The sequence below is a fragment of the Actinomadura sp. NAK00032 genome (assembly GCF_013364275.1).
GTDB lineage: Bacteria > Actinomycetota > Actinomycetes > Streptosporangiales > Streptosporangiaceae > Spirillospora.
In genome coordinates this window covers 3895322-4124458 of record NZ_CP054932.1, presented here as the reverse complement: position 1 = coordinate 4124458, position 229137 = coordinate 3895322, and the positions used below count along the sequence as shown (strand labels likewise).

Sequence of the window (229137 nt, the reverse complement as noted above, 5' to 3'; positions counted from 1 at the left end):
GCTTCTTGGCCTCGATCTTGGAGCCCATCGCGGCGATCGCGTCCGGCGGCGGGCCGATCCAGGTCAGGCCGGCGTCCAGCACGGCCCGCGCGAACCCGGCGTTCTCCGACAGGAACCCGTAGCCGGGGTGGACGGCGTCGGCACCCGCGCTCGCGGCGATCGCGAGGAGCCGCTCCGCCGACAGGTACGTCTCGGCCGGGGCCGCGCCGGGCAGCCGCCCGGCTGTGTCGGCCTCCCGGACGTGCGGCGCGTCCGCGTCGGGGTCGGAGAACACCGCGACCGTCCCGATGCCGAGGTCCCGGCAGGCGCGCAGGACGCGGCGGGCGATCTCGCCGCGGTTGGCGACCAGCACTCTGTTGATCATTGATTCGCTCACATCCGGAAGACGCCGAAGCCGTCGGCTCCGCGCACGGGCGCGTTGTGGACGGCGGACAGGCACAGGCCGAGGACGGTGCGGGTGTCGCGCGGGTCGATCACGCCGTCGTCGTAGAGCCGCCCCGACAGGAAGAACGGCAGCGACTCCGCCTCGATCTGCGCCTCGACCATCTCCCGCATGGCGCGGTCCTGGTCGTCGTCGTAGGCCTGCCCGCGCGCCTCGGCGGCCTGCCGCGCCACGATCGACAGGACCCCGGCGAGCTGCTGCGGCCCCATCACCGCCGACTTCGCGCTCGGCCAGGCGAACAGGAACCGAGGGTCGTACGCCCGGCCGCACATGCCGTAGTTGCCCGCCCCGTACGAGGCGCCCATCACGATCGAGATGTGCGGCACCCTGCTGTTGGCCACCGCGTTGATCATCAGTGCGCCGTGCTTGATGATCCCGGCCTGCTCGTACTCCTTGCCGACCATGTAGCCGGTGGTGTTGTGCAGGAACAGCAGCGGGGTGTCGCTCTGGTTGGCGAGCTGGATGAACTGGGCCGCCTTCTGCGCCTCGGCGCCGAACAGGACGCCCTGCGCGTTGGCCAGCACCCCGACCGGGTAGCCGTGCACGCGCGTCCAGCCGGTGACGAGGCTCGTCCCGTAGAGCGGCTTGAACTCCTCGAAGCGCGAGCCGTCGGCGATCCGGGCGACGACCTCGCGCGGGTCGAACGGGACCTTGAGGTCCTCGGGGACGATCCCGGCGAGTTCCTCCGCGTCGTACAGCGGCTCCTCCACCGGGCCGGGCGCCGGGCCGAGCTTGCGGTGGTTGAGGTTCTTGACGATCTGCCGGCCGAGGCGCAGCGCGTCCGCCTCGTCGGCGGCCATGTAGTCGGCGAGGCCGGACGTGCGGGCGTGCATCTCCGCGCCGCCGAGCTCCTCGTCGTCGGCCTCCTCGCCCGTCGCCATCTTCACCAGCGGCGGGCCGCCGAGGAACACCTTCGCGCGCTCCTTCACCATGACGACGTAGTCGCACATGCCCGGGATGTACGCGCCGCCGGCGGTCGAGTTGCCGAAGACGAGCGCGATCGTCGGGATCCCGGCCGCCGACAGCCGGGTCAGGTCCCGGAACATCCGCCCGCCGGGGATGAAGATCTCCTTCTGCGTCGGCAGGTCCGCGCCGCCCGACTCGACCAGGTTGATGACCGGGAGCCGGTTCTCCAGCGCGATGTCGGACGCCCGGAAGCTCTTCTTCACCGTCCACGGGTTGCTGGACCCGCCCCGCACCGTCGGGTCGTTCGCCACGATCACGCACTCGACGCCCTCGACGACCCCGATGCCGGTGACCACGCTGGCGCCGACGGGGAAGTCGCTCCCCCAGGCGGCGAGCGGGCTCAGCTCCAGGAACGGCGAGTCGGGGTCGAGCAGCAGCTCGATGCGCTCGCGGGCCAGCAGCTTCCCGCGCCTGCGGTGCCGCGCGACGTACTTCTCGCCGCCGCCTTCGAGGGCCTTGGCGTGCTCGGCGTCCAGCGCCGCGAGCTTGTCCAGCATGGCGGCGCGGCGCTCCCGGTACTCGGGGCTCCGCGCGTCCAGCGTGCTCTTCAGGGTCAAAGGAGTGCCTCCGGGATGTCGACGAGGCGGGACCGCAGCCACTCCCCGAGGGCCTTGCCCTGCGGGTCGAACCGGGTCGAGGCGGATACGCCCTCCTGCAGCAGCCCCTCGACCACGAAGTTGACCGCGCGCAGGCCGGGCAGGACGTGCCGGTGGACGGTGTGCTCTTGCGTCTCGGGCAGCAGCTCCTTGAACCTCTCCACGGTCAGGAAGGGTTCGAGCCAGTCCCATTGGGCGCCGGTCCGGGCCCAGACGCCGATGTTGGCGTCCCCGCCCTTGTCCCCGCTCCGCGCCCCGGCCACCCGTCCGAGGGGCGCCCTGACGGCCGGCCCCCGGGGGGCGGCTTGCGGTGGGGACTGGGCGGCGCCTTCCTGCCCGCCCGCCCCCGTGATCGGTGCCGTGACCGGCGCGGGGGCGATCGGTACGCGGGTGCCGTCCGGGGTGACGGCGACGTGGTCGACCGCCTCGTTCGGCACGTACGCCGGCGAGTACACGCCGTACGGGGCGCCCTTGCCGGGTGGCGAGGTCATCGTGAAGCCCGGGTAGCCGGCGAGGGCCAGCTCCACCGCCGCGTTGCTGAACGCGCGGCCGACCTTGTGCGGGTCCGGGTCGAGGACGGCGCAGCGGAGCAGCGCGGTCGCCTCCCCCTGCGTGGCCGGGTCGGCCTTGGCATCGCCGATGAGCGTCCACTCCACCCGGGCCGGCGGCGCGTCGCCGAACGCGGCCGCCATCCGCGCCTTGACCGACTCCGCCTTGGCCTCGATGCCGAGCCCGGTGAGGACGAACGTCATCTCGTTGCGGTGGCCGCCGAGATGGTTCAGGCACACCTTGGTGGACGCCGGCGGCGGTGCCCCCTCGACGCCGCTGATCCGCACACGGTCGGGCCCGTCCTGGGCCAGCCGGATCGTGTCGAAGCGGGTCGTCACGTCGGGCCCGGCATAGGCCGGCCCGCCGATCTCGTAGAGGAGCTGGGCCGCGACCGTCTCGGTGGTCACCGCGCCGCCGGTTCCGTCGTGCTTGGTGATGACGCTGGAGCCGTCGGCATGGATCTCCGCGATCGGGAAGCCCGGTGCCTTTACATTGTAGATTTCTTCGAAGAAGGCGTAGTTGCCGCCCGTGGCCTGGGCCCCGCACTCCAGGACGTGCCCGGCGACGGTCGCGCCCGCCAGGGCGTCCCAGTCGTCCCGCGCCCATCCGAAGTGCGCGGCGGCCGGGCCCACCACCAGTGAGGCGTCGGTGACGCGGCCGGTCACCACCACATCGGCGCCCGCCTTCAGGCACTCGGCGATCCCCCAGGCGCCCAGGTACGCGTTGGCGGTGAGCGGCGCTCCGTACGGAGAGTCGGCGAAGCCGAACTCGCCGGCCCGCGCCAGTAGGTCGTCGCCCTCCACATGGGCGACGCGCACCTCGATCCCGAGCCGCGCGGCCAGGTCGCGCAGCCGGTCGGCGAGCCCGCGCGGGTTCAGCCCGCCGGCGTTCGCGACGATCGCGGTGCCCCGCTCCACCGCCAGCCCGAGAGACTCCTCCAGCTGGCGCAGGAACGTGGTGGCGTACCCGGCGTCCGGGTCCTTCATCTTGCCGCGGCCCAGGATCAGCATCGTCAACTCGGCGAGGTAGTCGCCGGTGAGGACGTCCAGCGGCCCGCCCTCCAGCATCTCCCGCACCGCGGCGAAGCGGTCGCCGTAGAAGCCCGAGGCGTTCCCGACCCGCAGCGGTTGGCTCATGGCTGAACACTGCCAGCCCCGCCTGAAAAAATCAATCGCGCATGATTGTTTTTCTGCGGGGCGGTTTGGTTGACTGGAGGCCCGTCGAGCCGAGGAAGCCATGACCGCCCGGGCACTCCCCCGCGAACCGCAGCAGGACCGCAGCCGCGCCACCCGGCGGCGCCTCCTGGAGGCCGCTATCGACTGCCTCGCCTCGGTGGGCTGGGCCGGCACCACCGTCGCCGTGGTCGCCGAGCGCGCGGGCGTCTCCCGGGGCGCGGCGCAGCACCACTTCCGGACGCGGGAGGAGCTGGTGACGGCCGCGGTCGGCTACGGCTCCGAGGTGCGGATGACCCAGATGCGCGAGCGCCTGGACGGGCTCGCCGGCCGCCGCCCGTCCACGCTCGACATCGTGGCCCTGCTCGGCGAGATGTACACGAGCCCGCTGTTCCGCGCCGCGCTGCAGCTGTGGGTCGCGGCCAGCTCCGACGAGCAGCTCCGCGCGCAGGTCCTCCCCCTCGAAGCCCGCGTGGGGCGGGAGGCGCACCGCCTCACCGTCGAGGCGCTCGGCGCGGACGAGAGCGTCGCCGGCGTCCGCGAGACCGTCCAGGCGACCCTCGACCTGGTCCGCGGGCTGGGCCTCGCCGACCTGCTCACCGACGACTCGGCGCGCCGCACCCGCCTGCTGACCCAGTGGGCCGCCACCCTCGACCGGGCCCTCGGCCGCTGACTCGGCCCGGCCCGCCCGGGCGCGCGGTCAGAGGGAGATCTCCCGCAACGGGTCGCCGCCGTCGACGAGGAGGCGGCCGCCCGGCGCCGGCACCGCCGCGACGCGCCGCACGGCGCGGCGGCCGGCCTGCGAGTGACGCCCGTCGAGCACCCCGACTCCGCCTGCGCGACCGCCGCGGCGGACCGGTCGATCGCGAGGACGTGCCCGCCACCGCCGAGCATCGCCGGGATCGAGGCCGCGGACCCCGGCCGTCCACGCCGCGTAGCCCCCGTCGAGCTGTGCGAGCGCCTCGGCGGCGGAGCCCGCGTACCGGAAGCTCTCGTAGTCGACGGGCGGCCCACCGAAATGGCCGGCCACCCGCACGCCGGGCTCACCGACGATGAGGCGCCCGAGCCGCCAGGCGATCGCGGTCACCGGCGGCGGGACGGGTTCCGGTTGGGCGAAGTCGATGACGTACTCCCCGCCCCCGCTTCCATCGGGCTCACCGTCTCCGCGCGCGGGCGGACGCTCCACGTGCCGGGCACCGGCTCCCAGAAGTACTCGCCGACGAGCTGCTCCGTCCAGTCGATCGCCATGCCCGTGAGCCCACGAAGATTTGCCGGCGTGTCGCGAACCCGCACCCGCGACAGGCAGGTACGCCTGCCCACCAGGTCAGACGCGCCTCCGCCCACTTCTCCACCGACCCGGCTCATGACAATCTGTGTTCGCCCGACTACAAATGGGCGCCATCCCGGCGCCGCGGGTGAAGGGAGAACGACATGGCGAAAACGACATGGCGGATCATGGCGGCGGTCGCGCTCTGCGGGGCGGCCTGCCTCACGGTGGCGCCGCCCGCCCAGGCGACGAGCTGCTTCTGGGAGGACCCGGGCCAGCAGGGCTCGAGCCGCTGCTACGAGAACAACGTCCAGGACTTCGGCGGCCAGCGCTTCCCCAACGGCCACAACGTCCAGCAGACAGCCAGCTCGTGGCGGAACCTCAACACCGTCTGGAACGAGGTCGTCTACAGCGAGCCCAACTTCACCGGCCAGTCGCAGGAGCTCGAGGACGAGACCGACGGGAACCTGAACCCGGGGATCAACGACCACCTCGGTTCCTTCGACGCGGCCTGACCCGATGAGAGGGTCCGGGCGTGGAACCCCGCGCCGCCCGGACCCGCCGTTCGCGATGCGAGAGAGGCACCACGGTGAACCACGCACGGGCGACCGCCGCGCTGCTCGTCCCGCTCCTCCTCGCGGGATGCGGGGCCCAGCGTCCGGACGAACCCGCCGTCCGCGTCCGGCACGTCGGCGACGTCGCCGCGCTCACCCTCCCCCTCGACGCCTACCGGACGAGTCCCGCGCAGCGGAAGACCGTCCAGCGTGCCGAGAAGAAGCTCGTGACCGCATGTCTACGGCGCTACGGCGTCGCCTTCGACGTCGGTGACCCCGCGCCGCCGCCGTTCTCCCAGAACGCCCGCCGCTACGGTCTCGCCGACGAGGAGCGGGCGGGCAGGCTCGGCTACAGCAGCCCCGAGATCAGCAAGCGGCCACCGCGGCCGGACCTGCCGCCGCGGGCGCGCGAGGCCGCCTGGGGCGACGGACCGGCGAAGATCCACGGCCGTGCCGTGCCGGAGGGCGGCTGCGTCGGCGAGGCCGGCCGCACATTGAACGCGGGCTCCCGGCAGTCCGGGACGCTCGGGGACCGCCTGGCCTTCACGAGCCTCCAACGGGCGGCGAAGGACAGCCGCGTCCGTACCGCGTTCGCGGTCTGGAGCCGCTGCATGAAGCGGGCGGGCCATTCGTATGCGACGCCCAGGGACGCCAACCGCGACCGGCGATTCATCGACGGGCCCGACCATCGCGTCACCAGGGTGGAAAAGGCGACGGCCGTGGCCGACGTGCGCTGCAAGCACGAGGCCCGTCTCATCGACATCTGGGCAAGTGTCGAGGCCGCTTACCAGAAGCGCCTGATCGCCCGTCACAAAACCGAACTCGACCGGGAGCGCGCGGCCAACGCCGCCCGGATCGGCAACGCGAACCGGGTGCTGGCCGGGTCGCCCCGAGGGTGAAATGAGAAAGGCCCCGCCGGTGACGGCGGGGCCTTCCTGCAATATGTGTCCGGCGGCGTCCTACTCTCCCACACAGTCTCCCATGCAGTACCATCGGCGCTGAAGGGCTTAACTTCCGGGTTCGGGATGGGACCGGGTGTTTCCCCTTCGCCAAAACCACCGAACGTCTCAACGCACCACCCGCACACGGATGGGCAAATCAACGTCCAAGCCGGCAGGCTCGGAAATCTTCAATTATGTGCTGCGGTTCCAGGTTGTTTCCTGAGAACCACACAGGGACGCGAACAAAATCTCGTAGCAGCGACTCGCTTTGAACGTTCAGTGTGTTCAAGCCACTCGGCCTATTAGTACCGGTCGACTCCACACGTTACCGCGCTTCCATCTCCGGCCTATCAACCCGGTCGTCTACCGGGGGCCTTACACCCACAAAGGAGTGGGAGAACTCATCTCGAGGAAGGCTTCCCGCTTAGATGCTTTCAGCGGTTATCCCGACCGAACGTAGCCAACCAGCCGTGCCCCTGGCGGGACAACTGGCACACCAGAGGTCCGTCCGTCCCGGTCCTCTCGTACTAGGGACAGACCCTCACAATTCTCCTACGCGCGCAGCGGATAGGGACCGAACTGTCTCGCGACGTTCTAAACCCAGCTCGCGTGCCGCTTTAATGGGCGAACAGCCCAACCCTTGGGACCTACTCCAGCCCCAGGATGCGACGAGCCGACATCGAGGTGCCAAACCATCCCGTCGATATGGACTCTTGGGGAAGATCAGCCTGTTATCCCCGGGGTACCTTTTAGCCGTTGAGCGACACCACTTCCACACGTAGGTGCCGGATCACTAGGCCCTGCTTTCGCACCTGCTCGACACGTCCGTCTCACAGTCAAGCTCCCTTGTGCCCTTACACTCGCCACCTGATTGCCAACCAGGCTGAGGGAACCTTTGGGCGCCTCCGTTACACTTTAGGAGGCAACCGCCCCAGTTAAACTACCCACCAGGCACTGTCCCCCACCCGGATACACGGGTGCGGGTTAGACGCTCAAAACGACCAGAGTGGTATTTCACCAACGACTCCACCGACACTGGCGTGCCGGCTTCACAGTCTCCCACCTATCCTACACAAGACGCTCCAAGCGCCAATGCCAAGCTATAGTGAAGGTCCCGGGGTCTTTCCGTCCTGCTGCGCGAAACGAGCATCTTTACTCGTACTGCAATTTCGCCGGGCCTGTGGTTGAGACAGCGGGGAAGTCGTTACGCCATTCGTGCAGGTCGGAACTTACCCGACAAGGAATTTCGCTACCTTAGGATGGTTATAGTTACCACCGCCGTTTACCGGCGCTTAGATTCTCAGCTTCGACCCCCGAAGAGATCTAACCGGTCCTCTTAACGTTCCGGCACCGGGCAGGCGTCAGTCCGTATACAGCGTCTTACGACTTCGCACGGACCTGTGTTTTTAGTAAACAGTCGCTTCCCCCTGGCCTCTGCGACCCCACCCAGCTCCGGAAGCACGTTCCTTCACCGGACGAGGCCCCCCTTCTCCCAAAGTTACGGGGGCAATTTGCCGAGTTCCTTAACCACAGTTCACCCGATCGCCTTGGTATTCTCTACCTGACCACCTGAGTCGGTTTAGGGTACGGGCCGCCAGTACACTCGCTAGAGGCTTTTCTCGACAGCATGGGATCACTCACTTCACCTAAAACGGCTCGGCATCAGCTCTCAGGATTCACGAGAGACGGATTTACCTGTCTCTCTCCCTACAGCCTTACCCCGGGACAACCATCGCCCGGGCTGAGCTACCCTCCTGCGTCACCCCATCACTCACCTACTACCCCCTCGGGTCGACCGCTAGGCCCAGAAGAAGCCCGAAGGCCCCAACCAGGATTCGGGGTCTTAGCATCAGAGGGTTCAGCGTTGGCGCATACCAGCGGGTACGGGAATATCAACCCGTTGTCCATCGACTACGCCTGTCGGCCTCGCCTTAGGTCCCGACTTACCCTGGGCGGATTAGCCTGCCCCAGGAACCCTTGGTCATCCGGCGCACACGTTTCTCACGTGTGACTCGCTACTCATGCCTGCATTCTCACTCCCGCAGCCTCCACCACTCGATCACTCGGCGGCTTCACCGGCTACAGGACGCTCCCCTACCCATCACACCCCGCAAGGAGTGCAATGCCACGGCTTCGGCGGTGTGCTTGAGCCCCGCTACATTGTCGGCGCGGAATCACTTGACCAGTGAGCTATTACGCACTCTTTCAAGGATGGCTGCTTCTAAGCCAACCTCCTGGTTGTCACAGCAACTCCACATCCTTTCCCACTTAGCACACGCTTAGGGGCCTTAGCCGATGATCTGGGCTGTTTCCCTCTCGACTACGAAGCTTATCCCCCGCAGTCTCACTGCCACGCTCTCACTTACCGGCATTCGGAGTTTGGCTGACGTCAGTAACCTTGTAGGGCCCATCAGCCATCCAGTAGCTCTACCTCCGGCAAGAAACACGCGACGCTGCACCTAAATGCATTTCGGGGAGAACCAGCTATCACGGAGTTTGATTGGCCTTTCACCCCTAACCACAGGTCATCCCCCAGGTTTTCAACCCTGGTGGGTTCGGGCCTCCACACCGTCTTACCGACGCTTCACCCTGCCCATGGCTAGATCACCCCGCTTCGGGTCTACAGCATGCGACTCAAACGCCCTATTCAGACTCGCTTTCGCTACGGCTACCCGCCACCGGTTAACCTCGCCACACACCATAACTCGCAGGCTCATTCTTCAAAAGGCACGCCATCACGAACAGGAGCAAGCTCCTGAGGACGCTCTGACGGCTTGTAGGCACACGGTTTCAGGTACTATTTCACGACCCCTCACCGGGGCACTTTTCACCTTTCCCTCACGGTACTGGTCCGCTATCGGTCACCAGGAAGTATTCAGCCTTACCACGTGGTCGTGGCAGATTCACACGGGATTTCACGGGCCCCGTGCTACTCGGGAACACACCCAAGAGACACCGCAGTTTCGTCTACCGGACTCTCACCGTCTACGGTCGGCCTTCCCATGCCGTTCGACTACCACGATATTTTGTAACTCTTCGACCCAGCGGCAGCTAGATCAGGATGGTCCCACAACCCCGCACACGCAACACCTGCCGGCTATCACACGCGCACGGTTTAGGCTAATCCGCTTTCGCTCACCACTACTCACGGAATCACTATTGTTTTCTCTTCCTGCGGGTACTGAGATGTTTCACTTCCCCGCGTTCCCACCAACCTGCCTATACATTCAGCAGGCGGCGACACCCCATGACGGGTGCCAGGTTTCCCCATTCGGAAATCCCCGGATCAAAGTCTGGTTGCCGACTCCCCGAGGCATATCGCAGGCTCCCACGTCCTTCATCGGCTCCTGATGCCAAGGCATCCACCGTATGCCCTTAAAAACTTGAACACACAAAACGATCAAAACAAATCGCAGACAAGACCCCAGCAACCTCCCGCCCCTCCCGAAGAAGGAACAGAAAGCAACGAGGTCTCGCCAGAGATGCTCGCGTCCACTGTGCAGTTCTCAAAAAACAACCGGGCCCACCAGCGCCACACCACCCATTGCAGGTGATGCGGCGTCTGGTCCCGCAGTCCGAGGTCACCTGGGCTTGCGCCCGTTCCCTCAGGACCCAACAGCGTGTCCAACCTGCCGACCGCCCGGGACTCACCGTTCCCACTCCCCGAGATGGTCTCCCATCCCAGGGCGGTACTAGCTGAGCCGCACGGCCAGCAGACTGAGTAGCCAGTGCTCCACATCTATGAGCAGCCACCTGACAGACACTCGCTGTCAACAGCGGCCACCGACTCAGACACCCCGAAGGGTCGATCCGAGCCAGTTGTGTGCTCCTTAGAAAGGAGGTGATCCAGCCGCACCTTCCGGTACGGCTACCTTGTTACGACTTCGTCCCAATCGCCGGCCCCACCTTCGACCGCTCCCCCCATTGCTGGTTGGGCCACGGGCTTCGGGTGTTGCCGACTTTCGTGACGTGACGGGCGGTGTGTACAAGGCCCGGGAACGTATTCACCGCAGCGTTGCTGATCTGCGATTACTAGCGACTCCGACTTCACGAAGTCGAGTTGCAGACTTCGATCCGAACTGAGACCGGCTTTAAGGGATTCGCTCCACCTCACGGTATCGCAGCCCTCTGTACCGGCCATTGTAGCATGTTTGCAGCCCAAGACATAAGGGGCATGATGACTTGACGTCATCCCCACCTTCCTCCGAGTTGACCCCGGCGGTCTCCCATGAGTCCCCACCACTACGTGCTGGCAACATGGAACGAGGGTTGCGCTCGTTGCGGGACTTAACCCAACATCTCACGACACGAGCTGACGACAGCCATGCACCACCTGTCACCGGCCCAAAAAGGACCCCGCATCTCTGCGGGATTTCCGGCGATGTCAAGCCTTGGTAAGGTTCTTCGCGTTGCGTCGAATTAAGCAACATGCTCCGCCGCTTGTGCGGGCCCCCGTCAATTCCTTTGAGTTTTAGCCTTGCGGCCGTACTCCCCAGGCGGGGCGCTTAATGCGTTAGCTACGGCGCGGAATCCGTGGAAGAACCCCACACCTAGCGCCCAACGTTTACGGCGTGGACTACCAGGGTATCTAATCCTGTTCGCTCCCCACGCTTTCGCTCCTCAGCGTCAGTACAGGCCCAGAGAACCGCCTTCGCCACCGGTGTTCCTCCCGATATCTGCGCATTTCACCGCTACACCGGGAATTCCATTCTCCCCTACCTGCCTCTAGTCTGCCCGTATCCACCGCAGACCCACGGTTAAGCCGTGGGCTTTCACGACAGACGCGACAAACCGCCTACGAGCTCTTTACGCCCAATAATTCCGGACAACGCTTGCGCCCTACGTATTACCGCGGCTGCTGGCACGTAGTTAGCCGGCGCTTCTTCTGCAGGTACCGTCACGTTAGCTTCGTCCCTGCTGAAAGAGGTTTACAACCCGAAGGCCGTCATCCCCCACGCGGCGTCGCTGCGTCAGGCTTCCGCCCATTGCGCAATATTCCCCACTGCTGCCTCCCGTAGGAGTCTGGGCCGTGTCTCAGTCCCAGTGTGACCGGTCGCCCTCTCAGGCCGGTTACCCGTCGTCGCCTTGGTAGGCCATCACCCCACCAACAAGCTGATAGGCCGCGAGCCCATCCCCAACCGAAAAACTTTCCACCGGCACTCCATGCGAAGGCCGGTCATATCCGGTATTAGACCCAGTTTCCCGGGCTTATCCCAGAGTCAGGGGCAGGTTGCTCACGTGTTACTCACCCGTTCGCCGCTCGAGTACCCCCGAAGGGGCCTTTCCGCTCGACTTGCATGTGTTAAGCACGCCGCCAGCGTTCGTCCTGAGCCAGGATCAAACTCTCCATTAAGGTCCAAACGACCAACCAGGGGGCGAACCCCAGCCGGCCAAACCTCGAAGAAAATCCCAGCAAAAGCACAACTCCGAAGAGTCGCGCATTGCCTCAAAGAAATCCCCACCATCAACCCGGAAGGGCTGACGGCCACGGGGCGACCCGGACTCCCCGAAGAGAGCACCGAGCCGATAAAGGCACTGGCTTTTAACACGCTGTTGAGTTCTCAAGAAACGGACACCCACCGCGCCGAACCCCGCTCTCGCGGACCCCGGCTCCGAGGCAACCCTTCAAGCTTACCCGATTCGTCCCGTTCATCCAACTTCGGGGCGGATCGTCCTCGTACGTCCCAATCGACGGAGACGTGTCTCCACCGGGCTGGTCTGCAGAGGATCCCCTTCGGGGCCGGCCGCCGGTTCCGGCGTCCCGCTCCCCCTTGGGGCGAGTAGAACATTAGATCCACCCGCCAGGAGCGTCAAATCGACCTCCGTGGCCGTGTAACCCCAGGTCAGATGTAGTTTTCCGGCCCTAGATGATGCCCGGCACAGCCGCTCGTAACCGCACTGTGACGTGTATCTACCGAAGTTTGGCCCGGTCATGGCGAACGCCCGCCCGGTGCGGGACCGGACGGGCGTTCGCGGGACGGTTCCCGACGGCTCAGGCCGTCGTCACCTCCACGCCTCCCACGTGCCGCTTGCCGCGCCGCAGGACGAGGAAGCGGCCGTGGAGGAGGTCGGACGGCGCCGGCACGGCGTCCTCCGACTCGACCTTGGCGTTGTTGAGGTACGCGCCGCCCTGGGCGATCGCGCGGCGCGCCTCGGACTTGCTCTTGCACAGGCCGGACTCCGCGAGGAGGTCCACCACGCTCGGCAGGTCACCGGACGGCACCTCGGCCCGCGGCACCTCCGCGAGCGCGGCCCTCAGCGTCCGCTCGTCCAGCTCCTCCAGGGAGCCCTGGCCGAACAGGGCGCGGGAGGCGGCGACGACGCGGGCGGTCTCGTCCGCGCCGTGGACCAGCGTGGTCATCTCCTCGGCGAGCGCCCGCTGCGGGGCGCGGGCCGCGGGGCGGTCGGCGCCCTGCTTCACCAGCTCCTCGATCTCCTCGCGCGGCCGGAAGCTGAAGAACTTCAGGAACTTGTCCACGTCCCGGTCGTCGGCGTTGATCCAGAACTGGTAGAACGCGTACGGCGAGGTCAGCTCCGCGTCGAGCCAGTAGGTCTCGCCGCCGGCGGTCTTGCCGAACTTCGACCCGTCCGCCTTGGTGAGCAGCGGCGTGGTCAGCGCGTGCGCGCTGCCGCCCTCGACGCGGCGGATCAGGTCGACGCCCGCGGTCAGGTTGCCCCACTGGTCGCTGCCGCCCGTCTGCAGCCGGCAGCCGTGCCGCCGGTACAGCTCCAGGAAGTCCATGGACTGGAGCAGCACGTAGCTGAACTCGGTGTAGCTCATGCCGGTCGAGTCGAGGCGGGCCTTGACCGTCTCCCGGGCGAGCATCCGGTTGACCGGGAAGTGCTTGCCGATGTCGCGCAGGAACTCGATGGCCGACATCGGGCCCGTCCAGTCGAGGTTGCTGACCATGGTGGCGCCGGTCGGCCCCTCGTGGAAGTCGAGGAACCCCGACACCTGGCCGCGGACCCGCTCGACCCAGGCGGCGACGGTCTCCTCCGAGTTCAGCACGCGCTCGGCGCTCTTGCCGCTCGGGTCTCCGATCAGCCCGGTGGCGCCGCCGACGAGGCCGATCGGCCGGTGCCCGGCCCGCTGGAAGCGCCGCAGCGTGAGGATCTGGATCAGGTTGCCGAGGTGCAGCGACGGCGCCGTCGGGTCGAAGCCGCAATAGAGCGTGACCGGTCCCGCGGCGAGCAAGGCCCGCAGATCGTCCAGGTCGGTGGACTGCGCGATCAGGCCGCGCCACGCGAGATCATCCAGGATGTCGGTCACGGTCTCCCTCGTCTCCGGCTTGCTTTCCGTACACCCACCAGACTGCACCGGCGGGCGCGTGTCACGCCAACGATATTCAACGGCCGGGGACGGCGCGGCGCGCGGGAGCCAAGAGGCGGCGGGTCAGCCGTCGGCGGGGACCTTCCGGCGCTGCCGCGGGACGTGCGGGCGGTACGGGGACACGGTCGGGTCACCGTCGATCCAGAACCGCCACGGCACCTCCTTGGCGCCGTTCACGCCGGTCCGCGGGCCGCTGCGGATCAGCGCGGGGTCGGCGGGCTCGCCCGCGAGGACGGTCATCTCCCCGCCGGGCGCGCACACGTCCAAGCCGTTCTGCTCGCGGGCGATGCCGAGGGCCTGGCAGAGCCGCGCCGGGCCGCGGGCCAGGTCCCGGACGGTCGAGCGCGGGCGCCGCGCCCGGGCGAGGTCCTCCCCCGCGATGATCTCGCCCGCGCGCAGCAGCACCGCCATGGACGTCCCGTCCGGGCCGCAGACCAGGTTCATGCAGAAGTGCATGCCGTAGGTGAAGTACACGTACACGTGCCCGGGCGGCCCGAACATGACCTCGTTGCGCCTGGTCCGCCCCCGGTAGGCGTGGGACGCGGGGTCGAGCGGCCCCGCGTACGCCTCCACCTCGGTGAGCCGGGCGGCCACCTCCCCCTCGGGGGTGCGGTGGGTGATCACGTGGCCGAGCAGCGACGGCGCGACCTCCTCCACCGGGCGGTCGAAGAAGTCCCGTGGCAGCAGCGCTCCGTCCATCGCCTCACCGTGGTCTAGGGGGCCGGTTCCGCCGGCCAGCCTATGCCGCCGCCCGCACCGCCCCGGACGCGGCCGTCAGTCCTCGGTGTCGGACGCCCACGCGGCGTGCCCGTTGACGAGGGCGCGCAGCGCCTCGATCTGCTCGCGGACGCGGTCGGGCGCCGTCCCGCCGTAGGCCTTGCGGGAGGCCAGGGCGCCCTGGACGTTCAGCACCTCGCGGACGTCGGGCGTCAGGTGCGGCGACACCTTGGCGAGCTCCTCGTCGGTGAGGTCGTCGAAGTCCTTGTCGTTGACCTGGCACCAGACGACGAGGTGGCCGACGACCTCGTGCGCGTCGCGGAACGCGGTGCCGCGCCGGACGAGCAGCTCGGCGAGGTCGGTCGCGAGGGCGAAGCCGTCGGGGGCGAGGGCCTCCAGGCGCTCGGTGTTGACCCGCATCGTCGCGATGAGCCCGGACATGGCCGGCAGGACGAGCAGCAGCGTCTCGACGGCGTCGAACGCGCCCTCCTTGTCCTCCTGCAGGTCGCGGTTGTAGGTGAGGGGCAGGCCCTTGAGGGTGGTGAGCAGGCCGACGAGGTGGCCGATGAGCCGGCCGGCCTTGCCGCGCGCCAGCTCGGCGACGTCGGGGTTCTTCTTCTGCGGCATGATCGACGACCCGGTGGCGTAGGTGTCGTCCATCTCGATCCAGCGGAACTCCTGCGAGGCCCAGAGGCAGATCTCCTCGCCGAGGCGCGACAGGTGCACGCCGACCAGCGCGGCGGCGAACAGGAACTCGGCGACGAAGTCGCGGTCGGCGACGGCGTCCATGGAGTTCGGCGCGGCGGCGTCGAAGCCGAGCTCGGCGGCGGTGGCCTGCGGGTCCAGCGGCAGCGACGAGCCGGCGAGCGCGCCGGAGCCGAGCGGGGACACGGCGGCGCGCCTGTCCCAGTCGCGAAGCCGGTCGATGTCGCGGGTGAGCGGCTGGACGTGCGCGAGGAGCTGGTGGGAGAACAGCACGGGCTGGGCGTGCTGCAGGTGCGTCATGCCGGGCGCGGCGACGCCGAGGTTGTGCTCGGCCTGCGCGATCAGCGCGGTCTCCAGCTCGACCAGCCGGGAGACGACCTGCCGGGCGTGGTCGCGCAGGTAGAGGCGCAGGTCGGTGGCGACCTGGTCGTTGCGGCTGCGGCCGGCGCGGAGCTTGCCGCCGAGGGCGCCGAGGCGCTCCAGCAGGCCGCGCTCCAGCGCGGTGTGGACGTCCTCGTCGGCGACCGTGGGCCGGAACTCGCCGGACCGGCACGCCTCCTCCAGGTCGTCCAGGGCACCGATCATGCGTTCCAGCTCGTCGTCGGTGAGCAGCCCGGCCCGGTTGAGGACGCGGGCGTGCGCGCGCGAGCCCATCAGGTCGTAGGGGGCGAGCCGCCAGTCGAACTGGACGCTCACCGAGAGCCGCGCGAGCGCGTCCGACGGGCCGCCTTCGAACCGGCCGCCCCACAGCCGCGTCGGTGCCTTCGTCACGAGAATTCCTCTTCTTCCCACCGCTGATCGTTTGTCGTCTGCGCGCCGCTCCACGGCAGGCGGGGACGCCCGCCGAGGGCGTCCCCGCGCATGGTGGCACGTCCGCCACAGGGTACGGCGTCCTTTGCGCCGCCCGCGGCGCGTCCGGTCAGGCGCCGGCGTCGCGGTCGCGCTTGGCGGCGATCTTGCTGGGCAGGCTCCACAGCTCGACGAAGCCCTTGGCGAGGCTCTGGTCGAAGGCGTCGCCGGTGTCGTAGGTGGCGAGGTCGTAGCTGTAGAGCGAGGCGGCGCTGCGCCGGCCGGTGACGACGGCGCGCCCGCCGTGCAGGGTCATCCGGACGTCGCCGGAGACGTGCTTCTGCGCGTCGGCGATGAAGGCGTCCAGGGACTCCTTCAGCGGCGAGAACCACAGGCCGTCGTAGACCAGCTCGCCCCAGCGCTGGTCGACGGACCGCTTGAAGCGGGCGAGGTCGCGCTCGACGGTGACGTTCTCCAGCTCCATGTGCGCGGCCATCAGCGCGATCGCGGCCGGGGCCTCGTACACCTCGCGGCTCTTGATGCCGACGAGCCGGTCCTCGACCATGTCGATGCGGCCGACGCCCTGCGCGCCCGCGCGCCGGTTCAGCTCGGCGACGACCTGGTACGGGGTGAGCGGCCGGCCGTCCAGCGCGACGGGCACGCCGGCCGCGAACGTGATGACGACCTCGTCGGCCTCGCGCGGCTCGGCCGGGTCGGCGGTGTACTCGTAGACGTCCTCGATGGGCCCGTTCCAGATGTCCTCCAGGAAGCCGGTCTCGACGGCGCGGCCCCACAGGTTCTGGTCGATGGAGTACGGCGACTTGGCCGACACGTCGATCGGGAGGCCCTTGTCCTCGGCGAAGGCGATGGCCTTGTCCCGCGTCCAGGCGAAGTCGCGGGCGGGCGCGATGACCTTGAGCCCGGGGTCGAGGGCCGACAGCCCGGCCTCGAACCGGACCTGGTCGTTGCCCTTGCCGGTGCAGCCGTGCGAGACGGTGGTGCCGCCGAACTCCTTCGCGGCCGCCACCAGGTGCTTGACGATCAGCGGCCGGGACAGCGCCGACACCAGCGGGTAGCGGTCCATGTAGAGGGCGTTGGCCTGCATGGCGGGGACGCAGAAGTCCGCGGCGAACTCCTCCCTGGCGTCCACGACGACGGCCTCGGCGGCGCCGCAGGCCAGGGCCCGCTTGCGGATGGTGTCGAGGTCCTCGCCGCCCTGGCCGACGTCGACGGCGACGGCGATGACCTCGCCGCCGGTCTGCTCGGCGAGGTACGGGATGGCGACGGAGGTGTCCAGGCCCCCGGAGTACGCGAGTACGACGCGCTCGCTCATGGTCTCTGTCTCCTGTGCGAAAGTGTGCGGATTCGAAAGGCTGGGATGCGGGGCCGCGCGCGGCCCCTAACTTCGTCGTTCGCGCCCGCCCGTCAGCCTGAGGAGCGCCTGCGCGACGTCCTCCCCGCCGGTCGGGTCGCGGGCGATGACGAGGATCGAGTCGTCGCCGGCGACGGTGCCGAGGATCGTCGGCCACTCGGCGTGGTCGATCGCCGAGGCCAGGTACTGCGCGGCCCCGGGCGGGGTCCGCACCATGACCAGGTTGGCCGACGCCTCGGCCGAGACGAGCAGCTCCGCGGCGAGCCGGGAGAGCCGTCCGGTGAAGGTCTCGGCGGCCCCGGTGCGGGCCCGCCGGATCCGCTCGCCGCCCTCTCCGGGGACGGCGTAGATCAGGCTGCCGTCGTCGGCGCGCAGCTTCACCGCGCCGATCTCGACCAGGTCGCGCGAGAGCGTGGCCTGGGTGACCTCGACGCCGTCGTCGCCGAGGAGCTTCGCGAGCTCCCCCTGCGAGTGGACGGGGTGCCGGGTCAGCAGCTCGATCACCCGGGCGTGCCGGGCGGCCTTGGTCATGGGGGTGGTCACCGGGAGCGCTCCAGCAGCCAGACGAGCAGCGCCTTCTGGGCGTGCAGCCGGTTCTCCGCCTCGTCCCAGACGCGGCTCTGGGGGCCGTCCAGGACGGAGGCGGCGATCTCCTTCCCGCGGTAGGCGGGCAGGCAGTGCAGGACGACCGCGGCCGGGTCGGCGAGGGCGAGCAGCTCCTCGGTCACGGCGTAGGGCGCGTAGAGCGAGGTGTCCTTGCCGTCCTGGCCCATCGAGACCCAGGTGTCGGTGGCGAGGACGTCGGCTCCGGCGGCGGCCTGCGCGGCGTCGTCGGTGACGGTCACGGACCCGCCGGTGGCGGCGGCGATCTCGGTGGCGCGGGCGACGACGGCGGGGTGCGGCGGCAGCGACGCGGGGGCGCCGACACGGACGTGCATCCCGGCGGTGGCGCAGCCGAGCAGGTAGGAGTGCGCCATGTTGTTGGCGCCGTCGCCGAAGTAGGCGAGGACGGCGCCGGCGAGGTCGCCCTTGGCCTCCCGGACGGTCTGCAGGTCGGCGAGGATCTGGCAGGGGTGGAACTCGTCGGTGAGGGCGTTGACGACCGGGACGGTGGTGCCGGCGGCCATCTCGTCGATGCGCTCCTGCCCGGCGGTCCGCCACACGATGGCGCTGACCTGCCGCTCCAGGACGCGGGCGGTGTCGGCGATGGTCTCGCCGCGGCCGAGCTGGCTCGTCCCGGCGTCCATGACGAGGGGGTTGCCGCCCAGTTCGGCGATGCCGGCGGTGAACGACAGCCGGGTCCGGGTGGAGGGCTTGTCGAACAGGACGGCGACGGACCGGGGACCCTCCAGCGGCCGGTGGGCGAACCGGTCCTTCTTCACCTTCGCGGCGAGGTCGAGGACCTCGGCCTGCTCGGCGGGGGCCAGGTCGTCGTCGCGGAGGAAGTGCCTGGTCATGGTCATCCCTCCTGTCCGGCGGCGGCGGCGAGGATCGCCGGGAACGCGTCGGTGAACGACCGCACCTGCGCGGTGGTGATGACGAGCGGCGGCGCGATCCGCAGCGCGTCCGGCTGCACGGCGTTGATCAGGAAGCCGGCGTCGCGGGCGGCGGCCTCCACGGCGGGCGCGTGCGGCCCGGTGAGGACGGCGGCGCGCCACAGCCCGCGGCCCCGCACGCCCGCGAGCAGCGGGTGCTCGATGGCGCCGAGCCCGGCGGCCAGGACGTCCCCGGCCGCGACGGCGTTGGCGAGCAGGCCGTCCTCGTCGATGGTGCTGAGGACGGCGAGGGCCGCGGCGGCGGCGACCGGGTTCCCGCCGAAGGTGCTGCCGTGGTCGCCCTTGGCGAACAGGTCGCCGTGCGGGCCGAACGCGACGCACGCCCCGATCGGCAGGCCCCCGCCGAGCCCCTTGGCGAGGGTGATGACGTCGGGCCGGACGCCCTCGTGCTCGAACGCGAACCAGGTGCCGGTGCGGCCGATCGCCGACTGGATCTCGTCGGCGACGAGCAGCGCGCCGGCGGCGTCGCAGATCTCGCGGGCGGCCGTGAGGTAGCCCGCGGGCGGCGGGACGACCCCGCCCTCGCCCTGCGTGGGCTCCAGGAACACGGCGGCGCAGTCGGCGCCGACGGCGGCCTTCAGCGCGTCCGCGTCACCGTAGGGGACGAAGCGGACGTCGATGGCGAACGGCCCGAACGGCTCCCGGATGGAGGCCTTGCCGGTCAGCGACAGCGCGCCCATGCTCCGGCCGTGGAACCCGTTCTCCGCGGCGACGAAGTACGACCGGCCGTTCGCCCTGCCGTACTTGATCGCGAGCTTGAGCGCGCACTCGTTGGCCTCGGTGCCGCTGTTGGCGAGGAACACCCTCCCGTCGCCGCCGAGCAGGTCCCGCAGCCGCTCGGCGAGCAGCACCTCCGGCTCGTTGAGGAAGAGGTTGGAGGTGTGCGCGAGGGTGGCGACCTGCGACGACACCGCCTCGACGAGGGCGGGGTGCCCGTGCCCGAGCGAGGTGACCGCGATTCCGGCGATCAGGTCGAGGTACTCGCGGCCGGCGGTGTCCCAGACCCGGCAGCCCTCGCCGCGCGCCAGCGCCACCGGCGGCACCCCGTAGTTCGGCATGAACGCGGTCTCGAACCGCTCCCGCAGGCCGCTCACGGCGCCGCCTCCGGCTCCGGCGCGGCGCCCGGGAGGCTGGGCAGCACCATCGTTCCGATCCCTTCGTCGGTGAAGATCTCCAGCAGCAGCGAGTGCGGGACGCGGCCGTCCAGCACGTGGGCCTGCGGGACGCCGCCGCGCACGGCGGTCAGGCAGGCCTCCATCTTCGGCACCATCCCGGCCGACAGGCCCGGCAGCAGCGCGGCCAGCTCGTCGGTGGTGAGGCCGTCGATCACGTCGTCGCTGTCCGGCCAGTTCGCGTACAGGCCGTCGACGTCGGTGAGCACGACGAGCTTCGCCGCGTCCAGCGCGACGGCCAGCGCCGCGGCGGCGGTGTCGGCGTTGACGTTGTAGACCTCGCCGTCGTCGCCGCGCGCGATGCTGGACACGACCGGGACGCGGCCGTCGTCCAGCAGCGCCCGGACGGCGCCGACCTGGACCTCGACGATCTCGCCGACCTGGCCGATGTCGACCTTCTCGCCGTCGACGACCGCGTGCTTGCGCTCGGCGGTGAGCAGGTTCGCGTCCTCGCCGGACATGCCGAGCGCGAACGGGCCGTGCCGGTTGATGAGCCCGACGACGTCGCGCTGCACCTGCCCGGTCAGCACCATCCGGACGACCTCCATGGCCTCCGGCGTGGTGACCCGCAGCCCGGCGGTGAACGTCGAGTCGATGCCGTTGCGGGCGAGCGCGGCGTTGATCTGCGGGCCGCCGCCGTGCACGATCACCGGCTTCAGCCCGGCGTAGCGCAGGAACACGATGTCCTCGGCGAACGAGTGCCGCAGTGCCTCGTCGGTCATCGCGTGGCCGCCGTACTTGATCACGACGGTCTTGCCGTGGAAGCGCTCCAGCCACGGCAGCGCCTTGATGAGCGTCTCCGCCTTCGGCAGCACGCCCGCCCGGTTGCCGCGGATCCGCGATCCGCTGGTGATCGCGCTCATGTCGAGTACGCCGAGTTCTCGTGGACGTAGTCGGCGGTGAGGTCGGTCGTCCAGACGGTGGCGCTGTGCGGGCCCGCCGCGAGGTCGACGGTGATCGTCACGTCCCGGGGGCGCAGGTCGACCTTGTCGCGGTCGTCGCCGGACGCGCCGTTGCGGCACACCCACACGCCGTTGATCGCGACGTTGAGGTGGTCGGGCTCGAACACCGCGTCGGTGGTGCCGACCGCCGACAGCACCCGGCCCCAGTTCGGGTCCTCGCCGTGGACGGCGCACTTGAGCAGGTTGTTGCGGGCGATGGACCGCCCGACGGTGACGGCGTCGTCCTCGGACGCGGCGCCGACGACCTCGATCGCGATGGCCTTGGACGCGCCCTCGGCGTCCACCAGCAGCTGCCGGGTCAGGTCGGCGCACACCTCGGTGAGCAGCGCGGTGAACTCCTCCTCGTCCGGAACGGTCCCGGCGGCGCCGGACGCCAGCAGCAGGACGGTGTCGTTGGTGGACATGCAGCCGTCGGAGTCGAGCCGGTCGAGGGTGGCGCCGGTCGCCGCGCGCAGCGCCCGGTCGAGGGTCTCGGCGGGCAGGTCGGCGTCGGTGGTGACCACGCAGAGCATGGTGGCCAGCGACGGCGCGAGCATGCCGGCGCCCTTGGCCATCGCGCCGATCATGTAGCCGCCCGCGCCCTGCCGGAAGGAGATCTTCGCGACGGTGTCGGTGGTGCGGATCGCGTCGGCGGCGGCGAGCCCGCCGTCGCCGCGCGACAGCTCGGCGGCGGCCTTGCCGACGCCGGGCAGCAGCAGGTCCATGGGGAGCCGCTCGCCGATCAGCCCGGTGGAGCAGACCGCGATCTCGCCGGCGGAGTCCGCCAGCAGCTCGGCCGCCTTCTCGGCGGTGGCGTGGGTGTCCTGGAAGCCGGGGGCGCCGGTGCAGGCGTTGGCGCCGCCCGCGTTGAGCACGACCGCGCGGACGCGGCCGCCGGCGAGGACCTGCTCGGACCACAGGACGGGCGCGGCCTTCACGCGGTTGCGGGTGAAGACGCCGGCCGCCGCGCGGGACGGTCCGTCGTTGACGACGAGGGCCAGGTCGCGGTTGCCGCTGGGCTTGAGCCCGGCGACGACGCCCGCGGCGCGGAAACCCCGGGGGGCGGTGACGCTCAAGGGGACACTCCGATCGTGGTGAGCCCGAGTTCTTCCGGGAGGCCGAGGGCGATGTTGGCGCTCTGGACCGCGCCGCCCGCGGTGCCCTTGGCGAGGTTGTCGACGGCGGCGACCACGACGATGCGGCCCGCCGCCTCGTCCAGGGCCGTCTGGAGGAGGACGGTGTTCGCGCCGAGCGTCATGGACGTGGCGGGCCAGCGGCCCTCGGGGAGCAGGCCGGCGAACGGCTCGGCGGCGTAGGCCTCGGTGTAGGCGGCGCGCAGCGCCGCGGCGGTCGTGCCGGGGCGGGCCTTGGCCGTGCAGGTGGCGAGGATGCCGCGGCTCATCGGCGCGAGCGTCGGGGTGAAGGAGACCGTGACCGGCTCCCCCGCGGCGGCGCTGAGGTTCTGCACCATCTCGGGCGTATGCCTATGCGTCCCGCCGACGCCGTAGGCGGACATCGAGCCCATCACCTCGCTGCCGAGCAGGTGCGGCTTGAGGGCCCGTCCCGCGCCGGAGGTGCCGGACGCGGCGACGACGACGGCGTCGGGCTCGGCGAGCCCGGCCGCGTACGCGGGGGCCAGCGCGAGCGACACCGCGGTCGGGTAGCAGCCCGGGACGGCGATCCGCCGTGCGCCGCGCAGCGCCTCGCGGTGGCCGGGCAGCTCGGGCAGCCCGTAGGGCCAGGTGCCCGCGTGGGGGGTGCCGTAGAACGCCTCCCAGGCGGCCGCGTCGGCGAGCCGGTGGTCCGCGCCGCAGTCGATGACCAGCACGTCCTCGCCGAGCCGCGCGGCGAGCGGCCCGGACTGGCCGTGCGGCAGCGCCAGGAACACCACGTCGTGGCCGGACAGGGTCTCGGGGGTGGTCTCGGCCAGGACGCGCCCGGCCAGGGATCGCAGGTGGGGCTGGTGCGCGCCCAGCTCGGTGCCGGCGTTGGAGCCCGCCGTCAGCGCGCCGATCTCGAACTCTGGATGTCCCGCCAGGATGCGCAGCAGCTCGCCGCCCGCGTAACCGCTGGCGCCGGCGACCGCCGTCCGGATTCCCATCTCCCCGCCCTCTCGAAGACAACAAGCAAGAGTATGCAGGACCATGGATGTCTATTCAACGCCAGGGTCCGGTTTTCCCACCTGCTGAGATGAGCGCCACAGCGAGTATTTAGAGGGCTAAAGATTTGCCATCTAAAGTTCAGGGCTCTAACATCACCGCCATGGGCGGTTTCGGGATCGACGACCTCAAGATGTACGGCCCCAGGGAGGAGTGGCCGGTCGGCAGGCTCTTCGGCGCGGCCTCGCGGCTGTCGGGCCCCGTGGTCTGGCGGATCGTCGAGCGGCACGGCATCAGCCCCGCCGGGTACTTCCTGCTGCGGCTGCTGATCGTCGAGGACGGCCTGCGCCCGGGCGAGGTCGCCAAGCGGCTGCACGTCACCCCCGCGACGATCACCTCGGTGGTCGACACGCTGGAGCGCAACGGGCACGTCCGGCGCGAGCCCTCCCACCGCGACCGGCGCGGGGTCATGCTGCGCATCACCGACGCCGGCCGCGAGCTGCTCGCCGAGAAGGCCGAACCCATCGGCCGGGACCTCGGCCGCCTCTACGACGTCGTCGGCGAGGAGGACGTGGAGGCCGTCCGCCGGTTCCTGCTCAAGCTGATCGAGCGATTCGAGAACTACTCCCACGACGACTGCCGGCTCCACGGCGACGACTCCCACGACGACGACCTGCACGACGACGAGCTCCACGACAACGACCTGCACGACAGCGACGACGAGGAAGCGGAGGGAGACGGCGCATGACCGAATCCCCGGAAGCGGCCGTCCGGACGGCCGGCCTGCGCAAGACCTATCCCGCGTCCGGGCCCCGCCCTGAGGTGCGCGCGGTGCGGGGCATCGACCTGGACGTCCCGCGCGGCGAGTTCTTCGGGCTGCTCGGCCCGAACGGCGCCGGCAAGTCCACCACCATCGGCATGCTCACCACGCTGGTCGTCCCGACGGGCGGCAGCGCGCACGTGACCGGCCTGGACGTGGTGCGGGACGCCGTCGAGATCAAGCGGCGCATCGGCGTGGTGTCGCAGAACAACACGCTGGACAGCGACCTCACCGTCGCCGAGAACCTGGAGTTCCGCGGCCGCTACTTCGGCCTCGGAGCCCGCGACGCGCGCCGCCGCGCGGGCGAGTTGCTGGAGCTGTTCGGGCTCACCGAGCAGCGCGGCGGCAACCCGTTCGAGATCTCCGGCGGGCAGGCCAAGCGGGTGATGATCTGCCGGGCCCTCATGCACGGGCCCGAGGTGCTGTTCCTGGACGAGCCGACCGCCGGCCTCGACCCGCAGACCCGCACCAACCTGTGGGAGGTGCTGCGCGGCCTCCAGGCGGCCGGGCAGACGATCGTCCTCACCACCCACTACATGGAGGAGGCCGAGGCGCTCTGCGACCGGGTCGCGGTCGTCGACCACGGCACGGTCCTCGCCAGCGGCACCGTCGACCAGCTGAAGTCCAGCGCCGGCGCCGACACCGTCATCACCGTCAGCTACGACGCCCCCGCCCCGCGGGAGATCGAGAAGCTCTCCGACCGGGAGGGCATCAGCAAGGTCGAGGTCACCGACGGCCAGGTCCGGGTGTTCGCCGCCGCCCCCGACGGCATCCTCGGCGAGCTCGTCACGATCGGCTCCGCCGCCGGCGTCGGCGTCACCGACGCCACCCAGCTCCGGCCCAGCCTGGAGACCGTCTTCCTCACCCTCACCGGAAGGGACTACCGCGAATGACCGCCTCCACGGCCCCCGCCGTCCTCGCCCCGCCGCCGCCGGCGCGGGCGACGGTCCCGCGCACGTTCGCCGCGATGATGGCCCGCGAGGCGCGGGTCATGCGCAAGAACTTCCTGTCGACGTTCGTCCGGGTGCTGGTGCAGCCGGTGATGTTCGTGTTCGTGTTCGCCTACGTCCTGCCGAAGCTCGGCGGCGGCGCGATGGCGGGCGGGCCGGGCGGACCGTCGTTCTCCACCATCCTGCTGCCCGGCCTGGTCGGCTCGTCCATCATCATGCAGGCGATGATGGCGGTGATCTTCCCGCTGATGATGGAGCTGACCTGGCAGAAGTCGATCACCGACCGGGCGCTGGCACCGGTGCCGGTGCCGCTGCTGGCCGCGCAGAAGATCATCGCCGCGGCGGCGCAGGGGCTGATCGGCGGGCTGCTGGTCTTCCCGGCGGTGCTGTTCATCCACGCCGAGGGCGAGGCGCCCTCGGTGCACGTCGGCAACTGGCCGGTGCTGATCCTGGTCATGGTGGCCGGGTCGCTGCTGTCGGCGGCGGGCGGCCTGCTGCTCGGCACGATCATGAACCCGCAGAAGGTCCAGGTCCTGTTCGCGATGGTGCTGCTGCCGATGACGATGCTCGGCTGCGTGTACTACCCGTGGTCGGCGCTGGAGAACATCCGCTGGCTGCAGATCGCCAGCCTGTTCAACCCCCTCGTCTACGTCAGCGAGGGGCTGCGGAGCGCGCTCACTCCGGACATCCCGCACATGCCCGTGTGGGCGTTCCTGCTGGCCATCGTCGGCGGGACGGTCCTGCTGACGTGGGCCGCGATGCGCACGTTCACCAAGCGCGTCCTCACCTGACCCGGCGCGCGAGCGGGGCCCGGAGGTTTTGCCATCCCCCGGGCCCCTGTGGTTGCCGCCCAATTCGCACACCGGTGCCAGGCGGACGCGGATCATCCTGAAAGCTCCAGCGCGTTGCCGTTACGCCATCGCCCCACGAGCGGAGCGAGCCGGATTCGAACCGGCATTTCCGGAGTCGCCGTCCACGTCCGAGCGGACCGGTGATGAGCGGCGGATGCTGAGCTTCGAGCGAGAATCTGAGGTTGAGCGGGCGGCTGCCTCTACCGGTTGGGCCACCCCGGCACGGGTGCCGGGGGCGGGACTCGAACCCGCACTGAACGCTCACCCTGGTCAGCTTCGGCTTCAGCTTCAGCTTGCGCTCTCGCGCACCCCCCGCGCGGCGGGGGGAGTCTGTTGAGTTGTCACGGGCCGCCGGCCGCGGCGCGGCGGCCGCGGCCGGGTCAGCCGAAGATGTAGCCGAACACCGCGTCACCGACGCGCTGGTCGGTCACCTCGGCGCCGTTGGCCTCCTCCCGGGCGAACTTCACCGCGTCCCGCACCCGCTCCACGCGGTCGAGCAGCTCGTTGACCCGCCGGGCGGGCAGCGCGCCGGAGAACTTCAGCGTCGTCCAGTGGCCGACGGCGATGTCCTCGTAGTAGACCTCGACCTGCGCCGGGTGCTTGTCGGTCGCCTCCGCCTTGACGTGGTTGCGCGGCACCTTCTTGGTCTTCACCGTGCGGACGGGCTCGGTCCGCCACACGTCGGTGGACGGGTCGAAGGTCCACGTCTCGGCCGCGTCCAGGATCGGCAGCTTGCGCAGGAAGGCGTGCAGGTCGGTCAGCTGCTTCTCCAGGAACAGCAGGTACGTGACCGGCACGTCGCGCAGCAGGGTGGTGCCGTCCACGGCCACGTCGGCGCGGGCGACGCAGTTCGCCCAGTCCTTGGTGGCGGTGACGTCGAGCAGCCGCGTGAGCGAGCGCGTCACGTCGCGCAGCACGCCCTCCACCGTGACCTGGACGCGGGTGGACTCGGCGGGCAGCTGCTCGCCGTCCTCGTCCTTCGGCTGGTAGGTCCGCGAGATGCCCGACAGCAGCGGGGCCTTCTGCGTCGACTGGTGCGCCGCCGCCAGGTCCTGGGCGGACTTGCTCTTCACGCCCTTCTCGACCGCGATGATCTGGTTGAGCTTCGTCGGCATCCCGTTCACTTCCCCTCGTTCGCGACACGACCGTAGCAGCGGCGATGAGGCAAGATCACTCCATTTTCACCACTCCTCCGGGTCCGTCTCGGTGAGGCCGGACGCGGGGTCCATGCGCAGCCGGCGGGTGAGGCCGAGGGTGCGCAGGAACGGCACGTCGTGGCTGACCACGATCAGCGCCCCCTCGTAGGCGGAGAGGGCCTGGGAGAGCTGCGCCGCGCTCGCCATGTCGAGGTTGTTCGTCGGCTCGTCCAGCAGCAGGAGCTGCGGGGCGGGCTCGGCGAGCAGCAGCGACGCCAGCACGGCCCGGAACCGCTCCCCGCCCGACAGGGTTCCCGCGCGCTGCTCTGCGCGCGCGCCGCGGAACAGGAAGCGGGCGAGCCCTGCCCTGATGTCGGTCACCCGCGCCGAGGGCGCCTGGGCGCGGACGTTGTCGATGACGCTCAGGTCCTCGTCCAGGACGTCGAGCCGCTGCGGCAGGTAGCGGACGCCGTCGACGCCGATCGCGACCTGCGTCCCGGCGGGGACGCGCTCGCCGGTGAGCATCCGCAGGAACGTCGTCTTGCCGGAGCCGTTCGGGCCGGTCAGCGCGATCCGCTCCGGGCCCCGGACGATCAGCTCGGTGAGCGTCCCGGCCTCCGGCTCGGGCACGGCCAGGCCGGTCGCGGTGACGACCGTGCGGCCCGCCGGGACGCGCGTCGCGGGCAGCTCGACGCGGATCTCGGCGTCCGCGCGGACGGCCTCCTCCGCCTCGGTGAGCCGGGTGCGCGCGCCGGCCAGCCGCTCCTCGTGCAGGAGGCGGTGCTTGCCGGCCGCGACCTGCGCCTGCCGCTTGCGCTCCTGCATGATGATCTTCGGTTCGCGCTTGCTCTCGAACATCTTGTTGCCGTAGCGCTTGCGCCTGGCGAGCTTGACCTGGGCCTCCTCCAGTTCGCGCTTCTGCCGCCGCAGGTCGGTCTCGGCGGTACGGACGGTGCGCTCGGCGGCCTCCTTCTCGACGGCGAGCAGCTCCTCGTAGCCGGTCAGGTCGCCGCCGAACGTCCGGATCGCGCCGTCCCGCAGGTCGGCGATCTCGTCGACGCGGTCGAGCAGCTCCCGGTCGTGGCTGACGAGCAGGAGCACGCCCGTCCAGGACGCGACCGCGTCGTAGAGGCGGTGCCGGGCGTCCAGGTCGAGGTTGTTGGTGGGCTCGTCGAGGAGCAGCACGTCGGGCCGGGCGAGGAACTGCGCCGCGAGCCCGACCATCACGGCCTCGCCGCCGGAGAGGGTCGGGACGGTGCGGTCCAGGTCGAGGCGGCCGAGCCCGAGCCTGTCGAGCTCGGCGCGGGCGCGCTCCTCGACGTCCCAGTCGTCGCCGACGGCGGCGAAGTTCTCCTCGGTGGCCTCGCCGCGCTCGATCGCGTGCAGCGCGGCGCGGGCGGCGCCGATGCCGAGCAGGTCCGCGACGGTGGCCGCGCCGTCCAGGACGAGGTCCTGCGGCAGGTAGCCGATCTCCCCGTCGACGGCGACGGTGCCCGCCGCGGGCCGCAGCTCACCGGCGATGATCCGCAGCAGGGTGGACTTGCCGGAGCCGTTGACGCCGATCAGCCCGGTCCGGCCGGTGCCGAACGCGGCGTCCAGGCCGTCCAGGACGACGGTGCCGTCCGCCCAGGCGAAGGACAGGTCCGAGCAGACGATGGCGAAAGACATGTAGGGCGGTCTCCATGGGTGTCGAAGCGGTTTCGGGCTGCATGGAGACACCGCGGGTCGCGCGACGCGCCGGCGGGCATGAGAAAGCCCGGCGGGACGAGGGTCCGCTCTGAGGTCACGTGCGCGGGCCGGCGACGGCCGTACGCGCGGTGTCGGACCTCAGATCCTCAATGGACTCCCCTGCCGGGCGGCGATGTGACGGCGTCGAGAATACCCGATGCCTTAACGCAACACAAGTAGCGATAAGACCCGGCATGCTAGGGCGGATGGGAACCGTCAGCGCCGTGTTCGCCGGGCGCACCGCAGAACTGGCCGCGTTACGCGGGGCGCACGCGCGGGCGTGCGCGGGCGAGCCCGCCGCCCTGCTCATCGGCGGCGAAGCGGGCGCCGGCAAGACCCGCCTGGTCGCGGAGTTCACCCGCGGGCTGCGCGCGCTCACCGGCGGCTGCCTCGACCTCGGCGCGGCGAGCCTCCCGTACGCCCCGTTCAGCGCCGTCCTGCGGCGGGTCGGCCGCGCGGCGGTCGCCGACCTGCTGCCGGGCGCGGCGCTGCCGGAACTGGCCCGGCTGATGCCCGGCCTGACCGCCGCGCCGCCGCCGCCGGACGACGGCACCGGCCAGCTGCGGCTGTTCGAGCACCTGCTGACCCTGCTGGAGCGGCTCGCCGAGCACGAGCCGCTCGTCCTGGTGGTCGAGGACGCGCACTGGGCCGACGGCTCCACCCGCGACCTGCTGTCCTTCCTGCTGCGCAACCCGCCGCACGGCCGGGTGCTGCCGGTCGTCACGTTCCGTCCCGAGGAGCCCGGCACCCGGCCGCTGTTCGCCGAACTGGCCCGGCTCCCCCATGTCGCGCGCGTCGACCTGCCGCCGCTCACCCCGGCCGAGGTCGCCGAGCAGGTGCGCGGCATCCTCGGCGCCGCCGACCCGGCCGCGGCGCGGGACGCGCACGCCCGCGCCGGCGGCAACCCGCTCTTCGTGGAGGCGCTCGTCGCCAGCCCGGGCGAGGCGGTCCCGGGTTCGCTGCGCGATCTGCTGCTCGGGCGCGTCCACCGGCTGCCGGAGGCGACCCGCGCGGTGCTGCGGGCGGCGAGCGCGGCGGGGGAACGCGCCGGGCACGCGCTGCTGGCCGCGGTGACGGACCTGCCCGACGCGCGGCTCAGCGCGGCGCTGCGGCCCGCCGCCGACCGCGGTCTGGTGGTCGCGGACGGGGACGGGTACGCGTTCCGCCACGCCCTCATCCGCGACGCCGTCCACGAGGACCTGCTCCCCGGCGAGCGCGCCGGGCTCCACCGCAGGTTCGCCGAGACCATCGAGGCCTCCCCGGAGCTCAGCGACGCGCCGGCGAGCGCCCTGGCCGTCCACTGGCAGGGCTGCGGCGACCACGCGCGGGCCCTCGCCGCCGCGTGGCGGGCCGCCGCCGAGCGGGCGGCGGCCACCGCCTACGCCGAGCAGCTCACCCTGCTGGAACGCGTCCTGGAGCTGTGGGACCTGGTGCCGGAGGCCGCGTCCCTGACCGGCCGCTCCCGGCGCCAGGTGCTGGAGGCGGCCGCGAAGGCCGCCGGGACGGCCGGCGACCCCGGGCGCGGCCTGCCGCTCGTCCGGCGGGCCATGGCCGAGGCGGGCGACGGCGACCCCGGCCTCGCCGCGCGGCTGCTGGCGCTCAGGGCGACCATGCGGGGGTTCCAGGGCCGGGAGGACGAACTGGACGACCTGCGCGCGGCGGAGCGGCGCGCCGACGCTCCGACGCCGGACCGCGTCCTGGTCCTGTCGCGGCTGAGCTCCCGCCTGCTCGTCTACGGGGAGCACGGCGAGGGGGAACGGCTCGGGCGGGAGGCGCTGGAGCTGGCGCGCGCACTGGGCCTGCGCTTCGCGATCCCCTCGCTGGAGTCCGTGGTGGCCTCCGCCGTGGCACGCGACGGCGCGGGCGACCTGGCCCCTCTCGAACGGATCAGGCACCGCGGCCTCGACGCGTGGGCGCTCATCCGGACACTGAACACGCTCGTCCACTGCCTGCTGAGCCGGGGCCGCGCCGGCGAGGCCCTCGCGCTCGCCGACGAGGGGCTCGCCGTCGCCGCGGGCGCGGGGCTCGTCCACAGCGCGGGCGACGCGCTCGCCGTCAACCGGATCGAGGCGCTCTACCGGCTCGGCCGCTGGGACGAGGCCGCCGCGACGCTGCAGCTGCGGCTCGACCGCCACCACGCGCCGGCCTTCCGCCGGCAGCTGATGATCTGGCGGACCGCCCTGCTGGCCGCGCGGGGCGAGGGCCCGCGCCCCGATCCCGACGCGCTCACCGCCCCGCTCGACGCCGGGTTCCCGCAGACCACGCTGCCGCTCGCCCAGATGGTCATCGAGTGGCGGCTGGCCGAGGAGGACCGGCCGGCGGCCCGCGCGACCGTGGACGCCGTCCTGCGGCACCCCCGCCTCACCGTCCAGCCCTGCCACCTGTGGCCGCTGCTGGAGGCGGCCGCGCACGCCGGCGGCCCGCGCCTCCCCGAGATCGCGGAGCTGGCCGCGCGGCTGCCCGCCGAAACACCGGTGGCGGCGGCGCACCGGGCGGCCGTCACCGCGCTGACCGGCGGCCCGCCGGCCTGGGACACCGCGGTCGGCGTGTGGGAGCGGCTGGACCAGCCCCACCTCCTGGCGCGGGCGCTGTTCGACGCCGCCTGCGCCGACCTGGCCGCCGGGGACCGCGCGAGCGCCGCCGCCCGGCTCGACCGCGCCGCCGCGATCGCCGCCCGGCTCGGCGCCGCGCCGCTGGCCCGCCGCGTCGGCGAACGCGCCCGCCGCGCGGGCCTCGCCGGGCCGTCCGGCGGGCCGCTCACCGCGCGCGAGGCGGAGGTCGTCCGGCTGCTGGCACGGGGCCGGACGAACCGGGAGATCGCCGAGGAGCTGGTCATCTCCCCCAAGACCGCGAGCGTCCACGTCTCGCACATCCTCGCCAAGCTCGGCGTCTCCTCGCGCGGCGAGGCGGCCGCCGCCGCCCGCGACCGCGGCCTCGCCTAGCGGATCCGCGGAGAAGCCCCGCCGGGAAGATAAGCCGGCTCCTTATGGCCCGGGCCCCCTCCTTACGGCGACGGTCGAAGGCATGGAAGCCGCCGTGCGCACATCCGGGCTGCGCCGCGTCTACAAGCGCGGCCGGCAGGACCCCGTCGTCGCCCTCGACGACCTGACCCTGGCCATCGAGCAGAACGAGATCCACGGGCTGCTCGGGCCGAACGGGGCGGGCAAGACCACCCTCGTCAAGATCCTCTCCACCGTGCTGCTGCCCTCGGGCGGATCGGCGCGGGTCCTCGGCCGCGACGTCGTCGCCGACACGCGCGCCGTCCGGTCGCTGGTCGGGCTCGTCCTCGGCGGCGACCGGGGCCTCTACGACCGGCTGTCCGCCCGGCGGAACCTGCTGTTCTGGGGCGCCCTCTACAGGCTCGACGCCCGCACCACGCGCGCCCGCGCCGACGCCCTGCTGGAGCGGGTCGGCCTCGCCGAGCGCGCGGACGACCGCGTCGAGCGGTTCTCGCGCGGGATGCGGCAGCGGCTGCACCTGGCGCGGGGCCTGCTCCACGAGCCGCGCGTGCTGTTCCTGGACGAGCCGACGTCCGGGCTCGACCCCGTCGCCGCCGGGGCGTTCCGCCGGCTCGTCCTCGACCTGCGCGCCGAGGGCCGCACGTTCCTGCTGGCCACGCACGACATGGACGAGGCCGCGGCGCTGTGCGACCGGGTCACGCTCATCGACCGCGGCCGCGTCCTGCTGAGCGGGGACACCGCGCGGGCGGGGCGGTACCTCGGCGAGCGCGAGTGCGTCGACTTCACCCACTCCGGGCCGTCCGTCACCGAGGACCTGGCGCGGCTGCCGGACGTCCTCGACGTCGAGCGGCGGGACGGGGCCGTCTGGCGCGTCCACACCGCCGACCGGGACGGCACCCGCCGCGTCCTCGCCTGGCTGCTGGACCGCGACGTGCTCACCGCCCGGCGCGGCGAGCCCACCCTCGAAGAGGTCTACCTGCGCGCGGTCGGCGACCGGGGGATGCGGGTATGAGCGCGCTCCGCGTGATGTGGCAGGCGGTGCTGCTCCAGGTCGCGCTGTCGCGGCGCAACCCGGAGCACACGCTGATCCTGCTCATCGCGCCCATGCAGACCACGACGATGCTGGCGCTGACCGTGACGTCGCACCGCCCGGACGCCGTCGCGAACGCCGTCCTGGCACCGGGACTGATCGGGCTCTGGGTCGCCGCGCTCGACTACGCGGGACGCATCGTCCCCGAGGACCGCTGGGCCGGGCGCTTCACCCCGATGGTCGCCGCCCCGGTCTCGCTCGGCCCGGTCGTCGCCGGGCGCGTCGCCATGGTCGTGCTGGTGGGCGCCGCGGCGTTCGCGGAGTCGTGGCTGGTGGCGGCGCTCGGCTTCGGCCGGGTCGTGGCGATCGCCGACCCCGCCCTGTTCGCGCTCGCCGTGGCCGTCACCTGCCTGGCGACGGTCGGGACCGCCACGCTGCTGTCGGCGGTGCTCGTGGTGTCGCGGGCGCGGGACGTCCTGCAGAACTCGCTCGGCTACCCGTTCTACATCCTCGGCGGGATCCTCGTCCCGGTCGCGGCGCTGCCCGGCTGGCTGCACCCGTTCAGCCGCGTCGTGTTCCTGTCGTGGAGCGCGGAACTGCTGCGGGACGCCGTCCGCGGCGACGCGGGCGCCTGGGCGGGGCCGGTCGCGGCGGTCCTCGCGCTGGGCGCGGCGGCGATGGCGGCGGGGCTGTGGCTGACGGGCCGCTACGTGGACCGGTCGCGCCGGGAGGGCATGGTGGAGTTCGCATGAGGGTGGAGTTCGCATGAGGCACGTGCTCCGCATCGCCCGGGAGTCGCTCATCCTGGGGTTCGCCGAGATGGGCGCCGTCTACACGTGGCGGACCTGGACGTTCGGGTGGCTGGTGCGGCTGCTGTGCCAGGCCACGTTCTACGCGCTGCTGGGCCGCTACGTCGGCGACGAGGACACCATGCGGTACGTGCTCGTCGGCAACATCGTGGTGCTGGCCTGCATGGAGTCCACGATCGTGGTGATCTCGCTCGCCGGGGAGCGGCGCATGGGGACGCTGCCGCTGCTGGCCATCGCGCCGTCCGGGCACCTGCCGGTGTACCTGGGGCGCGGGCTGCAGTGGACGGTGACCGGGCTGGCCAGCTCGTCGGTCGCCTGGCTGGTGCTGCCGCCGCTGCTCGGCGTCCCGCTGCCCTGGCCGCGGGCCGCGTACGCCCTGCCGGTCGTGCTGCTCATCCTCGCGTGCAGCTACGGGTACGGGTGCGCGCTGGCGGGCATCGCGCTGCGGCTGCGCGGCGTCGAATGGCTGGTGCTGAACGTCGCCTACGGGATCGTGATGACGTTCGGCGGCGTGAACGTCCCGGTCGAGGTCTGGCCGGCGCCGCTGGAGTTCGCGGCGCACGCGCTGCCGGTCGTGCACGGGCTGGAGGCGGTGCGCGGCATCCTCGACGGCGCGCCCGCCGGCCGCGTCCTGCGGCTGCTCGGGACCGAGGCGCTCGTCGGGGGCTGCTGGTACGCGGTGGCGGCGCTGTCGATGGACCGGCTCGTGTCCGTCGGCCGCCGCGACGGAAGCCTCGACTACGCGGGCTGAGACGCGGCCGTGCCCCCGGACCCCGCGGTGGGCGGGCCCCGGGGGCACGGCCGGACGTGTCAGGCGCCGCGCAGCACGGCTCCGGTGCGGTCGGACGCCGCCGCCACCGCGGCGTCGCGGGCCTGCGACGCCTCCTCGGCGGTCAGCGTGCGGTCCGGGGCGCGGAACCGCAGCGAGTACGCCAGCGACTTGCGGCCCTCCCCCGCCTGCTCGCCGGTGTAGACGTCGAACAGCCGGATCGCCTCCAGCAGGTCGCCGGCGCCGTCGCGCAGCGCCGACTCGACCTCGGCGGCGGGCACCGCGGCGTCGACGACCAGCGCGACGTCCTGCGTGGCGACCGGGTAGGACGACACGTGCGGCGCGCGGACCGTGACCGGCTCGCCCAGGCGGCGCAGCTCCAGCTCCATCGCGCACGACCGCGCCGGCAGCCCGTACGCCTTGGTGACGCGCGGGTGCAGCTCGCCCGCGTGCCCGACGAGGGTGTCGCCCGCGTACAGCGCGGCGCAGCGGCCCGGGTGCCAGGGCTCGTGCCGGTCGGCCTTGACCGTCAGCTCCGTCCCGACCTCGCGGGCCACCGTGCGGGCGGCCTCGATCGCGTCCGCCCACAGCGCCGGGCGCCCCTCGCCCCACCAGCCGGCCGGCTCCCGGTCGCCGGACAGCACGACCGCCACCCGGTGCGGCTGGTCGGGCAGCGCCGCCTCCAGCTCGGCGATCTCCGCGGCCGTCGGGCCGCGGTCGACCGCGAGGCGGGGCGCGCGGTCCGGGGCGTCCGGGCGCGGCCGGAACACCACGCCCAGCTCGAACAGGGCGGTGTCGCCGAAGCCGCGCCCCACGTTGAGCGCCAGCGCCTTCAGCAGGCCCGGCAGCAGCGTGGTGCGCAGCAGCGGCTCCTGCTCCGACATCGGGTTGGCGAGCCGCAGCGTGCGCCGCCGCGCGTCGTCGGCGGGGAGCTGGAGGCCGTCCAGGTCCTTGTCGGCGATGAACGGGAAGGCCAGCGCCTCCACGTAGCCCGCGCCGGCGAGGGCGCGGCCGACGCGGCGGCGCACCCGCTGGTGCGGGGTCAGGCCCTGGCCGGCCGCCGGGCGCGGCGCCCGCGCCGGGATGTCCTCGTAGCCTTCGAGGCGGATGACCTCCTCGGCGAGGTCGTTGGGGTCGGTCAGGTCGGGGCGCCACGACGGCGGCGCCACCGCCAGGACGTCCTCGCCGGCCACCGCGCAGCCGACCTGTTCCAGCCTGCGCACGACCGCGTCCCGCCCGTAGGAGACGCCCGCGACCTTGTCGGGGTGCCCGGCCGGCATCGTGATCTCGACCCGCTCGACCGGGGCCTGCGCGTGCGTCACCCCCGGCACGACCTCCGCGCCGCCGAGCTCGGCGAGCAGCCGGACCGCCCGGTAGGAGGCGTACAGCGGCAGCTCGCGGTCGACGCCGCGCTCGAACCGGTGCGACGCCTCGCTGTGCAGCCGGTGCCGGCGGCTCATCCGGGCGGTGCCCATCGCGTCGAAGTGCGCGGCCTCGATGACCATGTCGGACGACCGGTCGTCGATCTCGGTGGCGAGCCCGCCCATCGTGCCGGCCATCGAGATCGGCCCCGACTCGTCGGTGATCAGGATGTCGTCGGGGTCGAGGGTGCGCTTGACGTGGTCGAGCGTCTCCAGCTTCTCGCCGGGGGCGGCGCGCCGCACCACGATCGGGCCGGTGAGCTTGCTCCGGTCGAAGGCGTGCAGCGGCTGGCCCAGCTCCAGCATCAGGTAGTTGGTGATGTCGACCGCGAGCGACACCGGCCGCATCCCGGCGCGGTGCAGGCGGACCTGCATCCACATCGGGGTCTCGGCGTCCGGGTCGAACCCGCGCACCTCCCGCAGCACGAACCGGTCGCACGCGGACGCGTCCCCGATGCTCGCCGGGTACGCTTCCCCGTTCTTGGGGGGGAGTTCCACGTCGGCCGGGTCCTTGAACGGAACGCCGTAGGCGGTGGCCGCCTCGCGGGCGATGCCGCGGATCGACAGGGCGTAGCCGCGGTCGGGCGTGACGGCGATGTCGAGGACGTCGTCGCGCAGCCCGAGCAGCTCGACCGCGTCCGCGCCGACCGGCGTGCCCGGCGGCAGGACGAGGATGCCGCTGTGGTCGTCGCCGATGCCGAGCTCGGTGACCGAGCAGATCATGCCCTCGGACAGGTGCCCGTAGGTCTTGCGGGCGCCGATCTCGAACCCGCCGGGCAGCACCCCGCCGGGCAGGATCACCACGACGCGGTCGCCGACCGCGAAGTTGGTCGCGCCGCACACGATGTTCTGCGGCTCACCGGTGCCGTTGGCGTCGCCGACGTCCACCTGGCAGTAGCGGATCGGCTTCTTGAAGCCGGTCAGCTCCTCGATCGCCAGCACCTCGCCGACGACGAGCGGGCCGGTGATGTCCGCGCCCGCCTGCTCGACGGTCTCGACCTCCAGGCCCGCCGCGATCAGCTCGGCGGCGAGGGCGCGGCCCGTGACGCCGGCGGGCAGCTCGGCGTACTCGCGCAGCCAGGAAAGCGGGGCCCGCATCAGATCTCCGTCCCGAACGGGAGGGTGAACCGGACGTCACCCTCCACCATGTCGTACATGTCCTCCACGCCGTGCCGGAACATCAGCGTCCGCTCGACGCCCAGCCCGAACGCCCAGCCGCTGTAGCGGTCCGGGTCGACGCCGCACGCCACCAGCACCCGCGGGTTGACCATGCCGCAGCCGCCCAGCTCGATCCAGCCCTCCGAGCCGCACGTCCGGCACGGGTCGCCGCCCGGCTCCGCGGACGCGCCGCGGCACACGAAGCACTGCATGTCCACCTCGGCGGACGGCTCGGTGAACGGGAAGTACGACGGCCGGAACCGGGTCTTCAGCCCCGCGCCGAACATCCCGGTGACGAACGCGTCGATGCCGCCGCGCAGGTCGGCCATCGTCAGGCCCTCGTCGACCGCGAGCCCCTCCAGCTGGTGGAAGACGGGGCTGTGGGTGGCGTCCAGCTCGTCGGTGCGGAACGTGCGGCCGGGCGCGACCACGTACACCGGCAGCTCCCGGGACAGCAGCGACCGGATCTGCATCGGCGAGGTGTGCGTGCGCATCACCAGGCCGGACCCCTCCGACTCCACGAAGAACGTGTCCTGCATGGTGCGGGCCGGGTGGTCGGGCAGGAAGTTGAGCGCGTCGAAGTTGTACCACTCCGCCTCGACCTCGGGGCCTTCGGAGACCTCGAAGCCCATGGAGACGAAGACGTCGGCCATCCGCTCCTGCATGGTGGTCAGCGGGTGGCGGGCGCCGCGCGGGGCCCGGTCCCACGGGAGGGTGACATCGACGGTCTCCTCGACGAGGACGCGCTGGTCGCGCTCCTCCTCCAGCTCCGCCTGGCGCTCCTTCAGCGCCTTGGACACCGCGCCGCGGGCGGCGCCGATGCGCTTGCCGGCGTCGGCGCGGGCGGCGGGCGGCAGCGCGCCGATCTCGCGGTTGGCGAGGGCCAGCGGGGAACGGTCGCCGGCGTGCGCCAGGCGGACCTGCTTCAGCGCGTCGAGGTCGGCGGCCGCGGCGATGGCCGCGAGCGCCTCCGTGCGGGCCCGCTCCAGCTCCTCGGGCTGCAGCGCGGACACCTCGACGGGGTCATAGGACTTGTTGGGTGCAGACATGGTGGTGTGATCGACTCCGGTCGGCGTGGGACGCCCGCAGTCTAGTGCGCGGGCGGTGGGGATCCGGAAAGCGTGCGCGTGACGCGCTGGCCCGGCCGGGGGCCCGGTGCCGCGCGGTGGCGGCGTGCCGTGGCGGCGCGCCGCTCAGCCGGCGTAGTCGGGGGCCCCTGCGGGCACGGTAAATCGGAACTCGGCGCCGCCGCCGGGCGCCCGCCGCACGGTGATCACGCCGCCGTGCGCCTCGACCAGGCCCTTGACGATGTAGAGCCCGAGGCCGGTGCCGCCGCGGCGGTTGCCGCCGGGGCCGCGCCAGAACTGCCGGAAGACGCGCTGGGCGGCCTCGGGCGGGATGCCCTCGCCCTCGTCGCGTACCGACACGGCGGCTCCCTCCCCATGCGCGTCCGGCTCCACCACGATTGTGACGGTACCCGCTCCGTGCCGCACCGCGTTTTCCACGAGATTGCCGAGGATTTGATCCATCTTGTCGGGATCGAGCCACATCTCGGGCAGCCCGCCGCGCGCCTCGAACCGGAACCGGTCCTCGGAGTCGCCGGCCGCGACCCGGCCCGCGATGACCTTGCGGACCTCCTCGGGCAGGTCGACGACCTGGCGGCGCATCTCCAGCCGGCCCGCCTCGATGCGGGACACGTCCAGCAGCTCGGTGATCAGCCGGGTGACGCGGTCGGCGTCGGCGTTGACGGTCTCCAGCATGACGCGCTTCTGGTCGTCGTTGAACCGGTGCCACTTGGCCAGCAGCGTCGCGGTGAAGCCCTTCACGCTGGTCAGCGGGGAGCGCAGCTCGTGCGCCACGGTGGAGACGAGGTCGGCGCGGTCGCGCTCCTGGCGGGCGCGGTGCACGGCGTCGCGCAGCGAGACGGTGAACCGCTCCACCCGGCCCCGCCCGTCGCGCCGGTAGGCGGCCGTCACCAGGACCTCGGTGCCGCCGGGCAGGAACAGCACGCGCTCGGGGTGGCGGGTGCGGGTGCGCAGGCCGTCGTAGGGGGCCAGGCACTTCCACCAGTCGCGCCCCTCGGCGTCGTGCAGCGGCAGGACGTCGCGGAAGTCGCGGCCGACGGCCGACGCGGCGCGGACCCCGGTGATCCGCGCGGCGGCGGCGTTGAACACCAGCACGCGGGCGTCCCGGCCGGCGACCAGCAGCCCGTCGGGCAGGTCGTCCGCGGCGTCCCACTCGGTGCCCGCCGCGTCCCCTCGCCCGGGCACGCGCGCGGCCACGAGAGGGGACTCCTCTCCGCCCACAGCGGCCTCCAGAACACCGTTGAGAACGCGGCCTGTCGAAAAGAGACTCTAGCCGGAGTCGGCCATCTTGCGGGACCCGGAAACCGCCTCGCGGCAAGGCATCTGTAGCCCTCCGGGCGGGGTGCCGCCCTGCCGGAGGGCGGCCTCACCAGCCCCGATCGGCGCCCCGCGCGCAACGGGCGGGGCGGGTTCCTGACCCGGGCCCCTGACCGAAACCCGGCCGGATCTCAGCGCGACCCCGCCGACGGGCCGTAGCCGGCGCACGCGACGTCGCCCCCGGCACTGATCGCGAACAGCCGGTGCAGCCCGGTGATGCGCAGCAGCCGCAGCTGGGCGGGCCGGACCCCGGTCAGCGCGATCTCGCCGCCGTCCGCCGCGATCTGGTTGTGCGCGGCGACCAGCGCGCCGAGCCCGGCCGCGTCGCAGAACGGGACGGCGCTGAAGTCGGCCACCAGCCGGCGCGGGCCCGTGCCGCGCAGCCGGCCGTGCAGCTCGACGAGCCCGTCGCGCAGCGCCCCCGCGGTGCGCAGGTCGATCTCCCCGGCCACCGTCACGACGGCCGTGTCGCCGCGGACCCGGGCGACCTCGATCCGCAGCCCGGCGTCCGCGGAGCCGGCGACGGAGCCGGCCGCGCGGGCGGGCGTCCCGCCCGGGGCGCGGCCCGCGACCGCGCCGGCCCGGCACCGCACCTCCGGCGCGCGCCGGCCCGCCCGCCCGGCGGGCCTGGTCTCCTCGGTCATCACGTTCGCCCCCACTCTGCACGGCGTCCTCGCCGCCCCTGGTCAACGCCCTGGTCAACGCACTGATCAACACGGTAGGCACGGGGCCGGGACGGCGTAATCCCCCGCCGGTCCCCACCCCGCCTCCTACCTGCGGACGAGCCGCACGGCCGCGGCGGGCCCCCCGCCCGCCGCGCGTGCGCGGTCCATCCTCCCAGCTCACCGGCCGGGGAGCGGCGCCGAACGCGACCGCTTGCGGCCATCCGATCACAGAATGCAGTGAACCGCCGCGACCTCCCGCTCGTACGGGCCGGGACGGCGCGGCGGGGTCACATGTCGCGCTGGGCGCGCGCCGAGGCGTAGAGGCATACGGCTGCGGCCGTCGCCAGGTTCAGGCTCTCGGCGCGGCCGTAGATGGGCACGCGCACGACCTCGTCCACGTGCCGGAGTATCTCGTCGGGCAGGCCCCAGGCCTCGTTCCCGAACACCCATGCCGTGGGGCGCGCGAGCAGCCCCGCGTCGATCGCGTCGTCGAGGGTGCGCTCGCCCGCGCCGTCGGCGGCGAGGACGGTGAGCCCCGCGCCCTTCAGCTCGGGGATCAGCGTGTCGAACCGCGGGCCGGTGACGACCGGCAGGTGGAACAGGCTGCCCGCCGAGGCCCGCACGCACTTGCCGTTGTAGGGGTCGACGGACGCGTCGGTGAACACGACCGCCTCCGACCCGGCCGCGTCGGCGGTGCGCAGGACCGTGCCCGCGTTGCCGGGGTCGCGGACGTGCGCGAGGACGGTCACCAGCCGGGGCCCGGCCCGCAGTGCCTTGTCGAGCGGGACGTCGACGAACTCGCAGACCGCCAGCAGCCCCTGCGGGGTGACGGTCTGCGCCAGTTCCGCCATGACCTCGCCGCTGACCCGCAGCACCGGCGCGCCCGCGCGCTCGGCGGCCGCGACCAGCTCGGGATGGCGGGCCTCCGCCTCGGCGGTGGTGAACAGCTCGGCGAGGCCGCCGGGGATCTGCAGCGCCTCCCGGACCGCCTGCGGCCCCTCGGCGAGGAACCGGTTCTCGCGGCGCCGGAAGGCTCGCTTGGCGAGCCGCCGAGCGGACTTCACCCGTGGTGATCGGAGGGAGGTCAGCTCGCGGCCCGCCATGTCGCCGTACTCGCCCGTATGCCGGTCGCCCGGCTCAGGCCGCCTCCGAACCCTCGGTGGGGAGGGCGTCCTTGGCGACCTGGACGAGCGCGGCGAACGCCGCGGCGTCGTTGACGGCCAGCTCGGCGAGCATGCGGCGGTCGACCTCGACCTCCGCGGCCTTCAGGCCCTGGATGAACCGGTTGTAGGTGATGCCGTTGGCGCGGGCCGCGGCGTTGATCCGCTGGATCCACAGCCGGCGGAACTGGCCCTTGCGGTCCTTGCGGTCCCGGAACGCGTAGGTCATCGAGTGGAGCTGCTGCTCCTTGGCCTTGCGGTACAGGCGCGAACGCTGACCGCGGTAGCCGCTCGACCGCTCCAGGACGACCCGACGCTTCTTGGCGGCGTTGACTCCCCGCTTCACGCGTGCCACGTGCTGACTCCTTCGTGGGGGGCCGGGCCGTGTTCGGCCTCGGCCGGTCGCTGATGTTCCTGGTCGAGTGCTACTTGCGCAGCAGCTTCTTGATGTTCTTGGCGTCGGCGTCGGCCACCACGGCCGGGCCGGACAGGCGGCGCGTCCGCTTGGTGGGCTTGTGCTCGAGCAGGTGGTTCTTGTTGGCGCGGCGGCGCATCACCTTGCCGGAGCCGGTCAGCTTGAAGCGCTTCTTGGCACCGCTGTGGGTCTTCGTCTTCGGCATGGTCGCCGTCGTCTCCCTCTTTCCCGGCCCCCGTGCTCCCGCACGGGGGCGCGCCTGATCGGCGCACCGCACGGGGCTCCGTGGGGCGCCGGGTCAGGCTTCAATGTACGTGCGCCGCGACCCCGCTCAGCCGCGAGGTCGCGGTGTCGGGGCCGCCGCGAGGCCGGTCCCGGGCGGCCGTCAGGCGGTCTCGGTCTCCTGCCCGCGGGCCGCCTTCTTCTTGTGCGGACCGATCACCATGATCATATTCCGGCCGTCCTGCTTGGGCCGCGACTCGACGAAGCCGAGTTCCTCGACGTCGTCGGCGAGCCGCTGCAGGAGCCGGTACCCGAGCTCGGGGCGGGACTGCTCACGACCACGGAACATGATCGTGACCTTCACCTTGTCCCCGGCCTTCAGGAACCGCACCACGTGACCCTTCTTGGTCTCGTAGTCGTGCGGGTCGATCTTCGGGCGGAGCTTGATCTCCTTGATGACCGTGTGCGCCTGGTTCTTCCGCGCCTCACGCGCCTTCATCGCGGACTCGTACTTGAACTTGCCGTAGTCCATGAGCTTCGCGACGGGCGGACGCGCGGTGGGCGCCACCTCGACGAGGTCGAGGTCCGACTCACGCGCGAGTTCAAGGGCCTTGGCGATGGGCACGATGCCCACCTGTTCGCCGTTCGGGCCGACGAGCCGGACCTCGGGCACGCGAATGCGGTCGTTGATACGCGGTTCGGCGCTGATGGGACCTCCTTGGGGCCGTTCTCAAGTTCGTTGGACCGGTCGTACCCCGAGGCTTCCACGAGAAAAGCCCCGCACGACTCACGCACGGGGCCACCTTCGGTCTCCCTGGCAGGACGAACCGTCCAGGGACGACGGCGCGACGGGCACGCGGTGCCCGTTCGCCGGACCGAGGACCCACCGGCCTTGGGGTCTGGGGTGTCCCAGACGGATACCGCGGGCTCCGGCGAAGCCGCCCAGGTGGGCGGCGAGCACGGTCCGCGGCCTCGGCCGGTCAGGTGGGAGGTGGCCTCCGCTTGAGCGCCCGGCGCGCGCCATCACTCGGATCGCGCGCACTGGGCCGGTCGACCACCAAGAATACCACCTCCGGGGGCCGCCCGGAGCAAGCCGTGCCCGCTCCCGGCGGCGTTTCCGCCTCCGCCGCCCCGGCGGGTTCGGACCCCCTCGGCGAGTACGCCTCGGTGAGGTACGCCACCCTCCACAACAGCACCGAGGCGCCCGCCATTCCCCGGCGGATCCCCGCCGCGGGCGCGGGTTCCGCGCGCGGCTCCGGGCGGTGGGGACGGGCGGGGAGGTGAGGGTGTTGTGGCCCGGCGGGCGTCTCGGCGCGCGGGGCGGTCGTTGTTACGGTGGAGCGGAGACGGCCCCGTGGGGCCGGCACCAGGGAGGTTGTTCCCGCGATGCCCCCGGTCGACGCCGGCTCCGCCGGCCCCCTCGCCGCGCTGGCGCCGGTCGCGCTGCAGTTCGCGCAGAAGGCGTTCATCGTGTCCGGCGGGCGGCTGCTGCTGGTCCGCAAGTCCGCGTCCGACCCGTTCCAGCCGGGCCGCTGGGAGGTGCCCGGCGGGCGCCTGGAGGTGGCCGCCGACCTCGATCTCGACGACCACATCCGGCGCGAGGTCTGGGAGGAGGTCGGCCTCAAGATCGACCCGGGGCCGCCGTTCCATCTGTGGCAGTGGTTCATGCCCGACCGCGGCGGGCCGCGCGGCGCGCGGGTGCGGGTCGTCGCGGCGGCGCGCCGCTGCCGGCCGGTGACGCTGGACGCGACCCTCGGCAACCAGGACGCGGGCGACCACCTGGACGGCTGCGCCTGGGTGCCCCTGGCGGAGATCGGCGGGTACGACCTCATCCCGAGCCTGCGCCCGGTGATGCGGGCGTTCCTGGCGGCGGCCCGCTGACGGCGGCGTGGTGCCGCCGCGTTCGCCCGCCGAGTGGCCGGGCCTGGACGGCGCGGCCGAGCGCCGGTTCGGGCTGCTCGTGATCGGCGACGCGGGGATCGAGGTCCGCGCGTCGCTGCCGGACGCGCGGTTCGCCGACCTGCGGGCCGACCGGCTGTGCTACGCCCCGGCGCGCGCGGTGGTCGCGGGGACGGCGGTCAACCTGGCCCGGTGCGCGGCCCGCCGCTTCCGCCGGGTGGGGGTGCTGGCGAAGGTCGGGGACGACGCGTACACCCCGGTCATCCGGCGGGAGCTGCGGCGCATCGGCGCGGCCGACCACCTCGCGGTCGAGGAGGGCGCGCCGAACGGCGTGTCGGTGATGCTGCGCGACCGCCCGCGCGGCGCCGGGCCGGGGGTGCGGCTGCTGGTCGTCCAGGACGAGCCGCCCGGCCGCCGCCTCACCGCGGCGGAGGTCGCGGCGGCGGCCCCCGCGATCGCGGACGCGGACGTGCTGGCCCTCGACGGGTACTCGGTGCTGTCCCCGGTGTCGCGGGCGGCGCTGGAGGAGGCGGCGCGCATCGCGGCCGCTGCGGGGACGCGGGTCGCCTTCGACCTCGTCCCGCACGACATCGACGCGCGCCTGCCGGCGGCGGACGTGCTGCCGGCGCTGGCCCGCGCCGGCCTGGTCTTCTCCGAGGCGCACACGCTGGCGCGCCTGCTCGGGCGGCCGCCGCCGGCCGGCGGGGAGGCGCCGCGCGGGCTGCTGCCGGTGCTGGACGGCGCCGTGCCGGGCCGCCCGCTGTGGCTGCTGCGGTTCGGCCCGACGTCCCTGGAGCGGGTGCTCGCCTACCAACGGGGGCGGCTGCTGATGGAGTACCCGACCGGCTACGGGGACGGTGTGGAGCGCGCGGGTTTCGGTGACCGGCTGGCCGCGTGCGAGCTCTACTGGTGGCTCTCGGACGGCTGACCATCGCCCGGCGGGAGCCCCGCGCGGGCGGCGCGCAGCGCGGTGAGAGTGCGTAGGAAGCGCCGCCTGCTCGCGGGGAGGCCGAACGTCTCCTGCCAGCGCCATGCCTCACCCGCCCCGGCGGCCGTGAGGGCGACCGCCGCGGCCCGTCGCAGGAGCTGGCTCTCGGCGCCGTCCCCCGGGTGGACGGTCATGGCGCCGGCCTCTTCGATCAGCAGGTAGGAGCGGCCGGCGCGGAGGCGGTCCCGCAGGGCGGCGCGGCCGGCGGGCGTCCCGGGGCGTCCCCACCCCTCGACCACGGCGCGGACGCCGGGCGTGCCCGGCAGCAGGTGCCAGTGCGCGTGGTCGATGCACGCGCCGCCGCCCTGCGGGGTCGCGGGCCCGTGCTCGAACAGCAGCAGCTCACCGCTCCCGTAGGCGGCGCGGTACAGCCCGGCGACGCGGTCGCGCCACCGCAGCGCCCGCGCCCACATCCGCGGGCCGAACTCCCCCGCGCAGGCGTGGTGGTCGCGGGTCACCAGCAGGACGTGGCCCTCGACGAGGGGAGCCACGTCCGGGATGAGCAGGAAGTCGCGGTCGCGGGCGATCACGCCGGTCTCGCCCGGCAGGCCGGCCATGCCGTTGAAGCGGAACCGCAGGGGCGGGCACAGGACGCAGTCGTGACCCGGCTCGCGCCACGCCGTCGGCTCGGCCAAGCCTCCTCCAGCGCCAGGGGGACGGGGGCATCGCTCCCCTCCAGCGTGCCCGCCGGCCGGCCCCGGCGATCTGTGCGGCCGCGGCTACATACATGGCACCCGCGGGGTACAAAGTCTGCCCTCACGGGAACAAAAAGGAAAAAGAACAACAAACTACATCGAACCAGAGTGAACCAGACACCTCCGCCTTTCCGGCCGGCACCCCGCGCCGACGTCCCCGCCATCGACATGGCCGTCCTCGAGACCCGGCTGAACGAGTCGCTCGACGTCCTGCGCGACACCTACGCGCCCGCGCTCGGCTCCGGCGGCGGCTGGTACCACGAGCTGGCGCGGCCCGAGCCCGGCACCACCGCGACGGCGCTCGGGCTGCTGGCGTTCACCGAGGCGGGCCGCCCCTTCGAGCACTTCGACGCCGGGCTGGCCTTCCTCGCCGCCCGGCAGACCCGCTCCGGCGACGCGCTGCGCGACGGCGGGTGGGCCACCAAGACCAGCCTCGGCATGCCGGTGGTGGAGGCGACCGGCTGGATCGCCCGGTTCCTCGCCCGCGCCCGCTGCGACCTGCGCGAGGACGCCCCCGACACCCGGCGCGCCTACCGGTGGCTGCTGCGCAACCAGAACCCCGACGGCGGCTGGGGCTCGCTGGGCGGCTGCCCGTCGCGGGTGTGGCTGACCTGCCTGGCGCTGCGCGCGCTCAGCCAGCTCAACCCCTACGACCCGGCGGTCGACCGGGGCGTGGAGTGGCTGACCGCCGACCGGACCGCGCACCGCCCCGGCTGGGGCCCGACCCCCGAGTCCCCGCCCACCGTCACCCACACCGCGTTCGCGCTGGTGACCCTGGCCGAGGCGCGCCCGGAGCTGCGGACCGAGCGGCTGCTGGACGCCTACGACTGGCTGCTGGAGCACCTCGACCCCGAGGACGACCACACCTGGATCGAGACCTACGACGTCTCCCCGCACGGCGCCGGCGCCGCCGAGCCCGGCGCGGACCCCGAACCGGTCTGGCGGCTGGCCCTGTGGCACTACGGGCTGCCCATCGCGCTGACCGCGCTGCTGAAGGACCCGCGGGGCCCGCACGGGCCCGTCGTCGCGCGGGCGTTCCGGACGCTCACGCGCAGCGAGTTCGCCGACCCGCGCTGGAACGGCCGGCCGGGCGGCGGGCGCACGTCGCTGTGGACGCTGTGGTGGCGGCTGGAGACGCTGATCGCGCTGCGCCGCGTCCCGCTCGCGGGGGCCGCCGACGTCCTGCACTGGCTGCCGGACGCGACCGTCGTGAAGCGGTCGCACGCGCGGGAGCGGGCGCTGGCCGAGCTGCTGCCGCGGCGCCGGCTCGTCGACCCGGTGGGCCTCGCCCGGCGGCACTGGGCGGCGTTCCTGCTGAGCCTCGTGTGCGCGGCCAGCGCGCTCGGCGTCGCCGCGGGCCTGTGGGCCTGGAAGGACTTCTGGCTGAGCGTGATCCTGCCGGTCATCCTCACCGGCGTCGACGAGTCGGTGAAGCGGCGCCGCACCCCGCGCGGCCCGCCGCCCGCACCGCCGTGACCGGTGTGTCGGGCGCGGCGGTGGCGTCAGGCGCGGCGGGCCAGCTCGGCCTCCCCGGCGGCGCGCATCGCCGCCACCGGGACGTCCGCGCGGCCCGTCATCAGCTCCACCTGCCGGACGGCCTGGTGCAGCAGCATCGCGAAGCCGCCCACGACCGTCCCGCCGGCCCGCTCCACCGCCGCCGCCAGCGCCGTGGGCCACGGCGCGTACACCACGTCGAACAGCGCCGCGCACGACCCGGCGACCGGCTCGGCGAGCGCGTCGGCGGCGCGCCCCGGCAGCGTCGACACCACCAGGTCGGCCGGCAGGTGCGCGGCGACCCGGTCCAGCGGCACGACCCGGACCGCGAGGCCGGACCGCTCCCCCACCGCGGCGGCGCCGGCGGCGCGCTCGGGGGTCCGCGCGGCGAGCACCGCCTCCGCCGTGCCGAGCCGGGCGAGCGCGGCCAGCGCGGACGCCGCGGTCGCGCCGCCGCCCAGCACCAGCGCCGACGGCGGGGCCTTCACGCCCGCCTCGGCCAGCGCGGTCTCGATGCCGTGCACGTCGGTGTTGTCGGCGTGCCGCCGACCGTCCCGCAGGACGAGCGTGTTCGCGCCGCCGACCCGCGCCGCGAGGTCGGACACCGTGTCGGCGAGGTCGAGGGCGACCCGCTTGAGCGGCATGGTCAGCGACAGGCCCGCCCATTCGGGGCCGAGGCCGTCCAGCAGTGCGGCGAGGCCGTCCTCGCCGCACTCGACCGCCTCGTAGGACCAGCCGTCCAGGCCCATCGCCGCGTACGCCGCGCGGTGCAGCGCCGGCGACAGCGAGTGCGCGACCGGCGACCCCAGCACCGCGGCGCGGGTCACTGCCCCGGGTGCTTGCGCTGCCACTCCCGGAACTCCTCCTCGATCTTCACCCGCTGCGCCTCCGTGGTGGCGAACTTGGTGATCTTGTTGGTCGGGTCGGTGGCGATGAAGAACAGCCACGTCCCCTCCTCGGGGTTCAGCGCCGCCTCGATCGCCGCCGGCCCGGGGTTGGAGATCGGGCCGGGCGGCAGGCCCGCGTGCAGGTAGGTGTTGTAGGGCGACGGGGTCAGCAGGTCCTTCTCGGTGACCGTCAGCCGCCGCTCGTTCAGCGCGTACAGCACCGTGGTGTCGAACTGCAGCTTCATGCCCTTCTCCACCCGGTTGTAGATCACCTGGGCGATCTTGGGCAGGTCGCTGGGCTTGCCGCCCTCGGCCTGGACGAGGCTGGCGAGCGTGATCACCGTCGCCGGGTTCATCTTCGCCTCGCGGGCCTTGGCGACGAGGTCGCTGCTGCTCGCCTCCTCGTTGAAGCGCGCGATCATCTGCTTGAGGATCCCCTCGGCCGAGCCGTTCGGGTCGAGGTCGTAGCGGCCCGGGAACAGGTAGCCCTCCACCTTGCCCTTCGCGTACGACGGGAGCCCGAGCTCCTTGCCCTTCTTCGCGGCCCGCTGGAAGTCCTTGACCGGGATGCCGGTCTTCTTCGCCAGCAGCTCGTAGGTCTCGACGGCCCGCTTGCCCTCCGGGATCGTGATCTGGTTCCCGGCCCGCGACTTCGGGTTCAGCAGGAGCGACATCGCCGCGGCCGACGACATCTTCAGCCGCATCTGGTAGAAGCCCGGCTGGATGCTGGAGGCCCGCTTCTCCTTGGTGTACACCTTCACGAACGCGCGGGCGCTCTTGACCACGCGGTGCTCCTCCAGCGTCGCGCCGATCAGCGAGCCGCTGGCGCCCTCTTTGATCTGGACCGTGACCTTGCCGGCGCCCTGGCCGTCGTAGTCCGGCGGGTGCTGCTTGTTGTCCAGCCACGCGTACCCGAGGACGCCGCCGGTGCCGAACACCGCCACCAGGAACGCCATCGCGAACAGGGCCGCGGCACGGCCGTTGCGGCGGCGCCGCTTCTGCCGCTTGCGGACGCGCCGCTGGTCGCGCCTGCCGCGCTGCTGAGGCGGCCGGCCCTCCCGGTACGGATCGCGGTACGGGTCTTCGAACAGGTCCAAGTCGTTCATGAGCTCCCCCGGACGATCTCCCCTGGGGGGTTGCCCGTCAACCGTTCCGCGTCGAGCGCGGCCTGGAGCAGCACCGCGGCGGCGGCCTGGTCGACGACCTTGCGGCGCGCCTGGCCGTGCACGCCGCCGGCCCGCAGGCCGCTCTCGGCGGTCACGGTGGTGAGCCGCTCGTCGTGCAGCCGGACCGTCTCCGGGGGGAGCCGGTCGGCGAGCCGCGACGCGAACCTGCGCGCCGACGCGGCGGCCGGGCCCTCCCGGCCCGACAGCGACGTCGGCAGGCCGACGACGACCTCGATCGCCTCGTACTCGGCGGCGAGCGCCACGAGCCGGTCGACGTCGCCCTTCCCGCTCTTCACGGTCTCCAGCGGAGAGGCGAGGATTCCCCCGGGGTCGCACTTGGCGACCCCCACCCGCACGCTCCCCACATCGACCCCGAGCCGCACGCCCTGTCTCATGGCGCCGGCTCCGGTCGCGTCATGCCCCGTGATGCCGGGCTCACGCGGCCCCTACTGCTCGTTCGACCGCGGCGAGCGCGTCGCCGACGGCGGCCGGGTTCGCGCCGCCGCCCTGCGCCAGGTCGTCCTTGCCGCCGCCGCCCCCGCCGAGGGCCTTGGCGGCGAGGCCGACCAGCGCGCCCGCCTTGAGGCCGCGCTCGCGCGCCCCCTCGGTGACGGCGACGACCACGACCGGGCGGTCCTTCGGGACGCCCGCGACCATCACGACCGCGGGCCGGGCCGTCAGCCGGCCCCGCACGTCGACGGCGAGCTTGCGCAGGTCGTCGGCGCCGGTGCCGTCCGGGGCGCGATGCCCGACGAACGCGATGCCGTTGACGTCCGCCGCCGCGCCGGCGAGCGACCCGGCGATCGCGAGGACCTGCTGGGAGCGGAGCTTCTCCAGCTCCTTCTCGGCGTCCCGCAGCCGGGCGACGACGCCGGAGATCCGCTCGGGCAGCTCCTCCTTGCGCGCCTTCATCTGCTCGGCGAGCTGCGCGACGAGCACGCTCTCGCGGGCCAGGAACCGAAACGCGTCGATGCCGACGAGGGCCTCGACGCGGCGGACACCGGCGCCGATCGACGACTCGCCCAGCACCTTGACCAGGCCGAGCTGCCCGGAGCGCGCGACGTGGGTGCCGCCGCACAGCTCGCGGGAGTAGTCGCCGACCTCGACCACGCGGACCTCGTCGCCGTACTTCTCGCCGAACAGCGCGAGCGCGCCCATCGCGCGGGCCTCGTCGATCGAGGTGTGGAACGCCCGGACGTCCAGGTCGCCGACCAGCACCTCGTTGACCTCGTCCTCGACGTCGCGCAGCACGCTCGGCGGGACGGCGCCGGAGGCGGTGAAGTCGAACCGGAACCGGCCGGGCGAGTTCTCCGAGCCGGCCTGCGCCGCGGACTCGCCGAGCGCGCGGCGGAACCCGGCGTGCACCAGGTGGGTCGCGGTGTGCGAGCGGGAGATCGCGCGGCGCCGCTCCACGTCGACCTCGGCGTAGGCGGTGTCGCCGGCCTGCGCCTCGCCGGTGCGGACCCGCCCGCGGTGCACGATGAGCCCGGCGAGGGGCGACTGGACGTCCGTCACCTCGATGACGGCGCCGTTGCCGAGCCGGATCAGGCCGTGGTCGGCGAGCTGGCCGCCGCCCTCGGCGTAGAACGGGGTGCGGTCGAGGACGACCTCCACCTCGGTGCCCTCGCCGGCGGCGGGCGCGTTCGCGCCGCCCACCAGCAGCCCGACGAGGCGGGCGTCCCCGGCGAGGCTGCCGTAGCCGGTGAAGTCGACCCTGCCGCCGGCGCCGGTGAGCAGCTCGTCCAGCACGGAGACGTCGAGGTTGCCGGTCTTCTTGTCGCGGGCGTCCTTCTTCGCTCGGTCCCGCTGCTCCTGCATGAGCCGGCGGAAGCCGTCCTCGTCGACCTGGAGGCCCTGCTCGGACGCCATCTCCAGGGTGAGGTCGATCGGGAAGCCGTAGGTGTCGTGGAGCTTGAACGCCTGCGCGCCCGCCAGCGTCGCGCCGCCGGACCGCTTGGTCTCCTCGACCGCCGTGTCGAAGATGGCGGTGCCGGTGCGGAGCGTCTGGAGGAAGGAGTCCTCCTCGGCGTCGATGACGGTGTGGATGTTGGCGGCGGTGCGCACCAGCTCCGGGTACTGCTCGCCCATCGCGCCGATCGCGACGGCGGTCAGCTCGTGCATGAGCCCGGCGTCCTGCCCGCCGAGCAGCCGCAGGTTGCGGATGGAGCGGCGCAGGATGCGGCGCAGCACGTAGCCGCGGCCCTCGTTGCCGGGGCGGATGCCGTCGGCGACCATCATCGTGCCGCTGCGGACGTGGTCGGCGACGACGCGCAGCGACACGTCGGCGCGGTGCTCGCGGCCGTACTTGGCGCCGGTCAGCTCCGCGGCGCGGTCGAGGACCCGCCACAGCGTGTCGGTCTCGTAGATGTTGTCGACGCCCTGCAGGATCGCCGCCATGCGCTCCAGGCCCATGCCGGTGTCGATGTTCTTGGCGGGCAGGTCGCCGAGGATCGGGAAGTCGGTCTTGCTCTCCCCCGGGCCCCGCTCGTACTGCATGAAGACGAGGTTCCAGACCTCGAGGTAGCGGTCCTCGTCGGCGACGGGGCCGCCCTCGCGGCCGTACTCGGGGCCGCGGTCGTAGTAGATCTCCGAGCAGGGCCCGCACGGGCCGGGGACGCCCATCGACCAGAAGTTGTCCTCCATGCCGCGCCGCTGGATGCGCTCGAGGGGGACGCCGACCTTGTCGTGCCAGATGCCCCGCGCCTCGTCGTCGTCCTGGAAGACGGTGACCCACAGCTTCTCTTCGGGGAACCCGAAGCCGCCGTCCTCGCGGGAGCGGGTCAGCAGCTCCCAGGCGAACGGGATCGCCTGCTCCTTGAAGTAGTCGCCGATCGAGAAGTTCCCCAGCATCTGGAAGAACGTGGCGTGCCGGGTGGTCTTGCCGACCTCCTCGATGTCGGGCGTCCGCACGCACTTCTGCGCGCTGGTCATCCGCACCGACGGCGGGGTGCGCTGGCCGAGGAAGTACGGCTTGAACGGGACCATGCCGGCGTTCACCAGCAGCAGGGTCGGGTCCTCGGCGACCAGGCTGGCCGAGGGCACCACCGTGTGCCCGCGCTCCTCGAAGAACCTGAGGAAGCGGCGTGCGACCTCTGCCGACTCCATGATCAGTGGCCATCCTTGTCGTCGTCGATGATCGTGTATCGCGCCTTCAGCACCCGGCGGGGCGGGGCGCCCCGCAGCCCGGGGACCTCGGCGTCCGGCGGAGCCTGGTCCATGCGGACGGCCTCGCGCAGCTCCTCCTCGCGGGCCCGCATCTCGGTACGGACGTCGGCGGCGAAATGCCTCAACCGCTCGCCGGTGCCCTTGCCGGTCGCCACCGCGCGCATCGCGACCCCCTCGGGGGACAGGCTCCGCGCGACCCGCTCGACGCGCCGCTTGACGCGGTGGGTGGCGTAGACGCCGGCACCGGCGCCGACGGAGAGCCAGAACAGCCGCCTCATCGGCGTCCCTTCCCCGTGGAGCGGGCCTGAAGCTGCGGCCGGCCGGACGCGGCGCGCCCGTCGCCGTCGCCGTTCTTCAGGGCCTTGCGGACGCCGTAGGAGAAGGCCGCGGCCTTCACCAGCGGCCCGCCCACCACGGACGTCATGACGGTGGTGACGGCGGAGACGTTCTGGGTGACGCCGGCGACCTGCTTGGTGATGGCGTCGGTGCGGCCGAGCTGCTCGTTGGCGCGCTTGACCGTCCGGGCCATGTCGTCCATCAGCGGGCCGGCCTGGTCGCCGAGCTCGCGGACGACGTCGCCGGCCTCGCCGAGGAGCCGGGAGAGCTTCAGCAGGGTCAGCGCGACGAACGCGACGAGCACCGCCCAGAACACGGCCACGATGAGACCTGCCAGCTGTCCACCAGTGAGCATCGGGCTTTCCGTTCGTGCGAATTCGGTTCGGGCCGGTAACGGCGTGACAGACCTTACCGGTCGGCACGGCCTTGTGGCGGTATCACCGGACCCGCGGGAACGATCAGTGCCGGTCCCCGGTGCCGCGCAGCACCGAGCGGATCCGCGCGAGCACCTCGGTGAAGCGCGACTCGGCGCCGTGCCTGGTCGGGCGATAGTACTCCCGTCCGTCCACGGAGTCGGGCGCGTACTGCTGCCGGACCACCCCGCCGGGGTGGTCGTGCGCGTACTTGTAGCCCTTTCCGTGCCCGAGCTTCGAGGAGCCCTTGGAGTGCCCGTCGCGCAGGTGCCTGGGGACGGGCCCGGCGAGGCCCTTGCGGACGTCGCCGAGCGCCCCGTCCACCGCCGTGATCACCGCGTTGGACTTGGGCGCCAGGGACAGGTGGATCACCGCCTGGGCGAGGTTGATGCGGGCCTCGGGCAGGCCGACGAACTCCACCGCCTGCGCGGCGGCGACCGCGGTCTGCAGCGCGGTCGGATCGGCCATCCCGACGTCCTCGCTGGCGTGCACGATGAGCCGCCGGGCGATGAACCGCGCGTCCTCCCCGGCCTCGATCATGCGGGCGAGGTAGTGCAGCGCCGCGTCGACGTCGCTGCCGCGGATGCTCTTGATGAACGCGCTGATGACGTCGTAGTGCTGGTCGCCCTCGCGGTCGTAGCGGACGGCGGCCCGGTCGACGGCCCGCTCCAGCACGTCCGCGTCGATGGCGCCGCCCTCGTCGACGACGAGGGACGCGGCCTCCAGGTAGGTCAGGGTGCGGCGGGCGTCGCCGCCGGCGAGCCGGACGAGGTGGTCCTCGGCGGCGGGGTCGAGGGTCACCGCGCCGGCGAGGCCGCGCTCCTCGGTGAGCGCCCGGCGGATCACCTCGCGCAGGTCGTCGTCGCCGAGCGGCTCCAGCGTGAGCAGCAGCGATCGCGACAGCAGCGGGCTGATGACGGAGAAGAACGGGTTCTCGGTGGTGGCGCCGATGAAGGACACCCACCGGTTCTCCACGGCGGGGAGCAGGGCGTCCTGCTGGGCCTTGTTGAACCGGTGCACCTCGTCGACGAACAGGACCGTCTGCCGGCCGGTCATGCCGAGTTCGCGGCGGGCCAGGTCGATCTCGGCGCGGACCCGCTTGACCCCGTCGCTGACGGCGGAGACCTCCACGAACCGGCGGGACGTGACCTGGCTGACGACCGTGGCGAGCGTCGTCTTGCCCGTCCCCGGCGGGCCCCACAGGACGAGCGACATCGGCACGTCCCGGTCGACGAGCTGCCGGATCGGGGTGCCCGGGCCGAGCAGGTGCCCCTGCCCGACGACCTCGTCGAGGGCGCGGGGCCGCATCCGCACCGCGAGCGGCTGCTCCGCGCCCGGCGCGGCGGGAGCGGGCGGCACGGCCGCAGTCGCGGCCGCGGGGCCGGACGGCTCCCGCCCCGGCGCGTCGAAAAGGCCCTCCGGCTCGCCCGATTCCGCCCTGCTGGTCACGCTCCGACACTATCTCGCGGCTCGGACAGGCCGGGACGGGGAACCCGGGGGTAGGCTCCGGCGTTGGAACAGCCCGGAAGGCGCATTTCAGGAGCGTGACGGTGTCCGGTACGGCCCCTCGGAGTCGCCACGGGACGGCTGGGCTGCTCGTGGCGCTGTTCGTCGTGGCCGGGCTGGTGTTCAGCTACGGGCTCGGCGGCCACGGCCCGCCGCTCCGCGTGTGCACCGAGCACGCCGTGACCGTGCCCGTCGGCACCGCGGCGGCCTCCGGCGACGCCGTCCACGCCGCCGCGGCGCTCAGCGCGCCCGACAAGGCGCCCGCGCTGCCGCTGGACCTCTGCCTGTGCGTGGCCGTCCTGTTCACCCTCCTGCTGCTCGCGCTCGCCGTCGGGCTGCGCCGGCCGCTGTCCCGCCTGCCCGCGCGGAACGGCTGGTCCCTCGCGCCGCCGCCCGGTACGGCGCCGTCCGCCCTGTTCCCACCCGTCCTCCAGGTGCTCCGGCTGTGATGAGCCGGCCGTAAGGCCGCACGCACCGCCGTATCGCCGTCGCGATGCGGCGCTGCCCCGCATCCCCGTACGGATCCACAGCACCCCTGAGAGGACCGCTCCCATGTCCAAGAGCGCCCGTGTCAAGAACGCACGCAACCAGAACGCCCGCAAGAAGAACGCGCTGACGCAGCGCGAGATCCCGTGGGGCGGCATCGCCTTCTTCACCGTCATCGGCCTGGTGGCGGTGGTCGCGATCGGCTTCACGTTCATGCAGACCAGGTCGTCGTCCGCGGACTCGTCCATCGCGGGCGTGGTGTCCAAGGACGACCTCGGCCGCGACCACACCACCGGCGCCGTCAAGTACGACGACGCCCCGCCGATGGGCGGCGACCACAACCCCATGTGGCAGAACTGCGACGGCCGCGTCTACGACACGCCGCTGCAGAACGAGAACGCCGTGCACTCCCTGGAGCACGGCGCCGTCTGGATCACCTACCGCCCCGGCCTCGCCGCCGGGCAGCTCGACGCGCTCAAGGCCAAGGTCTCCGGCACCGACTACACGATGCTGAGCCCCTACCCGTCCCAGGACGCGCCGGTCAAGCTCACCGCCTGGGGCCACCAGCTCAAGCTGGACGACGCCTCCGACAAGCGGGTGGACGCGTTCCTGCGCGCCTACGTCAAGGGCCCGCAGACGCCGGAGCCGGGCGCGGCCTGCAACGGCGCCAAGGACGCGGCGTGAGCGAGGGCACCGCGGCACCGCGCGGGCGGCGGGCCACCGCCGTCCTCGCGGTGCTCGTCCTGGCCGTCGGCGCCGTCCTGGTGGCGCTGGCGGTCGCCCGCTCGGACCGGCCCGGCACGGACGGCCCCGAAGCCGGTTTCGCCCGCGACATGAGCGCCCACCACGCGCAGGCGGTGCGGATGTCGTTCATCGTCCGGGACCGCACCGGCGACGCCGATGTGAAGCTGCTGGCCTACGACATCATCACCACCCAGCAGGCGCAGATCGGCATGATGACGGCCTGGCTGGACGAGTGGGAGCTGCCGAAGACCGACCCGTCCGGCCCCATGCGCTGGATGTCGGGGCACGGCGGGCACCGGGCCGGCGCGTCCGCCATGCCGGGGATGGCCACCCGCGAGCAGCTCGCCGACCTGGAGAAGGCGTCGGGCGAGGACGCGGAGGTCGGGTTCCTGCGGCTGATGATCGCCCACCACCGCGGCGGGGTCGACATGGCGGAGGCGGTGCTGGCCCGCACCGGGCACGACCGGGTCCGGCGCCTGGCCCGCACCATGGTGGAGGGCCAGCGGTCGGAGATCACACTGATGAACACGATGCTCCGCGAACGAGGGGCTCGCTAAGCCCAGGGGGGCGACCCCCTGGAACCCCCGTCAGCGGGCGAGAGGCTGTTTCCCCGATCCGCTGGCGCGTCTCGGTGAAACAGCCTCTCGCCCGGCGGGTCGGGCGGCCTCCGGGCGCTAGAGCGCCCTCCGGCCGCCCGACCCGTGACCCGTGACCGCTAGCTTGCCGATAGCGCTTGACAGCGCGGCCGGATCGCGGGTCACTGACCACCATGGCTCACAACCTCAGCGGCTACCACCGGGCCCTCGACCTGTTCGAGGGCCTCGTCGCCGGCGTGTCCCGCGACGGCTGGGACGCGCCGTCGCCCTGCGCGGATTGGACTGCGCGGGACGTCGCCGGCCATGTGACCGGCGGCCAGCACCTGATCCGCGCGCTGGCCGGCGGCGAGCCCGAGCCGGACGTCAACCGGGACCCGGCGCGCTTCGTCCCGGGCGACGTCCTGATGAGCTGGCGCACGGCCCGCAAGGAGTGCGCCGCGGCCCTCACCCCCGACGCCCTGCGCCGCCCCATCCCCTTCGGCGGCCTGGGCGACCTGCCATTGGCCGACTACCTGGAGGGCTACATCCTGGAGCCGCTGGTACACGCCTGGGACCTGGCCAAGGCCACCGCACAACCTTCACGCCTGGACCCAGACCTGGTGCATCACGCCTTCGCAACGGCCCAGGTGGTAGCAGCGCCTCTACGCGCCAAAGGCCACCTGGCCCCACCCAGACCAGCCCCCCAAGGCGCAGACGAACAAACAAGAATGCTCGCCTTCCTAGGCCGCAGAACCTGAACAAGCCCCCAAAGCCCCGGCAGGTTGAACCCAAGCCCCGGCAGGTCGAACCTCAGCCACAGGGTCACGGGTTGGGCGGCCGGAGGGCGCCCAGCGCCCGGAGGCCGCCCAACCCGCCGACCGAGAGGCCGTTTCGCGAGACGCGCCAGCGGCTCGCGAAACGGCCTCTCGGTCGTTGACGGGGGTTCCAGGGGGTCGCCCCCCTGGAAGTTACGAGAATTCCGCCAGCGTGCGTTCTGCTTCTTCCAGCCAGGCTCGGCGGGCGTTGAGGGCTTCCTCGGCCTCTTTGATGTCCTTGTCGCGGCCGGCGTCGCGGGCCTTGCCGAGGCGCTTCTCGAGTTGCTCGATGGAGCTGCGCAGCTGGCCGACGGTGGCTTCGGCGCGGGCGCGGGCCTCGGGGTTGGTGCGGCGCCACTCGTTCTCCTCGGCGGAGCGGACCGTGTCCTCGATCTTGCGGAGGCGGCCTTCGAGGCGGTCGCGCTGGTCGCGGGGGACCATGCCGGCGGCCTCCCAGCGCTCCTGGATCGCGCGCAGCGCCTGGCGGGCCTGCCGGACGTCCTTGACGGGCAGCAGGCGCTCGGCCTCGGCGAGGATCTTCTCCTTCTCCTCGGCGTTGCCGCGGAACTCGGCGTCGCGTTCGGCGAACGCGGCGCCGCGGGCCTGGAAGAAGGTGTCCTGGGCGCCTTTGAAGCGGGCCCACAGGTCCTCTTCGGCGTCGCGGGAGGCGCGCCCGGCGAGCTTCCAGCGGCGCATCAGGTCGCGGTAGGCGGCGGCGGTCTCGCCCCAGTCGGTGGAGCCGGCCATCGCCTCGGCCTCGGCGACGAGGCGCTCCTTCTCGCGGCGGGACTCCTCGCGCTGGTCGTCGAGGGTGGCGAAGTAGGCCTTGCGGCGCTTGGTGAAGGCGTTGCGGGCGGACGACAGCCGCTTCCACAGGGCGGTCTCGGTGGGCCGGTCGATGCGGTCGGCGGCCTTCCACTCCTCGACGAGCTGGCGGAGGCGCTCGCCGCCGTTCTTCCAGTGCGTCTCCTCGGCGGCGATGCGCTCGGCCTCGGCGACGATCCGCTCCTTGACCTCGCGGGCCTCGTGGCGGTGCTGCTCGCGCTGGGCCTTGACCTCCTCGCGGCGCCGGCCGACCTGGCCGGTCAGGCCGTCCAGGCGCCGGGCGAGCGCGCCGAGGTCGCCGACGGCGTGCGCCTCGGCGACGGCCTCGCGGAGCCGGTCGATGCTCTGCTGGGCCTGGGCGGGCTGCAGGTCGGTGGTGCGGACCCGCTGCTCGAGCAGGCCGATCTCGGTGGCGAGCGCGTCGTACTTGCGCTTGAAGTAGGCCAGGGCCTCTTCGGGCGCGCCGGCCTGCCAGGAGCCGACGACCCGCTCGCCGTCGGACGTCCTGACATAGACGGTGCCGTCCTCGTCCACCCGGCCCCAGGGATCGGTCGCGCTGGACACCCTTGCCTCCTGAATCGCGGGTCCGGACAACTTACGCTCTCCGGACCCTCCACACCTTAGTATCCCGTTCGCCTATTTCCCGGCGATCGTGACGTCCTGGATTTCGACCTTCTTCTTGGGCTTGCCGTCCCCCTTGGGGTCCGACCCGCCCGCGGCGATCTTCTTGAGCACGTCCAGCCCCTTGGTGATCTTTCCGAACACCGTGTAGTCCGGCGGGAGCTGCGAGTCCTTGTAGACCATGAAGAACTGGCTGCCGTTGGAGTCCGGCTGGCTCGAGTGCGCCATCGCGAGGGTGCCCTCGGTGTAGGTGGCGCCGTCGGTGTTCTCGTTGGCGAACCGGTAGCCGGGCCCGCCGCTGCCCGACGCCGTCGGGTCGCCGCACTGGAGCACGTTGAGGCCGCCACTGGTCATGCGGTGGCACTCGGTCTTGTCGTAGAAGTTCTTCTGCGCCAGGAAGGCGAAGGAGTTCACCGTGCACGGCGCCTTGTCGCCGTACAGCTGCATCTCCACCGCGCCCTGGTTCGTCTTGAGCGTGGCCTGGACGATGCCGGGGTGCGCGGGCTCGCCCGGCGGGCGTCCGACGTCCTTCGGCGCGCCGCCCTGCGTGTCGCTCTTGTAGACGCACTGCGGGCCGGCGGCGGTCGACTCGTCCTCCCTGAGCACCATGAACACCGCGACGCCGGCGACGACCACCGCCACCGCGGCCACCGAGCCGATGATCTTCAGTCGGCGCGCCCGCGCCGCCTCCTGCGCCTGGCGCTGCTGCTGCCGCTCGTACCGTTGCCGCGCGAGCTGCTTCTTGCGGTCCTTCCCCGCCACGGTGCCTCGCCTCTCCGGTGTGATCAGGTGAACGTGCAGCGCATAGTAGCGGTACCCGGGAGTAAACGCGCCTCCGCGTTCAGGGAGCGCCGCCGGGCGCCGGGGCGGGGGCCGGAACACGACACGGCGACGGCCCTATCTCGTTCGCGGTGGCCGCGGCGCCGCCGGTACCCTCGGACACGCCCACCCGAGTTGGTTCTATGGAAGGACGACCGTGCTCGTCGCCGGGTTCCCCGCTGGATCGTTCGCCGCGAACTGCTACGTCGTGGCGCCCGCCGCGGGTGAGGAGTGCGTCATCATCGATCCCGGGCAGGACGCCGAGGCCGGGATCGAGGAGATCCTGCGCGAGCACCGGCTCAAGCCGGTCGCGGTGCTGCTGACGCACGGCCATATCGACCACGTCTGGTCGGTGGCGCCGGTCTGCGGCGCCAAGGACGTCCCGGCCTACGTCCATCCGGACGACCGCGACCTGCTGACCGACCCGGCGAAGGGCCTGTCGCTCGGCCCCGGGCAGCAGCTGTTCGGCGGCCTGGAGCTGACCGAGCCGGACGACGTGCGCGAGCTCGCGGACGGGGCGGCGCTGGAGCTGGCCGGGCTGAGCTTCACCGTCGACCACGCGCCGGGCCATACCCCCGGGTCGGTGACGTTCCGCACCCCGAAGACCGAGCAGGTCCCGGACGTGATGTTCACCGGCGACCTGCTGTTCGCGGGGTCGATCGGGCGCACCGACCTGCCGGGCGGCTCGTACGAGGAGATCCTCGCCAGCCTGTCGCGGGTGTGCCTGAGCATGCCCGACGAGACCGCCGTCCTGCCCGGCCACGGTGAGCAGACCACAATCGGCCGCGAGCGCGCCACGAATCCGTTCCTCTCGGAGCTGACGCCCGCGGACGGACCCAACAAGGGATTCTGAGCCAAGAGACCATGAGTTCGAGCTTCCGGGCCCCCAAGGGGGTCAGTGAATACGTCCCGCCGCGCGCGGACCTCTTCTACGCCATCCGGGAGGCGTTCGCCGAGCAGGCGCGGCTGGCCGGCTACGGCTACCTGGAGCTGGCCGTCTTCGAGGACACCAACCTGTTCCGGCGCGGCGTCGGCGAGTCCACCGACGTGGTGTCCAAGGAGATGTACACCTTCGAGGACCGGGGCGGCCGGTCGCTGACGCTGCGCCCCGAGTTCACCGCGTCGGTGCTGCGCGCCGTCCTGGAGAACAACCTGCACAAGGGCGCGCTGCCGGTGAAGGTGTGGACGACGGGCGCCGCGTTCCGCGCCGAGCGCCCGCAGCAGGGCCGCTACCGGCAGTTCTACCAGCTCGACCTGGAGGCGATCGGCAGCGAGGACCCGCGGGTCGACGCCGAGACCATCGCGATCGCGGCGAACTGGTACCGGTCCCTCGGGCTGAGCCGGGTGCGGCTGCTGCTGAACTCGCTGGGCTGCCGCGAGTGCCGTCCCGCCTACCGGGCCCTGCTGCAGGAGTTCCTGCGCGGCCTCGACCTGGACGAGGACACCCGCGCCCGCGTGGAGATCAACCCGCTGCGGGTGCTGGACGACAAGCGCCCCAAGGTGCGCGAGCAGCTCGCCGGCGCGCCGCTGATGGCCGACCACCTGTGCCCCGCGTGCAAGGCCCACCACGACCGGGTCCGGGAGCTGCTCGCCGACCTCGGCATCGCGTGGGAGGACACGCCCACCCTCGTCCGCGGCCTGGACTACTACACCCGGACGACCTACGAGTTCGACCACCCGCTGCTCGGCGCCCAGTCCGGCATCGGCGGCGGCGGGCGCTACGACGGCCTCTCGGAGGACATCGGCGGCCCCCCGCTGCCCGGCATCGGCTTCGGCCTCGGCCTGGACCGCACCATCCTGGCGCTGGAGGCCGAGTCGCAGGAGCGGGAGGGCGCGGCGTTCGCCGCGAAGCCGCGCTGCGAGGCGTTCGGCGTCGCGCTCGGCGACGCCGCCGAGCGCCGCATGTTCGCGCTCGTCGCCGAGCTGCGCCGCGCCGGGATCGCCGCCGACATGGCGTTCGGCGGCAAGAAGCTGAAGGGCGCCATGAAGGACGCGGACCGCTCCGGCGCCCGCTACGCCGTGATCCTCGGGGAGCGAGATATCGCGGACGGCGTCGCCCAGGTCAAGGACCTGGCCGAGGGCGAGCAGACCGCCGTCCCGCTCCCCGACCTCATCACGACGCTGAAGGAGAGGCTCTCCCAATGATCCGCACCCACGAGGCGGGCACGCTCCGCAAGGAGCACGCCGGGCAGCAGGTCACGCTGGCCGGCTGGGTCGGCCGCCGCCGCGACCACGGCGGCGTCACGTTCATCGACCTGCGCGACGCGTCCGGCACCGCGCAGGTCGTCTTCCGCGAGGAGGACGCCGCCCACGACCTGCGCTCGGAGTTCTGCGTGAAGGTCGTCGGCGAGGTGCGCGTCCGCCCGCCGGGCAACGAGAACCCCGAGCTGCCCACCGGTGACATCGAGGTCGCCGCCGCCGACATCGAGGTGCTGTCGGACGCGGCGCCGCTGCCGTTCCCCATCGAGGGGGACGTGAACGTCAACGAGGAGATCCGGCTCAAGTACCGGTACCTCGACCTGCGCCGCGACGCCGTCGCCCGCGCGATGAGGATCCGCTCGGAGGCGTCGTTCCTCGTCCACGAGGTGATGCGCGAGCACGGCTTCGTCAACGTGGAGACGCCGACCCTCACCCGGTCGACGCCCGAGGGCGCCCGCGACTTCCTCGTCCCCGTCCGGCTCAAGCCGGGCCACTGGTACGCGCTGCCGCAGTCGCCGCAGCTGTTCAAGCAGCTGCTGATGGTCGGCGGCCTGGAGCGCTACTACCAGATCGCGCGCTGCTACCGCGACGAGGACTTCCGCGCCGACCGGCAGCCCGAGTTCACCCAGATCGACATCGAGATGTCGTTCGCCGACCAGGACGACGTCCTGGCGGTCGGCGAGGACCTCGTGGCCCGGCTCTGGCGGGACATCGCCGGCTACGAGATCCCCCGCCCGATCCCCCACATCACCTACGCCGACGCGATGGCCCGGTACGGCTCCGACAAGCCCGACCTGCGCTTCGGCCTCGAACTGACCGACATGACCGAGTACTTCGCCGGCACGTCGTTCCGCGTGTTCCAGGCCCCGTACGTCGGCGCGGTCGTGATGCCGGGCGGCGCCGCCCAGACCCGCAAGGAGCTGGACGGCTGGCAGGACTGGGCGAAGGCCCGCGGCGCCCGCGGCCTCGCGTACGTGCTCGTCCAGGAGGACGGCACCCTCGGCGGCCCGGTCGCGAAGAACCTGTCCGACGCCGAGAAGGCGGGGCTGGCCGGCGTGACCGGCGCGGCCCCCGGCGACGCGGTCTTCTTCGGCGCCGGCAAGCGGCACGCCACCCAGGAGCTGCTCGGCGCCGCCCGCCTGGAGATCGGCCGCCGCCGCGACCTGATCGACGCGTCCGCGTGGAAGTTCGTCTGGGTCGTGGACGCCCCGATCTTCGAGCCCGTCGAGGACGACAAGGGCGAGCAGATCGGCTGGACGTCCGTCCACCACCCGTTCACGGCGCCGAAGCCGCAGTACGCCGACACCTTCCACGAGGACCCCGGCAGCGCCCTCGCCGACGCCTACGACCTCGTCCTGAACGGCAACGAGATCGGCGGCGGCTCCATCCGCATCCACCGCGCCGAGATGCAGCAGCGCGTCTTCGACGTCCTCGGCCTGTCCAAGCAGGAGGCGGAGTCGAAGTTCGGCTTCCTGCTGGAGGCGTTCAAGTTCGGCCCGCCCCCGCACGGCGGGATCGCGTTCGGCTGGGACCGCACGGTCATGCTCCTCGCCGGGCAGGACTCGATCCGCGACGTGATCGCCTTCCCGAAGGCCGCGTCCGGCTACGACCCGCTGACCGCCGCGCCGACGCCGATCACCCCGCAGCAGCGCGCCGAGGCCGGTGTGGACGTCGTCCCCGAGGACGAGCCCGCCGAGGACTGACCCGTCCCGGCACGTCGAAGGGCGGCCGCCGATCGGCGGCCGCCCTTCGCTCGCTCCCGGCGCTACCGCGCGGCGCCGCTCGTCACCCGGTAGACGTCGTAGACGCCGTCGATGGAGCGGACGGCCTTCAGCACGTGGCCGAGGTGCTTGGTGTCGCCCATCTCGAAGGTGAAGCGGCTGACGGCCACCCGGTCGCGGGTGGTGGTGACCGAGGCCGACAGGATGTTGACGTGCTGGTCGGACAGGACGCGGGTCACGTCCGACAGCAGCCGGGGCCGGTCGAGCGCCTCGACCTGGATGGCGACGAGGAAGACCGAGTCCTCGCTCGGGGACCACTTGACGTCGATGAGCCGGTCGGGCTGCGACTTCAGGCTGGCGACGTTGGCGCAGTCGGCGCGGTGGACGGACACGCCGTGCCCGCGGGTGACGAAGCCGACGATGTCGTCGCCGGGCACCGGGGTGCAGCAGCGCGACAGCCGTACCCACACGTCGGGGTCGCCGGCGACGACGACGCCCGGGTCGCCGGCGGGGCGGCTCCGCTTGCGGCGGGTCGGCAGGGCGATCTCGGCGAGGTCCTCCTCGGCGCTCTCCACCCCGCCGAGGGCGTCGACCAGCCGCTGGACGACGTGCTGCGCGGAGACCTGGCTCTCGCCGACGGCGGCGTACAGCGACGAGACGTCCGGGTAGCGCATGTCGCGGGCGAGGGCGAGCAGCGCCTCGCCGGACATCATCCGCTGGAGCGGCATGTTCTGCTTACGCATCGCGCGGGCGATGGCGTCCTTGCCGGACTCGATCGCGGTGTCGCGCCGCTCCTTGGAGAACCAGTGCTTGATCTTGTTGCGGGCGCGGGCGCTCTTGACGAACCCGAGCCAGTCGCGGGAGGGGCCCGCGTCCGGCGACTTGGAGGTGAACACCTCGACGGTGTCGCCGTTGTCGAGGGCCGATTCGAGGGGGACGAGCCGCCCGTTGACGCGGGCGCCGATACATCGGTTCCCGACCTCGGTGTGGATCGCGTACGCGAAGTCGACGGGCGTCGCGCCCTGCGGCAGCGCGATCACGTCGCCCTTCGGGGTGAACACGAACACCTCGGAGACCGACAGGTCGAAGCGCAGCGACTCCAGGAACTCGGCCGGGTCGGCGGTCTCCTTCTGCCAGTCGAGGAGCTGGCGGAGCCACTGCATGTCGCCGGCCTTGCGGCCGCCGACCGTCTCCTCCTTGTACTTCCAGTGCGCGGCGACGCCGTACTCGGCGCGCCGGTGCATGCCCCAGGTGCGGATCTGCAGCTCGACGGGCTTGCCCTCGGGGCCGATCACCGTGGTGTGCAGCGACTGGTACATGTTGAACTTCGGCATCGCGATGTAGTCCTTGAACCGGCCGGGGACCGGGTTCCACCGCGCGTGGATCGAGCCGAGGGCGGCGTAGCAGTCGCGGACGCTGTCGACGAGGACCCGGATGCCGACCAGGTCGTAGATGTCGTCGAAGGAGACGTCCCGCGCGATCATCTTCTGGTAGATCGAGTAGTAGTGCTTCGGCCGGCCCGTCACGGTCGCCTTGATCCGGGCGTCGCGCAGGTCGGTGGAGACGTTCTCGATCACTTCCTGGAGGTAGACGTCGCGGCGCGGGGCGCGTTCGGACACCAGGCGGGCGATCTCGTCGAACCGCTTGGGGTACATCGTGGCGAACGCGAGGTCCTCCAGCTCCCACTTCAGCGTGTTCATCCCGAGGCGGTGCGCGAGCGGCGCGAACACCTCCAGGGTCTCGCGGGCCTTCTTCTCCTGCTTGTGCCGCGGCATGTAGCGCAGCGTGCGCATGTTGTGCAGCCGGTCGCCGAGCTTGATCACCAGGACGCGGATGTCGCGGGACATCGCCACGACCATCTTGCGGACGGTCTCGGCCTCGGCGGCCTCGCCGTACTTGACCTTGTCGAGCTTGGTGACGCCGTCGACCAGCGCGGCGATCTCGTCGCCGAACTCGGCGCTGAGCTGGTCGAGGGTGTAGGGGGTGTCCTCGACGGTGTCGTGCAGCAGCGCCGCGCAGAGCGTCTCGGTGTTCATGCCGAGCTCGGCGAGGATCGTCGCGACCGCGAGGGGGTGCGTGATGTACGGGTCGCCGCTCTTGCGCTTCTGGTTGCGGTGGTAGTGCGCGGCGACGTCGTAGGCGCGCTCGATGAGCCGCAGGTCCGCCTTGGGGTGGGTGTTGCGGACCGTCTTGATCAGTGGTTCGAGTACCGGGTTCATAGCGGATCCGCGCTGGGCGCCCAGCCTGGCGAGTCTTCGGCGCACCCGGGCGGCGGACGGTGGGATCGTGGCCGGCGTGGGCCTGGACGGGGCATCGGGCTTGGACGCGCCATCGGCGTCCTCCGTGGATCCTGGGGCCTCGGCGGGGGGGCTCTGCGGTCGGGGGGCCCGCGCGGCGGGCCTCCCCTTCGGGGGGTCGTCGGTGGCGGGGGGACCGGCGGCGCCGGCCCGGCCGGCCGGTTTCGCGTCGGCCGGTTCCGCATCGGCCGGTTCGTCAGTGGCCGGTGTCTCGGTGGCCGGTGTCTCGCTCGCGGGGGTCCGGCCGGCGGGGGTCTCGGCGGCCGGGGGGCCTTCGGCGGGCGGCCCGGTCGGCTGCGGCGGCGGCAGGTGGTCGGGCCGCCGCGGTGGCGCGGTGGAGGCCCCGGCCGCCTTGACGGCCCGTTCCCCCGCGGTCTCCCGCGCCGGACGCGCCGCCGCCTTGTGCGCCGCGGCCGTGTCGCTCACCGCGCCGGTCGATACCGCCTCACCGGGCACCCAGCCTCCTCTGTCCATCCGGGCGCCGCCCTGCACACCCCGCGGGGAGCGCCCGTCCCACCGGACCTGATTGCGCCAGTGTATCCGGCGGGCTTTTCCTACTAGACCGTAACCAGCGAATGGACGTCCAGATTCCCCAGCTTGTCGCGCCCGTGCAGGAACGACAGCTCCAGCAGGACCGACAGCCCGGCCACGTCCCCGCCGCCGCGGCGGACGAGTTCGGCGGCGGCGCGGGCCGTCCCGCCGGTGGCCAGGACGTCGTCGACGATCAGCACGCGGTCGCCGGGCTCCAGGGCGTCGGCGTGGATCTCGATCGTCTCGGTCCCGTACTCGAGCTCGTAGGTCTCCCCGAGCGTCGCCGCGGGCAGCTTGCCCTTCTTGCGCACCGGGACGAACCCGGCGCCGAAGTGGTAGGCGACGGGCGCGGCGAGGATGAACCCGCGCGCCTCGATACCGACGATCTTGTCGATGGTGCCGCGGCCGTGGTGGTTGACGATCGTGTCGACCACGCCGGCGAACGCGACGTGGTCGGCCAGCAGCGGGGTGATGTCCTTGAACATCACCCCGGGCTTCGGATAGTCGGGGATGTCGCGGATCCGCTCCTGGATCAGCTTTCCGAGGTCCACGTTCCGGTACTCCCCCGCCTACTTGCCGCCGCGGCGCTGCTGCCGCGACCCTCGCTTGGGCTGCTGCCGCGACCCGGTCTGCACGACCTTCCGCACCGTGACGGTGCTGCGCACGTCCTCGCCGCGGTCGTCGGAGGCGTCGTCGTCCGCGGCACTACCGCCCGCGTCACCGCCGCCCGCGCCGCCGCCGGCGGGCGTGCCCGGCGCTCCCGCGCCGGCCTTGACCTTGGCGGTCTTGACCTGCTTGGAGGCGTTCCGCTCCCGGCGGGCGATGTTCTCCCGGATCTGCCGGTACTTCGGCTCGCGCTCCTTGAACTGCACGAGCAGCGGCGTCGCCACGCAGATCGAGGAGTACGTCCCGACGATCATGCCGACGAACAGCGCGAGCGAGAGGTCCTTCAGCGTCCCGGCGCCGAACAGCGTGGTGCCGATGAACAGGATCGCGCCGACCGGCAGGATCGCCACCAGCGAGGTGTTCAGCGAGCGGACGAGCGTGCTGCTGAGCGCCTGGTTCGCGGCCTCGCTGTAGGTGGTCTTGGAGGCCGGGCCGAGCGGTTTCGTGACCTCCTTGATCATGTCGAAGACCACGACCGCGTCGTACAGCGAGTAGCCGAGGATCGTCAGGAAGCCGAGCAGCGTCGCGGGGGTGACCTCGAAGCCGGACCAGGCGTAGATGCCCGCCGTGATCACCAGGTCGTGGACCAGCGCGACCACCGCGGCCACGGCCATCCGCCACTCGAACGCCACCGACAGGTAGGCGATGATCAAGATCATGAAGACGATCAGCGCCTGCCAGGCCTTCTTCTGGATCTCGCCGCCCCACGAGGCGCCGACGACCTGGGTGCTGACCTTGGCGGCGGGAACCTTGAGTTCCTCGGTGATGCTCGTCTTGACCTCGGTGACGTGGGAGGAGGTCAGGCTCTCGGTCGTGACCCGCCAGTCCTCGCCCGCCTTCTGCACGATCACCTGGTGGGCGCCGCCGTCGCCGACGGCGGTGCGCACCTGCTCGATCGAGGCGCTCGGCGCCTTGAAGGTGAAGACGGAGCCGCCCTTGAACTCGACGCCGAAGTTCAGCCCCTGGACGAGCAGGCCGGCGATCGACAGCGCCAGCAGCAGCCCGGAGATGGTGTACCAGATCTTCGGGCGGCCGACGATGTCGGCGCTGATCTCGCCCCGGTAGAGCCGCGAGGTGGCCGCGCGCAGTCCCATGGGTCAGGCCTCCTGGCTCGTCTTGCGGGGGGTGCCGGCGGCGGCCGCGTCCTTGGTCGGCTGGTGCAGCCGCCTCGGATCCAGCCCCGACATCGGATGCCCGCGGCCGAAGAACCTGGTCCGCGACAGCAGCGCGACGAGCGGCTTGGTGAAGAAGAAGACCACGACGATGTCGATCAGCGTGGTGAGGCCCATCGCGAACGCGAACCCGGCGACGCCGCCGACCGCGAGGAAGTACAGCACCAGCGCGGCCAGGAAGGTGACGGCGTCGGCGACGAGGATCGTGCGCCGCGCCCGCTTCCAGGCGGTCTCGACCGACGAGCGCAGCTTGCGGCCGGCTCTCAGCTCGTCCCGCACCCGCTCGAAGTAGACGATGAACGAGTCGGCGGTGATGCCGATCGAGACGATCAGGCCGATGATGTGCGGGAGGGAGAGCCGGAAGCCCATGCCCTCACCGAGGATCACCACCGCCAGGTAGGTGATGGCCGACGCCACCACCAGGCTGGACACGGCCACCAGGCCGAGGCCCCGGTAGTAGAACAGGCAGTACAGCACCACCAGGCCGAGGCCGATCGCGCCGGCGATGAGGCCGCCGGTGAGCTGGTCGGAGCCCAGCGTGGACGACACCTCGTCGATGGAGCTCTGCGTGAACTCCAGCGGCAGCGCGCCGTACTTGAGCACGTTGGCGAGGTCGGTCGCGTACTGCTGGTCGAAGCTCTCGGGCGGCCCGTCGATGCTGGCGGTGCCGCCGGTGATCGGGCCCTCCCGGATCGAGGGCGCCGAGACGACCTGGCCGTCCAGCACGATCGCGACCTGCGCCTGCGGCGCGGACGGGTTCGCCTGGTAGGCGCGGGAGGCGTCGGTGGTGACCGCGCCGAACTGCTTGGCGCCCTTGCCGTCGAACTTCAGCGAGACCGACCAGCTCGCCTGGCCCTGCTGGCCGTTGGGCGGCATCGCGTTCGCCGAGTCGACGTTCTCGCCGAGGACCCGGACGGGCCCGAGGATGTACTTGGTGACCTGGCCGTTCTCCTCGTCCTGGTCACAGGCGGCGACGAACGTGCGGTTCGGGTCGTTCGCGCCGGCGGCGTGCCGGTCGCCGGTGTAGCAGTCGAGGGCCTCGAACTGCTTGATCACGGCCTTGTCGGTCACGCCGGGGTAGTCGCCGCCGGCGGTCGGCTGCCCGGACGGCGGGACCAGCGGCGACGACGGGGACGCCGAGGGGCTCGCCCCGTCCGACGGCTTGGGCGTCGGGGCGGCCAGCGCCTCCGACAGCGCCCGGCCCCGCGGGGTCGCCGACGCGCTCCCGGACGGCGACGCCGACGCCGAGGGCGACGAGGACGGCGAGGACGGCGAGGACGACGGCGACGGGCTCTTGCCGCCGCTGTCGCCCCCCTTGGCGGTGCTGCCCGGCGACGGGGTCGGATTCGCCGCGGCGGCCGGGCGCCCGTCGGCGCTGGCGAACACCTGGCGGAACTGCAGCTTCGCCGTGGTGCCGATCAGGCTGACGACGCGGCTCTGCCCCTCACCGGGGACGTTCACCACGATGTTGTTGCTGCCCTGCTTGGCGACCTCCGCGTCGGAGACCCCCAGACCGTTGACGCGCTGCGTCATGATCTTGACGGCCTGGTCCATCTGGGCGGCCGGGGGGTTCTTGCCGTTCGGGGTCTTGGCCGTGAGGGTCACGGTCGTCCCGCCGGCCAGGTCGAGGCCGAGCTTGGGCGTCGTGCGCCCCTGCCAGACCGCCAGGCCGGCGAGGACGACGAGGACCGCGAACAGCACGAGGAGCGTGCGTCCGGGCCTGGGAGCAGTTCTGGACGGAGCCACTGGTCGTCGTACTTCCCGTCTTTGTCGTCGCCGTGGGAGGGGTCAGGCGGAGGGCTTGTCCGCCGCCTTGACCTTCGTTTTCCCCTTCGGCTCGGACGCGGGCTCGCCGTCCTCGTCCGCCGCGGTGTCCTCGGCGCGGGCGTCGCCGTCCTTGGACAGGTCGACCTCGGCGCCGTCCTTGGACAGGTCCACGGCGTCGTCGTCCTGCTCGTCGCCGTCCTCGTCGAGCTCCTCGAGCTCGTCGTCGAGCTCGTCCGGCTCGTCGTCCTTGAGGACCTGCATGACGGCCTGCTTGACGAAGCGCACCTCGACACCGTCGGCGATCTCCAGCAGGAGGCCGTCGTCGTCGATCTCGACGACGGTGGCGCGCATGCCGCTGGTCGTCAGCACGCGGGCGCCGGGCTGGATGTCGTTCTGCATCTGCATCTGCTCTTTGCGCCGCTTGCTCTGCGGGCGGATGAGCAGGAAGTAGAAGACAAGCGGAATGGCCAGGAGCAGGAGCACATTGAAGGCCCCGCTACCGCCGGATTCCGCCGCGAGAATCATGTCGCTGCCCATTACGGGAGCATCCTTCCGATGTCGATTGCCCAGCCTGTGACCGGAACGGCCACGCGCACGGGACCGCCGGCTGGAGACGGTGAACCAAGTCCCGGAGTCTAGAGAGTACGCGAGACCCCGGCAACGACGCGACGAGCGGCGACGCCGGGAAGTTCCCAAGCCGTTACCGGATGATCACTATTCCGGCCGGCCCGGGTCCTCGTCGACCTCGAACAGGGTCCCCGCCAGCGGCGCCGTGGGCGGCTGGGCGAGACCCAGATGCGCCCACGCGGCGGCCGTGGCGACCCGCCCGCGCGGCGTCCGCGCCAGCAGCCCCTGCCGGACGAGGAACGGCTCGGCGACGACCTCGACGGTCTCCGGCTCCTCCCCCACCGACACGGCGAGGGTGGACAGCCCGACCGGGCCGCCGCCGAACTTGCGCATCAGCGACTCCAGGACGGACCGGTCGAGCCGGTCCAGTCCCCGTTCGTCCACCTCGTACAACGCGAGCGCGGCCCGGGCTGATTCCTGGGTGACGACCCCGTCGGCGCGCACCTCGGCGTAGTCGCGGACGCGGCGCAGCAGCCGGTTGGCGATGCGGGGCGTGCCGCGGGACCGGCCGGCGACCTCGGCGGCGGCGTCGTCGGCGATCTCCACGTCGAGCAGCGCCGCCGACCGCCGGACGATGACCTCCAGCTCGGCGGGCTCGTAGAAGTCCATGTGCGCGACGAAGCCGAACCGGTCGCGCAGCGGGCCGGGCAGCATGCCCGCCCGGGTGGTGGCGCCGACCAGCGTGAACGGCGCGATGTCGAGCGGGATCGCGGTCGCGCCCGGCCCCTTGCCCACGACGACGTCGACCCGGAAGTCCTCCATCGCCATGTAGAGCATCTCCTCGGCGGGCCGCGCCAGCCGGTGGATCTCGTCCAGGAACAGGACCTCGCCCTCGGCGAGGGTGGACAGCACCGCCGCCAGGTCGCCGGCCCGCTCGATCGCGGGGCCGGAGGAGATCCGCAGCGGCTGCCCCAGCTCCGCCGCGATGATCATGGCGAGGGTGGTCTTGCCGAGGCCGGGGCCGCCCGACAGCAGCACGTGGTCGGGCGTCCGGCCGCGCCGCAGCGCGCTGTGCAGCACCAGCGACAACTGCTCGCGCACCCGCTCCTGGCCGACGAAGTCGTCCAGCTTCTTCGGCCGCAGCGCGGCCTCGATCCGCTGCTCCTCGGCCCCGTCGGCGTCCGCCGAGACCAGCCGCTCGAACTCCTCGCGCCCTGCGCCCTGCTGGGGGCGACCCCCCGCGCCCCCCGGTTCGCTGCCGCTCATCATTTGCTGAGCTTCTTCAACGCGGCCTTCAGCAGCGCGGCCACCGGCGGGGTCTCGCCGCCGTCGAGGTCGGCGGCGACGGCGTCCACCGCGGCGTCGGCGTCCTTGGCCGACCAGCCGAGGTTGACCAGGCCCATCTGGACCTGGTCGCGCCACGCCTCGGCGCGCGCGGGGGCGCGGACGTCGCCGGCGCCGCCGATGGGCCCGCCGAGGCGGTCCTTCAGCTCCAGGACGATGCGCTGGGCGCCCTTCTTGCCGATGCCGGGCACCTTGGTCAGTGCGGTGACGTCCTCGGCGGCCACGGCGCGGCGCAGCGCGTCGGGGGTGTGCACGGCGAGCATCGCCAGCGCGAGCCGCGGCCCGATGCCGCTGGCGGTCTGCAGCAGCTCGAACACCCCGCGCTCGTCGTCGTCGGCGAACCCGAACAGGGTCAGGGAGTCCTCGCGGACGACGAGGGACGTCGGCACGTGCGCCGGGTCGCCGACCCGCAGCCCGGCGAGGGTCGCGGGCGTGCACTGCACCGACAGGCCGACGCCGTGCACGTCGATCACCGCCCCGTCGGGCCCGGCGGCGGCCACCCGGCCGCTGACGAAGGCGATCACTGGACACTTCCTCCTCTGCTGCGGGCGGCGAGCCGCGCCCGCTCGGCCCGGGCCGCCTCCTCGATGCGCGACCGGCGGGCCTGTGCGAGCCGCTGCTGCGCTCCGCCGCGCCACACGTGGCAGATGGCGAGCGCGAGCGCGTCGGCCGCGTCCGCCGGGCTGGGGGCCGTCTCCAGGGCCAGCAGCCGGGTCACCATCCGGGTGACCTGCGCCTTGTCGGCGCGGCCGTTGCCGGTGACGGCGGCCTTCGCCTCGCTCGGGGTGTGCAGCGCGACGGGCAGCCCGCGGCGGGCCGCCGCCAGCATCGCGATGCCGGCGGCCTGCGCGGTCCCCATCACGGTGCGGACGTTGTGCTGGGAGAACACCCGCTCGACGGCGACGGCGTCGGGCCGGAACTCCTCCATCAGGGCCTCGATGCCCGCCTCGATGCCCACCAGGCGCAGGGCGTGGTCCTCGTCGGGGGCGGTCCGCACGACCGACACGTGCACCAGGTGGAGCCGCTTGCCCGGGGCGCCGTCGACGACACCCACCCCGCACCGGGTGAGCCCGGGGTCCACCCCCATCACCCGCACGGCCGCTCCTTCGATCATCTGTTCGGCCGCCAACGCTACCAATCCGGAGGGCTCCCCGTGGAGGGGCGGCGCGGGCGTGTCCCGGGCGGGATCCGGGGGCGGACGCGCGACGCCGCCGCGTCCCGGGCGGGAGCACGGCGGCGTCGGGAGCCGGGACGCGCGGGCGTCAGGCGTCGATGGACGCCATGACCTCGTCGGACACGTCGAAGTTGGCGTAGACGTCCTGGACGTCGTCGGAGTCCTCCAGGGCGTCGAGGAGGCGGAACACCTTCTTTGCGTTGTCCTCCTCGAGCGGGACGGTGACGCTCGGCAGGAACTTGCTCTCGGCCGACTCGTAGTCGATCCCGGCCTCCACGAGGGCGGTGCGGACGGCGACCAGGTCGCCGGCCTCGCTGACGACCTCGAAGTTGTCCTCGTCGAGGTCATTGACCTCCTCGGCGCCCGCGTCCAGGACGGCCATCATCACGTCGTCCTCGCTGGTGCCGGACTTGGGGACGATCACGACGCCCTTGCGGTTGAACATGTACGACACCGAGCCCGGGTCGGCGAGGGAGCCGCCGTTGCGGGTGAGCGCGACGCGGACCTCGGAGGCGGCGCGGTTGCGGTTGTCGGTGAGGCACTCGATCAGGACGGCGACGCCGCCGGGCGCGTAGCCCTCGTAGGTGATCGTCTGCCAGTCGGCGCCGCCGGCCTCCTCGCCGGCGCCGCGCTTGCGGGCCCGCTCGATGTTGTCGTTGGGGACCGAGTTCTTCTTCGCCTTGTAGATGGCGTCGTAGAGGGTGGGGTTCGCGTCGGGGTCGCCGCCGCCGGTGCGGGCCGCCACCTCGATGTTCTTGATCAGCTTCGCGAAGAGCTTGCCCCGCTTGGCGTCGAGGGCCGCCTTCTTGTGCTTGGTCGTCGCCCACTTGGAATGGCCGGACATCTGTCACTCCTCCTCTGTCGTCCGGCGCACCAGATCGGCGAAGTAGTGGTGCACGCGGAAGTCGCCTGTCAACTCCGGATGGAACGAGGTCGCCATGAGACGTCCCTGACGAACGGCGACGATCCTACCGGCGTTCGGGCCGCTCTCGGCGCGTCCGAGGATCTCGACGGCGGTGCCGACGGACTCGACCCAGGGTGCGCGGATGAAAACGGCGTGGTACGGCGTGTCCCCCATCCCGGTCAGCGGCACCGCGGCCTCGAAGGAGTCGACCTGCCGGCCGAACGCGTTGCGGCGCACGGTCATGTCGATCCCGCCGACGGTCTCCTGCCCGGCCGCGCCGTCCCGGATCCGGTCCGCCAGCATGATCATGCCGGCGCAGGACCCGTAGGCGGGCAGGCCCGCCTCGATCCGCTTGCGCAGCGGGTCGAGCAGCTCGAACGAGCGCGCCAGCCGCCACATCGCGGTGGACTCGCCGCCGGGCAGGACCAGGCCGTCGACGCGCTCCAGCTCCTCGGGGCGGCGCACGGCCAGGGTGCGCGCGCCCGCCGCCTCCAGGGCGCGGACGTGCTCGCGCACGTCCCCCTGCAGAGCGAGCACACCGATCGTCGGCACAGTGGTCACGAGCGAACCTTCCGGGGTGAGGGGGCCGCGTAAACCCTAGACGTTCCTTACAACGCGGCGCGACCTGCCCGGTCTTCCCCCCGCCGCCGCTCCGAGCGGCGGTCAGGCCAGTTTGAATCGGCGCAGGGGGAGTTCGAGGGGCAGGAAGCCGTCCTCGCCGCGGTCGGCGATGCCGCGGCCGAACATGTGCGCGGCGGCGAGCGCGAGCCCGAACTCCTCGGGGTCGAACGGCAGCGGGACGTCCGGCGCGCCCGCGTCGACCGCGGCCCAGAACGGGCGCTCGGCGGGCAGCCGGTCGCCCTGGTCGACGACGACGCCGTCCTCGGCGGTGACGAACACGTCGCGCAGCAGCGTCCCCGACTCGTACCAGCGGAACCAGCAGCCGCGGATCACCGTGTGCAGGACGAGGACGCCGCAGCGGGACCCGGGCAGCGCGGCGGCGGCGGTGTCGGCGATCCGGCGGGCGTCGTCGTCGAGGCAGAACAGCCGCCGGTCGCACAGCAGCAGCGCGCGGTCGAACGCGCCGACGAACAGCTCGTCCTCGTACGGCCAGAGCGCGAAGTCCAGGACCGTGTCACCGGTCTCGGTCAGGACGGCCGCCGGGTAGAGCCGGTGCGCGATCCGCGCGGCGGCGTCCGGGTCGGGCGCGAGGCCCGGCCCGAACACCTCGGTGGGTTCACCCGCGCTCGCACACGCCAGCGCGACCGACCAAGCCATGCTCTCCCCTCCCGCGGCCGGACACCGCCCGGGGGCATGCCCCACGCCGGCCACGCCGCCAGGTTAACCCTGTCAGGCCGCGGTGTGGAGCCCGGGTCCCGATCACCTCACCAGCCGCGGCCCGCGAACTTCTGGTCCTCGCCAAGGGAGGCCGCGCTGATGCCGACCATGGCCTCGCCGAGCCCGCGGGACACCTTGGCGATCACGTCGGGGTCGTCGTGGAAGGTGGTGGCCTTCACGATGGCCTCGGCGCGCTGGGCCGGGTTGCCGGACTTGAAGATCCCGGAGCCGACGAAGACGCCCTCGGCGCCGAGCTGCATCATCATGGCCGCGTCGGCGGGGGTGGCGATGCCGCCGGCGGTGAACAGCACGACGGGCAGCTTCCCGCCCCGCGCGACCTCCTTGACCAGCTCGTAGGGGGCCTGGAGCTCCTTGGCCGCGACGTACAGCTCGTCCTCGGGCAGGTTCTGCAGGCGGCGGATCTCCTGCCGGATCCTGCGCATGTGGGTGGTGGCGTTGGAGACGTCGCCGGTGCCGGCCTCGCCCTTGGAGCGGATCATGGCCGCGCCCTCGGTGATGCGGCGCAGCGCCTCGCCGAGGCTGGTGGCCCCGCACACGAACGGGACGGTGAACGCCCACTTGTCGATGTGGTTGTCGTAGTCGGCCGGGGTGAGCACCTCGGACTCGTCGATGTAGTCGACGCCGAGGGCCTGCAGCACCTGGGCCTCGACGAAGTGGCCGATGCGCGCCTTGGCCATGACCGGGATGGAGACCGCACTGATGATCCCGTCGATCATGTCGGGGTCGCTCATCCGGGAGATGCCGCCCTCGGCGCGGATGTCGGCGGGCACCCGCTCCAGGGCCATGACGGCGACCGCGCCCGCGTCTTCGGCGATCTTCGCCTGGTCGGGCGTGACGACGTCCATGATCACGCCGCCCTTGAGCATCTCCGCCATGCCGCGCTTGACACGGGCGGTCCCGGTCTCGGGAGCGGCGTTGTCAGTGGCGGGAGTGGAAGTGGACACGGGCATTCCTCACTGGACGGACGACAAATCACTTTCCATGATATTGCCTGCTCGCAGGACCTCTCGCCCCGCACAGTGTCAAGGGCCACGCCCGTCCGCTTACGGAGTGACCTTCGGCCCGTCCCGGACGGAGGATCAGGGGGTGTAGGGCTTGCCGTCGTTGACGAGCAGGACCCAGACCTGGCCCGGCGCGAACGTCATCGGCTTGCCGTCGGCCGTGGTGAAGGTGGTCCCCTCGCCCTCCGACGGGCGCGACCACTTGGCCTTGTAGGACTTCCCGTCGCGCAGCACGACCGCCCGCCCGCTCCCGGTGGTGTGGATCAGCGGCGTGTAGCTGCCGAGGAAGTCGTGGAACTTCGAGCGCGTGGTCTTGGCGTACTGGATGACGACGGTCTTGCCGCCGAGCCGCCCGCCCTCGGCGGCGCGGTCGGGACGGCCGCCCCAGCTGGCGAGCCACCGCTTCTGCGCGGCCGACCAGGTGAACCCCATCGTCGCGCTGGGCCAGCGGGCGGTGAAGGTCCGGGTGGGCTCGCCGCCCTCGGGGGCTGCCCCGAACCGGAACCCGATGTCGCGCGGCTTCGCGGCCTTCGGGGCCCGCTTGAGCAGGGCCTTCGGGTCGGCGTACAGGTTGTAGGGGATGCGCTTGGCGCTGGAGCGGGAGTAGGCGCCGCCCGCCTTCTCCTGGGAGAGGTCGTACACCGGCGCCTTGCGGATGTACTTCTTCATCTTGCTCTGGACGCCGGAGAACGCGAAGGCCGGGCGGCCGAACTGCGGCAGGATGTGCAGGTCGGAGATGCGGGCGCTGCGCACCGGCCCGACCCGCTTCGGCAGCTTGGAGGAGTAGACGGCCATCAGCCGGGTCTCGCCGCCCTCGACCTGCTCGACGTAGACGATGTCGGCGTCCTTCACCCCGCTCTGCGGCAGCGCCGGCGCGGTGTTCTCGATCTTGACGGCGAGGACCGGGTTCGCCAGCCCCTTCGTGCCGCCGTTGAACGGGTGGACGGCGGGTTCGGGCGTCTCGGACGGCGGCGCGGGCGTCCCCGTGCTCCGCGGCGGCGGCGCGCTCTCCGGCTTCTGCGAGCCGGAGCAGGCGGCCAGGCCGGTGCCGAGGACGAGGGCGCCGAGCGCCGCGGCGGCGCGGCCGCGGGCGGTGCCGGTCCATGCGGTGCCGGTTCCTGCGGTGCCGGTCCGTGCGGTGCCGGTCCGTGCGGATCGCACGATGTACCCCTCCCTTGGACGGTCTGCCAGAGGGTAGCGAACGCCGCCGGGTGCGCCCGCCCGTCCGGCGGTACGGCTCCGGGGGCCCGATGTGATCAACGTCGCACGGTCAGATCCCGGGCGGGTCGTCGTCGATCTCGAAGAAGTCGGGGAGCGCGGCGCGGCCGGCGAGCGGCAGCACCCTGATGAGCAGCTTGCGGCGCGCGGTCCGGGCCTGGGCGACGGCGTCGTTGTAGAAGCGGCGGGCGTAGGCGACCTTCGCGGCGGCGGAGGACAGCTCGTCCAGCACCTCCTTGCCGTCGCCCGCGCCCCGTGCGGTGATCGTGCCGACGAACTCGGGCTGGTCGACGACCGCGCGCAGCGCCCGGGACAGGTCGCTCTCGGCGAACTCGCGGCGCTCGCCGTCGGCGGTGCGCGCCTCGTGCGCCGCCGTCGCCAGCACCAGGCTGGTGGCGGGGTCCAGCAGCCGGGACGCGGCCAGCTCCAGCGCGGCGGCGGCCCGCCGCACGAGCGCGGCGTCCAGCGCGGCGCGGGCCGTCTCGACCCGGACGTGCAGCCGGTCGAGGCGGGTGGCCCGCCACGACACGTACACGCCGATCAGGAAGACGACGGCGACCCAGAACAGGACGTCGATGATCCAGTCGTAGGACATGGGGCGCGCTCCTACAGCCCGAGGCCGGACTCGACGACCCCGGCGCCGTCGTCGGTGACGGTCTCGTACACCCGCAGCACGTCGCGCGCCACGGCCGACCAGTCGTAGGCGCGCACGGCGGCGCGGGCCTCCGCGGACAGCTGCTTGCGCCGCGCCGGGTCGTCGAGGAGCTCGCCGGCCGCCGCCGCGAGCGCCTCGTGGTCGCCGGCCGGGAACAGCGCCCCGGCCCGGCCGCCGAGCAGCACCCGGTCGAAGGCCTCGATGTCGCTGGCGAGGATCGGGGCGCCCGCCGACATCGCCTCGGCGAGCACGATGCCGAAGCTCTCGCCGCCGAGGTTCGGCGCGACGAAGACGTCCACCGAGTGGTAGGCGCGGACCTTGTCGGCCTCGCTGACCATGCCGAGCACGGCGACGCGGCCGCGCAGCGCGGGCGACACCCGGGCGATCACGTCGTCGGCGTCGCCGGGCCCGGCGAGCAGCAGCCGCAGCCCGGGGCGGCGGGGGCCGAGGATCTCGAAGGCGCGCAGCAGCACCTGCAGTCCCTTGCGGGGCTCGTCCATCCGGCCGAGGAACCCGAGCGCGCCGCCGTCGCCGCCGCGCGGGGCCTCGGTGCGGCCGCGCCAGCCGGGCAGCGGCTCGGCCATCGCGTACCGCTCGGTCGCGACGCCGTTGGGGATGAGCACGGCGTCGCCGCCGAGGTGCTCGACGAGGGTGGTGCGGGCCGCCTCCGACACCGCGATCCGGCCGGTGATCTTCTCCAGCGCGCTCTGCAGGATCGGCGCGGTGACCGACAGCGCCCGCGACTTCTCGTAGGAGGCGTGGAAGGTGCCGACGATGGGCCCGTCCGCGGCCCAGCAGGCGAGCAGCCCGAGGGAGGGCGCGGCGGGCTCGTGCACGTGCAGCACGTCGAACCCGCCCTCGTGGATCCACCGCCGCACCCGCCCGGCGGACAGGAACCCGAAGGCCAGCCGCGCCACGGACCCGTTGTAGGGGACGGGCACGGCGCGCCCGGCGGACACGACGTAGGGCGGCAGCTCGGCGTCGTCGTCGGCGGGTGTGATCACCGACACGTCGTGGCCGAGCCCGAGCAGCGCCTCGGCGAGGTCGCCGATGTGCTGCTGCACGCCGCCCGGGACGTTCCAGGTGTACGGGCAGACGATTCCGATCCTCATCGGCCGGCTCTCATCTCCCGCCGCCCGCTCCCCGGCCGCCGGCCGGGTCGTCCACCCAGACCTTCTGCAGCATGTGCCAGTCCTCGGGGTGGGCGGCGATGCCCTCCTCGAAGACGTGCGCCAGCTCCTGGGTCATGGCCTGGATCTTCTCCTGTCTGGCGCCCGCGTCCGGGACGGGGATCTCCTCGTGGACGCGCGCCGCCCAGTACTCCCCCTCGTACCAGAGTGTCACGGGAATGAGGGCGGCGCCGGTCTGGAGCGCGAGCGCGGCGGAGACGGCCGGCATCCGGGCGGTGGCGCCGAAGAACTCGACGTCGATGCCGCTGTCGGTCAGGTCGCGGTCGACGACGAGGCACACCGGCCGCCCGGCGCGCAGCCGCTGCGCCATCCGCCCGTAGGCGGAGGCGCCCTTGTGCGCGAGCACCTCCATGCCGAGGCTCTCGCGGAACTCGACGAACCGGTCGAACAGCGACGCCGGCTCCAGCCGCTCGGCGACGGTGGTGAACGGGTACCCGCAGTGCACGAGCCACGCGCCCGCGTGCTCGTAGTTGCCCATGTGGGGCAGCGCGAGGATCACACCGCGCCCGGAGTCGAGGTTGGTGAAGATCTTCTTCTCGCCGGTGACGCGCATCCGGCCGAGGATCCGGGCCTTGTCGTACTCGGGCAGCCGGAAGACCTCCAGCCAGTAGCGCAGGTAGGAGCGCAGCACCTTCTTGCTGAGGACGCGGACCTCGTCGTCGACGGCGTCCTTGCCGAGGACGCGGCACAGGTTCGCCTCCAGCTGCCGCACGCCGGAGCCGTACCGGTGCCAGGTGCGGTCGGCGATCGCGGTGAAGGCCAGCCGCGCGATGCTCTCGGGCATCTTGCGGACGACCGTCCAGCCCAGCGCGTAGACGGCGTCGGTCACCTCGTCGCGGAGCGAGGGCGGCGCGCCGTCCCGGCGGCGGGGCGTGGTCACGGCCGCGGCTCCGGCGTCCTGGCCGCGCCGTTCTCCTTCTCCGCTCCCTCCGCGGCCGGGGCGTCCTTCGCCTGGACGTACACCGCGGCGAAGCGCTGCCCGACGGTGACGGTGCTGAGCACGGCGAGCGCCCACAGGGCCACGGCGAGGATGAAGGGGACGCCGAGGCCGTCGAACCCGGCCGCGACGAGCGCGACGATGAGGCGCTCGGCGCGTTCGGCGATGCCCACGTTGCAGGTGTAGCCGAGCCCTTCGGCGCGGGCCTTGGCGTAGGACACCACGACGCCGGCGACGAGGCAGTACAGCGCGACCCCGGCGAGCGGCTCCTGGCCGTCCCGGTACAGGCCGATCATCAGCCCGGAGAAGATCGCGGCGTCGGCGACGCGGTCCATGGTGGAGTCCAGGAACGCGCCGAACTTGGAGATCTTGCCGGTGACCCGGGCGACGGCGCCGTCCAGCATGTCGAACAGGACGAACGCGGTGATGACCATCGTCCCCCAGAAGAACTCCCCGCGCGGGAAGAGGACGAGCGCGCCGGCGGCCACGCCGACCGTGCCGATGACGGTGATGGCGTTGGGCGAGACTCCGGTCCGCGCGACCGCCTGCCCGACGGGGGTGAGGACGCGCCCCAGCGCGGGCCTGATCTTGTTGAGCATCGCCGTCCGTTCTCGTGGTCTCCGGGGTGCGGGCCCTGCTCCGGCCGGGGGGCGGGCCTCCGCAGCGGGCCCATCGTAGTGCGGCCTGGGAGGGGACGCGGTCAAGCCGGGGTTTGGGGGCCGGGCGGCCCGGACAGATGACGGTTGATTGCGGTTCCCCCCTTGTGGTCCCGGCCATCACGGGAAAGGGTGGTGGTACGGGTGTGACGTCGGTCACGCGCGATGGGACGAGGTCGGACGCCGCACTCGGACGTCGGGGCCGGGCCTGCCGGGCCGGGCCCAAGCCGCACGCGGGCCTCCGCGCGGAGACCCGTCCGAGGAGGTAGCCATGGCGGACAAGGGAGGCCACCCGGGAGCCCCCGGCAGGGCACCGGAGGCCGGCGGGTGCGACAGGGTGCGCAACGTCGCGCTGGTCGGCCATTCGGGAGCCGGCAAGACCACGCTCGTGGAGGCGCTGCTCGCCGCGACGGGCACGCTGCAGCGGGCGGGCAAGGTCGAGGACGGCACCACGGTCAGCGACTTCGACGAGGTCGAGGTGCGCCAGCAGCGCTCGGTGAACCTGGCGCTCGCCCCGCTGATGCACGGGGACGTGAAGGTCAACCTCATCGACACGCCGGGGTACGCCGACTTCGTCGGCGACCTGCGGGCCGGGCTGCGCGCCGCCGACGCGGCGCTGTTCGTGATCTCGGCCGTGGACGGCATCGACGGCCTGACCCGGATGCTGTGGGAGGAGTGCGCGGCGGTGCGGATGCCCCGCGCGGTCGTCATCACCAAGATCGACCAGCAGCGCGGCGACTTCGACGACGTCGTGCTGACCTGCCAGGACGTCTTCGGCGAGGGCGTCGCCCCGCTGTACTTCCCCGCCGCCGGCGGGGACGGCGGGCTGAAGGGCCTGATCGGGCTGCTGTCGCAGCGCTGCCTCGACTACTCCACCGGGCGGCGCACCGAGTGCGAGCCCGACCCCGAGTACCTGGAGCAGATCGCCGAGCAGCGCGCGTCGCTGATCGAGGGGATCATCCAGGAGAGCGAGGACGAGACCCTCATGGACAGGTACCTGTCCGGTGAGGACATCGACGTCAAGGCCCTCATCGGGGACCTGGAGACCGCGGTCGCGCGGGGCAGCTTCCACCCCGTCCTCGCGACGTCGGTCCCGCACGGCGACCACCCCGGCCCGGTCGTCGGGATGCTGGAGCTGCTGGAGGTCGTCACCCAGGCGTTCCCGTCCCCGCTCGAACACGGCATCCCCCCGGTCACGGCGGTGAGCGGCGGACCGCCCAAGGAGATCGCCTGCGACCCGGACGGCCCGCTGGTCGCCGAGGTCGTCAAGACCACGTCCGACCCGTATGTGGGGCGGATCTCGCTGGTCCGGGTGTTCTCCGGGACGCTGCGCCCCGACACGACGGTGCACGTGTCCGGGCACGGCATGGCCGACCGCGGGCACGAGGACCACGACGTCGACGAGCGGGTCGGCGCGCTCACCTCCCCGCTCGGCAAGACGCAGCGCACCGCGGCGTCCTGCTCGGCGGGCGACATCTGCGCGGTGGCGAAGCTGAGCCGCGCCGAGACCGGCGACACCCTCTCCGACCCCGGCGCGCCGCTGCTGATGGCGCCCTGGTCGATGCCCGACCCGCTGCTGCCGGTGGCGATCCGCGCCAGGTCCAAGGCCGACGACGACAAGCTCAGCCAGGCGCTCGGCCGGCTCGTCGCCGAGGATCCGACGCTGCGCCTGGAGAACAACGCCGAGACGCGGCAGCTGGTGCTGTGGTGCATGGGCGAGGCCCACGCCGACGTGCTGATCGACCGGCTCAAGACCCGGTACGGCGTCGAGGTCGACCGGGTGGAGCTGCGCGTCCCGCTGCGGGAGACGTTCGGCGGGGCGGCCAAGGGCCTCGGCCGGCACGTCAAGCAGAGCGGCGGGCACGGCCAGTACGGCATCTGCCACGTCGACGTGGAGCCGCTGCCGTCCGGCGAGGGCTTCGAGTTCGTCGACAAGATCGTCGGCGGGGTGGTGCCGCGGCAGTTCATCCCGTCGGTGGAGAAGGGCGTCCGGCAGCAGATGGCGCGCGGGGTGTCCGCCGGGTACCCGCTCGTCGACGTCAAGGTGACCCTGCACGACGGCAAGGCGCACTCGGTCGACTCGTCCGACATGGCGTTCCAGGCCGCCGGGGCGCTGGCCCTGAAGGACGCGGCGAGCCAGGTGCCGATCCTGCTGCTGGAGCCGGTCGACGTGGTGGAGGTGCTGATCGCCGACGAGTACGTCGGGCCGATCATGTCCGACCTCACCTCGCGGCGCGGCCGGGTGCTCGGCTCCCAGGCGGTGCCCGGCGGCCGCACCATGATCAAGGCGGAGGTGCCGCAGCTGGAGATCGTCCGGTACGCGATCGACCTGCGGTCGATGTCGCAGGGCACCGGGACGTTCAACCGCGCGTTCCTGCGCTACGAGCCGCTCCCGACGCACCTGGCCGACAAGGTCGCCGCCGAGTCCCGCGACGGCTAGGGACCGCGCGGCGGCACGGTGCCGCGCGAGTGCCGAAAGCCCCGCCCGCACCGGCCGGGCGGGGCTCTAGGCTTGCCGGGTGGATCTTCCTGCCCTCCGGCTGGGGCCTCGCGCGCGGCTCTGGCGATCACTCTCGGGCGCCGTGGTCGTCGGCGCCCTGCTCTACACCAGCGCGTACGGGAGCAACGACGCGTTCCCGCTCGGGCCGATGACGCAGTTCGCGTTCTCGGTGAAGAACGACGGCGGCACGATCAGCTCCTACTGGCTGGAGGCCGACACCGCGGCCGGCGCGCACGTGAAGCTGTCCTTCGACGCCGTCGGGACGGGCATGAAGCGCGCGGAGATCGAGGGCCAGATGTCGCGGATCGTCCGCGACCCGTCGCTGCTGCAGGGCATCGCCGACGGGCAGCGCAGGCTCCACCCCGGGCAGCCCCGGCTCACCCGGGTCTACGTCGTGCAGGAGATCAAGAAGTTGAAGCACGGCAAGGTCGTGTCGACCGCCCGGCAGAACCGCGTCGTCTGGGACGTCAGGTGACGGCCGCGGCGACGCCGGAGGCGCCCCGGCCGGTCCGTCCGGCCGCGGACGCGCCCGCTCCGGCCCGCAACCCGTGGGACCGCTGGTGGTTCGGGCCGGTGCCGCGCGCCCGGATCGCGTGGCTGCGGATCATCGGCTACGTGTTCCTGCCGTGCGACATGCTGCTGCTGACCGGCAGCTCGCTGTCGCACGCGCGGCTGCCCGCCGACCTGTACCAGCCGGTGCTGCTCGGCCGGCTGCTGCACCTGCCCGCGCCCACGCCGTGGTCGATGTACACGCTGCTGGTGGTGACGATCGCGGCCGGGCTCGTCGCCATGACCGGGCGGGTGCTGCCCCGCGCGAGCGGGTACGTCGCCGCGTGCGGGTACCTGTGGTGGGTCACGATCAGCATGTCGTACGGCAAGGTCGACCACGACCACCTGGCGCTCGTCGTGGCCCTGTTCGTGCTGCCGAGCGTGGGTCGCGCGGGCATCGGCGACGCGCGGCGCTGCGAGGCGTCGGCGTGGTCGGTGCGCTTCATCCAGATCGGGGTTATCGCGGCGTACTTCCTGTCCGCGTGGGCGAAGGTGCGCATCGGCGGGTTCCCGGCGTGGCCGAACGGGTCGACCGTCCAGTGGGCGCTGAGCCGGCGCGGGACGCCGCTCGGCCGCAGCCTCATCGACTACCCGGTGATGCTGAAGGCCAGCCAGTGGATCATGTTCCTCGCGGAGGCGCTGTCCCCGGTGATGCTGTTCGTCCGCGGCCGGCCGCTGTACGCGCTCGTGCTGTTCTTCGCCGGCTTCCACGCCGTCACCTACGCGCTGATGACGATCCACTTCCTGCCGCACGCGATCTGGCTCGCGGCGTTCCTGCCGCTGGAGCGGCTGACCGGGCTGCTGCCCGCGCGCCTGCGCGGCGGGGAGCCGGCCGCGCGGCCGGCGGCCGAGACCGCCGCCTGAGGCGAGGCGTCCCGGCGCCGGGTCAGGATCCGGCGCCGGGACGCCGGTCGGCGGGCAGCATGCACGCCGCCGTCCCGCCCGGCATCCGGTGCCGGTTGTTCGCGACCAGCCGGTAGACGCCGTGCGCGAGCCAGCTCACCGGCGGCACCCGCAGGAGCACGCCGGGCACCCGCCAGAGGCCGCCGGCGGCCGTCAGCATCCGCCCGATGGCCTCGGCGCCGCCGCTGACCCGTCCGGCCCGGTCGACCCACAGCACCTCGTACTGGGCCCGCTCCGCGGTGGTGCCGAGCGCGTCCAGGTCGGCGAACTGCCAGGCGACGACCGCCGCCCGCACGGGCACGCGCCGCTCCAGGAACCGCGCCGACGAGGTGCAGAACCCGCAGTCGCCGTCGAACACCAGGACCGGCGGCTCCACCCCGCCGGTCTTCGACGTCGCGCCCGTCATCGGACCGGCCAGGCGTCGGCGAGCATCTGGCGGGTGTCGCGCAGCAGCTGGGGCAGCACCCGGGTGTGCCCGACCACCGGCATGAAGTTGGTGTCGCCGCCCCAGCGCGGGACGACGTGCTGGTGCAGGTGCGCCGCGATCCCGGCGCCGGCGACGAGGCCGAGGTTCATGCCGACGTTGAAGCCCTGCGCGCCGCTGGCCTTGCGCAGCGCGGTGAGGGAGTGCTGGGTGTAGGTGGCCAGTTCGACGTACTCGGGCTCCTCCAGCTCCGTGTAGTCGGCGACGTGCCGGTAGGGGACGACCATCAGGTGCCCGGAGTTGTACGGGTAGAGGTTCAGCACCGCGAACACCGACGCGCCGCGCGCCACGACGAGGCCCTCGTCGTCGGCCATCCGCGGGATCTCGCAGAACGGGCAGCCGTCGCCCGCGCCCGCGCCGGTCGGCTTGCCCTCCCCCTTGATGTAGGCCATCCGGTGCGGGGTCCAGAGCCGCTGGAAGTTGTCGGGCGTGCCCGCGCCGCCCCTCTCCTCCTCGAAGCGGGGCGGGCGCGCGTTCCCCGCGCCGGCCCCGGGCGCGTCCTCGCGCCCCTGCTGCACCACGGACTCCTCCGGCTCTGCGGTCAAGGCGGCGGTCTCCTTTTGTTCACGGCCTGACCAGCAGCATAGAGAGAGAAGCGGCCGGGGCTGTAGCCGGGATGCCCTCCGGGGCAGGGGTTCGCGCGTGACGTTTGCCGGTGACTCCGACACCATGGTCATCTCACCTCACCATGGGAGCGATCATGACCGGGCTCGACAGGCGGCAGACCGGCGGCGGCGAGTCGAGGCCGGACCCCGGCGCCAAACCGTTCTTCCCCGGTGCGCCGGACCGCGCGACGACCGTTCCGCCGCCCGGCACGCCGCTGCCGGCCCCGCCCGCCCCCGCGGTGCCCGCCCCCGCCCCGGCGGCGCCCGGCCCGGCGGCGCCCGCCCCGGCGGCGCCCGGGGCCGCGTCCGCGCCGCCGATGACGCTGCACGGCACCCCCTCCGACGTCACCGTGGCGGTGGAGGGCCGCGTCACGATCGACGACGCGGTGCTGGCGAAGATCGCCGAGCTGGCGGCGCAGGAGGTCGCCGGGGTCGCCGGCCTCGCCCCGGCGGGCGCGCGCATCGCCGTGGGCGACGAGGAGGCGACCGTCGACGTCGCCATCGCGGTCGAGTACGGCACCGTGATCAAGGACGTCGCCGCGATGGTGCAGGGGAATGTCGCGCGGGTCGCGGGCCTGATGCTGGGCTCGCGGGTGGCGGCGGTCAACGTGTCCGTGGCGGACGTCCGGATGCCCGCGCCGTCACGGGGCCGCGGCGGGGCGGGTCAGACGCCGCGCGCGTAGCAGCTCTGCATGCCGCCGCCGACCGACACCGTCGTGACCTTCACGCGCTCGATGAGGCGCCCCGAGACGCCGGCGAAGTAGAAGGTGTGCGGCCGGCCCGCGCTCGCGGTCGCCTGCTGCGACTTCGGCGCCCGCCCCTTCAGGACGACCTCGGCCCGGATCAGCCCGCTGGCGGAGACGGTGACGAGCACGTTCACCCCGGCGGACGTCACGCGGTAGAGGCCCGTCCCGTCGGGGCACCAGTCGAGGGAGTCGCCGGTGTTCTGCTCGGGGATCGTGGGGCCGCCGCCCTGCCCGCCGGCCCCGGCGCTCGGATACGGCCGGCCGCTGCCGTTCTGCTGCGGCACGGGGTTGGTCGGCATCGCCGACGTGCCGGGGGCGCCGGGGACACCGGCCTGCCCCGGGACCGGCGACGCGGACGGGCTCGCCGGGCCCTGCGCGCCGGCGGTGCCCTGCTCGCCGTCGTCCATCAGCGGCTGGAGCAGCACGACGACGGCGGCGGCGACGAGCGCCAGCGTTCCGCCGTAGCCCGCGATCCGGCCCCAGAGCCGGTTGCGCCGGCCACGCCGCGCCGGTCTCCTGGACTTCATCTCCGCCGTCTCCCCGTCGTGGCATGTGATCGAAGAGGCTACCAACTCCGGGCGGCCCGCATCCCCGCCGTCGCCGGACCGGGGCCGCGATCGCGGCCCCGGTGCGGGTGACGGCCCGCGCTCAGATCTGGACGCGGGCCTCGACGGCCTTGGCGATCTCGTCGACCGCCTCGTCGATCGGGACGCCGTTCTTCTGCTCGCCGCTGCGGTACCGGAACGACACCGCGTCCTTGGCCACGTCGTCGTCGCCCGCGAGCAGCATGTACGGGATCTTCTGCTTCTGGGCGTTGCGGATCTTCTTCTGCATCCGGTCGGAGGAGGTGTCGACCTCGACGCGGACACCCCGCTCGCGCAGCCGTGCCGCGACCCGCTCCAGGTGCGGGACGTGCGCGTCGCCGATCGGGATGCCGACGGCCTGCACCGGCGACAGCCACGGCGGCATCGCGCCCGCGTAGTGCTCGACGAGCACGCCGAGGAACCGCTCCACCGACCCGAACAGCGCCCGGTGGATCATCGCCGGGGTCTGCCGGGTGCCGTCCGCCGCCTGGTACTCCAGGCCGAACCGCTTCGGCTGGTTGAAGTCGAGCTGGATGGTGGACAGCTGCCAGGTCCGGCCGATGGCGTCCTTGGCCTGCACGGAGATCTTCGGCCCGTAGAACGCGGCGCCGCCCGGGTCGTCCACGAGCTCCAGCCCGGACTCCTGCGCCGCCTGGCGCAGCGCCTCGGTGGCCTCCGACCAGTCGGCCGCCTCGCCGATGAACTTGTCGGAGTCGTCGCGGGTGGACAGCTCCAGGTAGAACTCGGAGAGGCCGAAGTCGCGCAGCACGCTGAGCACGAAGGTCAGCAGCGACTTGATCTCGTCGCCCATCTGCTCCTTGGTGGTGTAGATGTGCGAGTCGTCCTGGGTCATGCCGCGCACGCGGGTGAGCCCGTGCACCACGCCCGACTTCTCGTACCGGTACACCGAGCCGAACTCGCAGAGCCGCAGCGGCAGCTCGCGGTAGGACCGGCCGCGGGCCCGGAAGATCAGGTTGTGCATCGGGCAGTTCATCGGCTTGACGCGGTACTCGACGTCGTCGACCTCGAAGGGCGGGAACATGTCCTCGCCGTAGTACGGCAGGTGGCCGGAGGTCTCGAACAGCGACGACTTGGTGATGTGCGGGGTGTTGACGAACTCGTAGCCGGCCTCCTGCTGCCGGCGGCGCATGTAGTCCTCCATCTCCTTGCGGATGATGCCGCCCTTGGGGTGGAAGACCGGCAGGCCGCTGCCGAGCTCCGGCGGGAAGGAGAACAGGTCGAGCTCGGCGCCGAGCCGGCGGTGGTCGCGCTTCTCGGCCTCTTCGAGGAACCGCAGGTACTCGTCCTGCTTGTCGCGGGACTCCCACGCGGTGCCGTAGATGCGCTGGAGCTGCGGGTTCTTCTCGCTGCCGCGCCAGTAGGCGCCGCCGGAGCGCATCAGCTTGAACGCGGGGATGACCCGGGTGGACGGCAGGTGCGGGCCGCGGCACAGGTCCTTCCAGCGCAGTTCGCCGGACTTGGCGTCGAGGTTGTCGTAGATGGTCAGCTCGCCGCCGCCCACCTCGACGTCGGCGCCGTCGGCGGCGTCCCCGACCGGGCCGGAGCCCTTCAGGCCGATCAGCTCCAGCTTGTAGGGCTCGGCGGCCAGCTCGGCGCGCGCGTCGTCGTCGGAGACGGGGCGGCGGGAGAACCGCTGGCCCTGCTTGACGATCTCGCGCATCCGCTTCTCGATGCGCTTGAGGTCGTCGGGGGTGAACGGCTCGGCGACGTCGAAGTCGTAGTAGAAGCCGTTCTCGACCGGCGGGCCGATGCCCAGCCTGGCCTCGGGGAACAGCTCCTGGACGGCCTGCGCCATCACGTGCGCGGCGGAGTGCCGCATGATCGCGCGGCCGTCGTCGGAGCCGATCGCGACGGGCTCCACGGCGTCGCCGTCGGCCAGCCCGGCGGCGAGGTCGCGCAGCTCGCCGTTGACCCGGGCGGCGATCACGGTGCGGCCGTCGGCGTCCAGGGCCTCGCCCGCGGTGGTGCCCGCCGGTACCGCCCGCTCGCCGCCGTCGAGTCTGATGCGCAGTTCGGGCACGGTGGACACGGGTACTCCTCGCGATGGTGGTCTGGGATCAGCGGGTTCCGATGCTATCGACTCGGCGTCCGCGCCGGACGCATCCGGTTCCATCGGGTCTCCTCTCGTGGTGGAGGGCCCGCGGCGGTCCCCGGGAAAGCGGAAGGGCCCCGGGGATCGCTCCCGGGGCCCTTCCGCGTGCAAGGTCAGTGCGTGCCGCGGTGCCGGGAGTGACCCGGCGTCGTCGTCTCGATGCGAGCGTGCGGCATGCCACCACTGTAACCGAGGGGCGCGGTCATGCGCGCGCTCTCGGGCCGGCGAGCTCGTCCATGTCCTCCAGTTCGCGTCCCTTCGTCTCGGGGACGGCGCGGAGCACGAACAGGATCGCGAGGACGGAGAACAGCGTGTAGATGCCGTAGGCGAGGCCGAGCGAGAAGCCGGAGATGCCGGGGAACGTGGTGGTGATCACCCAGTTGGCGATCCACTGCGCGGCGGCGGCGACGGCGAGCGCGGACGCGCGGATGAAGTTGTTGAACATCTCGCCGAGCATCACCCAGACGACCGGCCCCCAGGTCGCGGCGAACGAGGCGACGAAGACGTTGGCGGCGACGAGCGCGACGGGCCCGGCCACGTCGCCGAGGTTCGGCTCCCCGTCCACCACCGGCGCGGTGGCGAAGCAGACGGTGAGGGTGCCGAGGGACAGCGCCATTCCGGCCGCGCCGCCGAGCAGCAGCGGCCGCCGCCCGATCCGGTCCACCAGCGCGATCGCGACCAGCGTGAACGCGACGTTCACCAGCGAGTTGATCACCGAGGTGAGCATCGCGTCGTCCTCGGAGAACCCGACCGCCTGCCACAGCGACGACGAGTAGTAGAAGATCACGTTGATGCCGACGAACTGCTGGAAGACCGACAGCAGGATGCCGACCCACACGATCGGCAGCAGCCCGAGCCGGTGGCCGCGCAGGTCCCGCAGGTGGACGGGCCGGTCCTCGGCGATCGACCGGACGATCTCCCTGATCTTCAGGTCCACGTCGCCGTGCCCCATCACCCGCCGGAGCACCTCGCGGGCGCGGGCGGTCTGGTGCTTCTTGACCAGGTAGCGGGGCGACTCGGGGATGGTCGTGGCGATCACGCCGTACATGACGGCGGGCACGACCGCGCTGGCGAACATCCAGCGCCACGCGTCGCCGCCCCAGGGGAACGTTCCCGTGGCGCCGCCGTCCGACACCCGCGCGATGACGTAGTCGACGACGAGGGCCGCGAAGATGCCGAGGACGATCGCCATCTGCTGCAGCGAGCCGAGCCGGCCGCGCAGCTCGGCGGGCGCGATCTCGGCGATGTAGGCGGGCGCGATCACCGACGCCGCGCCGATGGCCAGGCCGCCGACCAGCCGCCAGGCGGTCAGGTCGATCGCGTCGAAGGCCAGCGCCGAGCCGATCGAGCTGATCACGAACAGCACGGAGGCGAGGAGCATCACCCGGACGCGGCCGATCCGGTCGCCGATCGGCCCGGCGAACCAGGCGCCGACGGCGCAGCCGAGCAGCGCGGCGGACACGACGAACCCGACGGCGAAGCCGCTCAGCTCGAACCGGTCCTTGAGGGCGTCGACGGTCCCGTTGATCACCGAGGAGTCGTAGCCGAACAGGAACCCGCCGAGGGCGGCGGCGCCGGCGAGCAGCACGGCGGTGGCCGTGGCGTGCGAGGGGCCGTCCCGCTCCGGGTCGTCCGCTGGCCGGGGTGCGCTGCCGGAGGTCGTCATGCGCCCTGATCTTCCCCGGGAGATCGGCCTTATGCGGGGATCTGACCGTTCCTCAGTCGCGCACGGCGACGCCCAGCAGGTGCGGTGAGGCGGGGTTCCCCCGGCCTGCCTCGGGGAACTCGAAGCGCCGCTCGGTCCGCACGGTGAAGCCCGATCCGGCGATCCACTCCCCCGTCGGGCGGGACACGTGGCAGCCGGCGGCGAAGAACGGCCACAGGACGTCGGCGTACCGCTGGAGCCGCGTCTTGCCCGGCGTCGTCCCCCGGACGTGCTCGTAGTAGCGCAGCTCGCCGCCCGGCCTGAGGACGCGCCTCAGCTCGGCCAGCGCCCGGACGGGGTCGCGGACCGAGCACAGCACGAGCGAGGCCACCGCGACGTCGAAGGAGGCGTCGTCGAAGTCGAGGTCCTCGGCGAGGCCGGGCCGCACCGTGACGGGCACGGGCGCCCGCGCGGCGGCCGCGGCGGCACGGGCGCGCAGCCGCGGCTCCGGTTCGACCGCCACCACCTCGGTCACCTCGGGCGGGTAGTGCGCGAAGTTGGCCCCGTATCCGGCGCCGACCTCCAGCACGCGGCCGGACGCCCCGGCGAGCAGCTCGGCGCGGTGCGCGGCGCCGCCCGCCTTGGCGCAGCCCGCGTCCAGCCGCGGGTAGAGCCGGGCGAAGATCGGGTGGCTCAGATCGGTCATGCCCGCAGTCTCCGCCGCCGCGCCCGGTCACCGCAAGATCGCGCGCGGCCGGCGGCGCGGTTCGGGCTGATACCGCAGGGGCGGGTCGGATCTCCCTCCCGGGGGTCAGGCGGTTCCGGCGGCGCGGGTTCTAGGCTTCGGGCAAATGAACGATCCAGACCGCGCCGCCCACGCCGGCCGCACCCGGCTGGCCGCCGGGGTCCGCGCCGCCCTGCTGCCCGGCGGGGACGGCCCGCCCGTCACCCTGCTGCCCGCGCCCCTGTCGCTGCGGGTGCCGATCCTCGTCCTGCTCGCCGCGCTGACGATCGGCTTCACCGCGGGCTCCATCGCGATCTCGATCACGGCGGACCATGTCGATCCCGGGCTGGCGTGGCCGCTCGGCGTGCTGCAGGCGGCGCCGCTGTTCTTCGCGGTCCGGTGGCCGCTCGCCGCCTGGCGGGTCGCGGCGGGCGGGATGCTGCTCACGGTGTTCGTCCGGCACGGCACGGGCTTCATGCCGTGGCCGGTCACCGCGATCCTCGCGCTCGTCGTCATCCTGTTCTTCACCGGCGTCGGCTCGGACCGGCAGACCACGGTCGGCGTCGGCGCGGTGACGGTCGCCGGCGTGCTGGTGCCCGCCGTGCTGTTCGGCATGCCCGGCTGGTTCGGCATGATCCTCGCGGGGATCGCGGTGCTGGCGCTGACGTTCGGGGACGCGGTCGGCGGGCGGCACTCCGCGGTGGAGGAGCTGCGCCGCCGCGAGGAGCAGCACCGGCAGGACCTGGCCCGACAGGCGGTGCTGGAGGAGCGCGCCCGCATCGCCCGCGAGCTGCACGACGTCGTCGCGCACCACATGTCGGTGATCGCGATGCAGGCGGAGGCCGCCCCCTACAAGATCCCCGACCTGCCGGACGCCGCGCGGCAGACGTTCGGCGTGGTGCGGGACGCGGCGCGCGAGGCGCTCACCGAGACGCGCCGCGTCGTGGGCCTGCTGCGCGCCGACGACGAGGGCGCCGAGCGCGCACCGCAGCCCGGCCTGGAGCGGCTGGACGACCTCGTCGCCGCCGCCCGCCGCTCCGGGCTGTCGGTCGCGACCGTCGTGGTCGGGATGCCCCGCCCGCTGAACGCGGGGGTCGACCTGTCGGCGTACCGGATCGTGCAGGAGTCGCTGAGCAACGCGTCCCGGTACGCGCCGGGCTCCCAGGTGCACGTCGAGGTGAAGTACGGGACCGAGGCGCTGTCGGTGACGGTCACCGACGACGGCCCCCGCAGCGCGCCGGAGGAGTCGCAGGGCGGCGGCCACGGTCTGGTCGGGATGCGCGAGCGGGTCACGATGCTGGGCGGCCGCCTCGACGCCGGCCCCCGCACCGACGGCTGGTCCGTCGCCGCCGAGTTGCCGTACGGCGACGCGGACTGATCCGTCAGCCGTAGGCTTGCGGCGTGACGATTCGGGTGCTGATCGCCGACGACCAGGTGATGATCCGCGACGGGCTCGCGGCGCTGCTGTCCTCCGATCCGGGGATCGAGGTGGTCGGGCAGGCGGGCAACGGCCGGGAGGCGGTGGAGCTCGGCCGCGCGCTCGACCCGGACGTCATCGTGATGGACATCCGGATGCCGGAGATGGACGGCCTCGCCGCCACCGCCGAGCTGGTCGGCGCGCAGGATCCGGCGACCGACCCGGCGGACGCGCGGCCGAAGGTGCTCGTGCTCACCACGTTCGACCTGGACGAGTACGTCTACGAGGCGCTCGGCGCGGGCGCCAGCGGGTTCCTGCTGAAGGACGCCTCGGCCGCCGACCTGGTGAACGGGGTGCGGGTGGTGGCGGCGGGCGACGCGCTGCTCGCCCCGTCCATCACCCGGCGGCTGATCGGCGACTTCGCGCGGCGGCGCCGGCACCAGCGGCCGAGCCCGCAGGCGACGGCGGGGCTGACGCCGCGCGAGCTGGACGTGCTGCGGCTCATGGCGCGCGGGCTGTCCAACGCCGAGATCGCGGCCGAGCTGGTGCTGGCCGAGCAGACGATCAAGACGCATGTCGGGCACGTGCTGACGAAGCTGGCGCTGCGCGACCGCACCCAGGCCGTCGTGTACGCCTACGAGAACGGCCTGGTGGGGTAGGTCAGCGGGAGGGGTCCAGGACGAGCTTGCCGGTGGTGCGGCGGGCCCGCAGGTCCTCGTGCGCGCGCCTGGCCTCGGAGAGGCCGTACTCGCCGCCGCCGACCACGCGGAGCCGGCCGTCGGCGACGAGGCCGAACAGTTCCTCCAGCGCGGCGCGCATCACGTCGCCGGGCAGCTGGAAGACGTGCGCGAGCCACATGCCGGAGATCGTGGTGGAGTGCGACATCAGCGTGGCCGGGCGGACGGGCGAGGGCTCCTTGCGCGAGGCCATGCCGTAGAAGGCGAGGCGGCCGAACGGGGCGAGGGCGCGCAGGCTCTGGTCGGTGACCTCGCCGCCCGTCATCTCCAGGACGGTGTCGACGCGCCGGCCGCCGTTGGCGTCGATGAGCGCGGCCTTGAGGTCGGGCTCGTTCGCGTCGATGGCGACGTCGGCGCCGAGGTCGAGGGCGAGGGCCCGCTTCTCCTGCGAGGAGGCGGTGGCGATGACCCGGCCGGCGCCCCAGGCCTTGGCGAGCTGGACGGCGAGCGTGCCGACGCCGCCGGCGGCGGCGTGCACGACGACGGACTCGCCCGGCGCGAGGTGGACGCTGCGGCGCAGCAGCACCCACGCGGAGGCGCCCTGGACGATCATGCCGAGGGCGGTGACGTCGTCGATGCCGTCCGGGACCTCCCAGGCCAGCGCCTCGGGCGCGACGGCCTTCTCGGCGTAGCCGCCGGTGCCGACGAGCGCGACGACGCGGCGGCCGTCCGGGGTGGTGCCGACGACCTCGCCGCCGGGCACCATCGGCAGCGTGGACGCCGACAGGTAGCTGTTCTCGGCCTGGTGGGTGTCGGCGTAGTTGACGCCGGCCCGGGAGACGTCGACGAGCAGGTGCCCGGGGCCGGCCACCGGCTCGGGCAGCTCGGTGACGGTGAGGACCTCGGGCCCGCCGAACTCGGTGATCTGGATCGCGCGCATGTCTCTCCTGTCGGTGTCGGACGGTCGGCTCAGCGGGGGCCTGGGACGCCGCGGAACGCGAACGGCTCGGACGGGCGGCCCGGCACCACGTACCAGGCCTCGCCCGCGCCGCCGGCCTCCAGGATCCGCATGAACGCCTCGACGACGTCGGCGACGTCCAGGATCGGGAACCCGGTCTCCTGGAGATGCCCCTTCAGCGGCACGAGGATGTCGGTGTCGGCGAACGAGGGGCACAGGGCGTTCACCCGGATGCCCTCCGCGGCGAAGGTGGGGCCGAGGGCGCGGACGAGCCCGACGACGGCGGCCTTGTTGGCGCCGTAGACGGGGTCGAACGGGGTCGCGGTGAGCGCCGCCATGCTGGCGGTGGCGATGATGTCGCCGCCGCCGCGGGCGCGCAGCGCGGGCAGCGCGGCGTGCGCGCCGAACACGACGCCGTCGAGGTTGATGCCCATGGCGCGCCGGTAGGCGGCGAGGTCGAAGTCGTCGCCCACGCCTCCGCCGCCGGCGACGCCGGCGTTGAGGAACGCCACGTCGAGGCCCCCGAACCGATCGACGGCGGTCGCGACGGCGGCCTCGCTGTCGGCGGGCTCGCGGACGTCGCAGCGGACGAACGCGCCGTCCAGTTCCTTCGCGAGTTCGGTCCCGGCCGCGGTGTCGACGTCGGCGACGACGACGCGGGCGCCCGCGCCGGCGAGCCGGCGCGCCACCGCGGCCCCGATGCCGTTGGATCCGCCCGTGATCAGCGCGACCTTGCCGGTGCCGTCGAAGGCTGCCATGGGGACTCCCTCCCGAAGTAACTGACTCGTCAGTTACTCTAGCGGAATGGACTTCGGTTTGAGCGAGCGGGCCCAGGAGTATCTCGGCCGCCTCCAGGACTTCATGGACTCCCACGTCTACCCGGCCGAGCCGGTGTACGCCGCGCAGCGGGCGGAGCTGCGCGCGGCCGGGCAGGAGCACACCGTCCCACCGGTCGTCGAGGACCTCAAGGTCGAGGCGCGCGAGCGCGGCCTGTGGAACCTGTTCCTGCCCGGCAGCGAGGACCCGGCGCACGGGCTGAGCGTCACCGACTACGCGTCCCTCGCCGAGGTGACGGGCCGCTCCCCCAGCCTCGCGCCCGAGGCGACCAACTGCGCGGCGCCCGACACCGGCAACATGGAGGTCCTGCACCTGTTCGGCACGCCCGAGCAGAAGCAGACCTGGCTGCGCCCGCTGCTGGACGGCGAGATCCGCAGCGCGTTCGCGATGACCGAGCCGGACGTCGCGAGCTCCGACGCCACCAACATCTCCACCCGCATCGAGCGCGACGGCGACCACTACGTCATCAACGGCCGCAAGTGGTGGATCAGCGGCTCCGCCGACCCGCGCTGCAAGATCATGATCGTGATGGGCAAGACCGACCCGGACGGGCACCCCTACCGGCAGCAGTCGATGGTGCTGGTGCCGCTGGACGCGCCCGGGGTGGAGGTCGTCCGGCCGCTGCCCGTGTTCGGCTACTCCGACCAGCACGGCCACTGCGAGATCACCTTCACCGACGTCCGGGTGCCGGTGGAGAACCTCGTCGGCGAGGAGGGCGGCGGCTTCGCGATCGCGCAGGCGCGGCTCGGCCCCGGCCGCATCCACCACTGCATGCGCGCGATCGGGATGGCCGAGCGGGCGCTGGAGCTGATGTGCGAGCGCGCGGTGGCGCGGGTGGCGTTCGGCGGCCCGCTGGCCAAGCAGGGCGTCGTCCGCCAGCAGATCGCCGAGTCGCGGATGGCGATCGAGCAGGCCCGGCTGCTCACCCTGAAGACCGCCTGGCTGATCGACAGGCACGGCGTGCAGGCGGCCCGGTCGGAGGTCGCGTCCATCAAGGTGATCGCGCCGCGGGTCGCGCTGGACGTCGTGGACAAGGCGATCCAGGTGCACGGCGGCGCCGGGGTCAGCGACGACACCCCGCTCGCCGCGATGTGGGCGGGCCTGCGCACGCTGCGCCTCGCCGACGGCCCGGACGAGGTGCACGTGCGCTCGGTGGCCCGCGCGGAGCTGGGCAGGTACCTCGGTAAATGACCAGTGGCACGGGGGAGACGGCGGGCGTGCGGCGGCGGATGCCGTACGCCCGCAGACGCGAGCAGCTGCTCCAGGTGGCGCTCGCCGAGTTCGGCCGGCGCGGCTACCACCTGACCCAGATGGAGCACGTGGCCGGGGCGGCGCAGGTGTCCAAGGCGCTGCTGTACCAGCACTTCACGTCCAAGGAGGAGCTGTTCGCCGAGGTGACGGAGGCGATCGTCGGCGAGCTCACCGGGCGGCTGAACGAGGCCGTGCTCGCCGCGCACGGCTCCGCCGACGGCATCCGGGCGATGATCCGGGTGCTGTTCGACTACGCCACCGCCGAGCCGGACGCGTGGGCGCTGGTCGTCCGGCACCTCGACAAGCCCGAGGTGGGGCTGGAGCTGCGGGAGCTGCGCGACCGGCTCGGCACCGCGTTCGCCGACCTGCTGCTGCGCCGCCGCCGCGCCGACCCGGCGCTGTCCCCGGCCGCGCTGGAGGTCAACGAGCGGCGCGCGCGGCTGCTCGTCCCGCTGATGTACGGGTCGATGCTGTCGATCGTGTCGTGGTGGCTGGAGCATCCCGACACGCCGCGCGAGCGCGCCGAGCAGATGGCGGTGGAGTTCATCTGGCTCGGCCTCGACCGGCTCCGCACCGGCGAGCGCCTGCCCAGGGAGTAGCCGGCGCCGTCCGGGGCCGGCCGAACACGGCGTCTAGCCGAACACGGCGTCGCGGGCGAGGTCGAGGGCGGTCAGCACCGCGCCGCGCAGCACGGCGTCGCCCTCGACGCGGCTCGCCCGCACATCGGTGGGGGCCGGGCCGAGGGCGCCGAGCCGGTCGGCGACCAGCCCGGCGAGCCGGTCGCCGCCCGACCGGCCGAGTTCGCCGCCGAGCACGACGAGCCCGGGGTCGAGGACGGCGACGAGCGCGAACGCGGCCTCGGCGATCCAGCCGGCCACCTGCTCGTCGGCGAGGCCGGCCACGGCGGCCCGGTCCAGCAGGTGGCAGAAGTCGGTGCCGCCGAACTTCAGCAGCCCGACCTCGCCGGCGCCGCCGGAGGCGCCGCGCCGCAGCCGGCCGTCCAGCACGACCGCGCCGCCGATGCCGTCGTCCAGCCACAGCAGGGCGAAGTCGGCGCGGCCCGCGGCGGCGCCCTCCCGGTGCTCGGCGATCGCGCCGAGGTTGACCTCGTTCTCCAGCCGCACCGGAGCGCCGAGCCGGTCCCGGAGCGCCGCGCCGAGGTCGGGACGCCCGCCGGGGACGCCGCTGTCGGTCACCAGGCCGGTGCCCGGGTCGACGGGGCCGGGGGTGCCGAGCACGACGGTGTGCAGGGCGCGGCCGTCCGCCGCCTCCGCGACCGCCCCGGCGACGAGCGCGGCCAGGTCGGGGGCGGGCGGCAGGGGGCGGGTCGCGGCTCCGGTCTCGTTCCCGGCGATGTCGGCGACGGCGACGTGGACGGCGTCGCGGCGCAGGTCCACCCCCGCGATGTGGGCGCGGCCGGCGACGAGGCCGTAGAGGCGGGCGTTCGGGCCCCGCCGGTCCGCGCCGGTCTCCCCCGCGACCTCGACCAGCCCGGCCGCCCGGAGCCGCTCGATCAGGTCGGACACGGTCGGCCGGGACAGCCCGGTCAGCGTCCGCAGCTGCGGGGCGGTGAGCGGGCCGCGTTCGAGCAGCAGGTCCAGGGCCAGCCGGTCGTTGATCGCGCGGGCCATGGTGGGGTCGGCGGTCTTCACGGCCCACATGGTAGTCAGGGAGGCTGCCTAATACACTTTTCATCAGGAAGCCTTCCTGTTAGTTTTTCCGTCCATGACCTCTCCCCACCGGGCCATCGGCGTGGTCTTCGCCGTGCACGGGGCCGTGGCGGGCACCCTCGCCACCCGCCTCCCCTGGATCCAGGACCGCCTCGACCTCTCCCCCACCGTGCTCGGGCTGGCCCTGCTGTGCCCGTCCATCGGCGCGTTCGCCGCCATGCCGACCGCGAGCCGCACGGCGCACCGGATCGGCGAGCGCCGCACCGTCCGGCTGCTGATCGCGGCCTGGTGCGCGGCGCTCGTCCTGCCCGCGCTCGCGCCCGCGCCCGCCTGGCTGTTCGCGGCGATGCTGCTGTACGGCGCGACCGCCGGGATGTCGGACGTCGTGATGAACTCGCACGGCGTCGCGGTGGAGCGGGCCGTGCGCCGCCCGATCATGTCGGGGCTGCACGGCCTGTGGTGCGTCGGCAGCCTCGCCGCGGGCGGCGCCGGAATCGCCGCCGCGCACGCCCGGATCGACGCCCGGCTGCACCTCGGGGCGGTGGCGCTCGTCCTGGTGGCGGCGGGCCTGCTGGCGGGGCGGGGGCTGCTCGCGGACCGGCCGATGGAGGGCGTCCCGGCGCCGCGCCGGTTCGCGCTGCCGACCCGGGCCGTCGCCGCGATCGGCGCGGTCGGGTTCTGCGGGACGTTCGCCGAGGGCGCGAGCGCCGACTGGTCCGCCGTCTACCTCACCGAGGTGACGCACGCGGGCCCCGGCCTCGCCGCCGCCGCGTTCACGATCTTCATGTCCTGCATGGCCGCCACCCGGCTGGCCGGCGACCGGATCGTGCGGCGGTTCGGCGCGCCGGCGGTCATCCGGTGCGGCGGCTCGGTCGCCGTGGCCGGCGGGCTCTTGGTGGTGGCGGCCCGCGCGCCGTGGGCCGCGATCGCCGGGTTCGCGCTGGTCGGCATCGGGATCGCCACCGTCGTCCCGCTGGTGTTCGCGGCGGCGGCCGGCATCGGCGCGACGCCCGGCGAGGGCGTGGCGGGCGTCGCCACGATCACCTACCTGTCCGGGCTGACCGCGCCGGCGGTGACCGGCTGGACGGCGGGCGCGCTGTCCTACCGGGCGGCGTTCGCGATGATCACGTGCGTGGTCGCGGTGATGACGCTGTCGGCCGGCGCGCTGCGCCCGCGCGCGGCGGGCGTCCAGGGCGCGTCCGCAGCCGAGCCGTCGGCGGAGGCGCTGCGCTAGCCCGCCCGGCCGCGGGCATGCGAAAGGCCGGGGACGGCGAACGTCCCCGGCCTTCCGTCAGGTCTCGATCGAACGTCTAGATCGAGAAGGGCTGGGCCTCAGAGCGGGTAGACGCCCTCGGCCTGCGGGCCCTTCTGGCCCTGGGTGATCTCGAAACCGACGCGCTGGTTCTCGTCCAGGCTGCGGTACCCGCTGGTGGTGATCGCCGAGTAGTGGACGAACACGTCGGGGCCGCCGCCGTCAGGCGCGATGAACCCGAAGCCCTTTTCGGCGTTGAACCACTTCACGGTGCCTTCGGCCATGCTGTTTTTCCTTCTGGGTAACCTCACCGGCCCGCCGGACGGCGGACCGGGCTGCAAGCGGACTCATCCCACGTCCGCCGGTCGCCCGGAAAAACGCTTCGAGACTGCTAGACGCCGACGTGGCCGACGTCATCGTGCAACGGGTCCGAACCTACCCGATACCGGCCCGACTTATGCACCGACACACCTAAACAAGATCCGACAACGCCTCGGCGGCGCGGTGGCAGTCGTGGAACGTGCAGTACAGGGGCACGGGCGCGAGCCGGACGACATCGGGTTCGCGGGCGTCGGCGACCACGCCGTGCGCCTCGGCGAGCCGCCGGACGAGCCCGCCGGCGTCCGGGACGCGCAGCGACAGCTGGGCGCCCCGCGCCGCCGGGTCGGCGGGGGTGATCACCTCCACGCCGCCGATCGCGGCGAGCCGGCCCGCCAGGTACCCGGTGAGGCGCTCGCTCTTGGCGCGCAGCGCGGCCATCCCCGTCCGGTCGAAGATCTCCAGGGAGGCCAGGACGGGCGCGAGCGCGAGGATCGGCGGGTTGGAGACCTGCCAGGCGTCGGCGGACGCGGGCGGCGCGATCTCGGGGTCCATCCGGAACCGGACGGCCGGGTCGGTGCCCCACCAGCCGGACAGCTTCGGCACGGAGGCGTCCCGGACGTGGCGCTCGTGCACGAAGCAGCCCGCGACCGCGCCCGGACCGGAGTTCAGGTACTTGTAGGTGCACCAGGCGGCGAAGTCGGCGTCCCAGTCGTGCAGCCGCAGCGGGACGTTCCCGGCGGCGTGCGCGAGGTCCCAGCCGACCACGGCGCCGGCGGCGCGGCCCGCCTTGGTGATCGCGGGGATGTCCATGAGCTGGCCGGTGAGGTAGTTGACGCCGCCGAGCAGGACGAGCGCGACCGTGCCGCCCTCGCGTTCGAGGAAGGCCAGGACGTCCTCGGTGCGCAGGTTGTCCTCGCCGGGGCGCGGCTTGAGCCGCACGACCGCCGCGGCCGGGTCGAGCCCGTGGTGGACGGCCTGCCCCGCGACCGCGTAGGAGTCGGACGGGAACGCCGAGTCCTCGATGAGGATGCGGGTGCGCGTCCCGGCGGGCCGGTAGAAGCTCGCCATCAGCAGGTGCAGGTTGACGGTGAGCGAGTTCATCGCGACGACCTCGTGCGGCAGCGCGCCGACGAGCCGGGCGGCGGGTTCGCGCAGCAGCTCGTGGTAGTCCACCCAGGGGCGGCGCCCCTGCGTGTGGGCCTCGACGGCGAGGCGCGCCCAGTCGTCCAGCTCCTCGCGGAGCCGTCCCGCGACGCTGCGCGGCTGCAGGCCGAGGGAGTTGCCGGCGAAGTAGGCGGCCTCCTCGTACGGGCCGCCGGGCGCGGGCGGGACGAGGAACTCGCCGCGCAGGGTGGGCAGCGGGTCGGTGTCGTCGAGCCGCCGCGCCTCGTCTTCCAGGGTCACTGCGTCATTCCTTCGGTGGTCACGAGTTCGTGCGCGGGCGCGGGCGCGGGCCCCGGTTCCCCGGCGACGGCGAAGAACTCCGCCGCGTTGCCGCCGAGGAGCCGGGCGCGGTCGGCGTCGTCCAGCCCGGGGCAGGCGCGGATCGTCGAGCCCGGCTCCTGCTCGCCGAGCGGGAACGGGTAGTCGGTGCCGAGCATGACGTGGCCGGGGCCCATCACGTCCACGAGCAGCCGGAGCGCGCGCGGGTCGAACACGGCGGAGTCGACGTGGAACCGGTCGAGGTACTCCGACGGCGGGCGCGGCGAGTCGGCGCGGACGATGTCGCGGCGGTGCCAGGCGTTGTCGGCGCGGCCGAGCAGGAACGCGAAGCTGCCGCCGCCGTGGCAGAAGCACAGCCGCAGCGACGCGGGGATCCGCTCGAACGCGCCGGACAGCATCAGCCCGAGGATGCTCAGCTGCGTCTCGGCGGGCATCCCGGACAGCCACGGCAGCATGTGGCCGCGCATCCGGTCGGCGCCGAGCATGTCCCAGGGGTGCGCCAGCACGGGCAGGCCGAGTTCCGCGCAGTGCGCGAGGAACGCGGTGATGCCCTCGTCGTCGAGGTTGCGGTCGCCGACATGGTTGCCGATGTGGACGCCGCGGTGCCCGGCCGCCTTCGCGCGGGTCGCGACCCGGCACGCGAGCTCCGGGTCCTGGAGGGGGACCTGGCACAGCGGGAGCAGCCGGTCCGGGGCCTGCGCGCAGAACGCGAGGATGCGCTCGTTGACCAGCTCGCACCAGTCGGCGGCGCGGGACGGCTCCGCCGCGTACCCGAACATCAGCGGGGTGGACGACACGGCCTGGACGTCCACGCCCGCGGCGTCCATGTCGGCGACGCGGCGCGCGGGGTCCCACAGGGCCGCGCCGACCGGCCGGTACTCCTCGTCCCCGGACATCATCATGCCGGTGCCGCCGCCGTCGAGGCGCAGCCACGGCTGCCCCTCGTCGGCGAGCACGCGGCCCTCGTCGCGGGTGAGTTCGGGGAAGACGTGGGCGTGGACGTCGATGACCGTCACGGCGCCCCCGTCAGGCCCGCGGCGCGGTGGTCGGGGTCATGGCCCGCGGCCATGTCCTGCCGGGGTGGACGGCTCCGCAGTTGGGGCACTTGCGGTCGCCGCCGTAGAAGCCCTCGAACACGGGCGGCAGGTCGTCCACGATGGAGCGGACCTGGAGCTCGGCGCGGTGGACGAGGTGGTGGCACTCGGTGCAGTACCACTCGAACGCCTCCGTGAGCCCCTCCGGCCGGGGGACCTCCACGACCAGGCCGATCGAGCCGGGCTCGGGGCGCTGCGGCGAGTGCCGGACGTGCGGCGGCAGCAGGAAGACGTCGCCCTCGTTGATCTGCAGGTCGGTCGGCCGGCGGCCCTCCTCCTCCATGACCCGCAGCACCATGTTGCCGCGGAGCTGGTAGAAGAACTCCTCGGTCGGGTCGTCGTGGAAGTCGGTGCGCTGGTTCGGGCCGCCGACGACCATGATGATCAGCCCGGCCTCGTCGAACACCTGGACGTTGCCGACGGGCGGCTTGAGCAGGTCGCGGTGCTCGTCGATCCAGGCCTGGAAGTTGAACGGGTGTCCGTGCGACAGCTGCGGCAGGGTCATGCCCCGGCCTCCTTGCCTTTCGGGGAAGTGTCTGTCTGCGGGATGTGGGCGACGCACGAGATCTCGACGAGCAGGTGCGGGTGCGGGAGCTGGTGGACTGCCACGGTCGTGCGGGCGGGGCCGCTCTCGTCGAAGTACTCGCCGTAGACCTCGTTGTAGCCGCCGAAGTCGTTCATGCTCACCAGGTACGCGGTGACGTTGACGATGTCGCCGAGGCCTCCCCCGGCGGCGGCGAGCAGGTCGCGGATGTTCTCGATGACGGCGCGGGTCTGCGCCCGGACGTCGAGGTCGGTGACGCCCATCGGGTCGGCGGCCGCCCCGACGAACGTCCCGTCCGGGCGGCGGGAGCTCGTCCCGGACACGAACACGAAGTCGCCGGCCCGCTTGAGGTGCGGGAACCGGCCCCTGGGCTTGGCCTTGCCGTCGACGAGGAACGCGTCGCCCATCATGTGGTCACCTCGACCGAGCCGAGGCCGGCGCCGGTGACGCGGACGTGCGCGTCCTTCGGCAGCGGCACGGCCGCCGTGGCGGCGCCCGCGAGGACGATCCAGCCGGGTTCGAGCGTGATCCCGGCGCCGAGCGCGAGCCGCGCCGCCGCGCGCAGCGACCGCGCCGGGTCCCCGAGGATCGCGGCGGACGACCCGGCCTGCACCGGCCGTCCGTCGATCTCCATCAGCAGCCCGACGTTGGACACGTCGCGCGGCGCGTGCCAGGCCCCGTACCCGAACCGCGCCGCCGAGGCGTTGTCGGCGATGACGTCCGGGAGGGTGAACTTGAAGTCCCGGTAGCGGGAGTCGAGGATCTCGAACCCGACGGCGACGCCGGCCACGGCCGACTCGGCCTCGGCGACCGAGCGGACCTCCCGCCCGATCAGGAAGGCGATCTCCGGCTCGACGCGCGGGTGGATGAGCTGCGACACGTCGACCGACGGCCCGGCGAGCATCCGGTCGGTGAGCAGGCCCCAGATGACGTCGTCGACGCCCATCTGCACCATCTTGGCGCGGCTGGTGAAGCCCATCTTCACCCCGGCGGGCCGCTCGCCCCGGCGGCGCCGCAGCTCCATCCCGGCGCGCTGCACCGCGTACGCGGCGGGCACGTCGAACGGGGCCGTGTCGGTCAGCTTCGGGACCGCCCGGACCTCGCGGGCCGCGTCGTCGAGGGTCCGCGCGAGCGCGGTCACGTTCACCATCAGGCACTCTCCTTGCCGAAGGCGACGCGGACGTCGCCGAGCCCGTCGATGCGGGCCTCGAACACCTCGCCGGGCGCGGCCGGGACGACCGGCCCGAGCGCGCCGGTCAGCACCGTGTCGCCGGCGCGCAGCGGGCGGCCGACGCGCACCAGCGTGTCGGCGAGCCACAGCGCAGCGTTCAGCGGGTGGCCGAGGCAGGCGGCGCCGTTGCCGGTGGAGACCTGCTCCCCGCGCCGCTCCATCACCATCCCGCACAGGCGCAGGTCGACGTCCTTGAGCGGGACGGGCCGGTTGCCGAGCGCGTACATGCCGGACGAGGCGTTGTCGGCGACGGTGTCGGCGAGCGTGATGTCCCAGTCGCGGACGCGGCTGCCGACGACCTCGATCGCGGGCAGTGCGAACGCGGTCGCGCGAATCACGTCGGCGACGGTGTGCCGCTCGTGCGTGAGGTCGTGCTCCAGCACGAGCGCGACCTCCGCCTCGGCGCGCGGCTGCAGGACGGCGCCGGCGGGGATCTCCTCGCCGTCCGGGACGGCCATGTCGGCGAACAGCATCCCGAAGTCGGGGCTGTCCACGCCGATCTGCCGCTGGACGGCCTTGGAGGTCAGCCCGATCTTGCGTCCGGCGAGGCGGCGGCCCTCGGCCAGCCACCGCTCGGTGAGCCGGTCCTGGACGGCGTAGGCGTCGTCGGCGGTCGTGATCAGGTCGCGGACGGGCGCGCACGGGGTGCCGCTCGCGTAGGCGCCGAGCAGCCGGTCGGCGGCTTGGTCGATGGTGGTCGTCACTGGCTCGCTCTCAGATCTGGATGCAGACGTTGACGGGTTCGGAGAAGAAGTCCAGGGAGTACTCTCCCCCTTCCCTCCCGATTCCGGACGCCTTGACACCGCCGAACGGGGTGCGCAGGTCGCGCAGGTTCCAGCAGTTCACCCAGACGATCCCGGTCTCGATGCGCGGCGCCACCCGGTGCGCCCGCGACAGGTCGGTGGTCCAGACGGTGGAGGCGAGGCCGTAGGGGCTGTCGTTGGCGAGCGCGAGTGCCTCGTCCTCGGTGTCGAACGGCGCGACGTGGCACACCGGCCCGAAGATCTCCTCCCGGACCGTGCGGGCCGTCTCGGGGAGGCCGGTGAGGACGGTCGGCTCGACGTGGAAGCCGCCGTCGCGCTCGTCCCCGAACCGCGGCGCGCCGCCGCCCGCGACGACCGTGGCGCCTTCCTCGCGGGCGAGCCGGTAGTAGGAGAGGACCTTGTCGCGGTGCTCGGCCGAGATCATCGGCCCGTAGTCCTGAAGTGCCTTCGCCCGCTCCCCCAGTGCCGCGACGAACTCATCGAAAACGGGCCGTTCGACGTAGACGCGCTCGGTGCAGAGGCAGATCTGGCCGGAGTGGGTGAAGGACGAGCGGACCGTCCCCTCCACCGCGGCGTCGAGGTCGGCGTCGGCGAAGACCAGCGCGGGGTTCTTGCCGCCCAGCTCGAACGACACCGGTGTCACGTTCTCGGCGGCGTTGCGCATGATGGCGGCACCGGTCGCGGACTCACCGGTGAACGCGATCGCGTCCACGCCGGGGTGCCCGGTCAGGAACTCCCCGGCCGCGCCCGCGCCGTGCCCGTGCACCAGGTTGAACACGCCGTCCGGCACGTGCGCCTCGTTGATGACTTCGGCGAGCAGGGTCGCGGTGGAAGGCGTCTCCTCGGACGGCTTGGCCACCACGGTGTTGCCCGCCGCAAGAGCCGGCGCGACCTTCCAGGTCAGGAGCAGCAGCGGCAGGTTCCACGGCGAGATGATCGCCACGACCCCGAGGGGGCGCCGCACCGTGTAGTTGAGCGCCTGCCCCTTCCCCCCGCTCCATCCCGGGATCTGCGTCGTGTAAGCCCGCTCGGGACGTCCGTACAGCAGATCGGCATAGGCGCGGAAGTTGCCGATGGCCCTGGGGATGTCGACGGTCGCGGCCAGCTCCCGGGACTTGCCCGTGTCGGCGACCTCGGCTTCCACGAACTCGTCGAAGCGGGCCTGGATTCCGGCGGCGATGCGCCTCAGCGCGCCGGCTCGCTCTTCGGCGCCCATCGTTCCCCACGGCCACTTCAGCGCGGCCCGCGCCGCCGTGACGGCGTCGTCGACGACCTCGCGGGTGGCCTCCGGGACGGTGCCGAGTTCCGCGCCGGTCACGGGATCGACGAGCGGGAAGCCGGGACCGTCCGAGCGGAAGACGCCGCCGACATAGTGCTCAGCCTTCATCCGTGCGTCCTCCCGTGTGGCTCGATACGTCCGATTTTCTGCCCCGCGAGCTATGCCTGGCAAATACCAAATCCCCCAAGCGCTATCACTCACCGGATATAGATCCGGCGGCCGGCGACATGGCCGGATGCGGCCAAGATCGCGGGCTTGTCGGGACGTGCCTCCCGTGTCACTTTGATCATGTACCCGCCGGTGATCTTCGGGAGGCCCGGAGCATGACGCACGGCACCGGAGCATGACCCGGGCAACCGCAGCATGACCCGCGGCGCCCGCCCCCTCGACCCGCCGTCCTTCCTCCGCCTCGACCCGCCCGAACTCGACGGCGGCGACCTCGTCGTCCGCGCCCGGCCGACCGCGTCCCGCGCCCGGACCCGCACCAGCCCCTCCGCCCCGCTCGCCTACCTCTACGAGGCCCCGGACGAGCACGAACCCGAGCACACCACCCGACTCGCGGCCGGCCACTACGACACGACCACGCTCACCTGGTCGTTCTCCGGCGACATCCCGGGGATCATCGGGCTCACCGAGCCCACCTCCCCGTAGCGGCCCCGCGCACGAGTGTCCGGCAACCCCCGTCCCGAAAGGCACAGCCATGCCCGGAACCCTGACCAGGCCCGCCCTGCGCACGACGCGCGCGTTCATCTCACCCGACCACGCCGGCTTCGACCCGGCGGCGGTCCCGACCCCGGACGGCGACGAGCGGCCGTTCGGCTACGCCTACTCCACCCCGTGGGGGACGCCCGACGAGGGCGCCCCGGCCGCCGACCCGCAGGCGGGGCACTACGACCCCGCCACCCAGACCTGGGTCGGCCCCAACGGTGAGGACATCACCGCGGGGTACAGCTCGTACACCGTCACCGGCTCCGGCCAACCGCCGTGGGGCGACAAGATCCTCGACGATGTGTGCGCCTGACGAGTGAGCGACGATCGGCCAGAGGTCCTGATCCTCACCCAGGACTTCGACCCGACGGTCGACCCGGTCGTCCGAAGCCTCACGGCCAAGGGCGCCCGGGTCTTCCGGGTCGACACCAGCTACTTCCCGCGCCGGCTCAGCTTCGCCACGTCCGACTTCGACGGGACCGACCGGGCCGTCATGCGCCACCATGACGGCGAGGTCGACCGGGAGGTCGACCTCGGCGCCCTGTCCGGCGTCTGGTACCGGCGGCCCACGGCGTTCGAGTTCGGCGACGACATGGGCGAGGCCGAGCGCGAGTTCGCCCGCTACGAGGCGCTGCACGGCGTCGGCGGCATCTTCCGCTCGACCGACTGCCTGTGGATGAACCGCCCCGACCTGGACGCGGTCGCCGACCTGAAGCCCTACCAGCTGAAGCTCGCCAAGAAGGCCGGCCTGCGCGTCCCGAGGACGCTGCTGACCAACGACCCGGACGAGGTCGCGCGGCTGGCGAAGCAGGAGGGCGAGGGGAGCCTCGTCTACAAGTCGCTCAGCGGCGGCGTGATCCACTACCCGGGCGCGTTCCCGTCCGGCCTGTTCACCGCCGTGCTGGGCGAGGAGATCGACGAGCACCTGCCCCGCGTCCGGCACACCATCTGCCAGTTCCAGGAGTACATCGAGAAGGCGTACGAGGTCCGGCTCACCGTCATCGGCGACAGCTACTTCCCCGTCGTGATCGACTCGCAGGGCGCGGAGCGGACGAAGGTCGACTGGCGGGCCGACATCCAGATGAACTACGGCGACTACCGGCCGCTGCCGGAGGACGTCGTCCGCCGCACCCGGGCGCTGCTGGACGAGCTCGGGCTCGTGTACGCCGCCGTCGACTTCATCGTCACCCCGGACGGCGAGCACGTGTTCCTGGAGTCCAACCCCAACGGCCAGTTCATGTGGATGCAGAACGACCTCGGGCTGCCGATGAGCGACCGCATCGCCGACCTGCTGATGAACGGCCACGCGGGCCGGCGCGGTGAAGTGGAGCAAATCGGCTACTGATGGACGATCCACCGCCCGTCACCGCGGCCGAGTGGTCGCAGCCGCCGCAGGTCGGCCTGCGGCGGCTGCCCCGCCTCGTCTGGGGCGCCGTCCGCCTCGCGGCGTCGGCGGCGCCCCGCGAGTACGCACTCATCACGGGGTTGCAGGCCGTCGCCGGCCTCGGCCTCGTGCTGCCGCTCCTCGGCGGGCGGCGCCTCCTCGACCAGGCGCTCGGCGGCGCCGACATCATCGACGTCCTGGTGCAGGGAGCGGTCGTCCTCGCGCTGACGGGCCTCATCGCCGTCGCGGTCTCGGTCGCGTCGTCGCGGGACGACGTGCTGAGCGAGCTGCTGAACCGGTACGCGATGGGCCGGATCCTGGACGTCGCTTGCACAGTCGACCTCGCGGAATTCGAGCGTCCTGCGTTCCACAACCGGCTGGAGCGCGCCTCGATGAGCGCTCGGATCCGGCCGCATCAGGTTGTCCAGGGGCTGGGGGCGCTGACCAGCGCGCTGATGGCCACTGCGGGTGTCGCGTTGGCACTCGCGGCGATCGAGCCGTGGCTTGTTCCGGCGACGCTGGCCGCAGGGGCTCCGCTGTGGCTGGCCGGGCTGAAGAGCGGGCAGGTGCTGTACGGCGCGCTGTTCCGGCTGACGCCCGCGGAGCGGGAGCGGAGCTATTTGCAGGACGTGCTGACCAGTCGCCGTTCGGCTGCGGAGGTTCGTGCGTTCGGCTTGGCCCCGCACTTGCGCGGACGGTGGGAGGCGCGCACTGAGGAGCGTCTCGAGGAGATCCGCCGCACGGTTCGGACCCGCCTGCGGATCACGTTGGCGGCGCGGTGCGTGAGCGGCGTCGCGCTCGGCGCGGTGCTCGGACTGCTGCTGGCGTACACGGCGACGGGCGGGATGCCGGTGGCCGACGCGGGCGCCGCCGCGACCGCCGTCCTGTTGCTGGCCGCGCGTCTTCGGATGTCCGCTGCGGGTACTGACCAGCTCTTCGACGCGGCGCCGTTCGTCCAGGACCTCACTTCGTTCCTGACCCCGCCGGAGCGTGGGCCGGCTGGCCCGCCGCCCCCGCCGTTCGGCGTGCTGACGGCCGAGAACTTGCGGTTTACGTATCCGTCGGCCGCGCGTCCTGCCGTGGACGGCGTCGATCTGAGGATCGAGGCGGGGCAGGTCGTCGCGCTGGTAGGCGAGAACGGGTCGGGCAAGACGACCCTGGCGAAGCTGCTGTCGCACCTGTACCGGCCGGAGTCGGGGCGGATTTTGTATGACGGCGTGGACGTCTCAGGCGCTTCTGCTGATGGCCTGCGCGAGTCGATCGCCGTGCTGTTTCAGGATTTCGAGCGCTACGTGCTCCCGGCGTCCGACAACATCGCGCTGGGCCGCCCGGAGGCGCCCGCCGACGCCGAGGCCATCTCGCGGGCTGCTCGCGCGGCCGGGGCGGACGGGTTCCTGCGCGGCCTGCCGGAGGGCTATTCGACCTTGCTCGGCCCCCAGTTCGCGGGCGGCACTGACCTGTCGGGCGGCCAGTGGCAGCGGGTGGCTCTGGCCCGCGCATTCTTCCGGGACGCTCCGTTCGTGATCCTGGACGAGCCGACCGCGACACTGGACGCCCGTGCGGAACACGAGTTGTTCGACCGCCTGCGGACGTTGCTCGCCGGACGGACCGTCCTGCTGATCTCGCACCGGTTCTCGACCGTCCGGATGGCGGACCACATCTATGTACTGGCGGACGGCCGCGTCGCCGAACACGGCACCCACGACTCGCTCATGGCCGCAGGCGGGCGCTATGCCGAGTTGTTCACGCTCCAGGCCGAGGCGTATCTCGACCCGTCCGACATACACAGCGCATGAGGATGATGGATTTCGCTATCACCGTCCTGTGATACCAAGTCGGCATGCGCGCGATCGACCTCCTCAACGGACGGCTGAAGCTCCGGCACCTGGTGCTCGTCGTCGCCATCGCCGATCACGGCAGCGTCCTGCGGGCGGCCGAGCACCTACACCTGGCGCAGCCCGCCGTCACCCGCAGCCTGCGCGAAGTGGAGGGCATCCTCGGCGTCGACCTGTTCACCCGAGGCCCGCGCGGCGTGACGCCGACGCTGTTCGGAGAGGCGTTCATCGAGCACGCGCGCGCCGTCCTGGCCGAACTCCGCCGCGCCGGCGACCGCATCACCGGCCTGGCAGACGGTGAGGTCGGCACGGTCACGATCGGCACTCTCCTGGCGGGCTCGAACGTCCTGCTCCCCCGCGCGATCGCCGCACTCAAGAAGGACCGGCCGGGCATCACGGTCATCGTCCAGGAGGCGACGTTCGACGCCCAGGTGCCGCGCCTCCTGGACGGCGAGATCGACCTGATCCTCGGCCGCCTCAACCCGATCGACGACCTGCGCGGCCTCCGCCAGCTCACTCTCTACGGCGAACCAGTCCTCCTGGTGGCCCGCCAAGACCACCCGGCCCGCGCCGTTCCCGACCTCGCGCTGGCCGATCTCCTGGCCTACCCTTGGGTGCTCCCCCTAGAGCAGACGGCCTTGCGCACCGAACTGGAGCAGGTCTTCCGCGCCTCGGGCCTGACGCTCCCCGACAACCTGGTCGAGTGCACGTCCGTCCTGACCGTCCGGACCTTGGTCCGCGACACCGACATGATCGCCGCGCTCCCGGAACTGGTGGCCCGGACCGACGCCGACATAGCGCCGCTGCCCGTCCCGCTGGAGACGGTCCGCCGCCAGGTCGGCGTGACGCTCCCCGCGGGCCGCACCCCGACGCCATCGGCCCGCCTGATGCTCGACCACCTCGAACGCGAGGCGGCGGCACTCACCGCCTGATCAGGCGCATCAGCTCCGTGCTCACCCGCGACTCGGGGTCGGCGAGATCGAGAACGACGTCGAAGTGGTCGCGACCGGGGACGATCATCAGCTCACCCGCGCCCCACTGCGGCTGGAACAACTTCGACTGCTCTAGGAACCCATCTCCGTCGTCCTCCCCCGCCACGAAGACCGCCGGACACCGGTAGTCGGCGTCCAGCAAAGCAGGACTCAGCGCCGCAGCCCGTTCCAGATCAAGCTTCACGTACTCGTTGACGTACACACGAGTGATCGGCCGGATGTCGAACAGCCCGCTGAACGGCATCGCGGCCTTGACGACGTCCTGTGGAAGCCCCAAGGCGTCCTGCCAGCCGCCGACCATCGTCATCCCGGTCAGATGGCCACCCGCCGAACTACCGCCCACCACGATCCGCTCGGGATCGAGGCCGAACTCCCGTCCGTGCCGGTACACCCACGCCACGGCCGCCCGCACCTGCCGGACGATCTCCTCAAGCGACGCCTCCGGCGCCAGCGTGTAGTCGGGCACCACGGTCGCGACGCCCTGCTCGTACAGGGCGCGTGCCATGAAGGACGACACGTCCCGCGAGAGCGCCATCCAGTAGCCGCCGTGTACGAAAAGGAACACGGGCCGCAGGCCGTTGTCCTCGGCCCCCCACACGTCGAGCCGCTCGCCGCTCGCCTCGTCGTAGACGATCCCCGGATGGCCGGGAAGCCCGTCCACGGCCTGCTCCGAGAGCTCCCGGTACCGCACCATGTGCCGCTCGAAGAGCTCCGGCCCGGCCTTCCTCCGCACGTTGTAGGCGACGTCCAGTTCCTCGTCGCTGAGCCCGCTCCCCGGCCACTCATCTAGATCGTTCACGCACCCACCCTCCTCCCACCCCGCACCGCCGGGCAAATGCCGATTCACCCGGCGGCTATCACCACTCTGCTATCCGCTCGCCACCTCGAACCACACGGAGACCCCGTCCTTGCCGTCGACGATCCCCCACCGGTCGGCGAGCCCGTCCACGATCATGAGCCCCCGCCCGGACTCGCTCAGCTCGGCCCGCTGAGCCGGCACGATCGGCCGCGCCCGCGCGCCGCCCTCGTCCTGGACCTCGACCCGCAGCCGAGTGGCCGAGACGAGCACGGACACCCGCACCCCACCGCCGGGCAACCCGCTTTGGGTATGGCGGACGGCGTTTGTCGCGATCTCGCACACCATCAGGTCGACGTCGTCCAGGTCGAACGAGTGCTGAACCCCTTCCAGCGCCCGCCGCACGTACGCACGAATGTCCCGCACGCCGAGCCCCTCGCTGGACGACAGCCGAACGTCCCTCCGCTCCCAGACGATCACGACGACACCCCCGCGATCCGCCGAGCGGCCAGCCGCACCGACTCCGCCGGGACCTTGCAGGCCGCGTCCCACAGGTAGGCCCACCGCCCGTCCCGCTCCTGGACGCCGAGCACCGCCAGCGACCGCCGCCGCGCGACGAGCGGCACCGAGAGCACGGGCTCCGCCGTGGCGTCGAGGTAGAGCACGGACCCCTGCCCGACCTCCCGCAACGCCCACATGAGCCGAACCAGCACCCGGAACCGCTCCAGCGTCACCCCGTCCCGCCCCAGCCCGCCAGGCACCTCGCGCTCCGGGGGCTTCGATAGATTGCACACAGTCCGACTCCTTTCCAGTCGGGCGAGGCCCTGGGACGCGGTGAGCCACCACCGGCCCAGGGCCGTTCGGGTTTCGGCTGCACACACTCCGCAACCAATGGAACACTGTCCACGCATGAACAGAGCATCTGCAACATACAGATGCAAGATACTGATCACAAGGGGTATCGACATGACTGCGCGGAGTGCACCCACCGTGAAGCGTCGCCGTCTGGCCGCTGAGCTGCGCCAACAGCGGGAGCGGCTCGGTCTCACCATCGAGGAGGTGGCTGAGAGGCTCGAATGGTCTACCGCCAAGGTCAGCCGGATCGAGAACGCTCGAGTCGGCGTCCTACCGCGCGACGTCAAGTACCTGCTCAACGTCTACGGCGTGGAGGGAGAGGCAAGAGACGTCCTCATGGCCCTGGCGCGCGAGGCACGCCAAAAGGGCTGGTGGCACAGCTACGGCGAAGCCATCCCGGCATGGTTCGAGGTCTACGTAGGGCTTGAGTCCGACGCGGCGACCATGGATCAATACGACACCGAACACGTCCCCGGCCTTCTCCAGACGGCCGAGTATGCGCGAAGCCTCTTCGAGGCGTTCCCGATCGACGACGAGACCGAGATCGAGAAGCGCGTTGAACTCCGCATGGCGCGCACCGAGTACCTCACGTCGGACGATGGCCCAAAGTTCTGGGCAGTCCTCAACGAAGCCGTCATCCGCCGCAAGGTCGGCGGCAGCCGGACCATGCGGCAGCAGCTCCGCCACTTGGGAGAGATGGCGAAGCTTCCCAACGTCACGCTTCAGGTGTTGCCGTTCGAGGCGGGCGCCCACCCAGCCATGAGCGGTTCATTCACGATCCTTGGGTTCCCAGAGCCATCAGACCCCAAGGTGGTGTTCATGGAGACACAGACAGGCGGCCTCTATCTAGAGAAGGCACACGAGATCGTCCGATATACGCTGGCATTTGACCACCTGCGCGCGGCAGCCTTGCGTCCAAGCGACTCACGGATACTGATCGCACGCGCAGCCGACGCTATGACGTGAAGCTCGTATCTATTGAAGGCAAGGAGATACGGAACCATGCGGACCCCCGACGCATCCCGCGCCACGTGGCGCAAGAGCACCTACAGCAACGGCGCAGGCGGTAACTGCGTGGAGATCGGCGACCTCACAGGAGCTATCGGAGTGCGGGACAGCAAGGTCCCCGACCACGGGCACCTCTCCCTCAGCCCCCAGAACTGGACCACGTTCGTGTCCAACGTACGAGACGGCCGGTACGACCTCCTGTGAACCTGGCCGTCTCCACGCCGACCACCCCACCCACATCCGAAGACACGGCATGGACGTCACCGACTTCTCACAGACGAGATGGCGGACGAGCACCCACAGCGGCCAGAACGGCGCCTGCATGAACATCCCCCACACCGCCGGTGCGGTCGCCATCCGCGACAGCAAAGACCCCAATGCTGGCCATCTCGCGGTGAGCCCCCAGGCATGGACCGCCTTCGTCAACCATGCACGCTCCGGGCACGACGACCGCTAGCCAACCACCGGAAGCGCCTCATGCACGCCAGCAACACCCCGCACTGCACATGGCGCAAAAGCACCCACAGCGGCGGCCTGGAAACTGTGCCGAGGCGGCCGACCCGCAAACGGGGTCGGAGTGGGCGGCTAGGCAATTTCCCGGTTCCGGGCAACTCGTTCCCATCATGGCCGCAGAGGCAGAGTTCATCACGGTAGTACAAGGCTGCCGACTCAACCCCTGACCGGCCCACTTTAATAAGGAACGCTTCGCCGACCATCGGAGAGCCGCCCCGGAGATTCCAACTATCGACGTCAAGTGTCAGTACGTCGACTACACCGATCGGGTTCCGTAGCACTTTCAGAAGTCAGTCGGCCTCCTGCACGTCCTCCCGCAACTCCTGTAGTTGAACTATTACTTCCTCCAGCACTTCCCTTAGGGAATGAAAGGCATTCTGAACGTTCCGCTCTCGAAAATTTCGGCCGCTGATCTCCACTTGCTCCACCAGGTCCTGCCAAGCGTCGCTGCAGCGATGGGTGCATTCCCAGGCCGCGAGCGCCAAGGCAGCCTGCTCTTTCGGAGAACGCCGAGAACCTTTAATAAGTTGCGAATACCAAAGTTTGAAGAGTGAACTTTCGGTAATGAATCGCCCGATTATTGCAGAAAAATCACGCCCCAAGAAATCCCACGCCAACATCCTGATGGCCAAATTGTACTCTATGGTACTACTTGGCTGAAAAAATTCACTTGGCGGCTCCCATTCATCCGGCAAATCTCCGAGCCACTCCCAGCCATCCGGATAGTTCGAATTCTCCGCCATCACCAGCACCTCCCACATCCGCGATCACTTCTCGCCGCCTAGCCATGATGCCTGAGCAGCCAGTTGGTCGCACGCCTTGTAGTTGTCGGAATATCCGACACACCGCCCGCGCGAAGCACCTGCGCACAGAAGGTAACACAACTCTGCGTGACTGGATCGTAGGGCGGATACTCACCTCTGGCAGTCTTCATCATCATAACCTCAATGTAAGCCATTGCCCCCCCTGGATTGGACAACGAAACCTTGACATTGATCGTTGTAGACGGGAGCGTCGACAGATCGAATTCTGCGACGCCGTTGGTGGGGACGTTTACGCCACCCGTCTGCTCAACATGGATCAGCTCATCCCCATTGCGGACTGTGATAAGCGCATGCTGGTTAACGGGATCCAGATGGACCGTCGCTTCTCCGCAGTTGTGGACGAGGACCGGGGTGTCGCCAGGTTCCACATAGTACGTGTGGTAGGTGGCAACTGTGAGGTTGTGGACGCGCTGGTGCTGGGTCCAGGTCTTGGTTGCGGTGAGTTGGACGTGGGTGCCGGCGCTGGTGCGGAGCCACATGCCGGGCTTGAGTTTGCCTGCGTCGATCCATTTGCCGGCTGCGGGGACCCAGAAGGGGTGGTTGTCGGTGGCGATCAGTGCGCCGGTCTTGTCGACGTGGTCGCCGTCGGTGTCGATGGTGAGTTGGACGAGGTGCTTGGCTCCGGTGCGGGTGATGGTGGCGAGGACGGGTTGGGGTGCGGTCTTGCCGGTGGTCGGGTCGGTGGCCAGGACCTTGTCGCCGACCTCGATCTTGTCGATCGGTTTGGCTGATCCGTCGGCCATCAGCACAGCGGTGCCGGGCACGAAGCTGCTGACGCGGCAGGCTCCGCCGCCTGACGCGGGTGCGTCATCTGCTGCTTTCGCGGGGTTCTTGGCGGCCGCTGGCGCTGTCTTTGCTGCGCTGCCGCCGCGGCCTGGTGAGCCGCCCTTGGCTCTACCTGCGAGCTTTTGGATGATCTTGGGGGCGACTCTCTTGAGTAGCGGGGCCGCGACTTTGGCGACTTTCGCGCCGGTTATGGTTAGGCCGACTTCTATTACTGCGCCGGTGAGGCTGGCTTTGAAGCCGCCCAAGAGGGTTTGCTGGTCGGCGGGTGTGTTCTGGTGATAGCTGACTGCTCCGTAGACCCATCCGGCGACGGCGGCGCAGCCGACGGTTCCGGTGCCACTGGTTGCGGCTAGGCATATGCCGCCGGCTGCGAGTCCGGCGATCGTGGCCTGGTGTTTCTTCAGGAAGCCGCCGACCTTGCCGACCTTGCAACTCCAGCCGCAGTGTTTCTTGACCGGTACCGACTTTGCTCCCACGCTGCCATTGCAGCCGACCCAGCAACCACCACCCGAGGGGATGGACGGCACGACGTAGATCGTCCCGCCGCCCCCATACTTGAAGTTGTTGCGGTGCTGGTTGTTGATGTCTTCGCGTTCGGTCCTATTGGAGTTGGGCAGGGTGCCGTGTGCCCCGCCGTCGAGGAGCATGCCGGTGGGGTCGGAGTGGTCGATGGGGTTGTTGCCGGCGTAGGAGTAGCCGTTGGCGGTGAGGGGGTCGCCGCCTCCGGTGATCGGGTCGGCGCTGAGGAAGCGGCCGGTGACGGGGTCGTACTCTCGGGCGCCGAGGTGGGTCAGGCCGGTGGTGTTGTCCTTGGTGCCGCCGACGTAGCCCTTGTCCATGAGGGCGGGCCAGGTGCCCATGGGACTGCCGCGTTCGGCGCCGAAGGGCGCGAACCGGCGGACGCTCCAGGTGTTCTGGTCGACGGCGTTGACGGTGGTGTCGGCGCTGCCCTGGTAGTCGGGGATGAGGAACTGGATGGTCGAGCTGGAGGTGCCGGTGCGGTAGGCGATGGTCTGGCCGGCGTGGCTGTAGTAGCGAGTCGCGGTGACGGTTCCGCTGCTGGAGACCTTTACCTCTTGGCTGGCCAGGTACAGCGTCGAGCCGTTGGTGTCTTTGCGGATGAGACGGTTGCCCGCGGCGTCGTAGATGAAGCTGGCCAGTTCCTTGCCGGAGTCGTCGGTGACCTTGGACAGGTTGCCTTCGGCGTCCCAGACGAGTTTCTGGCCGGGGCGGGTGAGTGTGTTGCCGACCTGGTCGTAGGTGTACAGGTCAGTGGTGCTGGTGGTGCCGTCGGTTTCGGTGAGCGACTTCAGCGCGTGCGGGCTGGTGACACCGCTGTCGCCGAGAGGGGCGGGATAGGTGTATGTGCGAGTCTTGTCGGCGGTGGGGCCGCCGGCGAAGGAGTGCTGGACCTCCTTGGTGCGGTTGCCGACCTTGTCGCCGTGGTTGCCGTTGGGGTCGTACTCGTAGCTGGTCCAGTAGGGAGCGGGGCCGCCGATAGTGGTGGCGGTCGGGGCGGCGGTGCAGTCGGTGTTGGTGGTGGACCAGGCTTCGGTCAGCCGCTGGGCGTAGTCGTAGGTGAAGCACTGCCGATCGGCGGGTTTTCCGGCTGCATTGGTCAGAATCGACCTGATGGAACCGGCGTCGGTGTAGTCGTACTTGGTTTCCAGATCGAAGGTGGCGGTCGAGGCCTGGCGTTTGACGGTGGAACGGGTCAGGCGGTTGGTGGCCGGGTCCCGGTCGAAGGTCTGCCAGAGGAACTTGTCCGACACCGCTGCCATGGCCAGCTGGGTGATATCGCCATGGCCGTTGTAGGTGGTGTCGGCGACGTAGGCGGCGAGGCCGTGCGTCCATTCGGGCAGGCCGGCGTCGTTGTACTCGGTGGTGACGTTCTCAGTGGGGAGTCCCGTGCTCCCGCCGACCGCCGGGTAAGAGGTGGTGAGCGGGGAGCCGTTGAAGTTGTAGGACTGTGTGGTGGTGTAGGTCCCGGCGAGCGCTCCCTGGGACGCGGGGATCGTGACGGTCGTTCCCTCGGCGTTGTAGAGCCCGTCGTAGCCGGTGATGGCGGTGGTGTACTTGTCGGTGCCGATGTGGCGGGTGGAGGTGGCGGGCAGGCCCTTGGCGTAGGGGACGGTGTCGTAGGTCATGGAGGTCAGCGGCGTGCTGCCGTTCTTGACCTCCAGGGGGCGGCCGAGCTTGTCGTAGGTGCGGTTCAGCGTGGTGCCGCGGGCGTCGGTACTGGTGGCGACCTGGTCGAAGTGGTCGTAGGTGACGGTCGAGGTGCCCTTGTCAGGGGTGGTGCTCGTGACGGGGCGGCCCTGGACGTCGTAGGTGGTCTTCCAGACGTTGCCGGCGGCGTCATAGGACTCGGCGGGGCGTCCGGCGCCGTCGTAGGTGATGGTGGTCGCCAGGTAGGGGCCCGTCAGATTGGCGGTCTTGTACTGGCGGGTTTCGACCGTGCGGCCGAGGGCGTCGGTGAGGGTCGCCGAAGGCATCGCACCTGAGGGCGGGATGACGGTGGTGCGCTCGCCGTCGTACCGGTTGGTCGTGGTCCATTTCTGGGTGGAGTAGCTGTAGAGCGTGGTGGTCAGGATCCGCTCGGCGCCGTCGTAGGTGCTGAGGGTCTGGCTGGGGATCTGGTTGTCGTCGGCTGTGGTCAGCACACCGGACGGGTCACCTGTGAGCACGTAGGCTGCGTTGGTCTTGAAGACCAGGCCGCGGCTGTCGTACTTGGTGTCGGTGACGATCCGGCCGCCGCCGACGGCCTCGTTCTGTGACTGGCGAGGCCGCAGCAGGCCGTCGAGCAGGTCGACAGAGGTTTCGTAGGTGGCCGGGTCATCGTTGGTGAGGGTCTTGGTGGTGACCGAGACCGGGTTGCCGTCGGTGGGGAAGGTGTAGGTGTAGATGGTGGAAGGCCGATCGGGGTGCCTGCTGCGCATGTTGTTGGGCAGCCAGGCCCGAACGAGACGGCCGAGTCCGTCATACTCGCCTTCACCTACGCGGCCGTTCGGGTCGGTGACCTTGGTGGGGGTGCCGCGGGCAGGGTTGTACTGGGTCGTGGTGGTGAATCCGGCCGGTGTGGCACCGCCGACACTGACCGGCGGAGTGGTGAGGGTGCTGGATTTCAGCCAGCCCTCGGGGGCGTTGGTGTAGGTGGAGGTGGTGGTGCGGTCGTCGTCAGGGGTGGCAGGGTCACCGACATCGGTGGTCTCCAGAACACGGCCGTACCCGTCGTAGGTGGTGGTCACGGCGGGCACCATGGTGGAGCGGCCGCCCGAGACACCGGTGGCCTTTTCCGTACGGGTGACATTGCCGACGGTCGGGTAGGCGCCGTATGCCTTACCGTCATACATGATCTTCGTGTCAGAGATCATGTCGGCGGGGACCAAGTTCGGTTCGTGACTGGCGTCGTTGTCGCAATCGACCGCTACCGAAAGGTTGCGGATCGGCTGGGACTGGATCGCGCCGGCGGGCGCCGCGCCGCTGGGGAAGACGGTACGGGTGCAGGTGTCGTCGGCGGCGGTGGTGACGTCGCCTTCGTTGTCGACGGCGACGGTGCGGCCCAGCGAGTCGTAGTCGAAAGTGGTCTCGGTGTTGAAGTCTGTGCCGTCGGCCTTGCGCGATCGGCCCTTGGTCCACTGCGGTTGGACGCGTCCGCCGTCAACGGTGATGTCGTCGTCAGAGTTGGTGTCGTGGAAGGTGCGGCTGATGGTCTTGGTCCACTTGGGCCTCGACACGCTCGCGGAGACTTCGGCGGCGTCGGTGAAGGCGCCGTTGAAGGTGCGGGTCTCCAGGACGGCGCCGGCGAGCGGATCTAGGTCGCTGATCCCGCCGAGCAGGTTTTTGGAGTCGGTGACCGTCACGCTCTGGCGCGGGTTGCCTTTGCCCTGGTAGTTGCCGTCCATTCCGCGGGCATAGGTGGTCTCGGTGCGCGACTGCTGTTCACCGTTCTGACCGTCGCCGGTAACGGTGCGGACTTTGGCATAGCCGCGCCACTGCGACCAGGTGCGCCATTTGTCCTTGGTCATCCCGTCGTCCTCGGCGTACCGCCAGGCGGCGTCGCCGAGGTAGGTGTAGCGCGTGATTTGAGACCTGGACTGGCCGGTGTTGTCGGCCTCGATGATGTAACTGGCGACATACTTGTGGTACCAGTCGTTGACCAGCGTGCCGTCAGGTTGTGTCCACTTCACCGGGAAGCAGCGTTTGGTGTTGCTCTTTGGATCGGGCATGCCGCCGGCCGAATAGACGCACTCTCCGGCCGGTGTGGGGCTGGCGTACGGATCGGAGTAGCCGACGCTTGTGGTTCCGCCAGTGCCGTTGTCGATCCCGACCAGGCGGGGCCGGTCGTACCCGGGCAGGGCGTCCACTCCGGTGCCGGACCGTCCGGTGATCACCCGGTTGGTCATGAGCTGGCCGAACAGGGTGATGCGCGGCGCCTGGGTGTCGCTGCCGTCGTAGCCGGTCTGGTCGATGGTGTGCAGCCAGAGCGCGCCGTTCTGGTAGGTCTGGCCAAGGTCCCAGCTGTCGACGATCTTGTAACCGGGGTCCTCGGTGGCGACCGTCCCGTCTTTGCGGAGCTTGGTGGTGATCTTGGTCAGGCGTTTGCGGTTGAAGAACGTCGGCGAGGTCTTGCCGTAGCCGCAGGTTTCACCGCTGTCGCAGATCCGGTCGTCGGGCAGGTCCGTACGTGACGCAACGGAGAAGCGGACGCGGGCGGTGGCCGGAGTGGCGTAGGTAGAGCCCTTGCGCTGACCATAGTCGATGCGGCTCAGGTAGCCGCCGGAGTCGTAACGGGTCCCGCCGGTGGTCTGCTGATAGCGGGTGTAGTGGTTGGCTTCTTTCTCGTAGAAGTAGGTGATGGTGCTGTTGTGCGGATCGACGACGTGGTCGAGGTTCCATCGCCACGCCTGCTGGCACCAGGCGTCCTTGAATGTGCTGTCGTAGCAGGGTTCGCCACTGCTGTCCCCGAAGACCGGGACCGTCCAGGTCGAGTCGGTCTCCTTCTCCCCGCTCTCCCAGTCGTCGGGACGGTTGATGCCGAAGTAGTACTCGACACCGTCCAGGTCAGTCAGCTTCCAGTACTCACCGTTGTCGTCGCCGTTGGTGGCGCCTGTCAGCCGCTCGATGGTGGAGCCGTCGTCGTTGCGTGGACGCCAGGTCTGAGCAGCGCTGTCATACAGCAGTTCGGTGGAGCGTCCGTTCAGGGACAGCACCGCGTTGTGACGGCCCCAGCACAGGTCGCCGGAGGCGTGCCCGGCATCAATGCACGGCTTGTACTTGCGTTCGATGAAGCCAGGCCAGTAGTCGAAGCCGTCGCCGATCCAGGAGGCCTGGGAGTTGTCGGCGGCGGTCTTGCCGTCCACCGCCCCGGAACTGTAGGCGACTGTGACCTCGGGCATCAGCTCGCCGGGAACTGGCGGCAACCGCATCGGATAGCTCCAGGAGAACTCTCCGGTGTTGCTGCCCGCGTTCCAGTTGGATGCCGGCGACAGACTTGTGGCGCCCCAGTCACCGGTCGGGCCGGACGGGCCCGCCTCGGCGGCCAACACCGTCGCCTGCCCGGTCGCAGCGGTGCCGGTCTGCGCGGATCCGTCGGTCACGGTGACATCGGCAGACAGTGTCGCGGTCTTGGTGTCGTTGACCGTGGGCAGGACGGTGCGCTGGCGGCAGTTCGCCTGTTCGGGGGTGCTCAACGCGCACGCCGGTAGTTTCACTAGGCGCAGCCGGGACGCCCAATCGCCACCGTGGGCGTCCTTGAACTGCGCATAGGAGAGCCCGACTCTGACAGTTCCCGCCTGCGGGGCGGATACCGCCATGACTGCCTCAGTGCGTGTGGCCTTCGCGGTCTTGCGGTCAGCCATTTCCACGTGCACGCGCGGCGGCACCGCCGAGCGGGCCGTTCGCTCGCCCTTACGGGCGGCTGGTGCGCCCGCCCAGACCGGCAGCTTGCCGGCCCGCGCCCATCCGCTGGAGGCTTGACCGTCCTTGCTCTTGCCGGCCTCCAGCGTCGACAAGTCCGCAGTGCCCTGCCCAGGCTCCGGCCAGGCCGGAGCAGGAGGCTTGGACGTGATCGGTGTGCCGGCCGTGCCCGGAAGCTTGCTCTCCCGGACTTTGACGGCCTTGCCCTTTATCCGCGCAGTTTTCTGGGTGGCGGGACGACGGTCAGTCCCGTCCTCCGAGAGTTTGGGCCGCACCGCCGCAGCCGCCTCGCCCGCCACTCCGGCAAGCAGAGCCAGGGCGAGCATGACCGCCACAGTGGCGATCAGCCCATGCGCCCGGCCCAGCGCACGCAACACACCTTTCACAGACGCCTCATCTCCGTCGAAGGCACCTCGGTTGCCACGGCGCTTGCTGGCCGGGCGGTTGAACAAGCTCTAATCGACTTTTGCTGACCACACACGGGATGACTTCGGCGGTACTATCGCGGCGGCTTCGTCACTGGTATTCCAACTTCCAGATCTGATGCGCGGGAATCGGCTCCACGGGATTGGCTTGGAGCACCCGTGCGTCCTCTGGTGCTCCTTCGTCACGCGCATCAGCGACAAGGCCACTGTGCTTGGCGATCAGCCGGTAACCGAGGTTGCCGTCGTCGGCGACGCCAACCACCTTCCACAGTTGGTGCTCCGCGCCCGGTTCGCAGGTGCCCTGCTGGACTGCGGCGTCAGGCTGGGTTTGCGCATCAGCCACTTCCAGACATCGGACCGATCCCGGGTCACCGTTCATCGTATTGACGTTGGTGAGCATGTAGTAGCCGTCCCCGTAGTCAGAAAACTTCCATTTCTGCCAAGGACCACCATTGCATTCCCAGGGCATAACGAAGATTGCATCAGCACTGGAAGCGCCTGCGACGTCCATACATTTCGACTGGTCTGTTTGCTCATTTGTGACGAGCAGTCGATGGGTGATTCCATCGAGGTGGTGACGCTTCAGCGCAGTGATGTTCCACAACTGCTCTTCGACTATCGGATCCGTACAGGACCACTGCGAAACATTAGCCCCAGGCGCTGGTGAGGCGCTGTCGACCGCCAGGCACTTGTCACTTCGCCGAGATTTAAGCCAGTACCCGCCGGCCTTCTTCTCCGGCTTCCATTGCTGGCCCGTACTGCCGTTGCACTCGTACTGCCAGACGTTGCGCCCATCCGCGGTGCCCGAACCGTCCGTGCCGTCCACATCTAGACACTTGCCGCTGTTGGGACTGGTCAGCGTGTAGTAGCCGTCCCCGACATCGGTGAACTGCCAGTCTTGCGCCGGGTGCGCATTGCAGTTCCACTGCTGCACGTTCGTGCCGTTCTCCATTCCGGCGCCTGCGACGTCCAAGCAATGGCCGGAGTTCACGTTCACCAGACGCAGCGTCTTCCCAGCAAATTCGTGGTCCTGAACCGATTCGGCGTAGATCACCTTCAGGACCGACTCGTCGGGGTGCGCCAGCGGCCACAACTGGGAATCGTCGATCCAACCGTTCCAGAACGCGCTCTTGCTGGAACCATTCGCCGTCGCACCGACCAGCAGGGCGCCCGCACCCGGCGCTGGCGTCCACGTTGAGGAAGCCGTCTTCATCTCTGGCGGCATCACTCGTTTGGTCGAGCAAATCCAGGGTGCGTCGGGATCACACACCTTGCTCTCACCCTCGGCCTGAGTGCGCAGCCAGATCTCCTGCTTGACAGGATCGTAACCACCCATCAAGGAAACCCAGTGAGCACTCCACGGCTGCCCGTCCCCTGCCTCGGGCATGTCGCGAGTGACAGCAGTCAGGACGGTGCCGTCGGCGGCGCGATGCCGGAACGTCCATTTGCCGCTGAGCCATCCGAGTTCAAAGGTCGTCCCATCTGCAGCAGCCTGACTGACCGCGGTCTGATCGCCCTGGACGGAGGCGAGCTTCAGCCACGTGGAGAACATGAACCGCTGGCTGGTGTCCACCAGCGTGACCGCATTCCCTTCCGGATCAGTCCATGGCTTGACCTCACCGAACTGCGTTGAGCCGTTGAGGCGGACCGCGCGGTCGGTCGCGGAACCGGCACCGAGATTGCCCGCCTCGCCGAAGACCGGGCTGCCGCTGAAGACCAGATCGGCGTTCGGGTTGACCGCTCCGCTCGGCCCGACGGCATGTGCAGTGTCACCGCTGGGCTCATCCATCGACCAGGCCGCGTCCCGCGGCGGCTGCATTACGCCGAACTCGTACTTCTTCGTCGGGCTGTAGTTTCCGGCCCGGTCGTAGGCCGTCACTTCAACCCATTGCGGCCCGAACCGCTTCGGCATCCACGAAATGTTCGCCGATTCGCCCGCAGCAACCGTTTTCGTCCCCGCGGTCCCGTCGGTGAATTTGTAGTCGAACTTCACTACATCGCCGGAACCGCCGGGCGCGAAGGTGAAGTTGCCGGGGACATACTTGCGTGCGGCCGCGTCATAGCCCGATGTCACACCGGCCGGGTATTCGGGCGATGACACTTCGGGGGCATTTGGTCTGCGAGCGTCCACCGTGTACTCGCACCATGCCGACCAAGGCCCGTACAAGTTCGTGTCATCCATCCCGCGCACGCGCCACATCCAGCTCGTGCCGCCGTCAGCGGTCGCCGGGAAGTCATCACCCTTGACGGTGGTCAGCGACGTGTGCAGGTAGCCGTCGGCGCCCGCGTGCTGGAACGCACCGCCTGAAGGCACGTACCGCTTCCAACTCTCTGCGGGCTTCCCTAGGGGCGCCAACTCGTACTCGGCCGCCAGCAGTTGTCCCTGGGCGCCACCCTCGTTGTCACCGTCATAGTCAGTGATCATCGCGTTGGCGGTCCGGTCTCTGGAGACGCCCATCCACGGGCGGCCGCTACCGCGCACGCACGCATACTTGGCCGTCCCACCGTTCCTCATGTGAACGTCCTTGGCCGGCATCGGGTACCGGGAAAACTTCACAACCATCCTCGGATCGACATCCATCACCTTCCAGGTGTGGGTGTCGTTGTAATCCGCGTCCGGAAACAGCCCGAGCGTGAAAATATCCCACTTGTGGTCAGTTGCCCACTGGAGAAGACGAGGCAGGTTACCCCCGCTGAACTTCACGTCATTGGACGTTCCCGCGTCACCGCAGTCCGGGCGTCCCACTTTCACTGCTGCGGCTTGAAGAAAGCTGCTACTCCAGCCCGATCCCTCGGGGATGAAGGCCCCCGGACGCTCGTCCCACGTCATACCTGAACTGATGTGCGTGGTGTTGTACAGCCGCACATCGCGAGAGACACAGGACCATGCATGGAGGGTGTCGAAGGTGATGTCAACCGAGTTGACTTTCACCTGGACGTTTCCGGACCACTGGTGGAGCGCCGATGCGTCCATCCGGATGTAGGACCGCTTGTCGGTGCCGTCCTCGATCTCGCGGCCAGTCGGCAAGCGGTCCGGCTTCCAGTAGGCCGAGTTCGGCCACGTTCGGTCGACATACGCCCAGCCCGCCTCCTGGCTGCCGTATCCATCACCGTTGTCTTCACGGCCCGCGTTCCACGTCTGCCAAGACGGGTCGAGAACGATAGGGAACTTGGTCTCTGGGCCGGTCAGCAGTCCAGGATCAGGGGTCAAGGTGAGAACACCACCCCCAACCTCAACCGACATCGGAGCCGCACTGGCCTTAGGGGCCGGCCCGGCCGCAATCTCCTCCGTGCTCGTGGGCGCTGCGGGGGCCTCGGCCGGAGCTGTCTGCCCCTCCCACATCAGCGGTTCCGGCGCGTTGAATAGTTCGTTGCCGGCTTCGTCCGCAGCCGCCAGGCGACTACCAGAAAGCTCCTTCAATTGCAGTCCAGAAGCCCGCACACCGAACTCGATCTTCGCCAACGCGGGATCAGCCGCCGCCTCCGGCGTCTTCACCACCACGTAGTGGGACCACCCGGTCGGCGTCGACCGCACCACCAGGTCCACGCCAGCACCGCCACCGTCAACGAACGTGGCGCTCGGGCCATCCAGCTGAGGAACTGGGAGTACGGCCCCTGGCCAAGTCAGTGTCAGGCTCTTGCCGTCCTTGGACATCGTGGCCAGCACATCATCGCCGCCGGCGCCGAAGGTCACACCGTTGACCGACATCCGTGACGCGTACTTGCCGTCAGCCGTGCGCTCCAGCGTCAGGTCAGCCTCATGGAACACACCATCTCGCTTCACCCGGACTGGGACCGGCGCCGTCTCCAGCGAGAACTGACCGTCCGGCAGCGCGGTCAACTTCTTGGTTTCCGACGTCCGACCCGCGACTTCGACCGGACTTCCCGTCTGCTTGGCCTTCGCCACCGCAGCATCCAGGGTCGTCGACTCGGACGGACTCGTCTCAGCCGCATTCACCGAGGTCAAGGGCGTTGACAGCAAGGATGCGACAAGCGCCAAAGCCATCAATCCGGCGAGCCATCGGGGGCGTCGACACATTCTGTCAACAACTGATGACCGAAAGGACGAATCCCGAGCAGCACGGACATGCACGACGACCTCGCAGGATAAAGCCCGAGTAAAGCCCGCTAAACATAAGCTGAAGATCAGCAGACTTGGAAGGAGATCAACTGAGGCAAGTTTGTGACCTATGTCACACTCGTGCCTGTCAACCAATTGTTCGTTTCAAGCGTCGAGCGGCCAATGCTGTCAGCCGTTGACAGTCGGAAGGGCTACCGCTGATAAGACGACCGCATCAGCGCGTTGCCAGGCACAGTTCACTGCTAACCTGACGACCCGTTGTTCCGTGACCTCATAAGGTGAAAACATGACCGATCGGACCGATCGCCGAACTGCCGGCTACCGAATGCTCCGCGACTGGATCACGGCCTTCGCCGCTGCCTTCCTAGCCGCGTTGGCGGCTCGTATCTTGTTGGGCGGAGAGACGGGATCGGTCGGCAACGTAATGGTTTTCTCAGTACTGCTCGCTACTGTCCTGGTCGGTGTCCGTATCTTCCAGCACCGATATAGGCGCTGAAGACCGACCGCACGCTGCACTTGCCGAGAACTTCGTCCGCACAGGTCAACGACGGATTATCAGAAGCGGCAGTTGGGGCGGCGAGAACGAGGCGCTTCGATAGGTCCTCTGCCAGCAGCACATACAGACGTCATCGCGATCGACTTGCCCTCTGATACCAGTACGCGATGAGTTTCCGAACAATCCTACGGTCCAACAGGCCAACCATGATTCGGGCCTTGTTGTGATTTTGGCCAGGGAAGTCTTCCGACTGCGACTCTGGCTTGTTCTTGCCCTCGTAAAGGGTGATGACAGCCGAAGCCGCGGCTCATAACTTAGCAACGATGGCCTACAGAGCCCGCGAGGTGATCTTGTGGGCGGCCGGATTTGCACCAGAGGCTTATCAGCGACCCGATCTTCGACGGTTTGATCGCGAGGGATTTATGGCCCCCTTCGGTGTTACGTATGGCGATCATGCAGGTCGTGGGAGGCATCGCTTTTTGCCGGTGGCCGCTCATGCGGGCGGGAAGTATGGAGGGCCGGTGTGGATCAGGGCGAGGAGGCGGTCGAGGAGGCGAGGGTCTGCGGAGCTTTGCTCGCTGGCCCAGGCGATGGCGTTGGCGAGCTTGAGGAGATCGGCGATGTCGAGCTCCGCGGGTGCGTTGCCCTCGTGCTGGGCGCGGGTGAGCAGCATGGCCCCGGTGGTCAGGATCGCTTCGTGGTAGCCGGCCAGGGCGGTGCCGGTCTCCTGGCTGGGTTGGGCGATCATCTGGGTTGCGACCAGGCCCCGCATGGCGGTCGCGTGGCGAGCCACCGCGTGCAGCCAGGTGCGCAGGGCCTCGTCAGGGGAGGCGCTCTGCAGTAGGTCGCGGCCTTGGGCGCAGAGGGCGTCGACGTCGTCGCCGATGAGGGCGACCAGCAGGGCCTGCAGGTTGGGGAAGTGGCGGTAGAGGGTGCCGGGGCCGACTCCCGCGCGCTGGGCGATCTTGTTGAGTGAGGCGTCAGGGCCCTGTTCGGCGAACTCGGCCCTCGCGGCTCGGAGCACCCGCTCGCGGTTGTCGCGGGCGTCGGCGCGCCGTGGGCGTTGAGCGTCGGCATGGCTGCTGTGCATGAGGGCCGGTCCCGGGGTTGCTATCTGGAGAGGTTCTCCGTAGCGTATCCGAACCTGAGCGGAGAACCTCTCCGCCTGTGAGGAGCGGCACGATGAGAATCGGGATGATGGTCGGCGGTCTGCAGGAAACGGTCACCGCCGAACACCTCATCCGGCAGGTGGGCAGTGCTGCCGAGCACGGGTTGAGCGGTGTGTGGGCGGCGCAGGCCTTCGGCTGGGACGCCCTGACCGCCCTGACCCTGGCCGGCACCGCAGCGCCCGGGATCGAGTTGGGGACGGCGGTGGTGCCCGCCCCGCAACGCCACCCCCTTGTCCTGGCCGGTCAAGCCCTGAGCGTCCAGGCGGCGACCGGCAACCGGCTCACGCTGGGCCTCGGGGCGGGCATCTCGATGATGGTCACCGGCATGTACGGTCTTCCGGCCGATCGTCCTGCCGCGAGGATGCGTGAGTACCTATCGGTCCTGCGCCCCCTCCTGCGCGGAGAGGCGGTCTCTCACCAGAGCGAGACGCTCACGGCCGTGGGTCAGGTGAGCGTTCCGGGGACGACGCCGCCGATCTTGCTGGCCGCCCTGGCCCCCGCCATGCTGCGCTTGGCCGGCGAGCTCGCCGACGGCACCGTGACCTGGATGACCGGCCCCCGAACCCTTGCCGACCACATCGTTCCCTCGATCACCAGGGCCGCACAGGCCGCAGGACGCCCCGCTCCACGGGTGGTCGCCGGGCTGCTGGTCAGCGTGACCGCCGACGCGGCCGGCGTCCGTGACCGGGTCGCCGAACAGTTCGGCCTGGCCGGGCACGTCCCCGAATATCGGGCGGTGCTGGACCGCGAGCAGGCCGCCGGTCCGCAGAATGTCGTCATCGCCGGGGACGAGGCCCAGGTCGAACGCCAGCTCCGGCGCCTTCGGGACGCGGGCGTGACCGACGTCCTCGTCGCCCCCTTCGGCAGCCAGGACGAACAAGACCACACCATCGAAGTGGTCGCCGCCCTGGCCGCCGCCGACCACCACAACGGGTAACCCCTCCACATCCACGCCCGCAGGCCGTCCGACGCATGAACTCCTCAACTGGAGGTGCACCCGTCGTCGACGTAGAGGAGGCGGATGGGCCTGGGCGCGGGCGGCCAGGCGGGAACCTCGGCGTCGGCGCAGGGGCGATGCGTCTGGGAGATCGGCACCCGCCGCCAGTCCCCGGGCCCGCCTCGCAGCGGATCTCCGGTGGGGCACGGCGGCGTAGTTGCCGACGTCGGCCACCAGCCGATCGAGGACCCGTCTGGCCGTGTGCCGGTGCTTGGAATCAGGCTTTTCCAGGTGCGGGTGGAGTGTTAGTGGGCGAGGTCGACCTGGGTTCTGTGGTGGTCGCCTTTCTCGATCAGGTCGATGAAACCGAGCCGGAGGCCGTTGCCGGGGCCATCCCCTCGTCCACTCCCCCGTCGGCGCCCGGCAGAACGGGCGGTTGACTGTGCGGGGGGCATAAGGGCAGGCCACGGCTGCGCCGCCGACGCCATCAGCGTTTGAGACGACTCTCGATATGCATATCGATATGGTCGAGTGTCCGATATTCATATTGGACATGAGTGGAAACTCTCTGATCTTCTCTTCGCCATGACACGGATACGACTAGGGGTCGCGGCATTGACCGCTTCTGCGTTGGTGGGCGGCCTCGTCTATGGGACGGGTGCCGTCGCCGGCGAGAAGAACGCCTCCGGCGTTGCCGTCCGGACGGGGAGTAACGTGCCCGCCGGCGGCGACCTGGACCGGACGCTGCGGGAACTCGAAGAGTCCTATGACGGACGCATCGGCGCGGTGGGCGTCGACTTGGGGTCCGGTAGGACGGTCGGCTATCGGGCCGGGGAGCGCTTCCCGTTCAACTCCATGTTCAAGGTGTTCGCGTGCGCGGCAGTGCTGAGCAAGGCTCGCACCCGCGATCCGGGGCTGATGGACAGGGTGGTTCGGTGGAAGCCCGCCGACATGGCCGAGCTGACCGGGAACTCCCCGGAGACCACCGAGTACACCGATACCGGCATGACGCCCGCGCAACTGTGCCGCGCCGGAATCACCAAGTCCGACGGTTTCGCGGGCAACACCCTGCTGAAGCAGATCGGCGGACCGCGCGGGCTCACCGGGTTCTTCCGCGCCACCGGTGACCGGACGAGCCGCCTGGACCGGCCGGAGCCCTGGCTGACCGAGTGGAAGCCCGGTGAAGTGCGCGACACCACCACCCCCGCGGCGGCCGCGCGGACCTTCACCAAGCTCACCACTGGCAAGACCCTCCACGTCCGCGACCGGGCGAGGCTGGTCGGCTGGCTGAAGGCCAGCCTCACCGGCAGCACGCGGATCCGGGCGGGCCTGCCCAAGGACTGGACGGTCGGCGACAAGACCGGCACCGGCAACTACGGCACCGCCAACGACATGGCCATCGTCTGGACACCCGGCTCGAAGGCGCCGATGATCCTGTCGGTGTTCACCAACCGCAACACCGACAACACCGCGCACGATGACAAGGTGATCGCCTCCACCGCGACCGCGCTGGCCAAGGCCCTCGGCAGACTGTGACCGCCCGCCGCGCCGGGGCGGTGGAGCCGCCCCGGCGCCGACGCACCGAATCGGGCTTGCCCGCACCCTTCGGCTGGGCGCCGCTGGTCGTCCTGTTCATCGTGGGTCTGGTGGACCGGATCGAGAACAAGCTGCTGTCCGGTGTGCTCCCGGCCGTCCAGCAGGAGTGGGGGTTCAGCGACACCGCGGCGGGCTCGATCCCGGCGGCCGCCGCCCTGGCAGCGGCAGTGGTGTGCCTGCCCGCCGGGTTCCTGGCGGACCGGCTCAGCCGCACCCGGATCATCGCGGTGGTCGTCTTCGGCTGGGCGATCGCCACGCTGGGCTCCGGGCTGGCCACCGGGTTCGTCATGTTCTACCTGATGCGCGTGCTGCTGGCGGCGGCCGAGAACATCGACAATCCCGCCACGGGCAGCCTCCTCGCCGACTACTACCCGCCGGTCAGCCGCGCCAAGGCGTACGGGCTCACGCGCGCCACCTCGCACCTCGGAGGTGTCGGGACGCTGCTCGGCGGGGTGCTGGCGGAGGCGTTCTCCTGGCGTGTGGCGTTCCTCGTCATGGCAGTGCCGGGCGCGCTCACGGCGCTGCTCGTCTGGCAGCTGCGCGAGCCGCGACGCGGCGAACTCGACCGGCTGGCGGCGTCCGTCGACAAGTCTCAGTCCTCGCTCGCGTCCGCTTCCTCAGCCTCCGCCATCTCATCGTCCACTCCCACCGGTCTTGCAGTGCCCATGACCGAGCCGTCGTTCTGGCGGCAGCTCCGCCAGGTCCTTGCCGTCCCCACCCTGGTCCTGGTGTGCGCCGGGGAGTCCTTGCTCCTCCTCGGCCTGGCCGGGATCTTCTACTGGCTGCCCACGTTCATGGTGCGCGACCTCGGCGTCGGCACGGGCACGGCAGGCTCCCTGAGCGGACTGATCCCGGTCGCGGGGACGCTGGCCGGCACCCTCGTCGGCTCGTGGCTGGGCGGCAGGTGGCACGGCACCCGCAAGGGCGGACGCCTGCTGGCCGGGGGCGGCGGCATCACAGCGGGGTCCTTGGTCCTGGCCGCAGCGCTGTCGATGGAGTCGGTCGGCTCGCTGACCGTGCTCGTCTCGCTCTCCTGCTCGCTGATGGCCATCGGGCTCCCGAACATGACCGCGTCCCTCGCGGACGTGGTCCCGGCCGACTCGCGCGGGCTCGGCTTCGCCGTCCAGCAACTGCTGATCACCGTCGGCGGAGCCTTCGGACCCCTGGTCGTCGGGATCGCCTCCGACCGGCTCGGGTCGCTCCTCGCCGGCATGTACATCTTGGTGATCCCCACGGTGGCCGGCGGTCTCCTCACACTCAGAGCGAGGACGTCGTACGAACGGGACGCACGCAAGGCCATGACAACGGCCTCACGCGGCAGGTGACATGGTGCGATGGCCGAGTGCAGACGGCGGTGGTCGTACCGGCCGAATCGGCTGGGACGCCCTGACCGCCCTGACCCTGGCCGGCACCGCAGCGCCCGGGATCGAGTTGGGGACGGCGGTGGTGCCCGCCCCGCAACGCCACCCCCTTGTCCTGGCCGGTCAAGCCCTGAGCGTCCAGGCGGCGACCGGCAACCGGCTCACGCTGGGCCTCGGGGCGGGCATCTCGATGATGGTCACCGGCATGTACGGTCTTCCGGCCGATCGTCCTGCCGCTAGGATGCGTGAGTACCTCTCGGTCCTGCGCCCCCCCTCCTGCGCGGAGAGGCGGTCTCTCAGCGTCCCGGGGACGACGCCGCCGCCGATCTTGCTGGCCGCCCTGGCCCCCGCGATGCTGCCCGGCGAGCTCGCCGACGGCACCGTGGCCTGGATGACCGGCCCCCGAACCCTGGCCGGGCACGTCCCCGAATATCGGGCGGTGCTGGACCGCGAGCAGGTCACCGGTCCGGAGCCGGCGGGCACGCCCGCGGCGGCGGAGAAGGCCGGGCCGGCGGCGTCGGCGCCGGGACGATGCGTCTGGGGAGATCGGCACCCGCCGCCAGTCCCCGGCCCGCCTCGCAGCGGATCTTCGGAGGCCGCGCGGCAACGTAGTTGCAGACATCGGCCAACAGCCGATCGAAGACCCGTCTGGCCGTGTGCCGCCGCTTGGAATCAGGCTTTCCAGATGCTGGTGGAGTGTTAGTGGGCGAGGTTGACCTGGGTTCTGTGGTGGTCGCCTTTCTCGATCAGGTCGATGAAACCGAGGGCATAGTCGGCGGCGGAGATCGCGCCGCCGTCGTCGGGCTGGACCGCGACGTCGTCGCCGAGTCGGTAGCGGCCGAGTCGTTCGGCGGGCATGTAGGCGCCAAACCTGAGCGCCGGGCTCACGAAGACCCAGTCGAGGGTCGCGGGCGCGGCCGGGAGGTCCTCGATGATGAGCGCCGCACCCGCGCGGATCTCGTCGTGGAGTTCCGCGGGGATGTGGCTGAGGTCGGTGACGAAGCGATCCGCTCCGGGCGCGGGACGCAGCGACGAGTAGCCCCCGACGACGAACAGGCGCGCGCCTGCGGCATCGGCCAGACGCGCGACGGCGCGGTACACGTCGCGGAAGGTGCCGGTCAGCGGGCCGCGCGGGGCGAGTGCGGCCACTACGACCTCCGAGCCCTCGATGGCTGCCGCGAGCGTCGCTTCGTCGGAGGCATCGCCTTGGACATAGGTCACATTGGGGGTCGGTTCTTCGGGGGCCGAGCGGCTCAACGCGGTGACCTGATGGCCGCGGGCAGCGGCCTCCGCGACGATGGCCGAGCCGGCATAGCCGGTACCTCCGATGACGGTAATACGAGACATGAGGTGCCCTTCTCCGGGACGGGTGGCGCCGAACGACGCGCAGTGGTTACCGTACGAGCCCAACTCTCCATCGGGAAGAAGGCACTTTGTGGTAACCACCCCGGACGAGCCGGTGCTCCGCGGCAGCCCCTACCGCGCGGACTGCCCGACCCGCCGCATCCTCGATCGCATCGGCGACCGCTGGACCGTGCTCATCGTGGGCGCCCTCTGGGACGGCACCGCCCGCTTCTCAGAACTGCGCCGACGCATCGAGGGCATCTCCCAGAAGATGCTCACCCAGACCCTCCGCGGGCTCGAACGGGACGGGCTCGTGCTCCGCACCGTCCACCCCGAAGTGCCGGTCCGCGTCGAGTACTCCCTCACCGAGGCGGGCCGCACCCTGCGCGAGCCACTGCGCGCGCTGGAGGAATGGGCGATCGCGTACCTTGACGACTGGTCGGCGGCGCAGGAAGCGTACGACCGCGCGAATCGGCCTTCTTCCGACTCCCGGGATCGCGACAAGTAACGCCCCGATATCGGAGCTGCTTACCGCTGACAGGCGTAGCTCCGTCGTGTCGTCGTGGCGAGACGGTGGCTACTTCAGGTGGTTGGGCGCCATCGGAACCAGTAGTTCACGGACTCGACCTCGTCAGGGTCTCTGGCGACGAAACGTATTTCGCGCTTCATCCGGCGCGCGTCGTCAGGTGCTTGGCGGTGCGGTGCGAGTAGGGCGTCCAACTCGTTGTAGCGGGCGTTGCCTCCCTGGCCGGGGTGGGTCTCGGGCCCTACCTCCCCTGCCCGGTAGCGCTCGCTCCACGTGACGAAAATCGCGGACTGCTCGCGCTCCCGCTCCAGCGCTTCACTGCTCGCGGGCCAGACCTCGTACTCGTCGTCTTCGTGGTAGCGCTCGTAGTGGTGGCCCTTGAAGTAGTGGGGCCGGCCGTCGATGTCGGCGAGGCCGACGCGCGGGCCGTCGTACCAGTCCAGCTCGACGTGCGCGCGCTCGAATCCGTCCGCGATCAGCTGCGCTTCGTCCCAGATCTCAGCCACACTCGTACGCTACCGACAAGTTAGCCACATTCCTGATCACACTTTCGGCTGGAGTGGCGTATGCGGCGGGATGACGTCTGTCGCCGTTGGTCTTACGGCTAGTGCTCGGTCTGAGCCATTGCTGTGAGGAACCAGTCGAGCTCCTTGCCGGGGTAGTTGGGCGGGTCCCAGCCGTTGATGATCGACAGGAGCTCCGAGTAGCGTTCGCGGCGCGGATCGGCGGCGGCGGTCAGGTGGGCGGCGAGGCTTTCGCGCAGGGCTGCGTCATCTTCCTGCTCTTGGACGGCGGCGTAGGCGGTGGTGATTTGTGTGACGGACTGAGCCGCTTCCGGGGAGTTGGTGGTGACGCCGGCTGCCAGCAGCGGGGCCACGGTCTCCGCGACGCGCGCGACGATGGGCTTGCGCGGTGGGGCCGTTTCCAAGGCGGGGTGCTCGGTGAACAGGCCGCGCATCAGTGACCGGAACTCCGGGTCTTCGGCGAGTTCGGCCAACTCCACCCATGCCTCCAACTGCTCGGACGTGGGGTCGTCGGGCAGTTCGGGTGCCATGGATCGGTGCAGGACGCGCGAGAGCGGGCCCGCGTCGGGATCCCCGAAAGCGCTGTTCAGGAAGTCGTCGACGAGGGTGTCACGCTCAGCGGCGGAAAGGCGGGCGAGTCGGTGCATGAAATCCATCTCCTCGGGTGTGGAGCCGCGCCTGGCCGCGGCTGAGAGCACCGCGTAGCGCAGCCGGAGGACGCGCATCTGTACGGCGACCGCCTCGGCATGGGCGGCGGCCTCGGCGGCTGGTAGTCGACGGTCCAAGATCCTCTCGATGGTGGCCAGGTCGATCCCGAGTTCGCGCAGCGTCCGCACGAGTCCGAGGCGCATCACGGCTTCCGGCCCGTACCGCCGATGTCCTGCCGCGCTTCTGCCATGCTCCGGCACCAGGCCGCGCTCCGAGTAGAAGCGCACGGCCTTCACCGTGACTCCGCCTAGCCGCGCCAACTCGCCGATCGAGTAGCCACCGTCCATGCCTGAACCCTGGCACCTCCCCCAAGGGGAGTTTCAACTCGACTGTGTGATGATCTTCTGCGGATCGGGGCGTATGGAGGGGTGGACTGGTGTCCGGTGACTTTGAGCTGACCATGGATGAGCTTCGGGTCGTGGCGCGGTTCGTGGCGGAGAGTGCGCAGGACGTTCTGCCGGTGTTCGCGGAGGCCGTGCCCGAGGACTCCCGGCCGCGTGCGGCCCTTGACGCGGCGTGGGAGTTCGTCAATGGCGCCCGGCGGACGAAGTTGCAGCGTGTTACGTCGCTGGACGCGCACCGGGCGGCGAAGGAGGCGGGTACCGAGGTCGCGCGTCTTGCCGCGCAGGCTGCCGGGGACGCCGCGTCCGCCGCCTACCTGCATCCCATAGCGCGGGCCACCCAGGTCGGGCACATCTTGCGGGGTGCGGCCAGCGCGGCACGGATCGGCGAGTTGCAGGCCGGGGACGATTCCGCGGTCGGAGACATGCTGATCGAGCAGGCTCAGGGGCGGGCCACGCCCGTGCTGGTCGATGTTCTGTCGCGGTATCCGCTCGCGCCGGCTGGTAAGAGTCGCGTCGCGCAGCTCATGAGTGCTCTGGACGCCTCCTTGCGGGCGGCCCGCTAGCCCACCACGTCGTAGGTCAGGTGTGTCGCGGTCGATGTCGGGATCACTGTGCGCTGCACTAGCTTGCGTGGTGCTCCGCCCCTGAAGAGGGGTGTTCCGGCGCCCAGGACGACCGGAGCGAGGTGCAGGGCCAGCACGTCGACCAGACCGGCTTCGAACGCTGAGGCGATTGTGGCGCCGCCGCCCATGAGGATGACGTCCTTGTCCACCGCCTCGGCTTGCCGCCGGGCGGCGGCTACGGCGTCCGGTAGGCCCGTCGTGACGAACGTCCAGTCGAGGCCGGTGAGCCGTACCGACTCCGGCGGCGAACTCGTCACGACGAAGAACGCGGGCTTGCCCACCTCGCCGGCGCCGTAGCCGGTCGTGTCGTCCCAGCCGCCCGGGCCGTCGACGATGTCGAAGAGGTTGCGGCCCAGGACGACGGCGCCCGAGCGGGACGTCCCCTCGCGGAGGATCCGGCGGTCGTCGGGGTCGTCGGAGAAGGCCCAGGAGTGCAGGGCCTCTCCGCCAGTGCCGAGACCGTTCTCCAGGCTCGGGTCAGGGCCGGTGACGAAGCCGTCCAGGGAGACCGAGATGTCCGCGATGATTTGCGTCATGCCCGGGTTGACTCGCTGTGGCCCTGAGACTCATCGCTATGCCGACGTTCTGCGGCGGAACAGAACGGCCGCGAGCGGCACGCTGATCACCACCGTGCCCAGGAGCCAGGCCGCCGCCACCGCGCCGGAGGAGCCCATCGGCTGGTTCAGGAGCAGGGAGCGGAGCGCTTCCACGATCGGTGTGATCGGCTGGTTGTCGGCGAAGCCGCGCAGCGCGGCCGGCATGGTCTCGGCCGGGACGAACCCGTCCGACAGGTACGGCAGGAACAGGACCAGGAAGCTGAACGCGCCCGCCGCCTGGACCGACTTGACCAGGAGCCCCCACAGCACCGCCAGCGACGACACCGCCACCACGTACCCCGCCAGCAGGGCCAGCGTGAGCGCCCAGTCGGCGAGTCCGGCGTCAGGACGGAAGCCCATGACGACTGCCGCGAGCAGGGCGATGCCGCAGGCCGCGACGTTGCGGACCAGCGAGGCGACCACGTGCCCGGCCGGGACCGTCCAGCCGCTGATCGGCAAAGTGCGGAAGCGGTCGATCATGCCTCCGGTCATGTCCTCGGCGATGGCCGAGGCGGTCAGCGCGGCGCCGTAGCCGCCGGACATGAGCAGGATGGCGGGTACCACGAAGTCGATGTAGGCGAGGCCGCTGGAGCCGGTGTCGATCGCCCCGCCGAAGACGTGCACGAACAGCGCCATCATGATCACCGGCAGCGCGGTGTTCACGATGAGGCCGTCGAGGATGCGCAGCTCGCGGCGCAGGTCGCGGACGACGAGGCGGCGCAGGTCGCCTGCGGCGGTCAGGACGGCGCTCATGCCGCTCCCTCCGTCAGCTCGAAGAAGACGTCGTCGAGCGTGGGGGCGCGCAGCTCGACGCTCTCGACGCTGACGCCGGCGCGATGCATCAGGTCCAGTGCGTGGCGCAGGTGGTCGGGGCCGTGGACGGGCATGGTGACCTCGCGCGCTTCGGCGTCGAGATGCGCTGCGGTGTCGCCGCCGAGCGCCGTCGCGGCGCGCGGTACGTCTCCGGTCGCGGCCAGGCGCAGCAGCAGGCGCTCGGCGCCCACCTGGCGCTTCAGTGCGGCGGGCGAGTCGTCGGCCGCGACGCGGCCGTCGTTGATCACCACGACGCGGTCGGCGAGCCGGTCGGCCTCCTCCAGGTACTGGGTGGTGAGCAGGATGGTCGTGCCGGCGGCCAGCAGTTCGCGGATCACCGACCACAGCTCGGCGCGGCTGCGCGGGTCGAGCCCGGTCGTGGGCTCGTCCAGGAACAGGATCCGCGGCTCCGACACCATGCTCGCCGCGAGGTCGAGTCGCCGCCGCATGCCGCCGGAGTAGGTCGCGACGCGCCGGTTCGCGGCGGCGGCGAGGCCGAAGCGCTCCAGGAGTTCACCGGCCCGCCGCCGGGCCCGGCGGCCGCCGAGGTGGCTGAGGCCGGCGAACAGTTCGAGGTTCTCCCGCCCGGTCAGCAGCTCGTCCACCGTGGCCTGCTGGGCGGTCAGGCCGATCGCCCGGCGCACCGCCGCGCCCTCGCGGACGACGTCGTGTCCGCCGACCGCCGCCGTGCCGCCGTCGGGGGCGAGCAGCGTGGTCAGGATGCGGACGGTCGTGGTCTTGCCCGAGCCGTTCGGGCCGAGCAGGGCCAGAAGCGACCCGGTGGGCACGGTCAGATCGATCCCCTTCAGCACCGGGGTCGCCCCGAAGGACTTCGTCAGGCCGCGGGCCCGGATCGCTTCTGTGAATGTCATACTGTGTATCGCGTTCACTGTTTTGAGTATGCACAATTTCAGGAGCTGGTCAAGAAGGAGGGGTTCCATGGCGGACGACCGGACGCTGCCGCCCGTGCTGCGGCGCATGTGGGGGCGCGAACCGGCGTCGCGCCGCGGGCCGCGGCCGCGACTGGACCTGGCCGCGATCACCGACGCCGCCATCGAGATCGCCGACGCCGAGGGACTCGCGGGAGTCTCGATGGCCAGTGTCGCCGGACAGGTCGGCGTGGCGGCGACGGCCCTCTACCGGTACGTCGGTAGCAAGGACGAGCTGCTCATCGCCATGACCGACGCCGTCGTGCCGGACCCCCCCGAGCCGGACGGTCTCCCCTGGCGCGACTACCTCGCCCTCTGGTGCCGGGCGCAGCGTGACGCCGTCCTGGAGCACACGTGGCTGCTGTCCGTCGACCGGCTCGCCCCGCCGCTCGGCCCGCGCCGGCTGCTGTGGCTGGACCGCGCGCTGGCCTCCCTCGACGGCACGGGGCTCCACGACGGCGAGAAGGTCAACGTGGCGACCGCCCTCGCCGGGTACGCGCTCACCGACGCGGCGATCGTCCACGGTGTCGGGGGCGGCGACGCCCACACGGAGACCGCCGCGATCAGCGGCGCCGCCGACTACGGCGACATGCTGGCCGAGTTGCTCGACCCGGCGACCTATCCGGCCCTGTCGGCGGCGATGCGCTCGGGGGCCATGCAGGGCGCGGAGGGCTGGGTGGACGACGGCGACTTCGTCTTCGGTCTCGACCTGCTGCTCGACGGCGTCGAGGCGCTGGTCGAACGGCGCCGCCGCACGGCTCAGGCCGGAGTCGACGACTCGTTGACGGTGCCGGAGGATCCGAAGACCATGTAGCGGTCGAAGTCGGCGGCGAACCAGCGGTCGTGGGTGACGGCCAGGACGGTGCCCGCGTAGGACGCCAGGCCCTCCTGGAGGGCTTCGGCGCCGGCGAGGTCGAGGTTGTCGGTCGGCTCGTCCAGGAGGAGCAGCGTCGCGCCCGACAGTTCGAGGAGGAGGATCTGCAGGCGGGCCTGCTGGCCGCCGGAGAGCGTCTCGAAAGGGCGGGAGCCCGCCGGGGCCAGCTCGTAGCGGGCTAGCGCGGCCATGGCGTCGTTGCGGGTGAGCGCGTGCTGCGACATCACGATGTCGGCGGGTGTGCGGCCGTGCAGGTCGGGGCGGGTGTGCGTTTGGACGAAGAGGCCGGGCACCACGCGGGCGCCGAGGCGGAACCCGCCGGTGTGCGGGACGTCGTGCCCGGCCAGCAGGCGCAGGAACGTCGATTTGCCCGAGCCGTTCGAGCCGAGCACCGCGACGCGTTCGCCGTACCAGATCTCCGTGGCGAAGGGGCGGGTCAGGCCTGTCAGCTCCAGGGACTCGCAGATCAGGGCTCGTTTGCCGGTACGGCCGCCGCGCAGGCGCATCCGTACGTTCTGGTCCTTGGGCGCGCTGCGCGGCGGGCCCGCCTCCTCGAAGCGCGCCAGGCGGGTGCGGGCGGCCTGATAGGACGAGGCCACCGCGTCGTTGTTGGCGGCGCGCTGGCGGAGCACGTGGACGAGTTGCTTCAGGCGGGTGTGCTCCTCGTCCCAGCGGCGGCGCCGCTCATGAAGGCGTTCGGTGCGGTCGCGCCGGGCCTGCGCATAGCCCGCGAAACCGCCGCCATGGACCCAGATGTCGCGCGACTCCACGGTGATGATGCGGTCGGCCGTGTCGGCGATGAGCTGCCGGTCGTGGGAGACCAAGAGGACGGTCTTGGCGGTGGCGCGGACTTTCTCGGCCAGCCATTCCTTCGCGGGGACGTCCAGGTAGTTGTCGGGTTCGTCCAGGAGGAGCACTTCGTCCGGGCCGCGGAGGAGGGCCTCCAGGACAAGGCGCTTCTGCTCGCCGCCCGAGAGGGTCGTCACGCCGCGCGCTCTCGCCTCGTCGAACGGCAGACCGAGCGCGGCCGTCGTGCAGGCGTCCCAGACGACCTCGATGTCGTAGCCGCCCGCGTCCGTGTAGTCGGTGATCGCCTCGGCGTAGGCGAGTTGGGTGCGCTCAGCATCGTCCAGGGCGCCTTCTGCGCGGGCCAGACGCTCCGCCGCGCCGCGTACTCGTTCGGGCGCCACCGACAGCAGCAGGTCGTGGACGGTCCGGTCGTCGCGGATGCCGCCGATGAACTGCCGCATCACGCCGAGGCCACCGGTGCTCGTGATGACACCGTCCGACGGCTGGACGTCACTGGCGATCAGTCTCAGGAGCGTCGTCTTGCCCGCGCCGTTCGGGCCGATGAGCGCGACCTTGGCCCCCTCCCCCACGCGGAACGAGACGTCGTCCAGCAGGAGGCGTCCGTCTGGGAGTGCGTAGCTCAGCCGGCTCACCTCGATGTGCCCCACGCACCCTCCTAGTACAGCGATCGAGTTACTAGACCAATGATCCGGTACTCGTTCAATGTACTAGTCTCGGTCGCATGACGGAGAGCGTGTGGTTGCGCGAGGGGCGACGGTCGCGGCGGGAGGGGCCGCCGCTGTCCCGGGAGCGGATCGTGGCCGAGGCCGTGGCCCTGCTGGACGAGGAGGGCGCCGCACGGCTCACCATGCGGCGCCTCGCCGAGCGCCTCGACACCGGGTCCACGACGCTGTACTGGCACGTCAAGACCAAGGACGACGTCCTCGAACTGGCCCTCGACAGCATCTTCGGCGACGTGGCACTGCCGCACGGCGACCGGGACTGGCGCGCCGCCGTGGTCGCGCTGATGTCGGGCTGGCGGCGCGCCATGCTCGACCACCCGTGGTCGGCGGCGGTTCTGGGCGGACGCCCCCTGCTGGGTTCCAACGTGCTCGCCCGCACGGACTTCCTCTACGCGACGCTCGCCACGACCGGCCTGACCGGTGCGCGGCTCGCCACCGCCGCCTACGCGGTGGCCAACTACGTCATCGGGTCGGCCCTCATGGAAGTCGGTGCGCACGGCTCCGCTCCCGACGCCGCCGAGCATCTCGCCCGCAGCCGCGACCTGTACCCGGCTCTCGCCGAGCACGGCCACCTGGACGACGGCGACTGGGACGCCGCCTTCGTCCAGGGGCTCGACTACCTCCTCGACGGGATCGGCGGCGTCACTTCCCGGTGAGGGTGACCACCTTCAGGCCCGGCGCCCGGTTGATCTCGCCGGCGCAGAACCGCTCGGTGACCCACTGCTTCTTGGAGAAGAGGCGGGTCTGGTCCGCGTAGTGCGGTGACGTCGGGTCGGTCGACTGGGAGTAGGTGAGGAGGGTCCGGGTGTCGGGGCACTTGTCGCCGTCGAACGAGACGACCTGGACGTAGCTGGAGCCCGTGGTGATCTCCGTGTAGCCCTTGCCCGGCGTCCACGTGCCCTCGACCTTGTTGAGGACGCCGAGGTTCTCGGTGCCGCCGCCGATCGGGATCCGCTCGCCGTTGCGGGTGACGTACTGGTGGTCGCCAAGCGGCGCGTCCAACGGGATGTTCGACTTCTTCAGCTCGTCGACCGCGTCCAGCAACGCCTTGCGGGCGGCCCAGGAGCCGGTGTTGAAGTCGCGCGGAGTGTTGACCGCGTCGGACGCGTTGAACGGCGTCCTCCACAAGTCCCACGCGGAGAGCGCCTTGCGCCAGTACCGGTCGAACAGGAGCGCGCCGCGGCTGCCGGTGTCGGCCGTCTTGTCCCACCCGGCCAGGACGTCGCAGGGCTCGCCGAGGCGCATGTCGCGGCACATCTTCACCGTTCCGGCGGCGGCGAGTTCGCCCGCGTGGTTGCGGTTCGCGAAGACGAGGTCCTGCATGTCGGCGCGGGTGAACTTGCTCTCGGCGAGCTGGTCCTGGACGGAGACGATGCCGCTCCTCGTCCGAAGGCTGCGGGCGGCCTCCTCATCGCCGATGATGCGGTCGTAACCGGTGAGCGGCTTGTCCGGGTTGGACAGCCAGTAGCTGTCGTTGGAGTTGGTGACGTAGTCGTCCCGGGTCAGCACCGGATACCGGTCGGGGTCGAGGATCCCCGGCTGGACGGTCCCCGGCGCCTTCCCCGGTGCGCAGGACGAGCGGGTGCCGTCCAGGATCGCGAGGCCCGCCTGCCGGAACGTCACGTGGCCGAGGAGGGAGTTGCAGCGGTCCGCGAACGCGTTCGTGACGTTCGGCAGCACCTGGATCTGGGCGAACAGCGCCTTGCCGCGCGCGTCGGCCGCGATGGTGTTCACCCAGGGCAGCCCCTGGGTCTGCTTCAGCGCGCGGACGGCGTCGTCGGTCGTACGTGCCTTGCCCAGGGCGAGGGAGGTGTTCGCCAGGCGCAGGTTGGTGGCGTTCGGGTCGGTGAGCGCGTAGGCGTTCCAGGTCGTCCACGGAAGCCCGATGGACGAGACGGACGTGACGATCGGGCCGAACCGGCTCCGCCACTGGGTCCTGGTGACCGGCTTGACCGAGCCGTCCGCCTGCTTCGCCTGGACGGTGACCCGCCGCTGGGTCATCTTCTCGACCTTGCCGTCCACGAAGTAGGACGTCGGGTCGCCCGGCACCAGCCGCAGCTCGGTCAGGCTGAACGGGACGCCGGTCGCGACGGTGTGGCTCCACGCGAACGTCGAGGTGTGCCCGATGTTGACGGACGGCGACCCGAGCAGCGCGGCACCGCTCACGTTCAGCTTCCCGGGGATCGTCTGCTGCATCTGCCAGAAGCGCCGCCCGTTGTGCCACGGATAGTGCGGGTTGCCCAGGAGCAGGCCGCGCCCGTTCGCGGTGGCGCCGCCGCCGACGGCGATGGCGTTGCTGCCCATGTCGGCGTCGGCGAGCAGCTTGCGCGCACCCTCGGCGGCCTTCTCCAGCGACGGAGACTCGGTCCGCGCGGAGCCGGGAGGCGCCGCCTCGGTGATCTGGTCGGTGACCATGCCGGAGCCGCCGAGCATGGCGAGGGCGTAGCCGCGCCGGTAGACGTCCAGCTCGGTGATGGGCCGCAGCCACGCGGCGCCCTTGCACGCCGGGTCGGTGACCTTGCCCTCGCGCAGGTAGCGGTTGTAACCGGCGGCCCAGCCCCGGCTGAGGTCGCGCACCTCGGCGCTCGGGCCGTAGGGGGCGGGCGCGGCGGCCAGCCGCTCGACGACCTTGCTGTCGTTGATGCCGGTGAAGAACACGTCGCTGGCGAGGTTGGTGGACGCCGACGACAGGGCCCTGTCCGGCGCGCCGTCCGGGCCGAAGTACTTGGAGCGCTCCCCGCTCAGCGTGACGACGCCCTGCGCCAGCAGGCACAGGTCGTCCTTGGCCGCCGCGTAGCCGGTGCCGTATCCGAGGCCGGCGTAGTCGCGCGCGGTGATGTGCGGGATGCCGTACTCGGTGTAGCGGATCGTCGCCGACATGGCGCGTTCGCCGGCTTTGGCGGGGGCGGAGGTCGTGGCGGCGGAGGAGGTCACGGGCGTCAGGACGGCGGCGGCGACCACCGCCGCTCCGGCCGCGCGCAGGGCGGTACGCGACATGGGACTCCTTGATCACAGAAGTCCCGCAAAGTTCGCACACGTGATCGTTCCTGGCAAGACCTGCGGGAGGACCTACGGGAGGAGGCCGGGGAGGTCGGCCGCGTGGTCCTGGAGGTAGGCGGCGAGGGTCTGGGGGATCAGGTCGATGGCGGCCAGGCCGGCGGGGGTGCAGGGGACGAGGTCGACGTCGTAGCGACCGCGGGAGGGGTCCTCGAACTCGGGGCCGTGGCGGCGGGACAGGTCCATCGAGGCCAGCCGGCAGACGTAGAAGGTGTTGAGCCGGTACAGCCCGGGCGACTCCTCGCCGCACGCGAAGACCTGCCGGACGGGCCCGGCGGTCGCGCCGAGCTCCTCGTCCAGCTCGCGGCGCAGCGCGGCCTCCGGGGACGCGTCGTCCGGCTCGATCTTCCCGCCCGGGGTCGTCCAGTAGACGGGCCGGTCCGGGCGGGTGCGGCGCAGCAGGACGAGCGCGCCGCCGTCGAGGAGGAGGGCGCGCACGGCCCGGCGGACCCGCACGGGTTCGGGCCTCACGAGTTCAGGTAGGCCAGGACGGCCAGGACGCGGCGGTGCCCGCTGTCGGACGGCGGCAGGCCGAGCTTGGCGAACACGGCGCCGATGTGCTTGCTGACCGACCGCTCGGTGATCACGAGGGTGGCGGCGATGGTGGTGTTGTCGAGGCCCTGCGCCATCAGCCCGAGGACCTCGCGCTCGCGCGGCGTGAGCGCCTGCAGCGGGTCCTGGCGGGTGGTCATCAGCTGGGACACGACCTCGGGGTCGAGGGCGGTGCCGCCGGCGGCGACGCGGTCGAGGGCGTCCAGGAACTCGTCGACGCGGCTGACGCGGTCCTTCAGCAGGTAGCCGATGCCCTCGGCGCCGCCGGCGAGCAGCTCGGCGGCGTAGGTCTCCTCGACGTACTGCGACAGCACGAGCAGCGGCAGGCGGGGGATCCGCTTGCGCGCCTCGATCGCCGCGCGCAGCCCCTCGTCGCGGAACCCGGGCGGCAGCCGGACGTCGAGGACGGCGGCGTCGGGGCGGTGCTCCAGGATCGCGGGCAGCACCTCGGGCCCCTCCCCGGCGACGGCGGCGACCTCGTGCCCGCCCGCGTTCAGCAGCATGACGAGCCCCTCGCGGAGCAGGACGTTGTCCTCGGCGATCACGATCCGCACGGCAGCTCCACTTCGAGCGTCGTCCCTTGTCCGTCGGGGCTGTCGATGCGGGTCGTCCCGTCGAGCGCCGCGACCCGGCGGCGGATGCCGGCGAGGCCGCTGCCCCGGTCCGGATCGGCCCCGCCCTTGCCATCATCCCGCACGGTGATCACCAGGCGGGCCGGTTCGCGCCGCAGCGCCACCCGGCCGTGGCGGGCGCCGCTGTGCTTGGCGATGTTGGTGAGGGCCTCGGCGACGACGAAGTAGGCGGCGGCCTCGACGGCGGCGGGGGCGCGGCCGTCCGCGACGTCCAGCTCGACCGGGATCGGCTGGCCCGCGGCGAGCGCGCGCAGCGCCCCGGCCAGGCCCCGGTCGGACAGGATCGGCGGGTAGATGCCGCGGATCACGGTGCGCAGCTGGGTGAGCGCCTCCTCGATGCCGTCGCGGGCCTCCAGGAACAGGGCGCGCGCGGCGTCGGGGTCGGCGCCGAAGCGGCGGTCGGCGAGGCCGAGGCGCAGCGCGGCGGCGACGAGCTGGGCCTGCGTCCCGTCGTGCAGGTCGCGTTCGATGCGGCGCAGCTCGGCGCCGTGCGCCTCCAGCGCCTCGGCGCGGGTCTCGGTCAGCTCCTCGACCCGCTCGCTGAGGCTGGTGCGGCGGGTCGGGCCGAGCAGCGCGGCGGCGAGCCGGGCCTGCCAGCGGACGAGCCGCGGCACCAGCCACAGCAGGACGAGCAGGTCGAACGCCCCCTGGACGAACGGCATCGTCAGCGCCTTCGGCCAGCTGTCGAGGGTGATGAACGCCGACTGGGAGCCCTCGGGCGCCGCCCACCACCACAGCGGCAGCGACAGCGTGAACGGGATCGCGGGCCAGATCGCCACCGCGATCAGCGCGGCCTGCAGGCCGGTGAGGCCGTGCACCGCCATCCAGGCGGCGTCCCGCCAGGTCGCCCGCGACTTCAGCAGCCGGCGCCCCTCCGCCAGGCCGTCGCCCACCGGGCGGTACGGCTCGGGGATCTCGCGGCCGAGCAGCCGGCCGGCCCGGCGCCGCTCGGCGTTCGCGAGCCGGCGCAGCGGCCGCACCGCCGAGGGGAGCCACGGCAGCGCGACGGGCAGCAGCGCCAGGAAGGCGATCAGCGGGACGAGCCCGAACAGCGCGGGCACGGCGGTGCGCAGGGCGCCGGCCAGCTCGCGGGTCGCGTCCGCGCTGCGTTTCAGTGCGGTTCTCATGTCACCTCGCCATCGACGGTAGGCGACGGGGAGGGCCCCGCGCAGCCGTGCCCGCACCCGTTGAGGGGGTGTAGCCCGCTCCACCACGGGGAGTTTGGGACGACCGAACCGCACAGGTCGTCCCCCAGGCGGCCTCTCCCCCATTACGATCGCCACTGGCATGCTCTGTACCGGAACGGCGTGAAATGGATGATGTGGAGGTCCGGCACCTGCCGGGCGATCTGCCGCAGCTGTTCGACGACGGTGTCGGGGACGACACGGTCGCACGGACGCTGTCGGTGCCTCTGCCCGACGGGGACCTGGTCTGGCCCGACCCCGGGTACCCCCAGCGGCGGCAGCTCATGCGGCCCGCGCTCTGGCTGAGCGACGACCCCGTCCGCGGCGACCTGTGGGCCGCGCTGCGCGCCGAGCACCACCGTTCGGGGCTCTGGCCGCTGCTGATGGACGAGAGCGACCAGCCGTGGGCGGCCGGGCAGATCGCGCCCGAGCCGGTCAGCGAGGTCGCGAACTACCACCCGCACGCGTTCATGTACGAGGTGTGGGCCGACTTCGCCGAGCAGGCCGCCGACGGCGACCTGGAGGACCTCGCCCCCTACGGCCGGCACTGCCCCGGCCCCGCCCCCGCCGGGGTGCCGCTGGACGACCCGGGCACGGTCGCCGACCGGCACGCCCGCCTGCTCGCCGCCCGCGGGCTCTCGCTGGGGCTGGTCGCGGTGGAGCGGGGCGCCGACGCGCTGACCGCCGTCGGCTGGCAGGGCGCCCTCAACCACAACGAGTGGACGGCGCCGCTGTCGGCCGTCCTGCGCAGCTGGGAGGACCGGTTCGGCGCGCGCGTCGTCGGGCTCGGCTTCAACACGCTGGACCTGAGCGTCGCCGCGCCTCCCGTGACCACCCGGCACGCGGCGCAGGTCGCGGCCGAGCACTGGGCGTTCTGCCCCGACATCCTGTTCCAGGGCCCCGGGACCCTCGCCGGCTACGCGGAGGAGATCCGCGGCAAGACCTACTGGTCGTTCTGGTGGGACTGACCGGCGGGCCCGGCCCGGCCGGGTGACCCAAAAGTCGGTCATGGCGTGTGAACCTCCAGGTCATTTGCGCCGGTAGGGGCCTGTCGGGCGGTTACGGTGGGGCGGGTGAGCACCGGGTGGCGCGGCCCGGACGGGGCCACGGGCGACGCGTGCGGGCGGCGCTCTCGCGCGTCCGCCGTCCGGTCCGGGGGCACTGAGGGGGCGCTGCCATGACCGACGAAGCGGACGACGGGCACATCAGCGAGCTGCTGCGCGCCTGGCGGGAGCCGGTGCTGAACCGCTGGACCGAGCTGGTCGGGACGACCGTCCGGGGGCGCATCACCGAGGGCGAGCTCCGCTCGGAGCTGGGTGAGATGTACGAACTGGTCGTGCGGGCCCTCGACGGCGACCGGACGGCCGCCGGGGAGCTGCGGGCGACGCTCGCGGAGATCTCCCGCGGGCGGGCCCGGCAGGGCTTCAGCCCGACCGAGGTCGCGGTCGGCGTGTTCGCGCTGAAGCAGGCGCTGTACGAGCAGGTCCGCGCCACCCAGGACCGCAGGGCCTACGGCGAGCTCATCGACTTCTCCGCCTACATCGACGAGCTGGGGCTGGCCACGTTCGAGACCTACGCCGCCGCCCGCGAGCAGGTCATCGCCGACCAGGCCGAGCAGCTGCTGGAGCTGTCGACGCCCGTCGTGAAGCTGTGGGACGGGATCCTCGGGGTCCCGCTCGTCGGCACGCTGGACTCGGCCCGCACCCAGGTGGTGATGGAGACGCTGCTGGAGACGCTGGTGGACACCGGCTCCCGGTTCGCGGTGATCGACATCACGGGGGTGTCCGCCGTGGACACCGAGGTGGCGCAGCACCTGCTGAAGACGGTCATGGCGGCCCGGCTGATGGGCACCGAGTGCGTGATCTCCGGCGTCCGGCCGCAGATCGCGCAGACGATCGTGACGCTCGGCATCGAGTTCGGCGACATCGTGACGAAGGCCGACCTCGCCGACGCGCTCGCGTACACGCTCGACCGCAGCGGCGTGCGGCTGGCCCGCGAGGAGGGCGCCTGATGGACCGCGTGCCCATCCTCAAGATCGGGAACGTCCTGCTGGTGTCGATCCAGCTCGATCTGCAGGACCTGACCGTCCTGGCGCTGCAGGAGGACCTGGCCGACCGGATCACCGCCACCGGCGCGCACGGCGTCATCATCGACATCACCGCGGTGGAGATCGTCGACTCGTTCATCGGCCGCATGTTCGCCACCATCGCCGCCATGTCCCGGCTCATGGACGCCGAGACGGTCGTGGTCGGGATGCGCCCGGCGGTGGCGATCACGCTGGTGGAGCTCGGGCTCTCGCTCGGCGGGGTGCGCACCGCGCTGGACCTGGAGGAGGGCATGCGGCTGCTCGGCGCGGGGGTGCGCGGCGGGGCGGGCGCCCCGTGACGTCCCCGCCCGGTGAGGAGGTGCCGATCGTCTCGGGCGACGACGTGGTGCGCGTCCGGCAGCTGGTGCGCGCCGCCGCGGCGGCGGCCGGGCTGTCGCTGGTCGACCAGACCAAGATCGTCACGGCGGCGAGCGAGCTGGCGCGCAACACCTACGCCTACGGCGGCGGCGGCACGATGCGCATCGAGCGGGCGGCCGACGACCGGGGCAGGACGGGCGTGCGCATCGTCTTCCACGACGACGGCCCGGGCATCGCGGACGTCGAGCGGGCGCTGTCGGCGGGGTGGTCGAGCGGCACCGGGCTCGGGCTCGGCCTGTCCGGCGCCCGCCGGTTGTGCGACGAGTTCGACCTGACCAGCGAGGCCGGGAAGGGCACCACGGTGACGGTGGCCAAGTGGCCGCGCTGACCGGCGCCGGCTGGACGACCAGCCCGTCCCCCGCCGACGCGCTGCGGGTACGGGTGGAGGAGGAGAGCGCCGCGGCGGGGGTGCGGCGGCGCGTCACCGCGCTCGCCGAGCGGCTCGGGTTCGCCGGGGGGCGCCTGGAACGCGTGCGGCTGGCGGCGACCGAGGCCGCGACGAACCTCGCCCGGCACGCACGGCGGGGCGAGATGCTCCTGCGCATCGTGCGCGACGACCGGACCGCGGTGCTGGAGTTCGTCGCCTTCGACCGGGGGCCCGGCATCACCGACGTGCCGGTGTCGCTGCTGAACGGCTACTCGACCCGCGGGACGCTCGGGCTCGGGCTGGGCTCGATCGAGCGGCTCGCCGACGGCGGCGGCCTGTACTCGCTGCCCGGGGCCGGCACCGTGCTGTACGCGCGGTTCCTGCCGCCGGGCGCGCCCGCCGGCGCCGCGGCGCCCGACCCGCCGTTCGCCGGGCTGACGGTGCCGATCGACGGCGAGGAGGAGTGCGGGGACGCCTACACCGCCCGCCTTCTGGACGGCACGGTCTACGCACTGCTCTGCGACGGCCTCGGGCACGGCCCGCTCGCCGCGCGCGCGGCCTGGGAGGCGGTCCGGGCGGCGCACGAGACGGCGCTGCCCGCCTCCCCCGCCGACGTCCTGCGGAGCGTCGACCGGCGGCTCACCCCGACCCGGGGCGGCGCCGTCGCGGTCGCGGTCGTCGAGCCGGCCGCCGGCCGGGTGCGGTACGCCGGGATCGGCAACATCGCCGGGTGGATCGTCGCGCCGGACCGCAGGCAGGGCATGATCTCCGTGCCGGGGATCGCCGGGACGACCGCGAGGCGGATCCGGGAGCACTCCTACGCGCTGCCGCCGGGCGCGGCCGTGGTGCTGCACTCCGACGGCCTCACCGGCCGCTGGAGCCTCGCCGACCGGCCGGGCCTGCACCTGCGCGACCCGCTGCTGATCGCGGCGACGCTGCTGCGGGACGCCGGCGCGCACCACGACGACCGGTCCGTGCTCGCGATCGCCACGGACGGGCGGTGGTGAGGCGTGGCCGAGGACCTGGTCCGCATGGAGATCTCCGACGAGGAGGGCGTCTTCACCGTCCGGCGGGCGGGCCGGCAGGTCGCCGCCGCGGTCGGCCTCGAACACCAGGACCAGGTCCGCGTCGCGACCGCGCTCAGCGAGGTCGGCCGGGAACTGTACGCGTGCTCGGGGCGGGTGTCGGTGGCGTTCCGGATCGACCCGGGCCGGCACCCGGCCCTGGTGGTCGAACTGGACCTGCGCCCGCGCCCGGACGCGGCGCGGACGACCGAGTGCCAGGTCGCGGCGGCGCGGCTGGTGAGCCTGCTGGAGGAGGAGGCGGTCGGCGAGGGCGGCGTCCGCCTCCGGCTGCGCAAGGACCTGCCCGCCGGCGCCGCGCCGGTCGGCCGGGCCGAGCTGAGGAGGCTCCGCGCGCGGCTGGACCGGCTGCGCCCCCTGCCCGCCCTGGAGGAGCTGCAGACGCAGAACTCGGAGCTCACCGCGGCGCTCGCGGATCTGCAGCGCCGGCAGGAGGAGCTGCGGACCCTCAACGCCGAACTGGAGGAGACCAACCACGGGGTCATGGCCCTCTACGGCGAGCTCTCCGAGGAGCTCGAGGAGACGAACCGGGGCGTCGTGGCGCTGTACGCCGAGCTGGAGGAGAAGTCCGACCAGCTGCGCGAGGCGGGCGAGGCCAAGAACCGGTTCTGGGCCGGCATCAGCCACGAGCTGCGCACGCCGGTGAACGGCGTCATCGGGCTCACCCGGCTGCTGCTCGACCCGGCCGCCGACCCGCTCACCGAGGAGCAGCGCCAGCAGATCACCCTGATCCGCGACACCGGCGGCACGCTGCTGTCGATGGTGAACGAGCTGCTGGACATGGCGCGCGCCGAACAGGGCCGGCTGGAGCCGCATCCGGCGCCGGTGGACGTGCCGGCGCTGCTGGCGGACCTGGCGGTCCTGCTGTCCCCGATGGCGGAGCAGGCGCGCCTGTCGCTCGCCGTGGACGACGCGGACGCGCCGCGGGACTTCGTCACCGACCCGGAGATGCTGTCCCGGATCCTGCGCAACCTCGTGGGGAACGGGCTGAAGTTCACCGAGGAGGGCGAGGTCCGGCTGGCGGTGCGGCGCGCCGGCGAGGACGTGGTGTTCACCGTGGCCGACACCGGGGTGGGGATCCCGCCCGCCGAGCGGGAGCGGGTCTTCGAGGAGTTCCACCGGGTGCAGGGCAGCGGCGGCGCCGGCACCGGGCTCGGCCTGCCCTTCGCCCGGCGGCTCGCCCGCATCCTCGGCGGCGACGTCACCCTGGACAGCGTCGTGGGCGAGGGGACGACGGCCACCGTGCGGATACCGCCGTACCGGGACATGGCCCACCTCGAGCTCGGCCACGTCCTGATCGCGGACGACGACGAGGCGGCCCGCCGCACCCTGCGCGGCCTGGTGGACGCGTCCGCCGGCCGGGTCAGCGAGGCCGCCGACGGGGACGCCGCGCTGGCCGCCGCCGCAGCCGACCCGCCCGACCTCGTCCTGCTGGACCTGCGCATGCCCGGCCGGGACGGCTACGACGTCCTCGCCGGGCTGCCCGCCGGGACGCCGGTCGTCCTGGTGACCTCGTCGGACGCGGCCGCGTCCGACGACCCCCGGCTCCGCCGCGCCGACGCGGTGCTCGGCAAGGACCGGGTCGGCCCCGAGTCGCTCGCCGCGGCGATACGCTCCGCACAGGCCCGCCGGGCCCGGGAGGGTAGGTGACCGGCATGGGGACCTGGACGACGCTGGTGGTGGACGACAGCGACACCAAGCGCTACATCGTCGGCCGCTGGCTGCGCCGCGCCGGGCACACGGTGGTGGAGGCGGCGTCCGCGGCGGAGACCTGGCGGCGGCTCGCCGAGCACGACGTCGACCTGGTGGTGCTCGACGTGAAGCTGCCGGACATGAGCGGCATCGAGGTGTGCGAGCGGATCAAGTCCGCGCCGGACACGAACTCGCTGCCCGTCATCCACATCTCCGCGCAGGCCGTGGACGTCGCCGACCGCACCCACGGGCTGCGGCGCGGCGCTGACGCCTACATGACCGACCCGATCGACCCCGGCGAGTTCCTCGCCACGGTCGAGGCGGTGCTGCGCTACTACGAGGCGCGGCGGCGGGCCGAGCGGATGGTCGGCCGGATGGCCGAGCTGACCCGCACGTCGCTGGCCATCAACGCGGCCACGTCCTTCGACCGGCTGGCGGAGGTCGCCGCGAGCGGCGCCCACGCGATCTTCGAGGTGCCCGCCGCGGTGTTCATCGTGCCGCCGGGCGGCCGGCCGCGGCGCGCCGTCGAGGCGGACGGGCGCCCCGAGCACCGCGACTACCCGCCGGGCCTCATCGAGCGGCTGATCGGCCGCACCGGGCTGGGCGACGACACCGGCACCGAGATCACGAGAGTGCCGCTGCGGGAGTGGCGGGGGATCGTGCCCGACCCCGTGCTGCGCGACGACGCCCTGCTGGTGGTGTCGCGGCTCAAGCACGGCCACCCGCCCATCTGCATCGCGATCGAGGCCGGCGGCGCGCCGGAGGAGGCCGAGACCAACCTGCTGCGCCAGCTCGGGCAGGCGGTGGCGCTCGCGCTCGCCGCGCTGCGCAGCTACACCGAGGAGCACACGATCTCGCTGACCCTGCAGCGCAGCCTGCTGCCGGCGTCGCTGCCGGCGGTGCCGGGCTGGGAGCTCGCGGTCCGCTACGAGCCGGCCGGCGACGAGGCCGAGGTCGGCGGCGACTTCTACGAGGTCCTCGACCTCGGCGACCGGGTCCTGGTCGCCATCGGGGACGTGCAGGGCCACTCGCTGCGGGCCGCGACGGTGATGGCGGAGGTCCGGCACGCGCTGCGCGCGTTCGCCTCCGAGGGGCACGGCTCCGTCCAGATCCTCCGGCTGCTGAACGGCGTCATGGAGCGCTACCACGACGACCAGACCGTCACCATGACCCTGATGACGCTGGACCCCGGCAGCGGCCGGCTGCACATCGCCAGCGCCGGGCACCTCCCGCCGCTGCACATCACCGGCGGCCAGGCCCGCTACGGGTCGGGCGGCGGCGTGATCCTCGGCTTCCCGGCCGACGGCGTCGCGGTCGAGGAGACCGTGGTCCCGCCGGGCGGCACCGTCGTGCTGATCACCGACGGGCTGATCGAGGACCGCGGGATCCCGCTCGCCGACAACATGGAGCGGCTGCGCGCCGTCGCGGCCCACGTGGAGGACGACCTGGAGCGGTTCAGCGACCGCGTCATCGCCGAGTTCGGGCACCGCGAGGACGACGTCGCGCTCGTCGTCCTGCGCCGCGATCCCGGCCCCGGGCCCGCGGCGGGCGCGCGCTGACCCCGGGCGGCGGCCCGCTCCCCTACGATGCGGCCAGGGACGGCGAGGGGATCGGGGTCGAATGCGGCGGCGTGGCAGAGTGCTCTCCGGGGTCATCGCGGCGGCGGTCATCGGCACGCTCGCGGCCGACATCGCCGTCCTGGCCTCCGGGCGGGTGGCCGACGAGCGACCCGCCCCCGCCGGCGACCTGGTGTCGGTCGACCGGGGCGCCGCGCCGCAGGCCCCGGCCGTGGCCCCGCTGACCCGCCGCTACACGCCGCACCTGCTGGTCGCCGGCACGTCCCCGCTGCCGCCCGCGGCCGTCGAGCGGGCCCGGCGGCTGAAGGGCGTCGCCCGGCTCACGGTCGTGGACGCCGCCCGGGTCGGCGTCGCGGGGCGCCGCATGGGCCTGCTGGGCGTCGACCCGTCGGCGTTCCGGGCGTTCGTGCCGGAGGCGACCGCCGAGTCCGACCAGCTGTGGCAGACGGTCGCGTCCGGTGGGCTGGCCGTGTCGTTCGAGCAGAGCCGCGACGGGACGCTGCCGCTCGGCTCGGTCGTCCAGGCGGGCCGCAGCAGCGCCCCCGGGCAGGTCCGGGTCGGCGCGTACGCGACGATGGGCATCGGCGACATCGACGCCGTCGTGTCCCGCGAGCAGGCCCGCGCGCTCGGCCTCCCCGCCGGCAACGGCCTGGTCATCAGCGCCCCGAAGGCCGACCACGCGAAGCTCGCGAAGCGGCTGCAGAGGATCCTCCCGCGCGGGACGAAGGTCGCGACCCTGGCCCCGCCGCCGAAGAAGCCCGCGGCGCGGCCGGGCCGCAAGGGCCTCCCGCAGGTCACGGGCCGGCCGGACGGGGCGGCCGGCGAGCGCACCCCCATCACCGGCAACAGGATGACGCCCACGATGCGGACCGTCCTGCTGGAGATCGCCGGCATGTTCGGCCCGTTCCCGGTGATCGGCTGCTACCGCTCCACCGGCGACCCGCAGGACCACGGCGACGGCCGCGCCTGCGACTTCATGGAGAGCACCGGCGGGCGGATGCCGAGCGCCGGCGCGCAGCGGCACGGCGACCAGGTCGCCCGGTACGCGGTCGCGAACGCCCGGCGGCTCGGCATCTCCTACGTCATCTGGAAGCAGCACATCTGGAACGTGCGCGGCGGCGGCTGGCGGCCGATGGAGAACCGGGGCAGCATCACGCAGAACCACTACGACCACGTGCACATCTCGGTGCTGCGCTAGGCGCGCCCGGCCGCCGCGCACCGCGGGAAGGGCGTCAGGACAGCTCCTGCTCGCACCAGACGACCTTGCCGCCCGCGGTGCGCCGCACGCCCCAGCGCTGCGCCAGCCGCCCCACGACGTGCAGGCCGCGGCCCGACTCCAGCGCGTCGTCCTCGTCGTCGTGCAGCCGGATGCGGGGCCGCCCGTCGGAGGAGTCGGCGACCTCGCAGACCAGGCCGCCCTCCCGCACCAGCCGCAGCGTGACGCGCCCGCCGACGTGCTGGATCGCGTTGGTGACCAGCTCCGACACCAGCAGCATGGTGCTGTGGGTCAGGTCGTCGAGGTCCCAGCGGGCGAGCCGGTCGCGGACGAGGCCGCGGGCGCGGCGGATGGCGGCGGGCTCGGCGGGCAGCTCCCAGGTGGCGTGGTGGTCGTCGGGGATGCGGGCGAGGCGCGCCACCAGCATCGCGATGTCGTCGCGGTGCTCGTCGTCGTAGACGCCGTCGAGGGCCGCCTGGCACAGGTCGTCCAGCGGGCGGGCGGCGGCGCCCGGCCCGAACGTGGCGAGCAGCCGCGCGAGCCCGTCGTCGATGTCGCGGGCCCGGTTCTCCACCAGCCCGTCGGTGTAGAGGAACAGGAGCGTGCCGTCCTCGACGGTGAACTCGCGGGTCACGATCGGGCCGTCGCCGCCGACGCCGAGCGGCGGCGCGGGCGGCACCGGCAGGTACTGCGGTTCGGCGCCGGGCGGGGCGAGCAGCGGCGGCAGGTGCCCGGCGCTCGCGACCTCGCAGCGGCCGGTGACCGCGTCGTAGACGACGTAGGCGCAGGTGGCGAAGTGCGGCTCGCGCTCGCCGAGCGTCCGCATCAGCGAGTCGAGGCGCTCCAGCGCCTCGGCGGGCGGCAGCTCCAGCCCGGCGAGGGTGTGGATGGCGGTGCGGAGCCTGCCCATCGTGACGGCGGCCTTGACGCCGTGCCCGGCGACGTCGCCGACCACCAGCGCGACCCGGCCGCCGGGCAGCGCGATCGACTCGTACCAGTCGCCGCCGACCTCGATGCGGCGGCTGCCCGGCAGGTAGCGGTGGTGCACCTCGACCGTCGACGGCGCCGACAGGCCCGTCGGCAGCAGGCTGCGCTGCAGGGTGAGGGCGGTCGCGCGCTCCCGCGAGTACTGGCGGGCGCTCTCCACGAAGATCGACGCCCGGTTCGCGAACTCCATCCCGATCTCGACGTCGTAGGCGTCGAACGGCCGGTGCGCCGCGTTGCGGGTGCAGACGAAGAACCCCAGCACGCCCGCCGCGGACGTGATCGGGAGTAACAGCATCGACGCGCCCTTGAGCAGCTCGGCCACCGGCGGGCGCCGCCACGCGCCCGCGAGCCGGGCCGCGCCCTCGCCGCCGAGGGCGCGCAGCACCGGCTCACCGGACTCCAGGCACTCCGCGTGCGGCGTGCCCGGCGGGTAGACCAGCGACTCGCCGCTGGGGAACGTCGCGTCCCAGGCCGGGTCCTCGTCGTCGAAGCCGATCGCCATCCGGCGCAGCTGCGGCCCGTCCGGGCCCTCCGGCGGCTCGTCGGCGTCGATGTGGCTCTCGGCCAGCAGCAGCGCGCCCGAGTTGCAGAAGTGCGGGACGAGCACGTCCATCAGGCCGCGCGCCAGCAGTTCCAGGTCGAGGGAACCGATGCGGGGCAGCGCGTCGTCCAGCAGCGCGCGGCGGATGACGGCCGGGTCGACGAACCGGTCGGCGAGCGGCACCGGCACCCGGATCACCGCGAGCGCGGCGAGGCCCGGGACGTCGGGCGCGCCGCCGCTCATCGGGTGGACGGTCACGACCGCGTCCAGCGTGCCACCCGCCGGGGTCTCCACGGCGAGCATGGCGGTGCGCTCCCGGCCGGCCTTCAGCGCCTCCAGCAGCGGCTCCCGCGCGCCGGGGATCACCTCGTCCAGGTAGGCGCCCCGCAGGTCGTCCGCGTTCCGGGAGAGCACGGCGGCGGCGTTGCGCTCGAACTGGAGAATTCTCCCCGACGATTCCATGCCGAGAATGAGAATTCGGGTGGACGACTCCATCGCTCGATTATGGGACATCGGACGGCCGGATGCGGCCGATACGGGCGCGCGGACCCGTCCTCAATTCCGCGCGTGGGCCTCCTCCAGGAACTGCTTCCAGGTGCGCGTTCCGTCGGCGTGGCCGGGGACCAGGTGGTGGCCCTCCCGGAACCCGCGCCCGACCTTTCCGGGCAGCGGCAGCGGCACCGTGAGGGGCCGCCGCAGGCCGCGCGCGGCCAGGTAGTCCCCGAGCATCTCCTCGACGGTGAGCACCTCGGGGCCGCCCATGTCCTCGACCCGCCGCGCGGGCCCGGCGGCGAGCGCCAGGTCGGCGAGCCGCCCGGCGACCTCGGCGACGTCGACCGGCTGGTCGCGCAGCCCCCTCGGCACCACCGCCACGCCGGGGATCTTGGTGAGGACGTTGAAGACCGCGTCGGGCAGCGTGTGGAACTGGGTGGCCCGCAGGATCGTGTACGGCAGGCCGGAGCCCTCCAGGAGCCGCTCCACGGCGTGCTTCGTCCGGTAGTAGCCGTAGGGGATCTTGTCGACGCCGACGATCGAGATGTAGACCAGGTGCGGGGCGCCCTCGCCGCGCGCGGCCTCGACCAGCCGCCGGGCGGCGGGCAGGTCCCGCTTGGGATGGAACGGGTCGCTGGCGCAGTGCACGATCGTCTCCGCGCCGGCGACCGCCGCGGCGACGCCCTCGCCCTTCCACAGATCGCCCTTGTGCCAGGTCATGCCCGGTTCGGCGGCGCGTTCCCGCCGGCTCAGCCCGTGCACGTCCGCGCCGGCCTCGGCCAGCCGCCGCGCGACGACCCGGCCGAGCGTGCCGCTCGCCCCCGTGACGAGGATCATGGTGCCTCCTTGATCGGTCAGGAACTCCCGAAGACCTGCGGCGGCGGGACGGGCGCGACGATCTCCTCGCCGTCGTGCAGCGGCGCCGCGCCGGCGCAGAACGCGGCGAGATCGCCGCCCTCCACGACCCGGGCGCGGACGATGCCGCCCGCCGCGCGGCGGGTCAGCTCGGCGGCCGGCAGCGGCGCCTGCGACCCGGCCACGACCAGGTTGCCGAACCGGCGGCCCCGCAGCACTCCCGGGTCGCCGAGCAGCAGCGTGTGCCGGAACACCGACCGGACCGTGGCGGCCACCCGGCGCGCGAACGGCAGCCGGAACCCGTCGGCGACGTTGACCACGTAGACGCCGCCCGGCCGCAGCACCCGCGCGGCGTCCAGCACGAACTCGCGGGTGGCGAGCTCGGGCGGCATCGACGCCTCGGCGAACGCGTCCATCACCACCAGGTCGTCGGCGTCGTCGGCGAGCGCCGCGATGCCGGCGCGCCCGTCGGTGACGCGGATCCGCAGCCCGGGGACGCCCTTCACCGGCAGCCGCTCCCGGACGAGCTGCACCAGCTCGGCGTCCGGCTCCAGCACGACCTGCCGCGACCCCGGCCGGGTCGCGGCGATGTAGCGGGGCAGCGTGCAGCCGGCGCCGCCGACGTGGACCGCGTCGAGCGCCTCGCCGTCCAGGCCGGCGCAGTCGACCACGTCGCCGATCAGCCGCATGTACTCGAAGTCGAGATGGGTGGGGTCGGACAGGTCAACGTAGGACTGCGGCACCCCGCCGACGAGCAGCATCCAGCCGCCGTCGCGGTCGGCGTCGCGCAGCAGCTCGGCCTCACCGCCCGCGATGCGGTACGTGCGCGGCGGGGGGTCGTGCCTGCGCTTGCGTGCCATGCCCCCAGCCTACGGACACATCGGCCGGGCCTCAGGACGACCGTCAGGTTCGTTCGGTGAGCGCGGCCTCGGACGCGAAATGGCAGGCGCTGGGATGGGCGGAGCCGTCGCGCTCCTCCAGCGCGGGCGCCTCGTCGGCGCAGACGTCGCGGGCCTTCCAGCAGCGAGTGCGGAACCGGCAGCCGGACGGCGGGTCCAGCGGCGACGGCGGCTCGCCCTCCAGCCGGATCTGGCCCGTCCAGCCGGGCGCGTCCGGGTCGGGCACCGGCACGGCCGACAGCAGCGCCTGCGTGTACGGGTGCGTCGGGTGCTCGTAGATCTGCGTCTCGTCGCCGGTCTCCACGACCTTGCCGAGGTACATCACGGCGACGCGGTCGGAGATGTGCCGGACGGCGGCCAGGTCGTGCGCGATGAACACGTACGCCAGGCCCAGCTCGCGCTGCAGCTCGGCGAGCAGGTTCATCACCTGCGCCTGGACGGAGACGTCCAGCGCCGACACCGGCTCGTCGCACACGATCACGTCGGGGCGCAGCGCGAGGGCGCGGGCGATCCCGACGCGCTGGCGCTGCCCGCCGGAGAACTGGTGCGGGTACCGGCTGACGTGCCCCGGGTCGAGGCCGACCAGCTCCAGCAGCTCCTGGACGCGGGCGCGGCGCTCCCCCTTCGGCGCGGCGTCCGGATGGATCGCGAACGGCTCGCCGACGATGTCGCCGACCGTCATCCGCGGGTCGAGCGAGGAGTACGGGTCCTGCATCACCAGCTGGACGCGGCGGCGCAGCGCCCGCAGCTCGGCCCTGCGCAGCGCGAACACGTCCCGGCCGTCGAAGCGGACCGTCCCGGCGGTGGGCCGCTCGGCGGCGAGCAGCAGCTTCGCCAGCGTCGACTTCCCGCACCCGGACTCGCCGACGATGCCGAGGGTCTCGCCGCGGCGCAGTTCCAGGTCGACGCCGTCCACGGCCTTGACGTGCCCGATCGCGCGTTTGAGCACCACGCCGCGGGTCACCGGGTAGTGCTTGACGAGCCCCTCCACCTGGAGGATCGGCGGTTCACTCGGGTCCGGCACCGTGCACCTCCGCGGCGAAATGGCAGGCGGCCGCGTGGCCGGGCGCGACCTCGGTGAGCGGCGGCCGCTCCGCCGCGCAGACCGCCTCGGCGCGCGGGCAGCGCGGCTGGAACGGGCAGCCGGGCGGGAGCGCCGCCGGGTCGGGCGGCGCGCCCTTGATCGGGACGAGCGGCCCGCCGCGCCGGTCCAGGCGCGGCACCGACGCCAGCAGGCCCTTGGTGTAGGGGTGGGCGGGCCGCGCGTACAGCGCGCGGGCGGGCGCCTGCTCGGCGACCGACCCGGCGTACATGACGACGATGCGGTCCGCGACGCCGGCGACGACGCCGAGGTCGTGGGTGATCAGCACCATGCCCATGCGCAGCTCCTCCTGGAGCCCGGCGAGCAGCCGCATGATCTGCGCCTGGACGGTCACGTCCAGCGCGGTCGTCGGCTCGTCGGCGATCAGGACCTCCGGCTCCAGCGCCAGCGCCATCGCGATCATGATCCGCTGGCGCATGCCGCCGGAGAACTGGTGCGGGTAGTCGCCGAGCCGCTTGGCGGCCGAGGGGATCCGCACCCGCTCCATCAGCTCGACGGCCCTGTCCCGGGCGGCCCGCCGGCCGAGGCCGCGGTGCACCCGGTACATCTCGCGGAGCTGGTCGCCGACCGTGAACACCGGGTTCAGCGCGCTCAGCGCGTCCTGGAAGACCATCGAGACGCGGTCGCCGCGGTAGCCGCGGCGGCGCCGCTCGGGCAGGCCGAGCAGCTCCTCGCCGCGCAGCCGCACCGACCCGCGCTCGACGCTGGCGGGCGGGGAGTCGAGGATGCCCATCACCGCCTGCGCGGCGACGCTCTTGCCCGACCCCGACTCGCCGAGGATCGCGAGCGTCTCGCCCTCGTCGAGGGTGTACGACAGGCCGTTCACCGCGCGCACGTCCCGGCCGCGCACGCGGAACACCACGTGCAGGTCGTCGACGCTCAGCAGCGGCGGTGGTGCCGGGGGCGCGTCGTCCTTCACATCCGTGAGCATTCGGGTCACCGCAGCTTCGGGTCGAGGGCGTCGCGGACGGCGTCGCCGAGCATCAGGAAGCTCAGCACCGTCGCCGACAGGAACACGGCGGGGAAGACCAGCAGGTGCGGGTGGTCGATGAAGGAGTCCTTCGCCTGGTTCAGCTGGAGCCCCCAGGAGACCTCCGGGTACTGCAGGCCGACGCCGAGGAAGTCCAGCGTGGCCTCCAGCACGATCACGTTGCCGATGTTGAGCGTGGCGACCACGATCACCGGGGCGATCGCGTTCGGCAGGATGTGCCGCGCCATGATCCGGGCGTCGGACGCGCCGAGCAGCCGCGCCGCCTGCACGTAGTCGTGGTCCCGGACGGAGATCACCTGGCCGCGCATGATGCGGATCATCGTCGTCCAGCCGAGCAGCACCAGCACCAGCGTCATCGCCCACACGCCGTGCGAGGGGAACGCCACCAGGATCACCGTGGCGCCCAGCACGAACGGCAGCCCGAAGAACACGTCGGTGAGCCGCGCGATGACCGCGTCCAGGATCCCGCCGTAGTACCCGGACAGCAGCCCGAACACCATCGCGATCAGCAGCGCGAACAGGGTGACGGCGACGCCGATGAGCAGCGTCGGGCGGGCGCCGTGCACGACGTGCGCGAAGTAGTCGCAGCCCGCGAGGTCGGTGCCGAACCAGTGGCCGCCGGACGGCCCGGCCTTGGCGGCGTTCGGATCGCAGCCCTGGTTGACGTCCGTGCCGGTGAACAGCCGCGGCAGGACGGCCATCACCGCGACGAGCGCCAGGATCGCCACCGAAATCCAGAACACCCAGCGGCGGCGCAGGTCGCGCCACGCGTCGTCCCACAGCGACGCCCGGCCGATCCCGCCGCCGGCGGCGGCGACCGCCGCCGCGCTCGTGCCGGCCGCGCCCGTGTCCGCGGTGAGCGTCCCCGCCGCGTCGGGTACCGGTTCGGGCTCGGCGCCCGGCGGGCCGGCGTCCTTGATCGTCATGCGCGCCTCACTCGTACCTGATCCGCGGGTCGAGCACCCCGTACAGCAGGTCCACGACCAGGTTGACCAGCAGGAAGATCAGCACCAGCACGGTGACCGCGCCGACCACCACCGGGCCCTCCTTCAGCTGGATCGACTGGAACACCTGCTGCCCGATGCCCGGCAGGTTGAAGATGCCCTCGGTCACGACCGCGCCGCCCATCAGGTTCCCGAAGTCGACGCCGAGGTAGGTCACCACCGGGATGAGCGAGTTGCGCAGCGCGTGCCGGCCGACCACCCGCGCCCGCGACAGCCCCTTGGCGTTCGCGGTGCGCACGTAGTCGGCCCGCAGGTTCTCCGACAGGCTCGTGCGGGTCAGCCGCGCCACGTACGACAGGCCGAGGGAACCGAGCACGATGCCCGGCAGCAGGTAGCTCACCGGCCAGCCCTCGTCCGTCCCGGCCGTGGGGAAGATCTGCCAGTGCAGCCCGAACAGCAGCTGCGCGGCGTACCCGAGGACGAACACGGGCACCGCGATCACCAGCGTCGTCCCGCCGAGGACGAGGGTGTCGGCGAACCGGCCGCGGCGCAGCCCCGCCCACACGCCGAGCGCGATCCCGATGGCCAGCTCGAAGATCCAGGCGGTGAGGGCGAGCCGCGCGGTCACCGTCCACCGCCCGCTGAGCATCTCCGACACGCTCTGGCCGGTGTAGTTCTCGCCCAGGTCGCCCTGGGCGAGGGCCCACATGTACTTCCCGTACTGCACCAGCAGCGGGTCGTTGAGGTTGTACCGGTCCCGGAGCGTCTGCAGGACGTTGTCCGGGACCGGCTTGTCCCCGGCGAGCGCCTGGATCGGGTCGCCCGGAAGCGCGAACACCATCACGTAGATGAGCAGCGTCGTGCCGAAGAAGACGGGGACCGCCTGCAAGAGCCGCCGTAGGACGTACCTCCACATCGCCGGTTACTTCACCGTCACATCGGTGGCGACCAGGCCCGTCGAGTACGGCGTGATGGTGACGTTCTCGACGTTCTTGGAGCGGCCGCCCTGGCCCGCCCACGTCCACAGCGGGATCATCGGCATCTCCTGGATCGCGATGTCCTCGGCCTGGTTGTAGAGCGCGAGGGCCTGCTGCTGGTCGGCGGTCCGGTTGGCCTTGGCGATGAGGTCGTCGAACTCCTTGTTCTTCCAGCCCATGCGGTTGTCGGCCGACCCCCACATGTTCTCCAGGTAGTTCTGCGGGCTCGGGTAGTCGGCCTCCCAGTTCTGCCGGTAGGGGCCCTTCTCCTTGCGCTCGCGCAGCATGGAGAAGTAGTCGGACGCGGGCACCTGCCGGAACTGGACGTCGGTGATGCCGAGGTTGTCGCGCAGGGAGTTGGCGATGATCCGCATCCACTGCGCGTAGGTCGGCTGGGCGTTGGAGAAGTACAGCTCCATCGTCCCCTTGAACCCGCCGGCCTTGTCGAACAGCTGCTTGGCCTTCGCCGGGTCGTAGGCGCACAGCTCACCGCACGCGTTGTCGCGGTGGCCGGGGATGATGGACGGGATCAGCGAGTCTGCGGGGAAGAAGTCGCCGTTGTAGACCGCCTTGTTGATGCCCTGGCGGTCGATGACCATCGAGATGGCCTTGCGCAGGTCCGGGTTGGCGAACCGCTTGTCGAACACCGGGAAGCCCAGGTAGTCCGTGGTGCTCATCTTCCGGGCGAGGAACCGGTCCCCCAGCAGCCGCTTGGCCTCGGGGACCTTCGCCGACGGGATCGTCTGCAGGACGTCGATCCGGCCCGCCCGCAGATCGGTGTAGGCGGTGTCGGCGTTGGAGTAGCTCTTCCAGGTCACGCCCTTGTTCTTCGCCTTGCGCGGGCCCGCGTAGCCGGGGTAGGCGACCAGCTTGATCTGCTTGTTGCGCTCCCAGTTCCCGTCCATCTGGTACGGGCCGTTGCCGATCGGGTGCTCCTCGAAGGCCTTCAGGTCCTTCAGCCCGGCCTTCGGCATCGGCGCGTACGCCGGGTACGTCAGCAGCAGCGGGAACTGGCTGAACGGCGCGTTCAGCGTGACCTTGAGCGTGTCGGGGCCGGCGACCTCCAGGCCCGACAGCGTCTCGGCCTTCGGCTTGGCGTTCTCGTCCTCGGGGTTCATCTCCTCGTAGCCCTTGATGTACGAGAAGTAGGAGTTGGCGCTCATCGCGTTCGGGCCGTACGCCGCGTTGTTCCACGCGTCCGCGAAGCTCTGCGCGGTCACCGGCTCGCCGTTGTGGAACTTCTGCCCCGCCCGCACCTTGACCGTCCAGACCTTCTGGTCGCCGGAGGTGACGGACTCCGCGGCCAGCGGCACCGCCTTGCCGCCGCCGTCGAGCGTCATCAGGTTGTCGAACAGCTCGGTGATCACGTCGAAGGAGTAGCTGCTGGTCGTGTTGGCGGGCACCAGGTGGTCGGGCTCGGAGTGCCCGACGGTGAACGTCCCGTCGCTCGCCCCCGCCTCATCGCCGCCGCAGGCCGACAGCCCCAGCGACGCCGTGAGCGCCACCGCGACGGCGCCCGCGACCTTCCACCGCATACCCCATCGGCACCGCACACCCCATTGGCTGGTCATGCTCCTCCTCGGCCCCGGTCCACGGGCGCTTGGCCGCCCGCCGCACCTCGATTGTTCGCAGGGTCGTCCGCGCGGTGACGTCTTGCACACAGCGCTGACGGAGTCGAAACCGGATCGAGACGTTCTTGATCATGCATCTCCGATTCCCCGTACGACACACCGCCACTCCGTTGACACGGGCGGGTCCCCGGGGAAAATGAAGCCTCGTCGCCGAATCGGAGGTGCGATGGACGACGGAGCGGGCACCGAGGCCGGCCGGATCTGTGCTGATCTGATCCGCTTCGACACCACCAACCGGGGTGAGGGGGACGCCCGTCCGGAGCGGCCGGCGGCCGAGCACGTCGCCGCGCTGCTGGACGAGGCCGGCGTGCGGGCGCGCGTCGTGGAGTCGGCGCCCGGCCGGGCGAGCGTCCTCGCCCGCGTCCCCGGCACCGACCCGTCGCATCCGGCCTTCCTGGTCCACGGGCACCTGGACGTGGTCCCGGCCGACGCCGCCGACTGGGCCGTGCCGCCCTTCTCCGGCGAGGTGCGGGACGGGTGCGTGTGGGGGCGCGGCGCGGTCGACATGAAGGGCAGCCTCGCGATGACGCTCGCGGTCGTCCGCCGGCGGCTGCGCGAGGGGCGGCGCACGCGCGGCGACCTGGTGCTGGCGTTCCTCGCCGACGAGGAGTGCACCGGCGAGTACGGGTCCCGGTACGTGGCGCGGGAGCACCGCGAGGTCTTCGAGGGCTGCACCGAGGCGATCAGCGAGTCCGGCGGGTTCAGCGTCGAGGCGGACGGGCGGCGGATCTACCCGGTCGCGACCGGCGAGCGCGGCACCACGTGGATGAAACTGACGGCGCGCGGCACCGCCGGGCACGGGTCCAAGCCCGCGCCCGACAACGCGGTCGCCGAGATCGCGCACGCGGTGTCGCGGCTGGCGGCCCACGCGTGGCCGGTCCGGCTGACGCCGGGCGTCCGCGCCCTGCTGGACGGGCTCGCGAAGGCGCTCGGCACGACCATCGACCACGACCGCCTCGACGCGGAGGCCGCGCGGCTCGGCCGGGCCGGCCACCTGTTCGCCGGGACGATCCGCAACTCGGCCAACCCGACCCGGCTGGACGCCGGGTACAAGGTCAACGTCGTGCCCGGCACGGCGACCGCGCAGGTCGACGGCCGCTACCTGCCCGGCACCGGCGAGGAGTTCCTCGCCACGATCGACCGGCTGCTCGGCCCCCGGGTCACCCGCGAGTTCCTCAACTACGAGGAGGCCCCGGCGGCCGACCCCGCCGGCCCGACGTTCACCGCGCTCGCCGAGGCGCTGCGCACCGAGGACCCGCAGGCCCACCCCGTCCCCTACGTGATGGCGGGCGGCACCGACGCCAAGTCGTTCCACCGCATCGGCATCACCAGCTACGGCTTCGCGCCCCTGCGCCTCACCCCCGACCTCGACTACTTCGGCATGTTCCACGGCGTGGACGAACGCGTCCCCCTCGACGGCCTGGCCTTCGGCACCCGGGTCCTGGACCACTTCCTGGACACCCGCTGACCCCCGGCGCCGCCGGGGCGGGCGGTGGCCCGGTCGTGCGACGACGACCGGGCCCGCGCACGGGTGGGCTCATCGGGACTTCTGGTAGCTCCTCACCGAGTAGGTCGCCAGTGCCACCGTCGCCGCGGTCAGGGCCAGCAGCCAGGAGCCGTGCAGGGCGGCCGACGGCCAGTCCGGGTCGGCGGACAGGGCCGCGCGGGCGGTGTCGAGCGCCCAGCTCACCGGGTTGGCGGCGGCCACGTGCTCGATCCAGGACGGCATCAGGTTCGCGGGCATGAACGCCGAGGACAGGAACGTGAGCGGCAGCAGCAGCATCACGTTCAGGCCGATGATGGTGTTGCGGTCCCGCACGAGCAGCGCGAGCGTGTTCGACAGGGCCGCGAGGACGATGCCGATCAGCACCGAGGCGGCGACGAGGACGGCGAGGCCCGCGGCGCCGCCCGGGTAGTCGGCGCCGGCCGCCCACCCCAGCAGGATGATCACCAGCGACTGGAACGCCGTGCTGAGCGCCTGCTCGACGACGCCGGCGTGCACGATCGCGCCGCGGCGCACCGGGGTGACGAGGAAGCGGTCGAGGGTGCCGCGCTCGATCTCGTCCATCGTCGCCATCCCGGCGAACGAGTTCAGCGACACCGCGTTCATGACCACGACGCCGGGGACGATGTAGTCCAGGTAGGACTGGGCGCCGAACCCGGGCAGCTCGGCGACCCGCTTGAACAGCTCGCCGAACAGGAACAGCCAGATCATCGGCTGCGCCAGCGTCATGACCAGGACGGCCGGGTTGCGCAGCAGCGCCGTCAGGCGCCGGTGGGTCATCCACCAGGTTCCGGAAACCAGCGCGGTCATCGGATGCCTCCCGCGGTCGCGGGCTCGGCGTCGGCCAGCCGGCGCCCGGCGTAGCGGAGGTAGACGTCGTCCAGGGAGGGCCGGGCGACGGTCGCGGCCGCCGCGGGGACGCCCGCCTGGTCGAGGGCGGCGAGCACGGCCGGGACGGCGGCGGCGCCGTCACCGGTGCGGGCGCTGAGGCGCGGCCCGTCCAGGACGATCTCGCGGACGCCGGGGAGCCGGCCGAGCGCCTCCCGGACCAGCGGTTCCGGGGGCGGCTCCGGCCACGCGACGTGCACGGCGTCGCCGCGCAGCTCGCCCTTGAGGCCGTCGGGGGTGCCCGTCACGGCGACGCGGCCCCCGTCGACGATCGCGATCCGCCCGGCGAGCCGGTCGGCCTCCTCCAAATAGTGGGTGGTCAGCAGGATCGCGAGGGCGTCGTCGCCGGCGAGCCGGGCGATCTCGGCCCACAGGGCGGTGCGCGCCTCGGGGTCGAGCCCGGTGGTGGGCTCGTCGAGGAACAGCACCCGCGGGCGGTGCACGAGGCCGAGCGCGACGTCGAGGCGCCGCCGCATGCCGCCGGAGTAGGTCTTCACGCGGCGGGCCGCCGCGTCGTCCAGGCCGAAGCGGGCGAGCAGCTCGGCGGCCCGCCGCCGCGCCCGGGTGCCGGACAGCCCGTACAGGCGGCCCTGAAGGACGAGGTTGTCGCGGCCGCTCGCCTCGGGGTCGGCGCCGGACTTCTGCGCCACGACCCCGATCAGCCGGCGGACCCGGTCGGGCCGGCGCAGCACGTCGTGGCCCGCCACGGCGGCGGTGCCCGCGTCCGGCCTGATCAGCGTGGTGAGGATCTTGACGGTGGTGGACTTGCCGGCCCCGTTGGGGCCGAGCAGCCCGAGGATCTCGCCCTGGCCGACGGTGATGGACAGCCCGTCCAGGGCCCGGACGTCGCCGGGATAGGTCTTCACGAGGCCCTCGGCCTCGATGGCGTGCGCCATGGTTCCTCCGTGCTCGACGGAGGGGGCCCGGATAGGCTGGAGATGCGTGCTCGCCGCCAGGGCCCGCTCCGTGCGGATCTTCGGTGGTGGGTTCTCCGGCCCGGCGGCGGTGTTGCCGCACCGCCGCCGGGCCGCTTGCGCGCTACTCCTGGTTCCGCGCTACTCCTCGGGGGCTCCCCTCTCCGCCATCGCGGCGATCTCGGGCGGCAGCTCACCGGTCCGGTGGAACGTGCGCCACAGGTCGAGGTGCGGCAGGGTGCCCTCCTCGATCTCGGCGAGGAAGCCGCGCACCCACGCGGCCTCGGCGCGCCTGATCGCCAGGTCGTACTCCTCCTCGATCAGGAAGATGCGCGGCACGTCGGCGGCCGCGAGCGCCTCCTCGTCGGCGGTGATCCGCCGCTCCAGCGCGTCGAGGCGGCGGCGCAGCAGGACGGCGACCTCGTCGGGGCCGAGCGCGCCGAGGACCGACAGCCCCGCCTCGAACCGCGGCACCTCGCGCTCGGGCACGGCGATCAGCTCGCGGACCCAGTCGGCGAGTTCGGCCGTGCCCTCGTCGGTGATGCGGTAGACGGTCCGCTCCGGCCGCGCCCCTTCGCGGACGCTGCCCTCGACGGCCAGGAAGCCGTGCTTCTCCAGGTTGCCGACGACCGTGTAGAGCGAGCCCCACTTGATGTCCATGTCGCGGTCCTTGCCGCGGGCGCGCATCACGGCGGCCATCTCGTACGGGTGCATCGGCTTGGCGGAGACCGTCGACAGCACGGCGAGGCCGAGGAGGTTGCCCACCTTGCGCCGCTTGGCCATCCCGCTCTCCTCGTCCACGAATACTCGTTGGCGAGTATAGGTCGCGCGTCCTGCCCCGTCCAGCCCGCCCCGTCCAGACCGGTCCGGGCGGCGCGGTGCGGGGTAGAGATCAGGCGTGGACTTCAGCAGTGCGGCCGACGAGCTCTACGGCGTCCCGCCCGCGCGGTTCGTGGAGACGCGCAAGCGGCTCGCCCGGGAGGCCAGGGACGCCGGCGACGCCGCCCTCGCCAAGCGCATCGGCGCCCTGCGCCGTCCGACGCTGTCGGCCTGGGCGGTGAACCTGCTCAGCCGCTCCGCCGCCGGGGAGCTGGGGCGGCTGCTGGACGTGGGCGCCGAGCTGCGCTCGGCGTGGGGCTCCGGCGGGGGCCTGCGCGACCTGGAGCAGCGCCGCGCCGAGCTGGTCGCCTCGCTCGTGCGGACGGCGGGCGACCTCGCGGCCGGGGCGGGCGGCGACCTGCGCGAGCAGGCCGTCCGGGAGGTGGAGGACACGCTGCAGGCCGCCACCGTGGACGCGGAGATCGCCGACGAGGTCCGGGCGGGTCGGCTGCCGCAGCCCCGCAGCCACACCGGTTTCGTCCCCGCCGGCTTCCCCATGGCCCCGCCGGAGCGGCAGCGCGCGGAGCCGGAGCCGGCGCCCGAGCCCGAACCGGCGCCCGAGCCGAGGAAGAAGGAGAAGGCGAAGCCCGAGCGGCCGAAGCCGAACGTGACGCGGACGAGCGCGGCGCGGGCGCGGCGCGCCGAGACGCTGCGCGGGCGCGCCGAGGAGGCCGACCGGAAACTGGCCGAGCGCACGGAGCGGGCGGACGCCGCCAAGCGCGCGGCCGACGCGGCGTCCTCCGAGGTCGGGCGGCTGCGCCGCGAACTGGAGCGGGCGACCGCCGACCGGGACGCCGCGGCCCGCCGGGCGGAGCGCGCCGAGCAGAACCGGGCGCGCGCGGAGGAGGCCGCCCGCGAGGCCCGCACGGCCGCCGCCGAGGCCCGCCGCGCCGCCGACCGGGACGCGCGGCACGGCTGACCGGGCCCCCGGCGGCGAGACGCGCGTCCGGTATCGAGTAGGTTCAAGTAGAACGTGATTCGAGGATCTGAGGGGGCGCGCGGTGACGGCACCGGTCGTGGAGCAGCCGACTGACTGGACCGAACCGGGCGCCCATCCGGTGGTGCCCGGGGTGCACCGGATCCCCCTGGCGCTGCCCATCCCGTCGCTGCACGCCGTCAACGTCTACGTGATCGAGGACGACGGCGGCCCCGTCGTCGTGGACTCCGGCTGGGCCATGCCCGACACGCGTACGACGATGGAGAAGGCCCTCCGCTCCCTCGGCCACGGGCTGGACGACGTCGCGCAGTTCCTCGTCACCCACGCGCACTGGGACCACTACTCGCAGGCCCTCGCGCTGCGCGAGTCGTTCGGGACGCGGGTGCGGATCGGGCGCGGCGAGCGGCCCTCGATCGAGGCGTTCGACGTCCGGCGGGGGCTGCACCCCCGGCAGGTCGAGATGCTGCGCCGCTGCGGCGCGGACGCCCTGGCCGCCGAGATCGCCGGGATGCCGGTGGACCGCTCCGAGCGGGACGTCCCGCACACGCTGCCGGACGCCTGGCTCGACGACGGGGAGCGCGTCGGCCTCACCGCCCGCGACCTGGACGTGTTCGCCACGCCGGGGCACACGCGCGGCCACATCGTGCTGCGGGACGCCGCCGCCGGGCTGCTGTTCGCGGGCGACCACATCCTGCCGCACATCACGCCGTCCATCGGGCTGGAGACCGAGCCGGAGCGCAAGCCGCTGCGCAGCTACCTGGAGTCGCTGCGGCTCGTCCGCGACATGCCGGACACGCTGCTGCTGCCCGCCCACGGCCCGGTGAGGCCGAGCGTGCACACCCGCGTCGACGAGCTGCTGGAGCACCACGCCGAGCGCCTCGACGCCGCCGCCGCGCAGGTGCGGGCGGGCCGCGACACGGCGTTCGCGGCCGCCGAGGCGATGCCGTGGACCCGCCGCCGGCGCAGCCTCGCCGACCTGGACGCGTTCAGCCGGATGCTGGCCGTCCTGGAGATCGAGGCGCACCTGGACGTGCTCGCCGACCGCGGCGTGCTCGACGTCCACGAGGAGGGCGGCGTCCGCCGCTACGCCGCGAAGCGCTGACCCGCCCGGAAGCGCCCGATCGCCGCCGGGTTACGCTGATCGCCGGTCTCCCAGCGGAAGGAGCGGCGATGACGGTCGCCCCGGAGTTCACTGCGATCACGTCCCCGGCGGAGCTGCGCGAGCTGCTCGGCGCGCCGATGCGGCGGGCGATCGACAAGGAGCGCGTCACCCTGCACGCCTGGGACCGGGAGTGGCTCGCCCACTCCCCGCTCTGCCTGATCTCCACCAGCGACGCCGACGGCAACTGCGACGTCTCCCCCAAGGGCGACCCGCCCGGCTTCGTGCACGTCATCGACGACACCACGATCGCCATCCCGGACCGGCCCGGCAACCGCCGCGCCGACGGGTTCATGAACGTGCTGAGCAATCCGCACATCGGGCTGATCTTCCTGGTGCCGGGGCGCGGCGAGACCCTGCGGATCAACGGCCGGGCCACCCTGGTCCGGGACGCACCGTTCTTCGACGAGAAGATCGTCCGGGGGCACCGGCCCGCGCTCGCCCTGATCGTGGACATCGAGCAGATCTTCTTCCACTGCGCGAAGGCGCTGATGCGCTCCAAGGTGTGGAAGCCCGAGACGTGGGACCCGGAGTCGCTGCCGGCGCACGCCCGGATCGTCAAGGACGTCCAGTACACCGAGGAGAGCCTGGAGCAGTTGGAGACCCACTACTCCGAGGCGAACTACGACAAGAAGCTCTACCGCGGCTGACCGGCGTACCAAAGGACCCCCGCGCATCGCGCGGGGGTCGGACGGTGGGTCGCGGTCAGCCGCTCTTGCGCCGGAACTGCCGCTGATGGTCGGCGCGGTCATGCGCGCCGCGCACCTTCGAGCCGTTCCTGCCGGTCGCGCCGGCGTTCTTGGCCGCCGCGCCGCGCTTGCGCTCCAGGGCCTCCCGGAACCTGCGCTTGACGTCGTCCTCGCCTTCGGCGGGTTCCTCTGACGATTCGGCCATGCGGACCTCCAGCTCTCTTAGGGGCACCTCCAGCCTCACACATCGCGAGGGGAATCGGCCATCCGGGTCCGTCCGAAAGATCATTTTGGGCGATTCCGACGCAATCGATGTCGGCGGCCAACGATCTCTCCTATGGTTTGTGCACGTGGAGCCCCAGACGCCGCAGGCAGACCCCGCCCCCGCGCACCCGCCGCTGGAGGCGCTCGCCGTCCAGCCCCTGCTGAACCGCGACTACGAGTCCCGCCCCGCGGTCTTCTACGAGCGGCTGCGCGCGGAGTACGGACCGGTGGCGCCGGTGGACGTCCTCGGCGTCCCGGCATGGCTCGTGATCGGCTACGCGCAGACGCTCGACATCATGCGCGACGCCCGCGCGGTCTGGAGCCGGCGCGTCGAGAACTGGCGCCAGTACCGGGACGGTGCGGTCCCGGCGGACTGGCCGATGCTGCCGGTGGTCCTGTCCGACAACTCGGCGTTCCGCGACGGCGCCGACTCCACCCGGCTCCGCAGCGCCTGGAGCGAGGGCCTGCGCCCCTTCCAGGAGCGCGCCCGGCCCGAGGCGAAGGCGCTCGAACTGGCCGTCCGCCGGTACGCCGACGAGCTGATCACCGTGCTGTCGGAGAGCGGCGCGTCCGGCTGGGCCGACCTGTCCGCCCAGTACGCGCGCCCGCTGCCGCTGATGGTGATCGGCCGGCTGCTCGGCACCGCCGCGGACGGCGACGACGAGATGATCATCGACCTGTGGCGGGTGATGGACGCCGGCCCGGACGCGCAGGAGGCGTCCGAGCGGATGATCGCCCGGTTCGCGGACGTGTGCGCGGCGCGCGTCGCCTCCCCCGGCGCGGACCTGCCGTCCCACATGCTCGCCGCCGTCCCCGACCTGACCGCCGAGGAGCTCACCCGCGAGATGGCGATGCTGTCGGGCCTCGTCGGCGACGTCACCGGGACGCTGATCTGCAACACCATCACCGAGGTGCTGATCGGCGACACCGGCGCCCGCGACAGCATGTCCGCCGGCATGATCCAGGAGGCGATCAACCGGGCGGCGGCGGCGAACCCGCCGATGGCCAACCTGTCCTTCCGGTGGGCCAAGGCGGACGTCCGCCTCGGCAGGTTCCAGATCGCGGCCGGCGACCCGGTCATGGTGTCGCCCGCCGCCGCGCACCTGGACCCCGCCTTCACCGGCACCACGGCGCCGGACTCGATCTACTCCTCCCGCGCCCACCTGGCCTGGAGCGCCGGCCCGCACGCCTGCCTCGGCCGCGACCTCGCCACCACCATCACGACGATCGCGGTGGAGCGGCTGTTCGACCGCTTCTCCGCGCTACGGCTCGCGCTGCCCGCCGACCAGCTCCCCTGGCGGTCGTCCCCGCTCATGCGGGGCCTGCGGTCGCTGCCGGTCAACTACGAGCTGGCCGGACCCCCGCCCGAGCCGCGCCCGGCACCGCCCGCCGCCGAGGAGGAGGCCGCGGCGGACAAGCCGGACGAGCCCGCCGAGGACTCGCTGGTGCGGCGCGTCCTGCGGCTGATGCGCCTGTCGTAGTCCCGCCCGGCACGGGGCCGCGCAAGATCGGCCGCATGTTTGGACACGGCCGCCCGGGAACGCTCTCCCCATGCCTGACATGAGCGACAAGCACGGACCGAGGGCCGATGACGAGATCGGCCGCGAGACGCACGGCATGGTCAGCGGCGGGCACTCCACCCACGCCGAGGAGTTCAAGGAGCCCGAGCCCTTCTCCGACGACTACCCGGCGGACCCGAACGCGCCCGCCGCCGGGGACCGCGAGGGCTCCCCGCCCGGCATGAGCGCCCAGGACGTGGAGGGCCGCAGCGCCCTCGCCCGGATGCTCACCGGCGTCCGCTACCCGGCCCGCCCGAACGAACTGGTCCGCCACGCCGCCGAGGCCGGCGCCCCGGACGAGGCCGTCGACCAGCTGCGGACCCTCCCCAAGCGCGAATACGAGAACGTCGCCGACATAGCCGAAGAACTCGGCTACGGCCGCGAGGAACGCCGCTACTAACGGGCGTCCGGAGCGGAGCGCCAGCGGAGTGGAGGACGACCGTTAGTAGCCCTCCGGGGGTGTGGGGGTCGCCCCCCACAATGAAACGCCGGCGTCCGGAACGGAGCGCCAGCGGAGTGGAGGACGACCGTTAGTACGCCCCGGGGGTGTGGGGGTCGCCCCCCACGCCGCTACGCACGGCGTCAGGTCAGGTGGGGCGGGTGCGGAGGAGGGGGATCTGGCCGCCGGCGGCTACCAGGTCTCGCTGGCGCGGGGACAGGCGGTGCCGTGCCCGGTACGTCTCGTTGCGGGTGGTGTTGCGGACGTCGATCTCGGTCCCGGCCTTCAGGGCGTCCCGGATGTTCTCCATGCGCAGCACGTCGCCCTGCTCCACGCGGTCGTAGTCGTCCTCGGCGGTGAATTCGAGGGGCAGGATCCCGAAGTTGACGAGGTTCTGCCAGTGGATCCGCGCGTACCCGCGGGCCAGGACGAGCCGCAGGCCGAGGTGGCGGGGCGCGATGGCGGCGTGCTCGCGGGACGAGCCCTGGCCGTAGTTGCGGCCGCCGACGACGGCGTGCGGGCCGGTCTCGCGGGCGCGGGCCGGGTAGTCCTCGTCGAGCTGGACGAAGGTGAAGTCGGCGAGCCGCGCGATGTCGCTGCGGAACGGCAGGGCCCGCGCGCCCGCGGGCAGGATCTCGTCGGTGGAGACGTCGTCGCCGACCTTGATGGCGACGGGGATCTCCAGTTCGTCCGGGAGCGGGTCCAGTTCCGGCAGGACGCCGATGCTCGGCGCCTTCTCCAGTTCGACGCGGCGGGCCTCGTCCGCGGGCGGCGGCCCTTCGAGCATGTCGCGGTTGACGCTGGAGGCGGCCGGGAGGCGGACGGCCGGCGGGTCCATGCCGAGGTCGCGCGGGTCGGTGATCCGGCCGGTGAGCGCGGCGGCCGCGGCGGTCTCCGGCGAGCACAGCCAGACCAGGTCGTCCTTGGTGCCGGAGCGGCCGGGGAAGTTGCGCGGCATGGTCCGCAGGCTGTTGCGGCCGATCGCGGGCGCCTGCCCCATGCCGATGCAGCCCATGCAGCCGGTCTGGTGGATGCGGGCGCCGGCCTGGACGAGGTCGGCGGTCGCGCCCATCCTGGTGAGGTCGACGAGGATCTGCCGGGACGTCGGGTTCACGTCCAGCGACACCCGCGGATGCACCTGGCGGCCCTTCACGATGGCCGCGACGGACGCGAAGTCGCGCAGCCCGGGGTTCGCCGACGAGCCGATGACGACCTGGTGGACCTCCTCCCCCGCGGCCTCCCGCACCGGGACGACGTCGCCGGGCGAACTGGGGCGGGCGATCAGCGGCTCCAGCGCGGACAGGTCGATCTCCTCGGTGACGTCGTAGGACGCGTCCGGGTCGGCGGTGAGCTCGGTGAAGTCGTCCTCGCGGTCCTCGGCGCGCAGGAACGCGCGGACCTGCCCGTCGGCCGGGAACACCGTCGTCGTCGCGCCCAGTTCGGCGCCCATGTTGGCGATGACGTGCCGGTCCATCGCGGTCAGCGCGGCGAGGCCGGGCCCGTGGTACTCGATGATCCGGTTGACGCCGCCGCGCACCCCGTGCCGGCGCAGCATCTCCAGGATCACGTCCTTGGCGCTGCACCAGGGCGGCAGCTCGCCGGTCAGCCGGACGCCCCAGATCTCCGGCATCGTCACGTGCAGCGGCTCCCCCGCCATCGCCATCGCGACCTCCAGCCCGCCGACGCCGATCGCCAGCATGCCGAGCGAACCCGCCGCGCAGGTGTGGGAGTCGGAGCCGACCATCGTGGCGCCGGGCACGCCGAAGCGCTGCATGTGCGTCGGGTGCGACACGCCGTTGCCGGGCTTGGAGTACCAGAGCCCGTACCGGCGGGCGGCGGACCGCAGGAAGATGTGGTCGGCCATGTTCCGCTCGTCGGCCTGCAGCAGGTTGTGGTCGACATATTGGACGGACACGTCCGTGCGGACCCGGTCCAGGTCGAGCGCCTCCAGCTCCAGCATCACCAGCGTGCCGGTCGCGTCCTGGGTGAGCGTCTGGTCGACGCGGATCCCGATCTCGGCGCCCGGCCGCATCTCACCGCTCACCAGATGCGAGGCGATCAGTTTGCGGGCGGCGTTACGGCCCCCCGTGCCGTCTGCCATGCTCTCAGCTCCTCTGCTCCGTGCCGTCGCCCGGGACGCTCCCGATCCGGCGGTGTTCGTGGACGGCGCGGTCGGCGGGCGGCCCGCACCAGTGGCCCAGCGCGTCGCGGATCTCGGCGGCGCGCCGGTCCGGGGCGGTCTCGTCGGTGGCCCAGGCGATGTAGCCGTCCGGCCGCACCAGCGCGGTCGTGCGGGTGGCGCCGCCGGCGAGCGCGCAGTGCACCCGGCCCGCCCACCGCTTCGTCGCCAGGTAGGTGACGGCGGGGTCGTTCGCGGCGACGACGAGGACGAACCTCCCGTCGCCGAGCAGCTCGTGCAGCCGGGGCGGGCCGCCCGCCAGCGGGACGTCGGGGGCGCGGCGGCCGGCGAGCCGGTGGGATCCGCGCGGCGCCGGGTAGGCGATGTCGATGCCGGAGACGGCGCCCGCCAGCCGCCGCGCCACCGGCCGGGCGTGCGTCGCCGCCCAGGCCGCGGCGCCGCGGGCCGCGCGCAGCCAGCGCGGCTCGGCGAGCGCGAACCGCAGCAGCGCGCCGCTGCCCCGCAGGACCTGCCGCCCGACCGGGTGCCGCTCCTCGTGGTAGCTGTCGAGCAGCCACGACGGCGCCCATCCGCGCAGTTCGGCGGCGAGCTTCCAGCCGAGGTTCGCCGCGTCCTGGATCCCGGTGTTCATGCCCTGCCCGCCCGCCGGGGAGTGGACGTGCGCGGCGTCGCCGGCGAGGAACACCCGCCCGACCCGGTACCTCGGGACCTGCCGCTCGTCGCTGTGGAACCGGGACGTCCAGCGCGGGTCGCGCATGCCGTGGTCGGTGCCGAGCGCGCGGCGGACGACCTCGCGCAGCTCGGCCATGTCGACGGGCTCGGAGTCGGGCGCCTGGTGCCGCCGGTTCCAGGCGATCACCCGGTACCAGCCGTCGCCGAACGGGGCGATGAACGCGAACGCGTCGCCGACGGCGCCGACGGTCAGGGTGGCGGCGGGCGCCTCGTCCAGCCGGACGTCGGCGAGCATCACCGAGCGCACCGCCGCGCGGCCGGGGAACGGCAGCCCGAGCTCGTGCCGGACGGTGCTGCGGACCCCGTCGGCGCCCACCACGTAGGAGGCGCGGCGGGCCGAGGTCGCGCCGCCGGCGGTCCGGACCTCGACGTCCACGCCGGCGGCGTCCTGGCGGAGCCCGGTGACCTCGGCGCCGTGCACGACCTCCGCGCCCGCCGCCAGCGCCCGCTCCCTCAGGACGCGTTCGGTCTCGTACTGCGGGACGACGAGGACGAACGGGAAGCGGCCCGGCAGCCGCGAGAGGTCGAGGGCGGTCGCGCCGAGCAGCCGCAGCGCGCCGACCCGCGTGCCCGCGGCGATCAGGCCGGCGGCGGCGCCGCGCGCGTCCAGGGTCTCCAGGGTGCGGGCGTGCACGGCGAACGCCCGCGTCAGGCCGCTCGTCTCCTCGGCGCGGCGTTCCAGCACCGTGCAGCCGATGCCCGCCGCGGCCAGGTCCCCCGCCAGCAGGAGCCCGGTCGGGCCCGCCCCCACGATCAGCACGTTCCCGGTCGGCCTCCCGGTGGGCGCCATCACGCTCCCCTCTCGACGAACGGCCGGCGGCCCGGCCCCCGCGCAGGGAACACTTCCCACGAACGGCCCGTCCTCACCCCGGCGGGAGGCCCGATGCGGCAGGGGTTCCCGGCTTGTGGATCAGCCCTGGACGCGGGTGTCCCGCCCGGCCCACTCCCGCTCCCGGAGCTGGAACTTCTGGATCTTGCCGGTGGACGTCTTCGGCAGTTCGGCGACGAACTCCACCGCGTCGGGCGCCTTGTACCGGGCGAGGTCCGCCCGGACGTGCTCGATCAGCTCGTCCCCGGTCGCGGCGTGCCCGTCGCGGAGCACGACGAACGCCTTGGGCCGCTCGCCCCACGTGTCGTCGGGCACGGCGACGACGGCGACCTCCAGCACGGCCGGGTGCGAGTCGATGGCCCGCTCGACCTCGACCGTCGAGATGTTCTCGCCGCCGGAGATGATGATGTCCTTGGACCGGTCGCGCAGCTCGACGTAGCCGTCCGGGTGGCGGACGCCGAGGTCGCCGGAGTGGAACCAGCCGCCGCGGAACGCGTGCGCGGTGGCCTCCTCGTCGCGGTGGTAGCCCTTCATGACGTTGTTGCCGCGCATGACGATCTCGCCGAGCGTCTCCCCGTCGGCGGGGACGTCGCGCATGGCGTCGTCGACGACGCGCAGCCCGTCCGTCTGGACCATGCCGACGCCCTGCCGGGCCAGCAGCCGGGCCCGGTCGCCGGCGGGAAGGCCCGGCCAGCCGGGCTGCGGCTCGCACACCGAGTACGGCCCGTAGGTCTCGGTGAGCCCGTAGACGTGCACGATGCGCGCGCCGAGCCGCTCCATCTGCCCGATGATCGTCGGGCTCGGCGGGGCGCCCGCCGTCGTGACCGTCAGCGGCCGCTCCAGCGGGTGCGCCCGCGCCGCGTTCGCGATCGCGACCAGCACCGTCGGGGCGCCGTTGAGGTGGGTGACGCCTTCGGCGTCGATGAGCCGCCACACCTCGCCGGCGTCGACGGCGCGCAGGCACACCTGCGTCCCGCCGATCGCGGCGAGCGCCCACGGCGTGCACCAGCCGTTGCAGTGGAACATCGGCAGCGTCCACAGGTAGACGCTGCCGGGCGTGTGGCAGGAGTGCAGGACTTCGCCGAGCGCGTTCAGGTAGGCGCCGCGATGGGTGTAGACGACGCCTTTGGGACGTCCCGTGGTGCCGGAGGTGTAGTTGATCGAGATGGCGGCGTTCTCGTCGTGGACGTCCCCGGGCAGCGGGTCGTCGGAGCCGCGTGCCAGCAGGTCGGCGTAGGCGGTGCCGCCGACCGCCGGGTCGGCGTCCGCGCCCGCCGCCGGGACCGTGACGACCGGCGGCAGGCCGTCCGCGACCGGCGCGATCGACGGGTGCAGGGCCGCGTCCACGACCAGGGCCTTCGCTCCCGAGTGGTCGAGGATGTAGCGGATCTCCGCGGGCGCGAGCCGCGTGTTGATCGCGACGAGCACGGCCCCGGCCAGCGGCACGGCGAAGTGGGCGACGAGCAGCTCGGGGACGTTGGGCGCCAGGTAGGCGACGCGGTCGCCGGGTCCGATGCCGGACGCCCGCAGCGCGTGCGCCAGCCGCGTCGCCTCGGCGGCGAACTCGGCGTAGGTGGCGCGGCGGTCCCCGTGGACGTAGGCGGTCTTGCCGGGGAACACCTCCGCCGACCTGTTGAGGAACGCGAGCGGGGTGAGCGCCGTGTAGCCCGGGCCGTTGTCCATCGGGAGCCTCCGGTGCCGTCTGCTGGGCGTCCGGCGCCGCAGCGCGGATGGGACCCTTCATGGTCCCACGGCGGCGGGCTCAGCCCACGGCGGCGCGGGTCAGGATGGAGACGGCCTTGACGGTCTGATGGCCCCGCCATTCCAGCCCGGCGGCCGGCGAGTAGCTGGCGAAGTCGACGCGCCAGCCGCCGTCGTCCTGCTGCTCCTCGTCGAGGCGCCGCAGCTCGGCCCGCACGACCTCGTCCTTGAACAGCGCCCTGACGGGGCGTCCGGGATAGGGCGCGAAGTCGAGGGGCCGCATCATCTCGTCCTCCAAGCCGCCCTGGACGTGCACGCAGCCGCTCTCCGGAATGTGCGCGCCGAGCGCCGCGATGATCTCGGTGTCCTCGACGGCGTCGGCGAGCCAGAGCGCGAACGCCAGCTCCAGCGCGTGCAGTTCGTCCTTCGCCCGGACGGTGTCGAGGCAGTAGCGGGTCGCGCGCTCCAGCCACGGATGCCCGGCGACGGCCTCGTCGTGGACGCCGACGCGGTGCGCCATCGCGGCGACCACGGCGGTGATCTGCAGCGAGGACGACCCGGTGTCGGCGCCCGCCCAGAACGGAGCGGACCCGGCCGGGTCGGGCATGGGCAGCGCGAACGGGACGCCGCCGTCCGGCAGCGCGACCGACTCCAGCCAGTCGCAGAGCGCGGCGGCCTCCGGCGCCGTGGCGGGGGCCAGTTCCTCGAAGACCTCGAAGGCGTGCAGGGCCGGGCCCGGCTGGCTCGTCCGGGACCGCAGGTCGGGTTCCAGCCCGCGCCCGTAGCCGCCGTCGGGGTTCCGGTAGGCGTTCAGCGCGGACAGCAGCGCGTCCCGGTCGCCGTCCCCCGCCAGCACCTCGAAGCGGCGCCGGTCGAGCAGGCGCGCGTGCGTGGCCATGAAGTCGGATGCCTTGTCGATGTCCATGGCTCCAGCCTGGCCGCCGGCACCCGCGCCCGTCTTGCAGGATTCGGTCATCACCAGGTAACGACCAGCTCCTTCGGGGAACGGTGGATCAGGCTCGGCTCCATCTCGGCCGGTTCCGCGAGCCGCAGCCCCGGCAGCTCCCGGGCCAGCGTCTCCAGGGTGATCCGGACCTGCGCGCGGGCGAGGTGGGCGCCGGGGCACGCGTGCGCGCCGTGCCCGAACGCCAGGTGCCGCGCGGGTGCGCGGGTGATGTCGAACTCGTCGGGCCGCTCGTGGGCGTCCGGGTCGCGTCCGGCGGCCCCGAACGCGACGAAGACCTCCGCGCCCGCGGGCAGTTCCGTCCCGGCCGGCGCCACGGGCCGCGTCGCGACCCGGCGCAACCCCTGGATCGCCGTGTCGTAGCGCGCCGCCTCCTCCACGGCCGCCGGGGCCAGCTCGGGCCGCGCGCACAGCAGCTCCCACTGCTCCCGGTCGCGGAGCAGGTGCAGCACCGCCGTGCCGATCAGCGCGGTCGTCGTCAGGTGCCCGGCGAGCATCAGGTTCTGCAGATTGGAGACGAGCGTGCCGTGCGGCTCGATCCCCCGGACCATCTCACCGCACAGGCCGTCGGCGCCGGCGCTGCCGCGGGCGTGGGCGTCCAGGAGCCGCTTCATCCCCGCGACGGCCCGCGCCGCCGCGACCTGCTCGGCCGTGCTCATCCGCCGGAACACCAGGTCCTCGGCGCGGTGGCTGCCCTCGATCAGGTCGGGCACGTCCGCCGGGTCGAGGCCGAGGAGGTGCCCGATGACCTCCCCCGGCAGGACGCGGGCGCACCGTCCCATCAGCTCGACCCGGTGGTCACCGGCGAACGAGGCGACCAGCTCCTCGGCTCGCCGGGTGATGAACGGGATGGCCGCCTCGACCCGCTTGGGCGACAGCCCGCGGCTGAGCGGCTCGCGGACGCGCCGGTGGTCGTCGCCGTCGGCCGTGAGCACCACCGGACGTCCCGCCGGGACCGAGCGCAGCACCTCGACCGCCTCCGGGCCCGGCACCACGTCCGGCTTCAGCGCGTTCGCCGACGAGAACGCCTCCGGGTCCCGCAGGACCGCGCGCGCGTCGGCGTGCCGGGCGACGAGCCAGGCGTCCAGCTCGGGCACGAAGGTCAGGCCCGGCGCCTCCCGGGCCCGCGCGTAGCAGGGATAGGGGTCGCTCCGGTCGAAATCCACGCTCGTCCCTCCGCAGATGACCAGGCCAACCTAGTGGCCCGGAGCGGGGCCGCTAGCCCTCGCGCAGCGCGAGGCCCAGCGCCTTGAACTGCTCGACGGGGCGGTGGTAGCCGCGCTCGATGTGGTGGACGCCCCGCAAAGTGGACGGCCCCTCCGCGACGGCCGCCGCCAGCACCGCCGAGAACCCGGCCCGGATGTCGGGCATCGTCACGTCCCCGCCGCGGAGCTTGGTGACGCCCCGCACCACGGCCGAGTGCAGCGCCGCCGTGTCGTGGTACCGGCAGGCGGGCCCGCCCAGGCAGGTGTCGTAGACCTCGATCTCCGCGCCCATGCTCTGCAGCGCCGGCACGTACGCGAGCCGGTTCTCGTACACGGTCTCGTGCAGCACCGACATTCCCTCGGCCTGCGTGAAGAGCACCATCAGCGGCGTCTGCCAGTCCGTCGCGAACCCCGGATGGGTGTCGGTCTGCACGGCCGCGGGGCTCAGCCCGTCCGGCGCGGACGCCATGATCCAGTCATCGGTGATCTCGAACTCGGCGCCCATCCGGGCCAGCGTCGTGATCGCGGTGACGAGCCGGTCCTGCGGGCAGCCGTGCACCCGCACCTCTCCCCCGGTCACCAGCCCGGCCACCAGGTAGGAGAACGCCTCGATGCGGTCGCCGTCCAGCCGCGTCTGCGCCCCGCTCAGCCGCTCGACGCCCTCCACCACGATCCGCCGGTCGGGGGCGAACGAGATGCGCGCGCCCATCCGCTGCAGGAACAGCGCCAGCTCGATGATCTCCGGCTCGGTCGCCGCGTTGCGGATGACGGTCTTGCCCTCGGCCCGCACCGCCGCCAGCAGCACCGTCTCGGTGGCGCCGACGCTCGGGTACGGGAGCTCGACACGCGTCCCGACCAGGCGCGACGCCCGCGCGTGGATACCGTCGGCCTCGTGCGTCACCTCGGCCCCGAACGCCCGGAGCGCGTCCACGTGGAAGTCGACCGGCCGCCGCCCGATCGGGTCGCCGCCGACCAGCGGCACGAACGCCTCGCCCGCCAGGTGCAGCAGCGGCCCCAGCATCAGGATCGGGATGCGGTTCAGCCCGGTGAACGCCTTGCCGACGCTCGGGTCCGCCACCGGACCCGGCACCACCGTGACGTCCCCGCCGGAGCGCTCCACCGACATCCCGATGTGCTCCAGCATGCCCGCGGTGATGCCGACCTCGCCGACGTCCGGCGCGTTGCCGATCGTGCTCGGCGTCTCGCCCAGCATCGCCGCGACCATGTGCTTGCTGACCGCGTTCTTCGCCCCGCGCACGGTGACGTCCCCGCGCAGCGGCCCCGACGGCTCGATCTGCCAAAGCTTCTCAGTCACCCGAGCAGCCTACGGCGTCTCCACCGCCCTCCCGTCGGGCGCGGCGAGAACCGGCCGGGCGTCCGGACGCCGGCCGCCCCCGGCCCGGAGCCGACGGGCTGCTCGCCGTGGTGTTCGGCACCGGGATGGGGCTGGCCTTCAGCGCGGCGGGTCTCAGGGCGGTCTTCCTGGACCGCCCCGGATCCGCCGCGACCATCGGCGCCGTCGCGCTAGTTCGCGCCGGGCTCCCACCAGCTCAGGTTGGCGGCGGCCCGGGCCACCGGCTCGATGATCTCCCACGCCTCGGCGATCAGGCCGCCGTCGACGCGCAGGATGTCGACGATCGCGACCTCCGGGCCGCCGCCGGGAAGGCGGCGCCGGGAGTACATGACGACGTGGTCGCCGTCGGCGAGCACGTGCTGGATCTCGACCTGCATGCCGGCGAGCGGGACGAGTGCGGCGCGCACGTTGGCGAGCCATTCGTTCTTGGTGGACGTCGTCGCGTCGGGCCGGTGGTGGACGAAGTCGTCGCTCAGGAACGCGCCGAAGGCTTCGACGTCGCCCGTCCCGATGAGTTCTCCCAATGCCCGCTGAACGAGGTCCTTGTTCGCTGTGGTCATGGACGGAGTGTTTCGGCGGTTCGCGGCGCTTGTCGATGAACTCCCATTTCATGGCGTCCGGCGCCACGCTGAGTACTCTCGATCACCGTGGACACGTTCGGGGACCTCCTGCGCCGGTGGCGGCACCACCGGCGGATCAGCCAGCTCGACCTCGCGATCGCCGCCGACGTCTCGGCCCGCCATGTCAGCCTGGTCGAGACGGGCAGGTCGAACCCGAGCGCCGCCATGGTCCTGCGGCTCGCCGAGCATCTCGACGTGCCGCTGCGCGAGCGCAACCGGCTGCTGCTCGCTGCCGGCTTCGCCCCCCGGTACCCCGAACGGCCGCTCGGCGGCGACGCCCTGCCCGCGGCGCGGGACGCGGTCGCCAGGGTGCTCAAGGCCCACGAGCCGTATCCGGCGCTGGTCTTCGACCGCCGCTGGAACATCCTGATGACCAACCGCGCCGTCGAACCGTTCTTCGCGACCGTCCACCCCGACCTCCTGCGGCCCCCGGTCAACCTGATCCGGCTCGGCCTCGACCCGCGCGGGTTCGCCCCGCTGGTCGCCAACCTGGGCGATGTGCGCGCGATCTTCCGCGCCAGGATCCTCCGCCAGCTGGCGAAGGCCCCCGACCCCGAGCTCACCGCGCTCTACGAGGAGCTGCTCGCCCCCGGCGACCCGACCGGCGCCTCGGCCGACGCCGACGTGGTGATCCCGATGATCATCCGCATCGGCGGCCGGGAGGTGCGGCTCTTCTCGACGATCACCACGTTCGGCACGCCGCTGGACATCACGCTGGACGAGATCGCCATCGAGTCCTACTACCCCGTGGACGCCGAGAGCGCCGAATACTTCACCTCGCCCACGGCGGCGGCCGGATGACCGGGGAGCAGCCGCCCGCCGAGGCCTGGGCCGACGAGGCGGCCGGCGACACCGCCGCCGCGAACGAGGCCCACGTCCTCGAAGTCCTGGCCGGCCTGGACGGTTGGGCCCCGCGCCTCATCGCCGCCGACCCGCACGGAGCATGCTCCGGACGGCCCGCGGTCCTGATCACCCGGCTCCCCGGCCGCGCGGACATCACGTCCGCCGATCCGCGCGCCGCCGCCGTCCAGCAGGGCCGGGTCCTCGCCCGTCTCCACGCCGTCCCCACAGCGCGGCTCACCGGCTTCCGCGACGGCATGGCCGCCGCCTCGGCCTCGGTGGCCGCGCCGGTGCAGATGTGTGGGTTGGCACCGACGCGACCATGATCCCGACCAGTGTCGAGCGGTCCAATTGTGCCGCATCGCAGGTTGCAGCACCGTTGCGACCCTAGCGATCAAGGCCGCCGCACCGGCCGGCGGCCCCGTCCCCCTATCCTCACAGGCATGATCACCCCGGATTGGGAGCGGCGGATCGCCGAACTCTGGGCCGCGTTCGACGACCACGAGCCCGCCGACTTCCTCGCGAAGGTCGAGGCGCTGGCCGGCGAGCTGCCGCCCGGCGACGCCGTCGCCGAGTTCGAACTGGCGTCCGCGCACGACTCGATCGGCCACGAGGCGGAGGCCGCCGTCCACTACGAGCGGGCGTTCGCCGCCGGGCTGGACGGGAAGCGCCGGCGCGAGGCGGCCGTCCAGTACGCCAGCACGCTCCGCAACCTCGGCCGGGCCGAGGAGAGCGCCGCCCTCCTGACCGCCGAGCGCGACGCCGGCTCCGACGCCCTCGACGACGCCGTGACCGCGTTCCTGGCGCTGGCCCTCACCGACCTCGGCCGCGAGAGGGAGGCGGTGGCGCTCGCCCTCGGCGCGCTTTCCCGCCACCTCCCCCAGTACAGCCGCTCGCTCGCCGACTATGCGAAGGCCCTCATGCCGGACGAGGCCGCCGGCTAGCTCCCCGTTCCGGCGGACGCCTTGGCGCGGACGTCCCGCCGGGCCCGTGCCAGCAGCCGGTCGGGGTCGTCCGCGTACGCCCATGCGCGGCCGGGAGCCTTGGTACGGCCCGCCTGGACGAAATGCCGCCGGGCCCGGTCGTGGTCACCGGCCCGGTAGAACACCGCCCCGAAGAAGTGATGGGCCTCCAGGTTCCGGGGATGCGGGCGCTCGCCCGACTGCCACCGGTCGGCGGCCTCCACCAGGGCGGCGTGCACCGAGGGGCGCGCCAGGTAGCCGTTCAGGTCGTCCCAGGTGCCGATCTCGCCGCCGATCTCCAGGTGGGCGACCGCGAGCACCGCGGTGACCGGGTCCCCGGGCTCGGCCGCGGCGGTGGCCGTCTCGGCGAAGTCGAGCACTTCGGCGTCCGAACCCCACCACTTCCTGCAGAGCACCTGGGAGCGGGAGATGTGGCCCGCGTAGAGGAACGGGTTTCGCGCGATGAGCTCCCGCCAGACGCGGTCCAGCTCGTCCCGTCCGAGCTGCATGCCGAGCCCGTGCCACTGGAGCCTGTCCCAGGGGACGGGGTCGGCGGGCAGCAGCTCGGCGGCGCGGTGGAGCGGGGGCCCCGCCAGGGCGAGCATCCGCCAGAACCGGCCGAACCGGTCCGCATCGACGTATACGGCACGGCAGGCGCTGCGCGCTTTCCACGCCTCGCCGACGCGGGTCGCGCCGAGCCACAGGCACAGGTCCGGGTCGGCGGGGTCGGCCGCGGCCAGCTCCGCCAGCCGCGCGCCCTGCCCGAGCGCGGCGTCGGTGAGGCTCTCCACGTAGAGGCTGCGGGTCTCGGCGTCGTCGCGGGTGCCGGCCAGCAGTTCCCGTCCCGCGCGCAGGTCGCCGCCGCGCACCCGCGGCAGCGTCGCCGCGAGTGCCTCGTCCCGCCAGGCGGGCTCGCGCCGCCGCGCCCTGGCCTTGGCGGGAAGCCCGAAGAGGGCGGCCACCGCACCGGCCCGCGCCGTGCCGCCGGCGTCCGGCTCGGCCACCGGCGCCGTGCCGATGCGGGGCGGGATGCGCTCGGCGGGACGCTCGGGCATGGGCACGACCGCCTCGGCGGGGGCGTACCGGTCGATGTCGGCGACCGCGTCGGAGCCGGCGTTCCAGAGGTTCGGCTCGACCCCGACCATCATTCCGTCCAGGCCGACCAGCACGCGTTGCCCGTCCGGCCAGGCGAGCACGGCGGCGCACTGATCGAAGCGGACGGTGGCCATGGCCGGGCCGGTCAGCGAGGTGACCCCGTCCCTGCCGACGATCAGCCCGCGCTGAGCCTCGTCGGGGCGGGTGTGGATCCGGCCCTCGACCGCGACCGCCGAGGCGACCGGTGCCGCGGCGAACCGCGCGCCCTGCGGCTCCTCGCCTTCCGGAAGCATCAGCAGCGCGGTGTCCAGCATGGTCCTGCCGACCTCCTGGACGTCCTCCGGCCCGAGCTCGTCCAGCGCGGCGAAGGTCTCTTCCAGCGCGAGCGGCGGAGCCCCCGTCAACTCGGCCAGGCACGAGGCCATCGCCGGCGAGGCGCGGGCCTCGTCAGAGGCCACGCCGGCGCGTCGCGCCGCCACCACTTCGGCCAGTTCGGCCGCGTCCACCGGCTCGGCGGCGAGGCGTTCGATCTCCGCGCGGAAACGCTCCGCCAGTTCCGGACGCGCCTCCGCGAGCCCGTCGGCGAACGCGAGGATCTCCGCGGTGTCGCCGGGGCGCGGCGAGAAGTCGACGCTCGTCGTGTAGCTCAGCGCGTTCTCCCGCCGCAGCACGCGGTGGAGACGGCGGCCGAGGACGTCGACGTAGACCCCGGCGGCGGCGCTCTGGGGCACGATGCCGGTCAGCGCGACGCCGTTGACGTCGGTGTTGAAATAGGCGGGCGTCCGGGGCAGCGCGCTGGTCGGTTCCGGGCACGGTCGCCGCTCCCCCGCGGGAAGCGGCAGCGTGAGCCCTTCCGGCGGAGGGCCGCCGATGAGCACCAGTGCCGCGTTGTTCCTGGTGAACCAGCGCGCCGTCCATTCTTCGACGTCATCGGAGGTGACGGCTGCGAGACCGTGCTCGGGATAGGCGGGCAGGCCAAAGGTGGCCGCGCCGTAACGCCACACCAGCAATCGGCCCACCATGCCAGCGTCGCGCCCCTCGGCCTCCGTCCGCAGGATGTTCTTCTCCGCTTCGAGGCGTTCCATGGGGGGCGCGCCCAGCGAATGGCACACCGCCGTCAGAAAGTCGGCGACTTTCTCCGGCTCCCCATGGGTGACGAACATGGTGGTGTCGGCACCGACGACGCCATTGTGGTGATATTCGGTATCGCCGAGGGCGTGCAGCACCAGATGCTCCACCAGGTGGCTGAGGCCGCCCCTCGACAGGGACTCGTCGGCCCTTCCCACACGGAACACCAGCGCCGCGCGATAGCCGTCATCGGCCGGCGCGCCCTCGCTCCAGAACACGGGCACGCCGTCGATCTCGGTCCGCGTCACGTCCACATGATCTCCCTTTCCCAGCCGCAAGATCGTACAATTCGCGGGTGCCAAAGAAGGTGACATATCGGTATCGGGTGCCGTTCGCCACGTCCTGGCGTTCCTACCTGGTCCCGGTCGGGCCGCTGGCCCTGCTCGTCCTGCTCACCGTGCTGTTCTGGGGAACGCACCACGCGCTGCTCACCGCGAGCACGGTCGACGCCGTCCGGCCCGGAAGCGTGCCCGGCGACTCCCGCGCCGTCCTCTGGGTGGACGAGGGCCTGCGCTACCGGATCCACATCGTGACGTCCGCCGACGACCCCGGCTCCTGCACGCTGGTCGGGCGGAACGGCACCTACCCGGTGACCCTGGACCGGGCCCGGCACGGCGGCGACGCGGCGGAGATCAAGGGGTACCGATGGGTCGGGGCGTTCCGGGCACCCGCCACCGACTACGTCGCGGTCGACTGCGACCAGTACAGCGAGGCGCTCCGCGTCAAGGTGGACGCGCCCGGAGCGGGCCTGCTGGTGGCGCTGCTCGTGCTGTGGCCGCTGGTCCTCATCTGGACGGTGGCCAAGCTCTGGCGGATCCGGCGGCAGAGCGCGCGTCGCACGCTCACCCGGCGCCCGCCCGACCCGCCGGCGCGCGCGGCGCCCGCCGCCCTCGCCGCGGGCGACCGGGCCCAGACCACGGTGTACTTCCGCAACGGCACCTTCGCCCCCGCTGGAACCCGCGAGCCGGATCCGGCGGCGGTCTTCGCCCGGGAACGGCTCACGGCCCCGCGCGACCCGGACGACTTCCGGACCGCCCCCGCCGACGACGGCGGCAGGCTGGTCGTCTTCCCCGACCTCGCCGTGTACCTCACCCCGGCCGAGATCAAGCACGCCGGAGCGGCCGATCTCGGCCGCCAGGCCCTCGCGAAGATCCGGCTGGACGCCCGTACTCCCGAGGTGGCGCGCGTCCACGCGCCCGAGGACATCACCGCCGGCGCCTGACCCGCCGCGGGTACCCGGCCCGCCGCGGGCCGGCCGAATCGTTGGAGTCGCGCAGGACCGCGGACTGGACCCGCGGACCGGTGGACGTACCGGGATCGGTGCAACACATGCCGGTCACCGGCGACGAGCCCACGGACCGCCGGCATGTCCGCGTGTCCGTTCCGCCTCCCGCCCTGCGCGGACGCGGACCAGCCGGTCGCCGTGATGTACCTCCTCGGCGAGACCCCGTACGGGACAGGCGGCGGTGCTCGACTTGATCCGCCACGTGATCGCGCCGTTCGCGGAGTCGGCTCATCCGCTCGATCCCGCTGATCGAGGACTCGGGGGCTTCTCCCTCGGCAGCCTGCTCACCTGCTGGGTCCTGACGCGCCGCCCGGAGGGCTTCCGCCGGTTCCTGGCGGTCAGCCCGTCGCTCTGGTGGGACGACCATCTGCTGCTCGACGCGCAGCGCGCCCCTGTCGCAGACCGGGCGACCGGCGACGTGTACCTGGCCGTGGGCGAACGGGAGAACAGCCCGGACCGCGGCTGGCCCGTCCTGCCCACCGCGATACGGGAATCCTTGGCCGGGCTCGACATGGTCGCCGACCTGGCACGCTTCACCGCCCGGCTGCACACGCACCCGGCCTTCAGGATCCGCAGCGAGGTCATCCCGGACCAACAGCATGCCATCGTATGGCCGGCAGCCGTGACTCGTGGCCTCGTCCACCTCGACCGCACCGAACCCTGACCCCGGCCCGACGACGCGCCGGGCCGTCCCTCTGCAAACGAGCCTTCGCACGGTCGGCCGTCGCTACCGACTTCCTAGACATCCGCACCCGATACACCTCCATCACCCTCGGCGCTGCGGGACGCGACGGGCAGGCCCCGATCGCTGCTCGGCGGTGTCTGCCCGGCAGCGTCGTCGCCGCCGCCCTGGCCCGCCTCGCGGTAGACGGCGGAAGCCCACCATGCGTACAGACCTCTAGTCGTGCTCCGAGGTACGCGACCAATCGGGGTCAGGCTTCTCCAGTGACGAGTTCCGCCCACGCGGCCTGGTCGGTGCCATGCGAAGCGCGCTGCCACTCAAGAGCGGGTCGGATGCGGCGGCCGGCTGAGCACCCCACCCGGGAGCGTTCGCCGTCGCGCTGCGGGCATCGGCCCCGTTGTCGCGGCGACGGCCGGGGGTAGGCGTCAGGTCGGATCAGGTAAGGCGCGCGTCGCCTCGGAGTTCGTGCAGGATGGCGCTCTGCTGGGCGGGGTCGCGGAGGCTGGGCGGGCCCTGCGTGAGCGGGTGGAGGACGGCACGGGCGGCGGCATGCGGCTCCGGCCACAGCGCGGCCCGCAACACACCCGCGAACCAGCCCAGCATGTAGGCATCCGTGCGTTCATCGTCCGTCATGTTGCCGCGGTCGAACGAGGCGTTGAGCGATCGGCCCGCCTGATGTGCCCGCTTCAGCCAGGACCGGACGTGCACCCCGAGCTCGGAGGTGGGCGAGACCTTGACCGTCTCGCCTCGCTCGGCCGCGGCGACCGCCTCGGCCAGACCGGGGGTCCCGTCGAGGTGGAGGACGGACGCCAGGCGCTCCGTCTCCCGAGCGGCGACGGAGCGGAGCACGTGCGGCGGCGCGGCGGCGAGAGCCGCGATCATTTCGGGGTCTGCGGGCCCGTGGCCGAGCCAGGGTTCGGCGGCGCTGAACCACGGTTCGATCTCGGCGGACATGAGCCGCCCGGACAGGGTGTCCCGATGCTGGAGCACGCCGGTGATCAAACCCGCGAGAAGGAGGGCCGGGACGTGAGGATCCGACACGAAGTCCTCTTCGTCATCGAGGTCCGGGTCCAGGCCCGCCGTGCGCATCTTCCCCACCAGGCGGTCGGGCTCGCTGCCCCAGCGCCGGCCAGGCCAGGTGGGCTCGAATCCGGTGACCAGCGTCCCGTCGACGGCGTAGCCGAAGCCGTGGTCGGCGTAGTCGTGCCGCCGCACCGACACGGCCTCGGTGCCCAGGGACAGCGCCCTGAGCAGCTCGATGAGCGCTCCCTGGTAGCCGCCAGGCTCGATCAGCACCGTCCAACCACCGAGATCCAGGGCGAACGCGACGTTGGCGTAACCGGCCTCGTAGGAGTCGTACATCTCGCTCGCCTCCTGCTGGGTACGCGGACGAAACGTGTCCTGAAGGCCGCCCAGGCGCAACAACGCCTCGGTTTCCCCGACTCCCTTGATGAAGGTGAAGCAGTAGATCTCGTTGAACGACTCGGCCCACTTGACGTCGTCGTACGAGACGTTGAGCATGGCTCCTCCGAAAAGGTCGGCGACACGGCCCGTAGATCACCGCAGCGCCCAGCACTGTGCGGGATCTCTGTGACGCCATCCTCCTGCGAGCCACTGACAAAAGCGGTCCTCGCGATCACGTTCCGGCAGCGCCGTGCCCACTCGGCCGACCTTGAGATGGCCGCCAGAAATGAGAAAGGCCCCGCCGGTAACGGCGGGGCCTTCCTGCAATATGTGTCCGGCGGCGTCCTACTCTCCCACACAGTCTCCCATGCAGTACCATCGGCGCTGAAGGGCTTAACTTCCGGGTTCGGGATGGGACCGGGTGTTTCCCCTTCGCCAAAACCACCGAACGTCTCAACGCACCACCCGCACACGGGTAGGCAAATCAACGTCCAAGCCGGCAGGCTCGGAATACTTCAATTATGTGCTGCGGTTCCAGGTTGTTTCCTGAGAACCACACAGGGACGCGAACAAACTCGTAGCAGCGACTCGCTTTGAACGTTCAGTGTGTTCAAGCCACTCGGCCTATTAGTACCGGTCGACTCCACACGTTACCGCGCTTCCATCTCCGGCCTATCAACCCGGTCGTCTACCGGGGGCCTTACACCCACAAAAGGGTGGGAGAACTCATCTCGAGGAAGGCTTCCCGCTTAGATGCTTTCAGCGGTTATCCCGACCGAACGTAGCCAACCAGCCGTGCCCCTGGCGGGACAACTGGCACACCAGAGGTCCGTCCGTCCCGGTCCTCTCGTACTAGGGACAGACCCTCACAATTCTCCTACGCGCGCAGCGGATAGGGACCGAACTGTCTCGCGACGTTCTAAACCCAGCTCGCGTGCCGCTTTAATGGGCGAACAGCCCAACCCTTGGGACCTACTCCAGCCCCAGGATGCGACGAGCCGACATCGAGGTGCCAAACCATCCCGTCGATATGGACTCTTGGGGAAGATCAGCCTGTTATCCCCGGGGTACCTTTTAGCCGTTGAGCGACACCACTTCCACACGTAGGTGCCGGATCACTAGGCCCTGCTTTCGCACCTGCTCGACACGTCCGTCTCACAGTCAAGCTCCCTTGTGCCCTTACACTCGCCACCTGATTGCCAACCAGGCTGAGGGAACCTTTGGGCGCCTCCGTTACACTTTAGGAGGCAACCGCCCCAGTTAAACTACCCACCAGGCACTGTCCCCCACCCGGATACACGGGTGCGGGTTAGACGCTCAAAACGACCAGAGTGGTATTTCACCAACGACTCCACCGACACTGGCGTGCCGGCTTCACAGTCTCCCACCTATCCTACACAAGACGCTCCAAGCGCCAATGCCAAGCTATAGTGAAGGTCCCGGGGTCTTTCCGTCCTGCTGCGCGAAACGAGCATCTTTACTCGTACTGCAATTTCGCCGGGCCTGTGGTTGAGACAGCGGGGAAGTCGTTACGCCATTCGTGCAGGTCGGAACTTACCCGACAAGGAATTTCGCTACCTTAGGATGGTTATAGTTACCACCGCCGTTTACCGGCGCTTAGATTCTCAGCTTCGACCCCCGAAGAGATCTAACCGGTCCTCTTAACGTTCCGGCACCGGGCAGGCGTCAGTCCGTATACAGCGTCTTACGACTTCGCACGGACCTGTGTTTTTAGTAAACAGTCGCTTCCCCCTGGCCTCTGCGACCCCACCCAGCTCCGGAAGCACGTTCCTTCACCGGACGAGGCCCCCCTTCTCCCAAAGTTACGGGGGCAATTTGCCGAGTTCCTTAACCACAGTTCACCCGATCGCCTTGGTATTCTCTACCTGACCACCTGAGTCGGTTTAGGGTACGGGCCGCCAGTACACTCGCTAGAGGCTTTTCTCGACAGCATGGGATCACTCACTTCACCTAAAACGGCTCGGCATCAGCTCTCAGGATTCACGAGAGACGGATTTACCTGTCTCTCTCCCTACAGCCTTACCCCGGGACAACCATCGCCCGGGCTGAGCTACCCTCCTGCGTCACCCCATCACTCACCTACTACCCCCTCGGGTCGACCGCTAGGCCCAGAAGAAGCCCGAAGGCCCCAACCAGGATTCGGGGTCTTAGCATCAGAGGGTTCAGCGTTGGCGCATACCAGCGGGTACGGGAATATCAACCCGTTGTCCATCGACTACGCCTGTCGGCCTCGCCTTAGGTCCCGACTTACCCTGGGCGGATTAGCCTGCCCCAGGAACCCTTGGTCATCCGGCGCACACGTTTCTCACGTGTGACTCGCTACTCATGCCTGCATTCTCACTCCCGCAGCCTCCACCACTCGATCACTCGGCGGCTTCACCGGCTACAGGACGCTCCCCTACCCATCAACACAAACGTGTCAATGCCACGGCTTCGGCGGTGTGCTTGAGCCCCGCTACATTGTCGGCGCGGAATCACTTGACCAGTGAGCTATTACGCACTCTTTCAAGGATGGCTGCTTCTAAGCCAACCTCCTGGTTGTCACAGCAACTCCACATCCTTTCCCACTTAGCACACGCTTAGGGGCCTTAGCCGATGATCTGGGCTGTTTCCCTCTCGACTACGAAGCTTATCCCCCGCAGTCTCACTGCCACGCTCTCACTTACCGGCATTCGGAGTTTGGCTGACGTCAGTAACCTTGTAGGGCCCATCAGCCATCCAGTAGCTCTACCTCCGGCAAGAAACACGCGACGCTGCACCTAAATGCATTTCGGGGAGAACCAGCTATCACGGAGTTTGATTGGCCTTTCACCCCTAACCACAGGTCATCCCCCAGGTTTTCAACCCTGGTGGGTTCGGGCCTCCACACCGTCTTACCGGCGCTTCACCCTGCCCATGGCTAGATCACCCCGCTTCGGGTCTACAGCATGCGACTCAAACGCCCTATTCAGACTCGCTTTCGCTACGGCTACCCGCCACCGGTTAACCTCGCCACACACCATAACTCGCAGGCTCATTCTTCAAAAGGCACGCCATCACGAACAGGAGCAAGCCCCTGAGGACGCTCTGACGGCTTGTAGGCACACGGTTTCAGGTACTATTTCACGACCCCTCACCGGGGCACTTTTCACCTTTCCCTCACGGTACTGGTCCGCTATCGGTCACCAGGAAGTAGTCAGCCTTACCACGTGGTCGTGGCAGATTCACACGGGATTTCACGGGCCCCGTGCTACTCGGGAACACACCCAAGAGACACCGCAGTTTCGTCTACCGGACTCTCACCGTCTACGGTCGGCCTTCCCATGCCGTTCGACTACCACGATATTTTGTAACTCTTCGACCCAGCGGCAGCTAGATCAGGATGGTCCCACAACCCCGCACACGCAACACCTGCCGGCTATCACACGCGCACGGTTTAGGCTAATCCGCTTTCGCTCACCACTACTCACGGAATCACTATTGTTTTCTCTTCCTGCGGGTACTGAGATGTTTCACTTCCCCGCGTTCCCACCAACCTGCCTATACATTCAGCAGGCGGCGACACCCCATGACGGGTGCCAGGTTTCCCCATTCGGAAATCCCCGGATCAAAGTCTGGTTGCCGACTCCCCGAGGCATATCGCAGGCTCCCACGTCCTTCATCGGCTCCTGATGCCAAGGCATCCACCGTATGCCCTTAAAAACTTGAACACACAAAACGATCAAAACAAATCGCAGACAAGAACACGATCCAAAGACCGCATTCTCGCCAGAGATGCTCGCGTCCACTGTGCAGTTCTCAAAAAACAACCGGGCCCACCAGCGCCGCCACGCTCATTGCGAGCGAAGCGGCGTCTGGTCCCGCAGTCCGAGGTCACCGGGCAAAGCCCGTTTCCTCAGGACCCAACAGCGTGTCCAACCCCCCACCCACCCGAAACCGTCGTTCCCACTCCCCCGAAGGGGCGGTACTTGCCGGCTCACGCAGGCGGTGAGCTGAGTAGCCAGTGCTCCACATCTATGAGCAGCCACCTGACAGACACTCGCTGTCAACAGTAGCCACCGACCTGAGCCTTCCCCGAGAGGAAGCAGCCCCGGCCAGTTGTGTGCTCCTTAGAAAGGAGGTGATCCAGCCGCACCTTCCGGTACGGCTACCTTGTTACGACTTCGTCCCAATCGCCGGCCCCACCTTCGACCGCTCCCCCCATTGCTGGTTGGGCCACGGGCTTCGGGTGTTGCCGACTTTCGTGACGTGACGGGCGGTGTGTACAAGGCCCGGGAACGTATTCACCGCAGCGTTGCTGATCTGCGATTACTAGCGACTCCGACTTCACGAAGTCGAGTTGCAGACTTCGATCCGAACTGAGACCGGCTTTAAGGGATTCGCTCCACCTCACGGTATCGCAGCCCTCTGTACCGGCCATTGTAGCATGTTTGCAGCCCAAGACATAAGGGGCATGATGACTTGACGTCATCCCCACCTTCCTCCGAGTTGACCCCGGCGGTCTCCCATGAGTCCCCACCACTACGTGCTGGCAACATGGAACGAGGGTTGCGCTCGTTGCGGGACTTAACCCAACATCTCACGACACGAGCTGACGACAGCCATGCACCACCTGTCACCGGCCCAAAAAGGACCCCACATCTCTGCGGGATTTCCGGCGATGTCAAGCCTTGGTAAGGTTCTTCGCGTTGCGTCGAATTAAGCAACATGCTCCGCCGCTTGTGCGGGCCCCCGTCAATTCCTTTGAGTTTTAGCCTTGCGGCCGTACTCCCCAGGCGGGGCGCTTAATGCGTTAGCTACGGCGCGGAATCCGTGGAAGAACCCCACACCTAGCGCCCAACGTTTACGGCGTGGACTACCAGGGTATCTAATCCTGTTCGCTCCCCACGCTTTCGCTCCTCAGCGTCAGTACAGGCCCAGAGAACCGCCTTCGCCACCGGTGTTCCTCCCGATATCTGCGCATTTCACCGCTACACCGGGAATTCCATTCTCCCCTACCTGCCTCTAGTCTGCCCGTATCCACCGCAGACCCACGGTTAAGCCGTGGGCTTTCACGACAGACGCGACAAACCGCCTACGAGCTCTTTACGCCCAATAATTCCGGACAACGCTTGCGCCCTACGTATTACCGCGGCTGCTGGCACGTAGTTAGCCGGCGCTTCTTCTGCAGGTACCGTCACGTTAGCTTCGTCCCTGCTGAAAGAGGTTTACAACCCGAAGGCCGTCATCCCCCACGCGGCGTCGCTGCGTCAGGCTTCCGCCCATTGCGCAATATTCCCCACTGCTGCCTCCCGTAGGAGTCTGGGCCGTGTCTCAGTCCCAGTGTGACCGGTCGCCCTCTCAGGCCGGTTACCCGTCGTCGCCTTGGTAGGCCATCACCCCACCAACAAGCTGATAGGCCGCGAGCCCATCCCCAACCGAAAAACTTTCCACCGGCACTCCATGCGAAGGCCGGTCATATCCGGTATTAGACCCAGTTTCCCGGGCTTATCCCAGAGTCAGGGGCAGGTTGCTCACGTGTTACTCACCCGTTCGCCGCTCGAGTACCCCCGAAGGGGCCTTTCCGCTCGACTTGCATGTGTTAAGCACGCCGCCAGCGTTCGTCCTGAGCCAGGATCAAACTCTCCATTAAGGTCCAAACGACCAACCGGGGGGCGAACCCCAGCCGGCCAAACCTCGAAGAAAATCCCAGCAAAAGCACAACTCCGAAGAGTCGCGCATTGCCTCAAAGAAATCCCCACCATCAACCCGGAAGGGCTGACGGCGACGGGGCGACCCGGACTCCCCGAAGAGAGCACCGAGCCGATAAAGGCACTGGCTTTTAACACGCTGTTGAGTTCTCAAGAAACGGACACCCACCGCGCCGAACCCCGCTCTCGCGGACCCCGGCTCCGGGGCAACCCTTCTAACTTACCTGTTCCGCTCCCGCTGTCAAGTCGATCCGCGAAGATCTTTTTGACGGTCGGAGGCTTCCCAGTCCCCCCGCGGCGACGACTCACCCCCAGGCACTGAGCCTGGCGACGATCGATCCGTAGGAGTCGCCCTGCGGGCCGGCCACCTCGCGGCGTCCTGCATCCCTGTTGGGCTTTTCGGTATCCTACACCAGCCCGAGCGCCGCTCGAACCGATTTCGGAGGTCCCGTCCCCTGGGCCGGCCGCCTCGTCGACGTCCTGCATCCCATTTGGGGCTTCCACTCCAGAATAACCCAACTTGCGGCCGGATTATTCCTGGTGGCTCCCCGCGACCGGCCGCCTTGCGGCGTCCCGCGTCCCTCGGGGCACGGCAGACATTATGGTCCCCCGCATGCACCGTCAAATCGGAGCGCTCGGGTCCCGCACGGCTCTTGTCAGCCCGGCACACCATCACCCCCATTGACCTCGCCTTTCACGCACTACGTGCGCCGGGTCACAGTGGGGTAGCGTGCGCGGACAGCCTGCCTTGCGGACCTGCGGACCGGAGGCGGGCCTCGGCTCCCGGCACGAACAGTCCGCCGAGGTCAGGAGGATCACCTCGTGAATGTGCCCGTCGCCATCCGCGCTTCCGCGGAACGCCTCGTGGTCGCCGCGACGATGGGGCCGACCATCCATGACGTGCACGCCTGGCGGTTCAAGGTCGTTCCCGGATCGATCGAGCTGCACGCCGACCCGGACCGGTTCAAGTCGATGCACGACCCCGTAGGGCGGGGTCTCCACCTCAGCTCCGGCGCCGCGCTCGTCAACCTGCGTCTTGCCGCGGCCCAACTCGGATACGCGGCAGTGGTGCGGCTGCTGCCCGACCCCGGGCGGCCCTCGGTCCTCGCCTCGGTGCGCCTGGCCGGACGCCACCGCGTGACCCGCGCCGAACGACTCCTGTACGCGGCGACGTTGAAGCCCTTCCCCGGCAACCGTCCCGCATCAGGGCTCCGGCCACCCCTGGCCCTGGTCAACGAACTGGGCGAGGCGGCGCGCCTGGAAGGAGCGGGCCTTCATCCGCTTCCCGATGTCCCGGAGGCGAGGGGACGGCGCGCCGTCCTCACGACCCGTGGCGACTCCCCGGCCGAGTGGCTGCGCGCCGGCCAGGCACTCCAGCGCCTCCTGCTGAGCGGTGCGGCCCGGTCCGTCTCCGTCTCGTTCATGTACGAGGCGGTCGACATGCCGGAGGCCGAGGCCGGGGACGTGACGGAGCCCGGCGAAGTCCCCCAGGTGCTGCTCGAACTCACCCAGAGCGTGGACGCCCGCCTACACGAGCCGCCGGTACGTCGACAGGACGAAGGACAGCGGAGCGGTCAGCGGGTCCGGTAGCGGCCGCAGCCGATCGCGAAGCAGATCGGGCGGGACGTGGTGCGCGCTCGGCCCCATCCCGACCAGCGTGGTGATCTCGTCGTGGGTCAGGACGGCCTCGGTCTCGATCTCCTGGCGCGAATCGAACTTGAAGTAGCCCGCGAGCGCGGCGTCCATCCGCTCGGCCTTGCGCTTGTCGATCGTGAGGAGCCCGAGCGGCTCCACCAAGGTGGCGAGGTGCCGGGGCGACGGGGTCACGGTGAACAGGAGCCCGTCGTCGCGGAGCACGCGGTGGAACTCGGCCGCGTTGCGCGGCGCGAAGACGTTGACGACGGTGTCCGCCGCGCCGTCGCGCAGCGGGAGGGGGCGCCACAGGTCCGCGACTACGGCGCCCGCCCGGGCGTGGGCCTTGGCGGCGCGCCTGGCCGCGTGCTTGGAGATGTCCAGTGCGAGGCCGACCGCACCGGGCGCCCGGTCGAGGATCCGGCCCAGGTAGTACCCGGTGCCGGCGCCCGCGTCGACGACGAAGGACGGGGCCGCGCGGGACACCGCGAGGGCCAGGCGGTCGGCCGGCTCGGCGAAATGGCCCGCCTTCAGGAACGCGTCTCGCGCGCGGACCATCTCGGGGGTGTCGGCCGTGCCCGGACGGGCGTTGCCCGGCAGCAGGTTCGCGTACCCCTGCCGCGCGATGTCGAAGGTATGCCCGCCGGGGCAGGCAAGTCCGCGGCCGGCCAGTTCGAGGTCGGCTCCGCACACGGGGCACACCAGGCAAGCGACGACATCGGCGAGCATCCGTCCATCATCGTCCATGCCGGCCCGGAGTCGGGCGCCGCCGCCCCGTTCTTTGCCCTCGTGCCGCGCACTCGCCGTCCGGGCGTCGTCGGGCCGTCGGCTCGGCGCAACCCGCCGCGAGCGGCGCCCGGGGGCGCGCGGCGGGACGGCTCAGGACTCCGCGCGCCGGCGGACGTCCTCCATGTCGAGGCCGCGGACCTGCTCGATCACGTTCTCCAGCACCGGCTCGGGCACCGCGCCCGGCTCGGCGAACACGATGAGCCCGTCCCGGATCGCCATCAGCGTGGGAATGGACCGGATGCCGAACCGCTGCGACAGCTCCGCCTCGGCGTCGGTGTCGACCTTCCCGAACACGATGTCCGCGTGCTTGTCCGCCGACTTCTCGAAGACCGGCGCGAAGCGCTTGCACGGACCGCACCACTCGGCCCAGAAGTCGACGAGCACGATGCCCTCGGCCTGAGCCACCTCGTCGAAGTTGTCAGCGGTGAGTGTGACGGTCGCCATGTCGGTTTCTCCTCGATCGGGGTATCAGGTCGTAGAGCGGCTCACAGCCTCGCAGTATTCCCCACCCGGGAATCACAGAGCGGTAATTAGCGTTCTCCCCTTAGGGAGATCGCACCGGAGAAGGGTCAGGATGGCTGCAACCCGTACCAAGGGCGACAGGGTCGACGTCCCCGACAAGGATCTCGTCGGGGCGTACCTCGACCGGATCGGCCGTACCCCCCTGCTCGACGCGCAGGAGGAGGTCGATCTGGCCAAGGCGATCGAAGGGGGCCTGTACGCCGAGCAGCTCCTCGAGGACGGGAGGGTGCCCGCGGGCGCCACCCGCGAGGAGCTGGAGGAGCTGGCCGCGGCGGGGCTGCGCGCGAAGCAGCGTTTCGTCGAGGCCAACTTGCGGCTCGTGGTCTCGATCGCCCGGAAATACCCGACCGACTCGTTGCCCCTCATCGACCTCATTCAAGAGGGGAACCTGGGGCTGATGCGCGCGGTGGAGAAGTTCGACTACCGCCGGGGCTTCAAGTTCTCCACATATGCGACATGGTGGATCAGACAGGCGATCGGCCGCGGGCTCAGCCACACCGCCCGCACCATCCGGCTGCCGGTCCACGTCGAGGAGGAACTCTCCCGGCTGCGGCGCGCGGAGCGCCAGCTGGGCCGTGAACTCGGCAGGGAGCCGACCCGCGAGGAGCTCGCGGGGACCATCGGCGCCGACGCCGACCATGTGGACGAGCTGCTGCGCTGGCGGCGCGACCCGGCGAGCCTGGACGCGACCGTCGACGACGCCGGCGAGACGTCGATGGGCGACCTCCTGGAGGACCCGGAGGCCGTCACGCCGGAGGCGGAGATCCTCGCGCTGGACGACATCGAGGGCCTCGCGCGGCTGCTCGACCGGCTGCCGGAACGCGAGTCCGCGATCCTGCGCGCCAGGTTCGGGATGGACAGCGGCCAGCCGCTGTCCTACGCCCAGATCGGCGCCCGGTACGGCCTGAGCCACAACCGGGTGCGGCAGATCACCGACCGTTCGCTGCGGCGGCTGCGGCAGCTGGCGAACGAGACCGATCTGAGCGGCCGCAGGGCACTGGCCGGCGCACCGGGGGGAGCGGGCGCGTCCGACGCCCGCAGGGAGCCCGCGGCGGCCGGGAGCCGTGCCGCCTGACGGCACGCAAGCCCGAGCCACCGCGAACCGGGCGGCCCCGAGTGGGGCCCGCCCGGTTCGCCGTTCCGGGCGGGGTGGGCGGTGCCATAGCCTTCTGGGGTGAGTACCTCCGCCGTCACCGGGGACCTCGACGCCTGGCGCGCGCTCCCCGCCCTCCAGCAGCCCGATTGGGACGATCCCGACGAGGTCCGCGCGGTCGCCGCGGAGCTCGCGGCGCAGCCGCCCCTCGTCTTCGCCGGCGAGTGCGACCAGCTCAAGGCGCAGCTCGCGGACGTGGCGCGCGGTGAGGCGTTCGTCCTGCAGGGCGGCGACTGCGCCGAGACGTTCGAGGGGTCGAACGCCGACGCGGTGAAGAACAAGCTGAAGACGCTGCTGCAGATGGCCGTCGTGCTCACCTACGCGGCCAGCGTGCCGGTCGTGAAGATCGGCCGGCTGGCGGGCCAGTTCGCCAAGCCCCGGTCCAAGCCCGTGGAGGTGCGCGGCGGCGTGGAGCTGCCCGCCTACCGGGGCGACGCCGTCAACGGGTTCGCGTTCGACGCCGCGTCGCGCCGCAACGACCCGCACCGGCTGCTGAAGGCCTACCACTGCTCGGCGGTGACGCTGAACCTGTGCCGGGCGTTCACCAAGGGCGGCTATGCCGACCTGCGCCAGGTGCACGCCTGGAACCGCGACTTCGTCCAGCAGAGCCCGGCGGGGCGCCGCTACGAGCAGCTCGCCGGCGAGATCGACCGGGCCCTGACGTTCATGAAGGCGTGCGGGGCGAGCCCCGGCGAGTTCCAGGAGGTGGAGCTCTACTCCAGCCACGAGGCGCTGCTGCTGGAGTACGAGCGGGCGCTGACCCGCATCGACCACCTGAGCGGGCTGCCCTACGACGTCTCCGCGCACTTCCTGTGGATCGGCGAGCGCACCCGGCAGCTGGACGGCGCCCACGTCGAGTTCCTGCGCCACATCCGCAACCCGATCGGGGTGAAGCTCGGCCCGACGACGTCCGGCGACGACGCGCTGGAACTGATCGACCGGCTCAACCCCGACGGGGAGCCCGGCCGGCTCACCTTCATCACCCGGATGGGCGCCGGTAGGATCCGCGACGTGCTGCCGCCGCTGATCGAGAAGGTGCGCCAGAGCGGCGCGCCGGTCGCGTGGATCTGCGACCCGATGCACGGCAACACCTTCGAGGCGCCCAGCGGGCACAAGACCCGGCGGCTGGACGACGTCCTGGACGAGGTGGCCGGCTTCTTCGAGGTGCACCGGGCGCTCGGCACCCACCCGGGCGGCATCCACATCGAGTTCACCGGCGACGACGTCACCGAATGCGTCGGCGGCGGCCACGGCCTCGCCGAGGCCGACCTGCACCAGCGGTACGAGACGGCGTGCGACCCGCGGCTCAACCGGGGCCAGTCGCTCGATCTCGCGTTCATGGTGGCCGAGCTGTACCGCAAGTCGGCCTGACCGCTCCCGGGCCCGTCCGGCCGTGCCGGGCGGGTCCGGGTCCGGGTCAGATGTCGACCTCGGCCCACACGACCTTGCCGCCGGTCACCGGGTCGGCGCCCCAGGAGTTGGCGAACCGGTCGACGATGAACAGGCCGCGGTGCGACTCGTCCAGCGGGCCGGGCACGGTCAGCCGGGGCAACTGGGCGGCGCGGTCGCGGACCTCGACGCGGACGCGGCCGGTGCCGCGCAGCAGCCGCAGCTCCAGGGCCGTCCCCGCGTGCCGGACGGCGTTGGCGACGAGTTCGGCCACGATCGCGGTGACGAGTTCCTCGCGGTCCATCAGCGCCCAGGTGCGCATGGTGCGGGCGGCGAGGCGCCGTGCGTACTCGACCGCCTCGGTCTGCGGCGCCGCGCGCAGTGTGGTCTCGGTCATCGGGTCGGTCACTCCGCCCGCTCGCCGTTCTTCATCGCGTTCACTCACCGCTCATCGGCCGCCGCCTCCTCCGCCGGGTCCTCGATCAGGAACCGGTCGAGCCCCGTGGTGCGCAGGACGTTCTCGACGCGGCCGTAGGCGCCGGTGACGGTCAGCGTCGCGTTCTGGGCGCGCGCGTGCTTGTACGCCCGGACGAGGACGTTCAGACCGGAGGAGTCGCAGAAGTCCACCGCCGCGAGGTCGACGACCACCGCCCGCTCGCCCGCGTCCACGAGCTCGGTCAGCCGAGTGCGCAGCTCTTCGGAGGAGTGCAGGTCGATGGAGCCGCGCGCGGCGATCGTCGCGCGGCCGTCCTGTCGTGTCGTGTGCAAGGCAAGCCCCACGCCACCCCACCTTACCGATTGTTGGTCTCCATCATGACGCCCGTAGAACGATGAGGGCAATGTCGTCATTCGACGGCTCCGGGCCGAAATCGCGCACCGCGCGCTGGATGCGGGCGGCGACGGCGCCCGCGCTGAGCCCGGTGCACCCGGCCAGCAGCCGTTCGAGGCCGTCGCCGTCGCCGAGCAGCCGGCTCCCGGAACGGCGTTCGGTGACGCCGTCGGTCACGCAGAGCAGCACCTCGCCCCGGCGCAGGTCGACCGTGTCCGTGTGGAAGTCCACACCGTCGAAGACGCCGAGCAGCGCCTGGGCCGTGGCCGCCTCGCGCACGCCGCCGTCCGGGTCGAGGACGAGCGGGAGCGGGTGGCCCGCGCTCGTCAGCCGGATCCGCACGCCGTCGGGGCGGCGGGTCGCGATCTCGCCGTGCAGCAGGGTGAGCAGCCGGCCCCGCTCGCCCTCGCCGAGGATGAGCCGGTTGAGCCGGGCCAGCACCCCCGGGACGGACATGTCCTCGGCGGCGAGGATGCGCAGCGCGTGCCGGGCGAGGCCGGTGACGGCGGCCGCCTCGGGGCCGGTGCCGCACACGTCGCCGATCGCGAACCGCCAGCGGGACGCCGACGCGGGGCCGCCCGGGCCGGGGCCGCTCTCGAACACGTCGTAGAAGTCGCCGCCGACCTCGCTGCCCTCCCCCGCCGGCTCGTACACGACGGCGACCTCCAGGCCCGGGATCTCGGGGATGCCGGGCGGCAGGAGGCTGCGCTGCAGGGCGCTGCTCATGGCGGTCTGCGCGGAGAACAGCCGCGCGTTGTCGACGGCGAGGGCGGCGCGGCGGCTGAGCTCCTCGGCCAGCTCGATCGCGCTGCGCGGGAAGCGGTCGCCGGGCGGGCGGCCGATGACGATGGTGCCGATGCGCCGACCGCGGGCGATCAGCGGGAAGGCGTAGACGTGGTCGGCGGCGGTGTCGCCGGCGGCGGCGCGGACCTCCTCGGGGGCGGTGGCGAGGCCGTTCCAGGAGCCGGGGCCGTCCATCGGCGGGGCGGCGCCCGCGTGCTCCAGCAGCTCGCGGAGCCCGTCGGCGCGGTTCTCGTCGGCGTGCCACACGTAGGCGAGCCGGTCGGGCTCGCCGTCGGCGACGGTGTAGACGGCGCACCAGGTCGCCAGCCGGGGGACGACGAGCTGGGCGACCAGGGCCATCGTGCGCTCCTGGTCGAGGGTGCCGGCGAGCAGGTCGCTGGCCTCGGCGACGAAGCTGAGCCAGCCCCGCCAGGAGCGTTCCAACTCCCCCACCCGGGCCTTCTCCAGGGAGAGCGACATCTCGTCGGCGAGCCGGCCGAGCCGGACGCCGTCGGCCTCGCCGAAGCGGCCGGGGGCGGACGAGACGGCCACCACGACGCCCGTGAGGCGGCCCTGGGACTCCAGCGGCGCGGCGGCCACGGAGCGGGCCTGCAGGGCCGTGGCGGTCGGGTCGCCCTCGGCGGCGACCCACGGGGAGCCGGCGCGGGCGGCGGGGCCGAGCCCGGCCACCGACAGCTCGCCGAGCGGCAGTTCCGCGGCGGTGCCGGCGGACGAGCCCATGATCATGCGGCCGTCGCGCTCGGTGAGCAGGACGGCGGCGCCCTCCGCGCCGAGGATCTCGCGGACGGTGGCGACGCCGTCCTCCATGGCCTCCACGGCGGCCGGGGAGCGCAGGAGGCGGTCGCCCGCGACGGGCATGTCGCCGACGTCGCCGCTGAGGCCGCCCTCGCGGCCCTGGGCGCCGGCGGCCTCGCGGGCCTGCTCGCGCTCGCGCGGGCCCCGCTCGCGCGTCTGCGGGCCGCGGACGGGGGCCTCGGCGTGGGCGGTGCCGGCGTCCTCGTTTTCGGCCTCGGCGGGGGCGGCCGCCGCGCCGGGACGGGCCAGCCGGAACCAGACGCCCTTGGTGCGGTGGTCGTAGGAGACGCCCCAGGACGCGGCGAGCCGGGCGATCGACGGCAGCCCGCGGCCGCTGGAGGCGGTCACGCCGGGCATCTCGATGCCACGGGTGGGGTGCCGGTCGCGGACCTCGATCTTGATGTCGCCGTCCTCGAGCCGGCAGGAGACCTCGAAGGACGTCCCGGCGTAGGCGATCGCGTTGGTGGCGAGCTCGCTGGTGGCCAGCACCGCGTCGTCCGCGGCCTCGTCCATGCCCCAGTCGGCCAGCACCTTCCGGACGAAGCGGCGCGCGTCCGCCACCGCCGCGGCGGCGGACGGGAAGGTGGCCGACGCCGTCTGCCGATCCAAACGTCATCCCTTGCTCGAAGCGTCTCTGCCCCCGTCCGACCATCGTGGCAGACGGGTCGGCCGCGCGGCCACGAGAGCCGAGAAGGGGTTTCCGTGACGCGTCCGGCCTCGGTGAACGCTACCCCCCGCCACGACACGACAGACCGTAACACGAAGACTACAAGCGCGGATGCACGGGCATCGGCGTCCGTTCGCGGCAGACCCGCGAACGGGTCCGGGCGCCGCCCGGCGACGTAGAGTACAGGTGCGGCCGGAACAGAGGGCCCAGGGAGGCCGGCCGGAGGCCCGGCGGGAGGGTCCCTTCCGTCCGGGCTTTCGATGAGGTGTCCGGATGTTCGACGATCGCGGGCCAGGAGGATGAAGAGAATGCCGCGTACCGCGTCACGTGCCCGCCCCGGCGGGTACCGCGACACCACGCCGCGCTACAGCGACGCCGACCTCGAGCCGCTGCTGAAGGCGCTGGCCGCCGTGCGGGACGGCAGGGCGAGGGCGGAGCTGGACGTGCCGGGCGAGGGCGCCGTGGCGGAGGCCGCGGCGGTCCTGGAGGAGATCCGGCAGAACGAGCAGGAGCTGGCGTCCGGGCTGAGCCGCGTCCGGCGGGAGATCGGCCGGGAGGGCAAGCTGCGCGGCCGGCTGGTCTCGGGCGGCCTGCGCGGCACCTGGGCGACCTCCGTCGAGGACGCCAACGCGATCATCGACAAGCTCACCGACCTCGCGACCGGGATGAGCCGGGTGGTGGAGGCGGTCGCGGCCGGGGACCTCAGCCAGCGGGTCGAGCTGCGGGTGCGCGGCCGGCCGATGCGCGGCGAGCTGCTGCGCATGGCCAAGTCGGTCAACGGCATGGTGGAGCTGCTCGACCAGTTCACCTGGGAGGTCACCCAGTTCGCCCGCGAGGTCGGCACGGAGGGCCGGCTCGGCGGGCAGGCGCCGGCGCGCGGCATGACGGGCCGCTGGCGGGACGTGACGGCGTCGGTGAACGTGATGGCGGCGCGGCTGACGTCGCAGGTCCGCGACATCGCGGAGGTCACCACGGCGGTGGTGAAGGGCGACCTGACCCGCAAGGTGACGGTGGAGGCGAGCGGTGAGCTGCAGGAGCTGAAGCTCACCGTGAACACGATGGTCGACCAGCTGTCGGCGTTCGCGGACGAGGTCACCCGCGTCGCCCGCGAGGTCGGCACCGAGGGCCAGCTCGGCGGGCAGGCGAACGTGCGCGGCGTGAGCGGCGTCTGGAAGGACCTGACCGACAACGTCAACGCGATGGCGAACAACCTGACCAACCAGGTCCGCAACATCGCGCAGGTCACCACCGCCGTCGCCGACGGCGACCTCGGCAAGAAGATCACGGTCGACGCGCAGGGCGAGATCGCGCAGCTCAAGAACACGCTGAACACGATGGTCGACACGCTGTCGGCGTTCGCGGACGAGGTCACCCGCGTCGCCCGCGAGGTCGGCACCGAGGGCCGCCTCGGCGGCCAGGCGCGGGTCCCGGGCGTGAGCGGCGTCTGGAAGGACCTGACCAACAACGTCAACGGCATGGCGTCCAACCTGACCTACCAGGTCCGCAACATCGCGCAGGTCACCACCGCCGTCGCCGAGGGCGACCTCGGCAAGAAGATCACGGTCGACGCGCAGGGCGAGATCCTGGAGCTGAAGGACACCGTGAACGGGATGGTCGACACGCTGTCGGCGTTCGCCTCCGAGGTCACCCGCGTCGCGCGTGAGGTCGGCACGGAGGGACGCCTCGGCGGCCAGGCCGTCGTGCCGGGCGCCGGCGGGGTCTGGCTGGACCTCACCGACAACGTCAACGCGATGGCGAACAACCTGACCAACCAGGTCCGCGGGATCGCCCAGGTGACGACCGCGGTGGCGCAGGGCGACCTGACCCGCAAGATCGAGGTGACCGCGCAGGGCGAGATCCTGCAGCTCAAGGACACGCTGAACACGATGGTCGACACGCTGTCGTCGTTCGCCTCCGAGGTCAGCCGCGTCGCCCGCGAGGTCGGCACCGAGGGCCGGCTCGGCGGCCAGGCGATCGTGCCCGGCGCCGGCGGCATGTGGAAGGACCTGACCGACAACGTCAACGGCATGGCGTCCAACCTGACCTACCAGGTCCGCAACATCGCGCAGGTCGCGACCGCCGTCGCGCACGGCGACCTGACCCGGCGCATCGACGTCAACGCGCAGGGCGAGATCCTGGAGCTGAAGACGACGCTGAACACGATGGTCGACACGCTGTCGTCGTTCGCCTCCGAGGTCACCCGCGTGGCCCGCGAGGTAGGCAGCGAGGGGCGGCTCGGCGGGCAGGCCGAGGTCGAGGGCGTGTCCGGCACCTGGAAGCGGCTGACCGAGAGCGTCAACGAGCTGGCCGGGAACCTGACCACGCAGGTGCGGGCGATCGGCGAGGTCGCGAGCGCGGTCGCCACCGGCGACCTGACCCGGACGATCACCGTGGAGGCGCGCGGCGAGGTCGCCGAGCTGTCCGACAACGTCAACCTGATGGTCGCGACGCTGCGCGAGACGACCCGCGCCAACGAGGAGCAGGACTGGCTCAAGACCAACCTGGCGCGGATCGGCGGGCTCATGCAGGGCCACCGCGACCTGCTCCAGGTCGCCGAGCTGATCATGCGGGAGCTGACCCCGACGGCGAGCGCGCAGTACGGCGCCTTCTACCTGGCCCAGACGGCGGGCGAGGAGGCCGAGCTGGTGCTGATCGCCGGGTACGGGACGCGCCGCGGCCGGGACGGGGCGGTGCGGTTCGCGCTGGGCGAGGGCCTGGTCGGGCAGGCGGCGCAGGAGCGCCGGCCGCTGCTGATCGCGGACGCGCCCGCCGACTACGTCAAGATCGGGTCGGGGCTGGGCGAGGCGTCCCCGGTCAACATCATCGTGCTGCCGATCGTGTTCGAGGACGAGGTGCTCGGCGCGATCGAGCTGGCCTCGTTCGGCCGCTTCACCGACGTCCACCTGGCGTTCTTCAGCCAGCTGATCGAGACGATCGGGGTGACGCTGAACGCGATCCGCGCCAACGCGCGGACCGAGGCGCTGCTCGGCGAGTCGCAGCGGCTCGCGCAGGAGCTGCAGGAGCGGTCGGACGAGCTGCAGCGCCAGCAGGGCGAGCTGCGGCACTCCAACACCGAGCTGGAGGAGAAGGCGGCGCTGCTGGCCCAGCAGAACCGCGCGATCGAGATCCAGAACTTCCAGATCGAGCAGGCCCGTCGGACGCTGGAGGAGCGCGCCGAGCAGCTGGCGATCTCCTCGCGGTACAAGTCGGAGTTCCTGGCGAACATGTCGCATGAGCTGCGCACGCCGCTGAACAGCCTGCTCGTGCTGGCCAAGCTGCTGTCGGAGAACCAGGACGGCAACCTCACCGGAAAGCAGGTGGAGTTCGCCCGGACGATCCACGAGTCCGGCACCGACCTGCTGGAGCTGATCAACGACATCCTGGACCTGGCGAAGGTCGAGGCGGGCAAGATGGAGGCGCACCCGCAGCGGCTGGCGGTGTCGTCGCTGGTGGACTACGTGGACGCGACGTTCCGGCCGCTGTCGGTCGACAAGGGCCTGCAGTTCGGCGTGGAGGTCGCGCCGGACGTCCCGGCCACCCTGAACACCGACGAGCAGCGGCTGCAGCAGGTGCTGCGGAACCTGCTGTCGAACGCGGTGAAGTTCACCGCGGAGGGCGAGGTCCGGCTGCTGATCGAGCGCGCCGGCGACATCGACTTCACGCTGCCGGCGCTGTGGAACACCCCGGACGTGATCGCCTTCCGGGTGATCGACACCGGGATCGGGGTCAGCGCGGACAAGCTGCAGGAGATCTTCGAGCCGTTCCAGCAGGCCGACGGGACCACGAGCCGCCGCTACGGCGGCACCGGCCTCGGCCTGTCGATCAGCCGGAACATCGCGCGGCTGCTCGGCGGGGAGATCCACGCGGAGAGCCAGCCGGGCCGCGGCAGCGTGTTCACCCTGTACCTGCCCGCCCAGTACAGCGAGCGCGAGGACCGGCGCCGCCCGGAGCCGCCCGCGGACGCGGTCGGCGCCCGGGAGGTCGACTTCGGCGCGGGCGCCGAGCACGGCAACGGCGCCCTGGTGCGCCCGCTCCCCGCCGGGAAGGCCGAGGCGCCGCCCGCCGAGCAGGTGCCCCCGGCGACCGAGCCCGAGCCCGCGCTGAACGGCATGGTGGAGGAGCCCCCCGCGGACTTCCTCGACACCGTCCTGTCGGGCCGCAAGGTGCTGATCGTCGACGACGACGTCCGGAACGTGTTCGCGCTCACCAGCGTGCTGGAGGGCTACGGGATGGAGGTCCTGTACGCCGAGGACGGGCAGGCCGGGATCGATCTGCTGCACCGCAACCCGGACGTGGCGGTCGTCCTGATGGACGTCATGATGCCGGGCCTGGACGGGTACGCGACCACGGCGGCGATCAGGGAGATGCCGCAGTTCGCCGACTTGCCGATCATCGTCATCACGGCCAAGGTGATGAAGGGCGACCGGGAGAAGAGCCTCGCCTCGGGCGCGTCGGACTACGTGCCGAAGCCCGTGGACGTGGACCATCTCCTCGACGTCATGAGGAACTGGCTGCAACCCTCCATCGTCCGCTGAGGAGAGGAGAGACCCGGGCAGTAGGGTCGCCCTGTGGGTCCGTCGCGGCCCGCGGCGGCGGGGGACCGGAATCGGAGAGGCGCGCGTGGACGACAAGGCGAAGATCCTGCTCGTGGACGACCGCGAGGAGAACCTGATCGCGCTGGAGGCCATCCTCAGCTCGCTCGACCAGGACCTGGTCCGGGCCCGGTCCGGTGAGGACGCGCTGAAGGCGCTGCTCACCGACGAGTACGCGGTCATCCTGCTGGACGTCGTCATGCCGGGCATGGACGGCTTCGAGACGGCCCGCGACATCAAGCGCCGCAAGAAGACCCGCGACCTGCCGATCATCTTCCTCACGGCGGTGAACAGCGACCCCGACTACGCGTTCCGCGGGTACGCGGCGGGCGCGGTCGACTTCATCTCCAAGCCGTTCGACCCGTGGGTGCTGCGCGCCAAGGTGTCGGTGTTCGTGGAGCTGCACACCAAGAACAAGCAGTTGCGCGACCAGACGGTGCTGCTGCGCGAGCAGGCCGCGCTGCTGCGCGAGCAGGAGAAGCGCCTGGACGAGCAGCCCGCCGCCGACGCGTCCGAGCAGACCTGGACCCGCCTGGCGGCGGTGGAGGAGCAGGCCGAGGTGGTCGGCAAGCACGTCCCGCCCGCCCGCCGCGACGACTACGACGAACTGACCCGCCGCCTAACGGACCTACGCCAAGCCCTGAACGGCGAGCAGACGCCTTGACCGGGGGGAACCCTTAACCGACCGACCTCAGCCCGCCACCTCAGCCACGCGCCCCGTTAACCACGATCCAACACAGCTCGTGCGGCGGCGATGCGGGCGAGGGTGCGGTCGCGGCCGAGGATCTCCAGGGACTCGAACAGCGGGAGGCCGACGGTGCGGCCGGTGACGGCGACGCGGACGGGCGCCTGCGTCTTGCCGAGCTTGAGGCCGTGCTCGGCGCCGACGCGCTCCAGCCGGTCCTTCAGCTCGGCGGCGTTCCAGGGGGCGTCCCGGTAGGCGTCCTCGGCGGCGGCGAGGATCGCGGCGGCGGGCTCCTTCATCGCCTTGTTCCAGGACTGCTCGTCGGTCGGCGGCTCGTCCAGGCAGACGAAGTCGATCATCTGGACGATCTCCGAGAGCAGCGCGATCCGGGTCTGGGCGAGCGGCGCGAGCTCGGCGAACACGGCGACGTCCACGTCGAAGGGCGCCTGCTCCAGGAAGGGCAGGCACTCGGCGATGAACTTCTCGACGGGCAGCGCCCGGATGTACTCGCCGTTGAACGAGCGGAGCTTCTTCTCGTCGAAGAAGGCGGGCGAGGAGTTGACGTCCTCGATACGGAACTCGTCGACGATCACGTCCCAGGGCACGATCTCGCGGTCGCCGGACGGGGCCCAGCCGAGCAGCATCAGGTAGTTGCGCATGGCCTCGGCGAGGTAGCCCTCGGCGCGGTAGTCCTCCAACGCGACCTTGTCGCGGCGCTTGGACAGCTTCTGCCGCTTCTCGTTGACGATGACGGGGACGTGCGCCCAGACGGGCGGCTCGCCGCCGAGCGCCTCCCACAGCAGCTGCTGCTTGGGCGCGTTGGACAGGTGCTCCTCGCCGCGTACGACGTGGGTGATGCCCTGGCTCATGTCGTCGACGGCGTTGGCCAGCAGGAACGTGACCGAGCCGTCGGCGCGGGCGATGACGAAGTCCTCCAGGACGGCGTTCTCGAAGACGGGCTTGCCGCGCAGCAGGTCGACGACGGTGGTCTGGCCCTCGTCGGGGGTGCGGAAGCGCAGGGCGCGTCCGGGGCCGGGCTCCAGGCCGCGGTCGCGGCAGAAGCCGTCGTAGCCCTTGTGCTGGTCGCCGGTGCGGGTGACGATCGCCTCGCGGCTGCAGTCGCAGTAGTAGGCGCGGCCGGCGCCCTTCAGCGTCTGGACGGCCTCGGCGTGCTTGTCGGCGTTGGCGGACTGGAAGTAGGGGCCCTCGTACTGCTCGCCGTCCATCCCGAGCCAGGCGAGGGCGCGGATGATGCCCTCGGTCCATTCGGGGCTGTTGCGGGAGGCGTCGGTGTCCTCGACGCGCAGTACGAGCGTCCCGCCGGACTGGGCGGCCATCACCCAGTTGAACAGCGCCGAGCGGGCGCCGCCGACATGGAACATGCCGGTCGGGGACGGGGCGAAGCGTACGCGGATCGAAGAGCTCGAAGACATGCCTCAAGGGTAGAGCGCACGGGCCCCCGCTCGCGCCGGGACCCGCGCGCCGCCGCGGATTCAGGGCCTCCAGCGCGGGTCGCGGCCGGCCAGGCCGAGGACCCGGTCGAGCAGGGGGGCGTCCTCCGCCACGGGCACCTCCGGCCCGAACGCGCCGTACCGGCGGCTGACGTCGGCCATCGCGAGGGTCTGCTCCCAGGCCGCCTGGACGGTCTCGGGCGGGAAGGCGGGCTCGCGGCCGGTGGCGACCGCCAGGTCCCAGCCGTGCACGATGCCTTCGACGAACACGATCCCGCCGATGAACCCGGCGGGCATGCCCTCCTTGGCGCCGGTGAGGCTGGTGTTGCCCTCCCATGCGGCGGCGTCCTGCCAGGCCTCGGCGGTCTTGCGGGACTGCTCCTCGAACCGCTCGGCCCAGTGCGGCTCGGCGGTGAAGTCGTGGTCCTCGCCGGGCCCGGTGGGCGGCGCCTTGCGCGCGGCGGCCTCGCCCCGCCCGCTCCACAGGATCAGGTGGTTCACCAGGCCCCGCACGTCCCATTCGGGGCACGGGGTGGGCGCGTCCAGCTTCGCCGCCGGTATCTCCAGGACGATCCGCGCCGCGGCCTCGGCGGCGGGGAGCATCTGGCTCCGGATATCCATGGTCTTTCCTTCGCTCATCAGTTCGAACATACGGCCACGCTAGGACGGAACGCGGCGCGGGTCTTGAAGAAACGCGACATCGGTACCCTGGATCCGGTGGACCGATCCCTACCTGCCGGGACGCGCGGCATCCTGCACCCCCGGACGGGCCTGGAGCGCTTCGCCGTGGAGCGGATCGCGCCCCGCCCCGCGCTCGCCCCGTTCGTGGCGGACTTCTGGGTGCTGCGGTGGGATCTGCGGGGCCGGCCGCCGCATCGGCAGCAGGTGCTCACGCGCCCGTCCGTGCACGTCACGTTCACGAGTTACCTGACGTCCGGGGCGACGCGCGCGCGGATCGCCGGCGTGGTGCGGGACGAGTTCGTCGAGGAGATCCACGGGGAGGGCCGCGTGATCGGGGCGGCGTTCCGGCCCGGCGGGTTCAGGCCGTTCTTGGACGGGCCGGTCGCCTCGCTGACCGGCCGCTTCGCGGGGGTGGACGAGGTGTTCGGCGCGGCGGGGCTCGCGCTGGCCGGGGAGGTCTTCGCGGCGGCGAGCGCCGAGGCGGGCGTCGCCCGGCTGGAGGAGTTCCTGGCGGCGGCGGCTCCCGAGCCCGACCCGTCGGCCGAGCGGGCCGCCTCGGTGGTGGCGCGGATCGCGGAGCGCCCCGGCCTCGTCCGGGTGGACGAACTGGCCGCCGAGGAGGGGTTCAGCGTGCGCGCGCTGCAGCGCCTGTTCCACGAGTACGTCGGCATCAACCCGAAATGGGTGATCCGGCGGTTCCGGATGCAGGAGGCCGCCGAGCGCGCCGCGTCGGGCGCGGCGGTCGACTGGGCGGCGCTGGCGGCCGAGCTGGGCTACGCCGACCAGGCGCACTTCACCCGCGACTTCACCGCGGCGGTCGGGACACCGCCCGCGCGGTACGCCCGCGAGGCGGGTGCTGGCACCATCGAGGCATGACCGTCCCCCACCCCTCCCCCGGAGCCCCCGGCCCCCTCGATGACCTGGACGCCTTCGGGGCGCTCGCGGCCCGCAGGCTCGGCTCGTTCGCGCACACGACGGTCCCGGACGCGCCCGGCCTGCGCCGCGCCGGGGTCGTGCTGTGCGCGGTGGAGCACGGCGGCGTCCCGTCGGTGATCCTGATCAAGCGCGCCTACCGGGGGCGGAACGCGGGCCAGTGGGGGCTGCCGGGCGGGCGGCTGGAGGACGGCGAGACCGCCGAGGAGGCCGCGCTGCGCGAGCTGCACGAGGAGATCGGCCTGGCCGCCGGGCCGGCGGACGTCCTCGGCCGGCTCGACGACTTCCCGGCCAGCTCCGGCTTCGCGATCACGCCGATCGTGGTGGTGCTGCGGGATCCGGGCCCGCTCGCGCCGAGCCCGGACGAGGTCCACTCCGTCCACTACACGAGCCTGCGGCGGCTGGCGGACGACGACACCCCGCACTGGGCCCCGCAGCCGGACGGCGGGAGCCTCCTGCAGATGCGGCTCGGCCCGCGGTGGCTCGTGCACGCCCCGACCGGCGCGATGCTGTGGCAGTTCCGGGAGGTCGTGCTGCTCGGCAGGCCGGCCCGGGTCGCCGGCTTCGCCCAGCCGGACTGGACGCGCAACTGACCCGGGCGCTCGCGCCTCACGGCCGCCGGCTCAGAAGGTGCCGCCGTCCACGACGATGCGCTGCCCGGTGACGTAGGACGCGCCGTCCGACACGAGGAACCGCACCACGTCGGCGACCTCCTCGGGCGAGCACACGTGCCCGTAGGGGGACGCGGCGTCCTGCCGGCGGATGTCCTCGACGCCCGCGGTGGCGCGCACGAGCCGGCGTCCCATGTCGGTGTCGACCAGCCCGGGCGCGACCACGTTGACGTGCATGCCGTTGCCGCGCTCCTCCTTGGCGAGGACCTGCGCGAGCGCCTCCATCGCCGCCTTGCCCATCGCGTAGGGGCCGCCGAACGGCGGCATGATGTCGGTGATCACGCTGGAGACGAACACGATGTCGCCGCGTTCGGCGCGGCGCAGCAGCGGCAGCAGCGCCTGGCTGACGTGGTGCGGGCCGAACGCGTGCACCCGCAGGACCCGCTCCAGCTCGGCGGGGTCGGTGTCGGCGACGGTGTTGCCGCGGCTGGCGATCCCGGCGCTGTGCACGAGGATGTCGAGGGAGCCGAGCTCCTCCTCGACCCGCGCGGCGAGCGCGCGGCAGTCGTCGACGCTGTCGACCGAGGCGCGGAAGGCGTGGCCGCGCGCGCCCGCGGCCTCGATGTCGGCGACGGTCTTGCGGGCGGCCTCCTCGTCGCGCCGGTAGGCGACGCCCACCCGCGCCCCGTCGGCGGCCAGGGCGAGCGCGACGGCCCGGCCGATCCCGCGGCTGCCTCCGGTGACCAGGGCGGTACGGCCGGCGAGAGGACTCATGGGGGCACTCCTTCGTCAGGGGTCGCTTACCACGGTCCATCCTGCACGTTCGCGGTGTCCCGGGGTAAGCGGCCCCCGGCGTGGGCGCCCTCGCGGAGCGCTGGGTCGCGGGCCCGGAGCGCTAGGTCGCGGGCACGGCCTCGATCACGTGGTACGCGGAGGGAGGCAGCGGCCCGGTGAACGAGACGCCGGTGAACCCGGCCGCGCCCAGCAGCTCCCGAAACTCGCCCTCGGAGCGCTCGCGGCCGCCCGTGGCGACGAGCATGTTGAGGTCGTTGCGGACGATGCCGGCCGTCTCCGGCGTGACCATCTCCGGCATCACCTGCTCCAGGACGACGACGCGCGCGCCGGGCGCCATCGCCGCGCGGACGTTCCGCAGGATGGCGAGGGCCTTCCCGTCGCTCCAGTCGTGCAGGACGCTCTTGAGGACGTAGGCGTCCGCGCCCGCGGGGACGGACTCGAAGAAGTCGCCCGGCACGATCTCGGCCCGGCCGGCGACGTCCGCCAGCGTGCCGGAGGCGGCGTCGAGCCCGGCGGGCAGGTCGACCAGCAGCCCGCGCACGCCGGGGTTCGCGCGCAGGATCGCGGCGAGCAGCGTGCCGTCGCCGCCGCCGAGGTCGGCGACCGTCCCGTAGCGGGAGAAGTCGTGGGCCTCGATCATGCCCGGCGCGACCGCGCGGGTGTGCTCGGCCATCGCCGCGTTGAACGTCGCCGACAGCTCCGGGTCGGACGCGAAGTGCTCGAACGACGTGTGTCCGGTCACGCGCTTCCAGGCGTACTCGCCCGTGCGCAGCGTCCCGGTCATGTCGCCCCACGTCCGCCACACCTCGGGGCCGCAGAACAGCCTGATCAGCGCGCGGACCGAGTCGGGCGCGTCCGCGCGGAGGCGCTGCCCCTCGGCGGTCAGGGCGAACAGGTCCCGCTCCTTCTGCTCGACGGCGCCCAGGGTGACGAGGCCGCGCAGCAGGCGCAGCAGGGACGGCGCGTGGGTGCCGGTCGCCTCCGCCAGTTCCCCGCTCGTCCGCGGCCCGCCGGCCAGGGCGTCGGCCACCCCTATCTCGGCGGCCGTGTGCACGATCTGCGCCGGCATGTATCCGAAGGCCGCGTCCAGCAATGGTGATCTCGACATCGTCGGCTCCTTTTCCGTTCGTCCGAGGACGCTACGGACCCCCGCCGCGCACCGTCTTGGACGAATGGAACCTTCCCCGTCCGGGCCCCCATGTGGGCGCCGGTCAGCGGGTGAGGGCGCGGAGCCAGGCCTCGGCGGCGCCGAGGTGCTCGTCGGTGAGCCCGGTGAGCGGGTCGATCTCGACGAGGAGGTGGTCGGCGACGCCCGGTTCGCCGGCGATGCACTCGGTGGCGTCGGGCTCGTCCTCGAACCACACGAACGGGCGGCCCTCCGCCCACGCGGCCACGTGCCGGGCCTTCCACGCGCCGAGTGAGCGCCCCTCGGCGCTGCCGGGATAGGACGGGATCGGGACGAACGGCAGCTCCGGCAGCCCGACCCTGGGCCCGATCCAGCCGTTGGCGTGGCCGCACCAGTAGCTCGCCCAGGCCAGTTCGGCGCCGGTCGACTCGGCGAGCTGGAGCAGCGCCGGGCCGTGCGCCGGGTTGAGCCACAGATGGAACATCTGGCCGTTCGGCGAGCACCGGTGCCGTTTGAACCCGCGATGGGGCCTCTCGAACGGATTGAGCACCCCGTCGACGTCCAGCAGCACCACCGGCGACCCCATACACCGGACGGTACGTCATCGCGGGCCGGTGGTCGAAGGTCTTTCGCGGTGCCGTGTTCCGGCGGGCGCCCGGCGGGCATCCTGCGGGCATGTGCCGACTGTTCGGGATGACCACGGGCGGGCCGCGCGTGCACGCCACGTTCTGGCTGCTGGACGCGCCGGAGAGCCTGGAGTTCCAGTCCCGCCGCATGCCGGACGGGACGGGGCTCGGCTGGTTCTCGCTCGGCGAGGAGCCCGTCCGCGACCGGGCGCCGATCGCGGCGTTCCAGGACGCCGACTTCAACTCCGAGGCACGCCACATCGTGTCGCACACGTTCGTGTCGCACGTCCGGTACGCCTCCACGGGGGCGCCGGACGTGCACAACTCGCACCCGTTCGTCATGGACGACCGGCTGTTCGCCCACAACGGCGTGGTGCGCGGCCTCGACGGCCTCGGCTCGTGGCTCACCGACGTCGACCGGGCGCTGATGCAGGGCCAGACCGATTCCGAGCTGGTCTTCGCCTACATCACCGCGGAGATCCGGCGGCACGGCGACACCACCGCCGGGCTGGTCGCGGCCGTGCGACGCATCGCCGCGGAGCTGCCGGTGTTCGCGCTGAACATCCTGCTCGCCGAGTCGCGGCGGCTGTGGGCGCTGCGCTACCCGGAGACCCACGAGCTGTGGGTGCTCACGCCCACGCTGGACAGGCCCGGCCCGGCCCGGCACCTGGCGTCCGACCGAGAGCCCGGGCAGGTGAGGGTGGAGGCGCACCGGGAGGCGTGCCCGGCGGTCGTGCTCGCCAGCGAGCGGATGGACGACGACCCCGGCTGGCGGCTCCTCGCCCCCGGCGAGCTGCTCATGCTGGACGGGTTGCGGTCGTCGTCCACCTTCCCCTTCGACGCGCCCGCGCACCCGCTGACGGTCGCGGACCTGTCGCCCGCGGAATCCACGTCCCAGGTCTGATCGACTTCGCGGGACAGGCACGTAGGGTGGACGGCCGAAACCCTTTGAGGAGCCCGGATGACGCACGAACTCACGCTGATGGCCGTCCACGCCCACCCTGACGACGAGGTGCTCGGAACGGGCGGGCTGCTCGCCCGCAGCGCCGCCGAGGGCATCCGGACGGTGCTGGTCACCTGCACCAACGGCGAGCAGGGCGACGACTCCGGCGGTGTGAAGCCCGGCGAGCCGGGCCACGACGCCGAGGAGGTCGCGCGGCGCCGCCTCGGGGAGCTGCGCGAGTCGGCGGCGCTGCTCGACATCGGCCACCTGGAGCTGCTCGGCTACCGCGATTCCGGCATGGACGGCTGGGCGACCAACGACGACCCGCGCGCGTTCGCGAACGTCCCGCTCGACGAGTCCGCCGGGCGGCTGGCCGAGCTGATGGAGCGGTACCGGCCGCAGGTCGTCGTCACCTACGACGAGAACGGCGGCTACGGGCACCCCGACCACATCCAGGCGCACCGCATCGCGCTGGCCGCCGCGGAGCGCGGCGGCGTGCCCGACAAGCTGTACTACACCGCGATCCCCCGCTCGGGCATCAAGCAGATGTTCGACGCCGTCCGGGAGGCCGGCGTGGAGATCGACTTCGACCCGCCGGAGGACTTCGGCACCCCCGACGAGCTGATCACCAGCGCGGTCGACGTGTCCGCGCACGTGGACGCCAAGCGCAAGGCCCTGGAGGCGCACGCCAGCCAGGGCGAGAACATCTTCCTGCTGCGGATGCCGGAGGAGATGCAGCGCGCGGCGTTCTCGTTCGAGGCGTTCGTGCGGCACTTCTGCCGCGTCGAGGCCCCGGACAAGGAGGAGGACCTGTTCGCCGGCCTCAGGTAGCCCGCCGCCGCGCCCGGTAGTGGTCGAGGACGTCCTGCCGCAGCAGGTACCCGAACCCCGCCCGCTCCAGGCGCAGCGCCAGCGACCCCTCATCGGTGCCGAGGGCCGCGGCGGTGGCGCTCAGCCGCCAGTCGTGCTCGGCGAGCCTGCGCAGCAGGTAGCCGCGCCTGACCTGCGTGTCCGACAGCCGGAACGACTTGAGGTAGGCGACCCGGCCGTCCCCGTCGGTGATCGTCTCGCCGATGTGGTTCTCGGCGCGCGGCGCGAACGACGGCAGGAACCGCGCGAGCTCGAACCCGTGCAGGTGCTGGACGACCTGGCGCGTCCCGTCCTGGTCGAACAGCTGCCCGGCCATCACCGCGTCGTGGAACGACGCCCACTCCTCCCGCTGGAGTTCGGCCGCGGCCCGCAGGTCGGCCAGGGAGCGGATCCCGGTGCCGTCGATGCGGCCGGACAGGTCGCCCGCGGGGGCGCCCAGCAGGCCGTACATGTAGATCAGCTCACCGAAGAGGTCCTCGACCAGCGTCGGGTGCAGTGCGCGGTAGTCGTCGGGATGCGGGACGGCGAACGCGCTGGCCAGGGAGTCCGCGACGTAGACCAGGACGCCGCACTGCCCCGGATGGATCTCGAAGACCCTCAGCGCGTCCTCCAGTCCCCGCACCTGAAGCCCGGTGTAGGCCTCCTCGCAGCGGGGCGACAGGCCGCGGGCGACGGCCCGGCGCGCCCACTCCTCCCAGGCGATCTCCGGGCCGCCGAAGTGCAGCGCGAGGTAGCCCTCGACGGCCAGGTGCAGAGGCAGGAAGCGGAGCCGGTTCCGGTCCGCCTTCCGCGCCATGCGCCGCACGACCCGCACCGGGATGCGCGGCGGCGCCTGGCCGCTCTCGCGCTCCACCAGCCGCGTCCCGTAGGAGGCGCCCGGCAGCTGGTCGCCGTCGTCCCATGCCGCCACGAAGGCGTGCGGGACGAACGACACGTAGTACGCGTCGCCCACGTCGACGACCGACACCGGCTCGGCGTACACCTTGCGGTGCAACCGCAGGTTGGGGACGGGCTCGTCGCGGATGAGCGGGACGAGCCGCACCGAACCCCACACCTGCGCCGGGCCCGTCTCCAGGCCGTCCAGATCGAACGTCATGCCGGCGCTCCCAGGAACCGGGCGACCCGGTCGTCGAGGTGGGCCCGCAGCTTGGCGAGCCCGACCCGGCCCTCGGCGAACCTCGCCAGCTCCACCAGCGTGGCCAGGTTCTCGGCGTCGCGGACGCCCGCCGTCGGGACGGCCGGGGCCAGCCGCCGCACCTCGAAGCCGTCCGCGTCGTACACCGGGTTGAGGTGCACGATCAGCGTCCGGTGGCCGGGCGCCCGCCGGTGGCCCGGGTCGAGCCGGGTCCGCCAGACCCGCAGCACGTCGGCGGCGAGGCCGGGCGGGGCGTTGTCCCAGCCGTCGGAGACGATGAGGAGCCGCTCGGGGGCGGTGTCCAGCGCGTCGATGATCCGCAGGCCGAGCGGTGTCGGGCCGGACGGGTAGAGCAGCAGCTCGTCGGTGCGGCCCGACGTCCACAGCGGCGTGTACTCCTTCGCCAGCGCCTCCAGCAGGTAGTGCACGGCGAGCGCGACCGCCAGCGGGCGGCGCCGCTTCTCCCCCGATCCGAGGGAGGAGTAGCTGTCGTCCAGCACGGCGGCGACCCGGCCCCACGACCCGCGCGCCGGCCCGGCGACCCGCCTGGCGGCGGTGCGCAGCGCCCGCGACAGCTCGGCGCGCCGCGCCGCCCGCTCGTCCAGCGGCAGGGACAGCACGTACGACGCGAGCCGCGTCAGCGGCATCTCCCCCAGGTCCGCGCGGACGCCGGCGCCCTGCATGCGCAGCCGCTCCAGCCGCGTCATCCGGTGCTCGATCCGCTCCAGGAACACCTCGCGCGGTATCCCGTGCTTGGCCGCGAACCCTTCCGCGACCGTGTACGGCAGCTCGTAGATCGCGGCCTGCTCGTAGTGCGCCCGGCGCCACTGCTCGAAGATCGGCGTCTGGAACGCCTTCACCGCCCGCGGCGCGAACAGGAAGTCGTGCTGCTCCCGGTCGAACCGCAGGTGCGCGTGCCGTGCGACGTCCTTCACCGCTCCCCGGTACTTCACGAGGTCGAACGCGGGGTCGCGGCGGCCGGCCATCCAGTCGCGGATGATGGCGCGCGTCCGCCGGTTGTTCACCCCGAGCCGCCGCAGCTCCCGGAAGACCCGGTACACGCGCTGCCGCGGCATCCCCTGCAACCGCCGCGCGATCAGCCGCCCTTCCTTCCGGCGCCGCTCGACCCCGACGTCCCCCGCCCGCACCAGCAGGTTCCGGACGATGATCGCCGCGTTGTGGTCGTTGACGTCCAGCGCCAGCGCGGCCGCGTACACCTCGCGGTAGTTCTCCAGCATGTACTCGTGCAGGAACCCGAGGCTGAGCCGCTGCTCCGCCCGGTCGCCGTGGAACTCCCGCTGCCCGGTCGAGGTGATCGCAGCGTTGACGAACATCAGCACGTCCTCGCACGCGACGAGGTCCGCGAACGTCTCGCTCATCGTTTCCCAGGCTCGGTCGGGGGGATCGGGGGTGCCGGCCGGGGAAGGGAAGCGCGAGCTGGCGAATCATCACTTCAAAGGTGGGTTCCGGAAGTCGCACCGAAGTCCCGCCGCCGGCCCCCGAACCGTAACACCGCCCCCCGTCCCCGAGCCTTCGAATATCCGCCCGTGAGGCGGGGCGGGTCAGGGGCGGTAGGTGCCGAAGTACCAGGTGTTGCCGTCGAGGTCGCGGGCCGCGTAGTCGCGGGAGCCGTAGTCCTGGTCGACGAGGGGGCTGGTGATCTCGGCGCCGGCGGCCTTCGCGCGGTCGTGGTGGGCATCGGGGTCGTCGACGGCGACGTAGACCGAGGCCGGGGGCGTGTCGGCCCTGCCGAGCATCAGCAGGCCGGTGTCGAAGCGCATCTCGGCGTGGACGATCGTCCCGGAGTCGTCCTTGTGCGCCGCGACCTCGGTGAAGCCGAACGCGCTCTCCAGCCACGCCATCGTGCGGCCCGGGTCGGCGGACCTGATCAGCGGGTAGAAGGTCCGGCGGATCTCACTCGTCATGTCGTCCTCCCTGGATCTGGCTTCCCAGTGTGCGCGGCGCGAATCCGCCCCGTCTTGGACGGATGTCACCTCAGCGGCGGGCGGCGTCGCGTTCGGCGGCGAGGCGGCGGGTCTCGGGCGAGACGGGGGCGCCGAGGATCGCGGCGACGACGTCGATCAGGTAGCTGGTGAACAGGCGGTCGTCGGTGCGGGGGCCGGAGCGGGCGCGGCGGGCCAGCTCGATCGACGCGTACAGGATGGCGGTGAAGCGGCGGTGCAGGCGGGCCGCGTCCTCTTCGAGGAGGGGTTCGACGAGGTTCCGCCAGCGGCAGAGGCTGTCGCGGGGGTCGTCAAGAACCGCTACGGGGACGAGCGGGTTCGGGCGGTTCACCACGTCCGCCCAGATCTGCAGGTGGGCGCGACCCGACTCGTCGGCGAGGCGGGCCGCGAGCGGGCGGACGAGGGCGGCGGCGAGGGGGCGGACGCCCCGCTCGCCGTCCTCGTAGGCGTCGAGCAGGGCGTGCCTGCGGGCCTCCACGTCGGGGGCGTGCCGGGCGAAGATCGCGCGCAGGATCCCGGCGCGGTCCCCGAAGTGGTACTGGACGGCCGTGGCGTTGCGGGCGCCGGCCTCCTGGAGGATCTCCCGGAGGCTGACGGCGTCCACGCCGCGCGCGGCGTAGAGGGCCTCGGCCGCGTCCAGCAGCCGCTCGCGGGTGTCACTCATCGGCGATCGCGAGCTCCAAGGCCTCGGCGAAGCGCGCGCGGGCGGCCTCCCGGCGGGTCGGCAGGTGGCCGGACGGCCACAGCCCCTCGACCGGCTCGACGTCGCGCAGCAGCTGCCGGGCCAGGGTGATCTTGTGGACCTCGGTGGGGCCGTCGGCGATGCCGAGCGCCTCGGCGGCGAGCAGCATGCCCGCGAACGGCATCTCGTTGGAGACGCCGAGGGCGCCGTGCAGGTGCATCGCGCGCTGGACGACGTCGTGGTAGACCTTCGGCATCGCGGCCTTGACGGCGGCGATGTCCTTGCGGACCTTCTTGTAGTCCCCGTGCTTGTCGATCAGCCAGGCGGTGCGCAGGACGAGCAGCCGGAACTGCTCGATCTCGATCCAGCTGTCGGCGATCTTCTCGCGGGTCATCTGCATCTTGGCCAGGGCGCCGAACCGGGTCTGCCGGGACGCGGCGCGCTCCAGCATCATGTCGAACGCCTTGCGGACCTGCGCGATGGTCCGCATCGCGTGGTGGACGCGGCCGCCGCCGAGGCGGGTCTGCGCGATGACGAACGCGCCGCCCTCGTCGCCGAGGAGGTTCTCGGCCGGGACGCGGACGTCCTCGTAGCGCAGGTAGCCGTGCGAGCCCTCGCGCTCGCCGCCGACGCCGACGTTGCGGACGGTGGTCAGCCCCGGCGCGTCGGCGGGCACGATGAACATCGACATGCCCTCGTAGGCCGACACATCGGGGTTGGTCACCGCCATCACGATCAGGAAGGTCGCGTGGCGGGCGTTGGAGGAGAACCACTTCTCGCCGTTGATGACCCACCCGTCCCCGTCCCGGACGGCGCGCGTGGTGAACAGCGTGGGGTCGGCACCCCCGTGCGGCTCGGTCATCGAGTAGGACGAGGAGATGTCGCCGTCGAGCAGGGGGCGCAGGTAGCGGTCCTTCTGCTCGGGCGTGCCGAAGTGGGCGATGATCTCGGCGTTGCCGGAGTCGGGCGCCTGGCAGCCGAACACCGACGGCGCCCACCGGGAGCGGCCGAGGATCTCGTTCAGCAGGGCCAGCTTGACCTGGCCGTACCCCTGCCCGCCGAGATCGGGGCCGAGGTGGCACGCCCACAGCCCCTTGTCGCGGACCTGGTCCTGGAGGGGGCGGACGAGCCGCTTGTAGCGGGGGTCGCCCTTGTCGTAGGGGTCGCCGAGCACCAGGTCGAGCGGCTCGACCTCGTCCCGGACGAAGGCGTCCGCCCAGTCGAGGAGTTCCTGGTAGTCGGGGTCGGTCTCGAAGTCCCATGCCATGGCGAGCCTCCTGCGTCGTTTCCCCGATAATCGACCCACCTCAGTAAGTAATGCAAGTGCATGACTGTTACCCTCCGGGTGACCTTGCGCCGGAAAGGGACCCGCCGTGCAGCCTGAGCAGATCGACCGCGCCCTCGTGGACTTCGCCGTCCTGGCCGGGTGGATGGACGACCGGGGCCTGCCGGGCGGCCCGTTCGAGGACGTCGCGCCGCTCGCGGGCGGCACGCAGAACACCCTGATCCGGTTCCGGCGGGGCGGCCGCGACTACGTGCTGCGGCGCGGCCCGGCGCATCTGCGGGCCAGGACGAACGACGTCCTGCGCCGCGAGGCCCGCGTGCTGGGGGCGCTCGACGGCACCGACGTCCCCGCGCCGCGCCTCATCGCGGCCTGCCCGGACGAGACGGTGATGGGCGGCGCGGTCTTCTACCTGATGACGCCGGTCGAGGGCTTCAACGCCTCGGTCGCGCTTCCGGCCCTGCACGCGGGCGACGCGTCCGTCCGGCGGGAGATGGGGCTGAACGCGGCGCGCGCGCTGTCGGCGCTGGGCGCGGTCGACCACGAGGCGGCCGGGCTGGGCGACTTCGGCAAGCCCGAGGGGTTCCTGGAGCGGCAGGTGGGCCGCTGGACGTCCGAACTCGACTCCTACAGCACGCTCGACGGCTACCCCGGCCCCGACATCCCCGGCCTGGACGACGTCGCCCGGTGGTTGGAGGAGCACCGTCCCAAGGTGTGGCGGCCGGGCGTCCTGCACGGCGACTACCACCTGGCCAACCTGATGTACTCCTTCGACGGCCCCGAGGTCGCCGCGATCGTCGACTGGGAGATGTGCACGATCGGCGACCCGCTGCTCGACCTCGGCTGGCTGCTGGCCACCTGGCCGGACGGCGACGACCAGAGCGCCGCGCTGGCCGGGCCGCTGGGCGAGGCGGGCGGACTGCCGGCCGCGGACGAGCTGGTCGCCACCTACGCCGAGCGCGCGGACGCCGTCGCCGGGCGCGACCTGTCGTCCATCACCTGGTACGCGGTGCTCGCGTGCTTCAAGCTCGGGATCGTCCTGGAGGGCACCCACGCCCGCGCGTTCGCGGGCAAGGCGCCCAAGGAGACCGGCGACCTGCTGCACGCGATCACCCTCGGCCTGTTCCGCCGCGCGCAGGGCTTCATCGGCGCATGATCGGGATCCGGAGCGGCGGGCCCGCCGACGCGCCGCTGATGCTCGCCATGCTGGACGGCGCGGTCGCGTGGCTCGCGGCCGGGGGCCGGACGGGCCAGTGGGGCAGCGAGCCGTGGTCGCGCGATCCGCGCCGGGTGGAGCGCATCGAGGGCATCGCCCGCGACGACGAGATCTGGGTCGGGCAGGTGGACGGCCGCCCGGCCGGGGTCATGGCGGTCGCGCCCCGTCCGACGCCCTACATCGACCCGGCCGGCGAGCCGGAGCTGTACATCACGCTGCTGGTGACCGACCGGGCGTTCGCCGGGCACGGGGTGGGCACCGCGCTCATCGCGAAGGCCAAGGAGGAGGCGCGGGCCAGGGGCGTCTCCCTGCTGCGCGTCGACTGCTACGGCGGAGGCGACGGGCGGCTCGTCGAGTACTACCGCCGCAACGGGTTCGAGCCCGTCGCCGAGTTCACCGTCGGCGACTGGCCGGGCCGGCTGCTGGCGCAGCGGGTGGCGCCCCGCGAAGGTTGAAAATCCGGGCGGCCGGACGCAGCCTGGGAAGGGACCGGTGCGAACGGGGCAGTCGGTGACGCCCTTACGCCGCACGGACGGCGACCGAGCCGCTCGCCCCGTTCCGCCGGTCGAGACCTTCCGCCGGTCGAGACCGTCCCCCGGAACCCTCATGTCGGATTCCCGCCAGCACCCGCACCCGGCCGGCGGGCACGCTCATGGCATGGCAGGCAACTTCCGCTTCGGCGTCGTGGGCGAGTCGATCAGGTCGGGCGAGGGCCTGGTCGAGACCGCGCGGCGCGCCGAAGCCCTCGGATACGACGTGCTGACGCTGCGGGACCATTTCGTCGCCGACCCGTTCGGCGAGCAGCTCGCCCCGATGGTGGCGCTGGCGGCCGCCGCGGCCGCCACGACCACGCTGCGGCTGGGCACGATGGTCCTCGCCAACGACTTCCGGCACCCGGTGATGCTCGCCAAGGAGGCCGCCACCCTCGACCACCTGTCGGGCGGGCGGTTCGAACTGGGCATCGGCGCGGGCTGGCTCCGCGACGAGTACGCGGCCGCGGGGATGCCCTTCGACCCGGCCGGGACGCGGGTCGGGCGGCTGGAGGAGTCGCTGCGGATCCTGCGGAGCCTCCTCGGCGGCGAGAAGACCGCCTTCGCCGGGGAGCACTACCGCGTCGACGGGCTGACCGTCTTCCCGCGCCCGGAGCGGCGGCCGCCGCTGGTCGTCGGCGCGGGCAGCGCCCGCATGCTCGGGATCGCCGGGCGGCACGCCGACACCGTCGGCATCCTCCCCCGCGCCCTCCCCGAGGGGGCGATCTCCGACGAGCTCTCCGAGCGGCTGCCGGACACCATCGCCCGCAAGGTCGACCGGGTCCTCGAGGCCGCCGGCGGCCGGGACGTCGAGCTGAGCATGATGGTGAACCCCGTGTTCGGGGACGACCCGCGCCGCACCGCCGCCCGCGTCGCGGTGACGCGCGGCTGGGGGACCTCGTCCGCCGGGCTCGTGCTGGAGATGCCGTCGCAGTTCGTCGGGCCGCCCGAGCACATCGCCGAGCAGATGCTCGCCCGCCGCGACCGCTACGGCTTCACCTACTACCAGGTCCCGGACTCGGCCATGGAGGCGTTCGCGCCCGTCGTCGCCCTGCTGGCCGGCTAGCCGGGACCGGCCCGGTCAGCCGGGGTCGGCGAAGCCCGCGTTCATGGCGAGGCTCAGCTCCGGCTCGGTGAGCCGGTCGCCGGCGAGGGTCCCGACGATGCGGCCGTGTTGCAGGACGACGACGCGGTGGCACAGCTCGACCAGCTCGGCAAGGTCGCTGGAGGCGATCAGCACCGCCTTCCCCTCGGCGGCCAGGCCCCGGACGATGCCGTGCAGCTCGCCGCGGGCGCCGACGTCCACGCCCCGGGTCGGGTCGTCCAGCACGAGGACGGCCGGGTCCGCGTCCAGCCACTTCGCGAACACGGCCTTCTGCTGGTTGCCGCCGGACAGCTCGCTCGCGCGGGCGCGGACGCCGCCGCGGACGCGGAGGCGCTCCAGATGCGCGCGGGACCGGGCGACGAGGCGGGAGCGCCGCGGCATGACTCCGCCGCGGCCCTGCCCGAGCCAGCTCACCGACGTGATGTTCTCCCAGAGCGCCTTGTCGAGCATCAGCCCGCGGCCCTTGCGGTCGCCGGAGACGTAGGCGACGCCCATGGTGACGGCGTGCCGGGGCGAGCGGGGCGACCGGCCGTCCGGCAGCCGGACCGTCCCGGACGCGGGCCGGGCCCGGCCGCAGACGGCGTCGAGCACGGCGAGGTGCCCGGACCCCTGGAGCCCGGCCAGTCCGACGATCTCACCGCCGGCGGCGGTGAGCGAGACGTCCCGGAGCCGTCCCGGCACGGTGACGGAGGCGAGCGCGACCGCGGTGCGGGCGGCCGCCGCCCCGCCGGGGCGGCGCGGGGCGGCGGCCGCGGCTGCCGCGTGCCGGGCGGGCTGCCCGAGCATCGCGGTGACCAGGGAGTCCAGGCCGACGTCGGCGGCCGGTGCGCCCGGCAGCACGACCCGGCCGTCCCGCAGGACGGTGACCCTGGTCGCGACCCTCATCACCTCCTCCAGGAAGTGCGAGATGTAGAGGACGGCGAGGCCCCGCCCGGCCAGCCGCCGGGTGACGGCGGCGAGCCGGGCGGCGGCGTCGCGGGGCAGCGCCGAGGTGGGCTCGTCCAGGATCAGCACGCGGGGGTCCTGCAGCAGCGCCCGGCAGATCTCCAGGAGCTGCCGGTCGGCGAGGGGCAGCGCGCCGACCTTCGCGTGCGGGGGCGGGTCGAGGCCCAGCTCGGCGAGGACGGGCGCGGCGAGCCGCCGCATCTCCCGCGTGCTGACGAGCCCGCGGCGGCGCGGCGCCCCGTACGGGAACAGGTTCTCCAGCACGGTCAGGTCGTCGTAGGTCATCAGCTCCTGCGAGACGATCGCGACGCCCTGCGCCGCCGCGTGCCGCGCGTCGGCGAACCGGACGGGCGCGCCGTCCAGCTCCACGGTGCCGCCCTCGGGCCGCACCACCCCGGACAGGATCTTCACGAGCGTGGACTTGCCGGCGCCGTTCTCCCCGACGAGCGCGTGCACCTCCCCCGCGTCCAGGGCGATGCCGACCCCGTCGAGCGCGGTGACGCCCCCGTAGTGCTTGACCAGACCCGACGCGACGAGCATCAGTACCTCCCGAGGGGGGACGACCCCCCGCTCTCCCCGGCGCGGCTCCGCCGCGGCATCAGCGCGCCTCCTTGAGCGGGCGCATGCTCGCGTCGGGGTTCGCCAGGAGTTTGTCGAGGTGCGGCTTGTACCACTGGTAGGCGTTCTGCACCGACTGCTGCCGTTTGATGATGTCGTTGATGTTGGAGGCGTCCATCACCAGGCCCGGCGTCTTGAACCAGCCGTCCGGGAGCTTGCCGTCCTTCTTCCGCACCGACGAGATCAGGATCGAGGTGGCGACGTAGCCCTTGAGGTAGTGCTCGGGGTCGATGCCGGCGAAGTTGGTGCCCTTCTTGATGTACTCGAGCGTCTTGGGGTCGACGTCGAACCCGGCGGTGAGGTACTTGCCGTGCTTCTGCTCCTTGAGCCGGCCGAGGTTGTAGCTGTCGGCGTCCCCGACGCCGAGGAAGGCGAGGGCGTCGGGGTTGGCGTTGACCTGCGACTGCCAGGCGCCGTAGCTCTGCGCCGGGTCGCTGTAGGTCTGGAACGGGCCGAGGACGCGGATGCCGGGCGCCAGCCGCGCGAACGTGTCCTTGATCCCCTTGGCGCGGCTGTCGAGGACGGGCGTGCCCGGGTTCGGGACGCCGACGACCACCTTCCCCTTGGCGTCCTTGCCGAGCTTCTTCACGGTCGCCTCGGCGAGCATCCCGCCGAGCTCGTAGTTGTCGTTGCCGACGTAGAAGGTGACCTTGCTGCCGTCGGTGGGCGCGGTGTCGAGCGCGACGATCGGGATGCCCTTGTCGACGGCCTGCGCGGCGGGGCGGGTGAAGATCGGCGGGTCGAGGTTCTCCAGCACGATCCCGTCCGGGTGGGTGACGGTGAGGTTCTGGAACAGCTGCTGCTCGGCGGGGCCGTCGGTGTTGGGCGGCCCGACCACCTTGAAGTCGATGTTCCCGGCCCGGTTCGCGGCCTCGGTCGCGCCCTCGTACATCTCGCGGGCGAAGTTCAGGCTGTAGTTGGCGACGGCGATGCCCATCTTGAGCCGTCCGCTCTGGCCGCCGGAGCCGGATCCGTCGCCGCAGGACGCGGTGGCGAGGGCGGCGCCGAGCACGAGGGCGGCGGCCGCCGCGACGGGCCCGCGGGGACGCGGGATCATGGGTTCCTCCCTGGGGAACGCAGGTCACGGACGCGGCGCAGCAGCGGCGCGGCGCCGACGGCGGCGAGGATCACGCCGCCGGTCGCGAAGGTCGTCCAGTTGATCGGGACCTCGAAGAACACCAGCGCCGCGGTGACGGCGCCGAGGATGAGGGTGCCCGCCGCGGCGCCGACGACCGAGCCGGTCCCGCCCTTCAGCGGGGTGCCGCCGATGATGGCCGCGGCGATGGCGGTCAGCTCGTAGCCCTGGCCGATGGTGGGGTCCCCGGCGATGAAGAACGCCAGGGCGAGGACGGCCGCCACGCCCGCCATCAGGCCCGACAGCGCCAGCGCGGCGATGCGGGTGCGGGTGACGGGCAGCCCGCCGAACTCGGCGGCCTCGGGGTTGGAGCCGATGGCCCGCACCCGGGCGCCGAACCTCGTCCGGGTGAACACGACGGTCAGCACGACCACGGCGGCGGCGAACACCCACACCGCGTTCGGCACGCCGAGCGACTCCCCGCCGCCGAGCACGCTGAAGAACGCGTGGTCCTGCGGCAGGTCGGTGACCTGCTTGCCCTCGGCGAGGGCGAGCCCGATGCCGCGCAGCAGCATCAGCGTGGCGAGCGTGACGATGAACGACGGCAGCCGCAGGTAGGTCGTGATCGCGCCGTTGACCGCCCCGAGCAGCGCCGACAGCGCCAGCACGGCGAGGGCCGCCAGCCACGGGTTCCAGCCGTCGCGGATCAGCAGCGCGCCGACGACGATGCCCATCGCGTACATGCCGCCGACCGACAGGTCGACCTCCCGCATGGCGAGCGCGAACACCATCCCGCACGCCATCAGCCCGACGTAGACGGAGTTGTGGGCGGTGGTGAGCAGGTTCCCGGTCTGCAGGAAGTCCGGCTTGAGCAGGCCGACGCCGAGGACCAGGAGGACGAGCACGCCGACGACGGCGGCCTCGTCGGGGACGGGCCGCCGCGTCCTGAGCCGGTGCCCCCGGGACGCGCCGTGCGCGCCGCCGGACGCGCCGTCCGCGCCGTCCCGGTCGTCCCCGCCGTTCTCCGAGGCCGGCTCGGCCG

General features: G+C 72.0%; 202 protein-coding genes and 6 rRNA genes (2 of these 208 only partly in view). 77 read left to right on the top strand and 131 right to left on the bottom strand.

Annotated features, from left to right (window positions below; all coding sequences use genetic code 11):
* The 3 genes in view from HUT06_RS19235 to HUT06_RS19225 are tightly spaced (at most 56 nt apart) and all read right to left on the bottom strand, a layout consistent with a single transcriptional unit that may run on beyond the window.
* Positions 1-364, bottom strand: the beginning of a protein-coding gene (locus HUT06_RS19235) for a biotin carboxylase N-terminal domain-containing protein (RefSeq protein ID WP_176197002.1). Its footprint begins 1622 nt before the window's first position; only the first 364 of its 1986 coding nucleotides appear in the window; it begins with the start codon at positions 362-364; its stop codon lies beyond the left edge, outside the window.
* Positions 365-372: 8 nt separating this feature from the next.
* On the bottom strand, positions 373-1905 hold the full coding sequence (locus HUT06_RS19230; RefSeq protein ID WP_254715776.1) for an acyl-CoA carboxylase subunit beta: 1533 nt from the start codon (positions 1903-1905) through the stop codon (positions 373-375).
* A gap of 56 nt (positions 1906-1961) precedes the next feature.
* Positions 1962-3689 carry an acyclic terpene utilization AtuA family protein gene (locus HUT06_RS19225; RefSeq protein ID WP_176197000.1) on the bottom strand — a complete coding sequence of 576 codons (1728 nt, stop codon included), beginning with the start codon at positions 3687-3689 and terminating at the stop codon, positions 1962-1964.
* Positions 3690-3789: 100 nt separating this feature from the next.
* Between HUT06_RS19225 and HUT06_RS19220 the strand changes: the two genes are divergently transcribed.
* The gene (locus HUT06_RS19220; protein ID WP_176196999.1) at positions 3790-4398 is read left to right on the top strand and encodes a TetR/AcrR family transcriptional regulator; all 609 of its coding nucleotides are present in this window, start codon (positions 3790-3792) and stop codon (positions 4396-4398) included.
* Positions 4399-4425: 27 nt separating this feature from the next.
* Here HUT06_RS19220 and HUT06_RS43850 read toward each other — a convergent pair whose 3' ends face one another.
* Positions 4426-4911, bottom strand: coding sequence for a hypothetical protein (locus HUT06_RS43850; protein WP_217711344.1), 486 nt, complete (start codon positions 4909-4911; stop codon positions 4426-4428).
* Positions 4912-5156: 245 nt separating this feature from the next.
* On the opposite strand from HUT06_RS43850, the gene HUT06_RS19205 reads away from it, so the two are divergent.
* Positions 5157-5507 carry a peptidase inhibitor family I36 protein gene (locus HUT06_RS19205; RefSeq protein ID WP_176196998.1) on the top strand — a complete coding sequence of 117 codons (351 nt, stop codon included), beginning with the start codon at positions 5157-5159 and terminating at the stop codon, positions 5505-5507.
* A gap of 74 nt (positions 5508-5581) precedes the next feature.
* Positions 5582-6445, top strand: coding sequence for a hypothetical protein (locus HUT06_RS19200; protein ID WP_176196997.1), 864 nt, complete (start codon positions 5582-5584; stop codon positions 6443-6445).
* A gap of 47 nt (positions 6446-6492) precedes the next feature.
* On the opposite strand, the gene rrf (HUT06_RS19195) is transcribed toward HUT06_RS19200, so the two are convergent.
* The 13 genes from rrf (HUT06_RS19195) to argC form a co-directional block, all read right to left on the bottom strand.
* Positions 6493-6609, bottom strand: a 5S ribosomal RNA gene (rrf, locus tag HUT06_RS19195).
* 159 nt (positions 6610-6768) lie between these two features.
* A 23S ribosomal RNA gene (locus HUT06_RS19190) occupies positions 6769-9876 on the bottom strand.
* Between the two features lie 445 nt (positions 9877-10321).
* A 16S ribosomal RNA gene (locus HUT06_RS19185) occupies positions 10322-11840 on the bottom strand.
* The 16S, 23S and 5S rRNA genes sit together here, the layout of an rRNA operon.
* A gap of 639 nt (positions 11841-12479) precedes the next feature.
* Positions 12480-13757 carry a tyrosine--tRNA ligase gene (gene tyrS / locus HUT06_RS19180; RefSeq protein WP_176196996.1) on the bottom strand — a complete coding sequence of 426 codons (1278 nt, stop codon included), beginning with the start codon at positions 13755-13757 and terminating at the stop codon, positions 12480-12482.
* A gap of 123 nt (positions 13758-13880) precedes the next feature.
* On the bottom strand, positions 13881-14516 hold the full coding sequence (locus HUT06_RS19175) for a DNA-3-methyladenine glycosylase (protein ID WP_176196995.1): 636 nt from the start codon (positions 14514-14516) through the stop codon (positions 13881-13883).
* 75 nt (positions 14517-14591) lie between these two features.
* Complete coding sequence (gene argH / locus HUT06_RS19170; RefSeq protein ID WP_176196994.1) at positions 14592-16010, bottom strand: argininosuccinate lyase; 1419 nt, start codon at positions 16008-16010, stop codon at positions 14592-14594.
* Between the two features lie 148 nt (positions 16011-16158).
* A complete protein-coding gene (locus tag HUT06_RS19165) occupies positions 16159-17361 on the bottom strand; it encodes an argininosuccinate synthase (RefSeq protein ID WP_176196993.1) in 1203 nt (400 codons plus the stop codon).
* 66 nt (positions 17362-17427) lie between these two features.
* Entirely contained in the window at positions 17428-17931 is a 504-nt protein-coding gene (locus HUT06_RS19160; protein ID WP_176201466.1) for an arginine repressor, read from the bottom strand.
* An 8-nt stretch (positions 17932-17939) separates the two neighbouring features.
* On the bottom strand, positions 17940-18857 hold the full coding sequence (gene argF, locus HUT06_RS19155; protein WP_176196992.1) for an ornithine carbamoyltransferase: 918 nt from the start codon (positions 18855-18857) through the stop codon (positions 17940-17942).
* A gap of 2 nt (positions 18858-18859) precedes the next feature.
* On the bottom strand, positions 18860-20014 hold the full coding sequence (locus HUT06_RS19150; protein ID WP_176201467.1) for an acetylornithine transaminase: 1155 nt from the start codon (positions 20012-20014) through the stop codon (positions 18860-18862).
* A gap of 32 nt (positions 20015-20046) precedes the next feature.
* Positions 20047-20991 (bottom strand): acetylglutamate kinase, encoded by a 945-nt coding sequence (gene argB / locus HUT06_RS19145; RefSeq protein ID WP_176196991.1) that lies wholly within the window; start codon positions 20989-20991, stop codon positions 20047-20049.
* On the bottom strand, positions 20988-22145 hold the full coding sequence (gene argJ, locus HUT06_RS19140; protein WP_176196990.1) for a bifunctional glutamate N-acetyltransferase/amino-acid acetyltransferase ArgJ: 1158 nt from the start codon (positions 22143-22145) through the stop codon (positions 20988-20990). The genes argB and argJ overlap by 4 nt, the downstream gene beginning before the upstream one ends.
* Positions 22142-23170 carry an N-acetyl-gamma-glutamyl-phosphate reductase gene (gene argC, locus HUT06_RS19135; RefSeq protein WP_176196989.1) on the bottom strand — a complete coding sequence of 343 codons (1029 nt, stop codon included), beginning with the start codon at positions 23168-23170 and terminating at the stop codon, positions 22142-22144. Before argC ends, argJ begins: the two co-directional genes overlap by 4 nt.
* Before the next feature lie 161 nt (positions 23171-23331).
* Here argC and HUT06_RS19130 point away from each other — a divergent pair, with 161 nt between their 5' ends.
* From HUT06_RS19130 to HUT06_RS19120, 3 genes are read left to right on the top strand one after another with little or no spacing between them, the layout of a single operon-like run.
* Positions 23332-23916 carry a MarR family winged helix-turn-helix transcriptional regulator gene (locus HUT06_RS19130; protein ID WP_176196988.1) on the top strand — a complete coding sequence of 195 codons (585 nt, stop codon included), beginning with the start codon at positions 23332-23334 and terminating at the stop codon, positions 23914-23916.
* Positions 23913-24881, top strand: coding sequence for an ATP-binding cassette domain-containing protein (locus tag HUT06_RS19125; RefSeq protein ID WP_176196987.1), 969 nt, complete (start codon positions 23913-23915; stop codon positions 24879-24881). Before HUT06_RS19130 ends, HUT06_RS19125 begins: the two co-directional genes overlap by 4 nt.
* Positions 24878-25729 carry an ABC transporter permease gene (locus HUT06_RS19120; protein WP_176196986.1) on the top strand — a complete coding sequence of 284 codons (852 nt, stop codon included), beginning with the start codon at positions 24878-24880 and terminating at the stop codon, positions 25727-25729. Before HUT06_RS19125 ends, HUT06_RS19120 begins: the two co-directional genes overlap by 4 nt.
* A gap of 440 nt (positions 25730-26169) precedes the next feature.
* Here the strand turns inward: HUT06_RS19120 and HUT06_RS19115 are convergent, their stop codons facing one another.
* Both HUT06_RS19115 and HUT06_RS19110 read right to left on the bottom strand, forming a co-directional pair.
* Positions 26170-26904 carry a hypothetical protein gene (locus HUT06_RS19115; protein ID WP_176196985.1) on the bottom strand — a complete coding sequence of 245 codons (735 nt, stop codon included), beginning with the start codon at positions 26902-26904 and terminating at the stop codon, positions 26170-26172.
* Between the two features lie 66 nt (positions 26905-26970).
* Positions 26971-28593 carry an ABC-F family ATP-binding cassette domain-containing protein gene (locus HUT06_RS19110; protein ID WP_176196984.1) on the bottom strand — a complete coding sequence of 541 codons (1623 nt, stop codon included), beginning with the start codon at positions 28591-28593 and terminating at the stop codon, positions 26971-26973.
* 266 nt (positions 28594-28859) lie between these two features.
* On the opposite strand from HUT06_RS19110, the gene HUT06_RS19105 reads away from it, so the two are divergent.
* From HUT06_RS19105 to HUT06_RS19090, 4 genes are all read left to right on the top strand, one after another.
* Positions 28860-31595, top strand: coding sequence for an AAA family ATPase (locus HUT06_RS19105; protein WP_176196983.1), 2736 nt, complete (start codon positions 28860-28862; stop codon positions 31593-31595).
* Between the two features lie 82 nt (positions 31596-31677).
* On the top strand, positions 31678-32625 hold the full coding sequence (locus tag HUT06_RS19100) for an ABC transporter ATP-binding protein (protein ID WP_176196982.1): 948 nt from the start codon (positions 31678-31680) through the stop codon (positions 32623-32625).
* Positions 32622-33395 carry an ABC transporter permease gene (locus HUT06_RS19095; protein ID WP_176196981.1) on the top strand — a complete coding sequence of 258 codons (774 nt, stop codon included), beginning with the start codon at positions 32622-32624 and terminating at the stop codon, positions 33393-33395. Before HUT06_RS19100 ends, HUT06_RS19095 begins: the two co-directional genes overlap by 4 nt.
* A 13-nt stretch (positions 33396-33408) precedes the next feature.
* Entirely contained in the window at positions 33409-34203 is a 795-nt protein-coding gene (locus HUT06_RS19090; RefSeq protein ID WP_176196980.1) for an ABC transporter permease, read from the top strand.
* 59 nt (positions 34204-34262) lie between these two features.
* Here the strand turns inward: HUT06_RS19090 and pheT are convergent, their stop codons facing one another.
* The 8 genes from pheT to infC all read right to left on the bottom strand — a co-directional run bounded on the left by pheT (position 34263) and on the right by infC (position 42355).
* Complete coding sequence (gene pheT, locus HUT06_RS19085; RefSeq protein ID WP_176196979.1) at positions 34263-36740, bottom strand: phenylalanine--tRNA ligase subunit beta; 2478 nt, start codon at positions 36738-36740, stop codon at positions 34263-34265.
* A complete protein-coding gene (pheS, locus tag HUT06_RS19080) occupies positions 36740-37849 on the bottom strand; it encodes a phenylalanine--tRNA ligase subunit alpha (protein ID WP_176196978.1) in 1110 nt (369 codons plus the stop codon). The genes pheT and pheS overlap by 1 nt, the downstream gene beginning before the upstream one ends.
* Before the next feature lie 144 nt (positions 37850-37993).
* Positions 37994-39082 carry an ATP-binding protein gene (locus tag HUT06_RS19075; protein ID WP_176196977.1) on the bottom strand — a complete coding sequence of 363 codons (1089 nt, stop codon included), beginning with the start codon at positions 39080-39082 and terminating at the stop codon, positions 37994-37996.
* Positions 39083-39333: 251 nt separating this feature from the next.
* Positions 39334-39846, bottom strand: coding sequence for an STAS domain-containing protein (locus HUT06_RS19070; protein ID WP_176196976.1), 513 nt, complete (start codon positions 39844-39846; stop codon positions 39334-39336).
* 308 nt (positions 39847-40154) lie between these two features.
* Positions 40155-40970 (bottom strand): RNA methyltransferase, encoded by an 816-nt coding sequence (locus tag HUT06_RS19065; RefSeq protein ID WP_176196975.1) that lies wholly within the window; start codon positions 40968-40970, stop codon positions 40155-40157.
* 34 nt (positions 40971-41004) lie between these two features.
* Positions 41005-41382, bottom strand: a complete 378-nt coding sequence (gene rplT, locus HUT06_RS19060) for a 50S ribosomal protein L20 (protein ID WP_089327197.1) — start codon at positions 41380-41382, stop codon at positions 41005-41007.
* A 70-nt stretch (positions 41383-41452) separates the two neighbouring features.
* Complete coding sequence (gene rpmI / locus HUT06_RS19055; protein ID WP_067468638.1) at positions 41453-41647, bottom strand: 50S ribosomal protein L35; 195 nt, start codon at positions 41645-41647, stop codon at positions 41453-41455.
* A 180-nt stretch (positions 41648-41827) separates the two neighbouring features.
* A complete protein-coding gene (gene infC / locus HUT06_RS19050) occupies positions 41828-42355 on the bottom strand; it encodes a translation initiation factor IF-3 (RefSeq protein ID WP_302931884.1) in 528 nt (175 codons plus the stop codon).
* 695 nt (positions 42356-43050) lie between these two features.
* Between infC and HUT06_RS19045 the strand changes: the two genes are divergently transcribed.
* Together HUT06_RS19045 and HUT06_RS19040 are read left to right on the top strand one after the other, a co-directional pair.
* Positions 43051-43545, top strand: coding sequence for an NUDIX domain-containing protein (locus HUT06_RS19045; protein ID WP_176196974.1), 495 nt, complete (start codon positions 43051-43053; stop codon positions 43543-43545).
* 10 nt (positions 43546-43555) lie between these two features.
* Positions 43556-44491 (top strand): PfkB family carbohydrate kinase, encoded by a 936-nt coding sequence (locus tag HUT06_RS19040; protein WP_176196973.1) that lies wholly within the window; start codon positions 43556-43558, stop codon positions 44489-44491.
* Here HUT06_RS19040 and HUT06_RS19035 read toward each other — a convergent pair.
* Complete coding sequence (locus tag HUT06_RS19035) at positions 44467-45186, bottom strand: HIT family protein (RefSeq protein ID WP_176196972.1); 720 nt, start codon at positions 45184-45186, stop codon at positions 44467-44469. The two genes, HUT06_RS19040 and HUT06_RS19035, sit on opposite strands and share 25 nt — an antisense overlap.
* Before the next feature lie 168 nt (positions 45187-45354).
* Here HUT06_RS19035 and HUT06_RS19030 point away from each other — a divergent pair, with 168 nt between their 5' ends.
* The gene (locus HUT06_RS19030; RefSeq protein ID WP_176196971.1) at positions 45355-46722 is read left to right on the top strand and encodes a prenyltransferase/squalene oxidase repeat-containing protein; all 1368 of its coding nucleotides are present in this window, start codon (positions 45355-45357) and stop codon (positions 46720-46722) included.
* Between the two features lie 26 nt (positions 46723-46748).
* Here the strand turns inward: HUT06_RS19030 and HUT06_RS19025 are convergent, their stop codons facing one another.
* The 7 genes from HUT06_RS19025 to HUT06_RS18995 all read right to left on the bottom strand — a co-directional run bounded on the left by HUT06_RS19025 (position 46749) and on the right by HUT06_RS18995 (position 54015).
* The gene (locus HUT06_RS19025; protein WP_254715267.1) at positions 46749-47591 is read right to left on the bottom strand and encodes a shikimate dehydrogenase; all 843 of its coding nucleotides are present in this window, start codon (positions 47589-47591) and stop codon (positions 46749-46751) included.
* Entirely contained in the window at positions 47564-48733 is a 1170-nt protein-coding gene (gene mltG, locus HUT06_RS19020) for an endolytic transglycosylase MltG (protein WP_176196970.1), read from the bottom strand. The genes HUT06_RS19025 and mltG overlap by 28 nt, the downstream gene beginning before the upstream one ends.
* Positions 48730-49188 (bottom strand): Holliday junction resolvase RuvX, encoded by a 459-nt coding sequence (ruvX, locus tag HUT06_RS19015; protein ID WP_176196969.1) that lies wholly within the window; start codon positions 49186-49188, stop codon positions 48730-48732. Before ruvX ends, mltG begins: the two co-directional genes overlap by 4 nt.
* Before the next feature lie 40 nt (positions 49189-49228).
* Positions 49229-51898: an alanine--tRNA ligase gene (gene alaS / locus HUT06_RS19010; protein ID WP_176196968.1), complete on the bottom strand. Its 2670-nt coding sequence runs from the start codon at positions 51896-51898 to the stop codon at positions 49229-49231.
* A 2-nt stretch (positions 51899-51900) separates the two neighbouring features.
* Positions 51901-52236, bottom strand: coding sequence for a hypothetical protein (locus HUT06_RS19005; protein ID WP_176196967.1), 336 nt, complete (start codon positions 52234-52236; stop codon positions 51901-51903).
* On the bottom strand, positions 52233-52649 hold the full coding sequence (locus HUT06_RS19000; RefSeq protein WP_176196966.1) for a DUF948 domain-containing protein: 417 nt from the start codon (positions 52647-52649) through the stop codon (positions 52233-52235). Before HUT06_RS19000 ends, HUT06_RS19005 begins: the two co-directional genes overlap by 4 nt.
* Before the next feature lie 103 nt (positions 52650-52752).
* Entirely contained in the window at positions 52753-54015 is a 1263-nt protein-coding gene (locus HUT06_RS18995) for a replication-associated recombination protein A (protein ID WP_254715775.1), read from the bottom strand.
* Between the two features lie 242 nt (positions 54016-54257).
* Between HUT06_RS18995 and HUT06_RS18990 the strand changes: the two genes are divergently transcribed.
* From HUT06_RS18990 to HUT06_RS18975, 4 genes are all read left to right on the top strand, one after another.
* Entirely contained in the window at positions 54258-54662 is a 405-nt protein-coding gene (locus HUT06_RS18990; protein WP_176196965.1) for a hypothetical protein, read from the top strand.
* Between the two features lie 103 nt (positions 54663-54765).
* On the top strand, positions 54766-55383 hold the full coding sequence (locus HUT06_RS18985; protein ID WP_176196964.1) for a DUF3105 domain-containing protein: 618 nt from the start codon (positions 54766-54768) through the stop codon (positions 55381-55383).
* Positions 55380-56000, top strand: a complete 621-nt coding sequence (locus tag HUT06_RS18980; protein WP_176196963.1) for a DUF305 domain-containing protein — start codon at positions 55380-55382, stop codon at positions 55998-56000. The genes HUT06_RS18985 and HUT06_RS18980 overlap by 4 nt, the downstream gene beginning before the upstream one ends.
* A gap of 212 nt (positions 56001-56212) precedes the next feature.
* Positions 56213-56776 (top strand): TIGR03086 family metal-binding protein, encoded by a 564-nt coding sequence (locus tag HUT06_RS18975; RefSeq protein ID WP_176196962.1) that lies wholly within the window; start codon positions 56213-56215, stop codon positions 56774-56776.
* Positions 56777-56986: 210 nt separating this feature from the next.
* Here HUT06_RS18975 and HUT06_RS18970 read toward each other — a convergent pair whose 3' ends face one another.
* Positions 56987-58222: a DUF349 domain-containing protein gene (locus HUT06_RS18970; protein WP_176196961.1), complete on the bottom strand. Its 1236-nt coding sequence runs from the start codon at positions 58220-58222 to the stop codon at positions 56987-56989.
* Between the two features lie 72 nt (positions 58223-58294).
* Positions 58295-59041, bottom strand: coding sequence for a peptidylprolyl isomerase (locus HUT06_RS18965; RefSeq protein ID WP_176196960.1), 747 nt, complete (start codon positions 59039-59041; stop codon positions 58295-58297).
* A 214-nt stretch (positions 59042-59255) separates the two neighbouring features.
* On the opposite strand from HUT06_RS18965, the gene HUT06_RS18960 reads away from it, so the two are divergent.
* Genes HUT06_RS18960 through aspS form a run of 3 tightly spaced genes read left to right on the top strand, consistent with a single transcriptional unit; the run spans position 59256 to position 63000 of the window.
* A complete protein-coding gene (locus HUT06_RS18960) occupies positions 59256-59951 on the top strand; it encodes an MBL fold metallo-hydrolase (RefSeq protein ID WP_176196959.1) in 696 nt (231 codons plus the stop codon).
* Positions 59952-59962: 11 nt separating this feature from the next.
* The gene (gene hisS, locus HUT06_RS18955; RefSeq protein WP_176196958.1) at positions 59963-61243 is read left to right on the top strand and encodes a histidine--tRNA ligase; all 1281 of its coding nucleotides are present in this window, start codon (positions 59963-59965) and stop codon (positions 61241-61243) included.
* Positions 61240-63000: an aspartate--tRNA ligase gene (gene aspS, locus HUT06_RS18950; RefSeq protein ID WP_176196957.1), complete on the top strand. Its 1761-nt coding sequence runs from the start codon at positions 61240-61242 to the stop codon at positions 62998-63000. Before hisS ends, aspS begins: the two co-directional genes overlap by 4 nt.
* A gap of 62 nt (positions 63001-63062) precedes the next feature.
* Here the strand turns inward: aspS and HUT06_RS18945 are convergent, their stop codons facing one another.
* The 17 genes from HUT06_RS18945 to pgsA form a co-directional block, all read right to left on the bottom strand.
* Positions 63063-65237 carry a bifunctional (p)ppGpp synthetase/guanosine-3',5'-bis(diphosphate) 3'-pyrophosphohydrolase gene (locus HUT06_RS18945; protein WP_176196956.1) on the bottom strand — a complete coding sequence of 725 codons (2175 nt, stop codon included), beginning with the start codon at positions 65235-65237 and terminating at the stop codon, positions 63063-63065.
* Between the two features lie 635 nt (positions 65238-65872).
* Positions 65873-66397, bottom strand: coding sequence for an adenine phosphoribosyltransferase (locus HUT06_RS18940; RefSeq protein WP_176196955.1), 525 nt, complete (start codon positions 66395-66397; stop codon positions 65873-65875).
* Between the two features lie 18 nt (positions 66398-66415).
* Entirely contained in the window at positions 66416-67606 is a 1191-nt protein-coding gene (gene secF, locus HUT06_RS18935; protein ID WP_176196954.1) for a protein translocase subunit SecF, read from the bottom strand.
* 3 nt (positions 67607-67609) lie between these two features.
* On the bottom strand, positions 67610-69385 hold the full coding sequence (gene secD / locus HUT06_RS18930) for a protein translocase subunit SecD (protein ID WP_176196953.1): 1776 nt from the start codon (positions 69383-69385) through the stop codon (positions 67610-67612).
* 87 nt (positions 69386-69472) lie between these two features.
* Complete coding sequence (gene yajC, locus HUT06_RS18925; RefSeq protein WP_176196952.1) at positions 69473-69988, bottom strand: preprotein translocase subunit YajC; 516 nt, start codon at positions 69986-69988, stop codon at positions 69473-69475.
* A 177-nt stretch (positions 69989-70165) separates the two neighbouring features.
* A complete protein-coding gene (gene ruvB / locus HUT06_RS18920; RefSeq protein ID WP_176201462.1) occupies positions 70166-71284 on the bottom strand; it encodes a Holliday junction branch migration DNA helicase RuvB in 1119 nt (372 codons plus the stop codon).
* Entirely contained in the window at positions 71284-71886 is a 603-nt protein-coding gene (gene ruvA / locus HUT06_RS18915) for a Holliday junction branch migration protein RuvA (RefSeq protein ID WP_176196951.1), read from the bottom strand. The genes ruvB and ruvA overlap by 1 nt, the downstream gene beginning before the upstream one ends.
* Complete coding sequence (ruvC, locus tag HUT06_RS18910) at positions 71883-72458, bottom strand: crossover junction endodeoxyribonuclease RuvC (RefSeq protein ID WP_176201463.1); 576 nt, start codon at positions 72456-72458, stop codon at positions 71883-71885. The genes ruvA and ruvC overlap by 4 nt, the downstream gene beginning before the upstream one ends.
* Positions 72459-72624: 166 nt before the next feature.
* Entirely contained in the window at positions 72625-73380 is a 756-nt protein-coding gene (locus HUT06_RS18905) for a YebC/PmpR family DNA-binding transcriptional regulator (protein ID WP_176196950.1), read from the bottom strand.
* Between the two features lie 3 nt (positions 73381-73383).
* Positions 73384-74001, bottom strand: coding sequence for a pyridoxal 5'-phosphate synthase glutaminase subunit PdxT (gene pdxT, locus HUT06_RS18900; protein ID WP_302931812.1), 618 nt, complete (start codon positions 73999-74001; stop codon positions 73384-73386).
* A gap of 102 nt (positions 74002-74103) precedes the next feature.
* The gene (locus tag HUT06_RS18895; protein WP_176196949.1) at positions 74104-74718 is read right to left on the bottom strand and encodes a hypothetical protein; all 615 of its coding nucleotides are present in this window, start codon (positions 74716-74718) and stop codon (positions 74104-74106) included.
* Between the two features lie 107 nt (positions 74719-74825).
* The gene (gene pdxS, locus HUT06_RS18890; protein ID WP_176196948.1) at positions 74826-75749 is read right to left on the bottom strand and encodes a pyridoxal 5'-phosphate synthase lyase subunit PdxS; all 924 of its coding nucleotides are present in this window, start codon (positions 75747-75749) and stop codon (positions 74826-74828) included.
* 129 nt (positions 75750-75878) lie between these two features.
* Positions 75879-76961, bottom strand: a complete 1083-nt coding sequence (locus HUT06_RS18885) for a DUF3048 domain-containing protein (RefSeq protein WP_176196947.1) — start codon at positions 76959-76961, stop codon at positions 75879-75881.
* A gap of 109 nt (positions 76962-77070) precedes the next feature.
* Positions 77071-77613, bottom strand: coding sequence for a hypothetical protein (locus HUT06_RS18880; protein ID WP_176196946.1), 543 nt, complete (start codon positions 77611-77613; stop codon positions 77071-77073).
* Between the two features lie 11 nt (positions 77614-77624).
* Complete coding sequence (locus HUT06_RS18875) at positions 77625-78785, bottom strand: glycosyltransferase family 4 protein (RefSeq protein ID WP_176196945.1); 1161 nt, start codon at positions 78783-78785, stop codon at positions 77625-77627.
* A 10-nt stretch (positions 78786-78795) separates the two neighbouring features.
* Positions 78796-79743 carry a phosphatidylinositol mannoside acyltransferase gene (locus HUT06_RS18870; RefSeq protein WP_176196944.1) on the bottom strand — a complete coding sequence of 316 codons (948 nt, stop codon included), beginning with the start codon at positions 79741-79743 and terminating at the stop codon, positions 78796-78798.
* Entirely contained in the window at positions 79740-80399 is a 660-nt protein-coding gene (gene pgsA / locus HUT06_RS18865) for a phosphatidylinositol phosphate synthase (protein ID WP_176196943.1), read from the bottom strand. The genes HUT06_RS18870 and pgsA overlap by 4 nt, the downstream gene beginning before the upstream one ends.
* 328 nt (positions 80400-80727) lie before the next feature.
* Here pgsA and HUT06_RS18860 point away from each other — a divergent pair, with 328 nt between their 5' ends.
* The 3 genes from HUT06_RS18860 to HUT06_RS18850 all read left to right on the top strand — a co-directional run bounded on the left by HUT06_RS18860 (position 80728) and on the right by HUT06_RS18850 (position 84369).
* The gene (locus tag HUT06_RS18860) at positions 80728-82896 is read left to right on the top strand and encodes an elongation factor G-like protein EF-G2 (protein WP_176196942.1); all 2169 of its coding nucleotides are present in this window, start codon (positions 80728-80730) and stop codon (positions 82894-82896) included.
* A gap of 142 nt (positions 82897-83038) precedes the next feature.
* Positions 83039-83431: a hypothetical protein gene (locus HUT06_RS18855; RefSeq protein WP_176196941.1), complete on the top strand. Its 393-nt coding sequence runs from the start codon at positions 83039-83041 to the stop codon at positions 83429-83431.
* Positions 83428-84369, top strand: a complete 942-nt coding sequence (locus tag HUT06_RS18850; protein ID WP_176196940.1) for a hypothetical protein — start codon at positions 83428-83430, stop codon at positions 84367-84369. Before HUT06_RS18855 ends, HUT06_RS18850 begins: the two co-directional genes overlap by 4 nt.
* Positions 84370-84391: 22 nt before the next feature.
* Here the strand turns inward: HUT06_RS18850 and HUT06_RS18845 are convergent, their stop codons facing one another.
* Complete coding sequence (locus tag HUT06_RS18845; protein ID WP_176196939.1) at positions 84392-84814, bottom strand: thiol-disulfide oxidoreductase DCC family protein; 423 nt, start codon at positions 84812-84814, stop codon at positions 84392-84394.
* Positions 84811-85437, bottom strand: coding sequence for an HIT domain-containing protein (locus HUT06_RS18840; protein ID WP_254715266.1), 627 nt, complete (start codon positions 85435-85437; stop codon positions 84811-84813). Before HUT06_RS18840 ends, HUT06_RS18845 begins: the two co-directional genes overlap by 4 nt.
* A 155-nt stretch (positions 85438-85592) precedes the next feature.
* Between HUT06_RS18840 and HUT06_RS18835 the strand changes: the two genes are divergently transcribed.
* Complete coding sequence (locus HUT06_RS18835; RefSeq protein ID WP_176196938.1) at positions 85593-86180, top strand: Asp23/Gls24 family envelope stress response protein; 588 nt, start codon at positions 85593-85595, stop codon at positions 86178-86180.
* Here HUT06_RS18835 and HUT06_RS18830 read toward each other — a convergent pair.
* The 4 genes from HUT06_RS18830 to HUT06_RS18815 form a co-directional block, all read right to left on the bottom strand.
* The gene (locus tag HUT06_RS18830) at positions 86162-86770 is read right to left on the bottom strand and encodes a hypothetical protein (protein ID WP_176196937.1); all 609 of its coding nucleotides are present in this window, start codon (positions 86768-86770) and stop codon (positions 86162-86164) included. The genes HUT06_RS18835 and HUT06_RS18830 overlap by 19 nt on opposite strands.
* A gap of 121 nt (positions 86771-86891) precedes the next feature.
* Positions 86892-88877, bottom strand: coding sequence for a threonine--tRNA ligase (thrS, locus tag HUT06_RS18825; RefSeq protein ID WP_176196936.1), 1986 nt, complete (start codon positions 88875-88877; stop codon positions 86892-86894).
* A 265-nt stretch (positions 88878-89142) separates the two neighbouring features.
* Positions 89143-90606: a sugar porter family MFS transporter gene (locus HUT06_RS18820; protein ID WP_176196935.1), complete on the bottom strand. Its 1464-nt coding sequence runs from the start codon at positions 90604-90606 to the stop codon at positions 89143-89145.
* Positions 90607-90658: 52 nt separating this feature from the next.
* Positions 90659-91291 carry a class I SAM-dependent methyltransferase gene (locus HUT06_RS18815; protein WP_176196934.1) on the bottom strand — a complete coding sequence of 211 codons (633 nt, stop codon included), beginning with the start codon at positions 91289-91291 and terminating at the stop codon, positions 90659-90661.
* Between the two features lie 145 nt (positions 91292-91436).
* On the opposite strand from HUT06_RS18815, the gene HUT06_RS18810 reads away from it, so the two are divergent.
* Both HUT06_RS18810 and HUT06_RS18805 read left to right on the top strand, forming a co-directional pair.
* Positions 91437-92687: a sensor histidine kinase gene (locus tag HUT06_RS18810; protein WP_176196933.1), complete on the top strand. Its 1251-nt coding sequence runs from the start codon at positions 91437-91439 to the stop codon at positions 92685-92687.
* Positions 92688-92710: 23 nt separating this feature from the next.
* Positions 92711-93385, top strand: a complete 675-nt coding sequence (locus HUT06_RS18805) for a response regulator transcription factor (protein WP_176196932.1) — start codon at positions 92711-92713, stop codon at positions 93383-93385.
* Between the two features lies 1 nt (position 93386).
* Here the strand turns inward: HUT06_RS18805 and HUT06_RS18800 are convergent, their stop codons facing one another.
* Positions 93387-94343 carry an NADPH:quinone oxidoreductase family protein gene (locus tag HUT06_RS18800; RefSeq protein WP_176196931.1) on the bottom strand — a complete coding sequence of 319 codons (957 nt, stop codon included), beginning with the start codon at positions 94341-94343 and terminating at the stop codon, positions 93387-93389.
* 29 nt (positions 94344-94372) lie between these two features.
* Positions 94373-95119, bottom strand: coding sequence for an SDR family oxidoreductase (locus HUT06_RS18795; RefSeq protein ID WP_176196930.1), 747 nt, complete (start codon positions 95117-95119; stop codon positions 94373-94375).
* A gap of 46 nt (positions 95120-95165) precedes the next feature.
* Between HUT06_RS18795 and HUT06_RS18790 the strand changes: the two genes are divergently transcribed.
* Positions 95166-96389 (top strand): acyl-CoA dehydrogenase family protein, encoded by a 1224-nt coding sequence (locus HUT06_RS18790; RefSeq protein ID WP_176196929.1) that lies wholly within the window; start codon positions 95166-95168, stop codon positions 96387-96389.
* The gene (locus HUT06_RS18785; protein WP_176196928.1) at positions 96386-97048 is read left to right on the top strand and encodes a TetR/AcrR family transcriptional regulator; all 663 of its coding nucleotides are present in this window, start codon (positions 96386-96388) and stop codon (positions 97046-97048) included. The genes HUT06_RS18790 and HUT06_RS18785 overlap by 4 nt, the downstream gene beginning before the upstream one ends.
* Before the next feature lie 33 nt (positions 97049-97081).
* On the opposite strand, the gene HUT06_RS18780 is transcribed toward HUT06_RS18785, so the two are convergent.
* Positions 97082-98101 carry an ROK family transcriptional regulator gene (locus HUT06_RS18780; RefSeq protein WP_217711343.1) on the bottom strand — a complete coding sequence of 340 codons (1020 nt, stop codon included), beginning with the start codon at positions 98099-98101 and terminating at the stop codon, positions 97082-97084.
* Positions 98102-98174: 73 nt separating this feature from the next.
* Here HUT06_RS18780 and HUT06_RS18775 point away from each other — a divergent pair, with 73 nt between their 5' ends.
* Positions 98175-99353 carry an MFS transporter gene (locus HUT06_RS18775; protein ID WP_176196926.1) on the top strand — a complete coding sequence of 393 codons (1179 nt, stop codon included), beginning with the start codon at positions 98175-98177 and terminating at the stop codon, positions 99351-99353.
* Between the two features lie 98 nt (positions 99354-99451).
* Here HUT06_RS18775 and HUT06_RS18770 read toward each other — a convergent pair whose 3' ends face one another.
* The 8 genes from HUT06_RS18770 to HUT06_RS18735 all read right to left on the bottom strand — a co-directional run bounded on the left by HUT06_RS18770 (position 99452) and on the right by HUT06_RS18735 (position 106155).
* Positions 99452-99655, bottom strand: coding sequence for a cold-shock protein (locus HUT06_RS18770; RefSeq protein ID WP_067468803.1), 204 nt, complete (start codon positions 99653-99655; stop codon positions 99452-99454).
* 187 nt (positions 99656-99842) lie between these two features.
* Positions 99843-101096 (bottom strand): kynureninase, encoded by a 1254-nt coding sequence (gene kynU, locus HUT06_RS18765; protein ID WP_254715265.1) that lies wholly within the window; start codon positions 101094-101096, stop codon positions 99843-99845.
* Entirely contained in the window at positions 101093-102151 is a 1059-nt protein-coding gene (locus HUT06_RS18760; protein ID WP_176196925.1) for an amidohydrolase family protein, read from the bottom strand. The genes kynU and HUT06_RS18760 overlap by 4 nt, the downstream gene beginning before the upstream one ends.
* 10 nt (positions 102152-102161) lie before the next feature.
* The gene (locus HUT06_RS18755; protein ID WP_176196924.1) at positions 102162-102734 is read right to left on the bottom strand and encodes a 3-hydroxyanthranilate 3,4-dioxygenase; all 573 of its coding nucleotides are present in this window, start codon (positions 102732-102734) and stop codon (positions 102162-102164) included.
* The gene (locus HUT06_RS18750) at positions 102731-103183 is read right to left on the bottom strand and encodes a RidA family protein (protein ID WP_217711342.1); all 453 of its coding nucleotides are present in this window, start codon (positions 103181-103183) and stop codon (positions 102731-102733) included. Before HUT06_RS18750 ends, HUT06_RS18755 begins: the two co-directional genes overlap by 4 nt.
* Positions 103180-103923, bottom strand: a complete 744-nt coding sequence (locus tag HUT06_RS18745) for a 2-keto-4-pentenoate hydratase (protein WP_176196923.1) — start codon at positions 103921-103923, stop codon at positions 103180-103182. Before HUT06_RS18745 ends, HUT06_RS18750 begins: the two co-directional genes overlap by 4 nt.
* Positions 103923-104708: a 2-keto-4-pentenoate hydratase gene (locus tag HUT06_RS18740; protein ID WP_217711341.1), complete on the bottom strand. Its 786-nt coding sequence runs from the start codon at positions 104706-104708 to the stop codon at positions 103923-103925. The genes HUT06_RS18745 and HUT06_RS18740 overlap by 1 nt, the downstream gene beginning before the upstream one ends.
* A 10-nt stretch (positions 104709-104718) precedes the next feature.
* Positions 104719-106155: a 2-hydroxymuconic semialdehyde dehydrogenase gene (locus HUT06_RS18735; RefSeq protein WP_176196922.1), complete on the bottom strand. Its 1437-nt coding sequence runs from the start codon at positions 106153-106155 to the stop codon at positions 104719-104721.
* 255 nt (positions 106156-106410) lie between these two features.
* On the opposite strand from HUT06_RS18735, the gene HUT06_RS18730 reads away from it, so the two are divergent.
* The 5 genes from HUT06_RS18730 to HUT06_RS18710 are packed head-to-tail and all read left to right on the top strand — an operon-like array spanning position 106411 to position 110906.
* Complete coding sequence (locus tag HUT06_RS18730) at positions 106411-106698, top strand: hypothetical protein (RefSeq protein WP_176196921.1); 288 nt, start codon at positions 106411-106413, stop codon at positions 106696-106698.
* 49 nt (positions 106699-106747) lie between these two features.
* On the top strand, positions 106748-107068 hold the full coding sequence (locus tag HUT06_RS18725) for a hypothetical protein (protein WP_176196920.1): 321 nt from the start codon (positions 106748-106750) through the stop codon (positions 107066-107068).
* Positions 107069-107071: 3 nt separating this feature from the next.
* Positions 107072-108100: an MvdC/MvdD family ATP grasp protein gene (locus HUT06_RS18720; RefSeq protein WP_176196919.1), complete on the top strand. Its 1029-nt coding sequence runs from the start codon at positions 107072-107074 to the stop codon at positions 108098-108100.
* A complete protein-coding gene (locus HUT06_RS18715; protein WP_176196918.1) occupies positions 108100-109935 on the top strand; it encodes an ABC transporter ATP-binding protein in 1836 nt (611 codons plus the stop codon). Before HUT06_RS18720 ends, HUT06_RS18715 begins: the two co-directional genes overlap by 1 nt.
* A gap of 44 nt (positions 109936-109979) precedes the next feature.
* On the top strand, positions 109980-110906 hold the full coding sequence (locus HUT06_RS18710; RefSeq protein ID WP_176196917.1) for a LysR substrate-binding domain-containing protein: 927 nt from the start codon (positions 109980-109982) through the stop codon (positions 110904-110906).
* Here the strand turns inward: HUT06_RS18710 and HUT06_RS18705 are convergent.
* From HUT06_RS18705 to HUT06_RS18695, 3 genes are all read right to left on the bottom strand, one after another.
* Complete coding sequence (locus HUT06_RS18705; protein ID WP_254715264.1) at positions 110896-111765, bottom strand: alpha/beta hydrolase; 870 nt, start codon at positions 111763-111765, stop codon at positions 110896-110898. The two genes, HUT06_RS18710 and HUT06_RS18705, sit on opposite strands and share 11 nt — an antisense overlap.
* A gap of 69 nt (positions 111766-111834) precedes the next feature.
* Positions 111835-112242 (bottom strand): ATP-binding protein, encoded by a 408-nt coding sequence (locus HUT06_RS18700; RefSeq protein WP_176196916.1) that lies wholly within the window; start codon positions 112240-112242, stop codon positions 111835-111837.
* Positions 112239-112556, bottom strand: a complete 318-nt coding sequence (locus HUT06_RS18695) for a hypothetical protein (RefSeq protein WP_176196915.1) — start codon at positions 112554-112556, stop codon at positions 112239-112241. The genes HUT06_RS18700 and HUT06_RS18695 overlap by 4 nt, the downstream gene beginning before the upstream one ends.
* A 115-nt stretch (positions 112557-112671) precedes the next feature.
* Here HUT06_RS18695 and HUT06_RS18690 point away from each other — a divergent pair, with 115 nt between their 5' ends.
* Genes HUT06_RS18690 through HUT06_RS18680 form a run of 3 tightly spaced genes read left to right on the top strand, consistent with a single transcriptional unit; the run spans position 112672 to position 114082 of the window.
* Entirely contained in the window at positions 112672-113583 is a 912-nt protein-coding gene (locus tag HUT06_RS18690; RefSeq protein WP_254715263.1) for a helix-turn-helix transcriptional regulator, read from the top strand.
* A gap of 36 nt (positions 113584-113619) precedes the next feature.
* Positions 113620-113829, top strand: coding sequence for a DUF397 domain-containing protein (locus HUT06_RS18685; protein ID WP_176196914.1), 210 nt, complete (start codon positions 113620-113622; stop codon positions 113827-113829).
* A 49-nt stretch (positions 113830-113878) separates the two neighbouring features.
* Positions 113879-114082, top strand: coding sequence for a DUF397 domain-containing protein (locus tag HUT06_RS18680; RefSeq protein ID WP_176196913.1), 204 nt, complete (start codon positions 113879-113881; stop codon positions 114080-114082).
* Between the two features lie 346 nt (positions 114083-114428).
* On the opposite strand, the gene HUT06_RS18675 is transcribed toward HUT06_RS18680, so the two are convergent.
* The 4 genes from HUT06_RS18675 to HUT06_RS18660 form a co-directional block, all read right to left on the bottom strand.
* Entirely contained in the window at positions 114429-114899 is a 471-nt protein-coding gene (locus HUT06_RS18675) for a hypothetical protein (protein ID WP_176196912.1), read from the bottom strand.
* Between the two features lie 20 nt (positions 114900-114919).
* Positions 114920-122053 (bottom strand): polymorphic toxin-type HINT domain-containing protein, encoded by a 7134-nt coding sequence (locus HUT06_RS18670; protein WP_176196911.1) that lies wholly within the window; start codon positions 122051-122053, stop codon positions 114920-114922.
* A 130-nt stretch (positions 122054-122183) separates the two neighbouring features.
* Positions 122184-125999, bottom strand: coding sequence for an RICIN domain-containing protein (locus HUT06_RS18665; RefSeq protein ID WP_176196910.1), 3816 nt, complete (start codon positions 125997-125999; stop codon positions 122184-122186).
* Between the two features lie 1163 nt (positions 126000-127162).
* On the bottom strand, positions 127163-127759 hold the full coding sequence (locus HUT06_RS18660) for a TetR/AcrR family transcriptional regulator (protein WP_176196909.1): 597 nt from the start codon (positions 127757-127759) through the stop codon (positions 127163-127165).
* A gap of 104 nt (positions 127760-127863) precedes the next feature.
* Here HUT06_RS18660 and HUT06_RS18655 point away from each other — a divergent pair, with 104 nt between their 5' ends.
* The 5 genes from HUT06_RS18655 (at position 127864) to HUT06_RS45615 (ending at position 132435) form a co-directional block, all read left to right on the top strand.
* On the top strand, positions 127864-128775 hold the full coding sequence (locus HUT06_RS18655) for a TIGR03564 family F420-dependent LLM class oxidoreductase (RefSeq protein ID WP_254715262.1): 912 nt from the start codon (positions 127864-127866) through the stop codon (positions 128773-128775).
* A 308-nt stretch (positions 128776-129083) separates the two neighbouring features.
* Positions 129084-129215, top strand: a complete 132-nt coding sequence (locus tag HUT06_RS45245) for a hypothetical protein (RefSeq protein WP_302931811.1) — start codon at positions 129084-129086, stop codon at positions 129213-129215.
* 175 nt (positions 129216-129390) lie between these two features.
* Entirely contained in the window at positions 129391-130311 is a 921-nt protein-coding gene (gene bla, locus HUT06_RS18650; RefSeq protein ID WP_254715261.1) for a class A beta-lactamase, read from the top strand.
* Positions 130312-130367: 56 nt separating this feature from the next.
* Positions 130368-131696, top strand: coding sequence for an MFS transporter (locus HUT06_RS18645; RefSeq protein WP_254715260.1), 1329 nt, complete (start codon positions 130368-130370; stop codon positions 131694-131696).
* 1 nt (position 131697) lies between these two features.
* Positions 131698-132435 (top strand): LLM class flavin-dependent oxidoreductase, encoded by a 738-nt coding sequence (locus tag HUT06_RS45615; RefSeq protein WP_176196907.1) that lies wholly within the window; start codon positions 131698-131700, stop codon positions 132433-132435.
* Here HUT06_RS45615 and HUT06_RS18635 read toward each other — a convergent pair.
* Positions 132432-133079, bottom strand: a complete 648-nt coding sequence (locus HUT06_RS18635) for an NAD(P)-dependent oxidoreductase (protein WP_176196906.1) — start codon at positions 133077-133079, stop codon at positions 132432-132434. The two genes, HUT06_RS45615 and HUT06_RS18635, sit on opposite strands and share 4 nt — an antisense overlap.
* 88 nt (positions 133080-133167) lie before the next feature.
* Here HUT06_RS18635 and HUT06_RS18630 point away from each other — a divergent pair, with 88 nt between their 5' ends.
* Positions 133168-133584: a helix-turn-helix domain-containing protein gene (locus tag HUT06_RS18630; RefSeq protein ID WP_254715259.1), complete on the top strand. Its 417-nt coding sequence runs from the start codon at positions 133168-133170 to the stop codon at positions 133582-133584.
* A 74-nt stretch (positions 133585-133658) separates the two neighbouring features.
* On the opposite strand, the gene HUT06_RS18625 is transcribed toward HUT06_RS18630, so the two are convergent.
* Both HUT06_RS18625 and HUT06_RS18620 read right to left on the bottom strand, forming a co-directional pair.
* On the bottom strand, positions 133659-134108 hold the full coding sequence (locus HUT06_RS18625) for a hypothetical protein (protein ID WP_176196904.1): 450 nt from the start codon (positions 134106-134108) through the stop codon (positions 133659-133661).
* A gap of 98 nt (positions 134109-134206) precedes the next feature.
* On the bottom strand, positions 134207-135121 hold the full coding sequence (locus tag HUT06_RS18620) for a MerR family transcriptional regulator (protein WP_176196903.1): 915 nt from the start codon (positions 135119-135121) through the stop codon (positions 134207-134209).
* An 89-nt stretch (positions 135122-135210) separates the two neighbouring features.
* On the opposite strand from HUT06_RS18620, the gene HUT06_RS18615 reads away from it, so the two are divergent.
* The gene (locus HUT06_RS18615) at positions 135211-135741 is read left to right on the top strand and encodes a putative immunity protein (protein WP_254715258.1); all 531 of its coding nucleotides are present in this window, start codon (positions 135211-135213) and stop codon (positions 135739-135741) included.
* On the opposite strand, the gene HUT06_RS18610 is transcribed toward HUT06_RS18615, so the two are convergent.
* From HUT06_RS18610 to HUT06_RS18600, 3 genes are read right to left on the bottom strand one after another with little or no spacing between them, the layout of a single operon-like run.
* Positions 135738-136337, bottom strand: a complete 600-nt coding sequence (locus tag HUT06_RS18610) for a dihydrofolate reductase family protein (RefSeq protein WP_176196902.1) — start codon at positions 136335-136337, stop codon at positions 135738-135740. The genes HUT06_RS18615 and HUT06_RS18610 overlap by 4 nt on opposite strands.
* Positions 136338-136373: 36 nt before the next feature.
* Complete coding sequence (locus HUT06_RS18605; RefSeq protein WP_176196901.1) at positions 136374-137150, bottom strand: ABC transporter permease; 777 nt, start codon at positions 137148-137150, stop codon at positions 136374-136376.
* Positions 137147-138082, bottom strand: coding sequence for an ATP-binding cassette domain-containing protein (locus HUT06_RS18600; RefSeq protein WP_176196900.1), 936 nt, complete (start codon positions 138080-138082; stop codon positions 137147-137149). The genes HUT06_RS18605 and HUT06_RS18600 overlap by 4 nt, the downstream gene beginning before the upstream one ends.
* Before the next feature lie 67 nt (positions 138083-138149).
* On the opposite strand from HUT06_RS18600, the gene HUT06_RS18595 reads away from it, so the two are divergent.
* Positions 138150-138953: a TetR/AcrR family transcriptional regulator gene (locus HUT06_RS18595; protein WP_176196899.1), complete on the top strand. Its 804-nt coding sequence runs from the start codon at positions 138150-138152 to the stop codon at positions 138951-138953.
* Here HUT06_RS18595 and HUT06_RS18590 read toward each other — a convergent pair.
* A complete protein-coding gene (locus tag HUT06_RS18590; RefSeq protein WP_176196898.1) occupies positions 138899-140470 on the bottom strand; it encodes an ABC-F family ATP-binding cassette domain-containing protein in 1572 nt (523 codons plus the stop codon). The two genes, HUT06_RS18595 and HUT06_RS18590, sit on opposite strands and share 55 nt — an antisense overlap.
* 74 nt (positions 140471-140544) lie before the next feature.
* Here HUT06_RS18590 and HUT06_RS18585 point away from each other — a divergent pair, with 74 nt between their 5' ends.
* On the top strand, positions 140545-141201 hold the full coding sequence (locus HUT06_RS18585; RefSeq protein ID WP_176196897.1) for a TetR/AcrR family transcriptional regulator C-terminal domain-containing protein: 657 nt from the start codon (positions 140545-140547) through the stop codon (positions 141199-141201).
* Here the strand turns inward: HUT06_RS18585 and HUT06_RS18580 are convergent.
* The 4 genes from HUT06_RS18580 to HUT06_RS18565 all read right to left on the bottom strand — a co-directional run bounded on the left by HUT06_RS18580 (position 141188) and on the right by HUT06_RS18565 (position 145913).
* Positions 141188-143542, bottom strand: coding sequence for a penicillin acylase family protein (locus HUT06_RS18580; protein ID WP_176196896.1), 2355 nt, complete (start codon positions 143540-143542; stop codon positions 141188-141190). The two genes, HUT06_RS18585 and HUT06_RS18580, sit on opposite strands and share 14 nt — an antisense overlap.
* Positions 143543-143614: 72 nt before the next feature.
* Positions 143615-144073: an NUDIX domain-containing protein gene (locus HUT06_RS18575; RefSeq protein ID WP_176196895.1), complete on the bottom strand. Its 459-nt coding sequence runs from the start codon at positions 144071-144073 to the stop codon at positions 143615-143617.
* Positions 144070-144708, bottom strand: a complete 639-nt coding sequence (locus tag HUT06_RS18570; protein WP_176196894.1) for a response regulator transcription factor — start codon at positions 144706-144708, stop codon at positions 144070-144072. The genes HUT06_RS18575 and HUT06_RS18570 overlap by 4 nt, the downstream gene beginning before the upstream one ends.
* Positions 144696-145913 (bottom strand): sensor histidine kinase, encoded by a 1218-nt coding sequence (locus tag HUT06_RS18565; protein ID WP_176196893.1) that lies wholly within the window; start codon positions 145911-145913, stop codon positions 144696-144698. Before HUT06_RS18565 ends, HUT06_RS18570 begins: the two co-directional genes overlap by 13 nt.
* A 185-nt stretch (positions 145914-146098) precedes the next feature.
* Here HUT06_RS18565 and HUT06_RS18560 point away from each other — a divergent pair, with 185 nt between their 5' ends.
* The 8 genes from HUT06_RS18560 to HUT06_RS18525 all read left to right on the top strand — a co-directional run bounded on the left by HUT06_RS18560 (position 146099) and on the right by HUT06_RS18525 (position 154350).
* Positions 146099-146938, top strand: a complete 840-nt coding sequence (locus HUT06_RS18560; protein WP_176196892.1) for a DUF4253 domain-containing protein — start codon at positions 146099-146101, stop codon at positions 146936-146938.
* A 209-nt stretch (positions 146939-147147) separates the two neighbouring features.
* Positions 147148-147981, top strand: a complete 834-nt coding sequence (locus HUT06_RS18555; protein WP_176196891.1) for an STAS domain-containing protein — start codon at positions 147148-147150, stop codon at positions 147979-147981.
* A complete protein-coding gene (locus tag HUT06_RS18550) occupies positions 147981-148355 on the top strand; it encodes an STAS domain-containing protein (RefSeq protein WP_176196890.1) in 375 nt (124 codons plus the stop codon). The genes HUT06_RS18555 and HUT06_RS18550 overlap by 1 nt, the downstream gene beginning before the upstream one ends.
* On the top strand, positions 148352-148762 hold the full coding sequence (locus HUT06_RS18545) for an ATP-binding protein (RefSeq protein ID WP_176196889.1): 411 nt from the start codon (positions 148352-148354) through the stop codon (positions 148760-148762). The genes HUT06_RS18550 and HUT06_RS18545 overlap by 4 nt, the downstream gene beginning before the upstream one ends.
* Positions 148750-149808 carry an ATP-binding protein gene (locus tag HUT06_RS18540; protein ID WP_176196888.1) on the top strand — a complete coding sequence of 353 codons (1059 nt, stop codon included), beginning with the start codon at positions 148750-148752 and terminating at the stop codon, positions 149806-149808. The genes HUT06_RS18545 and HUT06_RS18540 overlap by 13 nt, the downstream gene beginning before the upstream one ends.
* Before the next feature lie 3 nt (positions 149809-149811).
* The gene (locus HUT06_RS18535) at positions 149812-151533 is read left to right on the top strand and encodes an ATP-binding protein (protein WP_176196887.1); all 1722 of its coding nucleotides are present in this window, start codon (positions 149812-149814) and stop codon (positions 151531-151533) included.
* Between the two features lie 5 nt (positions 151534-151538).
* Entirely contained in the window at positions 151539-153134 is a 1596-nt protein-coding gene (locus HUT06_RS18530; protein ID WP_176201451.1) for a fused response regulator/phosphatase, read from the top strand.
* Positions 153135-153213: 79 nt separating this feature from the next.
* A complete protein-coding gene (locus HUT06_RS18525; protein ID WP_254715257.1) occupies positions 153214-154350 on the top strand; it encodes a hypothetical protein in 1137 nt (378 codons plus the stop codon).
* 34 nt (positions 154351-154384) lie between these two features.
* Here the strand turns inward: HUT06_RS18525 and HUT06_RS18520 are convergent, their stop codons facing one another.
* Genes HUT06_RS18520 through HUT06_RS18485 form a run of 8 tightly spaced genes read right to left on the bottom strand, consistent with a single transcriptional unit; the run spans position 154385 to position 163727 of the window.
* Positions 154385-156391 (bottom strand): ATP-binding SpoIIE family protein phosphatase, encoded by a 2007-nt coding sequence (locus HUT06_RS18520; RefSeq protein ID WP_254715256.1) that lies wholly within the window; start codon positions 156389-156391, stop codon positions 154385-154387.
* A gap of 60 nt (positions 156392-156451) precedes the next feature.
* Entirely contained in the window at positions 156452-157225 is a 774-nt protein-coding gene (locus HUT06_RS18515; protein ID WP_176196885.1) for an SDR family oxidoreductase, read from the bottom strand.
* A gap of 17 nt (positions 157226-157242) precedes the next feature.
* The gene (locus HUT06_RS18510) at positions 157243-158103 is read right to left on the bottom strand and encodes a spermidine synthase (protein ID WP_176196884.1); all 861 of its coding nucleotides are present in this window, start codon (positions 158101-158103) and stop codon (positions 157243-157245) included.
* Positions 158104-158146: 43 nt separating this feature from the next.
* Positions 158147-159166 carry an ABC transporter ATP-binding protein gene (locus HUT06_RS18505; RefSeq protein WP_176196883.1) on the bottom strand — a complete coding sequence of 340 codons (1020 nt, stop codon included), beginning with the start codon at positions 159164-159166 and terminating at the stop codon, positions 158147-158149.
* Positions 159150-160175 (bottom strand): ABC transporter ATP-binding protein, encoded by a 1026-nt coding sequence (locus HUT06_RS18500; RefSeq protein WP_176196882.1) that lies wholly within the window; start codon positions 160173-160175, stop codon positions 159150-159152. Before HUT06_RS18500 ends, HUT06_RS18505 begins: the two co-directional genes overlap by 17 nt.
* A gap of 5 nt (positions 160176-160180) precedes the next feature.
* A complete protein-coding gene (locus tag HUT06_RS18495; RefSeq protein ID WP_176196881.1) occupies positions 160181-161161 on the bottom strand; it encodes an ABC transporter permease in 981 nt (326 codons plus the stop codon).
* 7 nt (positions 161162-161168) lie between these two features.
* The gene (locus HUT06_RS18490) at positions 161169-162095 is read right to left on the bottom strand and encodes an ABC transporter permease (protein ID WP_176196880.1); all 927 of its coding nucleotides are present in this window, start codon (positions 162093-162095) and stop codon (positions 161169-161171) included.
* Positions 162096-162101: 6 nt separating this feature from the next.
* On the bottom strand, positions 162102-163727 hold the full coding sequence (locus tag HUT06_RS18485; RefSeq protein WP_176196879.1) for an ABC transporter substrate-binding protein: 1626 nt from the start codon (positions 163725-163727) through the stop codon (positions 162102-162104).
* 226 nt (positions 163728-163953) lie between these two features.
* Here HUT06_RS18485 and HUT06_RS18480 point away from each other — a divergent pair, with 226 nt between their 5' ends.
* A complete protein-coding gene (locus tag HUT06_RS18480) occupies positions 163954-165255 on the top strand; it encodes a M20/M25/M40 family metallo-hydrolase (protein ID WP_176196878.1) in 1302 nt (433 codons plus the stop codon).
* A gap of 69 nt (positions 165256-165324) precedes the next feature.
* Here HUT06_RS18480 and HUT06_RS18475 read toward each other — a convergent pair whose 3' ends face one another.
* From HUT06_RS18475 to HUT06_RS18465, 3 genes are all read right to left on the bottom strand, one after another.
* Positions 165325-166101, bottom strand: coding sequence for an ABC transporter permease (locus HUT06_RS18475; protein ID WP_176196877.1), 777 nt, complete (start codon positions 166099-166101; stop codon positions 165325-165327).
* Positions 166098-167075, bottom strand: a complete 978-nt coding sequence (locus HUT06_RS18470; RefSeq protein WP_176196876.1) for an ABC transporter ATP-binding protein — start codon at positions 167073-167075, stop codon at positions 166098-166100. Before HUT06_RS18470 ends, HUT06_RS18475 begins: the two co-directional genes overlap by 4 nt.
* Positions 167076-167234: 159 nt before the next feature.
* Entirely contained in the window at positions 167235-167894 is a 660-nt protein-coding gene (locus tag HUT06_RS18465; RefSeq protein ID WP_254715255.1) for a PadR family transcriptional regulator, read from the bottom strand.
* Between the two features lie 97 nt (positions 167895-167991).
* Between HUT06_RS18465 and HUT06_RS18460 the strand changes: the two genes are divergently transcribed.
* From HUT06_RS18460 to HUT06_RS18450, 3 genes are all read left to right on the top strand, one after another.
* The gene (locus HUT06_RS18460; protein ID WP_176196875.1) at positions 167992-168891 is read left to right on the top strand and encodes a hypothetical protein; all 900 of its coding nucleotides are present in this window, start codon (positions 167992-167994) and stop codon (positions 168889-168891) included.
* A gap of 82 nt (positions 168892-168973) precedes the next feature.
* Positions 168974-170011, top strand: a complete 1038-nt coding sequence (locus tag HUT06_RS18455) for an MBL fold metallo-hydrolase (protein WP_176196874.1) — start codon at positions 168974-168976, stop codon at positions 170009-170011.
* A gap of 68 nt (positions 170012-170079) precedes the next feature.
* Positions 170080-170718: a pyridoxamine 5'-phosphate oxidase family protein gene (locus HUT06_RS18450; RefSeq protein ID WP_176196873.1), complete on the top strand. Its 639-nt coding sequence runs from the start codon at positions 170080-170082 to the stop codon at positions 170716-170718.
* A gap of 55 nt (positions 170719-170773) precedes the next feature.
* On the opposite strand, the gene HUT06_RS18445 is transcribed toward HUT06_RS18450, so the two are convergent.
* Positions 170774-170962, bottom strand: coding sequence for a DUF5302 domain-containing protein (locus HUT06_RS18445; RefSeq protein WP_176196872.1), 189 nt, complete (start codon positions 170960-170962; stop codon positions 170774-170776).
* Positions 170963-171107: 145 nt separating this feature from the next.
* Between HUT06_RS18445 and HUT06_RS18440 the strand changes: the two genes are divergently transcribed.
* Positions 171108-172502: a cytochrome P450 gene (locus HUT06_RS18440; RefSeq protein ID WP_176196871.1), complete on the top strand. Its 1395-nt coding sequence runs from the start codon at positions 171108-171110 to the stop codon at positions 172500-172502.
* A 79-nt stretch (positions 172503-172581) separates the two neighbouring features.
* The gene (locus HUT06_RS18435) at positions 172582-172980 is read left to right on the top strand and encodes a DUF2795 domain-containing protein (RefSeq protein ID WP_254715254.1); all 399 of its coding nucleotides are present in this window, start codon (positions 172582-172584) and stop codon (positions 172978-172980) included.
* A 187-nt stretch (positions 172981-173167) separates the two neighbouring features.
* Here HUT06_RS18435 and HUT06_RS18430 read toward each other — a convergent pair whose 3' ends face one another.
* From HUT06_RS18430 to HUT06_RS18400, 7 genes are all read right to left on the bottom strand, one after another.
* Positions 173168-175120, bottom strand: coding sequence for an aconitate hydratase (locus HUT06_RS18430; protein ID WP_176196869.1), 1953 nt, complete (start codon positions 175118-175120; stop codon positions 173168-173170).
* Positions 175121-175124: 4 nt separating this feature from the next.
* Positions 175125-176681, bottom strand: coding sequence for an FAD-dependent monooxygenase (locus HUT06_RS18425; protein WP_176196868.1), 1557 nt, complete (start codon positions 176679-176681; stop codon positions 175125-175127).
* Between the two features lie 120 nt (positions 176682-176801).
* Positions 176802-178403, bottom strand: a complete 1602-nt coding sequence (locus HUT06_RS18420) for an acyl--CoA ligase family protein (protein ID WP_176196867.1) — start codon at positions 178401-178403, stop codon at positions 176802-176804.
* 79 nt (positions 178404-178482) lie between these two features.
* Positions 178483-179346, bottom strand: coding sequence for a hypothetical protein (locus HUT06_RS18415; RefSeq protein ID WP_176196866.1), 864 nt, complete (start codon positions 179344-179346; stop codon positions 178483-178485).
* A gap of 50 nt (positions 179347-179396) precedes the next feature.
* Positions 179397-180551, bottom strand: coding sequence for a cytochrome P450 (locus HUT06_RS18410; RefSeq protein ID WP_254715253.1), 1155 nt, complete (start codon positions 180549-180551; stop codon positions 179397-179399).
* Between the two features lie 52 nt (positions 180552-180603).
* Positions 180604-181905 carry a UDP-N-acetylglucosamine 1-carboxyvinyltransferase gene (murA, locus tag HUT06_RS18405; RefSeq protein WP_176196865.1) on the bottom strand — a complete coding sequence of 434 codons (1302 nt, stop codon included), beginning with the start codon at positions 181903-181905 and terminating at the stop codon, positions 180604-180606.
* Positions 181906-182114: 209 nt separating this feature from the next.
* On the bottom strand, positions 182115-182504 hold the full coding sequence (locus HUT06_RS18400; protein ID WP_176196864.1) for a nuclear transport factor 2 family protein: 390 nt from the start codon (positions 182502-182504) through the stop codon (positions 182115-182117).
* A gap of 87 nt (positions 182505-182591) precedes the next feature.
* Here HUT06_RS18400 and HUT06_RS18395 point away from each other — a divergent pair, with 87 nt between their 5' ends.
* The 3 genes from HUT06_RS18395 to HUT06_RS18385 all read left to right on the top strand — a co-directional run bounded on the left by HUT06_RS18395 (position 182592) and on the right by HUT06_RS18385 (position 184348).
* Positions 182592-183365, top strand: a complete 774-nt coding sequence (locus tag HUT06_RS18395) for a helix-turn-helix domain-containing protein (RefSeq protein WP_176196863.1) — start codon at positions 182592-182594, stop codon at positions 183363-183365.
* Positions 183362-183730 carry a phosphotransferase gene (locus HUT06_RS18390; RefSeq protein WP_176196862.1) on the top strand — a complete coding sequence of 123 codons (369 nt, stop codon included), beginning with the start codon at positions 183362-183364 and terminating at the stop codon, positions 183728-183730. The genes HUT06_RS18395 and HUT06_RS18390 overlap by 4 nt, the downstream gene beginning before the upstream one ends.
* A 117-nt stretch (positions 183731-183847) precedes the next feature.
* Complete coding sequence (locus HUT06_RS18385; protein ID WP_176196861.1) at positions 183848-184348, top strand: tetratricopeptide repeat protein; 501 nt, start codon at positions 183848-183850, stop codon at positions 184346-184348.
* Here the strand turns inward: HUT06_RS18385 and HUT06_RS18380 are convergent.
* Positions 184345-186843, bottom strand: coding sequence for a hypothetical protein (locus HUT06_RS18380; protein ID WP_176196860.1), 2499 nt, complete (start codon positions 186841-186843; stop codon positions 184345-184347). The two genes, HUT06_RS18385 and HUT06_RS18380, sit on opposite strands and share 4 nt — an antisense overlap.
* A 41-nt stretch (positions 186844-186884) precedes the next feature.
* Between HUT06_RS18380 and HUT06_RS18375 the strand changes: the two genes are divergently transcribed.
* Positions 186885-187811: a hypothetical protein gene (locus HUT06_RS18375; RefSeq protein WP_176196859.1), complete on the top strand. Its 927-nt coding sequence runs from the start codon at positions 186885-186887 to the stop codon at positions 187809-187811.
* 244 nt (positions 187812-188055) lie between these two features.
* A complete protein-coding gene (locus tag HUT06_RS18370) occupies positions 188056-188538 on the top strand; it encodes an alpha/beta hydrolase (protein WP_176196858.1) in 483 nt (160 codons plus the stop codon).
* Positions 188539-188991: 453 nt separating this feature from the next.
* Here the strand turns inward: HUT06_RS18370 and HUT06_RS18365 are convergent, their stop codons facing one another.
* From HUT06_RS18365 to HUT06_RS18350, 4 genes are all read right to left on the bottom strand, one after another.
* Positions 188992-190077 (bottom strand): DUF6461 domain-containing protein, encoded by a 1086-nt coding sequence (locus HUT06_RS18365; RefSeq protein ID WP_176196857.1) that lies wholly within the window; start codon positions 190075-190077, stop codon positions 188992-188994.
* Positions 190078-190292: 215 nt separating this feature from the next.
* Positions 190293-190409, bottom strand: a 5S ribosomal RNA gene (gene rrf, locus HUT06_RS18360).
* Positions 190410-190566: 157 nt separating this feature from the next.
* Positions 190567-193670, bottom strand: a 23S ribosomal RNA gene (locus tag HUT06_RS18355).
* 403 nt (positions 193671-194073) lie between these two features.
* Positions 194074-195592: ribosomal RNA gene (locus HUT06_RS18350) — 16S ribosomal RNA — on the bottom strand.
* Positions 195593-196472: 880 nt separating this feature from the next.
* On the opposite strand from HUT06_RS18350, the gene HUT06_RS18345 reads away from it, so the two are divergent.
* Positions 196473-197240: a hypothetical protein gene (locus tag HUT06_RS18345; protein ID WP_176196856.1), complete on the top strand. Its 768-nt coding sequence runs from the start codon at positions 196473-196475 to the stop codon at positions 197238-197240.
* Here the strand turns inward: HUT06_RS18345 and HUT06_RS18340 are convergent.
* Both HUT06_RS18340 and trxA read right to left on the bottom strand, forming a co-directional pair.
* A complete protein-coding gene (locus HUT06_RS18340) occupies positions 197178-198029 on the bottom strand; it encodes a putative RNA methyltransferase (RefSeq protein WP_254715252.1) in 852 nt (283 codons plus the stop codon). The two genes, HUT06_RS18345 and HUT06_RS18340, sit on opposite strands and share 63 nt — an antisense overlap.
* Before the next feature lie 132 nt (positions 198030-198161).
* Positions 198162-198515, bottom strand: a complete 354-nt coding sequence (gene trxA / locus HUT06_RS18335; protein WP_176196855.1) for a thioredoxin — start codon at positions 198513-198515, stop codon at positions 198162-198164.
* 130 nt (positions 198516-198645) lie between these two features.
* Here trxA and HUT06_RS18330 point away from each other — a divergent pair, with 130 nt between their 5' ends.
* Both HUT06_RS18330 and HUT06_RS18325 read left to right on the top strand, forming a co-directional pair.
* Positions 198646-199668, top strand: a complete 1023-nt coding sequence (locus HUT06_RS18330) for an RNA polymerase sigma factor RpoD/SigA (protein WP_254715251.1) — start codon at positions 198646-198648, stop codon at positions 199666-199668.
* Between the two features lie 99 nt (positions 199669-199767).
* A complete protein-coding gene (locus HUT06_RS18325; RefSeq protein WP_176196854.1) occupies positions 199768-201117 on the top strand; it encodes a class II 3-deoxy-7-phosphoheptulonate synthase in 1350 nt (449 codons plus the stop codon).
* Positions 201118-201163: 46 nt separating this feature from the next.
* Here the strand turns inward: HUT06_RS18325 and HUT06_RS18320 are convergent, their stop codons facing one another.
* The 3 genes from HUT06_RS18320 to HUT06_RS18310 are packed head-to-tail and all read right to left on the bottom strand — an operon-like array spanning position 201164 to position 204172.
* Positions 201164-201532: an ATP-binding protein gene (locus HUT06_RS18320; RefSeq protein ID WP_240808293.1), complete on the bottom strand. Its 369-nt coding sequence runs from the start codon at positions 201530-201532 to the stop codon at positions 201164-201166.
* Positions 201533-201576: 44 nt separating this feature from the next.
* The gene (locus HUT06_RS18315; RefSeq protein ID WP_254715250.1) at positions 201577-201903 is read right to left on the bottom strand and encodes an STAS domain-containing protein; all 327 of its coding nucleotides are present in this window, start codon (positions 201901-201903) and stop codon (positions 201577-201579) included.
* Between the two features lie 43 nt (positions 201904-201946).
* Positions 201947-204172, bottom strand: a complete 2226-nt coding sequence (locus tag HUT06_RS18310) for a SpoIIE family protein phosphatase (protein WP_176196852.1) — start codon at positions 204170-204172, stop codon at positions 201947-201949.
* A 366-nt stretch (positions 204173-204538) separates the two neighbouring features.
* Between HUT06_RS18310 and HUT06_RS18305 the strand changes: the two genes are divergently transcribed.
* Positions 204539-208765 carry a HAMP domain-containing protein gene (locus tag HUT06_RS18305; protein ID WP_254715249.1) on the top strand — a complete coding sequence of 1409 codons (4227 nt, stop codon included), beginning with the start codon at positions 204539-204541 and terminating at the stop codon, positions 208763-208765.
* An 85-nt stretch (positions 208766-208850) separates the two neighbouring features.
* Positions 208851-209486, top strand: a complete 636-nt coding sequence (locus tag HUT06_RS18300) for a two-component system response regulator (protein ID WP_176196850.1) — start codon at positions 208851-208853, stop codon at positions 209484-209486.
* A gap of 56 nt (positions 209487-209542) precedes the next feature.
* Here HUT06_RS18300 and gltX read toward each other — a convergent pair whose 3' ends face one another.
* Together gltX and HUT06_RS18290 are read right to left on the bottom strand one after the other, a co-directional pair.
* On the bottom strand, positions 209543-210940 hold the full coding sequence (gene gltX, locus HUT06_RS18295) for a glutamate--tRNA ligase (RefSeq protein WP_176196849.1): 1398 nt from the start codon (positions 210938-210940) through the stop codon (positions 209543-209545).
* 60 nt (positions 210941-211000) lie between these two features.
* Positions 211001-211597: a TIGR03086 family metal-binding protein gene (locus tag HUT06_RS18290; RefSeq protein WP_254715248.1), complete on the bottom strand. Its 597-nt coding sequence runs from the start codon at positions 211595-211597 to the stop codon at positions 211001-211003.
* Positions 211598-211675: 78 nt separating this feature from the next.
* Between HUT06_RS18290 and HUT06_RS18285 the strand changes: the two genes are divergently transcribed.
* The gene (locus HUT06_RS18285) at positions 211676-212515 is read left to right on the top strand and encodes a helix-turn-helix domain-containing protein (RefSeq protein WP_176196848.1); all 840 of its coding nucleotides are present in this window, start codon (positions 211676-211678) and stop codon (positions 212513-212515) included.
* Entirely contained in the window at positions 212512-213165 is a 654-nt protein-coding gene (locus tag HUT06_RS18280; protein ID WP_176196847.1) for a CoA pyrophosphatase, read from the top strand. Before HUT06_RS18285 ends, HUT06_RS18280 begins: the two co-directional genes overlap by 4 nt.
* Positions 213166-213195: 30 nt before the next feature.
* Here the strand turns inward: HUT06_RS18280 and HUT06_RS18275 are convergent, their stop codons facing one another.
* From HUT06_RS18275 to HUT06_RS18265, 3 genes are all read right to left on the bottom strand, one after another.
* Entirely contained in the window at positions 213196-213957 is a 762-nt protein-coding gene (locus tag HUT06_RS18275; RefSeq protein WP_176196846.1) for an SDR family NAD(P)-dependent oxidoreductase, read from the bottom strand.
* A gap of 121 nt (positions 213958-214078) precedes the next feature.
* The gene (locus tag HUT06_RS18270) at positions 214079-215086 is read right to left on the bottom strand and encodes a methyltransferase (RefSeq protein ID WP_176196845.1); all 1008 of its coding nucleotides are present in this window, start codon (positions 215084-215086) and stop codon (positions 214079-214081) included.
* 103 nt (positions 215087-215189) lie between these two features.
* Positions 215190-215690, bottom strand: coding sequence for an HAD domain-containing protein (locus tag HUT06_RS18265; protein ID WP_176196844.1), 501 nt, complete (start codon positions 215688-215690; stop codon positions 215190-215192).
* Between the two features lie 89 nt (positions 215691-215779).
* Here HUT06_RS18265 and HUT06_RS18260 point away from each other — a divergent pair, with 89 nt between their 5' ends.
* Together HUT06_RS18260 and HUT06_RS18255 are read left to right on the top strand one after the other, a co-directional pair.
* Complete coding sequence (locus tag HUT06_RS18260) at positions 215780-216634, top strand: class II glutamine amidotransferase (RefSeq protein ID WP_176196843.1); 855 nt, start codon at positions 215780-215782, stop codon at positions 216632-216634.
* A gap of 57 nt (positions 216635-216691) precedes the next feature.
* Entirely contained in the window at positions 216692-217504 is an 813-nt protein-coding gene (locus tag HUT06_RS18255) for a PIG-L family deacetylase (RefSeq protein ID WP_176196842.1), read from the top strand.
* Here the strand turns inward: HUT06_RS18255 and HUT06_RS18250 are convergent.
* The 5 genes from HUT06_RS18250 to HUT06_RS18230 form a co-directional block, all read right to left on the bottom strand.
* Positions 217497-218639 carry a hypothetical protein gene (locus HUT06_RS18250; protein ID WP_176196841.1) on the bottom strand — a complete coding sequence of 381 codons (1143 nt, stop codon included), beginning with the start codon at positions 218637-218639 and terminating at the stop codon, positions 217497-217499. The two genes, HUT06_RS18255 and HUT06_RS18250, sit on opposite strands and share 8 nt — an antisense overlap.
* The gene (locus HUT06_RS18245; protein ID WP_176196840.1) at positions 218636-220057 is read right to left on the bottom strand and encodes a hypothetical protein; all 1422 of its coding nucleotides are present in this window, start codon (positions 220055-220057) and stop codon (positions 218636-218638) included. Before HUT06_RS18245 ends, HUT06_RS18250 begins: the two co-directional genes overlap by 4 nt.
* 183 nt (positions 220058-220240) lie before the next feature.
* A complete protein-coding gene (locus tag HUT06_RS18240; protein WP_176196839.1) occupies positions 220241-220603 on the bottom strand; it encodes a VOC family protein in 363 nt (120 codons plus the stop codon).
* A gap of 70 nt (positions 220604-220673) precedes the next feature.
* Positions 220674-221306 carry a TetR/AcrR family transcriptional regulator gene (locus HUT06_RS18235; protein WP_176196838.1) on the bottom strand — a complete coding sequence of 211 codons (633 nt, stop codon included), beginning with the start codon at positions 221304-221306 and terminating at the stop codon, positions 220674-220676.
* Positions 221299-222591, bottom strand: coding sequence for an acyl-CoA dehydrogenase family protein (locus HUT06_RS18230; RefSeq protein ID WP_176196837.1), 1293 nt, complete (start codon positions 222589-222591; stop codon positions 221299-221301). The genes HUT06_RS18235 and HUT06_RS18230 overlap by 8 nt, the downstream gene beginning before the upstream one ends.
* A gap of 106 nt (positions 222592-222697) precedes the next feature.
* On the opposite strand from HUT06_RS18230, the gene HUT06_RS18225 reads away from it, so the two are divergent.
* From HUT06_RS18225 to HUT06_RS18215, 3 genes are all read left to right on the top strand, one after another.
* On the top strand, positions 222698-223762 hold the full coding sequence (locus HUT06_RS18225) for a phosphotransferase family protein (RefSeq protein WP_368406976.1): 1065 nt from the start codon (positions 222698-222700) through the stop codon (positions 223760-223762).
* Entirely contained in the window at positions 223759-224277 is a 519-nt protein-coding gene (locus HUT06_RS18220) for a GNAT family N-acetyltransferase (RefSeq protein ID WP_254715247.1), read from the top strand. Before HUT06_RS18225 ends, HUT06_RS18220 begins: the two co-directional genes overlap by 4 nt.
* Before the next feature lie 202 nt (positions 224278-224479).
* A complete protein-coding gene (locus tag HUT06_RS18215) occupies positions 224480-225418 on the top strand; it encodes a TIGR03621 family F420-dependent LLM class oxidoreductase (RefSeq protein WP_176196836.1) in 939 nt (312 codons plus the stop codon).
* Positions 225419-225433: 15 nt separating this feature from the next.
* Here HUT06_RS18215 and HUT06_RS18210 read toward each other — a convergent pair whose 3' ends face one another.
* The 3 genes in view from HUT06_RS18210 to HUT06_RS18200 are tightly spaced (at most 58 nt apart) and all read right to left on the bottom strand, a layout consistent with a single transcriptional unit that may run on beyond the window.
* Positions 225434-226942: a sugar ABC transporter ATP-binding protein gene (locus tag HUT06_RS18210; RefSeq protein WP_176196835.1), complete on the bottom strand. Its 1509-nt coding sequence runs from the start codon at positions 226940-226942 to the stop codon at positions 225434-225436.
* A 58-nt stretch (positions 226943-227000) separates the two neighbouring features.
* The gene (locus HUT06_RS18205) at positions 227001-228077 is read right to left on the bottom strand and encodes a sugar ABC transporter substrate-binding protein (RefSeq protein ID WP_176196834.1); all 1077 of its coding nucleotides are present in this window, start codon (positions 228075-228077) and stop codon (positions 227001-227003) included.
* Positions 228074-229137, bottom strand: the 3' portion of a protein-coding gene (locus tag HUT06_RS18200; protein ID WP_176196833.1) for an ABC transporter permease. Its footprint extends 19 nt past the window's final position; 1064 of the gene's 1083 nt are visible here — the last part of the coding sequence; the start codon falls outside the window, past its right edge — the gene reads right to left on this strand; its stop codon occupies positions 228074-228076. Before HUT06_RS18200 ends, HUT06_RS18205 begins: the two co-directional genes overlap by 4 nt.

Excerpts from the sequence above, each read along its gene's own strand:
- HUT06_RS19230 (WP_254715776.1), bottom strand. The coding sequence starts at position 1,905 with ATGCTGGACAAGCTCGCGGCGCTGGACGCCGAGCACGCCAAGGCCCTC.
- HUT06_RS19225 (WP_176197000.1), bottom strand. The coding sequence starts at position 3,689 with ATGAGCCAACCGCTGCGGGTCGGGAACGCCTCGGGCTTCTACGGCGAC.
- HUT06_RS19220 (WP_176196999.1), top strand. The coding sequence starts at position 3,790 with ATGACCGCCCGGGCACTCCCCCGCGAACCGCAGCAGGACCGCAGCCGC.
- HUT06_RS19205 (WP_176196998.1), top strand. The coding sequence starts at position 5,157 with ATGGCGAAAACGACATGGCGGATCATGGCGGCGGTCGCGCTCTGCGGG.
- HUT06_RS19175 (WP_176196995.1), bottom strand. The coding sequence starts at position 14,516 with ATGGACGGAGCGCTGCTGCCACGGGACTTCTTCGACCGCCCGGTGGAG.
- HUT06_RS19165 (WP_176196993.1), bottom strand. The coding sequence starts at position 17,361 with ATGAGCGAGCGCGTCGTACTCGCGTACTCCGGGGGCCTGGACACCTCC.
- HUT06_RS19160 (WP_176201466.1), bottom strand. The coding sequence starts at position 17,931 with ATGACCAAGGCCGCCCGGCACGCCCGGGTGATCGAGCTGCTGACCCGG.
- argF (WP_176196992.1), bottom strand. The coding sequence starts at position 18,857 with ATGACCAGGCACTTCCTCCGCGACGACGACCTGGCCCCCGCCGAGCAG.
- HUT06_RS19150 (WP_176201467.1), bottom strand. The coding sequence starts at position 20,014 with ATGCCGAACTACGGGGTGCCGCCGGTGGCGCTGGCGCGCGGCGAGGGC.
- argB (WP_176196991.1), bottom strand. The coding sequence starts at position 20,991 with ATGAGCGCGATCACCAGCGGATCGCGGATCCGCGGCAACCGGGCGGGC.
- argC (WP_176196989.1), bottom strand. The coding sequence starts at position 23,170 with ATGGGAATCCGGACGGCGGTCGCCGGCGCCAGCGGTTACGCGGGCGGC.
- HUT06_RS19130 (WP_176196988.1), top strand. The coding sequence starts at position 23,332 with ATGGGCGGTTTCGGGATCGACGACCTCAAGATGTACGGCCCCAGGGAG.
- HUT06_RS19125 (WP_176196987.1), top strand. The coding sequence starts at position 23,913 with ATGACCGAATCCCCGGAAGCGGCCGTCCGGACGGCCGGCCTGCGCAAG.
- HUT06_RS19120 (WP_176196986.1), top strand. The coding sequence starts at position 24,878 with ATGACCGCCTCCACGGCCCCCGCCGTCCTCGCCCCGCCGCCGCCGGCG.
- HUT06_RS19115 (WP_176196985.1), bottom strand. The coding sequence starts at position 26,904 with ATGCCGACGAAGCTCAACCAGATCATCGCGGTCGAGAAGGGCGTGAAG.
- HUT06_RS19110 (WP_176196984.1), bottom strand. The coding sequence starts at position 28,593 with ATGTCTTTCGCCATCGTCTGCTCGGACCTGTCCTTCGCCTGGGCGGAC.
- HUT06_RS19105 (WP_176196983.1), top strand. The coding sequence starts at position 28,860 with ATGGGAACCGTCAGCGCCGTGTTCGCCGGGCGCACCGCAGAACTGGCC.
- HUT06_RS19100 (WP_176196982.1), top strand. The coding sequence starts at position 31,678 with ATGGAAGCCGCCGTGCGCACATCCGGGCTGCGCCGCGTCTACAAGCGC.
- HUT06_RS19095 (WP_176196981.1), top strand. The coding sequence starts at position 32,622 with ATGAGCGCGCTCCGCGTGATGTGGCAGGCGGTGCTGCTCCAGGTCGCG.
- HUT06_RS19090 (WP_176196980.1), top strand. The coding sequence starts at position 33,409 with ATGAGGCACGTGCTCCGCATCGCCCGGGAGTCGCTCATCCTGGGGTTC.
- pheT (WP_176196979.1), bottom strand. The coding sequence starts at position 36,740 with ATGCGGGCCCCGCTTTCCTGGCTGCGCGAGTACGCCGAGCTGCCCGCC.
- pheS (WP_176196978.1), bottom strand. The coding sequence starts at position 37,849 with ATGTCTGCACCCAACAAGTCCTATGACCCCGTCGAGGTGTCCGCGCTG.
- HUT06_RS19070 (WP_176196976.1), bottom strand. The coding sequence starts at position 39,846 with ATGACCGAGGAGACCAGGCCCGCCGGGCGGGCGGGCCGGCGCGCGCCG.
- HUT06_RS19065 (WP_176196975.1), bottom strand. The coding sequence starts at position 40,970 with ATGGCGGGCCGCGAGCTGACCTCCCTCCGATCACCACGGGTGAAGTCC.
- rpmI (WP_067468638.1), bottom strand. The coding sequence starts at position 41,647 with ATGCCGAAGACGAAGACCCACAGCGGTGCCAAGAAGCGCTTCAAGCTG.
- HUT06_RS19045 (WP_176196974.1), top strand. The coding sequence starts at position 43,051 with ATGCCCCCGGTCGACGCCGGCTCCGCCGGCCCCCTCGCCGCGCTGGCG.
- mltG (WP_176196970.1), bottom strand. The coding sequence starts at position 48,733 with ATGAACGACTTGGACCTGTTCGAAGACCCGTACCGCGATCCGTACCGG.
- ruvX (WP_176196969.1), bottom strand. The coding sequence starts at position 49,188 with ATGAGACAGGGCGTGCGGCTCGGGGTCGATGTGGGGAGCGTGCGGGTG.
- alaS (WP_176196968.1), bottom strand. The coding sequence starts at position 51,898 with ATGGAGTCGGCAGAGGTCGCACGCCGCTTCCTCAGGTTCTTCGAGGAG.
- HUT06_RS19005 (WP_176196967.1), bottom strand. The coding sequence starts at position 52,236 with ATGAGGCGGCTGTTCTGGCTCTCCGTCGGCGCCGGTGCCGGCGTCTAC.
- HUT06_RS19000 (WP_176196966.1), bottom strand. The coding sequence starts at position 52,649 with ATGCTCACTGGTGGACAGCTGGCAGGTCTCATCGTGGCCGTGTTCTGG.
- HUT06_RS18995 (WP_254715775.1), bottom strand. The coding sequence starts at position 54,015 with ATGCGGCCCCGCGCCCTCGACGAGGTCGTCGGGCAGGGGCACCTGCTC.
- HUT06_RS18985 (WP_176196964.1), top strand. The coding sequence starts at position 54,766 with ATGTCCAAGAGCGCCCGTGTCAAGAACGCACGCAACCAGAACGCCCGC.
- HUT06_RS18975 (WP_176196962.1), top strand. The coding sequence starts at position 56,213 with ATGGCTCACAACCTCAGCGGCTACCACCGGGCCCTCGACCTGTTCGAG.
- hisS (WP_176196958.1), top strand. The coding sequence starts at position 59,963 with ATGAGTTCGAGCTTCCGGGCCCCCAAGGGGGTCAGTGAATACGTCCCG.
- aspS (WP_176196957.1), top strand. The coding sequence starts at position 61,240 with ATGATCCGCACCCACGAGGCGGGCACGCTCCGCAAGGAGCACGCCGGG.
- HUT06_RS18945 (WP_176196956.1), bottom strand. The coding sequence starts at position 65,237 with ATGAACCCGGTACTCGAACCACTGATCAAGACGGTCCGCAACACCCAC.
- secF (WP_176196954.1), bottom strand. The coding sequence starts at position 67,606 with ATGGGACTGCGCGCGGCCACCTCGCGGCTCTACCGGGGCGAGATCAGC.
- yajC (WP_176196952.1), bottom strand. The coding sequence starts at position 69,988 with ATGGGCAGCGACATGATTCTCGCGGCGGAATCCGGCGGTAGCGGGGCC.
- ruvB (WP_176201462.1), bottom strand. The coding sequence starts at position 71,284 with ATGAGCGGCAGCGAACCGGGGGGCGCGGGGGGTCGCCCCCAGCAGGGC.
- HUT06_RS18905 (WP_176196950.1), bottom strand. The coding sequence starts at position 73,380 with ATGTCCGGCCATTCCAAGTGGGCGACGACCAAGCACAAGAAGGCGGCC.
- HUT06_RS18895 (WP_176196949.1), bottom strand. The coding sequence starts at position 74,718 with ATGGCTTGGTCGGTCGCGCTGGCGTGTGCGAGCGCGGGTGAACCCACC.
- pdxS (WP_176196948.1), bottom strand. The coding sequence starts at position 75,749 with ATGCCCGTGTCCACTTCCACTCCCGCCACTGACAACGCCGCTCCCGAG.
- HUT06_RS18880 (WP_176196946.1), bottom strand. The coding sequence starts at position 77,613 with ATGTCCTACGACTGGATCATCGACGTCCTGTTCTGGGTCGCCGTCGTC.
- HUT06_RS18875 (WP_176196945.1), bottom strand. The coding sequence starts at position 78,785 with ATGAGGATCGGAATCGTCTGCCCGTACACCTGGAACGTCCCGGGCGGC.
- pgsA (WP_176196943.1), bottom strand. The coding sequence starts at position 80,399 with ATGCTCAACAAGATCAGGCCCGCGCTGGGGCGCGTCCTCACCCCCGTC.
- HUT06_RS18860 (WP_176196942.1), top strand. The coding sequence starts at position 80,728 with ATGGCGGACAAGGGAGGCCACCCGGGAGCCCCCGGCAGGGCACCGGAG.
- HUT06_RS18845 (WP_176196939.1), bottom strand. The coding sequence starts at position 84,814 with ATGACGGGCGCGACGTCGAAGACCGGCGGGGTGGAGCCGCCGGTCCTG.
- HUT06_RS18835 (WP_176196938.1), top strand. The coding sequence starts at position 85,593 with ATGACCGGGCTCGACAGGCGGCAGACCGGCGGCGGCGAGTCGAGGCCG.
- HUT06_RS18830 (WP_176196937.1), bottom strand. The coding sequence starts at position 86,770 with ATGAAGTCCAGGAGACCGGCGCGGCGTGGCCGGCGCAACCGGCTCTGG.
- HUT06_RS18820 (WP_176196935.1), bottom strand. The coding sequence starts at position 90,606 with ATGACGACCTCCGGCAGCGCACCCCGGCCAGCGGACGACCCGGAGCGG.
- HUT06_RS18815 (WP_176196934.1), bottom strand. The coding sequence starts at position 91,291 with ATGACCGATCTGAGCCACCCGATCTTCGCCCGGCTCTACCCGCGGCTG.
- HUT06_RS18810 (WP_176196933.1), top strand. The coding sequence starts at position 91,437 with ATGAACGATCCAGACCGCGCCGCCCACGCCGGCCGCACCCGGCTGGCC.
- HUT06_RS18800 (WP_176196931.1), bottom strand. The coding sequence starts at position 94,343 with ATGCGCGCGATCCAGATCACCGAGTTCGGCGGGCCCGAGGTCCTCACC.
- HUT06_RS18795 (WP_176196930.1), bottom strand. The coding sequence starts at position 95,119 with ATGGCAGCCTTCGACGGCACCGGCAAGGTCGCGCTGATCACGGGCGGA.
- HUT06_RS18790 (WP_176196929.1), top strand. The coding sequence starts at position 95,166 with ATGGACTTCGGTTTGAGCGAGCGGGCCCAGGAGTATCTCGGCCGCCTC.
- HUT06_RS18785 (WP_176196928.1), top strand. The coding sequence starts at position 96,386 with ATGACCAGTGGCACGGGGGAGACGGCGGGCGTGCGGCGGCGGATGCCG.
- HUT06_RS18775 (WP_176196926.1), top strand. The coding sequence starts at position 98,175 with ATGACCTCTCCCCACCGGGCCATCGGCGTGGTCTTCGCCGTGCACGGG.
- HUT06_RS18770 (WP_067468803.1), bottom strand. The coding sequence starts at position 99,655 with ATGGCCGAAGGCACCGTGAAGTGGTTCAACGCCGAAAAGGGCTTCGGG.
- HUT06_RS18755 (WP_176196924.1), bottom strand. The coding sequence starts at position 102,734 with ATGACCCTGCCGCAGCTGTCGCACGGACACCCGTTCAACTTCCAGGCC.
- HUT06_RS18750 (WP_217711342.1), bottom strand. The coding sequence starts at position 103,183 with ATGATGGGCGACGCGTTCCTCGTCGACGGCAAGGCCAAGCCCAGGGGC.
- HUT06_RS18745 (WP_176196923.1), bottom strand. The coding sequence starts at position 103,923 with ATGGTGAACGTGACCGCGCTCGCGCGGACCCTCGACGACGCGGCCCGC.
- HUT06_RS18735 (WP_176196922.1), bottom strand. The coding sequence starts at position 106,155 with ATGAAGGCTGAGCACTATGTCGGCGGCGTCTTCCGCTCGGACGGTCCC.
- HUT06_RS18730 (WP_176196921.1), top strand. The coding sequence starts at position 106,411 with ATGACCCGCGGCGCCCGCCCCCTCGACCCGCCGTCCTTCCTCCGCCTC.
- HUT06_RS18725 (WP_176196920.1), top strand. The coding sequence starts at position 106,748 with ATGCCCGGAACCCTGACCAGGCCCGCCCTGCGCACGACGCGCGCGTTC.
- HUT06_RS18715 (WP_176196918.1), top strand. The coding sequence starts at position 108,100 with ATGGACGATCCACCGCCCGTCACCGCGGCCGAGTGGTCGCAGCCGCCG.
- HUT06_RS18710 (WP_176196917.1), top strand. The coding sequence starts at position 109,980 with ATGCGCGCGATCGACCTCCTCAACGGACGGCTGAAGCTCCGGCACCTG.
- HUT06_RS18690 (WP_254715263.1), top strand. The coding sequence starts at position 112,672 with ATGAACAGAGCATCTGCAACATACAGATGCAAGATACTGATCACAAGG.
- HUT06_RS18685 (WP_176196914.1), top strand. The coding sequence starts at position 113,620 with ATGCGGACCCCCGACGCATCCCGCGCCACGTGGCGCAAGAGCACCTAC.
- HUT06_RS18680 (WP_176196913.1), top strand. The coding sequence starts at position 113,879 with ATGGACGTCACCGACTTCTCACAGACGAGATGGCGGACGAGCACCCAC.
- HUT06_RS18675 (WP_176196912.1), bottom strand. The coding sequence starts at position 114,899 with ATGTGGGAGGTGCTGGTGATGGCGGAGAATTCGAACTATCCGGATGGC.
- HUT06_RS18660 (WP_176196909.1), bottom strand. The coding sequence starts at position 127,759 with ATGCACAGCAGCCATGCCGACGCTCAACGCCCACGGCGCGCCGACGCC.
- HUT06_RS18655 (WP_254715262.1), top strand. The coding sequence starts at position 127,864 with ATGATGGTCGGCGGTCTGCAGGAAACGGTCACCGCCGAACACCTCATC.
- HUT06_RS45615 (WP_176196907.1), top strand. The coding sequence starts at position 131,698 with ATGGTGCGATGGCCGAGTGCAGACGGCGGTGGTCGTACCGGCCGAATC.
- HUT06_RS18635 (WP_176196906.1), bottom strand. The coding sequence starts at position 133,079 with ATGTCTCGTATTACCGTCATCGGAGGTACCGGCTATGCCGGCTCGGCC.
- HUT06_RS18620 (WP_176196903.1), bottom strand. The coding sequence starts at position 135,121 with ATGGACGGTGGCTACTCGATCGGCGAGTTGGCGCGGCTAGGCGGAGTC.
- HUT06_RS18610 (WP_176196902.1), bottom strand. The coding sequence starts at position 136,337 with ATGACGCAAATCATCGCGGACATCTCGGTCTCCCTGGACGGCTTCGTC.
- HUT06_RS18605 (WP_176196901.1), bottom strand. The coding sequence starts at position 137,150 with ATGAGCGCCGTCCTGACCGCCGCAGGCGACCTGCGCCGCCTCGTCGTC.
- HUT06_RS18600 (WP_176196900.1), bottom strand. The coding sequence starts at position 138,082 with ATGACATTCACAGAAGCGATCCGGGCCCGCGGCCTGACGAAGTCCTTC.
- HUT06_RS18595 (WP_176196899.1), top strand. The coding sequence starts at position 138,150 with ATGGCGGACGACCGGACGCTGCCGCCCGTGCTGCGGCGCATGTGGGGG.
- HUT06_RS18585 (WP_176196897.1), top strand. The coding sequence starts at position 140,545 with ATGACGGAGAGCGTGTGGTTGCGCGAGGGGCGACGGTCGCGGCGGGAG.
- HUT06_RS18580 (WP_176196896.1), bottom strand. The coding sequence starts at position 143,542 with ATGTCGCGTACCGCCCTGCGCGCGGCCGGAGCGGCGGTGGTCGCCGCC.
- HUT06_RS18565 (WP_176196893.1), bottom strand. The coding sequence starts at position 145,913 with ATGAGAACCGCACTGAAACGCAGCGCGGACGCGACCCGCGAGCTGGCC.
- HUT06_RS18560 (WP_176196892.1), top strand. The coding sequence starts at position 146,099 with ATGGATGATGTGGAGGTCCGGCACCTGCCGGGCGATCTGCCGCAGCTG.
- HUT06_RS18555 (WP_176196891.1), top strand. The coding sequence starts at position 147,148 with ATGACCGACGAAGCGGACGACGGGCACATCAGCGAGCTGCTGCGCGCC.
- HUT06_RS18550 (WP_176196890.1), top strand. The coding sequence starts at position 147,981 with ATGGACCGCGTGCCCATCCTCAAGATCGGGAACGTCCTGCTGGTGTCG.
- HUT06_RS18530 (WP_176201451.1), top strand. The coding sequence starts at position 151,539 with ATGGGGACCTGGACGACGCTGGTGGTGGACGACAGCGACACCAAGCGC.
- HUT06_RS18520 (WP_254715256.1), bottom strand. The coding sequence starts at position 156,391 with ATGGAGTCGTCCACCCGAATTCTCATTCTCGGCATGGAATCGTCGGGG.
- HUT06_RS18515 (WP_176196885.1), bottom strand. The coding sequence starts at position 157,225 with ATGATCCTCGTCACGGGGGCGAGCGGCACGCTCGGCCGGGTCGTCGCG.
- HUT06_RS18510 (WP_176196884.1), bottom strand. The coding sequence starts at position 158,103 with ATGGCACGCAAGCGCAGGCACGACCCCCCGCCGCGCACGTACCGCATC.
- HUT06_RS18500 (WP_176196882.1), bottom strand. The coding sequence starts at position 160,175 with ATGCTCACGGATGTGAAGGACGACGCGCCCCCGGCACCACCGCCGCTG.
- HUT06_RS18495 (WP_176196881.1), bottom strand. The coding sequence starts at position 161,161 with ATGACGATCAAGGACGCCGGCCCGCCGGGCGCCGAGCCCGAACCGGTA.
- HUT06_RS18490 (WP_176196880.1), bottom strand. The coding sequence starts at position 162,095 with ATGTGGAGGTACGTCCTACGGCGGCTCTTGCAGGCGGTCCCCGTCTTC.
- HUT06_RS18485 (WP_176196879.1), bottom strand. The coding sequence starts at position 163,727 with ATGACCAGCCAATGGGGTGTGCGGTGCCGATGGGGTATGCGGTGGAAG.
- HUT06_RS18480 (WP_176196878.1), top strand. The coding sequence starts at position 163,954 with ATGGACGACGGAGCGGGCACCGAGGCCGGCCGGATCTGTGCTGATCTG.
- HUT06_RS18475 (WP_176196877.1), bottom strand. The coding sequence starts at position 166,101 with ATGACCGCGCTGGTTTCCGGAACCTGGTGGATGACCCACCGGCGCCTG.
- HUT06_RS18470 (WP_176196876.1), bottom strand. The coding sequence starts at position 167,075 with ATGGCGCACGCCATCGAGGCCGAGGGCCTCGTGAAGACCTATCCCGGC.
- HUT06_RS18450 (WP_176196873.1), top strand. The coding sequence starts at position 170,080 with ATGACGGTCGCCCCGGAGTTCACTGCGATCACGTCCCCGGCGGAGCTG.
- HUT06_RS18445 (WP_176196872.1), bottom strand. The coding sequence starts at position 170,962 with ATGGCCGAATCGTCAGAGGAACCCGCCGAAGGCGAGGACGACGTCAAG.
- HUT06_RS18435 (WP_254715254.1), top strand. The coding sequence starts at position 172,582 with ATGAGCGACAAGCACGGACCGAGGGCCGATGACGAGATCGGCCGCGAG.
- HUT06_RS18430 (WP_176196869.1), bottom strand. The coding sequence starts at position 175,120 with ATGGCAGACGGCACGGGGGGCCGTAACGCCGCCCGCAAACTGATCGCC.
- HUT06_RS18425 (WP_176196868.1), bottom strand. The coding sequence starts at position 176,681 with ATGGCGCCCACCGGGAGGCCGACCGGGAACGTGCTGATCGTGGGGGCG.
- HUT06_RS18420 (WP_176196867.1), bottom strand. The coding sequence starts at position 178,403 with ATGGACAACGGCCCGGGCTACACGGCGCTCACCCCGCTCGCGTTCCTC.
- HUT06_RS18415 (WP_176196866.1), bottom strand. The coding sequence starts at position 179,346 with ATGGACATCGACAAGGCATCCGACTTCATGGCCACGCACGCGCGCCTG.
- HUT06_RS18400 (WP_176196864.1), bottom strand. The coding sequence starts at position 182,504 with ATGACCACAGCGAACAAGGACCTCGTTCAGCGGGCATTGGGAGAACTC.
- HUT06_RS18390 (WP_176196862.1), top strand. The coding sequence starts at position 183,362 with ATGACCGGGGAGCAGCCGCCCGCCGAGGCCTGGGCCGACGAGGCGGCC.
- HUT06_RS18385 (WP_176196861.1), top strand. The coding sequence starts at position 183,848 with ATGATCACCCCGGATTGGGAGCGGCGGATCGCCGAACTCTGGGCCGCG.
- HUT06_RS18365 (WP_176196857.1), bottom strand. The coding sequence starts at position 190,077 with ATGCTCAACGTCTCGTACGACGACGTCAAGTGGGCCGAGTCGTTCAAC.
- HUT06_RS18340 (WP_254715252.1), bottom strand. The coding sequence starts at position 198,029 with ATGGACGATGATGGACGGATGCTCGCCGATGTCGTCGCTTGCCTGGTG.
- trxA (WP_176196855.1), bottom strand. The coding sequence starts at position 198,515 with ATGGCGACCGTCACACTCACCGCTGACAACTTCGACGAGGTGGCTCAG.
- HUT06_RS18330 (WP_254715251.1), top strand. The coding sequence starts at position 198,646 with ATGGCTGCAACCCGTACCAAGGGCGACAGGGTCGACGTCCCCGACAAG.
- HUT06_RS18320 (WP_240808293.1), bottom strand. The coding sequence starts at position 201,532 with ATGACCGAGACCACACTGCGCGCGGCGCCGCAGACCGAGGCGGTCGAG.
- HUT06_RS18305 (WP_254715249.1), top strand. The coding sequence starts at position 204,539 with ATGCCGCGTACCGCGTCACGTGCCCGCCCCGGCGGGTACCGCGACACC.
- gltX (WP_176196849.1), bottom strand. The coding sequence starts at position 210,940 with ATGTCTTCGAGCTCTTCGATCCGCGTACGCTTCGCCCCGTCCCCGACC.
- HUT06_RS18290 (WP_254715248.1), bottom strand. The coding sequence starts at position 211,597 with ATGAGCGAAGGAAAGACCATGGATATCCGGAGCCAGATGCTCCCCGCC.
- HUT06_RS18280 (WP_176196847.1), top strand. The coding sequence starts at position 212,512 with ATGACCGTCCCCCACCCCTCCCCCGGAGCCCCCGGCCCCCTCGATGAC.
- HUT06_RS18275 (WP_176196846.1), bottom strand. The coding sequence starts at position 213,957 with ATGAGTCCTCTCGCCGGCCGTACCGCCCTGGTCACCGGAGGCAGCCGC.
- HUT06_RS18270 (WP_176196845.1), bottom strand. The coding sequence starts at position 215,086 with ATGTCGAGATCACCATTGCTGGACGCGGCCTTCGGATACATGCCGGCG.
- HUT06_RS18265 (WP_176196844.1), bottom strand. The coding sequence starts at position 215,690 with ATGGGGTCGCCGGTGGTGCTGCTGGACGTCGACGGGGTGCTCAATCCG.
- HUT06_RS18260 (WP_176196843.1), top strand. The coding sequence starts at position 215,780 with ATGTGCCGACTGTTCGGGATGACCACGGGCGGGCCGCGCGTGCACGCC.
- HUT06_RS18255 (WP_176196842.1), top strand. The coding sequence starts at position 216,692 with ATGACGCACGAACTCACGCTGATGGCCGTCCACGCCCACCCTGACGAC.
- HUT06_RS18250 (WP_176196841.1), bottom strand. The coding sequence starts at position 218,639 with ATGACGTTCGATCTGGACGGCCTGGAGACGGGCCCGGCGCAGGTGTGG.
- HUT06_RS18245 (WP_176196840.1), bottom strand. The coding sequence starts at position 220,057 with ATGAGCGAGACGTTCGCGGACCTCGTCGCGTGCGAGGACGTGCTGATG.
- HUT06_RS18240 (WP_176196839.1), bottom strand. The coding sequence starts at position 220,603 with ATGACGAGTGAGATCCGCCGGACCTTCTACCCGCTGATCAGGTCCGCC.
- HUT06_RS18235 (WP_176196838.1), bottom strand. The coding sequence starts at position 221,306 with ATGAGTGACACCCGCGAGCGGCTGCTGGACGCGGCCGAGGCCCTCTAC.
- HUT06_RS18230 (WP_176196837.1), bottom strand. The coding sequence starts at position 222,591 with ATGGCATGGGACTTCGAGACCGACCCCGACTACCAGGAACTCCTCGAC.
- HUT06_RS18220 (WP_254715247.1), top strand. The coding sequence starts at position 223,759 with ATGATCGGGATCCGGAGCGGCGGGCCCGCCGACGCGCCGCTGATGCTC.
- HUT06_RS18215 (WP_176196836.1), top strand. The coding sequence starts at position 224,480 with ATGGCAGGCAACTTCCGCTTCGGCGTCGTGGGCGAGTCGATCAGGTCG.
- HUT06_RS18210 (WP_176196835.1), bottom strand. The coding sequence starts at position 226,942 with ATGCTCGTCGCGTCGGGTCTGGTCAAGCACTACGGGGGCGTCACCGCG.
- HUT06_RS18205 (WP_176196834.1), bottom strand. The coding sequence starts at position 228,077 with ATGATCCCGCGTCCCCGCGGGCCCGTCGCGGCGGCCGCCGCCCTCGTG.